Source organism: Larkinella sp. (assembly GCF_965227735.1).
Lineage (GTDB): Bacteria > Bacteroidota > Bacteroidia > Cytophagales > Spirosomataceae > Larkinella.
The window spans coordinates 4,028,015-4,258,700 of the sequence record NZ_OZ245776.1; the positions used below are offsets into that span (position 1 = coordinate 4,028,015).

At 50.6% G+C, this 230,686-nt stretch carries 193 protein-coding genes, 1 tRNA gene, 1 CRISPR repeat array and 1 riboswitch (2 of these 196 cut by a window edge); of the genes, 111 read left to right on the forward strand and 83 right to left on the reverse strand.

Annotated features, from left to right (window positions below):
• Together ACO064_RS15750 and ACO064_RS15755 are read left to right on the forward strand one after the other, a co-directional pair.
• Nucleotides 1-553: the 3' end of a DUF7133 domain-containing protein gene (locus tag ACO064_RS15750; protein ID WP_421828219.1), read on the forward strand. The gene continues 1,688 nt to the left of window position 1, outside the view; only the last 553 of its 2,241 coding nucleotides appear in the window; the start codon falls outside the window, past its left edge; it ends in the stop codon at nt 551-553.
• Nucleotides 554-646: 93 nt separating this feature from the next.
• Nucleotides 647-1,933: a glycoside hydrolase family 71/99-like protein gene (locus ACO064_RS15755; protein ID WP_421828220.1), complete on the forward strand. Its 1,287-nt coding sequence runs from the start codon at nt 647-649 to the stop codon at nt 1,931-1,933.
• A 9-nt stretch (nt 1,934-1,942) separates the two neighbouring features.
• Here ACO064_RS15755 and ACO064_RS15760 read toward each other — a convergent pair whose 3' ends face one another.
• The 3 genes from ACO064_RS15760 to ACO064_RS15770 form a co-directional block, all read right to left on the reverse strand.
• Nucleotides 1,943-2,635, reverse strand: coding sequence for a thiopurine S-methyltransferase (locus tag ACO064_RS15760; RefSeq protein ID WP_421828221.1), 693 nt, complete (start codon nt 2,633-2,635; stop codon nt 1,943-1,945).
• A 223-nt stretch (nt 2,636-2,858) separates the two neighbouring features.
• Nucleotides 2,859-3,374, reverse strand: a complete 516-nt coding sequence (locus ACO064_RS15765) for a hypothetical protein (RefSeq protein WP_421828222.1) — start codon at nt 3,372-3,374, stop codon at nt 2,859-2,861.
• A 7-nt stretch (nt 3,375-3,381) separates the two neighbouring features.
• Nucleotides 3,382-4,632, reverse strand: coding sequence for a TCR/Tet family MFS transporter (locus ACO064_RS15770; protein WP_421828223.1), 1,251 nt, complete (start codon nt 4,630-4,632; stop codon nt 3,382-3,384).
• Between the two features lie 76 nt (nt 4,633-4,708).
• Here ACO064_RS15770 and ACO064_RS15775 point away from each other — a divergent pair, with 76 nt between their 5' ends.
• Nucleotides 4,709-5,575, forward strand: coding sequence for an aldose 1-epimerase family protein (locus ACO064_RS15775; RefSeq protein ID WP_421828224.1), 867 nt, complete (start codon nt 4,709-4,711; stop codon nt 5,573-5,575).
• Between the two features lie 62 nt (nt 5,576-5,637).
• On the opposite strand, the gene ACO064_RS15780 is transcribed toward ACO064_RS15775, so the two are convergent.
• The 4 genes from ACO064_RS15780 to ACO064_RS15795 form a co-directional block, all read right to left on the reverse strand.
• Nucleotides 5,638-6,027 (reverse strand): hypothetical protein, encoded by a 390-nt coding sequence (locus ACO064_RS15780; protein WP_421828225.1) that lies wholly within the window; start codon nt 6,025-6,027, stop codon nt 5,638-5,640.
• 482 nt (nt 6,028-6,509) lie between these two features.
• On the reverse strand, nt 6,510-7,349 hold the full coding sequence (locus tag ACO064_RS15785; protein WP_421828226.1) for an OmpA/MotB family protein: 840 nt from the start codon (nt 7,347-7,349) through the stop codon (nt 6,510-6,512).
• A 133-nt stretch (nt 7,350-7,482) separates the two neighbouring features.
• Nucleotides 7,483-8,679, reverse strand: coding sequence for an L-2-hydroxyglutarate oxidase (gene lhgO / locus ACO064_RS15790; protein WP_421828227.1), 1,197 nt, complete (start codon nt 8,677-8,679; stop codon nt 7,483-7,485).
• Between the two features lie 92 nt (nt 8,680-8,771).
• The gene (locus tag ACO064_RS15795) at nt 8,772-9,971 is read right to left on the reverse strand and encodes an anhydro-N-acetylmuramic acid kinase (RefSeq protein ID WP_421828228.1); all 1,200 of its coding nucleotides are present in this window, start codon (nt 9,969-9,971) and stop codon (nt 8,772-8,774) included.
• An 83-nt stretch (nt 9,972-10,054) separates the two neighbouring features.
• On the opposite strand from ACO064_RS15795, the gene ACO064_RS15800 reads away from it, so the two are divergent.
• The 3 genes from ACO064_RS15800 to ACO064_RS15810 all read left to right on the forward strand — a co-directional run bounded on the left by ACO064_RS15800 (nt 10,055) and on the right by ACO064_RS15810 (nt 13,268).
• Complete coding sequence (locus tag ACO064_RS15800) at nt 10,055-10,933, forward strand: fructosamine kinase family protein (protein ID WP_421828229.1); 879 nt, start codon at nt 10,055-10,057, stop codon at nt 10,931-10,933.
• A gap of 105 nt (nt 10,934-11,038) precedes the next feature.
• Nucleotides 11,039-12,424, forward strand: a complete 1,386-nt coding sequence (locus tag ACO064_RS15805) for a DEAD/DEAH box helicase (protein WP_421828230.1) — start codon at nt 11,039-11,041, stop codon at nt 12,422-12,424.
• 70 nt (nt 12,425-12,494) lie between these two features.
• A complete protein-coding gene (locus ACO064_RS15810) occupies nt 12,495-13,268 on the forward strand; it encodes a tetratricopeptide repeat protein (protein WP_150877893.1) in 774 nt (257 codons plus the stop codon).
• Nucleotides 13,269-13,684: 416 nt separating this feature from the next.
• Here ACO064_RS15810 and ACO064_RS15815 read toward each other — a convergent pair whose 3' ends face one another.
• The 6 genes from ACO064_RS15815 to ACO064_RS15840 form a co-directional block, all read right to left on the reverse strand.
• Nucleotides 13,685-14,398: a DUF2306 domain-containing protein gene (locus ACO064_RS15815; protein WP_421828231.1), complete on the reverse strand. Its 714-nt coding sequence runs from the start codon at nt 14,396-14,398 to the stop codon at nt 13,685-13,687.
• A 153-nt stretch (nt 14,399-14,551) separates the two neighbouring features.
• Nucleotides 14,552-15,427 (reverse strand): LytR/AlgR family response regulator transcription factor, encoded by an 876-nt coding sequence (locus ACO064_RS15820; protein ID WP_421828232.1) that lies wholly within the window; start codon nt 15,425-15,427, stop codon nt 14,552-14,554.
• A 51-nt stretch (nt 15,428-15,478) separates the two neighbouring features.
• On the reverse strand, nt 15,479-16,099 hold the full coding sequence (locus ACO064_RS15825) for a rhomboid family intramembrane serine protease (protein ID WP_421828233.1): 621 nt from the start codon (nt 16,097-16,099) through the stop codon (nt 15,479-15,481).
• A gap of 48 nt (nt 16,100-16,147) precedes the next feature.
• Nucleotides 16,148-17,131, reverse strand: a complete 984-nt coding sequence (locus tag ACO064_RS15830) for a polyprenyl synthetase family protein (RefSeq protein WP_421828234.1) — start codon at nt 17,129-17,131, stop codon at nt 16,148-16,150.
• Between the two features lie 70 nt (nt 17,132-17,201).
• Nucleotides 17,202-18,128, reverse strand: a complete 927-nt coding sequence (gene miaA, locus ACO064_RS15835) for a tRNA (adenosine(37)-N6)-dimethylallyltransferase MiaA (RefSeq protein ID WP_421828235.1) — start codon at nt 18,126-18,128, stop codon at nt 17,202-17,204.
• Nucleotides 18,129-18,235: 107 nt separating this feature from the next.
• Entirely contained in the window at nt 18,236-19,135 is a 900-nt protein-coding gene (locus ACO064_RS15840; protein WP_421828236.1) for a hypothetical protein, read from the reverse strand.
• Between the two features lie 135 nt (nt 19,136-19,270).
• On the opposite strand from ACO064_RS15840, the gene ACO064_RS15845 reads away from it, so the two are divergent.
• From ACO064_RS15845 to ACO064_RS15865, 5 genes are read left to right on the forward strand one after another with little or no spacing between them, the layout of a single operon-like run.
• Entirely contained in the window at nt 19,271-20,008 is a 738-nt protein-coding gene (locus ACO064_RS15845; RefSeq protein WP_421828237.1) for a hypothetical protein, read from the forward strand.
• Nucleotides 20,005-22,776, forward strand: coding sequence for a TonB-dependent receptor (locus ACO064_RS15850; RefSeq protein WP_421828238.1), 2,772 nt, complete (start codon nt 20,005-20,007; stop codon nt 22,774-22,776). Before ACO064_RS15845 ends, ACO064_RS15850 begins: the two co-directional genes overlap by 4 nt.
• Nucleotides 22,777-22,778: 2 nt before the next feature.
• Nucleotides 22,779-23,918, forward strand: a complete 1,140-nt coding sequence (locus ACO064_RS15855) for a DUF4249 domain-containing protein (RefSeq protein WP_421828239.1) — start codon at nt 22,779-22,781, stop codon at nt 23,916-23,918.
• 48 nt (nt 23,919-23,966) lie between these two features.
• The gene (locus ACO064_RS15860; RefSeq protein WP_421828240.1) at nt 23,967-25,121 is read left to right on the forward strand and encodes a DUF4249 domain-containing protein; all 1,155 of its coding nucleotides are present in this window, start codon (nt 23,967-23,969) and stop codon (nt 25,119-25,121) included.
• A gap of 14 nt (nt 25,122-25,135) precedes the next feature.
• Nucleotides 25,136-27,532 carry a hypothetical protein gene (locus ACO064_RS15865; protein ID WP_421828241.1) on the forward strand — a complete coding sequence of 799 codons (2,397 nt, stop codon included), beginning with the start codon at nt 25,136-25,138 and terminating at the stop codon, nt 27,530-27,532.
• On the opposite strand, the gene ACO064_RS15870 is transcribed toward ACO064_RS15865, so the two are convergent.
• Both ACO064_RS15870 and ACO064_RS15875 read right to left on the reverse strand, forming a co-directional pair.
• On the reverse strand, nt 27,533-28,348 hold the full coding sequence (locus ACO064_RS15870) for a hypothetical protein (RefSeq protein WP_421828242.1): 816 nt from the start codon (nt 28,346-28,348) through the stop codon (nt 27,533-27,535).
• Nucleotides 28,348-28,896, reverse strand: coding sequence for a hypothetical protein (locus tag ACO064_RS15875; RefSeq protein WP_421828243.1), 549 nt, complete (start codon nt 28,894-28,896; stop codon nt 28,348-28,350). Before ACO064_RS15875 ends, ACO064_RS15870 begins: the two co-directional genes overlap by 1 nt.
• Before the next feature lie 481 nt (nt 28,897-29,377).
• Here ACO064_RS15875 and ACO064_RS15880 point away from each other — a divergent pair, with 481 nt between their 5' ends.
• The gene (locus ACO064_RS15880) at nt 29,378-29,845 is read left to right on the forward strand and encodes a type I restriction endonuclease (RefSeq protein WP_421828244.1); all 468 of its coding nucleotides are present in this window, start codon (nt 29,378-29,380) and stop codon (nt 29,843-29,845) included.
• A 116-nt stretch (nt 29,846-29,961) separates the two neighbouring features.
• Complete coding sequence (locus ACO064_RS15885) at nt 29,962-30,300, forward strand: hypothetical protein (protein WP_421828245.1); 339 nt, start codon at nt 29,962-29,964, stop codon at nt 30,298-30,300.
• A 174-nt stretch (nt 30,301-30,474) separates the two neighbouring features.
• On the opposite strand, the gene ACO064_RS15890 is transcribed toward ACO064_RS15885, so the two are convergent.
• From ACO064_RS15890 to msrB, 5 genes are all read right to left on the reverse strand, one after another.
• Nucleotides 30,475-31,110, reverse strand: coding sequence for a gluconate 2-dehydrogenase subunit 3 family protein (locus ACO064_RS15890; protein ID WP_421828246.1), 636 nt, complete (start codon nt 31,108-31,110; stop codon nt 30,475-30,477).
• A gap of 429 nt (nt 31,111-31,539) precedes the next feature.
• Nucleotides 31,540-33,285 carry a GMC oxidoreductase gene (locus tag ACO064_RS15895; RefSeq protein ID WP_421828247.1) on the reverse strand — a complete coding sequence of 582 codons (1,746 nt, stop codon included), beginning with the start codon at nt 33,283-33,285 and terminating at the stop codon, nt 31,540-31,542.
• 109 nt (nt 33,286-33,394) lie between these two features.
• On the reverse strand, nt 33,395-33,868 hold the full coding sequence (locus ACO064_RS15900) for a hypothetical protein (RefSeq protein WP_421828248.1): 474 nt from the start codon (nt 33,866-33,868) through the stop codon (nt 33,395-33,397).
• Nucleotides 33,869-33,979: 111 nt separating this feature from the next.
• The gene (locus ACO064_RS15905) at nt 33,980-35,260 is read right to left on the reverse strand and encodes a D-alanyl-D-alanine carboxypeptidase/D-alanyl-D-alanine-endopeptidase (RefSeq protein WP_421828249.1); all 1,281 of its coding nucleotides are present in this window, start codon (nt 35,258-35,260) and stop codon (nt 33,980-33,982) included.
• Nucleotides 35,261-35,503: 243 nt separating this feature from the next.
• Nucleotides 35,504-35,899 (reverse strand): peptide-methionine (R)-S-oxide reductase MsrB, encoded by a 396-nt coding sequence (msrB, locus tag ACO064_RS15910; RefSeq protein WP_421831030.1) that lies wholly within the window; start codon nt 35,897-35,899, stop codon nt 35,504-35,506.
• A gap of 115 nt (nt 35,900-36,014) precedes the next feature.
• Between msrB and ACO064_RS15915 the strand changes: the two genes are divergently transcribed.
• Together ACO064_RS15915 and ACO064_RS15920 are read left to right on the forward strand one after the other, a co-directional pair.
• Nucleotides 36,015-37,934, forward strand: coding sequence for a RecQ family ATP-dependent DNA helicase (locus ACO064_RS15915; protein ID WP_421828250.1), 1,920 nt, complete (start codon nt 36,015-36,017; stop codon nt 37,932-37,934).
• Between the two features lie 4 nt (nt 37,935-37,938).
• Nucleotides 37,939-39,342 (forward strand): DUF5723 family protein, encoded by a 1,404-nt coding sequence (locus ACO064_RS15920; RefSeq protein WP_421828251.1) that lies wholly within the window; start codon nt 37,939-37,941, stop codon nt 39,340-39,342.
• Nucleotides 39,343-39,431: 89 nt separating this feature from the next.
• On the opposite strand, the gene tpiA is transcribed toward ACO064_RS15920, so the two are convergent.
• Nucleotides 39,432-40,199, reverse strand: a complete 768-nt coding sequence (gene tpiA, locus ACO064_RS15925; RefSeq protein ID WP_421828252.1) for a triose-phosphate isomerase — start codon at nt 40,197-40,199, stop codon at nt 39,432-39,434.
• A 231-nt stretch (nt 40,200-40,430) separates the two neighbouring features.
• Here tpiA and ACO064_RS15930 point away from each other — a divergent pair, with 231 nt between their 5' ends.
• On the forward strand, nt 40,431-41,684 hold the full coding sequence (locus tag ACO064_RS15930) for an aspartyl protease family protein (protein WP_421828253.1): 1,254 nt from the start codon (nt 40,431-40,433) through the stop codon (nt 41,682-41,684).
• A gap of 153 nt (nt 41,685-41,837) precedes the next feature.
• Here the strand turns inward: ACO064_RS15930 and rpmB are convergent, their stop codons facing one another.
• Together rpmB and ACO064_RS15940 are read right to left on the reverse strand one after the other, a co-directional pair.
• Entirely contained in the window at nt 41,838-42,077 is a 240-nt protein-coding gene (gene rpmB, locus ACO064_RS15935) for a 50S ribosomal protein L28 (protein ID WP_114408630.1), read from the reverse strand.
• Nucleotides 42,078-42,230: 153 nt separating this feature from the next.
• Nucleotides 42,231-42,401 carry a DUF5522 domain-containing protein gene (locus ACO064_RS15940; protein WP_421828254.1) on the reverse strand — a complete coding sequence of 57 codons (171 nt, stop codon included), beginning with the start codon at nt 42,399-42,401 and terminating at the stop codon, nt 42,231-42,233.
• A 114-nt stretch (nt 42,402-42,515) separates the two neighbouring features.
• Here ACO064_RS15940 and rocD point away from each other — a divergent pair, with 114 nt between their 5' ends.
• The 5 genes from rocD to ACO064_RS15965 all read left to right on the forward strand — a co-directional run bounded on the left by rocD (nt 42,516) and on the right by ACO064_RS15965 (nt 47,821).
• Nucleotides 42,516-43,769 (forward strand): ornithine--oxo-acid transaminase, encoded by a 1,254-nt coding sequence (rocD, locus tag ACO064_RS15945; protein ID WP_421828255.1) that lies wholly within the window; start codon nt 42,516-42,518, stop codon nt 43,767-43,769.
• Nucleotides 43,770-43,831: 62 nt separating this feature from the next.
• Nucleotides 43,832-45,349 carry a carboxylesterase family protein gene (locus ACO064_RS15950; protein ID WP_421828256.1) on the forward strand — a complete coding sequence of 506 codons (1,518 nt, stop codon included), beginning with the start codon at nt 43,832-43,834 and terminating at the stop codon, nt 45,347-45,349.
• A 186-nt stretch (nt 45,350-45,535) separates the two neighbouring features.
• A complete protein-coding gene (locus ACO064_RS15955; protein WP_114408633.1) occupies nt 45,536-46,108 on the forward strand; it encodes an RNA polymerase sigma factor in 573 nt (190 codons plus the stop codon).
• Between the two features lie 107 nt (nt 46,109-46,215).
• Entirely contained in the window at nt 46,216-46,791 is a 576-nt protein-coding gene (locus ACO064_RS15960) for a hypothetical protein (protein ID WP_421828257.1), read from the forward strand.
• Nucleotides 46,766-47,821 carry a hypothetical protein gene (locus ACO064_RS15965; protein ID WP_421828258.1) on the forward strand — a complete coding sequence of 352 codons (1,056 nt, stop codon included), beginning with the start codon at nt 46,766-46,768 and terminating at the stop codon, nt 47,819-47,821. The genes ACO064_RS15960 and ACO064_RS15965 overlap by 26 nt, the downstream gene beginning before the upstream one ends.
• Here ACO064_RS15965 and ACO064_RS15970 read toward each other — a convergent pair.
• Nucleotides 47,815-48,321: a cupin domain-containing protein gene (locus ACO064_RS15970; protein ID WP_421828259.1), complete on the reverse strand. Its 507-nt coding sequence runs from the start codon at nt 48,319-48,321 to the stop codon at nt 47,815-47,817. The two genes, ACO064_RS15965 and ACO064_RS15970, sit on opposite strands and share 7 nt — an antisense overlap.
• 33 nt (nt 48,322-48,354) lie before the next feature.
• The gene (locus tag ACO064_RS15975; RefSeq protein WP_421828260.1) at nt 48,355-49,776 is read right to left on the reverse strand and encodes a M14 family metallopeptidase; all 1,422 of its coding nucleotides are present in this window, start codon (nt 49,774-49,776) and stop codon (nt 48,355-48,357) included.
• Nucleotides 49,777-49,950: 174 nt separating this feature from the next.
• On the opposite strand from ACO064_RS15975, the gene ACO064_RS15980 reads away from it, so the two are divergent.
• Nucleotides 49,951-51,282, forward strand: a complete 1,332-nt coding sequence (locus ACO064_RS15980) for an APC family permease (protein ID WP_421828261.1) — start codon at nt 49,951-49,953, stop codon at nt 51,280-51,282.
• Nucleotides 51,283-51,656: 374 nt separating this feature from the next.
• Complete coding sequence (locus ACO064_RS15985; protein WP_421828262.1) at nt 51,657-52,109, forward strand: DinB family protein; 453 nt, start codon at nt 51,657-51,659, stop codon at nt 52,107-52,109.
• On the opposite strand, the gene ACO064_RS15990 is transcribed toward ACO064_RS15985, so the two are convergent.
• From ACO064_RS15990 to lipB, 6 genes are all read right to left on the reverse strand, one after another.
• Complete coding sequence (locus tag ACO064_RS15990) at nt 52,110-52,679, reverse strand: NADPH-dependent FMN reductase (protein ID WP_421828263.1); 570 nt, start codon at nt 52,677-52,679, stop codon at nt 52,110-52,112. It abuts the gene before it with no gap.
• Nucleotides 52,680-52,738: 59 nt separating this feature from the next.
• A complete protein-coding gene (locus tag ACO064_RS15995; RefSeq protein ID WP_421828264.1) occupies nt 52,739-53,176 on the reverse strand; it encodes a nucleoside deaminase in 438 nt (145 codons plus the stop codon).
• A gap of 66 nt (nt 53,177-53,242) precedes the next feature.
• The gene (gene rnr, locus ACO064_RS16000; RefSeq protein WP_421828265.1) at nt 53,243-55,615 is read right to left on the reverse strand and encodes a ribonuclease R; all 2,373 of its coding nucleotides are present in this window, start codon (nt 55,613-55,615) and stop codon (nt 53,243-53,245) included.
• Nucleotides 55,616-55,741: 126 nt separating this feature from the next.
• The gene (locus tag ACO064_RS16005; protein ID WP_421828266.1) at nt 55,742-56,473 is read right to left on the reverse strand and encodes a 3'-5' exonuclease; all 732 of its coding nucleotides are present in this window, start codon (nt 56,471-56,473) and stop codon (nt 55,742-55,744) included.
• 35 nt (nt 56,474-56,508) lie between these two features.
• Nucleotides 56,509-56,922 (reverse strand): hypothetical protein, encoded by a 414-nt coding sequence (locus ACO064_RS16010; RefSeq protein ID WP_150877967.1) that lies wholly within the window; start codon nt 56,920-56,922, stop codon nt 56,509-56,511.
• A gap of 1 nt (nt 56,923) precedes the next feature.
• On the reverse strand, nt 56,924-57,658 hold the full coding sequence (lipB, locus tag ACO064_RS16015) for a lipoyl(octanoyl) transferase LipB (protein ID WP_421828267.1): 735 nt from the start codon (nt 57,656-57,658) through the stop codon (nt 56,924-56,926).
• Nucleotides 57,659-57,751: 93 nt separating this feature from the next.
• Here lipB and ACO064_RS16020 point away from each other — a divergent pair, with 93 nt between their 5' ends.
• The gene (locus tag ACO064_RS16020) at nt 57,752-58,105 is read left to right on the forward strand and encodes a YraN family protein (RefSeq protein ID WP_114408644.1); all 354 of its coding nucleotides are present in this window, start codon (nt 57,752-57,754) and stop codon (nt 58,103-58,105) included.
• A 67-nt stretch (nt 58,106-58,172) separates the two neighbouring features.
• The gene (locus ACO064_RS16025) at nt 58,173-59,699 is read left to right on the forward strand and encodes a S41 family peptidase (RefSeq protein ID WP_421828268.1); all 1,527 of its coding nucleotides are present in this window, start codon (nt 58,173-58,175) and stop codon (nt 59,697-59,699) included.
• Between the two features lie 372 nt (nt 59,700-60,071).
• Here ACO064_RS16025 and atpC read toward each other — a convergent pair whose 3' ends face one another.
• Together atpC and atpD are read right to left on the reverse strand one after the other, a co-directional pair.
• Nucleotides 60,072-60,320 carry an ATP synthase F1 subunit epsilon gene (gene atpC / locus ACO064_RS16030; protein WP_421828269.1) on the reverse strand — a complete coding sequence of 83 codons (249 nt, stop codon included), beginning with the start codon at nt 60,318-60,320 and terminating at the stop codon, nt 60,072-60,074.
• 83 nt (nt 60,321-60,403) lie between these two features.
• Nucleotides 60,404-61,927, reverse strand: coding sequence for a F0F1 ATP synthase subunit beta (gene atpD / locus ACO064_RS16035; protein WP_421828270.1), 1,524 nt, complete (start codon nt 61,925-61,927; stop codon nt 60,404-60,406).
• A 399-nt stretch (nt 61,928-62,326) separates the two neighbouring features.
• Here atpD and ACO064_RS16040 point away from each other — a divergent pair, with 399 nt between their 5' ends.
• The 8 genes from ACO064_RS16040 to ACO064_RS16075 all read left to right on the forward strand — a co-directional run bounded on the left by ACO064_RS16040 (nt 62,327) and on the right by ACO064_RS16075 (nt 71,408).
• Entirely contained in the window at nt 62,327-65,356 is a 3,030-nt protein-coding gene (locus ACO064_RS16040; RefSeq protein ID WP_421828271.1) for a hypothetical protein, read from the forward strand.
• 41 nt (nt 65,357-65,397) lie between these two features.
• On the forward strand, nt 65,398-65,898 hold the full coding sequence (locus ACO064_RS16045; RefSeq protein WP_421828272.1) for a hypothetical protein: 501 nt from the start codon (nt 65,398-65,400) through the stop codon (nt 65,896-65,898).
• Between the two features lie 50 nt (nt 65,899-65,948).
• Nucleotides 65,949-66,686: an ABC transporter ATP-binding protein gene (locus ACO064_RS16050; RefSeq protein WP_421828273.1), complete on the forward strand. Its 738-nt coding sequence runs from the start codon at nt 65,949-65,951 to the stop codon at nt 66,684-66,686.
• A 119-nt stretch (nt 66,687-66,805) separates the two neighbouring features.
• Nucleotides 66,806-67,570, forward strand: a complete 765-nt coding sequence (locus ACO064_RS16055; RefSeq protein ID WP_421828274.1) for a carboxypeptidase-like regulatory domain-containing protein — start codon at nt 66,806-66,808, stop codon at nt 67,568-67,570.
• 198 nt (nt 67,571-67,768) lie between these two features.
• Nucleotides 67,769-68,242: a (2Fe-2S)-binding protein gene (locus ACO064_RS16060; protein ID WP_421828275.1), complete on the forward strand. Its 474-nt coding sequence runs from the start codon at nt 67,769-67,771 to the stop codon at nt 68,240-68,242.
• A gap of 18 nt (nt 68,243-68,260) precedes the next feature.
• On the forward strand, nt 68,261-70,465 hold the full coding sequence (locus ACO064_RS16065; RefSeq protein ID WP_421828276.1) for a molybdopterin cofactor-binding domain-containing protein: 2,205 nt from the start codon (nt 68,261-68,263) through the stop codon (nt 70,463-70,465).
• A 101-nt stretch (nt 70,466-70,566) separates the two neighbouring features.
• Nucleotides 70,567-70,923: a DUF6152 family protein gene (locus tag ACO064_RS16070; protein WP_421828277.1), complete on the forward strand. Its 357-nt coding sequence runs from the start codon at nt 70,567-70,569 to the stop codon at nt 70,921-70,923.
• A complete protein-coding gene (locus tag ACO064_RS16075) occupies nt 70,920-71,408 on the forward strand; it encodes a DUF6644 family protein (protein WP_421828278.1) in 489 nt (162 codons plus the stop codon). Before ACO064_RS16070 ends, ACO064_RS16075 begins: the two co-directional genes overlap by 4 nt.
• Nucleotides 71,409-71,561: 153 nt before the next feature.
• A riboswitch (SAM riboswitch) is annotated at nt 71,562-71,678 on the reverse strand.
• Nucleotides 71,679-71,965: 287 nt separating this feature from the next.
• On the opposite strand, the gene ACO064_RS16080 is transcribed toward ACO064_RS16075, so the two are convergent.
• From ACO064_RS16080 to ACO064_RS16100, 5 genes are all read right to left on the reverse strand, one after another.
• Nucleotides 71,966-73,066 (reverse strand): mevalonate kinase family protein, encoded by a 1,101-nt coding sequence (locus ACO064_RS16080; RefSeq protein ID WP_421828279.1) that lies wholly within the window; start codon nt 73,064-73,066, stop codon nt 71,966-71,968.
• 17 nt (nt 73,067-73,083) lie between these two features.
• Nucleotides 73,084-74,379, reverse strand: coding sequence for a DUF3472 domain-containing protein (locus tag ACO064_RS16085; protein WP_421828280.1), 1,296 nt, complete (start codon nt 74,377-74,379; stop codon nt 73,084-73,086).
• Between the two features lie 10 nt (nt 74,380-74,389).
• Nucleotides 74,390-75,841 carry a RagB/SusD family nutrient uptake outer membrane protein gene (locus ACO064_RS16090; RefSeq protein ID WP_421828281.1) on the reverse strand — a complete coding sequence of 484 codons (1,452 nt, stop codon included), beginning with the start codon at nt 75,839-75,841 and terminating at the stop codon, nt 74,390-74,392.
• A 12-nt stretch (nt 75,842-75,853) separates the two neighbouring features.
• Nucleotides 75,854-78,781, reverse strand: a complete 2,928-nt coding sequence (locus tag ACO064_RS16095; RefSeq protein WP_421828282.1) for a SusC/RagA family TonB-linked outer membrane protein — start codon at nt 78,779-78,781, stop codon at nt 75,854-75,856.
• A 135-nt stretch (nt 78,782-78,916) separates the two neighbouring features.
• On the reverse strand, nt 78,917-80,287 hold the full coding sequence (locus ACO064_RS16100; protein ID WP_421828283.1) for a Gfo/Idh/MocA family protein: 1,371 nt from the start codon (nt 80,285-80,287) through the stop codon (nt 78,917-78,919).
• 239 nt (nt 80,288-80,526) lie between these two features.
• Between ACO064_RS16100 and ACO064_RS16105 the strand changes: the two genes are divergently transcribed.
• The gene (locus tag ACO064_RS16105) at nt 80,527-81,549 is read left to right on the forward strand and encodes a LacI family DNA-binding transcriptional regulator (protein ID WP_421828284.1); all 1,023 of its coding nucleotides are present in this window, start codon (nt 80,527-80,529) and stop codon (nt 81,547-81,549) included.
• A 275-nt stretch (nt 81,550-81,824) separates the two neighbouring features.
• Here ACO064_RS16105 and ACO064_RS16110 read toward each other — a convergent pair whose 3' ends face one another.
• Nucleotides 81,825-83,303: a xylulokinase gene (locus tag ACO064_RS16110; protein ID WP_421828285.1), complete on the reverse strand. Its 1,479-nt coding sequence runs from the start codon at nt 83,301-83,303 to the stop codon at nt 81,825-81,827.
• 85 nt (nt 83,304-83,388) lie between these two features.
• Complete coding sequence (locus tag ACO064_RS16115; protein ID WP_421828286.1) at nt 83,389-85,461, reverse strand: S9 family peptidase; 2,073 nt, start codon at nt 85,459-85,461, stop codon at nt 83,389-83,391.
• Between the two features lie 158 nt (nt 85,462-85,619).
• On the opposite strand from ACO064_RS16115, the gene ACO064_RS16120 reads away from it, so the two are divergent.
• Entirely contained in the window at nt 85,620-87,128 is a 1,509-nt protein-coding gene (locus ACO064_RS16120) for a M20/M25/M40 family metallo-hydrolase (protein WP_421828287.1), read from the forward strand.
• Between the two features lie 423 nt (nt 87,129-87,551).
• Nucleotides 87,552-89,000 carry a Gfo/Idh/MocA family protein gene (locus tag ACO064_RS16125; protein WP_421828288.1) on the forward strand — a complete coding sequence of 483 codons (1,449 nt, stop codon included), beginning with the start codon at nt 87,552-87,554 and terminating at the stop codon, nt 88,998-89,000.
• Between the two features lie 92 nt (nt 89,001-89,092).
• On the opposite strand, the gene ACO064_RS16130 is transcribed toward ACO064_RS16125, so the two are convergent.
• On the reverse strand, nt 89,093-90,277 hold the full coding sequence (locus tag ACO064_RS16130; RefSeq protein ID WP_421828289.1) for a galactokinase: 1,185 nt from the start codon (nt 90,275-90,277) through the stop codon (nt 89,093-89,095).
• Between the two features lie 229 nt (nt 90,278-90,506).
• Here ACO064_RS16130 and ACO064_RS16135 point away from each other — a divergent pair, with 229 nt between their 5' ends.
• Nucleotides 90,507-92,048 carry a YifB family Mg chelatase-like AAA ATPase gene (locus tag ACO064_RS16135; protein ID WP_421828290.1) on the forward strand — a complete coding sequence of 514 codons (1,542 nt, stop codon included), beginning with the start codon at nt 90,507-90,509 and terminating at the stop codon, nt 92,046-92,048.
• A 78-nt stretch (nt 92,049-92,126) separates the two neighbouring features.
• Here ACO064_RS16135 and recF read toward each other — a convergent pair whose 3' ends face one another.
• Nucleotides 92,127-93,212, reverse strand: coding sequence for a DNA replication/repair protein RecF (gene recF, locus ACO064_RS16140; RefSeq protein WP_421828291.1), 1,086 nt, complete (start codon nt 93,210-93,212; stop codon nt 92,127-92,129).
• A gap of 169 nt (nt 93,213-93,381) precedes the next feature.
• Between recF and pdhA the strand changes: the two genes are divergently transcribed.
• The 7 genes from pdhA (at nt 93,382) to serS (ending at nt 99,748) form a co-directional block, all read left to right on the forward strand.
• Nucleotides 93,382-94,440 carry a pyruvate dehydrogenase (acetyl-transferring) E1 component subunit alpha gene (pdhA, locus tag ACO064_RS16145; RefSeq protein WP_421828292.1) on the forward strand — a complete coding sequence of 353 codons (1,059 nt, stop codon included), beginning with the start codon at nt 93,382-93,384 and terminating at the stop codon, nt 94,438-94,440.
• 187 nt (nt 94,441-94,627) lie between these two features.
• Complete coding sequence (locus tag ACO064_RS16150) at nt 94,628-95,329, forward strand: tetratricopeptide repeat protein (RefSeq protein ID WP_421828293.1); 702 nt, start codon at nt 94,628-94,630, stop codon at nt 95,327-95,329.
• A 200-nt stretch (nt 95,330-95,529) separates the two neighbouring features.
• Nucleotides 95,530-96,033, forward strand: a complete 504-nt coding sequence (ribH, locus tag ACO064_RS16155; RefSeq protein ID WP_421828294.1) for a 6,7-dimethyl-8-ribityllumazine synthase — start codon at nt 95,530-95,532, stop codon at nt 96,031-96,033.
• A gap of 105 nt (nt 96,034-96,138) precedes the next feature.
• Nucleotides 96,139-97,473, forward strand: a complete 1,335-nt coding sequence (locus tag ACO064_RS16160; RefSeq protein ID WP_138992620.1) for an aspartate kinase — start codon at nt 96,139-96,141, stop codon at nt 97,471-97,473.
• 298 nt (nt 97,474-97,771) lie between these two features.
• The gene (locus ACO064_RS16165; RefSeq protein WP_421828295.1) at nt 97,772-98,089 is read left to right on the forward strand and encodes a nucleotidyltransferase domain-containing protein; all 318 of its coding nucleotides are present in this window, start codon (nt 97,772-97,774) and stop codon (nt 98,087-98,089) included.
• Nucleotides 98,086-98,475 carry a HEPN domain-containing protein gene (locus tag ACO064_RS16170; protein WP_421828296.1) on the forward strand — a complete coding sequence of 130 codons (390 nt, stop codon included), beginning with the start codon at nt 98,086-98,088 and terminating at the stop codon, nt 98,473-98,475. The genes ACO064_RS16165 and ACO064_RS16170 overlap by 4 nt, the downstream gene beginning before the upstream one ends.
• Nucleotide 98,476: 1 nt before the next feature.
• Entirely contained in the window at nt 98,477-99,748 is a 1,272-nt protein-coding gene (gene serS, locus ACO064_RS16175; RefSeq protein WP_421828297.1) for a serine--tRNA ligase, read from the forward strand.
• A 41-nt stretch (nt 99,749-99,789) separates the two neighbouring features.
• Here serS and surE read toward each other — a convergent pair whose 3' ends face one another.
• A complete protein-coding gene (gene surE, locus ACO064_RS16180) occupies nt 99,790-100,527 on the reverse strand; it encodes a 5'/3'-nucleotidase SurE (protein WP_421828298.1) in 738 nt (245 codons plus the stop codon).
• A 75-nt stretch (nt 100,528-100,602) separates the two neighbouring features.
• On the opposite strand from surE, the gene ACO064_RS16185 reads away from it, so the two are divergent.
• Nucleotides 100,603-101,505: a diacylglycerol/lipid kinase family protein gene (locus ACO064_RS16185; protein ID WP_421828299.1), complete on the forward strand. Its 903-nt coding sequence runs from the start codon at nt 100,603-100,605 to the stop codon at nt 101,503-101,505.
• Nucleotides 101,506-101,528: 23 nt separating this feature from the next.
• Here ACO064_RS16185 and ACO064_RS16190 read toward each other — a convergent pair whose 3' ends face one another.
• Nucleotides 101,529-102,971 carry a TonB family protein gene (locus tag ACO064_RS16190; protein WP_421828300.1) on the reverse strand — a complete coding sequence of 481 codons (1,443 nt, stop codon included), beginning with the start codon at nt 102,969-102,971 and terminating at the stop codon, nt 101,529-101,531.
• Between the two features lie 62 nt (nt 102,972-103,033).
• Nucleotides 103,034-104,764: a serine hydrolase gene (locus ACO064_RS16195; RefSeq protein ID WP_421828301.1), complete on the reverse strand. Its 1,731-nt coding sequence runs from the start codon at nt 104,762-104,764 to the stop codon at nt 103,034-103,036.
• A 166-nt stretch (nt 104,765-104,930) separates the two neighbouring features.
• On the opposite strand from ACO064_RS16195, the gene ACO064_RS16200 reads away from it, so the two are divergent.
• The 5 genes from ACO064_RS16200 to ACO064_RS16220 all read left to right on the forward strand — a co-directional run bounded on the left by ACO064_RS16200 (nt 104,931) and on the right by ACO064_RS16220 (nt 107,950).
• Nucleotides 104,931-105,257: a hypothetical protein gene (locus tag ACO064_RS16200; protein ID WP_421828302.1), complete on the forward strand. Its 327-nt coding sequence runs from the start codon at nt 104,931-104,933 to the stop codon at nt 105,255-105,257.
• A complete protein-coding gene (locus ACO064_RS16205) occupies nt 105,254-105,925 on the forward strand; it encodes an ATP-binding cassette domain-containing protein (protein WP_421828303.1) in 672 nt (223 codons plus the stop codon). Before ACO064_RS16200 ends, ACO064_RS16205 begins: the two co-directional genes overlap by 4 nt.
• A 76-nt stretch (nt 105,926-106,001) precedes the next feature.
• Nucleotides 106,002-106,769 carry a YHYH protein gene (locus tag ACO064_RS16210; protein WP_421828304.1) on the forward strand — a complete coding sequence of 256 codons (768 nt, stop codon included), beginning with the start codon at nt 106,002-106,004 and terminating at the stop codon, nt 106,767-106,769.
• A complete protein-coding gene (locus tag ACO064_RS16215; protein ID WP_421828305.1) occupies nt 106,732-107,343 on the forward strand; it encodes a toxin-antitoxin system YwqK family antitoxin in 612 nt (203 codons plus the stop codon). Before ACO064_RS16210 ends, ACO064_RS16215 begins: the two co-directional genes overlap by 38 nt.
• Entirely contained in the window at nt 107,249-107,950 is a 702-nt protein-coding gene (locus tag ACO064_RS16220; protein ID WP_421828306.1) for an SCO family protein, read from the forward strand. Before ACO064_RS16215 ends, ACO064_RS16220 begins: the two co-directional genes overlap by 95 nt.
• Here ACO064_RS16220 and ACO064_RS16225 read toward each other — a convergent pair.
• A complete protein-coding gene (locus ACO064_RS16225; RefSeq protein ID WP_421828307.1) occupies nt 107,947-108,840 on the reverse strand; it encodes a porin family protein in 894 nt (297 codons plus the stop codon). The two genes, ACO064_RS16220 and ACO064_RS16225, sit on opposite strands and share 4 nt — an antisense overlap.
• Before the next feature lie 38 nt (nt 108,841-108,878).
• On the opposite strand from ACO064_RS16225, the gene ACO064_RS16230 reads away from it, so the two are divergent.
• The 4 genes from ACO064_RS16230 to ACO064_RS16245 all read left to right on the forward strand — a co-directional run bounded on the left by ACO064_RS16230 (nt 108,879) and on the right by ACO064_RS16245 (nt 114,056).
• Nucleotides 108,879-109,856: a gliding motility protein gene (locus ACO064_RS16230; RefSeq protein ID WP_421828308.1), complete on the forward strand. Its 978-nt coding sequence runs from the start codon at nt 108,879-108,881 to the stop codon at nt 109,854-109,856.
• Between the two features lie 40 nt (nt 109,857-109,896).
• Nucleotides 109,897-111,711, forward strand: a complete 1,815-nt coding sequence (locus tag ACO064_RS16235; RefSeq protein ID WP_421828309.1) for an ABC transporter ATP-binding protein — start codon at nt 109,897-109,899, stop codon at nt 111,709-111,711.
• A 105-nt stretch (nt 111,712-111,816) separates the two neighbouring features.
• The gene (locus tag ACO064_RS16240; protein WP_114408695.1) at nt 111,817-112,248 is read left to right on the forward strand and encodes a Fur family transcriptional regulator; all 432 of its coding nucleotides are present in this window, start codon (nt 111,817-111,819) and stop codon (nt 112,246-112,248) included.
• A complete protein-coding gene (locus tag ACO064_RS16245; protein ID WP_421828310.1) occupies nt 112,248-114,056 on the forward strand; it encodes a MutS-related protein in 1,809 nt (602 codons plus the stop codon). Before ACO064_RS16240 ends, ACO064_RS16245 begins: the two co-directional genes overlap by 1 nt.
• A 367-nt stretch (nt 114,057-114,423) precedes the next feature.
• Here ACO064_RS16245 and ACO064_RS16250 read toward each other — a convergent pair whose 3' ends face one another.
• The 4 genes from ACO064_RS16250 to ACO064_RS16265 form a co-directional block, all read right to left on the reverse strand.
• A complete protein-coding gene (locus ACO064_RS16250; protein ID WP_421828311.1) occupies nt 114,424-115,638 on the reverse strand; it encodes an ATP-grasp domain-containing protein in 1,215 nt (404 codons plus the stop codon).
• A gap of 66 nt (nt 115,639-115,704) precedes the next feature.
• Entirely contained in the window at nt 115,705-115,881 is a 177-nt protein-coding gene (locus ACO064_RS16255; RefSeq protein WP_421828312.1) for a hypothetical protein, read from the reverse strand.
• A gap of 32 nt (nt 115,882-115,913) precedes the next feature.
• A complete protein-coding gene (locus ACO064_RS16260) occupies nt 115,914-117,377 on the reverse strand; it encodes a leucyl aminopeptidase family protein (protein ID WP_421831031.1) in 1,464 nt (487 codons plus the stop codon).
• 98 nt (nt 117,378-117,475) lie between these two features.
• On the reverse strand, nt 117,476-118,537 hold the full coding sequence (locus tag ACO064_RS16265; RefSeq protein WP_421828313.1) for an alpha/beta hydrolase: 1,062 nt from the start codon (nt 118,535-118,537) through the stop codon (nt 117,476-117,478).
• Between the two features lie 164 nt (nt 118,538-118,701).
• Here ACO064_RS16265 and ACO064_RS16270 point away from each other — a divergent pair, with 164 nt between their 5' ends.
• Complete coding sequence (locus ACO064_RS16270; RefSeq protein ID WP_421828314.1) at nt 118,702-120,336, forward strand: carboxylesterase/lipase family protein; 1,635 nt, start codon at nt 118,702-118,704, stop codon at nt 120,334-120,336.
• Nucleotides 120,337-120,506: 170 nt separating this feature from the next.
• On the forward strand, nt 120,507-120,713 hold the full coding sequence (locus ACO064_RS16275; RefSeq protein WP_421828315.1) for a hypothetical protein: 207 nt from the start codon (nt 120,507-120,509) through the stop codon (nt 120,711-120,713).
• 349 nt (nt 120,714-121,062) lie between these two features.
• Here ACO064_RS16275 and tnpA read toward each other — a convergent pair whose 3' ends face one another.
• From tnpA to ACO064_RS16290, 3 genes are all read right to left on the reverse strand, one after another.
• Nucleotides 121,063-121,524 carry an IS200/IS605 family transposase gene (gene tnpA / locus ACO064_RS16280; protein WP_421828316.1) on the reverse strand — a complete coding sequence of 154 codons (462 nt, stop codon included), beginning with the start codon at nt 121,522-121,524 and terminating at the stop codon, nt 121,063-121,065.
• A 357-nt stretch (nt 121,525-121,881) separates the two neighbouring features.
• Nucleotides 121,882-123,600, reverse strand: a complete 1,719-nt coding sequence (locus tag ACO064_RS16285; protein WP_421828317.1) for a GMC oxidoreductase — start codon at nt 123,598-123,600, stop codon at nt 121,882-121,884.
• Between the two features lie 14 nt (nt 123,601-123,614).
• Entirely contained in the window at nt 123,615-124,136 is a 522-nt protein-coding gene (locus ACO064_RS16290) for a gluconate 2-dehydrogenase subunit 3 family protein (protein WP_421828318.1), read from the reverse strand.
• Between the two features lie 347 nt (nt 124,137-124,483).
• Between ACO064_RS16290 and ACO064_RS16295 the strand changes: the two genes are divergently transcribed.
• Entirely contained in the window at nt 124,484-125,344 is an 861-nt protein-coding gene (locus tag ACO064_RS16295; RefSeq protein WP_421828319.1) for an outer membrane beta-barrel protein, read from the forward strand.
• Nucleotides 125,345-125,433: 89 nt separating this feature from the next.
• On the opposite strand, the gene ACO064_RS16300 is transcribed toward ACO064_RS16295, so the two are convergent.
• Complete coding sequence (locus ACO064_RS16300; RefSeq protein WP_421828320.1) at nt 125,434-127,920, reverse strand: ABC transporter permease; 2,487 nt, start codon at nt 127,918-127,920, stop codon at nt 125,434-125,436.
• 374 nt (nt 127,921-128,294) lie between these two features.
• Between ACO064_RS16300 and ACO064_RS16305 the strand changes: the two genes are divergently transcribed.
• The 15 genes from ACO064_RS16305 to ACO064_RS16375 all read left to right on the forward strand — a co-directional run bounded on the left by ACO064_RS16305 (nt 128,295) and on the right by ACO064_RS16375 (nt 152,802).
• On the forward strand, nt 128,295-129,278 hold the full coding sequence (locus ACO064_RS16305; protein WP_421828321.1) for a glycoside hydrolase family 43 protein: 984 nt from the start codon (nt 128,295-128,297) through the stop codon (nt 129,276-129,278).
• 594 nt (nt 129,279-129,872) lie between these two features.
• A complete protein-coding gene (locus ACO064_RS16310) occupies nt 129,873-130,703 on the forward strand; it encodes a phage integrase SAM-like domain-containing protein (protein ID WP_421828322.1) in 831 nt (276 codons plus the stop codon).
• Nucleotides 130,673-131,089, forward strand: a complete 417-nt coding sequence (locus ACO064_RS16315; RefSeq protein ID WP_421828323.1) for a tyrosine-type recombinase/integrase — start codon at nt 130,673-130,675, stop codon at nt 131,087-131,089. The genes ACO064_RS16310 and ACO064_RS16315 overlap by 31 nt, the downstream gene beginning before the upstream one ends.
• A gap of 116 nt (nt 131,090-131,205) precedes the next feature.
• The gene (locus ACO064_RS16320; protein ID WP_421828324.1) at nt 131,206-131,436 is read left to right on the forward strand and encodes a helix-turn-helix domain-containing protein; all 231 of its coding nucleotides are present in this window, start codon (nt 131,206-131,208) and stop codon (nt 131,434-131,436) included.
• A 2-nt stretch (nt 131,437-131,438) separates the two neighbouring features.
• Entirely contained in the window at nt 131,439-131,678 is a 240-nt protein-coding gene (locus ACO064_RS16325) for a hypothetical protein (protein WP_421828325.1), read from the forward strand.
• Nucleotides 131,679-131,805: 127 nt separating this feature from the next.
• Nucleotides 131,806-132,726: a helix-turn-helix transcriptional regulator gene (locus tag ACO064_RS16330; protein WP_421828326.1), complete on the forward strand. Its 921-nt coding sequence runs from the start codon at nt 131,806-131,808 to the stop codon at nt 132,724-132,726.
• Nucleotides 132,727-132,936: 210 nt separating this feature from the next.
• Nucleotides 132,937-133,782 carry a CRISPR-associated endoribonuclease Cas6 gene (locus tag ACO064_RS16335; RefSeq protein WP_421828327.1) on the forward strand — a complete coding sequence of 282 codons (846 nt, stop codon included), beginning with the start codon at nt 132,937-132,939 and terminating at the stop codon, nt 133,780-133,782.
• A 19-nt stretch (nt 133,783-133,801) separates the two neighbouring features.
• On the forward strand, nt 133,802-134,587 hold the full coding sequence (locus ACO064_RS16340; protein WP_421828328.1) for a hypothetical protein: 786 nt from the start codon (nt 133,802-133,804) through the stop codon (nt 134,585-134,587).
• On the forward strand, nt 134,584-136,269 hold the full coding sequence (locus tag ACO064_RS16345) for a hypothetical protein (RefSeq protein ID WP_421828329.1): 1,686 nt from the start codon (nt 134,584-134,586) through the stop codon (nt 136,267-136,269). Before ACO064_RS16340 ends, ACO064_RS16345 begins: the two co-directional genes overlap by 4 nt.
• A 38-nt stretch (nt 136,270-136,307) precedes the next feature.
• Nucleotides 136,308-137,204, forward strand: a complete 897-nt coding sequence (gene cas7p / locus ACO064_RS16350) for a type I-PGING CRISPR-associated protein Cas7/Csp1 (RefSeq protein WP_421828330.1) — start codon at nt 136,308-136,310, stop codon at nt 137,202-137,204.
• 7 nt (nt 137,205-137,211) lie between these two features.
• Nucleotides 137,212-139,659: a CRISPR-associated helicase Cas3' gene (cas3, locus tag ACO064_RS16355; protein ID WP_421828331.1), complete on the forward strand. Its 2,448-nt coding sequence runs from the start codon at nt 137,212-137,214 to the stop codon at nt 139,657-139,659.
• A 2-nt stretch (nt 139,660-139,661) separates the two neighbouring features.
• Nucleotides 139,662-140,213, forward strand: a complete 552-nt coding sequence (cas4, locus tag ACO064_RS16360) for a CRISPR-associated protein Cas4 (protein ID WP_421828332.1) — start codon at nt 139,662-139,664, stop codon at nt 140,211-140,213.
• A gap of 45 nt (nt 140,214-140,258) precedes the next feature.
• Nucleotides 140,259-141,344 (forward strand): type I-B CRISPR-associated endonuclease Cas1b, encoded by a 1,086-nt coding sequence (gene cas1b, locus ACO064_RS16365; protein ID WP_421828333.1) that lies wholly within the window; start codon nt 140,259-140,261, stop codon nt 141,342-141,344.
• A gap of 22 nt (nt 141,345-141,366) precedes the next feature.
• On the forward strand, nt 141,367-141,630 hold the full coding sequence (gene cas2, locus ACO064_RS16370; protein ID WP_421828334.1) for a CRISPR-associated endonuclease Cas2: 264 nt from the start codon (nt 141,367-141,369) through the stop codon (nt 141,628-141,630).
• A 216-nt stretch (nt 141,631-141,846) separates the two neighbouring features.
• Nucleotides 141,847-152,140: a CRISPR direct-repeat array (repeat unit 29 nt; unit sequence GTATCAATCGCACCTTCGGGTATTGAAAT).
• A gap of 338 nt (nt 152,141-152,478) precedes the next feature.
• On the forward strand, nt 152,479-152,802 hold the full coding sequence (locus ACO064_RS16375; protein ID WP_421828335.1) for a DUF2958 domain-containing protein: 324 nt from the start codon (nt 152,479-152,481) through the stop codon (nt 152,800-152,802).
• 100 nt (nt 152,803-152,902) lie between these two features.
• Here the strand turns inward: ACO064_RS16375 and ACO064_RS16380 are convergent, their stop codons facing one another.
• Nucleotides 152,903-153,376, reverse strand: a complete 474-nt coding sequence (locus ACO064_RS16380; RefSeq protein ID WP_421828336.1) for a hypothetical protein — start codon at nt 153,374-153,376, stop codon at nt 152,903-152,905.
• A gap of 248 nt (nt 153,377-153,624) precedes the next feature.
• Between ACO064_RS16380 and ACO064_RS16385 the strand changes: the two genes are divergently transcribed.
• The 11 genes from ACO064_RS16385 (at nt 153,625) to ACO064_RS16435 (ending at nt 164,844) form a co-directional block, all read left to right on the forward strand.
• Complete coding sequence (locus ACO064_RS16385; RefSeq protein WP_421828337.1) at nt 153,625-154,263, forward strand: recombinase family protein; 639 nt, start codon at nt 153,625-153,627, stop codon at nt 154,261-154,263.
• 25 nt (nt 154,264-154,288) lie between these two features.
• Nucleotides 154,289-154,474, forward strand: coding sequence for a hypothetical protein (locus tag ACO064_RS16390; RefSeq protein ID WP_421828338.1), 186 nt, complete (start codon nt 154,289-154,291; stop codon nt 154,472-154,474).
• Complete coding sequence (locus ACO064_RS16395) at nt 154,422-155,756, forward strand: radical SAM protein (RefSeq protein WP_421828339.1); 1,335 nt, start codon at nt 154,422-154,424, stop codon at nt 155,754-155,756. The genes ACO064_RS16390 and ACO064_RS16395 overlap by 53 nt, the downstream gene beginning before the upstream one ends.
• 36 nt (nt 155,757-155,792) lie before the next feature.
• On the forward strand, nt 155,793-156,287 hold the full coding sequence (locus tag ACO064_RS16400) for a hypothetical protein (RefSeq protein WP_421828340.1): 495 nt from the start codon (nt 155,793-155,795) through the stop codon (nt 156,285-156,287).
• A 94-nt stretch (nt 156,288-156,381) separates the two neighbouring features.
• Nucleotides 156,382-157,158 (forward strand): DUF6088 family protein, encoded by a 777-nt coding sequence (locus ACO064_RS16405; protein ID WP_421828341.1) that lies wholly within the window; start codon nt 156,382-156,384, stop codon nt 157,156-157,158.
• On the forward strand, nt 157,155-158,141 hold the full coding sequence (locus tag ACO064_RS16410) for a nucleotidyl transferase AbiEii/AbiGii toxin family protein (protein WP_421828342.1): 987 nt from the start codon (nt 157,155-157,157) through the stop codon (nt 158,139-158,141). Before ACO064_RS16405 ends, ACO064_RS16410 begins: the two co-directional genes overlap by 4 nt.
• A 102-nt stretch (nt 158,142-158,243) precedes the next feature.
• Nucleotides 158,244-158,753: a hypothetical protein gene (locus ACO064_RS16415; protein ID WP_421828343.1), complete on the forward strand. Its 510-nt coding sequence runs from the start codon at nt 158,244-158,246 to the stop codon at nt 158,751-158,753.
• Between the two features lie 654 nt (nt 158,754-159,407).
• Complete coding sequence (locus ACO064_RS16420) at nt 159,408-160,343, forward strand: FHA domain-containing protein (RefSeq protein WP_421828344.1); 936 nt, start codon at nt 159,408-159,410, stop codon at nt 160,341-160,343.
• Between the two features lie 94 nt (nt 160,344-160,437).
• On the forward strand, nt 160,438-161,829 hold the full coding sequence (locus ACO064_RS16425; protein ID WP_421828345.1) for a PP2C family protein-serine/threonine phosphatase: 1,392 nt from the start codon (nt 160,438-160,440) through the stop codon (nt 161,827-161,829).
• A 124-nt stretch (nt 161,830-161,953) separates the two neighbouring features.
• The gene (locus ACO064_RS16430) at nt 161,954-163,213 is read left to right on the forward strand and encodes a serine/threonine-protein kinase (RefSeq protein WP_421828346.1); all 1,260 of its coding nucleotides are present in this window, start codon (nt 161,954-161,956) and stop codon (nt 163,211-163,213) included.
• Nucleotides 163,213-164,844 carry a DUF4407 domain-containing protein gene (locus ACO064_RS16435; RefSeq protein WP_421828347.1) on the forward strand — a complete coding sequence of 544 codons (1,632 nt, stop codon included), beginning with the start codon at nt 163,213-163,215 and terminating at the stop codon, nt 164,842-164,844. Before ACO064_RS16430 ends, ACO064_RS16435 begins: the two co-directional genes overlap by 1 nt.
• A 225-nt stretch (nt 164,845-165,069) precedes the next feature.
• On the opposite strand, the gene ACO064_RS16440 is transcribed toward ACO064_RS16435, so the two are convergent.
• On the reverse strand, nt 165,070-165,342 hold the full coding sequence (locus ACO064_RS16440; RefSeq protein WP_421831032.1) for a transposase: 273 nt from the start codon (nt 165,340-165,342) through the stop codon (nt 165,070-165,072).
• Nucleotides 165,343-165,904: 562 nt separating this feature from the next.
• Here ACO064_RS16440 and ACO064_RS16445 point away from each other — a divergent pair.
• Nucleotides 165,905-167,143 carry a tyrosine-type recombinase/integrase gene (locus ACO064_RS16445; protein ID WP_421828348.1) on the forward strand — a complete coding sequence of 413 codons (1,239 nt, stop codon included), beginning with the start codon at nt 165,905-165,907 and terminating at the stop codon, nt 167,141-167,143.
• A complete protein-coding gene (locus ACO064_RS16450) occupies nt 167,136-168,155 on the forward strand; it encodes a PDDEXK nuclease domain-containing protein (protein WP_421828349.1) in 1,020 nt (339 codons plus the stop codon). The genes ACO064_RS16445 and ACO064_RS16450 overlap by 8 nt, the downstream gene beginning before the upstream one ends.
• Nucleotides 168,156-168,232: 77 nt before the next feature.
• Here ACO064_RS16450 and ACO064_RS16455 read toward each other — a convergent pair whose 3' ends face one another.
• Complete coding sequence (locus tag ACO064_RS16455; RefSeq protein ID WP_421828350.1) at nt 168,233-168,628, reverse strand: hypothetical protein; 396 nt, start codon at nt 168,626-168,628, stop codon at nt 168,233-168,235.
• 661 nt (nt 168,629-169,289) lie between these two features.
• On the opposite strand from ACO064_RS16455, the gene ACO064_RS16460 reads away from it, so the two are divergent.
• The 5 genes from ACO064_RS16460 (at nt 169,290) to ACO064_RS16480 (ending at nt 172,595) form a co-directional block, all read left to right on the forward strand.
• Nucleotides 169,290-169,484: a helix-turn-helix domain-containing protein gene (locus tag ACO064_RS16460; protein WP_421828351.1), complete on the forward strand. Its 195-nt coding sequence runs from the start codon at nt 169,290-169,292 to the stop codon at nt 169,482-169,484.
• 110 nt (nt 169,485-169,594) lie between these two features.
• Nucleotides 169,595-170,479 (forward strand): toprim domain-containing protein, encoded by an 885-nt coding sequence (locus tag ACO064_RS16465; RefSeq protein ID WP_421828352.1) that lies wholly within the window; start codon nt 169,595-169,597, stop codon nt 170,477-170,479.
• Nucleotides 170,480-170,489: 10 nt separating this feature from the next.
• Nucleotides 170,490-170,963, forward strand: a complete 474-nt coding sequence (locus ACO064_RS16470) for a JAB domain-containing protein (protein WP_421828353.1) — start codon at nt 170,490-170,492, stop codon at nt 170,961-170,963.
• 63 nt (nt 170,964-171,026) lie between these two features.
• The gene (locus tag ACO064_RS16475; protein ID WP_421828354.1) at nt 171,027-172,118 is read left to right on the forward strand and encodes an ArdC family protein; all 1,092 of its coding nucleotides are present in this window, start codon (nt 171,027-171,029) and stop codon (nt 172,116-172,118) included.
• A 267-nt stretch (nt 172,119-172,385) separates the two neighbouring features.
• Nucleotides 172,386-172,595, forward strand: coding sequence for a hypothetical protein (locus ACO064_RS16480; RefSeq protein ID WP_421828355.1), 210 nt, complete (start codon nt 172,386-172,388; stop codon nt 172,593-172,595).
• Nucleotides 172,596-172,767: 172 nt separating this feature from the next.
• On the opposite strand, the gene ACO064_RS16485 is transcribed toward ACO064_RS16480, so the two are convergent.
• The 4 genes from ACO064_RS16485 to ACO064_RS16500 form a co-directional block, all read right to left on the reverse strand.
• The gene (locus ACO064_RS16485; RefSeq protein ID WP_421828356.1) at nt 172,768-173,871 is read right to left on the reverse strand and encodes a Fic family protein; all 1,104 of its coding nucleotides are present in this window, start codon (nt 173,869-173,871) and stop codon (nt 172,768-172,770) included.
• 114 nt (nt 173,872-173,985) lie between these two features.
• Complete coding sequence (locus tag ACO064_RS16490; protein WP_421828357.1) at nt 173,986-174,384, reverse strand: hypothetical protein; 399 nt, start codon at nt 174,382-174,384, stop codon at nt 173,986-173,988.
• Entirely contained in the window at nt 174,362-177,118 is a 2,757-nt protein-coding gene (gene mobF, locus ACO064_RS16495) for a MobF family relaxase (protein WP_421828358.1), read from the reverse strand. The genes ACO064_RS16490 and mobF overlap by 23 nt, the downstream gene beginning before the upstream one ends.
• Before the next feature lie 180 nt (nt 177,119-177,298).
• Nucleotides 177,299-178,186, reverse strand: a complete 888-nt coding sequence (locus ACO064_RS16500) for a sugar transferase (RefSeq protein ID WP_421828359.1) — start codon at nt 178,184-178,186, stop codon at nt 177,299-177,301.
• A gap of 1,089 nt (nt 178,187-179,275) precedes the next feature.
• On the opposite strand from ACO064_RS16500, the gene ACO064_RS16505 reads away from it, so the two are divergent.
• Nucleotides 179,276-179,641: a VOC family protein gene (locus ACO064_RS16505; protein WP_421828360.1), complete on the forward strand. Its 366-nt coding sequence runs from the start codon at nt 179,276-179,278 to the stop codon at nt 179,639-179,641.
• On the opposite strand, the gene ACO064_RS16510 is transcribed toward ACO064_RS16505, so the two are convergent.
• The 4 genes from ACO064_RS16510 to ACO064_RS16525 all read right to left on the reverse strand — a co-directional run bounded on the left by ACO064_RS16510 (nt 179,634) and on the right by ACO064_RS16525 (nt 184,546).
• Nucleotides 179,634-180,506, reverse strand: a complete 873-nt coding sequence (locus tag ACO064_RS16510; RefSeq protein ID WP_421828361.1) for a hypothetical protein — start codon at nt 180,504-180,506, stop codon at nt 179,634-179,636. The genes ACO064_RS16505 and ACO064_RS16510 overlap by 8 nt on opposite strands.
• Nucleotides 180,507-180,576: 70 nt before the next feature.
• Entirely contained in the window at nt 180,577-181,839 is a 1,263-nt protein-coding gene (locus tag ACO064_RS16515; RefSeq protein WP_421828362.1) for a hypothetical protein, read from the reverse strand.
• A 34-nt stretch (nt 181,840-181,873) separates the two neighbouring features.
• Nucleotides 181,874-182,722 carry a class I SAM-dependent methyltransferase gene (locus tag ACO064_RS16520; protein ID WP_421828363.1) on the reverse strand — a complete coding sequence of 283 codons (849 nt, stop codon included), beginning with the start codon at nt 182,720-182,722 and terminating at the stop codon, nt 181,874-181,876.
• An 18-nt stretch (nt 182,723-182,740) separates the two neighbouring features.
• Nucleotides 182,741-184,546 (reverse strand): type IV secretory system conjugative DNA transfer family protein, encoded by a 1,806-nt coding sequence (locus ACO064_RS16525; protein ID WP_421828364.1) that lies wholly within the window; start codon nt 184,544-184,546, stop codon nt 182,741-182,743.
• A gap of 262 nt (nt 184,547-184,808) precedes the next feature.
• Here ACO064_RS16525 and ACO064_RS16530 point away from each other — a divergent pair, with 262 nt between their 5' ends.
• Together ACO064_RS16530 and ACO064_RS16535 are read left to right on the forward strand one after the other, a co-directional pair.
• A complete protein-coding gene (locus ACO064_RS16530; RefSeq protein ID WP_421828365.1) occupies nt 184,809-185,183 on the forward strand; it encodes a plasmid mobilization protein in 375 nt (124 codons plus the stop codon).
• Nucleotides 185,173-186,615 (forward strand): relaxase/mobilization nuclease domain-containing protein, encoded by a 1,443-nt coding sequence (locus ACO064_RS16535; protein ID WP_421828366.1) that lies wholly within the window; start codon nt 185,173-185,175, stop codon nt 186,613-186,615. The genes ACO064_RS16530 and ACO064_RS16535 overlap by 11 nt, the downstream gene beginning before the upstream one ends.
• Before the next feature lie 185 nt (nt 186,616-186,800).
• Here the strand turns inward: ACO064_RS16535 and ACO064_RS16540 are convergent.
• Nucleotides 186,801-186,873, reverse strand: a tRNA-Phe gene (locus ACO064_RS16540).
• A 65-nt stretch (nt 186,874-186,938) separates the two neighbouring features.
• Between ACO064_RS16540 and ACO064_RS16545 the strand changes: the two genes are divergently transcribed.
• From ACO064_RS16545 to ACO064_RS16565, 5 genes are all read left to right on the forward strand, one after another.
• The gene (locus ACO064_RS16545; RefSeq protein ID WP_421828367.1) at nt 186,939-188,279 is read left to right on the forward strand and encodes a 4Fe-4S dicluster domain-containing protein; all 1,341 of its coding nucleotides are present in this window, start codon (nt 186,939-186,941) and stop codon (nt 188,277-188,279) included.
• Nucleotides 188,280-188,408: 129 nt separating this feature from the next.
• Nucleotides 188,409-189,683 (forward strand): hypothetical protein, encoded by a 1,275-nt coding sequence (locus ACO064_RS16550; RefSeq protein ID WP_421828368.1) that lies wholly within the window; start codon nt 188,409-188,411, stop codon nt 189,681-189,683.
• A gap of 6 nt (nt 189,684-189,689) precedes the next feature.
• Nucleotides 189,690-190,490, forward strand: coding sequence for a (Fe-S)-binding protein (locus tag ACO064_RS16555; protein ID WP_421828369.1), 801 nt, complete (start codon nt 189,690-189,692; stop codon nt 190,488-190,490).
• 19 nt (nt 190,491-190,509) lie between these two features.
• The gene (locus ACO064_RS16560) at nt 190,510-191,007 is read left to right on the forward strand and encodes a hypothetical protein (protein ID WP_421828370.1); all 498 of its coding nucleotides are present in this window, start codon (nt 190,510-190,512) and stop codon (nt 191,005-191,007) included.
• 7 nt (nt 191,008-191,014) lie between these two features.
• Nucleotides 191,015-191,500, forward strand: a complete 486-nt coding sequence (locus tag ACO064_RS16565; protein ID WP_421828371.1) for a GAF domain-containing protein — start codon at nt 191,015-191,017, stop codon at nt 191,498-191,500.
• A 29-nt stretch (nt 191,501-191,529) separates the two neighbouring features.
• Here ACO064_RS16565 and mnmD read toward each other — a convergent pair whose 3' ends face one another.
• Nucleotides 191,530-192,210 (reverse strand): tRNA (5-methylaminomethyl-2-thiouridine)(34)-methyltransferase MnmD, encoded by a 681-nt coding sequence (gene mnmD / locus ACO064_RS16570; protein WP_421828372.1) that lies wholly within the window; start codon nt 192,208-192,210, stop codon nt 191,530-191,532.
• Nucleotides 192,211-192,240: 30 nt separating this feature from the next.
• Here mnmD and ACO064_RS16575 point away from each other — a divergent pair, with 30 nt between their 5' ends.
• Entirely contained in the window at nt 192,241-192,714 is a 474-nt protein-coding gene (locus tag ACO064_RS16575) for a DUF4293 domain-containing protein (RefSeq protein WP_421828373.1), read from the forward strand.
• A 79-nt stretch (nt 192,715-192,793) separates the two neighbouring features.
• Here the strand turns inward: ACO064_RS16575 and ACO064_RS16580 are convergent, their stop codons facing one another.
• Entirely contained in the window at nt 192,794-193,771 is a 978-nt protein-coding gene (locus tag ACO064_RS16580; RefSeq protein ID WP_421828374.1) for a KpsF/GutQ family sugar-phosphate isomerase, read from the reverse strand.
• 87 nt (nt 193,772-193,858) lie between these two features.
• Between ACO064_RS16580 and recQ the strand changes: the two genes are divergently transcribed.
• The gene (gene recQ / locus ACO064_RS16585; protein ID WP_421828375.1) at nt 193,859-196,069 is read left to right on the forward strand and encodes a DNA helicase RecQ; all 2,211 of its coding nucleotides are present in this window, start codon (nt 193,859-193,861) and stop codon (nt 196,067-196,069) included.
• A gap of 93 nt (nt 196,070-196,162) precedes the next feature.
• Nucleotides 196,163-197,452, forward strand: coding sequence for a phosphoribosylamine--glycine ligase (purD, locus tag ACO064_RS16590; protein ID WP_421828376.1), 1,290 nt, complete (start codon nt 196,163-196,165; stop codon nt 197,450-197,452).
• A gap of 73 nt (nt 197,453-197,525) precedes the next feature.
• Here the strand turns inward: purD and ACO064_RS16595 are convergent, their stop codons facing one another.
• The 7 genes from ACO064_RS16595 to pruA form a co-directional block, all read right to left on the reverse strand.
• Complete coding sequence (locus tag ACO064_RS16595) at nt 197,526-197,885, reverse strand: hypothetical protein (RefSeq protein ID WP_421828377.1); 360 nt, start codon at nt 197,883-197,885, stop codon at nt 197,526-197,528.
• Nucleotides 197,886-198,052: 167 nt separating this feature from the next.
• Nucleotides 198,053-199,624 (reverse strand): S10 family peptidase, encoded by a 1,572-nt coding sequence (locus ACO064_RS16600; RefSeq protein ID WP_421828378.1) that lies wholly within the window; start codon nt 199,622-199,624, stop codon nt 198,053-198,055.
• A gap of 34 nt (nt 199,625-199,658) precedes the next feature.
• Nucleotides 199,659-201,146: a S10 family peptidase gene (locus tag ACO064_RS16605; RefSeq protein WP_421828379.1), complete on the reverse strand. Its 1,488-nt coding sequence runs from the start codon at nt 201,144-201,146 to the stop codon at nt 199,659-199,661.
• Nucleotides 201,147-201,188: 42 nt separating this feature from the next.
• On the reverse strand, nt 201,189-204,086 hold the full coding sequence (locus ACO064_RS16610) for a tetratricopeptide repeat protein (protein ID WP_421828380.1): 2,898 nt from the start codon (nt 204,084-204,086) through the stop codon (nt 201,189-201,191).
• Between the two features lie 33 nt (nt 204,087-204,119).
• Nucleotides 204,120-205,643, reverse strand: a complete 1,524-nt coding sequence (locus ACO064_RS16615; RefSeq protein WP_421828381.1) for a SusD/RagB family nutrient-binding outer membrane lipoprotein — start codon at nt 205,641-205,643, stop codon at nt 204,120-204,122.
• A gap of 34 nt (nt 205,644-205,677) precedes the next feature.
• Nucleotides 205,678-208,833 (reverse strand): SusC/RagA family TonB-linked outer membrane protein, encoded by a 3,156-nt coding sequence (locus ACO064_RS16620; protein ID WP_421828382.1) that lies wholly within the window; start codon nt 208,831-208,833, stop codon nt 205,678-205,680.
• Nucleotides 208,834-209,300: 467 nt separating this feature from the next.
• A complete protein-coding gene (gene pruA / locus ACO064_RS16625; RefSeq protein ID WP_421828383.1) occupies nt 209,301-210,932 on the reverse strand; it encodes an L-glutamate gamma-semialdehyde dehydrogenase in 1,632 nt (543 codons plus the stop codon).
• 145 nt (nt 210,933-211,077) lie between these two features.
• Between pruA and ACO064_RS16630 the strand changes: the two genes are divergently transcribed.
• Nucleotides 211,078-212,292: a proline dehydrogenase family protein gene (locus ACO064_RS16630; protein WP_421828384.1), complete on the forward strand. Its 1,215-nt coding sequence runs from the start codon at nt 211,078-211,080 to the stop codon at nt 212,290-212,292.
• Nucleotides 212,293-212,737: 445 nt separating this feature from the next.
• Nucleotides 212,738-213,613: a helix-turn-helix domain-containing protein gene (locus ACO064_RS16635; protein ID WP_421828385.1), complete on the forward strand. Its 876-nt coding sequence runs from the start codon at nt 212,738-212,740 to the stop codon at nt 213,611-213,613.
• A gap of 15 nt (nt 213,614-213,628) precedes the next feature.
• Here ACO064_RS16635 and ACO064_RS16640 read toward each other — a convergent pair whose 3' ends face one another.
• Nucleotides 213,629-215,068: an APC family permease gene (locus ACO064_RS16640; protein ID WP_421828386.1), complete on the reverse strand. Its 1,440-nt coding sequence runs from the start codon at nt 215,066-215,068 to the stop codon at nt 213,629-213,631.
• 465 nt (nt 215,069-215,533) lie between these two features.
• Between ACO064_RS16640 and ACO064_RS16645 the strand changes: the two genes are divergently transcribed.
• Nucleotides 215,534-216,742: a PSP1 domain-containing protein gene (locus tag ACO064_RS16645; protein WP_421828387.1), complete on the forward strand. Its 1,209-nt coding sequence runs from the start codon at nt 215,534-215,536 to the stop codon at nt 216,740-216,742.
• 51 nt (nt 216,743-216,793) lie between these two features.
• On the opposite strand, the gene ACO064_RS16650 is transcribed toward ACO064_RS16645, so the two are convergent.
• Together ACO064_RS16650 and ACO064_RS16655 are read right to left on the reverse strand one after the other, a co-directional pair.
• The gene (locus tag ACO064_RS16650) at nt 216,794-217,093 is read right to left on the reverse strand and encodes a Dabb family protein (RefSeq protein ID WP_421828388.1); all 300 of its coding nucleotides are present in this window, start codon (nt 217,091-217,093) and stop codon (nt 216,794-216,796) included.
• A gap of 64 nt (nt 217,094-217,157) precedes the next feature.
• A complete protein-coding gene (locus ACO064_RS16655; RefSeq protein WP_421828389.1) occupies nt 217,158-217,877 on the reverse strand; it encodes an RluA family pseudouridine synthase in 720 nt (239 codons plus the stop codon).
• A gap of 339 nt (nt 217,878-218,216) precedes the next feature.
• Between ACO064_RS16655 and ACO064_RS16660 the strand changes: the two genes are divergently transcribed.
• A complete protein-coding gene (locus ACO064_RS16660; RefSeq protein WP_421828390.1) occupies nt 218,217-218,768 on the forward strand; it encodes a DNA-3-methyladenine glycosylase I in 552 nt (183 codons plus the stop codon).
• Here ACO064_RS16660 and ACO064_RS16665 read toward each other — a convergent pair.
• Together ACO064_RS16665 and ACO064_RS16670 are read right to left on the reverse strand one after the other, a co-directional pair.
• Nucleotides 218,765-219,799, reverse strand: a complete 1,035-nt coding sequence (locus tag ACO064_RS16665; RefSeq protein WP_421828391.1) for a sensor histidine kinase — start codon at nt 219,797-219,799, stop codon at nt 218,765-218,767. The two genes, ACO064_RS16660 and ACO064_RS16665, sit on opposite strands and share 4 nt — an antisense overlap.
• 17 nt (nt 219,800-219,816) lie before the next feature.
• Nucleotides 219,817-220,521 carry a response regulator transcription factor gene (locus ACO064_RS16670; RefSeq protein ID WP_114410206.1) on the reverse strand — a complete coding sequence of 235 codons (705 nt, stop codon included), beginning with the start codon at nt 220,519-220,521 and terminating at the stop codon, nt 219,817-219,819.
• A 464-nt stretch (nt 220,522-220,985) separates the two neighbouring features.
• On the opposite strand from ACO064_RS16670, the gene ACO064_RS16675 reads away from it, so the two are divergent.
• Nucleotides 220,986-221,978, forward strand: coding sequence for a glycoside hydrolase family 43 protein (locus ACO064_RS16675; RefSeq protein WP_421828392.1), 993 nt, complete (start codon nt 220,986-220,988; stop codon nt 221,976-221,978).
• Between the two features lie 26 nt (nt 221,979-222,004).
• On the opposite strand, the gene ACO064_RS16680 is transcribed toward ACO064_RS16675, so the two are convergent.
• Nucleotides 222,005-222,850, reverse strand: coding sequence for a hypothetical protein (locus tag ACO064_RS16680; RefSeq protein ID WP_421828393.1), 846 nt, complete (start codon nt 222,848-222,850; stop codon nt 222,005-222,007).
• A 25-nt stretch (nt 222,851-222,875) separates the two neighbouring features.
• Here ACO064_RS16680 and ACO064_RS16685 point away from each other — a divergent pair, with 25 nt between their 5' ends.
• On the forward strand, nt 222,876-224,009 hold the full coding sequence (locus ACO064_RS16685) for an AI-2E family transporter (protein WP_421828394.1): 1,134 nt from the start codon (nt 222,876-222,878) through the stop codon (nt 224,007-224,009).
• Nucleotides 224,010-224,089: 80 nt separating this feature from the next.
• On the opposite strand, the gene ACO064_RS16690 is transcribed toward ACO064_RS16685, so the two are convergent.
• Both ACO064_RS16690 and ACO064_RS16695 read right to left on the reverse strand, forming a co-directional pair.
• Nucleotides 224,090-224,719, reverse strand: a complete 630-nt coding sequence (locus tag ACO064_RS16690; protein WP_421828395.1) for an LON peptidase substrate-binding domain-containing protein — start codon at nt 224,717-224,719, stop codon at nt 224,090-224,092.
• Between the two features lies 1 nt (nt 224,720).
• Nucleotides 224,721-225,194: a gliding motility lipoprotein GldH gene (locus ACO064_RS16695; protein WP_114404571.1), complete on the reverse strand. Its 474-nt coding sequence runs from the start codon at nt 225,192-225,194 to the stop codon at nt 224,721-224,723.
• 205 nt (nt 225,195-225,399) lie between these two features.
• Between ACO064_RS16695 and ACO064_RS16700 the strand changes: the two genes are divergently transcribed.
• From ACO064_RS16700 to ACO064_RS16715, 4 genes are all read left to right on the forward strand, one after another.
• Nucleotides 225,400-225,762, forward strand: coding sequence for a BlaI/MecI/CopY family transcriptional regulator (locus tag ACO064_RS16700; protein ID WP_114404570.1), 363 nt, complete (start codon nt 225,400-225,402; stop codon nt 225,760-225,762).
• Nucleotides 225,763-225,764: 2 nt separating this feature from the next.
• Complete coding sequence (locus ACO064_RS16705; RefSeq protein WP_421828396.1) at nt 225,765-227,489, forward strand: M56 family metallopeptidase; 1,725 nt, start codon at nt 225,765-225,767, stop codon at nt 227,487-227,489.
• Nucleotides 227,490-227,510: 21 nt separating this feature from the next.
• Nucleotides 227,511-228,605, forward strand: a complete 1,095-nt coding sequence (locus ACO064_RS16710) for a hypothetical protein (RefSeq protein WP_421828397.1) — start codon at nt 227,511-227,513, stop codon at nt 228,603-228,605.
• Between the two features lie 118 nt (nt 228,606-228,723).
• Nucleotides 228,724-230,686, forward strand: the 5' portion of a protein-coding gene (locus ACO064_RS16715; protein WP_421828398.1) for a M16 family metallopeptidase. 983 nt of this gene lie beyond the right edge of the window; 1,963 of the gene's 2,946 nt are visible here — the first part of the coding sequence; it begins with the start codon at nt 228,724-228,726; the stop codon falls past the right edge of the window.

Here is a 230,686-nt window from a genome sequence, read left to right on the forward strand (position 1 = left end):
TTCGCTGTCGTATAGTTCGTTGCCAAAAGCCAAATCTCTGGCGCAGGAAATTATTGCCCTGGCGTCCGGCAATGAGATGGTGGCCCGCGCGCAGAAAAGCCTGGACAAGAATGAGGATGTCAAGAAGTTCGGACGGCGGCTGGGCAGTCTGGACGAAACCGACCGGAAGCTGGTTTTGAATGGCTCAACGATTTATAAGTCGCTGTGTACGACCTGCCACGGCTCGGATGGCAAAGGGCTGGAAAGCAAAGCCGCCCCGCCGTTGATGGGTTCGCAACGTGTTCGCAACCGCAACAAGGAGATCGCCATTCGGATTTTGCTGCACGGTCTTTCCGGTCCGATCGACGGGCAAACCTACCCGGATGTGATGCCCGCGATGGGTGCCAATGATGACGAGTGGCTGGCGTCTGTGCTGAGTTACATCCGGTACGAATTTGGGAACAACCAGAACCCCGGCATACGCCCCGCCGACGTAAAAACGGTTCGGCAACGAACCGCCGGACGCGAGAAACCCTGGACCCTGGACGAACTGGTGGAACCAACTCAAAAATAAGAATCAGTGTATTTCTCTTCTAAAACTCGCCCCAATAACGTTCTGAATCACGCGCTGACGAATTAAACTAACACTCGATTTTACTTGGATACCATGAAAAAACGCTTTTTCCTGGCCGGGATTTTTATGGCCATTCTGTTTGGTTTTGATGCAAAAAGCCAGCCTGCTGAAGCCAAATACGACGAAACCGGCTGTTTATACACCAGCTACAATGGCCTGGTGATGGCGGGTTACCAGGGCTGGTTTGCTGCCCAGGGCGATGCGTCCGACCGGGGCTGGCATCATTATCAGAAAAGGGAGAAATTCGAGCCGGGGTATGCGTCGATTGATTTTTGGCCGGACGTAAAAGAGTACCCCAATACCTACAAAACCGCTTTTCAGTATGCCAACGGAGAAAACGCAGCGGTTTACAGTCCCTACGACGAAACCAGTGTCGAGCTCCATTTCAAATGGATGAAGGACTACGGCATCGACGGCGTGTTCATGCAGCGGTTTTTGTCCGAAATCAAGTCCGAAAAAGGGAAGCGGCATTTCAACAAAGTGCTGGCGAATGCGCTGAAAGCGGCTAAAAAGCACAAACGGGCTATTTCCATCATGTACGATCTGAGCGGTTCTACGTCGGCGGACATGGACATTTTGGTGAATGACTGGAACGAGTTGCAGCAACTTTTTGAGCTGTTCAATAATAAGGAAAATCCGACGTATCTGCGACACAATGGCAAACCGCTGCTGGCCATCTGGGGCGTTGGGTTTAATGATAACCGGCGGTATACCGTCGCCGATATTCAGAGTCTGGTGGAAAAGGTAAAAGGTCCCACCAAAAAAACGTCGGTTTTGCTGGGCGTACCGTATTACTGGCGAACGATGACGAAAGACACCGAACCGTCGGAACTGCTTCATCCGCTGATCAAAAGTGTGGACGTCATCATGCCGTGGGCGGTGGGGCGGTATAATGCCGAAACTTACGCGACGGTTTCGGGCAATACACTGGCGGGTGATGTGGCCTGGTGCAAAACCAACAACGTAGATTACGTGCCGCTGGTGTTTCCCGGTTTTAGCTGGGGAAATCTAAAAAATAGCCCGAGTGTTTATAACCAGATTCCGCGGCTGAAAGGTGATTTCCTGTGGAGTCAGGTTGCCGGAGCGAAGCAGGCCGGAGCGCAAAGCTTATACGTCGCGATGTTCGACGAAGTGGACGAAGGAACGGCGATTTTCAAAACCAGAAAAGAAGGCGAATTACCACTGAACGGCGACGGTAAATTTGTCGGCATCGAACCCGATCTGGATTCTGATTATTACCTGTGGCTGACCGGTCAGGCCACCCACTGGTTTCACGGAAAAAAGGGCTATACAGCCCAAAAACCGGTCAGAAAAAAGTAAGACAATCCGTTACGAAAATTCGTAGAAACTGCGGTTGGCCGACTCGCGTAGTGACGCATACGACGCGTCGTGGAGCTTCCGCATCATAAAACCGTGTTCCCGCAGAAAATGCAGATTAAATTTCCGCATCAGGCGGTGGTGGGACGCTTCCGGGCTTTCGACGTGCTTAACGACGTAATTCGGAAAATACCCGTAGACCTCTTCGGGAGCAATGCTGAACGGGGCCGTGTTCATGGCGGGTGCATATTCCAGCGTGTTCAGAAAATACTCCGTTCCCGGAGCGGTCAGTGTTTCCATTTTTTGCAGGTACTCCACCCGCAGGGGAAGCGGTAACGCCACCAACGAAGCCCGGTCGTAAACGAGGTCAATCTCACCGACTTCTTCGGGCGTTAAGGCGAACAGATCTTTGCAAAAAATGGTCAGATTGTTCGAGATATACCGCTCCCCGACTTTTTCATACGCAAGCTGGTTTTCCGCAAAAAACTGCAGGATCACCTTCTCGACCTTTTCCACACCCACGACGCGTTCCGCAAATTGACTGAAGTACACCAGGTCGAGCGACCGGCCGCAGAGCGGCACAAAAATCGACTTTTCCATCAACGCAAACGGCGTCAGGTGTTTCAGTACGTACGGGTGAACGTCCGGACGGTGGAAGCGGGTGTTCGAATCTTCCCACGATTCTGCCCAGGCTTGCTTTTCCATTAGTACGTGTTGTTGTTCTTTGTTGTTCAGTAGTTGTTGTTGCTGTGTCTTTCGACGCTACAAAGGTGGCGGATGGCGCGGCTTTTTTTTAGAGGGAATGTACGGATTCTTGAAAACAGGTACTTCTACGTACCGAAAGCGATGGGGAACAAAATCGCTGTCACAGGCAGTCCACAGGCAAGCCTTTCAGGCTTGTGAGACACAAACTCAGGAGGTCGCTATTTCACGGGGCGACTTCCAGCTTCAAAATCCGGTTGTTGACCGTTCCGTTGGTGATAACGGGTTCGTCGTAGTAATGAACCCGCATATACATCCCGTCGCGAATCGGAATCCGAATCGAATCATTGTTTTGAAAACCGGCCGCACTGCCCCCACCCCGGATGTAATAGCCGAATTTGACGGTGTCGACCATAAAGCTTTCATAATGATAATTCTGCCACTTATTACTGGCATCTTTATCGCGCCAGATTTTCTCCCAATAGCCGGTTACGATTCCCTCGGCTTTCAGGCAGTTCGGGTCTTCCAATTTGCTCTTCAGGTGATTGTAGTCAAAAAAAGGTATTCCAAAAGTTACCACAGAGAGGCCGCAGGTGACAAAAAGGAGTACCTTCCGGTGTTTCCAGGAGCGGAAAAAAATAAAAACGATCAGTGTGGCGGCAACGAATCCGGCGGAAATATACGCCCAGAACCACTCTTCGTAGCCTTGGGCTGCGATGTCATAAATCGTACGGTATTGCATATTGTGGTTAAAGGCGGGAAGATGCTTCTTCCGTTTTGGGTACCGGTACTGGATCAGATCCCAAGGCCTTTGCCACTAAAAAGACGCTGACGAGCGTCAACACCGCGCCCATCAGAAAGGGCGCTCCCGGAAAATACACCGGCGCTTCGGGTTTGGTAAAATACGCAAACAAATGCGTCATTAACAAGGGGCCAATGATGGAAGTCATGCTCGCCAGACTCGTCAGCGCACCCTGCAGTTCGCCCTGTTCGTTGGGCGGCACCTGCGACGAAATGAGCCCCTGAACGGCCGGGCCTGCCAAACCACCCAGTGCATACGGAATCATAAACGCAAACATCATCCAGCCCTGGGTGGCAAACGCAAACAGGGTGAACCCGATGATGGAGAAGCTCATTCCGGTAAAAACCGCCTTCCGCTGCCCCAGTTTCGGAATCGCGACCCGAATTAAACCGCCCTGAACGATGGCTACCGTTAGCCCGATGAAGCCGAGCGAATAGCCCACCCACGTTTCGTTCCAGCGAAATTTTTCGATGACATAATACGTCCAGGTCGATTGGGGGGCCTGACCGGCAATGTACAGCAACACCATTGTGCTGACCAGACCCAGGATGGCAGGATACCGCTTCAACCGGGCCAGCGAACCGATTGGATTGGCCCGTTTCCACTCAAAAGTCCGGCGGTGTTCCTGGGGCAACGATTCCGGAAGAATAAAATACCCGTAGATAAAATTCAGAAGCGACAGCCCCGCCGAAATCATGAAGGGAACCCGGCTGCCGTATTGACTGAAAACCCCGCCGATGATGGGCCCCACGATGAAACCCAACCCAAAAGCCGCACCGACCAAACCGAAGTTCTGCGCCCGTTTTTCCGGTGGGCTGACGTCGGCAATGTAGGCCGATGCCGTCGTGAAACTGGCTCCGCAGATACCGGCAATAAACCGGGCCACAAACAGCCAGGCAATGGTGGGCGCGAAGGCGCAAAAGACGTAATCGAGGCCCAGGCCAAAGAGCGAAATCAGCAAAACCGGTCGCCGGCCAAAGCGATCGCTCAAACCGCCCAGAATTGGGGAAAACACAAATTGCATGATGGCGTACGAGAACGTAAGCCAGCCGCCGTATTGTGAAGCTTCACTGAGATCTCCGCCGGTCAGTTCTTCAATCAATCGGGGAACAATGGGAGCAATAACCCCAATCCCGGTGCAGTCAATCAGAATGGTAATGAAGATGAACGTCAGCGCCCGGTTGCGTTGTGGAGCCATGCGGTAAAATTTTGCCCGAAGTTACGGCTTTCTGCCCATTTTTGTCACGAACTTGCCGAAACCATTCATTCCGACGATGACAACACTCGAAAACGACTTTATCAAAGTGAGTATCCGTTCCCAGGGGGCTGAACTGACGTCCATTTATAACAAACAAACCGGTATCGAACACCTCTGGCAGGCCGATCCGGCGGTTTGGGGCTGGCACGCGCCGAATCTGTTTCCGGTGGTGGGCGGCTGCCTCGACAACCAGATTATTGTCGATGGAAAACCGTATCCGATGGAGCGGCACGGTTTTACGCGACAGTCCGAATTTACAGTGATTGAAGCCACACCGACGAAAGCCTGTTTCTCCCTCAAATCCAATGAAAAAACGCGGGCGGTTTATCCCTATGAATTTGATTTTCAGATCGAATACCAGATCGACAACCAGGTGCTGACCCTCATTTACCGCGTGATCAATCGGGAAGACAAGCGGATGTATTTCTCCGTGGGCTCGCACCCGGCGTTTGCGGTGCCATTTTTCCCGAACGAAAACTACGAAGATTATTACCTGGAGTTTCAGAACGAAGAACCGCTGGAACGCCATATGCTGTCGACCAAAGGCTATTTTACGGGAGAAACCGAGCCGGTTTTGACCGTCGACAAACAGTTGCCGCTGACCGCCGACTTATTCAATGACGACGCGCTGGTGTTCAAAAACCTGGCTTCCCGGAGTGTAACGATCCGGAGCCGCAACCACGATCAGGCCGTAACAGTCAGTTTTCCGGCGTTTCCGTATCTGGGCATCTGGGCCAAGCCGGGCGGGAAGTTTGTCTGCATCGAACCCTGGCTGGGCTGTGCCGACCGCGAGGGAACGCCCGTTCCGTTCGAAGAAAAAGAAGCCATTCAACACGTTGAACCGAACGGATTGTTTGAAACCGGGTATACGATTGGGGTATAATCCTGCTTGAATAGGCTTGCCAATTACTAAGGGGTAGAACAATCTTGACCCATTAGCCTTCGTCAAGATTGTTTTACCCACTTTATAAAAAAGCCGTCAATTTTATTATTGGTTGTTGAAAGCCGTATTTCACATGAATACTTACCTGGTGATTGAGAAGCGGACATGGGGTCAAATAATAAATACTCTGGTAGTTGGATGTATTTCTGGCCATCTACTTCAGCCGAAAATTTAATTTCCAGTTGAGGATAGGTCATTGATTTCAATTCCTGGAATCGAACCTCTTTGCTGGTAGCCTGGGGCCTAAGCGTCCCTATTGATCCTTTTGTGGTCTGAACGCGAGTCAGGGTCTTGCCGGTCAAATTGACAAATTTAACCCGAATGGCCGGTTTTATTTCTGCACACGAAAACAGAAGGGTACAGGCCACAAAGAGGAAAAGTAAAGTCTTCATGAAGTTGCCAGGTTTTAAGTAACGCGAACTATGAGATGATGCCCTTTCCTAACAGTTGTTTAAGTGCCAGCGGCACGTAATGTTTGTAGCAAACCGGTGCGTTGAACCCTCCAGGCGTGCCGGAGGTACGCAACCATTCGCGTACCTCCGGCACGCCTGGAGGGTTCAACGCACCGGTTTGCTACAAACATTCGACCCCTCCGGGGTCAATAATCTCACAATTGCGTTTAAGTCGTAAATGAATGCAAAACCTTCATTTTACTACCCGAAACGAATGGTTTTTACGAATGAATCTTCTGCTATTGAAAGACCCGATTGGCAGGCCAATAGGTTGGAGTCGAAAAGAAAATAATATCAGAATTGTGGGTTTCAGCATTCATGCGAAAAGCTCCTGTTGTGTGGTTTTACGGCCACACAACAGGAGCTTTTCGCATGAATGCTGATTCACCCCGAATTTTGGGGTGAATCAGCATTCTTTTAACTTATTTCTGCTCCGTCAGCAGGTTGAAGAATTCGTCCAGTTTCGGCAACAGAACGATTTCGGTCCGGCGATTGGCCTGACGACCCGCTTCCGTGGTGTTGTCTTCTTTCGGGATGAATTCTGAACGACCGCCAGCCGTTAAGCGGGACGGCGCTACGCCAAACTGAGTTTGCAGCGTCCGAACCACCGAAGTAGCCCGCATTACACTCAAATCCCAGTTGTCTTTCAGGAATTGCGTCGAGATCGGATAAACATCCGTGTGGCCTTCAACCAGCACATCCAGGTTGCGGTGGTCGTTGATCACCTGTGCTACTTTACCCAATACTGATTCCGCCTGTTTGTTCAGCACGTAACTCGCCGAAGGGAACAACATTTTGTCCGAGATAGAAACGTATACAACGCCTTTTTTCACTTCCACCTGTACATCGCTGTCGTTGATGTCGGACAGAGACCGTTTCAGATTTTTCACCAGCAACAGGTTGATGGAATCTCTTCTTTGGGCGGAAGAAGATACATTCGAGAGCGTTTCCAGTGAACGGCGAATGCTTTCGGCACCCGCTTTGCTAACAATCGACAGATCCGCCATCCGGTCCAACAGGTTTGTGTTGGTTTTTTTCAGGTAGTCCAACTGACTCTGTAAATCAGTAATCTGACCGTTTTTGGTGAGCAGTTCAGCGTCTTTGGTTCCGATGGTGCTTTGCAGACTGGCCGTTTTTTTGGCGCAATCTTCCAATTCCATTTTTACTTTGTCATGAACGGTTTGCAATTCAGCTAATCGCTTTTTGCTTTTGCAGGAAGTAATTACGGTTAAGAGGGCAATGGCAAACAGAAAATTTTTCATATTTTTTGTTAGGGAAAATAAAATTATTTAGGGTTAACGCTTACGCTCTGCAAGTTACGAAGCAAATAGGGAAGGTAACAAATGGATTTTTGCATTATTTCCCTTTTTAAGCTTTTTCTAATTATTCGGTCTTTTAAAACCGCGCCAGGGCTTTTTCCGAGACCGTCAGACCGATGGACAACGAAGAGGTTGCCGCCGGAGAGGGCGCGTTGCAAACGTGAATCGCCCGGTCGGTTTCCAGAATCGCAAAGTCGTCGAGCAAGCCGCCGGTTCGGTCGCAGGCCTGAGCACGGACGCCCGAACCGCCTTCCATAAGGTCGTTTTCCTGGATTTCGGGAATCAATTCCTGCAAGGCTTTTGTAAAGGCCGATTTCGAGAAAGACCGGTACATTTCGCCCAGCCCCGTTTCCCAGTATTTGGCCGCTACTTTCTGAAAACCGGGCCAGCTCAGGGTTTCGTACATCTCTTTCAAATTGATGTCCGACTTCCGGTAGCCTTCCCGCTGAAACGCCAGAACTGCATTCGGCCCGGCTTCGACACCGCCATGCACCATGCGCGTAAAATGAACGCCGAGAAAAGGAAAATTAGGGTCCGGAACCGGGTAAATCAGGTTTCGAACGAGGTATTCCTTTTCGGGCCGGATCTTGAAGTATTCGCCCCGGAAGGGAATGATCCGGACGTCAATCTCTTGTCGTTGGGTGAGTTGCGCGATTTTGTCGGAATACAGCCCGGCGCAGTTGATGACCAGTTTCGTTTCGTAGGTGGCGCGGTCGGTCACCACCACCGAGAGCGTGTTGCCCGGTGTGATCTGGGTCACTTTCTCGCCCAGCCGAATTTCTCCGCCCAGTTCTCGCAGCTTTTCGGCGTATTTCTCGCACACCTGCACGTAGTCGATAATACCGGTTTGCGGCACCCACATGCCCTCGACACCCCGAACGTGCGGTTCGATTTCGTGCATTTCAGACAGCGTCAGCTTTTTCAAGCCTTCCAGACCGTTCTGCTGCCCGCGCTGGTATAAATTATCCAGAAGCGGTACTTCTTCCGGTTTGGTAGCCACCACGATTTTGCCGCAGAGTTCATACGGAACATTTTCCTGTTCGCAGAATTCGAGCAGCATCCAGTAGCCCCGAATGCAGTTGGTCGCTTTCAGACTCCCCGGCTTGTAATACAGCCCCGAATGAATAACGCCACTGTTGTGGCCGGTCTGGTGGGCCGCCAACCGGTTTTCTTTCTCGATGACGGTGACCGAAAGGCCGGGCCGCTGCCGCTTGATTTGCAGCGCCGTTGCCAGCCCGACAATACCGCCCCCAATGATGATGATATCATTCATGTTTGTTATGCTTGTTATTCACCCCCAACCCCCTAAAGGGGACTAAAAAATCCAGATGTGAGAAGCCCCCTTTAGGGGGTTGGGGGCAAAGTTTAATTCGGAAATGAAACCTTGCCCATCGACACCGTCGGAACGCCCTGGCGATTTCCGAAGGATGTGAAGCCGCCCGCGACGGCTTCGTTCGCCAAAACCGCAAACAGAATGGCCTCTTTGGCATCGCCGGAAATACCCAGTTCGTCGGTATTGGCGAAGCGGCAGTCGGGCAATAATTCCTGAATAGAACCGGTCAGAACCGGGTTGTGCATGCCGCCACCGCTGCGGTAAACGACATACGATTCCCCCGGTTTGATGACGGTTTGAACCGCTTCGGCAATGGTTTCCGCACTGAACCTGGTCAGGGTCGCAATCAGATCTTCGGGCGTCAGGTCTTTGCCGGTCTGACTGCGTTGCAACGCCTGGTCGACGTAATCGGGGTTAAATACTTCCGGTCCCGTAGTTTTTGGGAAGGGAGCCTTGAAAAACGAATCTTTTTTCAACATTTGTACTAAATCCTGATTCACGGTTCCGCTGGCGGCAATCCGGCCATCGGCGTCGTACGGTTTGTTGAAAAGCTGCCGGGTAAAGGCGTCGATGAGCGTGTTGCCGGGGCCGGTATCGGTCGTAAAGACTTCGTTGGCATCCAGGTTTCCCGGCAGGTAGGTAAAATTGGCAATCCCGCCCATGTTGAGCATCAGGCGGTTTTCGTCTTTCTTTGAAAAGATAAAATAATCGCCATACACGGCCAGCGGAGCGCCTTCGCCCCCTTTGGCAATGTGTTTCTGACGAAAATCACTGAGGGTTATGATGCCCGTGGTGACGGCAACGTGGTCACCATCACCGATTTGGAGTGTTGCATTCGGGAATTGATCGAGTTTATGCTGGCTTTTGGGCGCGTGAAAAACCGTTTGGCCGTGGCTGGCCACCAGATCGACGTCACTGGCCGACAGGTTCCAGTGGCGGAGGCAGTCGGTCACCATTTGGCCGTGCAATTGCCCGATCCAGGCGTTGAGCAGACACAGATGTTGAAAATCAATTTCTTTTTTGGCGAAAACTTTCCGTATTTCCGCCTTCAGGTCGTCGGAATACGGAACGGTCTCGAAATGGGTGAGCGACACGTCGGTTTGGGGGCCAAAGCCTTTAATATGGCAAAGAGCCACGTCCAGACCGTCCATCGAAGTGCCCGACATCAGCCCGACGATCCGGCGTTCCGGGCGTTGGGCCAATTCATAAAGGTGTTGTATCTGGATGTTCATAGCGCGGGACAAGTTGGCAAAAGTACCAACTTGAAACTGTAAATCGAAACAGTGAACCACGACAACCGAAACAGTAATTAGTGATGTGGCTGGGAGAAGAACAGTTTGATTTTTTTGAGGGGGTATTTTTCCAGACTCTGGGCCGATCGGTCGAGGTGCTGGAAGCCCGGTTTTTGGTGGGTGGTAATGTCAACACGGCTGCGCAGGTTTTTTCGTCGGAAGGTCTGTTTTTCGTGAAATGGAACCCCGAAGCGAATGTCGACATGTTCGAGTGGGAAGCGCGCGGGCTGGACCTGCTCCGGTCGACGGAAGCCATCTACATTCCCGAAGTCATCGGCTACGGAAAATACCGCGACAAGACCTATCTGGTGCTCGAATACATTGATCCGGTGGTACCTAAATCCAATTACTGGGAATCATTCGGGCAGTCGCTGGCGTTGTTACATTCACACACGCAGTCCAAATTCGGATTACACTTTGATAATTACATCGGTTCGCTGCCGCAAAGCAACACATTAACAGACAACGGAATCACGTTTTACATCGAACAGCGTCTTCAGCCGCAGGCCGGTATGGCTCTTTACAAAGGACTTATTTCGAAAGAGTTATACGCTAAGTTTCAGAAATTATACCAACGGCTTCCTGATTTATTACCGGTTGAACGCCCGGCCTTATTACACGGCGATTTGTGGTCGGGCAATGTGATGGTGAACGAACAGGGTGATGCCGCCCTCATCGATCCGGCGGTTTATTACGGTTTGCGCGAAGCCGAGCTGGCGTTTACGACCTTATTCGGCGGTTTTGATGAACGGTTTTACGATGCCTACGATGAAGCGTTTCCGATGGAAGACGGTTTTCAGGAGCGGATCCCGATTTACAATTTGTATCCCCTGCTGGTTCACCTCAACCTGTTTGGAACGGGTTATCTCAGTGGCATTGAGCGGGTGTTGAATCGGTTTTGAATCAGTCCTGAACTCGGATTACGCAGATGAACGGATTAACCAGGATTGCCGACGCGGTCTTAAATCCTTTTAATCTGCGTAATCCAGGTTCAAGATACATACTATATGGAAATCACTTCCTTCGAAGATTTTAAGCTCAATAAACAGTTGCTGACGGCAGTCGCGGAAGCGGGCTACGAGCAACCCACTCCCATCCAGCAACAGGCGATTCCGCTGGCAATGGCGGGGCACGATGTGCTGGGCATTGCGCAGACCGGCACCGGCAAAACGGCGGCTTACCTGCTGCCGCTGCTGATGAAAATCAAGTATGCGCAGGGGCAACATCCCCGGGCCTTGATTCTGGCGCCCACGCGCGAACTGGCCATGCAAATTGACGCGGCCATTACGGAACTGGCCAAATACACCGACATCCGGCACCTGGCGCTCTACGGTGGAATCGGCCCGAAAGCGCAGATTGAAGCCGTTCAGAAAGGTGTCGATATTCTGGTGGCCACACCGGGGCGGTTTTCGGACCTTTATTCACGGGGCGAAATCGTGGTGAAGCAACTGGCGACGATGGTGATGGACGAAGCCGACAAAATCATGGACATGGGGTTCATGCCGCAGATTCGGAAAATTCTGGAAGTGATTCCGGTAAAACGGCAGAACATGCTGTTTTCGGCCACCTTCCCGCCCAAAGTAGAGGAACTGTCCTACGAATTTCTGGAGTTTCCGATGCGGGTGGAGGTGACGCCCCAGGCATCGACGGCGGATATGGTGACGCAGAAAATCTACGCCGTTCCTAATTTCAGAACCAAGATCGATCTGCTGGCGTATCTCATGAGTTTTGAAGCCGCCAGCCGGGTCATTGTGTTTGCGCGCTCCAAAGAAACCGCCAACAACATCTATAAATTCCTGGCCCGGAAAGTCATTGCCGACGACCGGATTCGCGTTCTGCACGCCAACAAAGGCCAGAATACGCGGATCAATTCGATGGAAGCCTTCAAGGAAGGCAACATCCGCGTGCTGGTGACCACCGACGTAACGGCGCGGGGCATCGACGTCAACCAGGTCAGTCACGTCATCAATTTCGATGTGCCGCTGATTTACGAAGATTACGTCCACCGGATTGGGCGAACGGGCCGCGCCAACCACACCGGCGAAGCCATTACGTTTGTAACGATGGCGGAGGAGTATCACATCCGGCAGATTGAGAAGATTATCCGGATGCAGATTCCACGCGAACCCATCCCGGAGGCCGTACCCATTACGGAAACGCCGTTTGACGAACAGCAGGATTATTTGCGGGAGATCGACGACCAGCGGAAAAAGGAAGATCCGACGTTCAAAGGGGCTTTTCACGAGAAAAAAGGGATTCCCGTCAAAGGGCGTAGCACATCTGCCAAAACCGCGCCCAGCCGCAGCACGTCGGCGCGCGGAAAAGCGCCCAAAAGTGCGGCTGCCCGCAGTGGCAAACCCAAAACCGGCCCACCCCGTCGCCGGAAGACGTAACCGTTTTTCAATATTTTGTACTAAATTGAATCCCCCTACGTTTTATAGGGGTTAGTACGTTGAACGTCACATGAATAATCGGACAAAAGGAATACGGTTTTTCGGTCTTTTGCTTTGCCTGCCCCTGGGCGTTTTTGCACAGACCGGATCACTGGTAAGTTCTGCCCGGAAGGTCGAAGCCGGTAAGAGTGATACGGTTGTTGAGGTTTCCAAAGAGCCCAGCCGCACAGTAGCTAACCCCATGGTGACGCCTTTGTTTGGAGAACAGGCAAAATCGGCCAAGCATATCGACTGGGAAGTGCGGTTTTTGAACGAATGCGACCAGAGTTTTGCCAACCGGAAGGAAGCGAGCCAGTTTTTCTCGACCCGTGCCTGGGAATACCTGACGGAAGGGCAACTGGATACGGCTACCTACCGCTTTAATCTCGCCTGGCTGCTGGACGACAAAAATTCCGATACGTATTGGGGGCTGGGCGTCATCAGCTACCAGCAAAACAAAATGCCCGAGTCGATTCGGCTCCTGAAAAAAGGGCTGGCCGTCGCCGACAGCAATGCCGTTCTGATGACCGACCTCGCCACAGTGGAACTCAAGCAGTACAAGGAAAATAAAGATGCCGAACTGCTCGAAGATGCCATTTCTGTACTTAACAAAGCACTTCAATACGACGTAACGAACGCCAATACGTTCATGCGGTTGTCGTGGGCTAATTTTTCCAAGGGCGATTATTCCGCAGCCTGGGAGAATCTGCACAAAGGCCGCGCGCTGGATCTCGGTGCCGTTGACTTCGTGTATCTCCAGGAACTCCGTGAGAAAATGCCCGACCCCAAAGGCTTTTTTAAATAAATATCCACAGATTTTAGGGTCTTTCGGGTTTCAAAAATTAACGATTTTTGAGGGCTACAAGATGCTTCATCCCTACGGGATTCATTTCTCTATAATGCGGACGTGGTTTCTACAAAATGGACCATCCCTACAGGATTTGTCGGATTTGATTTCCCCCTTTTTCGCCGGGTTAAAACCCATTGCTACAAGATGAATCATCCCTATGGGATTTGCCGGATTTGATTTTCCCTTTTTCGCCGGGTTAAAACCATTGCTACAAGATGAATCATCCCTACGGGATTTGTCGAATCCGATAAATCCCGTAGGGATGATTCATCTTGTAGCCCCCGGTAAAACCGGGGGGAGAGGAACCAAGTGGGTCTAAAATCCCGTAGGGATGACCGATAGAAGGTCAAATAACGCTTCGTTATTGAAAATCAATTAGCCCCAGCGGGGGTAAGTACATTGAATTTCTGAATGTAATACCGGATCGTCCGACCAATCAGAATCCCCCCAATAACCCCCGGCAATACCCAGGCTGCAATGTCGATCATGAAATGATGGTCGGGCAAATACCGGGTATTGACCACCGCAAAAGCCGTCAGCGTGGCAATGTACGAACCGCACATGCGGCTGATATGCCCAAAAAACCACTCCATTTTGCCGTATCGGGCTTTTTCCGGATTGTGGAATAACCTGACATCGTAGAAGGCATTGGAAAATAAAAGACCGGCAAAGAAGAAATACAGGATGCCGAACGTGGAAATACTGCCCGTTGAAAACCAGCCCACAACCGCCTGTACACCCAGTCCGAACATCACCAGCGAGGCACCCAAAGCCCCATACGCGGCAAGCTGATCCGTTCGGGTCAACCGGTTTTGCGAATTTTTAAGCCGGAGAATGCGCCGACCGGAAAAACAGAAGTAGAAACTCAGGATCGCAATAAACAGCAGAAACAGGGTGCTGGGTTTGAAGAAAACCAGGTATACAGCCGTCAGACAAACCGCAGCCATGCACCCGTAAAACACCCGCCCGGTGAGTTTGTGCAGGCGACCGCCTTTTTTCGATACCATAGGAACAAGGCCTACCAGCAAGGCCAGAAAACCCGAAGCGATGTGGACAATCAACATGAGTTTTAATACGAGATTCATGACTCCGAAAGCGTTTAGTTGTGTTCAATTCGTTGAAACAAACCTACGCGGAGCCGTCAAACGGGGCAAATCAGCGGGGTGTATAGCGGTTTTTTGGGGCGTTTGGCAAGCTTCGGGGTCTTTGGTAAAGCCGCTGGGACGTTTGGCAAAGGCTCAGGCCATCGATTTGAGTTGGGCCACCAGCGTATCATTGTATTTCCGGGCCACCGGTATTTGGAAATCGCCGTCGTGCAGATGGAGCTTGTAGCCTTGCGCGTTGCCCGTCACCTTTTCCACGTTCTCCAGATTGACGATGAACGACCGGTGGCACCGCACCAGGACGGCGTTGCCGGTAAGCTGCGTTTCCAGTCGGCTGAGGCTGCTGCGAAGCAAGGTTTTGACGGGCTGGTTGCTTTTCAAATACACCACCGTCGAGTAATTGTCACTGGATTCGATGTAGAGCAGGTCGGAAGGCGGGAAGCTGAGGATATCCTTTTCGTTTTCGGCCGTGAGCGTGACCAAAACCGGCTGGGTCGGCTCCGCGCTAAGACTTTCTGCGTGGTGTTCACGAACCGGTATTTCCCGGGCGGCCTGCTGGTATTTTTTGAGTTTGAGGATGTAATTGACCAGAACGGACCCCGCCGAAGGAAAGATGCCAATCAGAAACGTGACGACGATCATACCGAACAGCTCAATGGCGTGAATGGGATTGGCGATCAGGGCATTGATGTAAAAATAGTTGACCAGCCCGATCAGCGTGATGTGGGCCGTGATCCAGAGAATTTCGCGCCCCACCGTCCAGCGTTCGTTGGTGAAATGCTTCGGGAGAAAAACCGGCAGAAGCAGGCTAAGACCGGCCGTCACCAGAAACGAAATCAGGCCAAACCCCAGGATTTTGAGGGTTTTGTAAGGCGTTACCCAGCTATTCAGCCCGAAGGGTTGGAAAATCAGCAGAAACAATCCCACAAAAACCCCAATCCAGAACGCCTTGGCCCACCGCCGGCGAACCGGGTCTTCACACGGATACGGTTGATTCAGTAGCTGCCACATGGTTTAAGGACGATGGACGATTGACCATCGTCAACGGTCTATCGTCAATTTTCAAAACACCTTCCAGTTCGAAATCTGCTGCATAAAATAGGGAACAACGGGTGGATAGAGCAGGATAACGACGAATATACCGAAAATAGCACCGTATAAGTGGGCATCGTGGTTGATGGTGCCGCGTCCGCGCCGGGATTCGTAGAAGGAATAACCCATGTAGAGGGCGCCGAAAATAAAACCGGGAATGCCGATGATGCCCATGAGGTAAATCTTTTCGGTGGGCTGGAACATAATTGCGCCAAACAGCAGTGCCGAGACGCCCCCCGACGCCCCCAGTGAATTGTAATTGGATTTATTGCGCTGCCGAATCAGCGTAGGAATATCGGACACCACAATCGCAACGAGATAGAAAATCAGGAGATAAAGCGGGCCGGAAGGGCCAAATAGGGAACCGAAAACTTGTTCGATCAGCGTTCCGAAAAAAAACAGCGTGAACATGTTGAACAGCAAGTGGCTGAGGTCGGCATGAATGAATCCCGAAGTCAAAAGCCGGTACCATTGGCCCCGTTTGAGCACTTTTTGCGGGTTCAGAATCATACTGTCCAGAAAAGACTCGTTTCGCCAGGCGTAAAAGCTAACGAGTCCGGTAATGACGATAATGGCAAGCGTAACGGTCATAACGTGTTGTGGTGTGAGACGTGAGTTGGTACGGGCGGTTTTGTCAGCCTAGCTTTCCCGTTCGATAAGCTGTTTGGTAAAATCCAGCAACAGGGCCTTCCGGGCCGGATCGACCGAAAGTTGTTCGAAATTAGCAAAGCCCCGCGTAAAAAAGTCATTGATTCGGGCTTCCGTCAGTTGCCGAATGCCAAGCTGGTCGTAGATGGCGGTGACGGCCTGAACCTTTTCCTGCTTGTCAAACTCGGTCGCACTGAGCCAGCCGATGAGTTCATTTTTCAACGCGCCACTCGACTGTTGCAGGGCTTCGATGAGTAAAAACGTTTTTTTGTTGGCAATAATATCACCTCCAACCTGTTTCCCGAATTTCGCCGGATCTCCGTAGACATCCAGCAAATCGTCTTTCAACTGGAAACCCAGGCCGATGTTAATACCACCTTCGCGCAGCCGCTGGCTCTCCACATCGTGGGCCCCGGCAATGATGCTGCCCAGTTCGAGCGCAAAACCGAGCAAAACCGACGTTTTGAGCTTGATCATCTCGATGTACTCGTCTTCCGAAACATCCCAGCGGGTTTCAAAATTCATGTCGAGTTGTTGTCCTTCGCAAACTTCGGCGGCTGTGCGGTTGAAGCGGGCCAGCACCTTTTTCAGATACGGGGTTTCAACATCCAGCAGCAATTCGTAGGCATTGACCAGCATGACGTCGCCCGACAAAATGGCGATGTTGTGATTCCACTTTTCATGCACCGTTGGCTGACCCCGGCGCAGGGGAGCCTGGTCCATGATGTCGTCGTGCATGAGCGTGAAATTGTGGAAAACTTCAACGGCCACGGCGGGTTTGAGGGCTTTTTGCCAGTCGTCACCAAAGAGGTAAGCGGCCATGAGCGTCAGCAGCGGCCGCATCCGCTTGCCGCCCAGGTTCATAATGTAACCAATCGGGTCGTATAATTCTGCGGGTTGCTGGCCGTATTTCGTTTGTTGAATCTCCTGATGTAACGCTTCTAGGAATACAAGCGGGTTGGTGGTTTGGGTCATGGCTCAAAAATACGGAAAACTGCCGGAATAGGAGTTGAGAGTTAGGAGTTATGAATTAAGAGTTGAATTTTCAAAAAGTAAATGATTGAAAATCAGTCACTATTATATCAACTAAGTGAGCGGTTGGTAGTTGGCCATCGAGCCAGTGAATGCGCAAACCGTCGCGTTCCATTTTGCGGAAAAACGTCATCTGGCGCTTGGCAAACTGGTGAATGGCGGTTTCCAGCCGGGCGGTCATGGTCGCATACTCCAGTTCGCCGTGTAGATACTGCGTGATGAATTTATACTCCAGTCCGTAAAAAATCAGTTTTTCGGCCGGAATCCCATTTTCCAGCAACCGCTGAACTTCGTCGATCAAGCCGTTTTGCAGCCGTTGGTGCAACCGCTCCGTGATTCGCTGCCGCCGAACTTCAACGGGTAAATCGATTCCGAAAACCACCGCATCGGGTTGAGAAACCGGGCCGGAGAAATCGGTTGCCGGATTTTCGGTTAAATAGGTGGCAATTTCAATCGCCCGAATCAACCGTTTGCGGGTGGACGTATCGGCCAGATGGGTATACTCGGAAGGAACGTGCCGAAACCGTTCGAGCAACTCATCGTCGCTTTTCATTTCCAGCTCCGTGCGCAAAGTCTGATTAACGGGAATGGCCGTATACCGGTGCCCTTTCAAAACCGCTTCGAGGTATAAACCGGTTCCGCCACAAAGGATCGGAACGTGACCACGCGCCAGGATTTCAGGCAGTACGCGGCTGAAATCCTGCTGATACTGAAACAGATTGTAATCACTACCCGCGTCGACGATGTTGATGAGGTGATACGGAATCGATTGATTATCAATTTGGTATTCGTCCAGATCCTTGCCGGTTCCGATGTCCATGTCCCGGTAAACCTGCCGGGAATCCACGCTGATGATTTCACCCTTCACCCGCCGGGCAACGTGTACCGCCAGCCGGGTTTTTCCACTTGCGGTCGGACCGAGGATGACGGTGGTTTTCAAGTAGCGGATTAGTTTACGGTTTTGGGTTTACGGTATTCGGTGGACTGACGCATCCATAGCCGCTTGCGTCAGCCCACCGAATACCGTAAACCCAAAACCGTAAACCGTTAAAGAATTTTCACAAACTTAATACTCCCCGCATTATAAACCGGAATATACCCGCTATCAGCCATCTCGTTTTCCGTTAAACCGCCGGGCAACTGACTGGGATAATGCCGGATACACTCACCCGGACTAACCCAGAAGTGGTTGGGTTCCGTTAACTCCAATCGGCTGAAACCCAGCTTTTCGTAACTCCGGCCATTCGACCAGTCGCGGTCGGCGTAGGTCATGATGTCGTCGGGCCGAACGTCGGTTACGAAGGCTTTCAGGAGTTTGTCCAGCCCGCCGACGACCGTGCAGTTCAGGTGATTGGCAAACCGCACGAGTTCGACCGACCGATGTGCGATCCCGTTGCGGGTGATCGAACGCGGATGACTAAAAGTCGCAACGGCCACCAGCAGTTCCGTCGCGTTGGCGGGTTGTAGGGGGAAATCCGCCGACAGAACCCGATAATACCGCGCGGGCAGAAACAAACCATACTTGTATTTGGCGTTCGTTACGACCTGCAAATGGTTTTCCTGCAAAAACCGCCCGGCCGTGGGTTTGTCAATGCGCCGAACCTGCGTGAGCCGGGCCGGAATCCGCTCGGAAAGGCCCACCAGTGCCCGAAGTCGTGAAAGGACGATGGTCGGACGCTGCCGCCAGACATCTTCCCAAAGATGAATCAAGCGCCAGTTTTCGGACGAAAACCGGTTGGAAAGCTGCTGGAAAAAATACCGTACATCCGTTTGCTGCCTGAGTTGGGCATAGGTCACTAAGTCGATGCAATGCAGAACCAGCGAAGTGTCTGCAACGCGGAACAGGGAAAACGGCGTATAGGCGGTTGTTTCGAACGGCGTTAGCGTCAGTTGGGCCGAAAGAAGCTCCTGAAAAGCAGGAGGAAATTTAATTGAATTGTTTTCCAACGGATTGACGCAAAAAGTTGTCTATACGGCTACTATAACGCAGGAAGTAACCGAAAAAACCGGAAATTACAGTATAATTGCTAAGTTAATCTAGTTTAATTACAACCTAAGTTCCCTGACCGACTCCCCTTACCAATGAATCATCGTGTTATCTGGGTTATTTTAATTGCCCTCCTTCTGCCCTGCACGGTTTTCGGACAGCGTGCTTCGGTAGACAGTTCATTCCGGGAACAGGCCATTCGGTATGCCCACGCCCGCTACGTTCGTTCCACCGCCGATCAGGCGCGGTTATACAACGGCGCCGAATACGTCGGTCACCTTCCAACCATCAAAGGCTATCCGTACCTCGACTCGCTCTGGCGCACCGGCTCCGTCACCTACGATGGCATCACCTACCAGAATATTCGCCTGCTCTACGATCTGGTGGATGACGTCGTGGTGGTGCCTCACATCGACAGCGTATACCGGATGCAGTTACAAAACATCAAAGTAAGCCGGTTTTCGATTGCCGACCACCACTTCATTCGGATCGTGCGGGATACGGCCCACAACATTGGCCTGCGAACGGGCTTTTACGACCAATTGTACGATGGGCGGTCGAAAGTGCTGGCAAGACGGGTCAAAACCATCCGAACCGAACTGGTGCAGAACGCCGTCAAGGAGGAGTTCCTATCGGAAAATAGTTTTTACATCGGCAAAAACGGCCTCTTTTACCCCGTTAAAACCAAACGATCGGTCCTGAATCTGTTTGCCGATCAAAAGAAAACCCTCCGCAAATACCTCCGCGAAAACCGCATCAAATTTGCGAAGAACCGCGAAGCCGCCATTGTAAAACTCACCCAGCAATACGACGCAGCAACCCGATCGTTATGACGAAATTCTACCGCACCTTATTCCTGTTGTGCTGTTTTGCGGGCTCGCTCACCGCCGGTTTCGGGCAGCAGGCGGCTGAGAAAACCATCCGCGGGCCATTCACCAACCTATCCTTCGAGCAGTTTGTCCGGGAGGTGGAAACCCAGACCGATTACCGGTTTTTCTACAACCTCCGCGATGTCGACAGCATCCGGGTCAACTACGAAAAAAGCGGCCAGAGATTACCGGCGGTTTTGCAGGAGGTGCTGCAAGGCACGAGCCTGTATTACGCCATCGACGCCAAAAAACAGGTTTTCATCACGCCGGAACGCGCCATTCGGACGGAGTTACCCATTGGCTTTTTTGACCGGGGCAATAGCACGGGCGAGGGCGATACGAATGTGGTCGATTACCTGGCGGAAAAAGAAAAACGCCGGATCACGCTCGAAACCCGCTTGTTCAACATTGGCCGGGCCACCAATCCCGTTCGGCCCGGCAACGCCAACCTCGCGGGTCACATCCGGAATGCTGCTTCGGGCGAACCGGTGATTGGCGTGGCTGTTTACATCGAAAAACCGCGCATCGGCGTCGTCACCGATCAGTTTGGTTATTACTCCATTACGCTCCCGCGCGGTCGGCACGAACTCCGGGTGCGCAGCATCGGCATGAAGGATACGAAGCGGCAAATTATGCTCTATTCGGACGGGAAGCTGGAAATTGAGATGGAGGACGACGTGATTGCCCTGAAAGAAGTGGTGATCGAAGCCGAGAAGGACGTGAACGTGTCGGGGCTGCAAATGGGCCTCGAACGGCTGGACATCCGCACGCTCCGGCAGGTGCCGACGGCTTTTGGCGAAGCCGATCTGCTGAAAGTGGTGCTGACCTTGCCGGGCGTCAAGTCGGTGGGGGAGAGCAGCGTGGGGCTGAACGTGCGGGGCGGCTCGACCGACCAGAACCTGATTTTGTACAACGACGCCACGATTTACAATCCGTCGCACCTGTTCGGTTTTTTCTCGGCCTTCAATCCGGACATGATCAAAAGCGTTGAACTCTACAAAAGCGGTATTCCGTCGCGGTATGGCGGGCGGCTGTCGTCGGTGCTGGAAGTGACCACGCGTGACGGAAACAAGAAAAAACTGTCGGGTTCCGGTGGAATTGGCGTTCTGACGGGGCGGCTGACGCTGGAAGGACCGATTGTCAAAGAAAAATCCTCGTTTCTGATCGGCGCTCGATCGACCTATTCCGACTGGTTGCTCAGCAGCCTGAAAAATCCGGCATTCAAAAACAGCCGGGCGAATTTCTACGATCTGAACGCCCACATTACCCACGAATTCAACGAGAAAAATACGATTTACCTCACCGGCTATTACAGCCAGGATGAGTTTCGGCTCAACAGCGATACGGTTTACAACTACAACAACATGAACGCGACGCTGAAGTGGAAACACATCTTCAACACCAAACTCTACAGCGTTTTTACGGGAACCACCAGCCAGTACAAGTATTCCGTTTCCAGCGACCAGAATCCGGTCAATGCCTACAAGCTTACGTTTCAGATCGATCAGACAACGTTCAAGACCGATTTTAACTATTACCCGACGGCCAAACACACCATCGATTTTGGCGTCAGTTCGAATTTATACAAACTGCGTCCGGGTCAATTCCAGCCGCTGGGGGGCGAATCGCTGGTTCGGCCGGATGTGGTGCCGACGGAGCAGGCGCTGGAAAGTGCGCTGTATGTGGGCGACCGGTTTGACATTTCGCCCCGGTTTTCGATCAACTTTGGGTTGCGGTATTCGCTGTTCAATTACCTCGGTCCGAAAGACATCAATGTGTATCCGAATGGGTCGCCCAAAACGGAAGCCAATATCCTGGACACACTTTCGTACGGAGCCGGAAAAAATATCAAAACGTATCACGGCCCCGAATACCGGATTTCGGCGCGGTATGCGTTCACGCCCGACGCATCGATCAAGGTCAGTTTCAACCGGATGCGGCAATACCTGCACATGCTGTCGAACACCACGGCAATGGCTCCCACCGACATCTGGAAGCTGAGCGATCCGAATATCCTGCCGCAGGTGGGCGACCAGTTTTCGGTCGGTCTCTACAAAAACTTCAAAAACAACACCATCGAAACCTCGGTCGAGGGCTATTACAAAACGATGGACAACGTGCTGGATTTCCGCAGTGGCGCCACGCTCATCATGAATCATCACCCCGAAACGGAGGTGGTTCGGGCGGAAGGAATGGCGTATGGCGTTGAATTTTTGGTCAAAAAGATCACCGGTCGTTTCAACGGCTGGCTGAGTTACACGTATTCCCGCACATTTTTGCGCGTGGATCAGAGCGTGCCGCAGGAAAACATCAACCAGGGCGAGTATTACCCCAGCAATTTCGATAAACCGCACGACGTGACCTGGGTGGGGAATTACCGCATCAACCGCCGGTTTAGCGTTTCGCTCAATTTTACATACAGCACGGGTCGGCCCATTACGCTGCCGCTGGCAAAGTACGAGCTGGCGGGTTCGCCCCGGGTCTATTATTCGGAGCGGAACCAGTACCGGATTCCGGACTATTACCGCGCCGACTTATCGCTCAACATCGAGGGCAACCACAAGGTTAAAAAGCTGGCCCACAGCTCCTGGACGGTGGCCGTTTACAACCTGACAGGCCGACGGAATGCCTATTCAGTGTATTTCACCTCCCTGGGAGGAGTGGTACGAGGCTACAAACTTTCCATTTTTGGGCAGGCGATTCCGACGCTCACGTACAATTTCAAATTCTGAGCATGAGAAAATACGTGACGATAGGGATTGCACTACTGATCGGGAGTTGCGTCGATCCGTACCGGCCGCCGGAAGTTTCGGCTCCCAACACCTATCTCGTGGTCGACGGTTTTCTGAATGCTGCGGGAGTGAGCACCATCCGCCTGTCGCGGACGCAGAACCTGTCGGAGAGCAAAAAACCGGCCATCGAGACCAAAGCGACAGTGAAGGTGGAAGGCGAAAAAGGTGGCAGCCAGACCTTTGTCGACAAAGGCGATGGGACGTATACGCTGGCCGCTGGCGGGTTGCAGTTTAATCAGAAATACCGCCTGAGCATCAAAACAGCCGCCGGGCGCAGCTATGCGTCAGACTACGTAACCGTGAAGCAGACGCCCAAAATTGACAACGTGAGCTGGAAGGCGCAGGATCAGGGCGTGCAATTTCAGGTAACCACGCATGACCCAGCCAACAACACAAAATATTACCGCTGGGAATACGAAGAAACCTGGGAGTTTTACTCGGCCTATTATTCGAGCGTCGACTTTCTGAACAAGCAGTTTGTAAGTCGGGCCGAAAATATCAACCATTGCTGGCGGACCGAAAAATCGACCGGCATTTTTGTGGCTTCGTCGGTAAAACTAACGGAGGATGTGATCAATCAATTTCCACTGGTCTTTGTCTCCAATTCGTCGTCCAATCGCCTGAAGACCCGCTACAGTCTGCTGGTCAGGCAGTCGGCTTTGACGGCGGAAGCGTTTGAATACTGGCAGAATCTGCGGAAAAATACCGAGAGCCTGGGGTCGATTTTCGATCCGCAACCGTTTCAGGTCGTCGGTAATCTCTACGGCGTGACCGACCCGAACGAACCCGTAGTGGGGTATCTGAGCGGTTATTCGGTGGAGGAGCAACGCATTTTTGTTAGCCCGACGCAACTGCCGCCCACCTGGCGAATTCCGAGTGGCTACGAATCCTGTGTGCCGGATACGGTTTTGCTTGCGCCCCCTCCGCCCGACTTATCGGCCGCAGAGATGGCGGGAGCGGGCTGGGTTCCGATCGAGGGCTACCTCTCCCCGCAGGGCATTTTAATTGCGTACCTGATGGGGTCGCCCACCTGCATCGATTGCCGAACCGCGGGCGTGAACGTTAAACCCGGTTTCTGGTGAAAAGCATTGATTGATGTATAGTGTTATCGATTGATTTTCAATTAGCTCATGAATCGGATCAACTTTAGTTGGCTTAGTCTTCTCCTGATCGCAACCATCCTCATCGATAGTTGCGTCGATCCGTACCGCCCACCGGCGGTTTCGGCCCCCAATACCTATCTGGTGGTCGACGGTTTTCTGAACGGATCGGGTGTCAGCAGCATCCGGCTGACGCGCACGCAGAACCTGACGGACGGCAGCAAACCCACGGTGGAAACCAAAGCGACGGTGACGGTGGAGGGCGAAAAAGGTGGCAGCCAGACCTTTGTCGGCAAAGGCGATGGGACGTATACGCTGGCCGCTGGCTGGTTACAGTTTAATCAGAAATACCGCCTGAACATCAAAACAGCCGCCGGGCGCAGCTATCAGTCCGACTACGTAACCATTAAACAGACACCCAAAATTGAGAACGTAAGCTGGAAGGCGCAGGATCAGGGCGTGCAGTTTTATGTAACGACCCGCGATCCAACGAACAACACAAAATATTACCGCTGGGAGTACGAAGAAACTTGGGAGTTTTATTCCGCATTTTACTCCCGGGTCGAATACCTGAACAAAAAGTTCGTTTCCCGGATGGACGACGTCAATCACTGCTGGAGCAACGGAAAATCGACCGGTATTTTCGTCGGCTCGTCGGAGAAACTGACGCAGGACGTGATCGATCAATTTCCGCTGGTGTTCGTCTCCAATACCTCTTCCAATCGCCTGAAGATTCGGTACAGCCTGCTGGTCAAGCAGTATGCCCAAACCGCAGAATCGTTTGAATACTGGCAGAATCTGCGCAAAAACACCGAGAGCCTGGGGTCGATTTTCGATCCGCAGCCGTTTCAGGTCATCGGCAATATCCACGGCGTAACCGATCCGAACGAACCCGTAGTGGGCTATCTGAGCGGTTATTCGGTGGAAGAAAAGCGCATTTTTGTCAATGCCTCCGAACTGCCGCCCTGGCGGATTCCGAGTATGTATGAAGCCTGTCTGCCGGATACGGCTCCCCTCTTCAGAACGCCGGAAAAACCGTCGGCGGCCGATCAGGCGGAGTCGGGGGCCATTCCCATTGATGAAATTCTCTCCCCCCTGGGGCAAATAATCGCTTACCGGATGAGCTCGGCCTATTGCGTCGATTGCCGGACATCGGGTACCAACGTTAAACCGACTTTCTGGTGATGATCCCGCAACCCATGAACCCACTCAAAAAAACCGCTCAGGCCGCTTTTCTCCTTCTGACTCTCTTCGCCAAAGTACCGGTTTGGGGACAGACGGAAAATCTGATCCGGAAGCAGCTCGATACCTACCGAAACCAGTCGTTGCAGGAAAAACTGTTTGTTCATGTCGACCGCTCGTTTTATGTAGCCGGGGAGTTGATGTGGTTCAAGATCAATTACGTCGATGGAACATTTCACCAGCCCTTGTCGCTGAGTAAAGTGGCCTATCTGGAGGTGTTCGACAAAGAAAACCGCCCGGTTCTGCAAACGAAAGTCGCCCTCGCCGACGGTTCGGGCAACGGCTCCCTGTTTCTGCCCACCACGCTGGGTTCGGGGAATTACCTCGTTCGGGCGTATACCAACTGGATGAAAAATACCGACCCCGACTATTTCTTCGAAAAACCGGTCACGATTGTTAACACGTTTCGGAAACTGGAATTGCCGGTTTTGAAAGATTCGCTGGCGTATGATGTTCAGTTTTTCGCGGAAGGCGGTAATCTGGTTCGGAACCTGCCTGGTGTATTGGCCTTCAAAATGGTTGGGATAGCCGGAAAAGGGGTTGATTTACAAGGTGTTGTTCTGGATCAAAACAACGACACCGTCGTCCGGTTCAAACCACTGAAGTTCGGCATGGGGCGGTTTGCGTTGACCCCCGCCGAAGGAAAGCAATATCGGGCGGTGCTGACCGATGCCGTTGGGAAGACGTTCACGCGTCCGTTGCCCGCCGTTCAGGAGCAGGGCTACACGATGCAGGTAGAGGAGCAGGGGCAGGATCAGCTTCGGGTTACGGTGAAAACCACGGTGCCATCGGCCTCGCTGGTGTATTTGCTGATACACACGCGAATGGCCGCCATCCGCGCCGATGAGCAAGGCCTGCGTGACAATTCGGTATCGTTTCTGATCGATAAAAAAACGCTGGGCGAAGGCATTTCACACCTGACGGTTTTCGATGCCAGCCGAAAACCGGTGTGCGAACGGCTGTATTTCAAACGACCGGAACGGCGGCTAACGATCGACGCTAAACTGACGAGCGGAGCGTTATCGACCCGCGAGAAAGCGGTTTTTGATGTAACGACGCAGGATGAAACCGGGAAATCCGCGCTCACGGATCTGTCCGTAGCGGTCTACCGGCTCGATTCGCTCCAACCAGCGGAATCCGGGGACATTCTGAGTTATTTGCTTCTGACGTCCGATCTGCGGGGTGGGGTCGAATCGCCGGACTATTATTTCCGGCCCACGGGAGCCGAGGTGAACGAAGTGACGGACAACCTGATGCTGACGCAGGGCTGGCGCCGGTTTCGGTGGGAGACGGTTTTGCAAACCGACCGACTGGCCGAAGCGCATTTGCCGGAGGTAAACGGACATTTCATCCGTGGAAAAGTGATTCATCCGGGAACGGGCCAGCCGGGATACAACATCAGTTCGTACCTGTCGGTGCCGGGCAAACACATTCTGTTATACGGTTCCCGGTCGGACAAAGAGGGGCGGATTCACTTCGAAATGAAGGAGTTTTTTGGCCCCAAAGACCTCGTCGTGCAGCTCAATCCGAAAGACAGCCTGTTCCGAATCGAGTTGCAGAGCCCTTTCCACGACCGGTTTTCGGCATCCCGCCTACCGGTTTTCGATTTTCCGACGGCCTTGAAAGAGCCGCTGCTGGCCCGCAGCATTCCAATGCAGGTGCAGAATGCCTATTACCGCGAAAACCTGAGCCGCTACCGCTTGCCCCAGGTCGATAGCGTGGCGTTTTATGGCGTTCCGGACGAAAAATACCGGCTTGACGATTTCACCCGGTTTCCGGTGATGGAAGAAGTTTTTCGCGAATACGTACCGGGGGTGATGGCGCGAAAACGCCGGGACGGTTACGTAATCAGCCTGCTTGATACGCCCCACAAGCAGTTCTTTGAAGGAAGCCCGCTGGCGTTGCTGGACGGTGTTCCGATTTTCAACATGAACAAAGTGATGGAAATTGATCCCCGGAAAGTGCAGCGGCTGGACGTCATGACCCGGCGCTACATCGTTGGGCCGCTGGTTTTCGACGGCATCATCAGTTTTACGACCTACAAAGGTGATCTGGCAGGCTATCGGCCGGATGCCAAAGCTTTGCTGGCCGACTACGAAGGCTTGCAGATTCCGCGTGATTTCTACACGCCCCGCTACGATACGCCCCAGCGGTCGGGGAGCCGGATGCCGGATTTGCGCAACCTGCTGCACTGGGTTCCCACGCTGAAAACCGACGGACAGGGCAAAGGGCAACTGGAATTTTATACGTCGGACGAAGAAGGCACGTACCGGTTTATGATCAACGGCATAACGGCCGACGGCCGGGCGGGCAGTCGGCAGGGAACGTTTGAGGTCACGAAAATGATCAAGTAATCAGATCATGTTTTGGAGCTTTTCGCGCTCCGACCAGTCGATTTTTTCGGAGCCGGTATTTTCCAGCAGGTGGTTGATGAACGTTGCAATCCGGGTGGGCACATAACCGGCCGCCGTGGTATCGATCAGTGAAATCTTGCGCTTCACAAACCGGCCCACCGCGGATTTCTCCGCCAGTTCGAACAGGAAATTGGTTTTGGTGATGCTGTTGTTGAAAAAATACGGATTGCTGCCGGTGATGTAGTTGATCAAAACCAGCCGCGACGACGACTGTTTGACGACGGCGTGCAGCCGGATTTGCTTCTTGTCGTCCAGGTAAACGCCCAGATCGATTTTTTCTTTGGGAATGACGGTTTGCAGGTATTCGTTGGCCGACCGCCGGAATTGCTCCTTGGTTTCCCGCTCCTCGCGTTCTACAAATTCGATTTCGGATGTGCTGACCATGGCCGCAATGAAATTGGCCATATCGAAAACCAGCGACGGAACGGCAATGGGCGTGATGGTTTTTTTGTAAAAATAGGTCTTCTGGCTAGGGCCTTTGATTTCCTTGATGCCGAAGGCATTGAAGTAATGGTGCGCGATTTTTCGAAAGGTGTCGTCTTCCAGATTGAAGGAGTTTTCGTAGAACCCGTTGTCGAGCCAGCCCCCGTCGGAAACGATGTATTCCTCGTCTTTAAACGACAGGAAGACGGAGATGAATTTCTGCGTCGTCGTGGTATACGGCGTAATAATTTCCAGTGATTTTCCCCGCTCTTTGAACGTCCAGAGCTGGCCGAAGGCGGTTTTGATGTCGTTGTAAATCTCCTCGAATACCATTACAGAAATAAAACCGTTGAGTTGGGGTCTTTTTGGGTTACGTGCAGCGGCAGTGCGTTGGGCAACACCCGGATCAGGGGAAACTCGTCGTCGCGCAGATTCAGCTTCGCTTCCTGACAAAAATACGCCATCCGGCTGGTAATATCTGTATCCTCCATTGTTTCCGGCCCGGAATAGGTCACGTTGGCCCCCTGCTGGTTATACTGGCTGAAATGGGGCGTCGTGACGCGTTGCCGGGCAAGCGGAATCGACTCGTCAGCATTCCGGTGGGTGCAGCCGTCGCTGTGAAACTCAAAAAACGGTTCTTCGCTCAGTTCGAGGCACCGCAGCTCGAACCGGAAAAAGTCGTGATCGTTGCATTTGACGCGGACGGTCAGCGTGATTTCCGCGTCGAGATCACTGTGCGAAACGGCGGTTTTTCCTTCCAGAAAGGTTGAATTGCCGGGAATTTTGACGACATCGACCGTATCCCGCAGCACATATTTATGCTCCCGCAGCAATTTCCGATAGAGCCCGTATTTGCTTCGAATCGCCGGTACGATGGACATGCTGGGTAACGATTACGCCTGTAAATTGAAAAAAAAGGAGCAGTAAGTACGCAAAAGAAATTGAGAAAGAAGCGGGTTTGACGAAAATTAATGCGTTGCCGGGGTATAAACTGATCTTATTTTAACTCGAACTAGGATTAATGGCCGCGTAGCGGACTGATGTTTGTAGCAACAAAATAAATCACCCGATTTCTCCGCGTGCCTTTGGGTACGCAACAAGTTCAGCAGATTGCGTACTCAAAGGCACGCGGAGAAATCGGGTGATTTATTTTGCTATCGCACCGGCGACGCGGAAACATGTCGTACTTCTATCACTTAATTAGCTCATAATAAATCAATAAATCTCATAGTTCGTGTTTATTTTAAAATGAATTTTGGGTAGAAATAAAGTTTTTCTACTTATTTCGATAAGTACGTTTGGTACCTATTTACTTTCGTCTGACAACCACTTACGTTTGTATATTCTAAAACCTTTTACCTAATGGACTTTAAAGATCAAATTAAGCAATTGGGCGACCGCATCGTCCGATTGAAAGACTCTATTCAGACTGAAGAAGCGACTAAAACCGCACTTATTCTCCCGTTTCTCAACACATTGGGCTATGATGTGTTTGACCCACATGAAGTATCACCTGAATTTATCAGCGATATTGGTACTAAGAAGGGAGAGAAGGTTGACTACGCTATTTTGAAAAATGGCCAGCCTATTATTCTTATCGAATGCAAGCACCATAACCAAAGTCTGACCCTTCATGATAATCAATTACTTCGGTATTTTCATGTGACAAAAGCCCGGTTTGGCGTATTAACCAATGGTGTTAACTATCGGTTTTATACCGATTTAGTAGAGCCGAACAAAATGGATCAAAAGCCATTTTTGGAAATTAATTTAACGGATATGAAGGAAGTCCACTTTGAAGAGTTGAAAAAGTTCCACAAGTCCTATTAAGAAAGGGGTTTCAACAAATAGTTAGTGATCAAATTACCGACCGTTTAAAATCAGCTCTAACAAAAGAAGAGCAGCAGGAAATTCCTGGTTCGGTAGTTGCAGATCCAGCCGTCGAAGTGAAAAAGGATTCAGCTATTGTGACTACGGCTGAAGAGTTGGAAGCATTTTATATCGTACGCGCCATCCTCCGGTCAACTGTTAATGGCGAACGTATCTATCATCGGGATGCGCAAACGTACTTCGCAATTTTGCTGGATGATAACAATCGAAAACCGCTTTGCCGCTTGTATATGAATGGGCAGAAGAAGTACATTGCCTTTTTAGATGAAGCCCGGAAAGAAGTAAAACATGAGATTCAGTCCTTGAATGATATTTATAATTTCACTGAACACCTGCAGAAATCATTGGCGATGATGGACACAAAGTCAGAGAGCAGCAAGGCTGTAAATGGTTAAGGGGGTAGGTGAAAATTTTACCTTCAGCAGATGGCTCTATATTTTTGATAATAGGTTATGGTACTGCATTTACTTTATATCTTGGTAGAACTACAAGATATACCTCCTCCAGAGGCATACCTTCCGTAATGACAAACGACCGGAATCAATACTGACCCGGTCGTTTGTCGTAATTCATTTCTTCGCTTCGTCGTAGCTCAATCCGTACTGTTTCAGCACATCGTCCGGAACGCCGTCCCATTTGTTGGGCGTATTACCGACGTAGCCCAGGTCTTCGATCCCCATTTTGCTGGTGTAAAAACCGCCCATGACAAAGTTGCGCATCATCGTAAAAAACGCGACACCCTGCGTCAGGTCAGCCGGTACTTTTTTGGCCGGATATGCAATCTGCTCGACCATATCGATTTGCTGTTCTTTGGTGCATTTCGCAAACGGATTGCCGTAGCGGCTGACGCACTTGGCATCCAGCCAGCGCAGCCCTCCGCGCATCGGCGTCTGATTGCGGGGTTGGTCGCGCATCATGAACTCGATGAAAGCCGGTACGCCGGCCTGCGACGCGCTGCCCGATTTGGCATCGGCGGGAATGATGATGTCGCTCAGGATCGTGACGGTTTGCAACTCCGCCGGGGTAAAGAATTTCTCAGCCGCGAGGAGTTTCAGATCGCGTTCAGCCTCGAATTTCTGCCGCCCCGGCAGCAGCTTGACGGCGGGTTTGGGTTCGGGTGGTTCCGGCACGGCGCCCTCCACTGGCCCAACCGCCATACCGAGAGACGCGACCGATATTGCTTTAAGGGTATCTCTGCGTTTCATGTTTTTAAGGATTAAAAAATAGCTGAATTAGATCGAATGTCGCACAACACCTTATGTTTTTTAGTTCTACGGTGCTTACCATCTGTGAGCTGGTTATAGGGTTACCCATCCCGGAGGGATCTAACAGCGCAGCGTCGGTAGCTAAAAGAAGACGGCCTTTCCCGCGTGCCTTTAGGTACGCTGTACCACAGGGAGGTCGCGTACCTAAAGGCACGCGGGAGCCTGGGAAATGGACATTGCTTGCTACCGACGCTACGCTGTTGAACCCCTAACGGGGCAGAAGATCGCTTTTTTTTGTTGAATAAAACGCAACAAATGACCAACCCGTCAGCTTGATACGCGATCTCATGACAACCATTTTTAGCCTTCTCTTTCAAACAATTCAATGGGTCGCCTGGCAACCGACTAGTCACTTTATTCAAACGTCTTCTAAATATTCTTCCGCTTGACTTCATCGATCAAATACTCACTCGTGCGCATGGATGCGGCCAGAATGGTCCAGGTGACGTTTTTGTCGCCCTGGGTAACAAACGGGGCGGCATCGACGACGAACAGGTTCTTGACGTCGTGGGCCTGCTGAAACTTGTTCAGTGCCGACTTGGCGGGGTCGTTCCCCATCCGCACCGTTCCGACTTCGTGGATAATCCGGCCGGGAGCCGCCAGTCCGTAGTTCTGCTCTTTGCCGGGTTTGTTGCCCATCGGCATGCCGCCCATCGCTTCGATGATCTGCTCGAACGTGTCCTGCATGTGTTTGGCCTGCTTGACCTCGTTGTCCGACCATTTGTAGTGAAACCGCAGCGTTGGAATTCCGTATTTATCCACGGTATTCGGATCAATTTCGCAGTAATTGCTCTCCAGCGGAATCGGTTCGCCCCGGCCCGACATGCTCACGTAGGCGCCATAAAACCGGCGAACGTCGTCTTTCAATCCGGCACCGTAGCCGCCTGCGGGTTTCATCTTGCCATCGCGTCCGGGAATTTTGCCGTTCAGGGCTTCAATGCCACCTCCAAAACCGTAGCCGGGCATGCCCATGCCGCCCCCGTATTCGATGTGGTAGCCGCGCGGAAAATCCAGTTTTTTGTTATCGAGCCACCAGGGCGTAAAGACGTGCATCCCGCCCACGCCGTCTTCGTTGTAGCGTTTACGATCCATCAAAGCCGGGACAAACCCGGATCGGGAGGCACCGGTGGAATCATTCAGGTATTTACCGACCACGCCACTCGAATTGGCAAGTCCATTCGGAAAACGGGAGGATTTGGAATTGAGCAGCAACCGCGCCGATTCGCAGGTGCTGGCCCCAAGAATGACGGTTTTCCCGTAGACCGATACTTCCTGCATGCTGATCGTATCGACGTAGGAAACACCCGTAGCCAGACCGGTTTTCGCGTCGGTCAGCACTTCCCGCACCATCGCGTTGTTTTGCAGCGTTAAATTACCGGTTTTCATGGCCGGTATACACAGCACCGACGACGACGAGAAATCGGCATAAGCGGAGCAGCCCCGGTTGCACTGGCGACAGTAGAAACACTGCCCGCGCTCTTTGTTAATCGGCTGCGTCAGAATGGACAAGCGCGATGGGATGACGGGAATGCCGATGCCGGTAGCGGCTTTTTTGAGCATCAGCTCGTGCAAACGTGGTTTGGGAGGTGGCAGAAAATGGCCATCCGGTTCGTTGTGCATGTTTTCGACCGACCCGAAAACGCCGATGAGTTTGTCCACCCGGTCGTAGAACGGTTTCATGTCGTCGTAGGTGATGGGCCAGTCGTCGCCGATTCCCGTGAGGGAGCCACGCCGGAAATCGTCGGGGCCGAAGCGCATCGAAATCCGGCCCCAGTGGTTGGTGCGACCGCCCAGCATCCGGGAGCGGAACCAGTGAAAATCGGCACCGGGTTTTGACGAATACGGTTCGCCTTCGATTTCCCAGCCACCCCAGGCAGCATCGAAATCACCGCCCGCCCGCGTGGTGCTGGCTCCGCGCCGGGGCGATTCATACGGCCATTTGAGCTGGGTCATGTATTTTGGATCGGCCGGGTCGAAATACCCGCCAGCTTCGAGGAGCAGCACTTTGGCCCCGGCTTTGGTCAGCATATAAGCCGCCATGCCGCCCCCGGCACCCGATCCGACGACGATGGCGTCGTAAACCGTCGGGGCTTTTTTGAGTTGAAAAAGATCCATTGAACAAGGCTATAGGATAAGGAGTTACCCCAAAAAGCCGTAAAACCGCAGCAACTACTGATGCGGTTTTATGGCTTTTGCTTTTCGTGGATTAGCCGGGTTGAGAAGCTTATAATTTATCAGCATGGCCCCGGTTGGCAGCGGGCTCGGCGGGGTTGATGGTTCGGGAAGGAAGTGGGCTAGCGGGCTTCGTATCCAGCATTTTCTGGTCCCAGAGCGCGATGGAATCGTGGGGGACGTTTAGTTTTGCCAGCTCGTTGACTAATTCGTTATAGGCCCGTTGGTTGAGGCTTTTCAGGCTTTGCAAATCCGCCGGTTTCAGCAGGGCCAGGGTCTCGATGAGCGTCAGTCGCCCCACTTCCGCCAGATTGCAAACCTTCCGGCGTCGGACGATGGAGTAAAACGTCATTCGGGTTTGCACCCGCAGCGGGATTTGTTCGAGGGTGATGGCGGGAATTTCGCTGAGGATCTGTTTTCGCCGTCGGATTTCGCTTTCCAGAAACGACTGCAACCGGATCAGCTCAAGTCCGGAGATGGTCGCGATTTTCTGGCGCAACTGATCAAGGTTATAGTCCTCCTGCATGGTGTGTATGGTCTGATTCGGTGGGGCATTGTGCAGGATCAAAATTAGCGGGTGAAACCGTGGCTTTCAACGGAAATCGCCCGTTTTTTTAGAGAAATTTACGGTATCCATTCAATAGTTCTGGTGAATTTCCGTCAGAAAAGCCGCCGTCCGGTTCCGCATATCGGCCACTGATCCGGCAAAATTGTTGTGCATCATGCTGAACAGCAACAACTTCCCCTTCTTCGTAATCAAATAACCACTCAGGTTATAAACGCCCGTCATCGACCCGGATTTGGCGAAGACGAACGGACGGTCCGTTTTGTAGACCCGCTGAATGGTTCCCGTCGAGCCGCCAATCGCCAGCAACTGAAACAGGCGTTCCTGCGGCACGGTTTTGTAAATCTTCTGTAACAACGCGATAATCGAACGCGGGGTGAACAGATTATACCGCGACAGACCCGAACCGTCGACCCAGTTGGGTTTGTCCGGCAAATCCGCCAGATGGTTTTTCAGGACGGTTTGAATACCCATCGACAGGTTGACGGTATCCTGCACCGACGAACACAGCAGCATCAGGTGTTCGGCCAGGGTGTTGTCGCTGACCTGCAACATCCGTTTGTAAAGAGAGTCGGCGGGTTGGCTATACAGCGTTTTGGCCGAGTGGTCGAAAGGGATGGAAGCCGTGGCAACGTCGCGGTGCAGGGTATCGGCGAGCAATTGTACCGCGAGTTGTGGAGACCAGCGAAAGGGAATGTCCTGATGGAACGGACGCACGGCAGCCGGTCGGTCGAAACGGTTGCGATGCTCGTCGCGCTGAACACTTCTCGAAAATTTTCGCACCGAAACCGCCGACACGCTGTCCTGGAAAAACCGGGGTTCTACGTCCAGACGGGCTATGCGATCTGGCGAAATGAAGCGAACAAAATTGCCGTATAGCGGCAACGGAGCCAATTCCGCCGAATAGTCATCATTGAAATCATCCCAGGCCCAGCCGGGTCCGAAACGCGGGCCGCTGTAGTTGGCCGTTGAAAAGACCAGCCGTTCGGGGCGGTTTCGCAAAAACCGCAACACCGTGGTGTCGGGCAGATTCTGGTTTAAAAGGGAGGGGTCGCCGGTGCCCCAGAAAATCAGGGAATCGGAGCGCGTGACGTAACGCAAAGCCGGGATGGAATCGCCGAGGGTGACTAAACCGGCGTAAAAACTGAACAGCTTGGTGTTGGACGCCGGGGTAAAATACAGATGGGCCTGGTGCTGCACGACCATTTTCTGCTTTTCCCAGTCATACAAGGCAAATCCGGTAGCGTGATCGGTGAGTTGGGGATTCTGGCGAAGCTGACGCTGAATCGGGCGGTAGGTCGAGCAGCCGGTCAGCACCAGCCAAAGGCAGAGGAGGTATACTGGGAATCGCATACCCCAAAATACGGTTTTTTGGATTTAGTATAGCGAACCAGGCCGAATTATAGCCCCAGAGGGGCTGAATGTTACTAGGCCATGCTTTTTCGGGTCGCCAAAAGCTCCGGAGGAGCGCTCTTGTTTTACTTAGGGCGCTCCTCCGGAGCTTTTGAATTTTTAGCGACTTTTCTCTATTAACAGTCAACCCCTCCGGGGTAAAAAAACTCCCAGACTACTAAAAACCGGCGGTTTTTCTGAAAATCATATGGTTTTCAACTTCAGCGATACCGAATTCAGGCAATACCGCAGGCCCGCTGGCGGAGGGCCATCGTTAAAAACGTGGCCGAGGTGGGCGTCGCAAACCGCACACAGCACTTCGACCCGCGACATCCCGTAGGTGTAGTCGTTTTCGAGGTGAATCAATTCCGGATCCATGGGTTCGGTGAAACTGGGCCAGCCCGTGCCGGAATCAAATTTCTGTCTGGATTCGAACAGATCGGTGCCGCAGCAAACGCATTGGTAAACGCCGGGGTCGTGGCTTTCGCAGTATTCGCCCGTAAAGGCCCGTTCGGTCCCCTTTTGGCGTGCAACCCGGTATTGTTCAGGCGTCAGTTGCTGGCGCCATTCTTCATCGGTTTTAATGACTTTTGTGATCATGATTTTTATTTGGTTGTACGCCACTTTTTTCAGCCGATAACTTTTGTAGTCGTCCAGCGAAAGTTCCGTTACGAACATAAACTAATTTTGGATTGATTTATCTTTACGGTTGGTTATGACCATCCACCAAATTCTAAAACAGTTCTGGGGGTACGAGTCGTTCCGGCCTTTGCAGGAGGACATCATTCGCTCCGTGCTCGACCGGCGTGACACGCTCGTGCTGCTGCCCACCGGCGGGGGCAAATCCGTTTGTTTCCAGGTTCCGGCCCTGGCCATGGGCGGTGTTTGCCTTGTTGTAACCCCGCTGATTGCCTTGATGAAAGACCAGGTCGAGCAATTGCGGAAACGCGGCATTTCGGCGGTGGCGATTTATTCGGGCATGCACTGGCGGGAAATCGACCGGGCGCTCGACAATTGCATCTACGGCAACGTCCGGTTTCTGTACGTTTCGCCCGAACGACTCCAGACCGAAATTCTGATTGAACGGGTCAAGCAGATGAAAATTAGTTTGCTGGCCGTCGACGAAGCGCACTGCATTTCGGCCTGGGGCTACGATTTTCGCCCTCCCTATCTCCAGATTGCGGCTTTTCGTGACCTGCTGCCGGGCGTTCCGGTGGTGGCTCTGACGGCTTCGGCTACGCCGGATGTGCAGTCGGATATTGTTGAAAGGCTCGAAATGCGACAGCCGCAGGTGTTCCGTCAAACGTTCGCCCGCAAGAATTTATCGTATTCTGCGTTCTACGAAGAGAATAAAGAAGCCCGCCTGCTGAAAGTGTTGCAGGGCGTTCCGGGTTCGGCCATTGTTTACGTGCGCAGTCGGCGGCAAACGCAGGACGTGGCCGAGTGGCTGCACCACCAGGGCATCCGCGCCGATTATTACCACGCGGGGTTGACGGCGAAGCAACGGTCTGATAAACAGGATGCCTGGGTTCACAACCGTATACGGGTGATCGTGGCTACGAATGCCTTCGGCATGGGAATCGACAAACCGGATGTCCGGACGGTGGTTCACCTGGATGTGCCGGATAGCCTGGAAGCCTATTACCAGGAAGCCGGGCGGGCGGGTCGCGATGAGAAAAAGGCGTATGCGGTTTTGCTGTATAGCCACAAGGACCTAAGCGACATCGAACAGCGGGTTATTCAGCAATACCAGCCGGTTGAGATGCTTCGGCGGGTGTATCAGGCCCTGGCGAACTACGCCAATCTGGCCATTGGCGGGGGCGAATTCTCCGACATTGATTTCGATCTGACGGCGTTTTGTCAGGCGTTTCAATTGCCGGTAACGGATACGCATTATGCGCTGAAACAGTTGCAGTTGGAAGGTTTCATTGAACTAAGTGAAGCGTATTTCAGCCCGTCGAAAGTGATGATTGCGGTAGATAACCGGGCGTTGTATGAGTTTCAGGTCATGAATCCGCACTATGATTCGTTTCTGAAACTGCTGCTGCGGATTTACGGGGGCGAGTTGTTTACCAATTTTGTCAGCATTTCGGAAAGTTCGCTGGCCAAAACCACGCGAATGCCGGAAACCGAGGTCCTTTCGTATCTGGAACAACTGTCGCAACGGTCGATTGTGGTGTATGAAAAACAGAAAGACAAACCGCAACTGACGTTCCTGACCCCGCGTTTCGACGCCCGGAATTTGCCGGTCAACGTCATGCAACTGGAGCAGCGAAAGCAGCGGGATCTGGCCAAAGTGCGGGCGATGATGGATTACGTCCAGAACCCGATTCAGTGCCGTACGCGCTTGTTGCAGGCTTATTTTGGCGAAACGCCCGGCGACGCCTGCGGAATTTGCGACCACTGTTTAAGTCAAAGCCAGAACCCGCCGGATTCCGGTGAACTCCGGCAACGGATTTTGCAGCACCTCGATGCTGCGGGCGGGCAGGGGCTTGCGCCCCGTCTGTTGGCCGATCAGTTGAATCTGACCACCGACCGGCTTTCCGCCGTTCTCCGGCAGATGCTGGCCGACGAACAGTTGCGTATTGATGCTGCCGGTAATTTGCACAGAATGAACACAATGAATCAACGATAAGTAAATGAAAAACTCTGTTTTACGCTTGCTCCTGACCGTTCTGGTGGGTTCTACTTCCTTGATGGTCCGGGCACAATACCAGCCGGGTTTGGTCAGCAGCAACTACGGTGGAATTCACCGGATGCTTCAGAATCCGTCTTCCATTGCCGGTTCGCGGTACAAATTTCAAATCATCGCCTTCACCGGCACATCTTCCGTTAATTCGTTATACACGAAATATGTGTCAAAGGGTCTATTTCAGACAATTCAATTGCCCTATAGCCAGGGACTTAGTTTGCCCCTTCGAACGATTGGCTCCATCACGGATGCGCCCCGAACCACGTCGTATTCCGAGATTATGGGGCCGTCCATTTTACTCAATGTCGACGGCAACCAGACGATTGCGCTGCACACCCGGATGAAAAGTTACCTGTATGGTTCCACTTTGCCTGAAAACTTGACCGAGGCCTATCGCAACCGGCTTTTTTACAGGAATTTACAGCCGTCGGCGGGGAGTATGGATTTTAACCTGGCGCACAACAGCTACGGTGAAATTGGCCTGACCTACGGGTTGCAGGTTTTCGACGGGCATTGGCACCGGTTGAATGTGGGGGCTACGGTTCGGCGGATTGTGGGGGCGCAGCTCAGTTACCTGAACGCCCGGGGCAATTACGCGATTCTTCAAAACAACGGCGATGTGGAGAAAACGCTGGACATCACCAATCTGCAATATGAACTCGGCCAAACGACACCCCGCAAGGATTTTGGTCTTTCGTCGGTTTTTTCCAGCGCCTACGGCAGTGGTTGGGGATATGATCTTGGGGCTACCTATGAAATCGGCCGCCGAACCACCGGAAAGAGCTATGAATCGTATGCATCGACGAAAGACCCGCGCCCGGCCTACTGGCTTCGGTTATCGGCGGCTTTGATGAATGGCGGAAGTATTAGATACCCGGCGGGTCAGTCGGTAACCGGCAGCGGTCGGTTGACGTTCCAGCAGGAAGAGCTGGAAAAATTCGGCAACGCGCCGACAGATTATCTGACGACTAAATCCGACAACATTCCGCAGTCGTATGATCCTGGAAAGGTTGCATTGCCCCGCATGGTGCATTTTGAAGCGGATATGCGGCTGATGCCTTCCTTTTTCGTCAACGGCTTGTTGATGAAAAACCTGTCGGCGGCTTCAGCGACTCAGATGCCAAACATGCTGATTATCACGCCCCGATTTGAAGATGAGGACGTTGAATTTGGCCTGCCGATTTCCATTATCGGTGCTGACAGCCGGGTTGCCGTCGGCATGTCAACCCGCTTAGGCCCCATCACGCTCGGTTTCAGCGACATGGGACGGCTTTTCAGCAAGAAGGGGGAGAACCGAAGTTCCATCGCCTGGATCGGCTTCTCCGTCTGGAAATGGCGGCAAAAGAATTAAGAGTGAAGAGTTGGCCGCCCATGCGGTTGGCTGACGCATTTGTTTTAAGCTTGCGTCAGCCAACCGCACGGGCGGCCAACTCTTCACTCTTAATTCTTAACTCCCTTCACGACGAGGGTGAATTCGCGGGATTTCAGGGAAGCACCGCCAATCAGCCCGCCGTCAACATCCGGTTGGGCGAAGAGTTCGGCCGCATTTTTTTCGTTAGCACTTCCTCCGTATAGAATCGAGGTGTTGTCGGCCACTTCCTGGCCGTATTGGCTGGCGATGTGTTGCCGCAGCATGGCGTGCATTTCCTGCGCCTGGTCCGAGGTGGCCGTTAGGCCCGTGCCGATGGCCCAGATGGGTTCGTAAGCAATGACGATGCTGGCAAACTGCTCCGGGGAAAGGTGGAACAGGCTTTCGGTCAGTTGAGCGCGTACAAAATCCAGGTGGACTTCGGTTTGGCGTTGTTCCAGCGACTCACCGCAGCAGAAAATAGGGGTGAGACCATTGGCTAGCGCAATGTTCACTTTTTCAGCCAGTTGAGCGTTCGTTTCGCCGAAATACTGCCGCCGTTCGCTGTGGCCCAGAATCACATACCGAACCCCGAGTGACTTCAGCATGGGAGCCGAAATTTCACCTGTATATGCTCCGGAAGCCTTTTCGTGGCAGTTCTGAGCGCCCAGTGCCACCCGCGTCTGGCCTTCCAGATAGGGTTTGAGCGTGGTGAGGTAAAGAGCCGGGGGACACAGCACGACATTAACCTCTCCCGTCACCTCATCTTTGATCATATTGACCACTTCCGACACCAACGCGACAGCTTCGTCGAGCGTCTTGTTCATTTTCCAGTTTCCGGCAACAATTTTTTTACGCATTGGTTATTGGATGGTTTAAGCCCTGATTACGAATCGAATACAAAAAACAGGGTGCCTCTAAACTTAATTTTACGGTTTCTTGTTCAGCCACTCGCAGGACGAAATTAGCGGTTTTTCAACAGCATTTGCCATTCAAATAAAAAGTATAAAAATTGTTAAGCAACGATTTTTAAAAAATTGTGTTATTAGACAAAATAGTTGTACCTTTCTTACGTATTCACAAAAAAAGCCATGAAGCTGTTTGTCATTTTCTTCGGATTACTGCTTTGCTGGCAGGGGGGGCTAGCAGGCAATGACGAGCTGAGTGAGCGATATGGGTATTTCATTGCCAATAACCGGAAGCAAACCCGGATTCCGTTCCAACTGCATTCCAATCTGATCATCGTTCCGATTCAGATTAATAATTCGGACACACTCCACTTTATTCTGGATACCGGCGTTAGTTCGGTAATTATCACCGATCCCACGGCCATCCGGCGGCAACCCCTGCGTTTTACCCGAAAAGTAAAACTAACCGGTGCCGGCGAGGGCGGTCAACTGATGGCGTCAGTAGCCATCGACAATTTGCTGATGATGGGGCACATGCGGGCAACGCATCAAAATATCGTCGTGCTGGATGACGACATTCTCCGCTTGTCGGAATACGTCGGCGTTCCCATTCACGGCATTTTTGGCTACGAAGTGTTCAATAATTTTGTAGTAACCATTGATTTTCAGCGTCGGGAATTGGTGTTGAATACGCCCAAAAACTACCGCTATCGCCGGTCGCACGGTTCGCGTTATCCCATCGCGATTCAGGATACAAAACCGTATACTGATGTGATGGCATTGCTCGAAGGTGGCAAGACACTGCCCATTCGGGTGGTGATCGATACGGGTGCGGGCCACGCGCTGCTCATCAATCGCAGCAATGGCGACGACATTCGGCTGCCCGACAAGGTAATGCGGGCGCAACTGGGCCGGGGGTTAAGTGGCGTTATCAACGGGAACCTGGGCCGGATTGAAAAAATCCGTTTGGGAAATTTCGAAATGGACAATGTCGTAGCGTCTTTCCCCGATAGTACGTCGTTTGGCCTGAAAATTGCCGAACATGCCGCCGAACGAAATGGCAATTTGGGTTGCGAAATTCTGCGCCGGTTCCGGGTTACGTTCAATTATCAGGATAAATACATGGTTCTGAAGCCCATCAAACGCATCCTGAAGCAATCGTTCGAACACGACATGAGCGGACTCGAACTAAAAGCGCGCGGGGATAATTTCCGCAATTATTACATTGAGAAGGTAATGGACGACTCACCGGCCAGCCGATCCGGGTTGAGGGACGGAGATGAAGTTCTGTTTATCAACAACCTGCCAGCGGGCGACTTGAACGTGAGCGAGATCTACAAGATGCTGCAAAAAGGCGAAGGCAAGGAAGTCAGCATCCTTGTTCGGCGCAATGGCAATATCGTTTTTGCACAATTTGCGTTGAAGCGAATGATTTAGAACGCTAAAAACCAGTAAAACGCAAAATACAGGCGAATGAATGTGAAAGAATGATCTTTCCATTTATTCGCCTGTATTTTGCGTTTTACCTAAAAAGTGACCTGATCTCGCAGGAGCCAGCCACCCGGAAAACCGTCAACTACCGTGATTTACTTAAACAGACAGCGTTCCTTTGCTGTGTGCGTCTTTCAACACGGCTTCAAGGCCTTTCTTGTTGATGGTACGCATGGCCGAAGTAGCGACCTTTAACGTAATCCATGCTCCCTGAGACTCAAGGAAGAAACGTTTCTTCTGCAAGTTGGGATAAAACTTCCGTTTTGTTCTATTGTTAGCGTGTGATACGTTGTTACCAACCCGCGTCCGCTTTCCTGTAATTTGACAAACTCGTGCCATGACAATACCTGTTTCTGAATGAGCCTGCAAAATTGGGGAATATTTTATTTAAATACAACCGTAATGAGTTAAAAGTTAAGAATTAAGAGTTATAACAAGACCGGCGTAAATAAATCATGCGTCAGCCAACCCTTCATTTTTAACTCAGCACTCTCAACCCTTAACTCCCCCCCGCCAGGGACAGTGTTTGCAGCCATTTTTGCAGCAGTAGCCGCGTTTGAGGTGATAAACCGTTGTGAAAACGACGTAGCCCTGTTCGTTGTAGTAGTAATCTTCATCATCCAGCCCGTCAATTTTGGGCTTTTTGGGGTTAGTAGTCGGCATTGTTTGTCTGACTGAGCAAGGAAGTGTAATTTTGAAACCATTGATTGCCCATCGGCCTGGCCCTAAAATTACGCATCTGCCAACAATTTACCCACTCACCTCCCACATAGCACTATGGAAACTCTACCAACGATATCGGCGACCCAACAGGCCATTGACCTGGAATGGAAATACGGCGCGCACAATTATAAACCGGTTCCGGTTGTGCTGAATCGCGGAGAAGGCATTTTTCTCTGGGATGTGGAAGGGCGAAAATACTTCGATTTTCTGTCGGCCTACAGCGCGGTTAGTCAGGGGCATTGCCACCCCCGTATCATCAATGCGCTGGTTGAACAGGCCCAGCGGCTGACGCTGACCTCCCGGGCTTTTCATACGGATCAATTGGGCGTGTGTGAAAAATACCTATGTGACTATTTTGGCTATGATAAAGTCTTAATGATGAACTCGGGCGCGGAGGGTGGCGAAACCGCCCTGAAGCTGACGCGGAAGTGGGCCTACAAAGTGAAAGGGATTCCGCAGAACCAGGCGAAAACGGTGTATGCAACCGGCAACTTCTGGGGCCGGACGCTGGCGGCCATTTCGTCGTCGACCGATCCTGAAAGCACCAATGATTACGGACCGCTGTTGCCGGGGTATCTGTTGATTCCGTACAATGATCTGAATGCACTGGAGGCTATTTTTCGGAAAGAACCCCACATTGCCGGGTTTATGGTGGAGCCGATTCAGGGCGAAGCCGGGGTGGTGGTGCCAGACGAAGGGTATTTGAAAGGCGTTCGGGAATTGTGTACAAGATATAATGTGCTATTCATTGCCGACGAGGTGCAAACCGGCATCGGACGAACCGGCAAACGGCTGGCCTGCGATCACGAAAATGTAAAACCGGATTTATTGGTGCTGGGCAAAGCCCTGTCTGGCGGAACCATGCCGGTTTCGGCGGTTTTGGGAAGCGACGAAGTGATGTTGACCATCAAACCGGGGGAACACGGTTCGACTTACGGCGGAAACCCCTTGGCCTGCGCCGTGACGATGGAAGCGTTGCGCGTTGTTGAAGATGAGAAGCTGGCCGAGAATGCTGCAACTATGGGTGAGGTTTTTCGGAGCCGCATGAATGTGCTGGTTGACAAAACGGAAATGGTGAAACTGGTGCGCGGAAAAGGCTTGTTGAATGCCATCGTTATTGGCGAACATCCGGCTTACGGCGAAAAAACGTCCTGGGAAATTTGCCTGCGGCTGAAAGACAAGGGCTTACTGTGCAAACCGACCCACGGCGACAAAATCCGGTTTGCTCCGCCTTTGGTCATTACCAACGAACAGATGCACGAAGCGTGCGATCTGATTGAACAGACAATTCTGGAATTAGAACCCTAAAATCAGGCGGGTTGCTCAACGTTGACGCCATACATAATTTCTCCACGTTAAAAGTCAGCGCCATGAGCCAACTCTATGCCCGTTTATTCGTCATTTTTGCCGTATTCGGTTTTACAACCAAGGCGGTTGCCCAACTTCCCGACTGCGACGCCCAGCGGTATTCTACGGATATTTTTCCGGCGGTAACCGTCACCACCAGTGTCACTTACGGACAGAATGTTACTGTCGGTGGGGTTACAAAAACGCTGCTGGCGGATGTGTATCAGCCTGCTGGCGATGTGTCGACCCGGCGTCCGCTGATTATTCTGGCCTTTGGCGGCTCCTTTCTGGGCGGACAACGTACGGATATGGATAGTTATGCCCGTAAATTTGCCCAAAAAGGCTACGTGGTCGCCACCATTGATTACCGATTATACGATGGAAGTCTGTTTGCGTATATAAATCAGTCGGTATTTATGGATGAAGTGGTAAAAGCTGTGTCGGATATGAAAGCGGCCGTACGGTTTTTCCGGAAGGATGCTTCTACCGTCAACACCTACGGCATTGAACCCAATTACATCATCATAGGCGGTTATTCGGCCGGAGCCATAACGGCCCTTCATGCCGGTTATGTCGATGCTGCCGAAATACCGGCTTATCTGGCCCCGGTTTTTGCTGCCAATGGCGGCATCAATGGCAATACCGATCACCCCGTTAGTTCGGCGGCCGGTTATTCGTCCGACGTACAGGGTGTCTGGAGTTTGTCGGGTGCGATCGATGCCCAAAACTACATCGATGCCTGTGATCCTCCCTTGTTTATGACCCACGGCGACCAGGATGCGGTGGTTCCCTACGGCGCCGGTTTTCTGACCTCACCGCCCCAGGTTCCCGTGGTGGTCAATATTACACCGGTATTTGGAAGTTCTGTTCTGGCCACCCAGGCTACGGCCGCCGGTGTACCCAATCAATTGTATACGGTTGCTGGTGGAGACCACAATGCCATTTATGCCAATGCGGCTGTTCTTGCTCAAATCGACCAGCAGGGAAGCCTTTTTTTAAAACAAAATATTGTGTGCTCAAGCAATACATGCGTCAATGTTTCACCTGCTGATAGCCAAACCGTTTGTGAAGGCAGTACGGTGGCGTTGAGTGCGTCGGTTACCTGCGGAACCAGTCCGGCCTACACCTGGAGCGGGCCGAATGCGTTTACCAGCACCAGTGCCAATCCGTCGATTCCGAATGCGACAACGGCCGCCAGCGGCAGTTACACCGTTATTGTCAGTGATGCCGGGAAATGTTCCGGTACTGCCGTTGTTGAGGTACTTGTTTCCCCAAAACCGCAACTCACGCTTCTGCCCGGTTCTGTGTCGCTGACGGGTTGTAATTGCAATACCTCGACGGTTGTAGCCAGGGCGACTCCCGTCGGAGCAACCATCACCTGGACCCGAACGCCGGGCGGAAATCCCTTGCCCGATGCGGGCAGCGGCATCAATCAGGTCACCATTACCCAGTCGCTGCCTTCAGGCAATTTTACCTACCAGTTTACCGCTACGCTAAACGGTTGTCAAACCGCCGGTTCGATCCCGGTTTTGGTCCCCTGATAACGATCTATGTCAGGGCTAACCCGATTGGGTAATCCTTTTTTTTCTTCATATGAAATTTTTCAAAAACGGTCGGTAAGCGGTTTTAGTACAGTGCGTTGAAAAAAAATAATACCTTGTGCAACGTTGACCCATCATGCCGTGTCATTGAGAAGAAATTCAGCCGCATCCGATTCCTCAGGCCGCTTGGAAACAAAGTTGTATATAGACCGACATGTCGAACTCGTAGAAAGGTGTAAACAAGGTGAAAGACGTGCTCAATACGAATTGTATAAGCACTATTCGAAAGCCATGTTCAACGTCTGTATGCGCATCCTGAACCACGTTGGGGAGGCCGAGGATGTGTTGCAGGAAGCCTTTCTGGATGCTTTCAATAATCTCCACTCGTTCCGGAATCAATCGACGTTTGGAGCGTGGTTGAAGCAAATTGTCGTCAACCGGGCTATTAACCACCTGCGGAGCCGAAAAAGCCGCGCCGGTCTCCAATGGGTCGATCTCGACTCGCAGCGTCTGGGGGAAGATGATGGCCTGGATGTGGCCGACACCGAACCGTTTGACGAGGACGGGATTCAACTGGAAGTCGATCGGGTGCGCCAGACCATGCAGGGACTGCCGGAAGGCTATCGGGTGGTTTTATCGTTGTATTTGTTCGAAGGCTATGATCATGAGGAAATCGGAGCCGTACTGGGCATCAGCGAAACCACCTCCCGAACGCAGTACATGCGGGCTAAAAAACGGCTTTTGGAACTGTTAAAATAAATTGTGAATGAGTGATTGAGCGAATGAGCGAATAGTTTTGCCAATTTTTTACTCTCTGCGGAGCTATTCGCTCATTCACTCAATCACTCATTCGCTCATTGAACATGATGAAAGACAAATTAGAACGATTTGTCCGGGATAACCGGGAAGATTTCGATGTATTTGAGCCCCGCGCAGATTTATGGAAAGATCTGGAGAAAGGGCTCGGGCACAAAGAACGGCCGTTGTGGCAACGTCCATTGGGATGGTCAGGCTTGAACGCGTCCCGCCGGAGGGTCTGGCAGATGGCAGCCACTGTTCTGCTGGTTCTCGGTCTGGGCGGTTTCTGGTATGTCAACCAGAAGTATGGTGTGACGGAGCAGCCCGATATGATGGCGCTCAATCCGACCTATGCCCGAACCGTGCAACAGTATACCCGTCTGATTGAAGGCAAACGGGGCGAATTGAAAACGGTTCTGGAAAGCAATCCGGCTCTCTACCAACAGTTTGCGTCTGATTTGGACCGGCTGGAGAAAACCTACCAGAACTTAAAGCAGGAGCTTCCAAAAACGCCTAATCAGGAAATGATGATTCAGGCGATGGTACAAAACCTGAAAACCCAAATCGACTTGCTAAACCAGCAGTTGATGATTATTCAGCGTATTAAGCAACAAAACAATGAAACGAATAAACTTCCTGTGTAATTTTCTGCTGGTCAGCACCTTGTCTGTCGGTCTGGTTATGGCCGAAAACACGGAACTGGGCGAGCGGAAAAAGACGATCGTAAAAGTATACGACGTGACGTCCAAAGATCACTTAATGGTTGAAAATCAGTTTGGTAATGTGAATATCAACTTGTGGAACCGGGATGAAATCCGGGTAGACATTACCATCAAAGCGAGTTCAAGTTCCGAAGACCGTGTTCAGAAATACCTCGATGCGGTCGACATCAGCGAAAAACGCAACGGCGACCAGATTAGTCTGAAAACCACCATCGATAAAAGCGGTTTTGGCGGAAACTGGATCATGAACCGCAACAAAGACGGCGAGAAGAACTTTGTTCAGATCGATTACCAGGTGTCCATGCCGAAAACCAACGCGTTGACGGTGAAAAACTCCTTCGGAAACACGACCATTCCGACGTTCAGCGCTCCCTTGACCATCAATCAGCAGTACGGTAATTTCTCGACTACGGAGCTGAATGGCAACCAGGTCGATGTGGACGTACGGTTCGGGAAAGCCGATATTCAGGAAATGGGCAATGGGAAACTGAACATTCAATATTCAAAACTGCAACTGGAGAAGGCCAACAACATCAACCTGAACAACCAGTTTGGCGGACTTTGGATTGGTGAAGTAAGCCGACTCGATGGCAAAATCGGCTATTCGGGTGCCAAAATCGGAACGATCAAACAGTCGTGCAACATCAAACTGGATTTCTCAGGCGGTTTCAAAATCGACCAACTGAACAAATCGGTTGATAACATCGACATCCAGGCCAATTATTCGTCGGTCGTTTTGCCGATGGCGCAGACCAACGACTACAATTTTGACGTGACCGTGAGCTATGGCGGGTTCAAATATCCTTCCGATGGCCGGATCATGATCAACGCCCAGCCCAACGACGACGATCGGGGAGTGAAACTGAAGAAGCAGTACAGCGGTAAAGTGGGAAAAGGAACCGCCACCAAAGTCCGCGTGGTGTCAACCTTCGGCGACGTGAAATTTCAATAGGGCGTAAGCAATTCAATCACTTCCCGGCACTGCGGATAGTCGTTTAACAACTCCGTCCGGTTGGCCAGCTCAAAATCGGCAAAGTCAAATCCCGGCGCCACGGTGCAGCCCACCAGCGAATAGGCGGTTTCCGGTGCTGGTTTCGAGCCAAACCAGCACCCGGCTGGCACAACGGCCTGAAAAACTTCACCGCGTTCCGGATTATTCCCCAACCGAATGATTTCCAGTTCGCCCGACGGATGAATGACGTAGACCAGCAGCGGGCCACCGGCGTAGAAATGCCACATTTCGTCGGCCTGAATGCGGTGCAGCGCCGACAGGTTGTGGCTTTCCAGCAAAAAGAAAATACCGGTGCTGAAACTACGCTCTCCGGAAAACCGGGGGGGGAGGGCATCATGCGGTATTTTTTCGGCGGAGCGGTAGGTTTCGGCAAAATAACCGCCTTCGGGATGGGCTTGCATCCGGTAGGCGTCGATCCAGTATTGCGCGGGAAAATTCATGAAAGGGTTCGGTTGGGTAAAGCGGCAGGATGATTATTCCACCACGCCGGTGCCTAGTTGATTGGAATTGTTGCTGACATCCAGCCAGAATCCGTTGACGAAAACATACCGCAACTGATTGCCCCGGCGCAGCACAAAGGTCGGAATCCGGCCGGTCTGAATGGGTCGGGCGGCCGAGGTCGTGGGTTGGAGCACATGAACCGGCGCCAGGTGCGTGGTCGCCCGCGACGGTGTGGCCAGCCGGAACGTCGTCACGCCTTTCTGTACGAGTGAATCCAGTTTGTATTTTTTCAAATCCGCCATCGAACGCAGCGTGTCCGGGTGAATCTGCCCCGGCGAAACCGTTAAACCGGTCGCGTCGATTTCTTCAATTCCGAAAAAGGTGGACAAATCGCCAAAATCGTCGATGGAACTGCGGTAGCCAAACGTGGCGGCATTGCCGACGTTCACTTCATACCGGTTGATACCGATATCGACCGTGACCGGTTTTCCGCCCCGCATGATCTGCGCTTTCCGAATCAGCACGTCGAACAAATACCGCTCGTTTTCGGGAATGGTGTTGTATTCCGAACGCGATTCGGTCTTGTACGAATCCGTCGCAATGGCCTGTAAAGCCGTCAGAATGGACACGTAATTCAGTTTGCGGATGAATTGCTTCTCGGGGTCGTTCGGATAACCGCCCGATTCGATCAGAATCAGCGTCGTTCCCCATTTCTGGATGTTGTCGCCGAAGGCGCGCGGCTCAAATTCGTCGGAATACCGTCCGACACCCCCCGGAATAAATTGCTGCAAAACCCGGTTCATGCCCACGATCAACTGCATCGACCGTTCGCGCACGGGATTGATGTTCCGGGCTTCGTCATAAGCCGTCGCCAGAAACGAAATGGTGGCTTGTTTGGGCGTATGGCCAACGCTGTAGCGGGTGCTTTGGTCGTGGAGGTTGAAGCCCACCTCCGGTTTCAGTGATTGCTGTAAGCCTTTCAAAATCACCGATTCCGGCGATTGCAGCCGCAACGCATCCCGGTTCAGATCAATATCCAGGGCGTTCCGGCGCTGGTACCGTTCGGCACCGTCGGGGTTCAGCATGGGTACAAAATAGAGCGTCGTTTCGGCCAGCAGTTTGGTTTTGAACTCCTCAAATTCTCCATCGGCCCGAAGCAGGTTGAAGATGTCGAAAATCGCCATCGTTGCCGAGGGTTCGTCGCCGTGCATCTGCGACCACAGCAGCACTTTCCGTGGCCCGGTGCCAATTTTAATCATCTGAATCGGCCGTTTCTCGACGGATTCGCCCACTTTCGTAATGTCAAACCGGCTGTCGGTTTTTAGCTTGTCGATGAGCGGTAAAATATCGGCCTGCTTGAACCGGCGGTGGGTGAGGGCCGTATCGCGGTACGTATCGTACGTATCGAATAAGTGCCGGGAGAAGGTCAAATCCTGACTGTATGCGGTGGTCATTATGACTAAATTAAACGCAAAGATCGAAAAGGCGGTAGTGGATTTCAACATCTTTGTCGTTCGTTTATCCTGTGAATTCTGTAAAAAAACCGATCGAAACGGATTCGGGATCGTTTCTGTCAAATCTGACGCTAAAAATAGCCGGTTTTTGGCGAAAAAGCCTATTATTGTAGCATGACACCCCCCGAAACAAACCGTCCCTCCCAACTTCTCCGCCTGTTGGGCGTAGGCTTCGGCGTTGCCGTCACCATTGGTGGCACCATCGGCACCGGCATTCTCCGCCGACCCGGCACCATTGCGCAGGAGTTGGGGCAACCGTCGCTCGCGTTGCTGGTGTGGGCGCTGGTGGGGGTTTACGCGCTAATTGGCTCGCTACAGGTGATCGAACTGGGCACGATGATTCCGAAAGCGGGGGCGTGGTATGTGTTTGCGCGCCGGGCATTTGGTGATTACGTCGGGTTTGTGATCGGGATCAGTAGCTGGCTTGGGAGCATTGCGGCCATGGCCTTTGGCGCGGCTGTGATGGGGGAGTACATTGCGCTTCTGGTGCCGCCCCTGACGGGCTACATTAAAATGATCGCAATTGGAATTCTGCTGGCTTTCACGGCGTTTCACCTGATCGGCGTCCGGCTCGCCAGCCGGGCGCAGGAGGTCATGAGTTTCATCAAGGCGCTGGGTTTACTGGCTTTTGTAGTCATCTGCTTCGCCTACACGCCCGACGAACCGCTGCAATTTTCCGGCGACAACACCATTCCCATCGAAGGGTCGCTGCTGGTGGGTATTCTGGCGGCTTTGCAATCGGTTTTTTATACCTACGACGGCTGGCACACGGCGGCTTATTTCACGGAAGAAGACATCAATCCGAACAAAAACCTGCCGCGTTCGATGATGATCGGCGTTTCGTTGATCATCGGAATTTATCTGCTGGTCAATCTGGCGTTGTTTCATGTGCTGCCCATCGAGCAACTGGCCCAATCGAAACTCCCGGCGGCCGACGCGGTTCAGGTGCTTTTTGGCCCCGCCAGCGCGAAAGTGGTGACGCTGCTGCTCATGATTTCGATTATGGGGATCATCAACGCGCAGATCATGTTCAACCCGCGGGTGTTGTTTGCCATCAGCCGTGACGGGTTGTTTGCCAAAGCCTTCACCCGCGTGAATGCCGGTGGAACACCCGCTCCGGCCATGTTTCTGACCGTCGCCATGTCGATTCTGATGATTGTGACCGGAACCTACAGCAAATTGTCGGACGTAGCCTCATTCTTTTTCGTGCTCTGTTACGCAGCGGCTTTTGCTTCGCTGATCCGTTTGCGAAAAACCGCCCCGGAGCTTCCGCGCCCGGTCCTGGCCTGGGGTTATCCGCTGACGACCTGGCTGATGCTGCTGGCGTCGCTGGCGTTTCTGGTGGGGGTTATTTACAGCGATCTCTACAGCAGTGCCTACGCCGTCGGGTTCATCATCCTGAGTTATCCACTGTTTTTGCTGGTAAAGCGACTGAATCGCCCTTGATGTTGGATTCAAACTACTGCTAGAAATGAGTCATCCCTACGGGATTTATTTCACTCAATCTGCCCTGTCTCAGCGGGTTAAAACCCACTGCTACAATATGAATCATCCCTACGGGATTTTAGACATTCGATCTTCATGTGATTAGGCAGGTTAAAAACTTACGCTACAATATGCTTCATCCCTCCGGGATGACCTAAGGCCCAAAATCCCGGAGGGATGAAGCATATTGTAGCCTCCGGTTTGAACCGGGGTATAGAACGCGGTTGGTCTAAAATCCCGTAGGGATGATTCATAGAGTACCAACGAACGCTTACTATTGAAAGTAAATTAATCAGAGGAATGAAATAGATACCTTAGAGAATTCCCAAACGACTATGATTGAAACCCTAAAATCCCTCTTCAACAGAGATCTTCTCCGACTGAAACGGGAAATCGAACTGTATCAGGATGAAGCGAACTTGTGGATTACCGACCGGGCCATTTCCAACCCGGCCGGCAATCTGTGTCTGCATATTGTGGGCAATCTGAATACCTACATCGGGGCGGTTTTGGGAAATACCGGCTACATCCGGCATCGTGAACTCGAGTTTTCGCTCCGTAATATTCCCCGAAGTGAACTGTTGCAACAAGTGGATGCGACGATTCAGGTCGTTCTCGGTGCCCTCGATCAGGTGCGGGAAGAGCAGCTTCAGGAGGAGTATCCCCTTCTGGTGTTTGACGAAAAAACCAGCACCGAGTTCTTCCTGATTCATCTGACAACCCATTTAACGTACCACCTGGGCCAGATCAATTACCACCGTCGGCTGCTGGATGTGAAAGCGGGCTGATTACTCGTTTTTGCGAATAACCGTCATGCCTTTCGTCCAGCGCACCAACTCGGTAAGCATTGTCTGGGCTGCCCGCTGGCTTGATTCATTGGGCTCAAATTCTTCCTGCTCGTTGATAAACTGATCGAAAAACGGGATGTTGACGGCTTCGAACAGGGGAACAACTTTCAGCGCGATCAGGTCTGATTTGAGGTGACTGGCGGCCCGGGTTCCAGCCGAAATACCACCGTAACTGACAATACCGGCGGCTTTGTAGGCCCATTCCTGCACCAGGTATTGCAGGGCATTTTTCAAGGGTGCCGGATAACTGTGATCATATTCCGCCGTCACGAAAATAAACGCATCGGCTTCATCGATGCTGGCACTCCACTTTTTCGTGTGCTCGTGAACGTACTGCTTCAAACGCGGGTGAGCGGGTTCGTCCATAAAAGGGAGCTTGATTTCGGCCAGATCCAGCACTTCGACATTAAAACCGCCGTGTTGCCGGGCTACTTCCGTGATCCAGGCCGTAACCAGCGGGCCTTTGCGGCTGGGCCGCACGGTCGAATTAATAATTTTCAGGTTGTACATGGTGATTGGTTCAATTGGATTCGCACGGCGCGGCTGCTCCACGCGGCTGCTTCGCGCGACTACAATTCCCCAATATCCTCGTTCCACACCTCCGGTTTCTGAGCGATAAACTGGTTCATCATGTCGACGCACTCCGCCAGATCGAGGTCGACGACTTCCACGCCGTGTTCTTCCATGAACTCCCGCGCTCCGGAAAACGTTCGCGATTCCGCCACAATCACTTTCGGAATCTTGAACTGCACGATGGTTCCGGCACACATGTAACACGGCATGAGCGTCGAATAAATCACCGTATTGCGGAAGGAACCCACCCGCCCGGCGTTGTTGAGGCAATCCATTTCGCCGTGCAAAATGGGGTTGTTTTCCTGCACCCGCTTGTTGTGACCCGAAGCCACCAGCTTGCCGTCTTTCACCAGGGCCGAGCCGATGGGAATACCGCCTTCCGAAAGGCTCTTGCGGGCCTGACGGATGGCTTCCTGCATGAATTCGTCGTTCATAAAATTCTCAGGGATTCACCCTGGGCTAGTGATGAAACGCCTACAGCGTTTTGGGTCTCTACAGGTTTAACGCTTACGGCGGTCTTTTCCTGCTTTTGCGGTTTTCGAGCTACTGCCGGATGAACCCGAACGCCGTTGCGAACGAGCTTCACCCGCGGTATTTTCCCGGCGGGTCAGGCGGCTTTTGAGCGGTGTTTTCAAGGAACCTTTGTCATCGACCAGGAACAAATCCAGACTTCGGCGGGCCAGATTGGCGTCTTTCACCTTCACCGTGACGGCATCGCCAAACGCGAAGATTTTCTTATTTCGTTTGCCGATCAGCCGGTAATTGTCCTTATCAAAATCGTAGAAATCATCGCCCAGATCGGTCATGCGGACCAGCCCTTCCGCGCTGGTTTCGGTGATTTCGACAAACAGACCAAAATCCGTTACGCCCGTAATGATCCCTTTGAACTCCTGGTCGCGGTCCATGCGGTTCATGAACTCGACCTGCTTGTATTTGATGGAAGCCCGCTCGGCTTCAACGGCCACGCGCTCGCGGTCCGACGAATGCTTGCATTTGGCTTCATATTCTTCCCTGTCAACCGATTTGCCGCCGTCGAGGTAGTGCTGCAACAGCCGGTGGGCCATCATGTCGGGGTAGCGACGAATGGGCGACGTAAAGTGCGAATACCGCCGAAATGAGAGGCCAAAGTGTCCAATGTCCTCGGTGCTGTACCGGGCTTTCGCCATCGTCCGAATGGCCAGTTGCTGCAACGCATTCTGCTCCGGCTGCCCTTCCAGGCTCTCCATCATCGTGTTGAACGACTTGGACAACTCTTTTTCGCTATCGATTTTGAGCTTGTACCCAAACCGCCCGGCAAACGTGGCAAACGTCTTCAGCTTCTCGAAATCCGGCGAGTCGTGGACCCGGTAAATCATCACGTTCGGGTGTTCGCCACGCGACAAACCGTGGATGAATTCGGCAACACGCTTGTTCGCCAGCAGCATAAACTCTTCGATCAGCTTGTGGGCATCTTTCCGTACTTTCGGATAAACCGACAGCGGAACCCCATTTTCGTCCAGCTTGAATTTGACCTCAACGGTTTCGAAGTTGATGGCACCGTGCCGAAACCGGTCGTCGCGAAACTTGAAGGCGAGGTCATTCAACAGCCGCAGCTCTTCCAGGTAATCCCCGTGACCGCGATCGACAATGTCCTGCGCTTCCTCGTAGGCAAACCGGCGGTCGGAGTGAATCACCGTCCGCCCAAACCATTCCTTTTTGATTTTGGCGTCGGGCGTCAGTTCAAATACCGCCGAAAACGTCAGTTTATCTTCATTCGGACGTAGCGAACACAGGTTGTTCGACAGCTTTTCGGGCAACATCGGCACCACGCGGTCCACCAGATATACCGACGTTCCACGTTTGAAGGCTTCGTCTTCCAGCGCCGTGCCCGGCTGAATGTAGTGGGTGACGTCGGCAATGTGAACCCCGATTTCGTAATTGCCATTTTCCAGCATCTGAATCGAGAGCGCATCATCAAAATCCTTGGCGTCGTCGGGGTCAATCGTAAACGTCGTAATGCCGCGCATGTCGCGCCGTTTGGTGATTTCTTTCTTCGGAATTTTCTCCGAAATCCCTTTCGATTCTTTTTCTACCGCATCCGGAAAGTCCACGGGCAGGCCAAATTCGGCCAGAATCGCGTGCATTTCGGTATTGTTCTGCCCGGCAGGCCCCAACACGGAGATCACCTCGCCCTCGGGCCGGTGACGGCTGTCGGGAAAACGGGTGAGACGGACGATGACTTTGTCGCCATCTTTCGCGTCGCTCAGTTTGTCTTTCGGAATGTAGACTTCTTCGTAAATCTTCTTGCTGTCGGGAATCACCTGCCCGTAGTTCGGCCAGGTCGAAATCCGACCCACCAGCTCGGAACGACCGCGCTCTACAATGCTGACGACCTTGCCTTCAATCCGGCGGCTCCGGGTTTGGGAACCGCGCGAAAAACCGCCGGAATTCGACGATCCACTCAGTCGCATCACTTTCACTTTGTCGCCATCGATGGCCCCGTTCAGGTCGTCGGTGCTGACGTAAATGTCATTGTCGCGGTCGCCACTGCCGGTGCTGACAAAGGCAAACCGGGGATTCACGTGGTCGACGGTGCCTTCGGTGGTTCGGTCGGTTTCGTTAAACTGATACGTTCCGTCGGGGTGGCGGGTCAACTGGCCTTCGTCGGCGAGTTCGCCCAGCAAGCCGTGGGCAATGAATTTCGTTTTCCGGTCGACGATGTCGAAATTGTCCAGGACATCGTTCTGGGAAAAAGAATCTTTGCTATTTATTTCAAAAAAAGCCGCAATGTCATTCTTCATTTCGTCCAGAAATGAGTCCGCCAACGGAACCGGGCGGTTCTGCGGGCTTCTGCGGCTGTGTTGTTCTCGGGGTTTACTTCGGTTATTTCTCATGTTTTTCGTTTAAAAGACGTTGGAGGTAAAGGAGTTATTACACAGAGTTGATCAGAGAAAATCAGAGGTACACAGAGAAAACTTTGATAACCCTGATTTCCTCTGATTAACGCTGTGTTGTAACCCTTACTCCAAGCGCGTGATGTGTTGGTCTTTCACCAACGGGGCACCCAGTAAGCGTAGATACACCTGCACCAGCGTCACAATGGACGAACGGGCGTATTCGCGCACTTTGGCCATTCCCTGCTTCTGGTAATAAACTAAACTGGTTTGGTCACCGGTCAGTTCGAGCGGTTTGATGGGCAGGTTCAGAACGGCTGCCAGCAGATCGAGCGGGACGAAGTGGCGACTATCGCCAAACCGCCACATTTCCAGCACATCCTGGTGCGGAATGTCCCACGGTTTTCGCCCCGACAGCCGGAGCGTGGCCGGCAGTTGGTGCTGATGAACCAGCATCCGGCGGCACAGGTACGGATAGTCAAATTCCTTGCCATTATGGGCGCAGAGAACCAATTCGCTGGGCGGATATTTTTCGATGATGCTGATAAATTCGCCGAGCAGGGCTTCTTCGTCGTCGTTGGCCAGCGTTTTGACTTTCAGGAATATGTTCTCTTCTTCGTCCCAGTATAAACCGCCGATGCCGATGCAGACGATTTTGCCGTATTCGGCGTAATACGAAGCCCGGTTGTCATACCATTTGGCAACCGACCAGTGTTCTTCGTTCTGAAAATAGCTGATTTTCTGGCTCCACTGCTGCCGGATTCGCTCGTCCAGTTCATCGTAGGAAGGCGCTCCGGCAACGGTTTTGATGTCGATAAACAACAGGTTTTTAAGGCGTTTTTTCCAGGATACGGGCATGGCAGTGGAATAGCAAAAAAGCGGAATGACCAGGTTCAGGCGTGCAGAATTCCCTCCAGCCCCAATTCACTGATCAGAATCAGGTTCTGTTCGGTAATGCTGTCGGGCACGAAGATAAACTTTTTGTCAAAAATCTGGTCGCCAATGTAATAGCTAACCCAATATTGGTTGTTCAGGTGAAACACATCCGGCATGATGGTTTCGACGGCCACGTACTCATTCGGCTGAAGTTCAGCAAAATAATGCCGCAACGTCGACGTCGTTTGCTGCTCTTTTTGGGTTTCATCCAGAAAACCGTATCCTTTCGACGTCACAAACACGTTCCGGATCATCGCGTCATTCTGATTGATCAAATACACCTGCCAGTCATACTGATCCAGTTCCGTCGGTTTCCGTGCAATAACGACTTGTACTCCTTCAACGGGTAAAAACGAAATATCTCTCTTCATTCTAACGAATTAACTCCATTTCAAATAAATCCGCCAGATGCTGGCTGACGCGTTCCATCACGTCCGAAACCGGAACCTCGCGGCCCAGTTCCGCCTGCATCGACGTAACGGCCTTGTCGGCAATGCCGCAGGGCACAATATGACTAAAATAACGCAAATCCGTATTGACATTCAACGCAAATCCGTGCATCGTTACCCAACGGCTCGCTTTGACGCCCATGGCGCAAATTTTCCGGGCGGTTCCATTCCGGCGGTTTTCATCGGATTCATACCCCAGCCAAACCCCCGTCAACCCATCGATCCGGCCCGCATCCAGACCGTAATCGGCCAGCGTTCGGATGATGGCTTCTTCCAGCAGGCGCATGTAGCGGTGAATGTCCGTGAAAAAATTATCCAGATCCAGAATCGGGTAGCCCACCAACTGGCCCGGCCCGTGGTAGGTGATGTCGCCCCCCCGGTTAATTTTATAATACGTGGCCCCAATGCTTTCCAGAAAGGCATCGTTCGCGAGCAGATGATCTTCCTTTCCGCTTTTCCCCAGCGTATACACATGGGGGTGCTGGCAGAATACTAAATAATTGGACGTCCGGCTTTGCTGGTCGGCGGGCTGGCTGCGGTTGGCGATTTTGGCCGCTACAATTTCCGCCAATAACCGCTCCTGGTAATCCCAGCCAGTCTGGTAATCGAGAAGACCCAGATCCTGAATCTGTACCTGTTTATTGCAATGACTATTCATTTTTACGTAATCAATACAGAAAAAACACCAAAACGGGTCGGTTTCGTTCGTATCCAATCAATCGGTTTTCCGTCTAAGTAGTAAAAACGATCGATGGCACAGCACAATGACACCGGAAAACAGGGCGAAGACGAGGCCGTTCGCTACCTCCAACAGAAAGGTTATCAGATTCTGGAACGCAATTACCGTCACCAACACGCCGAAATCGACTTGATCGCCCAGAAAGGCAAGATGGTCATTTTTGTGGAAGTAAAAACGCGGACCAGCACCCGTTTCGGCCACCCGGAGGAGTTTGTGAACTCCGCCAAAGCACGGCTGGTCATGAAAGCAGCTGAGCATTATATTTTCGCAAAAGACTGGCAACACGACGTCCGTTTCGACATTGTTGCCGTGACGGTGACGCCGGAAGAGGTGAACGTAAAACACATCGAAGATGCGTTTTACTAATTTTGTTTCCCATAAAAAAAAGGGTAGTTTCGGGAACCGAATTTACTGATTTAGTCAGAAAACGAGTATGCGGTTCCTTGCGTTGCTGCTGGCACTGACCATCAGCACAGCTTACGGGTTTCCGGGCCATCCGAAAAAAGCGACGTATCGCCCCCGGATGTATACGGTCGAGCAGTTGCGGAGCGACTTTGCGATACTGCGGAAGACGCTGGAAGAGCGCCATCCGAGCTTGTACCGGTATGCCCCGCGCGAGGAAATGAACCGTAATTTCGACGCCGTGGCCCGGCAACTCTACCGCCCGATGTCTGAAGTGGAGTTTCGGGAGTTGCTGCGCCCGCTGATTGTTCAGATACGCTGCGGCCACACCGATGTGCAGGAATCGCTCTCTTCCAGCCGGAAAGGGCAAAAACCGCAGCCGGAATGGTTACCCTTCGATATCATTCTGCAAAACGACCGGATGTTTATTGGCCGCAACCGCAGCACGGATTCCTTGCTGGTTTGTGGTACGGAAGTGCTTAAAATGGGTGGTCATCCGGTGAAGGAGATTATTCAGGCCGCCCGGGATCGCTGGCCGTCAGACGGTTATAACCAGACCTTCAAGAATTATTTTCTGGAATTATACCACCTCGAAGAAACCTACTGGCGGCATTTCGACGGCCATTCGCCCTGGACGCTGACCGTGCGGGACACCACGCGTTCTGAGCGCATCACCACCGTTCGTCGCCGTCCGGTCAGTACGGGCGACATTCCAACGACGCCAAGCCCGGCGACGGTCAAGCGAAGCCGGAAAAACCGTTCTAAAACAGAGGCTTCTTTTTTCGATGAGGATGCCAAATTGCAACTCATGCGTTCGCTCCATTTCCTGAACGGGGATTCGACGGCGGCTATGCTCATCATCAACAGTTTTGGCTACGACCACTACGGGTCCTATCACCGGGAGGTGTTTGAAACGCTGGAAAAACTGAAAGTGCAGGATCTGGTGATCGATTTGCGCCAGAATACCGGTGGCAATGCAGAAATCGGTTCGGATCTGATGTCGTATCTGATGAAATCGGATTTCCGCCAGGTCGATCGGGCCGAAAGCCGCGTTCGCCGACCCAATTCGTGTTCGTATTTCGACCGGAAAGAGAAGCGGCTGTTGCGTCAGAATTTCCGCTACATGAAATCGGACGGCGGCCGCTACCAGTTTGGCAAATCCAACGTCGGCTGGAACAAACCGGCCTCGGATCACCGGTTTAGCGGAAAAGTGTATATTCTGACCAGCGGGCGAACCTTCTCGGCAGCTTCCATTTTCACCGCGAGCCTGAAAGCTCAGCGACCCGTAACCATCATCGGGCAGGAAACCGGTGGGGGCGAAGCGGGCTGCAACGGCGGTATTATTCAAACCCTGACCTTGCCCGACACCCGGCTCCGGGTGCGATTTCCGGTTTTCTGGATTGCCACCGCCAGCCGGACCCCCGACCAGGGGCGCGGTGTGATGCCCGACTACCCCATTGACTACACCGTTACGGACCGCATCAAGCAGCGCGACCGGGATATGGAAAAAGCACTGGAACTGATTCAGGAAGGTAAGCGGAAAATGACGGCGCGGTGAGGCTTATTGCTTTTTCTGTCGCTTTAACTGTTCAATATCATTAAAAAATCCCGAAAATCGTCATTAAAAATATGAGCCACGTATTTACTGGTGTTTACGGGCCGAAAAGGCAGACTTATTTAAGCGGGGAGTATTCGATAAATCGAAAGCAACGCTAATTAAGTAATTAGCTTGTTTTAGCCGTTCAGCATAGGTTTCGGCTTGTTGCGAAGCATGATATTGTTCGGTCTCCGTGTGCGTACCCATGTGGAAAGCAGTACGATCCAGCTTATACTTAGTGGTCATTGAATGGGGTATTGATCTTGACGAAAATACCATAAAAAAGGACAAGTCTGTGAAGACCTGTCCTTAATGTATAGAGACGATAACCGCTTAAGCAGCAATGACCGCTTCAGCCAGCACCAGCACTTTATTATTCAGCACTTCCACCACGCCACCATCGACGGTAAACGTCTGGGTGCCGGAGCTGGTAGCCACCGTAACCGGTCCCCGTGCCAGCGTGCTGACAATGGGAGCGTGGTCGTTCAGAACCTGAAACTGACCCTCCGTACCCGGAAAAGTAACGGCGGTAGCCTCACCGGTAAAGACCTTCTTATCGGGTGTAATGATTTCGAGATGCATTTTTTTATCGTTTAAGATTTAAGGTTTAAGGTTTAACGCCTAAGGTTTACCTTAAACGTTAGACTTTAAACCTTAAACGATCTTTATTTTCCCGCTTCCTTCAACAGACGCTCGCCTTTGGCGGCTGCGTCGTCGATGGTTCCAACGAGGTTGAAGGCTGCTTCGGGCAGGTGATCCCACTTGCCGTCGATGATTTCGTTGAAGCCCCGGATGGTTTCTTCGATCGGAACCAGAACGCCTTTCAAACCGGTGAACTGCTCGGCTACGAAGAACGGCTGCGACAGGAAGCGTTGCACGCGACGGGCGCGGTTTACCGTCTGCTTATCTTCTTCCGAAAGTTCTTCCATCCCGAGGATGGCGATGATATCCTGCAATTCTTTGTAACGTTGAAGAATCTCTTTCACGCGCTGAGCGGTGTTGTAGTGCTCGTCGCCGAGGATTTCGGCGGTCAGAATCCGGGAGGTTGAATCCAGCGGATCCACGGCCGGGTAAATACCTAACTCGGAAATTTTCCGACTCAATACCGTCGTGGCATCCAAGTGGGCAAAGGTCGTGGCCGGTGCCGGGTCAGTCAAGTCATCGGCTGGTACGTAAACCGCTTGTACCGAGGTAATCGAACCGCGTTTGGTCGACGTAATCCGCTCCTGCATGGTTCCCATTTCGGTCGCCAGCGTGGGTTGGTAACCTACCGCCGAAGGCATCCGACCCAAAAGGGCCGATACTTCCGAACCGGCCTGCGTAAACCGGAAAATGTTGTCGATAAAGAACAGAATGTCACGGCCTTGTCCGGTACCATCACCATCGCGGAAGTGTTCCGCAATCGTCAACCCCGACAGGGCGACACGGGCGCGGGCTCCGGGAGGTTCGTTCATCTGACCGAAAATGAAGGTAGCCTGGCTTTCTTTCAACTCTTCCGAGTCTACTTTCGACAAATCCCAGCCGCCTTCTTCCATGGAGTGCTTGAAGTTGTCGCCGTATTTGATGATACCGGCTTCGATCATTTCGCGCAGCAGGTCATTCCCTTCACGGGTCCGTTCTCCCACACCGGCAAATACCGAAAGACCAGCGTATGCTTTGGCAATGTTATTGATCAATTCCTGAATCAATACGGTTTTTCCTACCCCGGCACCACCGAACAGACCGATTTTACCACCTTTGGCATACGGCTCGAGCAAGTCGATAACCTTGATCCCGGTGAAAAGTACTTCGGTCGACGTGGCGAGGTCCTCAAACTTCGGAGCGTTCCGGTGAATGGGCAAACCGCCGGTGCTGGTGGGCTGGGGAATCCCATCGATGGCCGTACCGACGACGTTGAACAACCGTCCGCGAATTCCGTCGCCAGTCGGCATGGTAATCTGAGTGCCCAGGTGGACCACGGTCATCCCGCGCTCCAGTCCTTCGGTGGCGTCCATCGAAATCGTCCGGACACGGTCTTCACCAAGGTGCTGCTGGGTCTCCAATATAACTTTTTGGCCATTGGCTTTTGTGACTTCCAGAGCATCCAGAATCGACGGTAGCCGCGACCCTTCGCCCTCAAAACTCACGTCAACAACCGGGCCGATCACCTGCGTGATTTTACCCGTATTCGTTGCTGTTGCAGTTGTCATGCTATGAAGTTGAGAAATTTTAATAGGAAAAGCGTACTCAATGCGACCGCAAAATTAGATGATAATTTGCTTAAACCCAAGTTGCCTTTTAATCTATTTTTAAGATTTACAAGACGAAATCGTTTTTGTTCCAGTTAGTTCGCTGATAATAACCCCAATCCTGCGGTTTGCACAAAACAAAGATTTCAGCCGGAATCGGCCTTATTTGTATGTAAACAGGTTAACCGGCTCGTCTTCGAACCGGTAAAGAGGATTTGATGCGCCTGGTTGCGGGTTGGTAAAAATAACTGGATTTGCCGGATCAAACCCGGCAACACGCACTAACTAACCAACCCCAGCGTTGCTATGGGTAGTTTAACCGGCAAAGTTTTTGAAACTTGCCGGTTCGTTTTTGATCCTATGCTTTTTTTCTGGAAAAACTGGAATACCGCCCATCGAATTGCCTACTGGGCGGGTTTACTGCTCTTCGTTACGGCCATCGCGGGCATGATCCGAGCCTGGATGCAGGGCCTGCAAAACGTCGTTCGCTGGGATGTCCTGAGCGAACTGACGGAACTGCCAGCGTCCGTCGGCACCTTTACCGACGGTTTGTTTGATTACTCCGTTGCAGGCAAAGCCTATGTCGTGACAGAACAGTTCGTTGCGTCGGCCATGCAGGTGAATGTGGTGGCGGCCAAACTGGTTACGCTGGGCATCTGTCTGGGGCTGGCGTTTATTCTGGCGGCAGTCACCCGGCTGCAACGCTGGCCGTATCTCATCGCCATGGGCGTGTTGATTGTGCTCGTGGCTACGTTCCGGCTGGAAGTGCTGCAACTACCCGGTTTTTTAGGAACCGTTTTCGGTGGGCGGTTGCCGTTTGTGCTCGTCGTGCTGACGCTGGGTCTGGTCAGCTATTATTTCCATGCCTTCAAATCGTACGTTTCGCTGCCCGTTCGTCTGGCGGTTTTCGCAGGCATGATCGTGTTGGGCTGGCTGGTGGTCGACCGGCTGGCTGGGCAACCGTTGCCAGCATCGGCTTTTGTGGGCTATGCGCTGCCGGGTTTGCTGGTGATTTCGCTGGGGTTCATTTTCTGGATTTCGACGGAAAGTATCGCGGCTCTGGTCTACCTGACCTCGGTGACCCGCACCAACCGCAGCGACGGTTCAGGACGTCCGCTGGGCATGAACAATTTCCTGTTGATCAGTTTGTTGTATCTCGTCAACCTGCTGTTGATCTGGCTGAGTAACACCAAAGTGATTGCCTGGAATCCGATGGTCATCAGCCCCTTCGTTTTGTTTGTGGTTTCGCTGGTGCTGGGCATCTGGGGATTTCGGCAGCAATTGCGTCAGAACGAAGCCTTCCTGTCATTCCGCGACGGTGGAGCGTTTCTGTATCTGGGTTTGGCTCTCATCACCGTCATGACCATCACCTACGCCTTTGCCTCGGCCAACGATCCGCTGGTGGAAGCCCTGGAAGACATGATCGTGTATACCCACCTGGCCGGTGGATTGCTGTTTGTCGTCTACGTGTTTTTTAATTTTCTGCCGATCTACCGCCAGGGCCTGCCGGTTTACAAGGTACTGTACAAACCCACGCAGCTTTCGTTGCAGCAAACCCGCTTGATTGCCGCTGTGCTGACGGTTCTGATTGGAGCCTATCAAAGTTTCTTCACGTTCAAGCAGGCCACCGCCGGTTATTTCAATACCGTTGGTGATTTTCATGCTGCTACGGGCGAACTGCGGGTGGCGGAGCAATATTACACCCTCGCGTTAGGCAGCGAATTCCAGAACCATAAATCCAATTACGCCCTGGCGTCACTGGCTCTGACGCAGGGCGACAAGGTCACGGCGGCTTATTATTTCAATCAGGCCTTGTTGAAACAGCCCTCACCCCAGGCGTATGCCGGGCTGACCTCGGTATTGCTGGGCGACAACCTGTTGTTTGAAGCAATCAAAATGCTGCAACGGGGCATTCGCACTTTTCCGAAAAACGGCGAATTGCAGAACAACCTGGGTTATCTCTATGCCCGGACCAGTGTGGCCGATTCCGCCTACTACTATCTGGCGGCTTCGACCGGCAATACCGCCCGAGAAGAGGTTCCGCAAACGAATCTGCTGGCGTTCTGGGCGCGCAATCCACGGCTGGTTTCGCTCGATTCGTTGGCAAACGCGTCACAACCCGGCACCTATGAATCCTACGAAGCCAATCGGGCCGCTTTGGCTTTTTTCCGGAATACGGCCGACAGCGCGTCCGTTCCGCGTCCGGCCTGGCTCAATGAACTGCGTCCGGAAGAGGGACTGAATGTGTCCCGGTTTGCCGGTTTGTATAATTATGCCGTTCAAAACCGGCGTGCCGACACAACTTTGCTTACGGTTCTGAGACAAATGGGCGGGAATCCGGCGAATCAGGACTTTACGGACGATTTGCTCTTTGCTCAATCGGCGGCCCAGTATTATACCGGCAACAAACGCACCGCTTTTGAAATTACCGAGCAACTGGCCCGCGACAACCAGCAAAACGGGGAGTTTTACAATTTCATTTCGGGGCTTTGGATGATGGAACAAGGCCTGAACCGGAAGGCCGCCGATATCCTGGCGCAAAATGCCGATACGCTTTCGCTATATTATCAGGCCCTGGCGCTGACCAAATCCGGCGATCCGCTCATGGCCCGGTCGCTCTGGGAAATTGCCGGGCAGAACGACCCCGGAGTGCGGAGTCTGGCGGAGGTTTTATACGGCAAAAAACAACCGTCGTCCGATCTCGAAAAAGCCTTTGTGCTGCTGTATGACCCGTTGATCGATCAGGCCGGGCCGCAACGGGCGTTGCATAGCTCTATGCAGGATGATAACCTGAAAACGATTGTCGCATCCACGCTGGTCAGTCGGTATTTAAGCCTGGAGCAAATCCCGGTTGCCCAAGGCTGGTACGAACAAATCCCGCAGGAAGCAAAACTGAATGCGTTTGCCGGCTCCGCAATGACCATTGCCTACCTGCGGCTGCGAAATGCAAAAGGGCGGTATGATCAGACCATTATGGACGCCCGGCAAGCCGTTGCAGCGGCTTTTCAGGCTGAGAAAGATTTGGTGTTAGCACAGGCCTACCAGGCCAAAAAACAACCGGCTGAGGCTCGCCGGTTGTATGAAGAGGCCCTTCGGCAAGCTCCATTCAATGCCGAACTGGTGGCGGCTGCAGCCGGTTTTGAGCGAGACAATGGCCAATCCGAAAAAGCCTATAATCGTGTCCTCGAAGCCTTGCCCCTGAACGAACGGAACCCGGCCCTGCTGAAACTCTATGCCTTGCTTTGCCTCGATCTGGGCCTGGCCGATTACGCCGAAGAGAGTCTGGCGCGGTTGCGGGCGGCCACGTCTCCTGCCGATTATCAGGCATTTCTGGTAAGCTATCAGGCTAAACGCTCGTTGATTGAAAAACAGCGGGAGGCATTTCAATAAATTCAGTAAGTTTAAGAGGTGGTTTCTACTCCCCTCTTTCTATGGAAAAGCAACTTCACTGGGTTAAAGCAGCGTTTAGCCGGAGCGTGGTCATCATGAAAGGTGATGAAGTCGTTGGGGGCATGCACCGCGACCTGTTGGTTCGGGACGTCGATGCGCACCTGAACGGTGTTCACATCTTTTTCGACGTTGCGGGTTTTCTGGTTCACTCGGTCAATATCCACGACAAAACGGCCGGTGATCAAATCATTGGCCGGATTGATTTTGAAGGATTTAACGGCGCAGTTGTTCGGTTGGAAACCGGTGAAAAATACACCTGGAAGCGTGAAAATTTCATGATGCACGAATGGAGTATCGTCGCCGAAAAGCCAGAATCGAAAACCGCTCAGGAGATTATTCATTATGACCGCACCCGGATGTTTCTGGCCGATGAAGGGACCATCGAGTTGGTGACCGACTTGCCGAATGCCGAAATGCTGATTCTGACGGGCTTATTTGTCCGAAATTATTTTCTGCGTAAACGCAAAATTGCTGCCACCTAGTCACCGTAGTCATGCGGTTTTCGTATGGCGTTGACGCTTCTAACTGATCTATGAGCAAGAATATTATTGAAACCCACGAAATCTCAAAGCGGTACGTGATGGGCAGCGAAGTCATCGAAGCGTTGAAATCGGTGACGATTACGATTAAAAAAGGCGAATATGTGGCATTTATGGGGCCGTCGGGTTCGGGCAAATCGACGCTCATGAACATCGTTGGTTGCCTGGATACGCCTACCTCCGGCACCTATATCCTGAATGGCCTGGACGTCAGCAACATGAGCGAAAACGCGCTGGCGGAAGTCCGGAACAAGGAAATTGGGTTCGTGTTTCAGACCTTCAACCTGCTGCCCCGCCAAACTTCGCTGGAAAATGTAGCCTTGCCCCTGATTTACGCGGGTTTTAACAAAGCCGACCGTACGGAAAAAGCCATGCAGGCCCTAAAGAACGTCGGTCTGGAACACCGGGCGGGGCACCGTCCCAACGAGCTTTCCGGTGGTCAGCGGCAACGCGTGGCTGTGGCACGGGCACTGGTGAACGACCCCAGCATTCTGCTGGCGGATGAACCGACGGGTAACCTCGACAGCAAGACGTCGTACGAAATCATGGATCTGTTCGACCAGATTCACAGCAAGGGCAACACGGTTATCATGGTGACGCACGAAGAAGACATTGCCGAATACGCCCACCGGATTGTCCGGCTCCGCGATGGCCTGATCGAAACCGACCTCATGAACGCCAACATCCGCAAGGCCCGGGCGTTTATTCAAACCGCCGAAGAAGAGCATTGACCGGGCCGTTGGCTCTATTCGGGCGGTTTTGCGGAAACCTAAAAAATGTTAAAAATCATTCGGCTTACCCTAAAAACGGTTAGTTTGCGTTCGGATGATAGCACAGGTTTCCAGCGGGTATGAAAAAAGCACTACTTTTCTTTCTGTTTTCGGTATTAACGGCAGCGGTCGGCCGTGCTCAGGACATCCGAAGCGGTTCGGTAGTCGATAAGAGCAGCCAGAAACCGATCGTGTCGGCCACCGTACAAAACACGTCGCTCCGCCGGGCCACCCTCAGCAACGAAGCTGGTCATTTTCGGATCACGGCTTTCCTCAACGACACCCTGCTGATTTCCTGCATTGGCTACAAAACCGTCCAGCTCGCCGTGCCGCCCACGGAACAGGAACTGGTGATTGAGCTGGTTCAGGACGTGAAAATGCTGAATGAAGTCGTCATCAAAGGCTGGACCGAAAGCCGTTTTAAGCAGGAATTCATGAAGCTGAACATTGCCGAAAAACCGCTCATCGAAATCAAGACACCGCCGGAACTTGTCGGCATTTCCATGGGAAATGTAGGGCGCATGGGCTACGACTACGCGACTCTGGCTCCCAAAATGACGCTGAAAGGGCCGGTTTCTGCGCTGTACGGCAAATTTAGTAAAGAGGCCAAAAACGAGCGAAAACTACAGCAATTCACACAGGCCGAACAAAACAAGAAACGCTACCAGGCGCGGCTGGACCCCATCTGGATTTCGCGCATCACCGAGCTGAAAGAGGATCGGCTGACGGCTTTTATGCAATTCTGCAAACTGCCTGAAAAATTCGTTCTGGAATCGACTGAGTACGACCTGATTGTCGCCATTCGGGGCTGTCTGAAGGATTTTCTGGTGCAGGAAAAAGGGTAGACATCTCTACCGCCGACCAACTGCGGGTACTTCTTATCAACAAATTGCTTTTTTATGGGTTGTAAGTTTTAGAGCTTTCGCCCCTAAATCCCCTAAAGGGGACTTGGACGCGAAACTTTCCAGATGCTAAAAGTCCCCTTTAGGGGATTTAGGGGCGAAAGCTCCAAGTTTATTTACCTGTGAATCAAAAGCAAGACGATGAAAGCCCGGCTGGTTATTGAGGTAAACCGGAAACCGCATACGGTGGAGGTCGATCCAAATACGCCCCTGTTGTACGTATTGCGGAATAATCTCGAATTGAACGGCCCTAAATACGGTTGCGGTCTGGAGCAGTGCGGAGCCTGTATGGTTTTGCTCGACGGGAAAGCGACGCCCAGTTGCCTGTTACCAGTCGGAACAATCAAGAAACAATCCATCGTCACTTTAGAGGGACTGACCCAACCGAACGGATCCTTAAGTCCGGTACAACGGGCTTTTGTGGAGCAGCAAGCCGCCCAATGTGGCTATTGCCTCAACGGCATGGTGATTTCGGCAACGGCTTTGCTGGCTGAACATAAACAGCCCGACGATACCGCCATTCGCCAGGGCATGGAGCGGGTTTTGTGCCGGTGTGGAACGCAGTCGCGCATCATCCGGGCCATTCGGCAAGCGGCTAAAGCAGCCAATCCGTAACGTCTAACTCTTCCCGGAATGAAAGAAACTGCGGACACGATCACCCAATCCCGACGAAATTTCCTCAAAACCGCCGGTTGCCTGACCATCGGGTTTTCCTTTTCCTGTCAGCCCCTGTCGGCTTCCGAAAAACCGCCTTTGCAGGATTCGCTGCCGGGGAGCCTGCGACAACAGCCGCAGATCAATGCCTGGCTGGAGGTGCTGGACGATGGTCGGACCCGGATCTTTACCGGCAAACTGGAACTGGGGCAGGGCATTCGCACCGCCATTGCGCAGGTGGCCGCCGAGGAACTGGATATGGATTTGAATAAGGTCGAGGTTCACCTGGCCGAAACCGGGCGTACACCCCACGAAGGCTACACCGCCGGGAGTGGCTCGATTGAAAACAGTGCGATGTCGGTGCGGTATGCAGCCGCAGCCGCCCGGCAAAAACTGTTGGAACTGGCCGCCAAACGCTGGAATAAACCGATCGACCAGCTCCGCATAGTAAACGGGAACGTACAGCAAAAAACCGGCGCAGAACAGCTCACATTTTCCCAATTGCTGAACGGAAAGCAACTGGAAGACGCCGTTCGGTTGCCGGTTGCGCTCAAACCCAAATCCGACTACCGCTGGGTGGGCAAACCCATTCCCCGGAACGATATTGAGCGAATGGCGCGCGGAGAGCCGGTTTACGTTCAGGATCTGCGGTTTCCGGGCATGGTGCACGCGCGGATCGTACGACCACTGGCGCACGGTGCCAAACTTCGCTCCTTTAATGTTGCGGCTTTGAAGAAAACAGTACCGGGTGTCCTGAAAACCGTCATCAACGGCAACTTTGTGGGCATTCTGGCAACCGAAGAATACGAAGCGGTTCAGGCCCAGTTGTTTGCCCGCGAACAGGCCCGCTGGGAAACCGCAAAACCGTTGCCGGATGAGAAGACGCTGGCGGAATACATCAAAAAACTGCCGGCTAAAACCCGAACCGTCAAGGAATCCGGTGATCTGAAAACGCCGGAACAGTCGGAAGGTATTTCGTTGAAAGCGAGTTATTTCAAGCCGTATCACATGCACGGGTCCATTGGCCCGTCCTGCGCGGTGGCGCTTTATCAGGAAAACAAGCTGCACATCTGGACGCACAGCCAGGGCGTTTATCCGCTTCGGGAAGCACTGGCAAAAATGCTGCATTTGTCTGCCGAAACCATCCATGTGGTGGGCGTTCCCGGTTCGGGCTGCTACGGTCACAATGGCGCGGACGATGTCGCGGCTGATGCGGCTTTGCTGGCGATGGCCTATCCGGGCAAACACGTCCGGCTGCAATGGTCACGCGACGACGAACACGGTTGGGAACCCTACGGCAGTGCCATGCAGATGGAAGCCGAAGCCCGGCTGGATCGTTCCGGAAAAATAACCCACTGGCGGTATGCCCTCTGGACGGATTCGCACAGCACCCGACCGGGCGGTGAGCCGGGTAATTTACTGGCGGCCCGGTCGATTGAAAAACCGTTTTCCGCGCCGTCGGGCGGGTATAGTGGGGGTGGTTATCGCAACTCGGAACCGTATTACGCCATTCCGAATCTGAAAGTCGACGCCCATTTTTTTGAAGGACCGCTGCGGGTTTCGGCCTTGCGCAGTCTGGGAGCCTACGCCAATGTGTTCGCGATTGAATCGTTTATGGACGAACTGGCCGAGAAAGCCGGGAAAGATCCACTGGAATTCCGGCTGGCGCATCTGGATGACGACCGGGCGGTGGCCGTCATCAAAAAACTTCAGGAATTGACGCACTCCGAAAAAGTGGCCGCCAACGAGGGAATCGGTTTCGCGTTTTCCCGGTATAAAAATGTGGCGACGTACTGTGCTGTTGCCGCCCGGGTTTTCGTTGATACTAAAACCGGTACCGTTCAGGTTCGGAAAATGTGGTCGGTGATCGACGCCGGTGAAGTGATCAACCCCGACGGCCTGAAAAACCAGACCGAAGGGGGGATGATTCAGTCGGCCAGTTGGACGCTGAAAGAGCAGATTACCTTTGGTCGTGAGCACGTCAGCAGCCGCGACTGGCGTTCGTATCCGATCTTCCGGTTTAGTGACATTCCGGAAGTCGAAGTCGTGGTGATTGCCCGACCAACCGAAAAACCGCTGGGTGCGGGCGAAGCCGCCCAGGGTCCGACGGCGGCCGCCCTGACCAACGCCATTTACCGGGCCTGTGGCAAGCGGATTCGGGATTTACCGGTGCGATTAGCATAGACAAGAGAGGATAGACAAGAGAATAAAGACTTGATCACTATTTCTTTTTACTCTCTTGTCTTTACTCTTTCATCTATATTCCAACATAACCCCAAACTCCCATGACCTTACTGAAAAATTGCTCGTTCGCGCTGCTCCTGTTTTTGGGAACCGCCTTTGCGCCCCTTCACCACGGCTGGGGTGATTATGACCAGACCAAAGTGCTGGATTATACCGGCACCATCGAGGAATCGAAGTATGAAAATCCGCATGCCACGGCCAAAGTGAAAGACAAGGACAAAACCTGGCTGGTTTATCTGGCTCCCACGAGCCGGATGAACGAACGGGGCGTAAGCGCGGCCATGCTGAAAAAAGGCAGTTCGTTGCGGGTGGTCGGTTATCCGCATAAAACCGTCAAAAACGAAATGCGGGCGGAGCGAATCTTCATCGACGGGAAGAAATACGAACTGCGTAAATGAGGCTGGGCGTTCCCGTCGAGTGGCTGCAAAGCATCGAAAATAGTACGCTGGCCGTTGCGATCCGTCAGTCGCTGTGGCTGTATCCGGCGCTGGAAATCGTGCACATTGTCGGGATTGTCCTGGTGGTGGGCGGAGCGTTTCTGTTTGATTTCCGGTTGCTGGGGTTTTCCAAACAGATACCGGTTGCCGATCTGGCCACGCACGTCCTGCCCTGGTCGCGGAGGGGATTGATTCTGGTGATTCCGTCCGGGTTACTGCTGTTTAGCACCAATGCTGAAGCGCTGGGAAAAGACCCGACTTTCTGGCTAAAAATGGGGCTGTTGGCCGTTGCTGGCATCAACGTGGCGGTTTTTCACCGAATCACCTTTCGATCCCCAACGGGCTGGCAGGCCGGTCAAACGCCGGTAGCGGCCAAAGCGGCCGCTCTGGGTTCCATCCTGTTATGGCTGGGAACCATTGCCTGTGGCCGCTTGCTGGCCTATTGAACGAAAAAGGAAGACTGAAAATGCGAATAGCCAACGACGCTGATCGTTGGCTATTCGCTTGTGTGGAGTGTGACTTACCGGACTGGACAAAGGTGCCAGTCCTGATCGGGGTCACAACGTTGCTTCGTTGTTTGCGTTTTCATGATGGTTGTTAATTTATAGTTCCTAACTTATTTAGGCAGGTTAGCACTGATTCCACCGGGTCGCCCGACCGTCTGGAAAGTTGCTAAGGGTTCATCGAGCCTGTCTCTCCCCCTTTCTGTATAAATCTCGAACCGGCGCACCGGCAACTACTAGTTACCAGAAGTAGTAATTGAGATAACGATACAAAAGTAAAACACGGATTTTTAATTTCCAAACTAAATCTATATTTTTTGTAGGGTAATGGTGCGATAAATAAATGTGCGATGTGGAGCGTCTCGTAGAGACAGAATGTTTATGGGTGTAATAGCCATATTAGGGGTTGCCTACCTACGGCAGGCGGCTAAAAGCATCAGTAGCTGTTCCTACAAACATCAGATGCCTACGGCATCGGAACAACGCTCAATGTGTCAGGCTTAATCTTCAACCGGCAGTGGTTGCGGCAGAACCGAAACCCCCTGATCGACCCGGATGATGTATGCCTTTCCGCCCGCCCGCTCGATGGCTTGGGCCACGGCTTCCGGTTTTTCGGGCGCGTAGGCAAACATACAGCCTCCGCCACCCGAACCGTTGATTTTCCCGCCGTAAGCACCGGCCTTGAGCGCTTCATCGATCATCCGGTCGATTTTTGAAGTCGAAACGCGCTTGGCATTCCGGAGACTGGTCTGGTGGATGGTAAGCAAGGCGCCCAGCCGCTGGTGATCGACGGTTCCGGTTTTGAACATCGCCAGAGCCTCCCGCAAGACGTCGCGGTCGGAGAGGTTGCCCTTCAGCAACGCCATTTCATCGGGCGTCAGGATCGACCGGTATTCGTCGGCGGCTTCCAGCGGGTAGGTCGTGAGCAAAAAGGCCGGGTCGTGCTGCTTAATTTTTTCCATCGCCCGCAGCATCCCGAATTTGACGTGTTTCAGAACGCCGATGGTGTCTTTCGGCTGGCGTGAATCGCCCAGCACGAACGCGCCGAGCTGCGGCTGAAAAGATTCAAGATGAATTTTCGGAACGGATTCGAGGTAAATTACGCCCCCAACCGCCGTGGCATAGTGGTCCATCATGCCGCCGGGTTCGCCAAATTCCAGCACTTCGGCGGCATAAGCGAGTTCCGCCAGCTTTTCGGGGGCCAGCGTTTGCGGATTGTCGGCAAATTGAGTGAGAATCGCCAACCAGGTGATCAGCAGGGCCGAGGAACTGGACGTACCCGCATTGATGGGAATCTCGCCCCGGATTTCGCCCTGAATTCCGGTCGAAAACCGGAAACCTTCCCGCAACAGAATGTTGACCGCGCTGCGGAAATAATCCCGGTCTTGCCGGTACGTCAGCGGAAGCGTTGCCAACGAAAACCGTTCTTCAGCGTCGATGTCGGGCAGAAACAGCCGAACCTCCGGCCTGGTGGTGGGTTCGGCGGTAATCCGGATGCGTTGGGAAATAGCAGCGGCAATAACGGGCAAGCCCAGATAATCCTGGTGTTCTCCGAATAAACAGATGCGACCCGGCGTGGATATAGACAGCGGAAAAGACATAATCAAACAATCACAAATTAGGGTAATCGGGAAAAATCAATCAATGGGGCTTTTTTGAGCGGTTTCCGGGTAAAATCGGTATTGAGCGGTACGTTGTCATCAAAAAAACCGCAATTCCTGAGGAAAAATTGACTGGTTGGCGATAAACCGCCCGCATAATCCTGCCGAAAACCGGCCCGGGCGGTGGCATCGCCGGTAAATTTGGCGCTTACCAATTCCTGCCAGACGCCTTCTTTGCTCCGAACCCACTGATTACCAAAAGCAACCTGACGCGTTAGGTTACCGGTATTGGGCATAAAATTCTCCAGAAAAGAGTGGGGCGATTTCAGGTACGTCGTCGTCTTCGGGCGTTTGAAACTGGCGATCAACTGCCAGTCTTTGTCCTCAGCATCCGAGAAATAGGCCGTGTAGGTGGTATACCCGTTTTCCGTTGGTCGGCCCCGGAGCAAAAACCGGTAGGTTCGGCCCGCTTTCCAGTTGTAGCGCAGGTAACTTTGTCCGCCGGACCCTTCGTTTCCGAAATCATTGGTCGTTACGCTCTCCCCTTTTTTCTCCAGCAGGATTTTCTGATCGTCGGGAATGTCTTTCGGATTGTCGGTTTTGAACGGACTCCAGACCGAGAACAAAATTCGCCGTTCGGTCGGCGAATTGACCTGCATCCCGAAATAGCCCTCCGCAAAACCGTTGGCCATAAAGTAGGAACCCAGCACGTCGCTGCCTTCCGGAACCGTGATTTCGTTGTAAAACCACTCCGAATCGGAATTTTCCGGTGCGGTATATTTCAGATGAACCGACGGGCCGCGCCGACCCCAATGGAAATAATTGCCCTGGTTGTTGCGGACAAAAACCGTCTTGTCATCGACTAAATCCCCGCTTATTCCCAGTTCACGAAGCTGCCCAAACGCCGGGCCGGATTTGCTGAGTCCTTGCAGATCAATCCGGACGTAGCCCGGTTTTTGAACGGCCCATTCGCCGACGTAATAGTCCTTATCCGCACTGCCGCTGGCCGAAAACTCGACCGGTTTCCCCAATACACTCACGCGGATCTTGCTTTCGCTTTCGGGAACGCTCATCATGGCCGACAGTTTCAGCGTTCCGGCGCGGTCGAACCGGACGTAGGTGGAAACGACACTTTCCGGATGGGTCCAGCCGGTCAGGCCGTCGTTGGTGATTTTTTCGGGCGAATGAGATGGTTTCGACACCCAGGCGTTGCCGCCGATGGGAACCGACCGGCGATTCGCATCGTGCGAATCGCCGGTCAGCGTGAAAAACCAGGTACTCACTAAAAAAAGGATCGGATTCAGGATAGTCATTAGACGGTTACTACAAGGGATTCTGTTTCAGGTTGGAATTTAAGATAATTTCCGCTTCCGGAATCAGGTGAACCACTTGTTTGTCGGTCGCCGGAACGGTTTGCTGGCCGGTTGTGGTGTTGTGATAACCGGGATAATTCCGAACCAGGCTCCGGCCGTTGCGGTAGAGGTCATACGCCCGGTGGCCCTCAAACGCCAGTTCCAGCCGACGTTCCTGCAACACGACGTCCAAAACCGTCGGTAATCCTTTCAGATCAGATGCCGAATACAGTTCGGTGCCGGTCAGACCCGCCCGTTGCCGAATCAGGTTGACATCCGCGATGGCTTTGTCCGTGGCACCGGTTTTGGCGTAGGCTTCGGCCCGGTTCAGATACACTTCCGAAAGCCGCAGTAAAATCGGTGAGCTGAGCGTGGCAATACCGCCCTGGTTGGAAAACTTCGTGACGTACACTTTGTCGATGCCGTTCCGCTTTTCCTGCGCGCCCTGTGCCGTCAGTTTCCGAACCAGAAACGTCCGCCGTTTGTCATTCGCGTTTTTGTTCACCAGATCCTGGTAATCCTGCGAGGCATAGACCTCGCCCCAGCCAACACCGCCCGGCGACGTGTACAGCATCGAACCCAGCGAACTCCAGGCGCGGTCGTCTTTCAGCGTGTGTTTAATGGCCAGAATGACTTCCTTGTTCTGCTCGTTTTCCACCGTGTAAAAATCAGGAACCTGCGTCGGTGTCGCCAGCGAAAACCGGTTTTCTGCAATCACCAGATCGGCGTATTGGATGGCGCTGGCGTTGTCATTCATGTACAGATACACCCGCGAAAGCAGCGCGTTGGCGGCCGCAGCCGTGGCATAACTGCTGGTGCGCGTCACCGTCATCAGCTTGGCGGCTTTCTGCAACTCGCCGACCACAAACGCATAGACCTCTTTCACCGTCGCCCGGGCGGCATTGTCGTCTGCTTTTGCGTCGGTTTTGATGATCACGCCCAGATTCGTCTCCGGACTTTGGGCATACGGCCGTCCGAAAAGCCGGACCAGCTCGAAATGGACCATGGCGCGCAGAAAGATGTTCTCGCCCAGAATCTGATCCATTTCCTTCGATGTTCCTTCCTGAACGGCTGCAATTACTTTGTTCGCGCCGACAATAACCTGGTAGGCTTTGCGGTAAATCTGGAGCGCGTTGGCCTGGTCGGAGGTGTGCCGGTACGTATACGTCAGAAAAAGTGCATCGGTAGTGGTTCCGCTCAGGGTTAGGTTATCACCCGGGTATTCGTTCATAATGAACAGGTTACGGGTGTAGTCGGATTCTTTTAGGAAGGTGTAATTTCCGTCGGTAGCCGCCCGCAGACCCTGCGCCCCTTGCAGAATGGCTGACTCGGATAACCCGTTATACGGAGTTGTATCAATTTCACAGGAGGTGGTTACCACCACACAGCCCAGCAACAAAAAGCGCGAAAGAGAGAAGTTCATGGGTGTTGATGATTAAAAGTTAAACTGAAGACCAAAAACCAGTTTCCGGCTGAACGGGTATTTCGTTCCTACTTCGCCCGTTTCGGTTACGTCCGGGTCAATACCCGAAAACTTCGTGATCGTGAACACGTTATCCGCCGAAACCGACAGCCGGACGCCGTCCAGTTTGGCTTTACTGACCAGCGCCGTCGGCAAATCATAGGTCAGGCTGATGTTCCGCAGACGGAGGTAATTGCCATTTTCCAGAAACCGCGACGACGGGCGCTGGGCGTTGTTGTTCCCGCCGATGACGTACTTCGGATGGGTGGCAATGTCGCCGGGTTGTTCCCAGCGGCTCCAGCCCTCCTGCAACGCCATGAGGTTATAGCGGTCGTAGGCGCCGTCGTTGTCGAACAGGTTGCGGTCGCCGTTGTAGAGAATGGAACCGGTGCTGTAGGTAAAGAACGCGTTCAGTTCCAGCCCTTTCCAGCTCAGCACCTGCCGAAAACCGCCGAACAGTTTGGGGTTGGCGTTGTTGCCGATAAACTGGATCGTGGCATCATTGTAGTTGTTCGTCGTAGTACTGGTGCCGTCGGTGCCCACTTTTTCCCAGAGCGGTCCACCGGTTTGCGGATCGACGCCCATCCACCGGCGCATATACCAGCTATTGAGCGGCTGATTGAGCGCGTAAGGGCGTTGGCCGTTGGCCACCAGCACGCGGTCGCCATAGAGAGCCGTCACCTCGTTTCGGTTCAGACCGGCGTTGATGTCCATGCGCCATTTCAGGGCGGTTTTCTGCAAAATGTCGGCCGACAGAACCACTTCAAGTCCTTTGTTCCGAACCGCGCCCACGTTTTCTGTAATGAACGTGTAACCGCTGGTGGCCTGAAGCGGGCGGTTGAACAAGAGGTTGTTGGTCAATCGGTTGTAGAGGTCGACGGTGAGCGAAATCCGGTTCCACAAACTGGCGTCGATCCCGAAGTTGGTATTGTTCGACACTTCCCACGACAGATTCGGGTTTTCGATGCGCGTCGGGTAGGCCGACGGAATACCGGCGTACTGGCCCGTCAGGTTGTACAAACCTTGGGAAGCGTAATCGTTGATGCCGTCGGCGTTGCCGGTGGTTCCGTAGCTCAACCGGAATTTGAGGTTGGTCAACAACGGATTGCTGCGCAGAAACGCTTCGTTGGAGGCATTCCAGGTCAGGCCGACCGCGTAGAAGTTGCCGTATTTCTTATCCCGCCCGAATTTGGACGAACCATCCCGGCGGAACGAGGTCGTAACGAGGTATTTATCCTGATAGCCGTAGTTGGCCTGGAACAGATACGACGAGAACGCGTTGTCGGTTTTGGTTCCGCCGATGGTTTCGGGTTGCGAGGTTGCATCCAGAATGCTCAGGCCGGAAAAAATACCTTTTCCAGTGGCCGCCAGTGATTCGTAGTAGTAGGTCTGGTATTCGTAACCCGCCAAACCGTCCAGTGTATGTCCGCCGTTGAAACTATGCCGGAAGCGCAACAGGTTCGACGTCAGCAAAGTATAGTCGCGGGTGTTGGTTCTGGACAGCCGTCCCTGCACATCCAGGGCGCTCGGCCCGCGCATGTCCTGACTGCTCTGGCTGCCGTAATAGCTGGTTTGGGCGCGGTTGGTGGTCGTCAGCGTCAGCCAGGGCAATACGTCGTATTCGGCTTTGAACAGCAGGTCGCCCGACAGCGTGTTTTCCTTGAACGTGTTGAACTGGCGGTTGTAAATGAAGTTGGCGTTATCGCGGCCATACCATTTTTTCGCACCGGTAACGGGGTTATACGGTTGCCCGTTGTAGTACGGATCGTCGTAGGGCAGGTAGGTATAAGCGGCATAAAGACCGCCGTTGCTGTTGTCGTAGCCGCGCGTCGACAACCCGGCCCCGTTGACATTCACCCGAAATTTGTCGCTGATGTTGTGGCTGAAGTTCAGCCGTGCGCCAAACCGGTCGAGGCCGGTTCCCTGCAAAATGCCCTGCTCCTTGTAGTAGTTCCCGCTCAGGAAGAACTTGGTTTTGTCGCTGCCACCCGCTGCACTCAGTTCCGCGAGCGTGTTGCTGGCCGTCCGGAAGGCCTGGTCGAACCAGTTGGTGTTGGCATTGGCTTCGGGCGTGGGCAGATAATCGTTGAGAACGCCCGTGGGCCGGTCGCGCTGAAATACTTTTTTCTGCAAATCATACAGTTGCGGGCCGTCCAGCAACCCGAAATTCCCCAGGCTCAGCGTGCCGACACCCTGATTCAGTCGGGCAGTCAGGCGGGTTTTTCCGGAAACGCCCCGGCGGGTGGTGATGACGATAACGCCGTTGGAAGCCCGCGCTCCGTACAGAGCCGTGGCCGAAGCATCTTTCAACACGGTGATCGATTCGATGTCGCTGGGGTTGGGAATACCGCCAATCACACCATCGACCACATAGAGCGGATTGGAACTGGCCGTGAGCGTTCCAACGCCCCGAACAAGCACTTTGGGTGTGCTGCGCGGGTCGCCGGAACTGTTGCCGACAAAAACCCCGGCCGCTTTGCCCTGCAGCATCTGGCCGACGCTGTTGGCCGTTACATCTTTCAATTCTTTGGCCGTCACCACCTGCGCCGAACCCGTCAGGTTACGCTGGTTGGTGGTGGTATACCCCATCACGACCACCTCATCGAGCATGGTGTCGGCTTTTTTGAGGGTAATCTCGACTGTCGTGCGGTTTCCGACCGTTACGGTGGTTCCCTGGTACCCAATAGAGCTGATTTCCAGCACGTCCGTTGGCGTTGTGCGGACGGTGAAGTTGCCTTTGTCGTCGGTGGTGGTGCCCTGTGTGGTGCCTCGGACGATGATGGTGGCGCCCGGCAGCGGTTGACCGGCATCGTCGCGGATGGTGCCCCGCAGGCTTGACTGCGCATAACCGCAAACGGTTATGGATAGCCACAGGAGTAAACTTACGGAAAGCTGTTTCATGGGTTGGAAGATTGATAAAGTGGAGAATTAAGATGCAGAAGGCAAAGGGCTTAGGGCATTCGGTAAAGGCAAGGGGAGGGTAGCCTGGTCAAAACCGGAGGGTTTTGACCAGGTGGGATAGTTGAGCAAATCAGATCAATAAATTTCGTTCAGACCAAAAATAGGGCGGTTGGTTTTCCATTTTCCCCGCGTGAAATCCGGGATTTCGATGGGTTTGCTGCCCTGCGCAATGGATTGTTCGGATAACGGACTGATGGCACTCCAGACGGCGGCATCGTAGACGTCGATCGGTGGGGCAGTCTGGGCTTTGATGGATTCGATGAAGGCCCGCATCACGAAAAAGTCGATACCGCCGTGGCCGCCACTCTGGGCCGTTTGGCCGTGTTGTTTCCAGAGCGGGTGGTCGTATTTATCCTGGTAGGCAGCGAACGGTTCCCACTGGTGCGGTTTCGGGCTGGTTCCTTCGAGGTAAATCGTTTTGCCATCATCCATCCAGATACCCTGCGTTCCCTGCGCCCGGAAACCGAGTGAATAGGGGCGGGGGGAGTTGGTGTCGTGCATGATGACGATGTTCTCGCCATTCGCGCAATTGACCACGGTGGTAACCACATCGCCCAGCTTGAAATTGACTTTGGCGTTGGGATGATCAGGGCCGCCCTTGTCGACCACATATTTGTGCAGGCTGCGGGCTTTGGTCGCGGTTGAGGTCAGGGACAAAAACCGGTTACCCCGGTTGATGTCCAGCCAGTGAGCGACTGGCCCCAGACCGTGCGTGGGGTACAGATCACCGTTGCGATCGACGGAATGCTGGGTCCGCCAGCGGGCTTCGGAATAGCCTTTGGCGCCAAATTCGACACCTTCTTTGCCCATGCCGCCATTGAACTTGACGTTCCGCAGGTCGTGCTGGTACCCGCAGTGGGCATACAGCATTTCGCCGAACATGCCCTGACGAATCATGTTCAAAACCGCCAGCACATCGCGCCGGTAGCAGACGTTTTCCAGAATCATGCAATGCGACCCGGTTTTTTCGAATGTATTGACCAGGTCCCAGGATTCTTTCAGCGTGACCGTCGCCGATACTTCCACGCCGGCATATTTCCCGGCTTTCATGGTGGCAACGGCCATCGGCACGTGCCATTCCCAGGGCGTAGCAATCACGACGCCGTCGATGTCGTCGCGCTTGAGCATATTCACAAAATCCTCACCGCCTTTCGTGAAAGCAACCGGCACTTTTTTGCCGCTTTTTTCGATCATGGCGTTGGTGCGGCTGATGGCTTCCGGATCGGGATCGCAGATGGCCGTAATCACCACATCGTCGCGGAAAAGGGCCTGGCGGACGTGGCTGCGGCCCCGCGAACCGACCCCGATAAAAGCGAGACGAACCTGTGACAAAGCCGCCGGTTTCGAAGCGGCAGCGGCCGGTTCAAACAGCGAAGGAATAAAGGGCGCAGCAGCGGTGCTGAGGGCGGCCGTACGCAAAAAATTTCGGCGGGAAGAAACAGGCATAGGAGGAGTTAGCTGAGTGGACGAATGCGTTAGGTTGAGGGTTCAGGTTCAATTCCATGCTGAAATTGGAGAAAAGCCGGCAATCAATCAATCGAAACCGCGGCTTCACAGCTCTGATTCTGACGGGTTTGGCTTGCGCAAACGTTTGTTCAGACCTGCGCAAACGTTTGTGCAAAACCGAAGGAAATTTTGCGTTTTTTAGGAATAAGAGTAAATTGTAAGGCTGAACAGGACGCGCGATGAAGGATGTTATTACAATTAAGGAGATTGCCCGGCAATTGCGTGTGTCGCCATCCACCGTGTCCAGGGCTTTGCAAAACCACCCCCGCATCAGTGTACACACCCGCGATGCTGTTCATGCGCTGGCCGATCAGTTGAAATACCTGCCCAGCACGACGGCCCGCAATCTCCAGCGGGGCCGAACGGGCGTGATTGGGATGGTGTTGCCGGAAATTCGGGAGAACTTCTTTTCGGAAGTGATCAATGGCGTGGAAGAACTGGCGTTTGAACACCAGGTGACGGTGGCGCTTTATCAATCGCACGACCGGTTTGATCGCGAGAAGCAGATACTGACGGTTTTAGCCTCCAATCGGGTCGATGGCGTGTTGCTGTCGGTTGCCAAAGAAACCCAGCAGACCCACCACATTCAGGAGTTACTGGATCGCCAGATTCCGCTGGTGCTGTTCGACCGCATTCCGCCCCACATTGCGGCCCATCGGGTCGAGTGTAATATGGAAAAAGGCGCCTATGAAGCCACCAAATGGCTGGCCCGGCGCGGTCATCGACGCATCGCGCTGCTGAACGGGCCGCACACCCTGGTGGCCAGCGAGGAGCGGTATCGGGGGTATATCAACGCGCTGGTAGAAGAAGGATTGCCTGTCGAAAACGCCCTGATCAAGCGCAGCGACCTGACGACGCCGGAAACCGTCCTGAAAATGAATCAGCTTTTGTCATCGCCCACCCGGCCGGATGCGGTCTTGACGTTCAACGATTATGTCGCGCTGGATGCCATGCAGGTGTGCCGGAGTTACGGGCTGGTCGTCAATCAGGATATTTCGTTTGTCAGTTTTGCCAATCTGCCGCTCAATACCTACCTCGAACACCCGCCCCTGGCGTCGGTCGAACAGCATCCGTACCAAATTGGGTTTATGGCGGCCGAAATTCTGCTCAACGTGATCAACGGAAAGATTGCCCCGACGGATTTGCAGAACGTGATTCTGGAGCCCGAATTGGTGGTTCGGGAACAGAGTGCGGTTTTCTGAGCTTAGCTTTTTCTGATTAGTCTAACCGTCGATCCCGAAACCTTTCAATTTACCCCGGAGGGGTGTACTGTTAATAGGAAAATCGTATCAATAGTGGTTCAAGCTCCGTCAGGAGCGCCCTGACAACGCCAGGATGTAGAACGCCCCTGCCGGGGCTTAAATCCATCGCAGATACCGTTTTCCTATTAACAGAACACCCCTCCGGGGTAATAAAAAACAACGCCGACTGTTGACATTAAACCTTTCCAGGGTAAATAAGTAGATTCCAATTATGATCACCCCACTAGCACATTCCGCCATTTTTCATACGCATCGCGGTAGGCTTCCTGCGCCCGCATATCCGGTTCGATGGTGCGCGTCACTTTCAAACCGGTAAAGGCTTCCTGGCGGTTTTTATAAATGCCCAGTCCCAATCCGGCTCCCCGGGCGGCACCCTGCGCACCGTCGGTATTGAAAAGCTGGATTTCGGCGCCGGTCAGGTTCGCCAGCGTGTCACGGAAAAGCGGACTGAGGAACATGTTGGCTTCCCCGGCGCGAATGGTTTTCAGACCAACGCCCACTTGCTCCATGACCTGAATGCCGTAATAAAAAGAGAAGACAATGCCTTCCTGAGCAGCGCGAATCCAGTGGGGGAGGCTGTGGCGCGTCAGTTGCAACCCGTGGAATGAAGCCCCTAAATCGCGGTTTTCCAGCACGCGTTCGGCACCGTTGCCAAAAGGCAGACACAGCAAACCGTCGGCACCTACCGGCGCGTGAGCCGCCAGATCGTTCATTTCGGCATAACCGACTGTGCCCCGCAGCAGGTGATTCCGCAGCCAGCTATTCAAAATACCGGTGCCGTTGATGCAGAGCAAAACGCCGTAGCGCGGGGCTTCGGGCGTGTGGCTGACGTGCAGGAACGTATTGACGCGGGATTGCGGGTCGTATTTGGCCTGATCGCTGACGCCGTAGACGACGCCCGACGTACCCGCCGTGGCGGCAATTTCGTTGGGTTCCAGTACGTTGAGCGAAAAGGCGTTGTTGGGCTGGTCGCCCGCGCGGTAGGTAACGGGCGTACCGGTGGCCAGGCCCAGATCGCTGGCGGCTTTCGACGTCAGTTCGCCCTGGACGGAAAACGTCGGCTTGATGTCGGCAATGAGTGAGGGGTCGAAACCAAAATAGTCCAGCAGAAAATCCGCCGGTTTTTCGTTCTGAAAATCCCAGAGAATGCCTTCCGACAAGCCGGAGGGCGTGGTGACGATTTCGCCGGTCATGCGGGCGGCCAGATAGTCGCCGGGCAGCATGAACTTATGAATTTTGTTATAAATCGCCGGTTCGTTTTCCTTCACCCACGCCAGTTTGGCGGCCGTAAAGTTGCCCGGCGAGTTGAGCAGGTGTTGCAGACTTTTCGTGCGACCCACGGTTTCGAAGGCTTTTTCTCCGTAGGAAACCGCCCGGCTGTCGCACCAGATGATTGACGGACGCAGCACGTTCAGGTCCTGATCGACGATCACCAGACCGTGCATCTGGTACGAAATGCCGATGGCTTTCACGTCTTCCGGTTTCACGCCGGTTTTCGATAACACGGTTTTGGATGCCAGACAGGCGTTTTTCCACCACGCATCGGGGTTTTGCTCGGCATAGCCCGGCAGGGGCGCGTCGATGGGCATTTCCGATTCGGGGAAAAACGCGGAGGCCACCACCGCACCGGTTTCAACTTCGAGCAAACAGGCTTTTACGGACGAACTGCCGACATCAAATCCAAGAAGATACATTTTCTACACAAGGTTCAGATACAACTGGGGTGCAAAGTACGCAGAGCAGGGAAGTTAGGCAAGCGATCGGGCAGCCGGGCTTCAGTTACTCTCTGATTCCCACTAGGTTCAGCATGAACGCGTACTCGAGGGCAATCTCTTTCAAGGCTTCAAACCGCCCCGATGCCCCGCCGTGGCCGGCTTCCAGGTTGGTGTGCAGCAGGAGCTGATTGGTGTCGGTTTTCAGGGTGCGGAGTTTGGCAACCCATTTGGCCGGTTCCCAATACTGCACCTGCGAGTCATGTAAACCGGTCATCACCAGCATATTCGGATACGCCTGCTCTTTCACATTGTCGTAGGGCGAATACGATAGCATGTAGTCGTAGTATTTTTTGATCTTCGGATTGCCCCATTCTTCAAACTCGCCGGTCGTCAGCGGAATGCTTTCGTCGAGCATGGTCGTGACCACATCGACAAACGGCACCGACGCTACAACCCCCCGGTACAGTTGCGGTTTTTGGTTCACAACGGCTCCCATCAGCAAACCGCCCGCACTGCCGCCCATCGCAAACAGCTTGTCGGCGCTCGTATAGTTGTGCTGAATTAAATAATCCGAAACGTCCACGAAGTCGTTGAACGTATTCTTTTTCTTGAGCATTTTGCCGTTGTCGTACCACTTCCGGCCCATTTCCTGACCTCCTCGGATGTGGGCGATGGCGAACAGAAAACCGCGGTCGAGCAGGCTCAGGCGCGTGGAGCTAAAACCGGGGTCGGTCGAATAGCCGTAGGAACCATACGAATATTGCAGCAGCGGAGCCGAACCGTCCGTGGGCGTGTCTTTTCGACGCACAATCGAAACCGGAATCCGGGCACCATCGCGGGATTTGACGAAAAACCGCTCTGATGTGTAATTCGCCGGATCAAAACCGCCCAGCACTTCCTGTTGTTTCATCAACGTTTTTTCCTTCGTTTCCATGTTGTAATCGAAGGTAGAGCTGGGCGTTGTCAACGACGAATAACCAAAACGCAGGGTGGTGGTGTTGAAATCCGGGTTGTAGCCAATGCCGGCAACGTAGGCCGGTTCGCCGAAATCCAGGTAATGCTCTTCTTTGTTCCGCCGATCGATCACCCGCAACTGAATCAGTCCTTCTTTCCGTTCGCCCAAAACCAGGTGGTTTTTAAAAACATCCAGTTGCTGTAGATAAACATGATGGCGGTGCGGAATGACTTCTTTCCAGGCCGACCGGTCGTTGGTTTTGGTTTCCTTCGCTTCCATGAGCCGGAAGTTTTCGGCTTTCCAGTTCGTCCGGACGTAGAAACTCGTTTCCAGGTGCTGGATATCGTATTCGTGGCCTTTTTCGCGGGGCAGAAAAACGACAAACTCGCCCGTCGGGTTGCTCGCTTCCAGAAGCCGGTATTCCGTCGCCACGCCGTTGTGGTCAGACACCACGGCGATGTACTTTTTCGACTTCATCCGGCCCAGGCCCATGTAAAACTGGTTGTCCGTTTCCTCGTAAAGCAGCACGTCCTGCGCCGGATCGGTGCCCAGCACGTGCCGGTATACCTGGTAGCCGAGCAGCGTTTGCGGGTCTTTTCGGATGTAGAAAAGGGTTTGATTATCAGCCGCCCAGGCGTAGCTGCCGCCTTCGGTGTCGGGAATGGCATCCGGATAAATCTCCCCGGTTTTCAGGTTTTTGATCCGCAACGTATACATGCGCCGACTAACGGTGTCTTCGCCATAAGCCACCAGTTCGTCGTTGTCGGATACTTCCAGGCCGCCGATGTTGTAATACGAATACGGTTTTGCCATGTCGTTGACATCCAGCATCACTTCCTCTTCGGCATCCAGCGAACCGGGCTTCCGGCAATACACCGGGTATTCACCTCCTTCGATGAACTTGGTATAATAGTAATAGTTGCCTTCTTTGTACGGAACCGATTCGTCCTGCTGTTTCATACGGCCCTTCATCTCCTCAAACAGCTTTTGCCGAAACTCTTTGACAGGTGCCAACACGTCCTCCAGATGCGCATTTTCGGCTTTCAGGTAGTCGATCACCTCGGGATTTTCCCGTTCATTTAGCCAGTAATAATTGTCGATCCGGGTGTGGCCGTGGGTGGTCAGTTCGGTCGGTTTAATGGCCGCCTGGGGCAAAACCGGTGTCGTCTGCGCGTTTTTCATAGAATTCGATGGGACTGAATACGAAACCCAATAACACCTTTTTTTCAGGATTCGTTGAGGTGTTTCGATTTGGGGAAGAAACTTAAAGTTTTTTCCCCACTTACGCGGCATTCCCTCGCTTTTTTGTTATTTTGAGGAGTTATACGGTTATCCTCACTATGCGAAAAAAAGTCTACGTTTATCTGCTGCTTTCTGGCGGTATTTGTTTGCTGAGTGCCTACACACTGAAAAAAAAGGGTGATCGGATCGACGAAGGACAATCCCGCCCAACGCTGGAAAAAGTTTTTGCTAAAATCAATCAGGAAGTACTGCAAAACAGCCGGGTTTTTGAAACCCTCACCGATGCCACGCAAAAAATTGGTCACCGGCTGACGGGCAGTGCCAACGGAAGCCGCGCGGAGGAATATACCTATAACCTGCTGAAGCAATACGGGTATTCAGATACGAAATACGCCCCTTTCGAGGTAGAATCGTGGATGCGCGACACGGTGACGCTGGCGGTGGTACCCCGGAAAAGCGATAATTTTCGGGATGTCGAAGTGGTTGCCCTGGCGCATTCGCCCGTAGAGGCCCATGTTCAGGGTGAAATCATTGACATCGGCAACGGTCTGGAAGGTGATTTTGCGGCCTTGAAAGACCGGATCAAGGGGAAAGTTGCGCTGGTGAACATCGGTCTGGCGGCTCCCACGAAGGGCGCCCGAAACCTCCACCGCTCCGAAAAAACCGCTCTGGCCATTCAGCACGGGGCCATTGGCGTGATTATGGTCAATCTGGTGCCGGGCAATGTGTTGCTGACCGGAACGGCCTCCGTAACGGGCAAGCTCATTCCGGTTCCATCGGTGTGCATTTCGCTGGAAAGTGGTCAGGAAATCCGCCAGTGGATGCAGGAGCAGAAAAACCTGCAGGCGGTGATCGACATGACCAACGTGAGCCGGAAAATCCGGGCGCGGAATGTCGTCGCAACGCTGAAAGGGTCGCAGTTTCCCGACGAAAAAATCATCATCGGCGGTCACCTCGACTCCTGGGATCTGGCCACGGGGGCCATCGACAACGGCATTGGCTCTTTCTCCATTCTCGACATTGCCCGCACGTTCAAAGCCCTGAAAATAAAGCCGAAACGCACCATTGAGTTTGTGATGTTCATGGGCGAGGAACAAGGGCTGCTTGGTTCGCGCAGCCTGGTGGATGACTTGAAAAAAAGCGGACAGTTGGACAACGTCCGCTACATCCTGAATCTGGACATGACCAACGACCCGAGCGGTTTTAATGCTTTTGGGCGGAGCGAAATGGTGCCTTTTCTGACCGAAATCGGCGAAACCGTCAAGCTGGTCGAACCGGCTTTCCAGAATACGGTATCGAATCAGGCCGGGTTGCACAGTGATCATCAGCCGTTTATGATGGAGGGCGTACCGGTGGTCGGCATGAGCGGTCATCTGGACCGGAACGTGCTGGATTGTTACCACGCCGATTGCGACAACATGAATCTGGTCAACAAAGACCAGTTGAAAAATACCGTCCGTTATTCGGCCATGCTGCTGTATGCGCTCGCCAACGCCGATGCGATTCCGACGCAGCGTATGGACGACACCAAAACCCGCGATTTCCTGATTGCGCAGGGCCTCAGGACGCCCCTGCAAATCGCGAACGAATGGCGCTGGAAGGAGTAATTTGCCTTTACCGTGTCAGATTGAGACGCCCCCGGAAAATCAAAAACAATCCCGTAGGGATGCTCCATTTTGTAGCAGCCATGTTTGCAGAAAACCCGAGAATTCCGTAGGGATGACAATTGGGTCGGTACGAAATGAATCATCCCTACGGGACTCATCCCCCTGTCCGTGCGGTTCCTACAAAATGAATCATCCCTACGGGAATGATATGAAGGCTGCAACCGGTTTCCGCATATCTATAGCTTATGCCTAGCGGCATCGTCACAGCGTTCACTTTGGTAAAGTTGGGTTACGCGCTCAAAATTTTGAGCAGTATTTTGGGATTGCACTAGCCCAATCGCGTCCTTTTGTCGTATTGATTTCAGCCTTAGCGCATTGACGTGCGTACAAGCCTGAATTTTCTTCTTTCTAAACCCTCTTTTTATGGAAGACAACCACTCTACTGCGGAAGATTCCGGTCGCCGGAATTTCCTGAAAACGTCGTCACTGGCGGCCACTTCTTTTCTGATCGTTCCCCGGCATGTCTTGGGAAAAGGCTTTATTGCCCCCAGCGATAAACTGAACATTGCCGGGATTGGTGTAGGCGGAAAGGGTAAAAGCGACCTGGCATCTTTTGCCAAAAGTCCTAATGTGAACATCGTCGCGCTCTGCGATGTGGATGACCGTCAGGCGGTTGACTCCCGCTCCAAATACCCGAAAGCGACGTATTACAAGGATTTCCGGGAAATGCTGTCGAAAGAACGCAAGAACATCGATGCCTGCTCCATTTCGACGCCCGACAACACCCACGCCGTGGCCACGCTGGCCGCGATGCAGTTGGGCAAACATGTTTACACCCAAAAACCGCTGACGCACGATATCTACGAATCCCGGATTCTGGGGCAGGCGGCTAAAAAATACAAGGTAATCACCCAGATGGGCAACCAGGGCGGTTCGGGCAATGGCGTCCGGCGCATGAAGGAAATCTACGATGCGGGCACGATTGGCGAGGTGCATAAAGTCCTGGCCTGGACCAACCGCCCGGTTTGGCCACAAGCCGTTCCAACCGATCAATCGTACGAGATTCCGAAAGAACTGGACTTTGATCTGTGGCTGGGACCTGCCAAGAAAGTGCCTTACAATCAGTCGTATTTGCCCTGGAACTGGCGGGGCTGGTGGCCGTATGGAACGGGTGCGCTGGGCGATATGGCCTGCCACATTCTGGACCCGGTTTTCCGGATTTTGCCGCTCGATTACCCCAATTCGGTGGAGTGCAGCGTAGCCGGAACCTGGACCTTTACGCTCCGCGAACAGGATCACAACCCGGACTGGACGCCGTTCTCGTCGTCGATTCACCTGAATTATCCCCGGAAAGACAACAAGGGCGATATCAAACTAAGCTGGTATGACGGCGGCATTCTGCCCGAATTGCCGGAAGAACTCCAGCCGGGTGAAGCCTTCGGGAATTCGGACGGGGGCGTGTTGTTCATCGGGTCGAAAGGGAAACTGATGGCCGATTGTTACGGCGCGAATCCGCGACTGCTGCCGTTGAAAGCCAATGAGTCGATCAACATCCCGGAAACCATTGCGCGTGTGCCGAATGAAGACCATTATTTGCAGTGGGTCGATGCCTGCATCGCCGGGTATGGCAAAGGCGTAACGAGTTCGCCGTTCGAATATGCTGCGCCGTTTGCCGAAAGCATTCTGATCGGGAATCTGGCCCTGCGAAGCTGGATGCTGCGCGACAATCCGACGGCAAAACGATCGGCAGATCGGTATAATGGCCGGAAAAAACTGCTTTGGGATGCCGCCAACATGAAAATCACGAACTACGATCTGGCTAATCAGTACGTGAAACGGGAGTATCGGGAGGGCTGGAGTTTGGTGGTGTAACGGTTTTATGCGTGTTCTTTGCCGCTGACAGGGTCTTCGACCGCTGTCAGGGCCGCCGAAACCCTGACAGCGGTCGAAGACCCTGTCAGCGGTTATTGGCCTGCAGACAACGCCAGCGCTGACGTTCCGTCCGTGATTCGCACCGGATAGCATTTCAACGCCATGTTGAAGGCTTCCTGATAAACCGTACTCATGCGGTTAATAAACGCATCGACGGCTTCGCGTTCGACAATGTTGATGGTGCAGCCGCCAAAACCGCCCCCCATCATCCGCGCGCCCAAAACCGCTTCGTCCTGCCGGGTCTGGTCAACCAGAAAATCCAGTTCCGGGCAACTGACTTCGTAGTCGTGCTGCAAACCGTTGTGGGTTTCGTACATCTTCTTTCCAAAAGCCGCCAGATCGTTTTGCAGTAAAAATTCGCAGGCTTCCCGGACGCGCTGAATCTCTTCGGTCACATACCGGCAGCGTTGGTAGACTTTTCCCTGCATTTCGTCGCGGTGGGCGTCCACCAGTTCCGTGGTGGCGTCGCGCAGCAGGCGGATGTCGGGCTGGTATTTTTGTAAAATACTGACCCCGGTTTCGCATTCTTCCCGCCGGGTGTTGTATTCGCTGTCGCCGAGGGAATGTTTCACGCCCGAATCGCACAAAATCAGGGCGTAATCGGTGGTTTGAAACGGGAAATACTGGTGTTCCAGCGATTGGCAGTCCAGTTGAATCACCGACTGGTCGCGCCCGAACATGGAAGCAAACTGATCCATGATGCCACAATTGACGCCAACAAATTGATTTTCGGCGCGTTGGCTCAGTTTCACCATGTCGATGGTCGAGAGGCCGAGACCGAACAGTTCATTCAGCCCGAACGCCAGCCCGCATTCCAGCGCAGCCGACGACGACAAACCCGCTCCGGAAGGAATGTTTCCGCCAAAAACCAGGTCGAAACCGCCCGGCTGATACCCGGCTTTCTGCAACTGATCGACCACACCCATCAAATAATTCGGCCAGCCCAGCGGAGACTGTGTAAAATCGTCGAGCGAGAAGGAAAACGATTGATTCAAATTTTCGGCAAAAATGCGCCCGGTTCGGTCATCCCGCCCGGAAATGGCGAAGATGATTTCCTTGTCGATACTGGCCGGTAGCACCAGGCCGCCGTTGTAATCCGTGTGTTCGCCCAGCAGGTTGATCCGCCCCGGCCCGCGTACCAACAACGCCGGTTGCCGGTTAAATTCCTTCCGAAAAACAGCCTCAATCTGGTGAATGTAAGGATGCTGAGCAATCATGGTATGAGCGTTAAGGGATCTTCTTACTGACTGAGCTGTCAATTTTGTTCCAAATTTTGCTGCCTTTTTACAGTTTACAAACAAGCCCGCAGGAAATCTGTCGATTCAGACCAAAAAACTTTGCTACGCCTTCGAACGGCGATGGCAAAGAAAGTCCCGGTTTTCCTGTGTCCTTTCGATCGGTTACGCGTCTAAGCAGAGTAACAATTACAATCCAAATCCTGCTTTTATGCTGGCAAAGACCTTTGGAAGCGCCGTTCACGGTGTTGGGGCCACCATTATTACGATTGAAATCACGGTGGCACAGGGATTACACTTTTTTATGGTCGGTTTGCCCGATAGTGCCGTTAAGGAGAGCGAACAGCGGGTCGAATCGTCCCTGAAATATTTTGGCTACCGGATGCCCCGGCAAAAGGTCGTTGTCAATCTGGCTCCGGCCGACATCCGCAAGGAAGGCTCTTCTTACGATTTGCCGATTGGCCTCTGCGTGCTGCAGGCGTCGGAACAAATTACGCTGGTGCGCAACCTGGAAGACTACGTGATCATGGGCGAACTGTCGCTCGACGGCAAGTTGCGGCCCATCAAAGGCGTGTTGCCCATCGCGATCGAAGCCCGCAAACGCGGTTTTAAAGGGTTTGTGTTGCCCGCCGAGAACGCGCCGGAAGCCGCCATCGTGAATAATCTGGACGTGATTGGGGTCGAAACCATGATGGATGCGGTGGAATACTTTGAAGGAAAAAAAGAGATCACACCGTTGGTAACCGACACACGGGAACTGTTTACCAATACCCAAAACGCCTATGATGCCGATTTTGCCCACGTTCAGGGGCAGGAAAACATCAAACGGGCGATGGAAATTGCGGCCGCCGGTGGTCATAATGTGATCATGATTGGTCCGCCGGGGGCCGGAAAAACCATGCTGGCGAAGCGGTTGCCCAGTATTTTGCCACCCCTGACGTTACATGAAGCCCTGGAAACCACCAAGATTCATTCCGTGGCCGGGAAGTTGGGCAGCCGGGCCACGCTGATTGCCACCCGGCCGTTTCGGTCACCGCACCACACCATCAGCGATGCGGCTTTGGTTGGTGGCGGCAGTTTTCCGCAGCCCGGCGAAATCTCGTTGTCGCACAACGGCGTTTTGTTTCTGGACGAATTGCCGGAGTTCAAGCGGACGGCGCTGGAAGTGATGCGTCAGCCGCTCGAAGAACGGAAAGTGAGCATTTCGCGCGCCAAATGGGCGGTGGAATTTCCGGCCAATTTTATGCTGATCGCCAGCATGAATCCGTGTCCGTGCGGGTATTACAACCATCCCGAAAAAGAGTGCGTTTGCGGGCCGGGCGTCGTGCAGCGGTATTTGAACAAAATCAGCGGCCCATTGCTGGATCGCATCGACCTGCACGTGGAAGTGACGCCGGTTTCGTTCGATCAGATGACCGCTAACCGACCGTCGGAAGGCAGTGAAACCATTCGGGAGCGGGTGATCCGGGCGCGGGAAATCCAGACGAAGCGGTTTGGCGAGCAATCCGGTATTTATTCCAACGCCATGATGCCGTCGCAAATGGTCAAGGAAATTTGCGTCATCAGCCCGGCAGGTTTGGCGTTGTTAAAAACTGCCATGGAGCGATTGGGTTTATCGGCTCGTGCTTACGACCGGATTCTGAAAGTATCGCGCACGATTGCGGATCTGGCGGGGGCTGAACACATCGAGATCGAGCATCTGGCGGAGGCCATTCAATACCGGAGTCTGGATCGGGAGAACTGGGCGGGGTGATTCGCAAATCCCAAAAAATCATACTATCCTGGGAGTTGAATCCCAAAATAGCATAACATTGTGGGATTTGACTCTATTTCACCCTTCCGTCCGAAAATAGGCAACATCGGCTTTTACCGACGTCAGCAATTCGCGGGTGCGGTCGGGTCGGGCGTCGGTGATGAAAATCTGGCCGAAGGTGTGGTGTTCCATCAAGGTGATGAGCTTGTCGATCCGGCGGTCGTCGAGTTTGTCGAAAATATCGTCCAGCAACAGCATCGGTTTTATGCCCTTCTCGGCCTGCAACTGCTCGAATTGCGCCATTTTCAGGGCGATGACGAAAGTCTTCTGCTGGCCCTGTGAGCCGAATTTCTTCAAGGCTACGCCGTTGGCTTCGAACACGTAATCGTCTTTGTGAACGCCTTTGTTGGTGCGTTGCAACTGAATGTCGCGCTGGCGGTTTCGGCGGAAATCTTTCGGAAATTCCTCGTTGCCCACTTCTGATTCGTAAATGATATCGACGGCTTCGCGGGCGTCGCTCAGGTAGGCGTAATGCTTTTGAACAATGGGCAGAAAGTCGCCGATGAACTGTTTTCGGCGCTGGTAAATCCGCCCCGCCAGTTGCAAAAGCGGTTCGTTGTACGTTTCCAGCAGTTCTTCATCCAGGTAATTCCGCTCGGCAAAAAGCTTCAGCGTACCGTTTCGCTGTTTCAGAATCTGCTGGTAGAACAGGTAATCGCGAAGGTAGCCGGCATCCAGTTGTGACAGAACACCGTCGAAAAAATGCCGCCGTTCTTCGCTGTGTTCCCGCACCAGATCGGTGTCGTTGGGTGCCAGCATCACCACCGGAAACCGCCCGATGTGTTCGCTGATGCGCTCATACGGTTTTTTGTCCGACAACAGCACCTTCCGCTGTCCGCGTTGCAGGCTGCAGGTAATCTGGGTCGGTTTGTCATCACGTCGGAAAATACCGTCGATGATGAAAAAATCGCTCTGGTGGTGAATGCTCAATGCATCCTGGTTGTGAAACGCACTCTTGCTCAGGGACAAAAAATAAACGGCGTCGAGCAGGTTGGTTTTTCCGCTTCCATTCGGTCCAACGATGCAATTAATCTGTTCGCTAAATGTAAAACTCCCTTCCTCGTAATTTTTGAAGTTGGTCAGGTTGAGTTTTTCCAAATACATCGGTATGGTTGTTAGCAGGAATTGCGTATTTTCGCGGCATCGTGGTGGTAACAGCCGCGTGTTTAAGCAACAAAGATACAGGTCGTTTGTTACGTTAGGACCGGTTACCCGTATCGCACAACGATTTCCGTTTTATTCGGTTATCCTTTTTTTACGCCCAACGAACTCTATGGCAAGTGTAAAGGAAAAATCTAAGCCGGGCGACGCTTCGCCGGGCAACGCATCGCCAGCCGCTGCAAAAACCAAGCATCCGAAAGAACGCTACCTGTACTGGTATGAGTCGATGATGCTGCAACGTAAATTTGAAGAAAAAGCCGGTCAGCTCTACGGACAGCAGAAAATCCGGGGTTTCTGTCACCTTTATATCGGGCAGGAAGCCTGCTCTTCAGGGTCGTATTCAGCCCTGACCAAAGATGATAAATGGATTACGGCCTACCGCGACCACGGTATTCCGTTGGCGTTGGGCTCTGATCCCAAAGCCATTATGGCCGAGTTATTTGGCAAACAAACCGGCTCGTCGAAAGGCAAAGGTGGTTCGATGCACATTTTCGATAAATCGGTGAATTTTATGGGCGGCCACGGCATTGTGGGTGGCCAGATTCCGATGGGAGCCGGGATCGCTTTTGCCGAGAAGTACAACAAAACCACCAACCTGTGCATGTGTTTCATGGGCGACGGTGCCGTTCGGCAAGGTTCGTTCCACGAAACGCTGAACATGGCCATGACGTGGAAACTGCCGGTTATTTTTGTCGTAGAAAACAACGGTTACGCGATGGGAACGTCCGTGGCCCGTACGTCCAACGTAACGGATCTCTATACGCTGGGTGAAGCCTACGACATGCCGTCGGAACCCGTCGATGCGATGGATGTGGAAGCCGTTCACGAAGCCGTAAGCCGGGCCGCCGAACGTGCGCGCAAAGGCGACGGGCCGACGTTCCTGGAATTCCGGACGTACCGGTACCGGGGGCACTCGATGTCCGATCCGCAGAAATACCGCACGAAAGACGAGCTGGAGCAATACAAGCAACGCGACCCGATCGAGAACGTCCGGGCGACCATTCTGAAAGAGAAACTGGCGACCGAAGAGGACCTGGCGGCCATCGATCAGAAAATCAAAGGCATCGTGGATGAGTCGGTGAAGTTTGCCGAAGAGTCACCTTATCCACCAGCGGAAGAGGCCTTTAAGGATGTTTACATGCAGAAAGATTATCCCTTTATTATGGAATAATCAGGAGAAGCGTACCAGTAGAAAGGGAAGGAAGAAGGAAGGAAACGGCTGTCGGCTTATTTCTTTCTACGCTTTCTTCCCTTTTTCATGTCGATTGTTCGGGCTTTGGTAGCAAAACTTTGCCTTTGTTCTTTCTATTATCCAGAGATTTACTAAATTTGCAGTCCGAAATTTTGGATAATTATAAATGAGTAAGACACAAACAAACTCCAAACTGGAGTTTCTGGAAGATCCCGCTGCTCTGGCGGGTTCGTTAGGGAAGGCGGAGTTGTTTTTTGAAAAAAACCAGAAGCTGATTCTGGGTCTGCTGGGCGGTATTGTCCTGGTGGTGGCCGGTTTTATCGGTTATCGCTACTGGGTGAGCAGCCAGGACCAGGAAGCGCAAACGGCCGTGTTCCCATCGGTTTACGAATGGGAGGCCGATTCACTGAAAAAAGCATTGAATGGTAACGGCGCCAACGAAGGTCTGGTCGCTATTTCCGAAGAATATAGTGCCACCCCTACCGGTAACGTCACCAGTTTCCGCGCTGGAGTCGCTTTTCTGAAATTAGGCCAGTACGACCAAGCCATTGAAAAACTGAAAAATTTCAAATCGTCGGATTTGCTGGTGCAAGCCCGTGCCTACGCCCTGATTGGTGATGCCAACATGGAAAAGAAGGCTTACGGCGATGCCATCGATTATTACAAAAAAGCGGCTGATTACAAGCCCAACCCATACTTTACACCTGCTTACCTGATGAAGCTGGCACTGGCCTACGAGCAAAACAAGCAAAACCAGGATGCCATTGATACGTACAGTTCGATTATCGACAAATACCCCACCTCTTCGGAAGCCGCTAACGCCAAGAAGTATAAATCGGTGTTGGAAAGCACGGTCGGTGAGTCGTAAGCAGCGTTAATTCAACCATTGCGAAAGGACAAAGCCGACCGGGTTTTGTCTTTTTTTTTGACCGGTGATTGAACCAGGATTCAAGGGATTGGAATGATCAACCATGATTTCGTTTGTTGATCAGCGAAAACAATCCAGAGTCATCATTTTAGTCACCTTATCCGAGTTAATCCTATTAATCCCTCTAATCTGAGTTCAGAATGGCATCCGAATTAAAGAACTTAAGTGTTTTTTCAACCGATCACCTGCCCGACATCAGTCATCGCCAGTTTGCCATCGTGGTGGCGGAGTGGAATGCAGAAGTAACCGAAGCCCTGTTTTCGGGTGCCTACCAGACGTTGATCAACTACGGCGCGAAAGCCGAAAACATCGTCCGGGGCAACGTTCCGGGGAGCTTCGAGCTGAGTTTGGGCGCCCAATGGTTTGCCCAACGCACCGAAATCGATGCGGTTATTGCCTTAGGCTGTGTGATTCAGGGCGAAACCAAACATAACGATTACATCAACCACGCCGTAGCGCAGGGATTGACGAACGTTGGCCTGCAAACCGGAAAACCGGTCATCTTCGGTGTGTTGACGCCGAACAACCAGCAGCAGGCCCTCGACCGCGCGGGCGGTGTTCACGGCAACAAAGGCGACGAAGCCGCCATGACCGCCATCAAAATGTTAGGATTACAGCAACAAGTGTATAGTTTTCACAATTAATTGTGAATGAGTGAATGAGCGATTGAGTGAATAGCTTCGCCAATTATTCGCTTCCTGCGAAGCTATTCACTCAATCGCTCATTCACGCATTCACTCATTAAACCCATGCAAGTCTGGAAATTTGGCGGAACGTCCGTTGGCAAGCCCGAACGGATGCACTCGATTCGCAACCTGATTACCTCCGATGATCAGCAAAAAATCATCGTCCTGTCGGCCTTGTCCGGCACCACCAACGCCCTGTTGTCCATCGGCGAATCCCTGAAATCGGACCAGCCGGGCGAAGCGGCCGAGAAAATCGAGCACCTGAAGGCGCATTACGATTCGTTCGTTCGCGACTTGTACAAGACCAGCGAGGGATTGACGAAGGGACAGAAGATCATCGAAAACGAATTCTCGTTCATTCGGTCGCTGACGCGCATCAAACCATTTACGCTGAAACAGGAGAAAGAACTGGTGGCCGAAGGTGAGTTGCTGAGCACGCAAATTTTTCAGGCGTATCTGGAAGAACTGGAGCACGACTCCATTCTGTTGCCCGCGCTGGAGTTTATGCGCATTGACGCCGATGGCGAACCGGAACTGGATTATACGGAACGCAAACTTCGGGAATTGCTGCGGGCGCACGGTGATAAAAAACTCATTGTGACGCAGGGGTTCATCTGCCGGAATCCGCGCGGTGAAGTCGACAACCTGAAACGGGGCGGTTCGGACTACACGGCTTCGCTGATTGGCGGGGCCATTCGCGCCGACGAAATCCAGATCTGGACCGACATTGACGGCATGCACAACAACGACCCCCGGATTGTCAAGAAAACCTTCCCGATTCGGGCGTTGACGTTTGAAGAAGCCGCTGAATTGGCCTATTTTGGCGCAAAAATCCTGCACCCCTCCACCATTACGCCGGCGAAGATGTTTGGCGTTCCGGTGCGGTTGAAAAACACGATGGATCCGACGGCGGAGGGGACGCTGATTGCCAACAAAACGTCCGATCAGGTGTTCAAAGCCATTGCGGCCAAAGACAGCATCACGGCGCTTTACATCCATTCGTTGCGGATGCTGAATGCCTACGGTTTTCTGCGCCGGATTTTTGAAGTATTTGAAAAATACAAAACGCCGGTCGATCTGATTGCTACGTCGGAAGTATCGGTTTCGGTAACGATTGACAAAACCGACAACCTGACGGAGCTGATGGCGGAGTTGCGAACGTTCTGCGAACTGGAGGAACCGGATTACGACCAGGCGATTATCTGTATTGTCGGTAATTTCAGTGCCGATCAGGCTGGTATTGCCCTGCAGGTTCTGAAAGCGATGGAAGGCATTCCGATCCGGATGATTTCGTACGGCGGTACCGAACACAACATTTCACTGCTCGTTCACGGCCGTTACAAAGCCGAAGCCCTGAATGCGCTGAACGAAGGACTTTTTGAACTGAAAGAAGCCTGAAAAGAGCAAAAGGCCTGTACGATTTTATGGAGTTAAATTTAATAACTGCTGAAATGAAAGTTTATCAGCCCACTGCTTTAACTGTGGGTAAAGCGAAACCAAACCGGATCATTATGGAACCGTTTTAACGGTTTCATCCTCCAGCAAACCGTTAAAACGGTTCGGTTAGCATAGGGTTAATTTTCTTGTTACCCACAGCTAAAGCAGTGGGCTGATAAACTTTCATTTCGGCAGTTAATTAGTTTAAGTCAATAAAATCGTACGGATCTGATCAACTTTATATGCAATCGTCACCGTTATGGCCCGGTTAACCAACAAAGCATTTCTGCAAAAGGTCAAAGAATCGGTACATTCGATTGATCCACAGGCTGATGTCTATCTGTTCGGTTCACGGGCGAGAGGTAATCATCGCAAGGATTCAGATTGGGATTTTCTGGTGTTAACTGAGAAGAAATTAGACCAGCAATTGGAATATGCGATCTGGGATACGTTTACAGAACTGGAATTAGCGTCTGAGCAGATTATAAATCCCGTGGTGCAAGAAAAGCAGGAGTGGATAAAACACCCTTTTTCTCCTTTCTATTGGAACGTTCTTACTGATGGTAAACCAATATGAATAATTACAAGGAGGAAGAGATTAAGTACAGACTATCCCGCTCAACTGAATCTTTGCAAGATGCACAGGCCCTAATTGCTATAGAAAGCTGGAACGGTGCCGCAAACCGTCTTTATTATGCAGCTTACTATGTGGTAGTCGCACTCATGGTAAAACATGAAATTAAGATTACTTCCCGCGATGGTGCAAAACCTATGCTCGGCCTGCAATTTGTGAAAACCGGTCGGCTAGACGTCCGGTTTAGTAAGATTTACGGTCACCTATTTAATACACGTCAAAGTGGCGATTATGGCAATTTTATCTATCATTCGTCAGAAAAGATTTTGCCATTACTAGACGAAACCGAACAATTCATTGCTGCCGTCCGGCAGTTAGTAGCTGAATAACATGCTTTTACTTCCATTCATCCGCGACAATAAAGAAGCCACCCTCGCGGGGCTGAAAAAGAAACGGTTTGCCAATGCGGAAACCGCCGTCGAGCAGGTGCTGGCGTTCGACCAGCAACGGCGCGATGCCCAAAAAGAACTGGAAGACGTCCTGGCCCGCTCCAACGCCAAAGCCAAGGAAATCGGGGCTTTGATGAAAGCCGGTCAAAAAGCCGAAGCGGAGGCCGCCAAAGCCGAAACCGCCGAGCTGAAAACGCGCTCGAAAGAACTGGAAGAAAGCCTGAAAACCGCCGAGCAACAACTGCAGGAGGTTTTGGTGACCTTGCCCAACCTGCCCCACAGCAGCGTTCCGGAAGGCCGTACGCCCGAGGACAACGAGGTGGTTTTGGAGCATGGCGACATCCCGGTTTTGCATGAAGGAGCACAACCTCATTGGGAACTGATCAAGAAATACGAGATCATCGACTTTGAGCTGGGCAATAAAATTACTGGTGCCGGTTTTCCAGTCTACCGGGGAAAAGGCGCGCGGATTCAGCGGGCGATGATCAATTTCTTTCTGGACGAAGCCCTGAAAGCTGGTTATTTCGAGATCCAACCGCCGATTCTGATCAACGAAGACTCCGGTTTTGGCACGGGGCAGTTGCCCGACAAAGAAGGACAGATGTATTTCGCGACAGAGGACAAGCTGTATCTGATTCCAACGGCGGAAGTGCCTATCACTAATTTATACCGCGACGTTATTTTATCGGACGATCAATTGCCGGTCAAAAACGTTGGGCATACGCCCTGCTTCCGGCGCGAAGCCGGTTCCTGGGGCGCACACGTCCGGGGGCTGAACCGGTTGCACCAGTTTGATAAAGTAGAGATTGTGCAAATCCGCAAACCGGAAGAATCCTATCAGGCACTGGAAGAAATGAGCCACTATGTGCAGTCTTTGTTGCAGAAACTGGAACTGCCCTACCGCGTTCTGCGGCTTTGCGGGGGCGATATGGGCTTTGCCTCCGCGCTAACCTACGACATGGAAGTGTGGTCGGCGGCTCAGCAACGCTGGCTGGAAGTGAGTTCGGTATCCAATTTTGAAACCTTTCAGTCGAATCGATTGAAACTCCGTTCACGCGTTGAAGGAAAAACGCAACTGCTGCATACGCTGAACGGTTCTGCCCTGGCATTGCCCCGGATTCTGGCGGCCATTCTGGAAAATAACCAGACGTCGGAAGGCGTTCGGATTCCGAAGGTGCTGGTGCCGTATTGCGGTTTTGAGGTCATTAGCTAAGTGCGTAGCTTCCGGTCAGCCGGAAGCTACGCTTGCTTTTTCTAGACAATAGCGGGTTGCTCAAGCGCTTTCTGGAGCACTTTTTCGTCGGTTAAATCAAGCCGCAAAGGCGTGATGGAAACGTATCCCTGATCCATTGCCCAGCGATCGGTTCCTTCTTCGGCCGGTTCCAGCGGGGTTACGGTAAACCAGTAATGTTTGCGCCCCAGCGGGTCCATACCGGGCACAATCGTCCCATCGTATAGCCGAACCGACTGTCGGGTCCACCGGATTTCGGTCGGTTGCGGGGGGAAATTGACGTTGTAGAGCGACAGCTCCGTATCTTTCAGCAACAGTTCCAGTGTTTTGGCCACAAACGGTTCCAGTGCCTTGAAGTCCGGTTCGGTTTTGCCGACCGGCGTACTGAAGGCAATTCCCTTGATGCCGAGCAAAACAGCCTGCTTGGCAGCCGCCAGCGTTCCGGAATGCCACATGGAGTTGCCCAGATTCGGCCCCATGTTGATCCCCGACAACACTACATCAGTATGTCCCCACAAGTGCGTTCCCAGGGCCACACAATCGGCGGGGGTGCCGTTGACGCGGTAGGCGTCGATGCCTTCAAACTTGATGGGTGACGTTTTATAGGAAAGCGGCCGGGAATGCGTGACCGCATGGCCCATCGACGATTGTTCTACATCGGGAGCGACAACCCGCACTTCTCCGAATCGGGAGGCTATTTGGGCCAGGGCCGCAATGCCCGGGCTGTAAATGCCGTCATCGTTGGTGATTAAAATTCTCATGGCAATACCATTTTGTCTTCTTATTCCAACAGAAAAACCGTTCGGGATGTTTAATAGATCATTCGAACGGACTTTATGAAAATCGCTCAGCTCTTACATAATCCTGGTGCCGGTGATGAGGAACATTCCCGGAAAGACCTCATGACACTCATTGAATCGGAAGGATTTACGTGCCGGTATGCTTCCACGAAAAAAAACGATTGGAAAGAATTGAAATCCGACGTCGATTTTCTGGTGGTTGCGGGGGGAGACGGCACCGTGCGGAAGGTTGCCAAACATCTTTTGAACCGAAAGCTGATTGAAAAACCGCTGCCAATTGCGCTGCTGCCCAGCGGAACGGCCAACAACATTGCGGGAACCCTGAACATCCCGGCCGACGACCCACAGCCGGTTGTCCAAAGCTGGCGTATGGACCAGCGGAAAAAGTTCGATGTCGGGCTGGTGGAAGGCTTACCCAAAAAGCAGTTTTTTCTGGAGGGAATCGGATACGGCGTTTTTCCGCAACTGATGAAGGAAATGAAAGATCATCCGGTCAATTCGTCCGATTCGCCGGAAGATAAACTTCGTATAGCACTGGAAATTCTCTCGGATATCGTTCAGAAGTACCAGGTTCAGTCGTGCCGGATCGAAGTCGATGGTGTCGATTATTCGGGCGAGTATCTGTTGGTGGAGGTGATGAACATTCGCTCCATCGGCCCCAATCTGGTGCTGGCTCCGGCCGCCGATCCCGGCGATGGCGTATTCGAGGTGGTGCTGGTTTCGGAAAGCCAGCGCGAGGGGCTGCTGACCTACGTTCAGAACCGGCTTCAGGGTGTCGAAGGTGACTATTGGGGAACGGCGCTGAAAGGAAAATCCATCCGCATGCAGTGGGAAGGTGTCGAAATGCACCTGGATGACCAGTTGATCAAATCCAAAAAGCCGCGGTCGCTGCAACTGACGCTGAGTGATGGCATTCTTTCGTTTTTAGGGGCTGGTTGAGGCCTCAGCCAGCCCCTAACGTCTTATTGAAGAGCAAAATTGAGCGGCAAGTTGTATTTGACCCGTACGCGCCGACCCCGGATGGAACCCGGTTTCCATTTGCCATTGGAAGCTTTCACGACCCGCAACGCTTCTTTGTCGACGGTTGAATGGACACTTTTCAAGATATCATAATCACAAAGACTACCGTCTTCGCAGACCACAAAACTGACAAAAACCTTGCCTTGGATGTTGGCTCTGGCTGCATACTCCGGGTAATGCAGGTTGGTGGATAAAAACCGACTTAAACCGGATAGTCCACCGTCAAATTCGGGGTGTTGCAAGGGTTCCTGATAGGCTACCGAATCCTGACCGTAATAAGCCACGCCGGAAATGCACTTTCCGCCCTGATACGACTCCCGGTAAGCCGGTTTTCCATCAGCATACTGCCCCTGCCAGGTGCCTTCTTTCCGCGTCTCTTTGACAGCTCCGGTTTCGGTAATCCACCGGTCATCCTGCCTGGATACGAAACTGGCTTTCCCGTTGCCGTTCTGCACCACCTGGTTTCCTGCTGCATCCCACTGACTCAACAACTGGTTATCTTCGCCCGTCATCGCTACTATTTTTCGTTCCGATACCTGTCGGAGCATCCCGTTCGGATACCATACCCATTCACGGGTTTGATCTTTCGCCGGATATTCTGTAACCCGTTTCACCATCCCGTTTGGGTAATAATGAACAGATTCACCCACGCGCTGGCCCGTTGCATATTGTTCGCGGGCCAGCAGGGTTCCATCCGGGTAAAATGAATAAATCGTGCCATCGAGTTGAAGGAGTATGTCTTTGATAACCAGTCGGTAGCCGGTAATGGAATCCGGTAAAGCCGGGTCGTCTTCATTCGTAACGGTATACGGTTTTCTTTCGAACGTATTTTCGAGCGCCTGTTGCCATTTAGCACCTTCCCGTTTAGAAAAAACCGGATTGCCATTGGGAATCCCCATCGTATCGACGGGTGTCACAAGCCGAAACAGAGCCTGGGATTCATCACCGGTTTGTTCGCCGTCGTTTGTATAGTAAGCGGTTCTGGCTCCGGGCTCGCTTTTTGCCAGACTGGGCGCAAACCGAACCGGATACGTAAACTGTTGCCGAACCGGCTGGCCACCTTTCAGCGCCGGTTTCCAGGCTTTGAACAGACTCAAAACCCGCATGGCCTCGCGGTCGCAATCCGGGCGAAGGCTGCGGAGTGTCTTGATCTCCGAAACCGTACCGTTGGGCTCAATAACTCCCGACAAAATGACGATGCCTTTGATCCGGCTCACTTCGGCCGAATACGGCATGCGCCGGTTGACCTCGATAAACTTTTCCAGCAGTGCGATGCCGCCAATGGGCCGGGCCGCCGAATCGACTTCGAAGTCTTTGTATGCAGTCTGGGCGCGAACTGCCAGCGACGATACCAGCAAAAACAGGACGTAAAAACAATATTTCATGGGTGGATATGGAAATTTTGGTATCTAAGTTATAAAAAATACTACTAATTACCTTTCATCATCTATTTACCCGTCATGGGTGGTTTTCCGGTGCCAAAATCATCTGGCAGTCGCTGGAGCCACAGATTGCGAACCCGCCCGTTCGACATCCGGATGCCCACAATCTGCTCCGCCGGGTTGCGAACCACATCGATGGTCTGCACATACCACCAGGGAACCTGCAAACGATCCCTGGAAACTACGTTGATGGCTACTTCCCCGTGGTGGATATGCCTTAGTTTCAGCGTATCGTCTTTCTGGATGATGGAATAAATGGTTTCCAGTTCCGGGCTGTAGTATTTGCCGGTCAGTTGCTTTTTCTGCTCCGCAGTAGCCTCAAACGGTTTGACCCGTTTTCCCGGATGATTGCCATTCTGGATAAGCGTGATCTGGCTCACTTTTCCGGTTTGCGGGCGATGAAAAACTACTTTGGCGTCCACGACTTTTAAAAAGAACGTGGTGTCGGACGACGGAAACAACTCGGCCTGAGGCTGTCCCGTGGCCTGCGTGAAATACCGGTTGCCCTCCCGCCTGAACGACAGGATAAAACCGGGTGCTTCGGAAAGTTCATACTCGCCGGCATAGGCATCGAAAAGTGCGGGGTCGATGGCATGCACGTTGGCGGTAGTCGAAGCCGTCGGGGCTTTCACGACCTTGTCCGCTTTCAACTGCGGAGCCAGGTAAATATCGGCCAGCTCAAAGGTTTTTTTGGCCGGATCAAATTCAGCCTGGTTGCTCAACACGATGAAACCGTAGTCTTCTTTCGGAAAATAGCACAGAAAGGACCGAAAACCGGCGTCGCTGCCACCGTGATTGATGTGAGACAACCCTTTGTACTGGCCATGCAGGAGCGCAAAAGCATAGGGCAGGGTGTCGCCTTTGGTAAGCCGCCCCCGTTCCAGCATCTGCGTCATCGTGGCCTGATTGCCGACGACGGGCGAGCGGAAATTGCCAATCCAGCGCGCCAGATCGTTTACCGTCGTGAATAAACTGGTAGCACCCGCGTTGGCGTAACTCAGCACACTTTTTTTGTAGGCATTCGGGCCGTCGCCTTTCGAAAACGAATACGCCCGGCCTTTGACAATCCGTTCGTGATCGTCGTAAAACAGGGTGTTTTTCATGCCCAGCGGCTTGAAAACCCGTGCTTGCATCCACTCCCGAAACGGTTGTTTCGTTACCCGGGCGATAATTTCACCCAGTAAGGTATACCCCGTATTGCAATAGGTGTAGGCCGAACCCGGCTCAAAATTCAGTTCCTGCTGCCGTTTGACGAGGTTGAAAATATCTTCTTTCGTAATGACATCGTCCAGTTTCCAACCTGCCATCACCAGCAGATTCCACTGGTCGCGCAGGCCGCTGGTGTGGTGAATGAGGTGCCGGATGGTTATTTTTTTGCCAAAATCGGGCACTTCCGGCAGGTACTCGTGAATGTCATCGTCCAGCGACAGTTTGCCTTCCTGCGCCAGCAGCACAATCCCGAAGGCTGTAAACTGTTTCGACAAAGAAGCCACGTGGAAAATAGTTTCCGGTCCGATGGGCGCCCCGGTTTCCACGTCAGCTTCACCAAATCCTTTGGCATAAATCAACTTCCCCTGATGCACGACCCCGACGGCGGCTCCAGGGCTACCGGTTTTTTTCCATTCCCGGAAAAGCGAATCGGCCCGGGCCGCCAGTTTGGGCGATTGGGCCAGGGTGAATGAACCGGAAAGAACGAGCAGGATCAAAAAGGAGAGGAGATGGAGGAGCGGCTTCATAGGCTTACGGTTTTCGGCAAATTAAGCATTTGGTTTGGCAAAAAACAGAGGGCATACACGGTATTTAAACGCCGTTCATCCGGCCTTTTTTTAGGCGCTGTTAAAGTTTGTTAAGGCATTTCGACCGGTCATGGAATTCCGCTATTTTGCCCAAAATCAGCTTCGTATGCGCCTTTTGAAATTACAGGCCGTTTTCCTCTTTTACCGAACGTTCTGGATATTCAGCAATCTCGTAACCGTGGGGTTGATCGGCGTTAGTCTGCTAAAAATTGTCGAATACTTTCCGCTTTTTCTGGTTTATTTTCTCTGGTTCAAGCTGCTTTCCGAGGTAGCGGTCTGGTATCTGGTGCGGAAAAATTACCAGCCCAGGTTCTGGTTTTACCACAACCTGGGTTTGTCAGAAACCGGCTTGTTCGCCGGAGCTTTTGCAATCGATCTGCTGATTGCCTTTCTGCTGATCGGTCTGGCGTATCAAATCATGCGCATCCTATGAACCGCCAGCCGACTGTGTTGGAAGCCGACGGAATCTGGCTGCAATTCGGCGGTCGGAAAATTCTCCAGAGTGTATACGTCAAACTGCAAACCGGTCAGACAACTGGTTTGCTAGGCCGCAACGGGAGCGGCAAATCCTGTCTCCTGAAAAGCATCATGGGCCTGATGCCGACCGAAACCCGGTCGGTGCGGGTCGATGGCCATTACGTTGAAAAACCGTATCAGCGGCCAGACTTGATCCGCTATCTGCCCCAGCATTCGTTCGTTCCGCCCTCGTTGACCATCCGGTCGGCTTTCGAGTGGTATGGCGTGAACCTGGACGACATCGCCGGAGACTATCCTAAAATTGCGGACCTCAAAAACCAGCGGATGGGCCGTTTGTCGGGGGGCGAAAAGCGGCTGGCGGAGATTTTACTGGTTCTCAAATCCGATACGGCTTTCGTCTTGCTGGATGAACCCTTCTCACACCTGACGCCAGTTCAGATTGAGCAGTTGCACGCAACGATCCGGCAGGAATCCCAGCGCAAAGGTATTCTTCTGTCCGATCACCTCTATCGCTCCGTGCTGGATCTCAGCGATTCCGTCTACTTTCTCAATACAGGCGGGCGCACCATCCGGCTGGCGTCGCCGGAACAGGATTTGAAGGACCGGGGGTATCTGAATTCGTGATGAAAAGTTTTTGCCGGAAAAATGTGCCTTTAGCAATTCCGCGCGTCTAAAGGGAAAGCTTTCCGCAAACTGACCGATGAGAAAAAAAATCCTGGTCGTCTTCCTGACCGGCCTGACCCTGCTAACCGCTGGCGGAATAACCGTTTCCTGCCAGAATGATCCCGATCCCGAGTCTGAAATCATTTTGACGGACGTGCCGGAGGTCTACCAAAAAATCTACGGCGCCACCAGCATTACGCGTTCCGGCGACTACGTAACGATTAAAACAACGGGCGTTCCCGATCATAAAAGCCCGTATTTTCAGAATACCCGCTGGGTCACGGCGCAATATGAAGCCTACAATGGGACCAATGCTGCCTGGAAACAGAATCCGAATAAAATCGAGTCGTTTACGTATACCTTCCGGCTACCGGTTTCGCCGAAAGAAGCGACCACCAAATCGGCGACGGCGGGCGGCCCCATTGGCGTTTCGCTCAACGGCGTTCCGTTCTTCAACCAATATGCCGCCATGCAGGCTCCGCTTACGGATGAAATCAACGGTTTTGACCAATACAATGGCCACCCCGCCCAGGCTGGGGATTACCACTACCACGCCGAACCGACTTTTCTGACCGCCAACAAAGGCAAAGAAGCCCTGCTGGGGTTTCTGCTCGACGGGTTTCCGGTCTACGGTCCCGTTGAAAATGGCAAAACCGTCACAAACAGCGACCTGGACAAATACCACGGTCATTCACACGCGACGGCGGATTATCCCAAAGGCATTTACCATTACCACATCACGGCCACCGACCCCTACATCAACGGCAATGACTATTATGGGACGCCGGGGACATATACCAAATAACCGGTTTACGCTGCTGGTTTTTGCCTTCCTCGGACTGGCTTCGTGCGCGGATTTGACCATTCAGAACCAATTGGTTATAAACCGCGATACGGTGGCCGTATCCGTGAAAAACGGACGGTATTACCTGAATGAAAAACCGTTTGCCGGTCAGCTCTACCAACTGAACGAATGTGGCGATACGGTTTTTCTCGGCACCTACCGGAATGGACTGGAACACGGCATTCAGAAGACCTGGTATGCAAAAGGGCGGTTGCGGGAGGTTCGGCTTTTTAATGAGGGAGAAAAAGAAGGCCGGCATAGCGGCTATTGGGAAAATGGGACTAAGCGGTTTGACTACCTGTTTGAGCAGGATGTATGGAGCGGTGTTCAGCGTGAATGGCACGCCAACGGACGGCTGTTCAAACAATCACAGTATCAGGCGGGCTACGAACAGGGGCTGCAACGGGTTTGGGATACGGATGGTACCCTTCTCGCGAATTATGAAGCCCGAAACGGCCGGAATTACGGGAACATTGGCCGGAAAAACTGCCAGTCGGTTTGGCAGAATGATTCGGTTCGGGGGGCTGCTGAGTAGCCTGTGGCTGGCGGGTTGTTCAAAACCGGAGGGTGTTCCCTATTACCACACGGCGGATTTTACGCCCATCTGGACAACGGACCAAAACCAGATCGACACGCTGCATACGGTTTTCCCTTTTCGACTGACCGACCAGTTTGGCGATACGATCACGGAACAAACCGTTGCGAACACGGTGTACGTCAGCAACTTTTTCTTTACAGCCTGCCCGTCCATTTGTCCGAAAATGATGGAAACCGTGCGCGTCGTCTACGATCACTACCGGGGCAATCCGGCGGTGCAATTCCTGTCGCACAGCGTGACGCCCGAACGGGATAGCGTTCCCGTATTGAAGCACTATGCCGAGCGGAAAGGCATCGTGGGGCATCAGTGGCATTTACTAACCGGTAAGCGAAAATCGATCAATACCGTAGCGCGTCTCAGTTATTTTGTGGAGAAGGAGCAGGGATTTCTCGCCGATTCCGCCCGGTTTTTACACGCCGAAAACCTGATTCTGGTCGATCAACGGGGTCACATTCGTGGACTCTACAATGGCACACTGGCCGTGGAAGCCGACCGCATCATTCAGGACATCGACTGGTTGCTGACAGAAAACCAGAACCGCTAGAATTTCAGCCCCAGATCCAGCGAAACGACGTGGTTTTTTGAAACCAGATCCCGCGCCCGGGCCACATCCGTTAAGCCGCGCTGGTAGCTGACGCCCATGATCAGCGCCTGACTCTGGTTCAGGCGGTACTGAATGCCCGTTCCGAGCAACAGGCTGAGGCTGCCCCGGCTGTACTGCCGACTGTAATTTCCACCATCTTCGGCATTCTGAAACAGGGCATTATGCACAGAATCGAGCGGTTTTTCGGCCAGTTTGATGTTGATCAACCCACCGGTTTGAATGTAGAAACGGGCGTTGGGAAACAGGTTGTTGGCGTACATTTTGACCGCCAGCGGCAATTGCAGATACTGTAAATTATAGGAAGACTGCTGAAGTTTGGCCCCGGGGTCCCACACCGTTTGCCCGAATTGCCCCGGAATCCGATAACCCGACCGGTGAATCGTATACCAGATGCCGGAACTGAGTGAATACCGGTCTTTAAAAAAGAAATAATCGATGCTGGGACCAATGCTCATGCGCAGGGCGGCCCCGTTGTCACGGAACCCCACATACGAATTGAAGCCTTCGGCGGTATTGACCGTCACCGACGGCGCTACCCGAAAACTCATTTCAATCAGCTTTTGCGGGGGAGCGTAGTCGATTTCATCCTCCTGAATCCGGCGAAATACCTTTTCAGTTTCGCGACTGGGGCGGTTTTCCGGGTTTGTCCGGCGGTTATTTTTCCGGGGTGCCGGTTGCCCCCAGCCATCGTCGTCGGCCGTTTTATTCGATTTATTGGGTTCCTGCACCGTTACCCGGCCCTGACTACGGGCGTTCCCCACCAATCCCAAAAGCAGAAAGACCACCGCAATCATCTGCCCGGAACACCGGTATGAACCCAACTTTTTCATAAATTTGTATGTTTCCAAGAGAACGCTCATTAGGAAGGATGAAGATTTCACCCGTTGTTTTTTGCTTAGTAAGTATACTCATTTTCAATGCGTGTTCCAAAACCGAGGAACTGGTAACGATTGAACGGCCGGAACAGACGCTTTTTGGCTCCCGAAAGCCGGAAGCCATCCGTGAATGGCTGGACGATCACAAAACGATTGCGCAAGTCTATTTCGGAACTACCACCTTTGGCAAGGATACGGCACTGGTGAACGAATTGCTCAAACGAGTTAACGATAAGGAGCTTGACGTATTGTATAAGCAGGTTAATGCGGAGTTTGGAACGCTCGGCGACGTGCAGGATCAACTCTCGGAAGCCTTCAACCGGATGCACGAAAACTTCCCGGATTTTAAGCCGCCGAGGGTTGCCACGATGGTCTCCGGTTTCATGGGTCCGGATTTGATCATCAGCGATTCGCTGGTGGTGATCGGATTGGATTATTTTGCGGGACCCGAGGCCAAATACCGCCCCAAAGGATTACCGGCCTACATTTTACGGCGGTACCAGAAAGCATTCATTGTGCCAACCGTCCTCTTTGCGCTGTCGGAGCGGTTTAACAAGACCAATCAGCAGGACCAGACCTTGCTGGCCGACATGGTTTATTACGGAAAAAGCTATGTGTTCACGAAAACCATGCTGCCCTCCACACCCGACAGCCTCATCATCGGTTACACCGACCAGCAACTGACGCAAACCAACAACGTTCAGGAGGACATCTGGGCCTATTTCATCGACGCCCAATTGTTGTATGAAGTGAGTCCCGCCATCAAAAACCGGTACCTGAGCGAACGGCCTTTTACGGCGGAAATCAGCTCGAAAAGCCCCGGAGCGATTGGCCGCTGGCTGGGCTGGCGGATTGTCAGGAAATATTACGAGGAAAAAGAACCCGGTATTAAAGCGCTGATGGACAACGCAAACGCCCGACAGATTTTTGAGCAATCCGGCTACAAAGGATTCAAAGACGACAAGGAGTAAAATAAAATGATCGGTTCGCCGACTTTACAGGAAAAAAAGAATGGCAAAGAGAGGAAGGGGTTCTGACGAGAACGAAGAAGATAAAAAAGTGAAGGTGAACCGGGATGCGCTGAAAAAATCGTTGCGGCTGTTCCGGTTTATCAAACCGTATAAGGGGTATTTTATCACGGGGCTGGTGTTCCTGTTGCTGTCGTCGGCCACGACGCTGGTGTTTCCGAAACTGCTGGGCGATATTCTGAAAGTAGTCGAAAACAAGCTGTCGGCGGGTTCATTGAATGAGTTGACGCTGCTTTTGTTCGGGTTGCTGGTGATTCAATCGGCGTTTTCGTTTGCGCGGGTCTACCTGTTCGCGCAGGTCAGCGAGCGGTCGATGGCTGATGTTCGGCGGGCGGTTTACAAGAAAATTGTGACCCTGCCGATTTTCTTCTTCGAACAACGGCGCGTTGGTGAACTGACCAGCCGCATTTCGTCGGACGTCACCCAGTTGCAGGATGTGTTATCGACGACGCTGGCCGAGTTTCTCCGCCAGATCATTACGCTGCTGGCTGGGGTAGCCCTCATTTCCTTCACGTCGCTGAAACTGACCGGATTTATGCTGGCCACGGTGCCGGTGGTGATCGTGGCGGCTATATTCTTCGGGAAATTCATTCGCAAACTGTCGCGGAAAGCGCAGGACGAACTGGCCCAGGCCAACGTCGTGGCGGAAGAAACGCTGCAATCGGTCAGCGTAGTGAAAGCCTTCACGAACGAACCGTATGAAGTTCGGCGGTATTCGACGGCGCTCGATAAAGTGGTGCAGAACTCGCTTCGGGTGGCGAACTATCGGGGCGGTTTTGTGTCGTTCATCGTTTTTGCGCTGTTTGGCGGCATTGTCGGCGTGGTTTGGTACGGTGCCCAACTGATGCTGGCGGGTGAGCTGACGTTTGCACAACTGGTGACGTTTGTCATTTATACGATGTACATCGGCGGGGCCGTCGGCGGTTTGGGCGACCTATACGCCCAGATTCAGCGGACGATTGGGGCTTCGGAACGGATTCTGGACATTCTGGAAGAACAATCGGAAGTGGAACTGCCCGAGACGGAGCCGATTCAACTGGGCATTCCGTTGCAGGGCGACATCCGGTTCCGCAACATTCATTTCTCGTATCCGTCGCGCCCCGATGTCGAAGTGCTGAAAGGCGTTTCGCTGGAGGTTCCGGCGGGTCATAAAATTGCGTTGGTGGGCCAAAGTGGGGCCGGTAAATCGACGATCGTGCAGTTGCTGCTGCGGTATTATGCCTCGACGGGCGGTTCGATCACCATCGACGGCCGACCCATTCAGGACATCGACATCCGGTATTTGCGCCAGAATATTGCCGTGGTTCCGCAGGAAGTGATTCTGTTTGGCGGCACGATTCTCGAAAATATCTCGTACGGAAAACCGAATGCAACCGATGCCGAGGTGATGGAAGCCGCCCGGAAAGCCAATGCCCTGGACTTTATCGAATCGTTTCCGGAGAAATTCCAGACGATTGTGGGCGAACGGGGCGTTAAACTGTCGGGTGGTCAGCGGCAGCGGATTGCCATTGCCCGCGCTATTCTGAAAGACCCGGCGATTCTGATTCTGGACGAAGCCACCAGTTCGCTCGATGCCGAGTCGGAACGGCTGGTGCAGGAAGCGCTGGATGTGCTGATGCAAAACCGCACGACCGTCATTATCGCCCACCGGCTGGCAACCATTCGGAAGGTGGATACCATCTACGTGATCCGCGAAGGGCAGATCACCGAAACCGGTACGCACGACGAACTGAGCACGCTAGAAGACGGTTTGTACGCGAATTTGGTTAAATTACAGTTTGAAACGACGGATAGTTAAAATGCACCTCACTGCCCCCAACCCCCTAAAGGGGGCTAAAAAATCCGGATTTGAAGCCCCATTTAGGGGGTTGGGGGTAAACAGGATCAACCGGTTTTTAAGCGTATGAACACTGCCATTAAACAGACTTTGAATGACTTTCACCTGCGACATACCAGTTGTCGGGAGGAAGTGCTGGATACGTTTTTTACCGCCAATTATGCCCTGGCGCACCACGATATTGAAGAAAGCCTGAAAGACGACTTCGACCGGGTGACGATTTACCGGACGCTCAAAACGTTTGTCGACAAAGGCATTCTGCACAAAGTGCTGGACGACGAAGGCGGGTTGAAATACGCCCTTTGCCGCGAAGCCTGCGCCCACGATCACCACCACCACGACCACGTTCATTTCAAGTGTGAACAGTGTGGACAAACGACCTGTCTGGAAAATACCCTGATTCCGGCAGTCAGCTTACCCTCCGGATATAGTCGCAAAGAAACCAATCTACTGATTCAGGGCGTGTGTTCGCTTTGTAATAAAAACATCGCGTTGTAATGCCCCATTCGATTTTTGCGGAACGTGAAACCCGGTTTTTACAGGAAGAACTGAAAGCCCGCGCGGGCTACAACCGCCTGTCCATCATCCGGGTAATCTGGTTTGTTGGCGTGGCTTTTCTGGTATATTTTCTGGCCGACCGCGGACAAGATGGCTTCGCCATCGGTGTCGGTTTGCTGGGTATTATCGGTTTTCTGGTGCTGCTGAAACGCCACCAGGCCGTTCAGCGCCGACGCGATCGCGCCCGCTGGCTGGCCTTCATCAACCGCGACGAAACTGCCCGGCTGGAACGCAAATTCCTGCGCCCCGAAACCGGCCTTGAGTTTGCCGATGCCAACCATCCCTACGCCGGTGATCTCGATATTTTCGGCAATCACTCCATTTTTCGATTGCTCAACCGGACGTATACTTACGAAGGGAGCCGCAAACTGGCGTCTTATCTGCGGTCGCCCGTTCCCGTCGACGAGGTATTGCTTCGTCAGGATGCCGTGGCCGAATTGCGGCCTCTGCTCGATTGGCGGCAGGAACTGGCGGCTCTGGCGTACCTTAATCCGTCCGTTGGCGAATCTCCGCAGGCCCTGAAAAACTGGGCAACCAAACCGACCGACCCGCTGCCGGTGTATTTAGCCATCGCCCGCTGGCTGTTTCCCGCCATTACGCTGACCTTGCTGGTACTCTGGATGACCGGTTATTTGCCGGGCTGGGCCGTTACGGCTTCGTTGCTGGTGCACGGGGTGTTGCTGGGGCAGGTGGCTGAACGGGCGAAAAATGTGAGCGAACAGACGTTCGCGATGTCGCAGGCCCTGAAAACGTACCGCGATTTGTTGAAGCACCTCGAAAATCCGCGTTTTGAGTCGGCCATTCTGCACCGGTTGCAGGCTGTGACGAATCTCGAAAACCGGTCGGCAGCGGCCGCCATTGGCAAGCTGAGCCAACTGGTGGAAAACCTCAATTTTCGCCGGAATCCGTATTTTTTTCTGCTCGTCGGTATTGTTACCCTTTGGGATATTCACTATTTGCAGGCCCTCGATCGCTGGCAGCGCACCTACGGCCCACACCTGAACGACTGGCTCGATGCGCTGGCCGAAGCCGAAGCCTTGAACAGCCTGGCGGGTCTGGCGTATGCGCATCCTGACTACGCGGTTCCGGAATTCAGAGAGGAAACACTGCAACTGGATGCGCAGCAGGCCCGGCATCCGATGTTGATGGCCAACAAAGGCGTCGCCAACTCGCTGAAAATCGACGGAAACGGGCAAACGATTCTGATTACCGGTTCCAATATGTCGGGGAAAAGTACGTTTCTGCGGACGATTGGCACCAACGTCGTGCTGGCCCTGGCGGGTTCGGTGGTGGCAGCAGAGAAGCTGATTTGTTCGCCGGTGCAGGTGTTTACGAGTATGCGGACGCAGGATTCGCTGGAAGAAAATACCTCGTCGTTTTACGCCGAACTGAAACGCCTGAAAACGCTCATCGATCGCACGCGCCAGACGTCCAACTGGCCGGTTTTATATTTTCTGGACGAAATTCTGAAAGGTACCAACTCCGCCGACCGTCACCGGGGCGCGCGGGCCTTGATTCTCCAACTGCACGAAACCTCGGCTTCCGGTTTTGTGTCCACCCACGATGTCGAACTGGGCGATTTGGCAGCCACGCATCCGTTTATCCATAACTACAGCTTTAATTCCGATGTGATCAACGGTAAGTTGCATTTCGACTACCAGTTACGGAACGGCGTTTGCCGCAGTTTCAACGCCAGCCAATTGATGGAATCCATTGGGATTCAAATGCACAAGTTTCAGGAGGAGTGAGCGGGTATGGAAGATTTGAACCGATTCATCGCAGTAGTGCCAGCGGCACGACTCATTTTGTAGCAAAAAATGCCTTTTCCGTTTTTTTAGCGTGCCTTTGGGCACGCAACATTCCGTGCTACTGGCGTACCCAAAGGCACGTGGGGGGCGGGGTGATTGTCGTTTCTACAAAATGCGTCGTGCCGCTGGCACTGAATCGGGGCGGGGTGATCGTCGCTTCTACAATGTGGGTCGTGCCGCTGGCACTGAATGTAGAGCCGGGTGATCGTCGTTTCTACAAAATGAATCGTGCCGCTGGCACTGAATGGTTGAGTAGAAGCAATGAGGAAATCGTATGGTCGCGCTCCGATTCAAGATCAATCCGCATCTAATTCGTCGGTTTATCCGGAACGGGCGCCGACGCGTGGTATTCCTGATAAATCCGCTCCATATAGTTGTCGAGGAGTTGCAAAACACGCTCGCGGTCGGGCGATTGGACGATGAAACCGACGTGGTGTTCCTTGTTCATACGCCACTGGATTTCGTCGTCCGTAAAACCGTCGGTGTTGGGCCACGGCTGGCGGGCGAGCGAAATAATCAGCCCGGCATAGTGATTTTGCACCTCGGGTAATTCATACGGTTCATCCCGGGCCATGGCAGATTCGAGTTTAGCCCATTCGGCCCAGAGGTTGACGCCCGACGAGGTTTCGACCAGTTCGGCAATGTTGGCCCCACCCACGCGCGACGAGGTTTCCAGGAAATAATATTCCCCATCGTGATCCCCCCGGATGTATTCGGAATGGGAGGCACTCGACTGCATCCGAAACGCTTTCAAAACCGCATCATTCAGTTCGTACAGACTGTGGGCTTCGTCGGAATCAAAGGGTAAAATAGCCGTTCGGAAAACACCCCCGCCGTGGGCCACGTCCATCGGTGTGGCCAGATACTGGCTGGCGCGGGTGAAAATCGTTTTCCCATTTTGCGACAGTGAATCGACGTGAAACACGCGGCCCGGTTTGAATTGCTCGATCAAAAACGTGTGGCGCAGGTCGCCCAGCGAATGAATCACCTGCCAGGCTTCGTCCAGCGAATGCACCTTTTTGATCCCGGTGGCCGACGCTTCGGCACGCGGTTTGATGAGCCAGGGCGCTTCCGTGTTTCGGAGAAAATCGGTGATGGTTTCGTCGTGAAACAGACTGCTGAACGCCGGAACGCGGATGCCATCGGCAGCCGCCCGCATCCGCATCGCCAGTTTATCCCGAAAAAACCGGGCCGTGGTTTGTCCCATGCCGGGAATCCGGAACGTTTCGCGCACCAGGGCGGCTTTTTCGACGTCAAAATCATCCATCGCCACCACCCGATCAATTTGATGCGACCGCATGATGTGCGCCAGTCCGTTAATCATCACATCCAGATTCTGCGACGAATTGTCCTGCGACGGCAAATAAAAGAATTCGTCGACGGCTTCCCGCGGCCACGGATGATCGGCCAGTTTCTCGTAGGTCAGCAGATAAACGGTGTTGCCCGCTTCCTTGCAGGCTTTCAGGAAAGCTTCACCCTTAAAATACGTTGAGATGCAGAGAAAGGATAGTTTCTGGCTCATGAAGATTGAATGATTGTTGATGATTGAATGTTTATAATGGTTATTTGGTGGTTGAATGGTTGATAATTAGCCCACGGTTAAAACCGTGGGGCGCGTGATGGAAGTGCCCGGTTCATCAACCGTTAAAACGGTTTTGGAGCGCTTAAACCGTTGAAACGGTTCATCGTCAATTTCACGATTTCTTTTCCCCGGATTAAAATCCGAGGCTATTTTTTCCACGACGCCCGTGATCAGTTTAACCATTTTTTAACAATTTAACCATCAAACCATCTACTTCAACCATTCCGTAAAAAATCAATCAATAACCGAATTCCAAAACCGGTTGCGTTCTTCTGCGTTCCGAATTCCGTGTCCGTAAAGGCCGTTCCGGCGATGTCCAGGTGCGCCCAGGCGGGGTGCGATTCGGTGAAGACTTCCAGAAATTTGGCGGCACTGATGGCACCGGCCAGCGGTTTTCCACTGAAATTTTTCAGGTCGGCCACATCCGATTGAATGTCTTCCTTGTAAACATCCCAGAGCGGCAGCGGCCACAATCGTTCGCCGGTTTGGCTGGCGGATTTCAGGAGTTGGCTGGTCAGGTCGTCATTGTTGCTGAACAAACCGGCGGCATGGTAGCCCAGCGTGCCGATGACACTGCCGGTCAGCGTGGCGAGGTCGATCAGGACGTCGGGTTGGAAATTGCGCACCATATAGCCCAGGCCGTCGGCCAGAATGATGCGGCCTTCGGCGTCGGTGTCGATCACCTCGATGGTTTTGCCGAGGTAGGAGCCGATGACGTCGCCGGGTTTGGTAGCCTGGCCGTCGACCATGTTTTCCGTCGCCGGAATAATGCCGATGAGGTGAACCGGCAACCGGAGTTTGGCCGCCACTTCCATCGTTCCCAACACCGCTGCGGCCCCGCCCATGTCGCTCTTCATCAGGTGCATCCCGGTCGACGGTTTGATGGAAATACCGCCCGTATCGAAGGTAACGCCTTTGCCCACCAGTCCCACTTTTTTAGTATCCGGTAGATTGTCGGGTTTGTACTCCGCGATGATAAAAACCGGCGGATGTTCGCTGCCTTTGTTCACGCTCAACAGGGCCAAAAGTCCCTGCCGTTCGATTTCGGCTTTGTCGAAAACCGTCACCGAATAACCGTGTTGTTGGCCGGAAGCAAGGGCCCAGTCGGCCAGGACTTGCGGAATTTTGTAGTTGGACGGCGAATTCATCAGGTCCAGCATCTGCCGGTGCGTGGCCGCAATGGCTTCCGCGCGATGGAGTACTTCTTCGGCAATACCTTGTTGTTGATCAGCGATATAGATTTCCAGAATTCCTGTTTCCGAATAGAAATCCGTGATTTTGGGTTTATCCGTACTGTGCAATTTCAGATCATAACCACCCCAGCGAATGCCCAGCACCACGCTTTCGATGACGTCGGCAGCAAAACCGCTCAGATCGACGCCGACGGTTGCGGTCAGCCGGTCTTTTTGCCGGAAAAACAACTCCCGGAATGCCCGGAGCCAGACCATGGCGGTGAGTTCTTTTCCCAAACCCATCAGATACGTTTTTCGCCCTTCGGATTGATAGAGTGGAATGATTTCCCGGAAATCGGCTTTGAAATCGTGCTGCAAAGCCGCTGGTGTCAGGTTAAACCGGTCGGCCAGCGCGTTCAGCACTTCGGGTAAGTCGTCGGTTTGCTGAATCGGTAGAATGAGTGTGTCGGCAGACAGCGGCTGGGTGGTCGTGAGTTGAATTTGCATCATCAAAGAATTTAACCTCTCAATCCCCTAAAGGGGATTTGGACACAGAATGTCCAGATTTGAAGTCCCTTCAGGGGATTGAGAGGCAAAGGTAACAATCAAAAAAACAACCATTCTACGGCCTGTGGAAATTCCCGGCCCCAGCGGTTTTCGGTGTGTTTTCCTTTCGGATCGACGGACAGGTGAATTTTGAGGTTTGAGCTGTTTTTCTGCCGCAACAAGGATTCCTGCAAACGCTGCAGGGCCGGAATCATGTAAGCCGACTCCTTTTTCCCGCCGTACAAATACACTTTTGTCGGTTCGGGATGGTAAAACCGCAGGGCGTCGGCATAGACTTTGGGAGCGGCCCATAGCGAAGGCGAGAAAACCAGCAGCTTTCCGAAGGTGGACGGATGCCATAAACCGGCATACACACTGATCAAACCGCCCATCGAACTGCCACCCATACCGGTGTGAGTTCGGTCGGACAAGGTACGATAGTGGGCGTCGATGTGCGGTTTTAAGGCATGAACGATGAAGTCGAGGTAATGATGCCCTTTTCCATCGGCCAGCCGGGTGTTGTACGGCAGAAATTCCGCAACACGTTCGCTATCACCGTGGTCGATAGCGACAATAATGATGTTATGGTGATTTCGGTGCGCCAGAATCGCCAGTTTCTGATCGATGGTCCAGTTGCCAAACGACGAGCCTTCGCCAAACAGATTTTGTCCGTCGTTCAAATACAAAACCGGATACTGGGTGTTGGATGCGTCATAATCGTGGGGTAACAGCACCCGAATCCGGCGGGTAGTGTTAAGTTGTGGCACGTCAAAGGCATCGCTGACCAGTCTGATTTTGGGCAGAAAAGCCGGGTTGAACGGCAGACCATGCCAACGCCAGTGGGGAACCACATCCCGGTGAATTCCGGTTTGACGGCGCGAAAACCGGTTCGGCACACCTTCGCCAGCCGCGCTCAGTTCCACCGAATCCCAGCTTCCGCGCGTGTATTTGTATTCCAGCGGAGCCAATCCGGCGGGAAGTTCAATGCAATATTTCCCCGGCCCGGTTTTCTGTAGCTGAAACCGCTCCACATCGGGATACCACTGGCAAAACGACCCGGAGACAAAAACCGGTCGGTCGTCGTCGGCAGGGGTGGTGAGTTCGAAACGGATGGAAGCCATGCAGGGTTGGTCTGATTAAGGTCTTTACGCCCTGCCGTTGTAAAGATTGGCGTAAATCTCTATTATTGTTCACAAAATGAGACAATAAAAGATTCGCTTATTCCTAAGTCGTGTGCTTTTGGTGGATGCTTTGCAAGTTCTCATTTTATACGAAACGAAACACTATGAAAACCTTTTTAATCCTGACGGTATTGACGATTCAGGTAGCCGAGATGGCGAATGCGCAATTGAACAAGACGCCCCCGCAAGCCAAAACCGCCAATGGCGTGGTCGAGGGCATCACCGAACCCACTGGAATCCGGGCTTTTAAAGGCATTCCGTTTGCCCAGCCGCCCGTTGGCGAGCTACGCTGGAAAGAACCGCAGCCCGTCAAAAACTGGCAGGGCGTCCGGAAAACCACTCAGTTTGGCCCCCGGGCCATGCAACGCGCGGTTTTTGGGGATATGGGATTCCGGTCGAATGGCATGAGTGAGGATTGCCTGTACCTGAACGTGTGGACACCCGCCAAATCGGACAAGGAGAAACTGCCGGTTCTGGTGTATTTCTACGGGGGCGGTTTTATCGCCGGTGATGGCTCGGAAGGTCGTTACGATGGCGAGAGCATGGCAACCAAGGGTATGGTGGCCCTGACGGTCAACTACCGGCTCGATGTGTTTGGTTTTATGGCGCATCCCGAGTTGACGAAGGAATCGGCCCATCAGTCGTCAGGAAATTATGCGTATCTGGACATGGCTGCGGCTTTGCGCTGGGTGCAGCAAAACATTGCGGCTTTCGGTGGTGATCCCAAGCGGGTGACCATTGCTGGGGAGTCGGCGGGGTCGATTGCGGTGAGCGGTCTGATGGCGTCGCCCTTGTCGAAAGGATTGATTGCCGGAGCCATTGGCGAAAGCGGTTCGTTGCTGGGCGGTTTGCCACCGGTTCCGCTGGCGAAAGGCGAAGAAGCCGGAGCGGCTTTTGCGAAGGGCGTAGGTGCCGGTTCCCTGGCGGATTTACGGGCCATGTCGGCGGAAAAACTGCTCGAAGCCACGGGCAAACCCGGTACGCCCCGGTTTAGCGCGACGGTGGACGGCTATTTCTTCCCGAAACCGCCGATGGAAATTTTTGCCGCTGGCGAGCAGGCGCAGGTGCCGCTGCTGGCGGGCTGGAATTCGGAGGAGATGAATGGCCGGGCGGTGTTGGGAAAAGAAGCGCCAACGCCCGAAGGCTATGCCAATGCCGTAAAAAAACTCTACAACGACCGCGCCGAAGAGGTGTTGAAACTGTATCCGGGTTCGACGGAAGAAGAAGTGATGGAATCAGCCACGGCGCTGGCGGGCGACCGTTTTCTGGCCTACAGCACCTGGAAATGGGCGGATTTGCAGAGCAAAACGGGTGGTGGCAAGCCGGTGTACCGGTATTATTATTCGCGCCCGCGTCCGGCGATGGTACCCGAAATGGGCAATGCCGCTCCCGGTCTGGCGGGTGGCGTCGTGAAGTCGACGGACGCCAACGCCGTGAAAGTACCGCCCGCGCGGGGGGCCGTCCACTCCGCCGAGATCGAGTATGCGATGGGAAATCTCTCCAAAAATAAAGTATACGCCTGGACGCCTGACGATTATAAAGTGTCCGAAGTGATGCAGAAGTATTTCGCCAACTTCGTCAAAACCGGGAATCCGAACGGTTCTGGTTTGCCCAACTGGCCCGCCATCAACAGCGGCAACAGCGTGCAGTTTATGCAAATCGACGTGAACACCCGCCTGGAGACGGAGAAAAACCGGGCGCGGTATCTGTTTCTCGATCCGTATTATACGAAGCAGTAGGTTTCGGAATTGTTATTGGATGAAAGCAGGGGCGGTTCTTTGGGAGCTGGCCCCTGTTTTTTTGGGGAAGGTTAGAGGAGTTTAGTAATCGGATTTAGAAACCTGCAAGGTCTTCAAGACCTTACAGGTTTTTGGGTTTTTCTATACCAAACTCTGTAGATTGTAAACTTATGATTCCTGAATCGGCAATTCTTAGAAAATACATTCGCGCCTTTCAAAAGTTGAAGCAAGGCGGAACACGGTATGGTAAAGCCCCACACAAGCCGGTTTTCCTGTTGACTTCTGTTGAATCAATCTTGACACAAGAAAAATTAGAAGATATAAAAAATAATGTGCCCCTAACAGAATTTATATGGAAATATATAGCGCATGCATAATTGGAATACCTGAAAAGTAGCAAGAATAGATTTTTATAAATTTTATTGGATAGTAGCGGTATTGTCGAGATAAATCATTGCAAGACAAATCTATCGAAAAGCCGGGACTGTTGTGCCGCTTTTTTGCGCCGTCAGGCGCTGAACAGCGCAGCGTCGGTAGCAAGAAATGTCAATTTCCCGCCCTCCCCGTGTGCCGTATGGCACACAACCGGCGGAATCGTTGCGTGCCATACGGCACGCGGGAGCATTGGGAGGACCATCGTTGCTACCGACGCTGCGCTGTTATGTCCTTTTGGGACACATGGGACGCCTATTTTGTGAGAGTTAGGAACAACGACAGGATGGAACCTCATTCCAACGGCTTGAACAAATACCGTTCGTCATAGTCGACTTCGAACGCATCCAAAAAACGGCGGTATTCGTCTAAAAACGTTCGGGTTTGGTGATGTTCTTCCTGGTTTTCAATGTATCGGATGACGGCGGGTAGCTGGCTTTTGCCGTACGAAAATGCGCCGTAGCCTTCCTGCCAGGCAAAACGGTTGGCCGTCAGGCGGTTTTCATTGATCCATTTTGAAGAGTCCTGTTTGAGTTGCTGCATCAGGTTGGAAAGTGATTGAGTCGGGCGCATTCCCATCAATAGGTGAACGTGATCCGGCATGCCGTTGATGGCGAGGAGTTTATGCGTATGGTTGTGGAGGATGCCTGTCATGTAATTATACAATTTGTATTTCCACGATGGCGAAATGACGGCGGTTCGGTGTTTCACCGCAAAGACCAGATGCAGGTGAATTTGGGTGTAGGTGTTTGGCATGGTGGTGGAGGGTATTCGTTTTGAAGGAAGGTTTTGTCCCTACGGGACACCGTTAGGGCAGGGGCGGTAGTTTCTACCGACGCCTTCGGTTGTTGTATCCCTACGGGATGATATAGGATTGATGTTGTTTGTTTTTACCGACGCCTTCGGCTGTTGTATCCCTACGGGATGATATAGGATTGATGTTGTTTTGTTTTACCGACGTCTTCGGCTGTTGTACCCCTACAGGATGATCAGATGATTGAACTGTTTTTCTATAGATCCTTTGGGCTTTTATGGTACCATTAATGTGTTTGAGCAAGCATTTAATGCGCAAAAAAAAGATGATAAGCTATCGATTAGCTTACCATCTTTTTCCTACAAATTCCCCTTCTTCAACTCACTCACCGCGTGATTGGCCGCCCGCGCCGTGATGGCCATGAAGGTCAGCGACGGGTTTTGGGTGGAGGTGGAAGTCATGCAGGCGCCGTCGGTGACGAAAACGTTTTTGCAGGTGTGAAACTGGTTCCACTTGTTCAGGAGCGAGGTTTTCGGGTCTTTGCCCATCCGCACACCGCCCATTTCGTGAATGTCGAGTCCGGGCGCTTTGTCGGGTTTGTCGTGGGTCTGGATGTTGGTGAAACCGGCCAGCGTCAGCATTTCGGACATTTGCTCGTGGAAATCCCGGATCATCTTTTCATCGTTGTCGTCGTAGCCCACCGACACCCGCAGTTGCGGAATGCCCCAGGCGTCTTTCAACTCCGAATCCAGGGCCACAAAACTCTCTTCTTTGGGAATAGTCTCGCCCATCATGTGCGAACCGACGCGCCAGTTGCCGTATTTCCGGTTGAACAGACCCGCTTTCAATTCTTCACCAATACCGGCGGTGTCATTGCTGGTGACGCGGCTTCCGCTGAAACCGGCGGCATAGCCCCGCAGAAAGTCGGTTTCCTGCTTGAAGACGTTGCGGAAACGGGGAATGTAGCTGCCGTTGGGTCGGATACCGTCGGTGGTTTTGTCGAGCAAACCTTCGTATTCGGCAGAAATGGTTGTTCGGAAATTGTGGAAAGCCATGTATTTTCCCAACAAACCGTTGTCATTTCCCAGGCCGTTCGGAAACCGGCTGGATTTGGAATTCAGCAGAATCAGGTTGGAGTTCAGACAGGCCGCGTTGACGAAGATGATTTTGGCAAAATATTCCGTCTCCTGCTTCGTGTTGGCATCGATCACGCGCACGCCCGTGGCTTTATTCTTTTTGCCGTCGACCAGAATCGAATGCACGACTGAATCGGGACGTAGCGTCATTTTGCCGGTTTTGGCGGCCCAGGGCAGCGTCGACGAGTTGCTGCTGAAATACCCGCCAAACGGACAGCCCCGCTGGCAAAGATTCCGGTTTTGACACTGTCCGCGTCCCTGTTTCAGGTGAATTTCTTTGGGTTGGGTCAGGTGCGCACAGCGACCGATGATGATGGGTCGCGCGCCTTTGTAATGCGTCGCCATCTGGTCGGTGAAGTGTTTTTCCACACACGACTGCTCGTGGGGCGGCAGAAATTCGCCGTCCGGCAATTGCGCCAGACCGTCTTTGTTGCCGGCCACCCCGATAAATCGCTCCACGTGGCTGTACCAGGGCGCAATGTCGGCATAGCTGATGGGCCATTCCACCGCAAAACCGTCGCGGGCGGGGCCTTCAAAATCATATTGTGACCAGCGTTGGGTGCCGCGCGCCCACATCAGCGACTTCCCGCCGACCTGATAGCCCCGAATCCAGTCGAACGGTTTTTCCTGGACGTACGGATGTTCGGCATCTTTGACGAAAAAATGGGCTGCGTCTTCATTAAAGGCGTAACAGCGGCTGGCAATCGGGTTGGCGTCTTTCAGCGCCTTCGGAATTTGTCCCGCGTGTTCAAACTCCCACGGATTCATCATGGTGGTGGGGTAGTCAGTCACGTGTTTGACGTCGCGGCCGCGTTCCAGTACCAGCGTGCGCAGGCCTTTGTCGCACAGTTCTTTAGCCGCCCAGCCGCCACTGATGCCGGAGCCGATGACAATGGCATCATAGGTGCGGTCTTTTACCGAATCGATATTGATGTATGACATAGAAAGGAGAGGGGTCAGTTGTTGATAAGATCCACGCAGCCGTGGTAAAAACCGGGCGCCATGACGTATTTCCGGACGTTGACGAGGTAATATTCCGAGTTGGTATACCCCCGGATGGTCAGGCCTTTGATCAGATTGGTGAATTGCTGGGTTTCCGGTTCGGCTGCTGCGCTGAGTTGCCGCAGGAGGTCGGTGCGTTGGGTGGTGTCGCAGGCCGTAAACGCTTTGCTGTAGGTCTGCTGGGCCAACTGGTCGGTTTTGGCCAGTCCGGTTTTCAAGAGTTCCTGCGCCGGTTGATCATAACAATCATTGATCATGCGCATGACGAACTGATGGACTTTCAGAGATTTGGCGCCGGGCGTGGTGGTTTCGGGAATGAACGTCTCGACCAGTTCGGCCAGCATCGTTTCTTCGGCGCGGGATGCAAAAATGGTCTGACCAACGGTTTCGGGCGTCCAGCCGGTAGCCCAGGCGGGTAGCGTCACCAGACTCCCCGTTGCCATCATCAGGCTTTTTAAGGCGGTACGTCGTTTCATGAAGTATGGGTTTATGGAACAAAAGTATTAAACCTTTTCGGGAATCAGAACTGCGCCGGATTTTCCGATACGGGTTTGTCTTCGGGGCTCAATACCGGGTGTTCTTTTCAATAAAAAGAACGTTTGGCCCGGCAAAGCGCGTGTCTTGGACAAAATTTACCCTGTAATTTTTTTTACCAAAACAATGTTAATATTTATAAGTAGTTGACTATGTGGAAGTTGAGGTGTTTGGGTTAGCCGGATTTGCGGGTTAAATTGTAGGTAGAAAAACATTGTTGATGCGAACACGGTTTAATTAGGCGCAATGAATATTGCACCTAATATTAATCAACGTTATCCAAACCGTTATGAAAGCACAATTCACATTAATGGCAAGCTGCCTTTTAGGGGCGCAACTGGCGATTGGTCAGAACACTACCAACACGACGTCTACCACGAGCACATCGACCTATAGCGCACCGGCAACCGACACGACCCGGGCAACCGGTACGACTTATTCAACGACGCCAAGCACCATGTCGACGGATAATAATGCAACACAGACAACCGGGACGACCTACTCAACGACGCCTGCCCCCGCTGCGAACAGTGCCAATACCGTGACCACGACCACGACGACCACTTCATCGACGGATGACCAGATGAGCCGCGACAACCGGAATAAAGCGGACAGACCAGCGGGAAAAGATGGTAAATTCGGGATCTATGCGGGGGTGAACTTCTCCCGTTTTATGAACGAACCCATTCCCTCTGATGCCTACCGGGTCGGTTGGCAGGCTGGCTTGTACGGTCGTACGGGCGGAACGGTTTTTGGGCAAATCGGCCTTGAATACCGGAATTCAACCACCGATTTGATCCGCACGGGTCAGGGCACTACGCCGGGATCGGTTTCCGGTGAAGTTCGTGGCAAAATTGACCAACATTTTCTGGCAATTCCGGCCTACGTCGGTCTGCGAATTGGCAGCGCACTGGGCTTGCGGGTTCAGGCTGGGGCTGAACTTTCTTCGCTGGTGGCCATTGGTGACAACAATTTTCAATTGGAGAAAGACGATCTGAATCGTACGATTCTGAACGGTTTGCTGGGAGCCGGTATCAATCTGGGTCCTTTGACGCTGGATGCGGTGTATAACCACGGTTTTCAGAATGTGTTCGATGATGCTGATGCCAAGCGCCGGACGTTTGCTTTTAACCTCGGTTTTCGCTTTTAAAAAATCGGGCGACTTTTTCTGTACCCTAAAGTGTTCCGAAAGGGATGCTTTAGGGTATTTTTTTGTAGGGGAAAATCGTGGGTTTTCTTTTATTCGTTCTTCAGGACTTCCGCCGGATTACGTCTTGCCGCCTTCATCGTTTGCGATCCGATCATGATGAAGGCAATCAGCAAAACCGCCATTAAGCCAACAAATAGCTCGACGATATGCACGGGGGTGTGATACGGGAAATTGGTAAGGAGAACGTTTTCAAAGAAAAAGTACGTTACGGGCAGCGCAACAAGAGCCGATATGGACAGCAAAATCAGAAAACCACGGCTCAATAAGTAGATTAGGTTGCCGGCAGTGGCGCCCATCACTTTGCGGATGCTGATCTCCTTCAGCCTGGTTTCGGTTGTATAGGCCACCATTCCGAACAATCCCATCGATGCGATCGATATGGCCAGAAATGAAAGGAAACCGATGATTTTGATCAGGATGGAAAATTCGCTGTAGGCATCTTCTATGGCTTCGTCATAGAATTCAGCCTCAAAAGGATGAACCCGATCGAACTTCTTCCAGGCGGCCTCAATTCCGGCTCTGGTCGCCAGCAGGTCATTGCTTCGTATTTTAACATTAATGACTGCCCGGTCTTCAGGTGTCCAGGGCATGAAGGCTACCGGTCCAACGAGGTTGTCGACCTTGCCGTAGTGAAAGTCTTTCATCACGCCAACAATGGTCATCCTGCGTCCATGCAATTTGAAACTGGTAAATGTGACCTCCTTCCCGATTGCTTTCCTGGGGTCGTTGTTAGCGATGTTGAATCGTTTTAGCAGTTGCTGGTTCACGATCACTTCCGTGACGGCTTCGGCTGTCGTGGGTCGGGCCTTAAAATTTCCTCCGGCGATGAGCTTGTATTCATGCAGCGACAAGTAGTTTTCGTCGACGTGGTTGGTCATGATCAGAGCAGAGTCACGCGAATCGTTGTATTTCATAAAACCGCCCCAGGCATTCCCAACGCTGGTAATGATTAAAGACCGGGACACTGCGGTTACTTCCGGCATCTCGCTCAGTTCTTTCAAAAACCCATCGGATTTATTCCCCTGCATCGTAATGTTCAGGATGTTTTCCGTGTTGAATCCCAAGTCGAACGCCAGTATGTTTTTATACTGCACATAGCCGACGGCGGTTGTTGTGATAAAGATCAGGGTGAGGGTGTATTGAATCACCACCAAAGCGCGTCGACCGAGCGCGGCCCGGAGTGTTGCGTGTTTCAATAGTTTCACCGAGGCCACGTTCCTGAGCGCATGGATGGCGCTGACTTTCGAAAAAAACAGGGCAGGCATGAAACCGGCAATTACCCCAACGGCAACCGAAAAGACAATAAAAGCTACGATCATCGAAGGAGTAAGCTCAAGCTTCACCGTGGCCTGCATCTCCGGAGCCAGGTTGATCAGCAGCGGCCGCAAGACGAGAAAAATAAAGAAAGAAAAAAGAAGGGCTGACAGAGAGATCAGGATCGCTTCTACCAGAAACTGTTGCCATACCTGGCTCTTTCCGGCACCGATCGCTTTGCGAATACCTACTTCCTTAAAGCGTCGCATGGCTCGTGCCATCGACAGGTTGGTGTAGTTGAAACACGCCGACAGGATCACTACGAGAGCCAGCCCGCCGAGTATCCAAAGCACAACCGGAGGCATGTGGGGGCCCAGAGAGCCAGGTCCTCCTTCGGAGCGGCTGAGCGACTCTCCGACCACAATCTGGTATAAAGGAAGCAACTCGAGTTGAATCGTCGTCTTTTTTTCGGCGCGGTTTTCCTCCTTTGCAAGGGCGTCGAGCTGCGACTGGATGGAAGCCGGGTTGGCCGTTGGAGCCAGCCGGAGGTACACAAAGTTCGACGACATGTTTGTCCATTTATAAAAGCTGTCGTTGTTCCTGTTGAGCTGCTCGGCTGTCGACAGCGATACCAAGGCTTCGAAGTTGATGTGCGAAAAGAAGGGAACGTCCTTCATGACACCGGTCACCTGGTAATCGAGTGTATCGAACCGGATGGCTTTGCCAAGTGCCGATTGTTTGCCAAATAGCTTTTTCGCTGCCGTCTCCGTCAGAACGATCGAGTAAGGATCTTTCAGCGCCGTTTCGGGATTACCTTCCAGCATCGGAAATGTAAACACCTTGAATAGTGAGGGTTCTGACCAGAAGCCCTTGATGGGAACGACATCGGAGCCAATCTTCGCATCCTGCGAAAAGTCGTTGCGCACAATCGCTACTTCGTCGATGCCGGTCACTTTCTGCCGGATCAGCTTTCCGGTCTTTATAGATGTGGTTGCAAACTTGTCTCCGGGCCGCGATTGGCCGGACCGCGAACGGTCGGGCCGCGAACGGCTTTGTTCACGGTTTTCTGTCAGTACGCTGGTGATGCGATAGATTCTTTCTCCGTTCTGATGAAACCGGTCGTACGAATGCAGGTCGAGGACGAACGCGATCAGCAACAAGCCGACGGACATACTGATGGCCAGGCCAACCACATTGATGAACGAGAAGAGCTTGTTGCGCATTAGGCCGCGTCCCGATGTTTTGAGGTAGCTTCCGATCATGATCCAGTTGATAAAAGGTTAATAAATTGGGGTCTTCGTGCTGTATAAGTATTGAATTCAATGCCCGGTTTTCATCTTTTCAGACGTTATTCCACGATGCAATCGTTTCCTGCGGCAAGCATACGAAAGGAGTTGAAGCCGAATGGGAAAATGATGTAAACCCGGCAAAAAATGGGATGAGTACTTAAAGGAGAATCCCGACTTTGTCTAATGGGGAAAAGCCTTGAAAAGAAGAAGCGCATTCCTGAAAACGGAACTTTTGCTCCCGCAATAGAGGCATTAACTAACGGTTAGATAAGTGATGGCAATTGCTTTTAGAAAAGGTACAACTTCGTTTAACCGATAAAATAATCAATTAATAATAACCTGAAAAAATGAAATCAATTCTGATTTATTCAATCCTTTTTTTCTCCGCATTGCACGCATCGGCGCAGGCAAAGCGAGAGATTTTTTTTGCCGATGTAACCATTTATGTTGAGGGAGGAAAATATTATCTTACCGGGTCTAAAGGTGGGAGTGGTGGACCGCAGGGGTTTGCCTTTTTAGAGTCAAAGGATCTCAAAACATGGACCGTACCTGCCAAGTCAAACGATTCGCTGGGTATGATCCTGACCAAAGGCGACCACACCTTCGGCACCAGGGGCTTCTGGGCACCACAAATCCTCAAAGAGAAGGGCACGTATTACCTTACCTACACGGCCGATGAGCAAACCGCAGTGGCGGAGTCAACATCGTTATTGGGTCCCTACAGACAAAAAGAAGTTGGGCCGATTGATGGGTCTGAGAAAAATATCGATTCCTACATTTTCAAGGATACCGACGGGAAGTATTACTTCTACTGTGTCCGTTTTGATAAAGGCAATTACCTGTATGTAGCCGAGTTCGATATGAAAACCGGCAAGATAAATTCCCAAACCCTGAAACGATGTTTGGACCAAACGGAGCCCTGGGAGGCAACGCCCAATTATAAATCAGCACCCATTATGGAGGGCCCTACCGTTATCAAATTAAAAAATAAATATTACCTGTTTTATTCTGCCAATCATTTCCAGAACATCGATTATGCGATTGGTTATGCCGTAGCCGATTCGCCCTACGGGCCGTGGGTAAAATATAAGCATAACCCCATCGTGCATCGCTCTATCGTTGGCGAGAACGGATCCGGTCATGGTGACCTGTTTGAAGGGCTAGACAAGCAATTGTATTATGTATACCACATTCACAACTCATCCGACAAAGTAAGCCCGCGCAGGACTCGCATCGTGCCGGTTGTAAAACAATGGGACAAAAAAGCCGGCGTTTATACGTTTATTGTAAAAGGGAACGAGGTAATTGTACCGGTACTGGCCGAAAAATAAGGCGCTTTTCTGTTGCTTTGACCAGTCAGGCCAGTGCCATTTTTTACTGAAAGATGAACTTTACCCACTTATCTTTCTCTCCGTCGTTTTTTCCTTGAGCCTGGCGACAACCTCAACTAAAGCGTAAAAAGCCGCGTCTACAAGGCAAATAACTTCCATAAGCCTTTTTATGGCAAAAAAATACTATAAACTTGCCCTGAAAATGTTTAACCCACAGATTATCATCACTGTGACGGAATCTATGTAACTGGCAGAAATAGTGTCCGAAAGAAAAGGTCTTGTAAGGTCATTTTCTTTTATAACTTTTTTTCAAATTGCCGTCCTCTAACTTCAAAGCGAAAAAACTGCAATGAGTACGTTACAATATTTTATGAAAACAAAAAGGCAGTTACAACATTTTGTCGTAACTGCCTGATTTTGAGGTGGTGATGGACGGAATCGAACCGCCGACACAAGGATTTTCAGTTCTAAAAAATGTGGTTTTATATGGTTCAATATGATTTTATATCGCTGATTTTTAATAACTTAGCAATCACATAAAAACACAAGGTAACAGGGAAAACCACCAAATGTTGTAGGATTGTTGTAGTAAAAATGGCCACTGTAAAGATCGTATTGCGCAAAGAAGAGAAGAAAGACGGTTCTTTTCCGCTTGCTTTGAGGGTTACCAAGAATCGAAAATCCTCCTTTATTTATTTAGAGTATAGTGTCAAACCAGAAGACTGGGACGACGCCAAACAGCGGGTCAAAAAGTCGCATCCCAATTCTGCCCGTCTGAATAACTATCTCCTTAAAAAGCTCTCTGAAGCCAACGATCATTCGCTTGAGCTTGAGACGCAAAAATCCTTTGTATCATCACAATCTGTTAAGCAAAAGATCAAACCGTCCGCTGGTTCAACATTCTTTGCGCAAGCTGAAGTATTTCAGCAACGGTTGAAAGAGGCTGGGAAGTATAATCAGTACACGGCTGATAAACCCCGCATCAAGCACTTTAAAGAATTTTTGAAACACGATATTGCTTTTGCCGATATTACGGTTGCGATGCTGGAGCGATTTAAGGCCTACCTCATAACGAAACACAATCATTCGGAGCGATCAGCTGTCAATCACATTGTCATGATCCGGTCGGTTTTTAGCCATGCCATCAAGGAAGAAGTGATTGATCCCAAGCACTATCCATTTGGCAAGGGAAAAATGAAGATCAAGTTTCCTGAATCCAGCAAGATTGGTCTGACCCAGGAGGAGATAACCCGCCTGGAAACAGTTGAGTTGGAAGGCACTCTCAATCACGTCCGTAATCTTTGGCTATTCTCTTATTATTTCGCTGGCATGCGGATCAGTGATCTCTTGCGCCTGAAGTGGAGCGATTTTCAAATGATCGGCTTCACTACGAGATGGGCAAGAACAATAAAGGGGGTTCTTTAAAATTGCCCGATAAGGCGATGAAAATCATTGAGCATTATAAAGCGTTTCAGCAGAATAAAGACGACTTTGTATTCCCTGAATTAAAGGGGGTTGACTTGAAAGATAAGTTTCTCACCCAACGCAAGATTGCCTTCAAGACTAGCGCCATTGATAAATACCTCAAAACGCAGGTGGCTCCTCTAATTGGTACCGATAAGAAATTGACAATGCATTTAGCCCGTCATTCCTTTGCCCAGGTTGCCAGCGACAAAATACCAGTGCAAATCTTGCAAAAGTTGTATCGGCACAGCAGTATTTTGACTACGATGGGGTATCAGTCTAATTTTACGACCCAGCAGACCGACGATGCTTTGGATAAAGTGCTCAATATGGAGCCCAAACCATAGTCTGCGTATATGGATAGGTTATCATTTTCATAGTTGGTTTTTCAATGTATTTTTTTATTTTGCCGTAAAAAAATGCAATGGAAGTTATCTGCCTTCAAGATGATGCTTTTTATGCTTTGATTGATAAGGTTGTTGAACGTATTCAGCAACAGCACTCTGTCAAGGAAGACAAATGGATTTCGGGCAGTGAGGCCATGCAGAAACTGCGAATCCAAAGTAAGACAACCTTGCAGAAACTCCGCGATGAAGGCAGCATCCGGTTTTCCCAGCCCGAAAAAAAGATTATCCTGTATGATACCGATTCAATCAATGAGTACCTGAGCCGCCATTCTAAAAGCACTTTCTAGCCATGATTGAAGAAGAGGAGCCATCTAAAGAATTTTTGAAAGGCTACAATCATGGCTATCAGATGGCGAAGCACGAACCAGAATTGCTAGACAAGGTTTTGGAAGCCCAAAGCAAGAATGCTCCCAACGATTATAGCAGGGCTATGGCGCAGGGGAAAAGTCAGTATCAACATGAAAAACTTGTTGCTGAAATGAAAGCAGTGCGTGAACGGCAAAAGCAGACAATTAGACGGAAGCGGTAGTTTGTGTTTTTGATAAATATTCCTGATCTGTTGACAGATGTCCAGGCAATTAGTGAAAAAATTATTGGGTAGCCGCACAAGGCATTTTATCAGGGATTTTCTAATCCAATCCTGTCCGCTTTAATTCATGACTCAACTAACGACTCTTCGCCGACGTCTAAATCTAATTCGACTGGTTGAAAAACCTTTCATATATCCTTCTAAAAAGACGCTGGTAGAGCGTCTTAGCGAAGACTTTGATGCTGTTTCGGAAAGAACCGTCGAGCGGGATATTCAGGAAATTAATGAAGCCTATCAAATCCGTATCCGCAATGATCGACGCAGGGGTGGCTATTACCTCGATCTGCCCACTGATGAAGACGTAGCCGACTTTGAACAGTTTGTTCAACTGCTTGAACGACGCGAACGACTGGAATTTTTAACCGCAGCGGGAAGTGGCATTCGAGGAATCGGGCGGTTTTTACAGCTTGAGCATAATTCACAGTTTACGGGAGCCAAACACCTGCCGGTATTGTGGCAAGCCTTGCAAAGTGGTCGTTGTGTTCAGTTTGTGTATCGAAAGTTTTCCCCTGAGCCAACTCCCGACTCGCCCCGACTGATTGAGCCAGGGTTGCTGTTTGAATACCGAAATCGTTGGTATTTGGATGGGTTCGATGCCATTGAACAAAAACCCCGAACCTTTGGCTTAGACCGGATTTCTGATCTGAAGCTGACGGATAAACCCCTACGGCAGATCGCCAACGATACGCTTCGCACCGACCGCCGACAAGTCATCGGCGTTACTTGTCCACCCGATCTTGAACCGGAGCGAGTCGTATTGCGCTTTCAGGCCAGCGAAGCCAACTATGTGCGATCACTACCTTTACACGGCAGCCAGCAGATTTTGCAGGAAATGCCAGATTTCGTTGATGTCGAATTAAATGTTATTCTGAATCATGAATTAGAGCGGGAGATTCTGGCATTTGGCGAACTGGTGGAAGTGCTGGAGCCGCAGGCGTTGCGGGAGGACATAGCTAAGAGGGTCACTAGAATGGCAATTAAATATTAATATTAGAAAAACTTCCGTAGCTATTTGTAAAAGACGTTTGATCTTATACATTTGTGCCAAGCAATCAGTAAAGCCCCGGCTCCAACAGGGGCTTTAAAGGTAGCTGGGGACGGAAGCATTGGTGCTATATGTATGTTGGTACGTGTCATTTTGGGATTCGACTCCCCCGTCTAAACAACCACTTACAACAAAATTAGGGGAAATTCAATTATGCCCCTAAGAGTTGTGTGTCTTCCAATCGCACCTTCGGGTATTGAAATTAGCTGTTTGTTATCCGTAGTAGAAAACGCTGAAAAATTAATCGCACCTTCTGGTATTTATTCTTCTTTCCGCCAACTTTTGGCGGAACTGCTATTCACCTTTGTCACACTTAGCCAATATACATCCATGCGCCTTCAACTTCAACTCACACCCAATACCCAGCCAGTGCCGTTCACTTATTTATATAATTTGGTTGGCTCATTTCATAAATGGCTGGGAAAATCAAATTCTCTGCACGATGGAATGAGTATGTACAGTTTCGGGCGATTGGCTGGAGGAGAGAAAATAGGCAATAATCTATATTTTCCTCAAGGCAGTTCATGGTCAATTAGTTTTCAGGACAGTGACCAAGCCTGGGCATTAGTTAAAGGAATCCTTAAAGATGCCAATATGGCGTTTGGGATGCGTGTTGAACAGGCTCTCGAAATACCGACACCTACATTTGGAGAATGCGTTCGGTTAGCCACAGATGGAGAAATCCTTGTCCGAACAAAGCGGCCCGACGGTAGTAGACAATACTTACTTTGGTCAGATTTAGAAGCTGATAACCTGATGACCCAACTGATGAGAAAGAAATTGCTCACAGCAGGCTATGATGAAACGCATCAAGCCATAACCATTCGATTTGACCGTGAATATAGTAAAGCCCGTACCCGACTAATGGACGTAAAAGGTATTAAACACCGGGGTAGCGTTTGTCCGGTCATTGTTGAGGGTACACCAGAAGCTATTTGTTTTGCCTGGTTGGTGGGTGTAGGCGAGTTAACGGGTAGTGGTTTTGGGGCATTGGTATAACACGAAGCTATTCTCAAATATGGAACAAATTGATCTGAGTTTTTTTATCGAACCACCTGAGCTGACTGTTGTGGCTACGTTACAAATTGACGCATTGGCCCCGCTCTCAATGGTTGCAGCTCAACCGGGAGCGTACTACCGGGGCCAGCCCGCCCCGACAAACTTTATGCTATATGGTTTATTAGAGAACGCGTTAGGCTGGCACCTGTCAGCTACGCCCCGTAAGCAGGTAATAGACGATTTGAAAAAATTAGCTAAAAAAGCGGCTAAAAAAAGTAAGACATGGGTTGACTCACCCTGGGTTAACGGCAAACCAGTCGGGTCGCCCGAAATTGGCTTCGTAAGTCTATTACAATATCATGTGGTATTTGAAGGACCACACGTCTTTCCTGCCGTTGATACGTTTGATGATTTATGGTCGCAGCAGTTGCGCGATACGGGCCGGTCCTTTTTTGGTGGGAGCCGTCGCTACGACGCTTCGCTATCCGATCTAATGACCCGTGAACGACGGGGGGAAATTGAATTTGGCGACCGAGCCGAACATCAACTACTTGATGATGCAGCGTTGCGACAAGTAACGGAAGGGGCAAAAATTCAATATAAATCGGTACGAAGCCGATTCCCGCATTATTACGTCAGCCCAACGGTTCGAGAATACGTCATTCCCCGCAGCCCCTATGTGTTCCGGCTGCGGACGACAGCAACGGTTTCGGCACTATTGAAAGATGCTTTTAATGACCCGTCGGCTCCCTTATACGTAGGCTCTAATGACGGTTGGGTGGACGTTAGCTACGAAGAACTATGATCGACTTAGATTTCCTACATCCGTACCCGCGCTACGGCGTGGCGGCGGCATTGGTTGAACAGGATGCTTATCTTGACCAATTGACCACCTGGCAAAGCATAGCAGAATTAGCTTGGAAAGCCATTGACAGAGCGTTACTGCGTTACACACTTTTTACGGAGAACGACCCTGCTCTGGAGACAACCGAAGTATTGAACTTTATTTATTTAGATGAGAAGATACTAGATCCCGGTAAAAAAAGTGGTCAGATAGCAGCCAGAGGTTATTATTTATCTCCGTATGTAATCACAACTGACGGTTCGTCGGCAGCTACAGTGGCTGAAGCACGCGTTATTCGGGATTTACTAAAAAAAGCGACCGAAGAAGACCTGCTAAAAACACAAAAGTTGAAGCGGTCATTTGCTCCACTAACCAGTAAAGTCAATAATGGGCGTTCGTCAATGGCCGAGCCAAAGGCCAGTCTGATCGAAGCCGCTTTTACAGTGGTAGCAACGCTAACAGAATTCAAACCAGCGGCTCAGGTATCGGCGGGCAAGGGTATGGCTAACACCACTATTATTCCCGATTTACCCTTAGTGGATTTGGTCGATAACGAGATTACGCCCCTGATTGATTTTGTGCAGTTGTTCGCTAATCTCCGGGTCCGAAAACAGGATTACGAGAGTAAAAACGACGATATGTTGTTGGTGAAAGTCGATCCGAAGGACCGCAAATACCGTCGTCCACCACTATTTCGGGGAAACTATCCGAACGCACCCCGCGATGGGTCATTAGGCGCAATTTCACTGGTGGCTGCTATTGGAGCCTGGGCGCGAGAGGGCGGTCGCTTTAAGCATACGCAAAAAGACGGTTCTCCGCACGACGAGCCAAAAGCTGAGTTTGCAGAACGAATATTGGATTACTTGGCCGAACGGCCGCTGTACATTCTTTCCTATGAAGAAGTCAGACAGGAGTCCTACGGGCATCACTTAGTCGATATGGCTATTCATGATAATCTGTCGGCTATTGTCAGGGCTGCCCACCGCGCTATTCCGTTTGGGGTCGAGAAGATCGATGACCCTAAATACAAACTTTACAAACGTTTTTTTGACCGCTTTCTGCAACAACTCGACCGGCCCACGTTCCGGGACTTCATGGCAGCACGAAACGAATACCCTTCTGAGTTAGCCCCAATCTTTACAAAATACATGGAAACAGAACACCACCTTTCCCCAGAATTGATTGCGTCGGCCCGCGCATACGGACAGGCACTCAACTATGCAGCTTTTAAGGCAGCAGAAACAGAAAAAAATAAGGATGAAGCAGACCGTAAAAAAGGTAAAGTGCTTAAAGAACGTCCGTTGAGCGAATATAAGAATCGTATACTGGTCCAGTTCGAGAGTACAATATTAAGTGCCTCATCTACAACGGCTTTACTTTCACAAATGAGTATTATTGTGGGCCGCCTGACTGGCCGCGAATTGTATAGTGATGCTGAATTCTTTATGGAAACAGCAGCTGGTTGGCCAAAGGAGAAATTACCATTGGCAATAGAACTCATTACTGCCTTTATGCGCCTACGCTCAATCAGGCTCAAAGATGCGCCGGACGATAACGTACCGGGACAAGACTCAACCGAGAGCGAATCAAACGCCAACGAACTCTCTATAGATAACCCGGCTAATGACCCGCTGCCTGCTTAAAATCAACAACTTTTCAAACGTCTTAATACAAACAACCAATGAAAATCAAATCCATTACCGTTACGCTTCTGGCCCCCATGTCTGACCATGCCGCCAACCGGGGCGAAAAACTGCTGGGGAACGCATCGTCCATCAAACGCCGACCCGACGGCCGGGTTTACATCTCCGGTCAGATGCAACGTCACGCGCTATTCAGTGCCATTGACCGCCTGAATGAAGATCATCCTGCCCGAAACGGGACCTACGTGGCTAACGGAGACGGACCTTCAACCGATGTAGCCAAAGACCTTCGTAGTGATTTAGGTGGCTATCTCGACACCAATAAAGACGACTATTCGGGTCGTCGGACTGCTCCTGCAACCGCTACTCCCGGAGTAGCACAGACCACCAGCCAGATTGGCCGGGACTTATTAGTCCGGCTTCGGATGGACGAGAGTAAAGATTCGGGGCGCAAACAGGCATTGGCCACGAACGAATTCAGTCAGAATGACCTCATGCAGATGAGTTTTCACCTTGACGTTGGCGCGGTTGGCGTGACCAAGCAATATGAATACAAGAACGAAGCCCATGTCGCTACCACCTATAAAAACCACTTGGCGGGTCAAAATGGTGAACACAGCCGCCGTGTCCGGTTGTTTCTGGATGCGACCCGCTCCATAACCGATTATGCTAATCAAGCCCGCAATGCGACCACCGCCGAGCCGCAACAGGTACTTATCGTGCTGGACACGAAGATGAGCCGGAAAGCCGTTCGCTACTTCGCACCTGGCACCAACGCCACCGAAAAAGCGCGTATTCTGGCTGAACTCGACAATCGGGAAGCCCTCTATTTTGTTGGTGACGATACCAACCCGGATACGCTCAGCGTAGATGAGGCTTATCAACAGGCATTAGCTGCAATGGACGCGAACGAATTGTACACCCCCATCGTCTGAGCATACGATGGAGCCATTAGCCAAGCCCTCCGGCATTACGCTCAGGGATCACCGTCAGCACGTTTATGACGAAGCACTGGCCCTGCTCGACGCGCATCCGTTCTGGGAAGAGAAATACAAAGCCCTGACCGGTGATGACCTGCGCTATCGGCTCCGGCGTGTAGCCTGGTGGCACGATGCTGGCAAAGCGCATCCTATATGGAACGATGCTTGCCAATTCGACTACAACCTGTATCGGTCGTGGCGGCAACAGCAAGGGATGCTCGCTCAAGAATCAGACCCAATGCGAAATGCGGCTGACTTTAGAAAATATGAAGCGGCCATGCGGAAAGCGAAGAAGAATAGCAGCCCACGTTTGATGCAGGCTCACCTGCGCCATGAGTTTGACTCACTGGCGCAGGCACTCAAACAACTCAAAGGCGATAACGCACTTACGCTGGCCGAACAGGTTGCTATTGCCGCTCACCACGGTAAGTTGAATCACCGGCATGTTGATCGCTGGCGAAATGACGGGAAAGTACCCCAAGGTGACGAAGTGGGGCCGTATTGGTCTCTGTGGGAGAATTTTAACAACAGGTCAGATCTGATTGGTAGTGGTGGAAAAAGTTTACGCAGCAAAGACGACTGGAAAATACGGGTACTTGAACGGTATCGCGTAGCCGCTCTCCGTTCGCTGTTGCAATTAGCCGATACTCGCGCCAGTCGGAGGGAAAGCGGAGGAAAAGTGCCGGATCTGGAGCCGTTCCACTACCATTTTCCCGACCACTGGGCTAAGCGAGATGTGCAGGAAGCCGTACTGACCGGAGCCGATCAGCCCGTTTGTATTCTCCGAGCCAAAACGGGTTCAGGTAAAACCGACGCGGCTTTATTGTGGGCAAAATATCAGGTTACCCAAAATCGCGCTGATCGGTTAGTCATTGCGATGCCGACCCGATTTACCTCCAATGCGCTAGCCATTAGCGTCGATAAAAATGTGAGTTCAACGGGCTTGTACCATTCAAGTGCCTGGTATACTCGTTACGGAGACGTTTCAGAAAAGGATCGCGACGACGCAAAGGAGTTGCACAAACTGGCGCGTGGGCTGGCAACCCCCGTAACCGTTTGTACCATAGACCACTTGCTGCTTTGCCTGACAGGAACCAAAGAAGATCAACACACAAGTTTCTTTTTCCTGGCCAACAGTGCTGTTGTATTTGATGAAGCAGATTTTTACGACCCTTTTGTTCAAGGAAATTTGATTGTCCTACTCAATACGTTGCGGTTATTGAAAGTACCGGTGCTGATTATGAGTGCTACCGTGCCGGATTCGCTACGGGTACGCTACAAAATCCCGGACGAGATCATCAATGTGAAGGCAGGCGAACGAGTCGCAAAATGTCCGATTGTCTGGCGCGGAGCCGCTGAATGCCCGGAAGACGTGGAGGATATTTTAAACGACATGGTTAAGCGCGGCACTGGTATCGTGTACGCCAATACCGTCGACCGGGCGTATGCCTATTATCAGTGGTTTGCTGCCAAGCATAAAAACGGCGGCCCTAAGCCGGTGCTGTATCACAGTCGCTACACCGAGCCGGACAAAAAAGCGATTGAAGAGCAGTTAATCAAGATGCTGGGGAAAGATGCCTGGACCGAATATGAAAACGCTTCTGGCATTGCTATTCTGACCCAAATTGGCGAGATGTCGATCAATATCAGTGCACCAATTATGTTGTCAGATGCGTGTCCGTGGGATCGGTTAGCCCAGCGGGCGGGCCGTTTAGACCGCTTCGGCCTTGACCCAACTGGTGGCTTGCTTTACGTGGTTGAGCCGTACCGCGATGGTGTGTCATACCCGGCTCCTTATGGTGAACTACCCAAAGGGGGTAGCGGATGGATACCGGCGGATGCCTTCACCCAAACGGTGCAGGAGTTATCGGAAGAATTTAATGAAACACCTACACCGGTATCGTCCACTGAGTTTGTAGAGCGGGTCAACAATCTGTATAAAGAACAACCTGATTTTACCTCGAAGATTGAGCAGAATTGCGATCGGCTAAAAGACCTGATGAAGCTCAACTGGATGATCGTACCAGACCAGTATGCTGATGAAGATCAGGTTACAGTATTTGGCCAATGGAAAAGCCGGGATATTCCCCCTCAAAAAACTGTGTTTATTGTCCCGCCCGGTTCTGATGCAGACCAAGGTGATGAAAATGTCTATGTTTTTAAAAATTGGGACGCGTTCCGGGGATATGAGTTAGAGTTTGGTATTAGTTGCCCGGATTATCTGGAACGAATGGGAAACGAGCGGAAACAACTCTATTCTCTTTGTTTTCGGGTAGGCGATGACAAAGGCAAAAAAGACATTCATAAAATTCTAATACTTGTCGATGGCATTTACACTCCTAAAATAGGCTTAGCTCTATTAGGGAAAGGCGAAAAGACAGACCGGGCAAAAGGTATAATCCACGATTGATAATGGCAACACTTACCAAACTCCGCATTGGCGGGATGCTTGTAGGTTACTATCGGCTCTGTCCGCGAAAGGCGTGGCTGTCGATGCGGGGTATCTGGATGGAGCAGGAGAATGACACTGTCGAGTTGGGGCGGTTATTGGATGAGCACAGCTATGACCGCTCGGAAAAACACCTCACGGTAGATGCCGAAGCACCGGATGGGACAGCATTAGTTGGCAAGATCGACCGCGCTAATCTCAAAAACGGGGTATTGCATGAAACCAAGAAAAGCCGTTCCTGCGAGGATGCCCACCTGTGGCAGGTTCGGTTTTACCTTTGGCTATTGGCCCGAAATGGCGTTACCAGATCGGATGGATCGCCCTTTCTGGGGCAGTTAGACTACCCATTGCTTCGTCGGACTGAGTCGGTTACGCTTGAACCTGAACACATTGATATGTTGGCCATGACTGTTGCGGCCATTCGGGAACTGGGCACCACCGAAATGCCACCCGCCCGACTATCGAAACGAACGTTTTGCGCCAAATGCGCTTTTGAAGAATTGTGTTACGGATGACCGTACTGATACGCATCACATTGCCTCTCTACATCACTTCCTTGCATGAAACGACCACACTATTTGTTTTCCAATGGCCGATTACGTCGGCAGCATAATACGCTCTCGCTTGAACGCGCCCCCGGCGACCGTATGCCCGATGATGACCCAACCGATGAGGGTTTACCGTCAGTTGAGCCTGATGGGCGTAAACATCCGTTTCCGGTCGAGACGGTCGATAGTTTGTATATCTTCGGTGAGGTCGATATTAACACTAAACTGATTACATTCTTGGGCCAGCAGGGAGTGCCGACATTTTTCTTCGACTACTATGGTTATTATACCGCTACGCTTTATCCTCGTGAAGCCCAACTATCCGGGCGGTTGCACATCGAGCAGGCCCGTCACTACCTCAGCCCCAAACGACGGCTGGTCCTGGCACGAGCGTTTGTGGAAGCGGCTCTATTTAACATCGAGCGAGTTATCAAATATTATCAGCCCCGGTTAACAGGCGATGCCAAATTGGCGGTACAGGCTACACTGACCGATTTGGTTCGCGACCGGGAGGCTTTACCTTTAACAACTGACATTCTAACGTTGATGGCCGTTGAAGGGCGTATTCGGGATCGATACTATCGGCTTTGGTCGTATTTTCTAGGCTCCGACGTAACGATCCGGTTTCCATTTACCAAACGGGAACGAAGGCCGCCATCGAACGAATTAAACGCCCTGATTTCGTTCGGAAATTCGCTTTGTTATACGACTGTACTGCGGCAAATTTACCGAACCGCTCTTGACCCGACCATCGCTTTCCTGCACGAACCCGGTGACCGGCGATTTTCACTTTCGCTTGATCTCGCCGAGGTATTCAAACCTTTGCTGGTAGATCGAATGATTTTTAGATTGCTAAAAACGGGAGAAATCAATCCAAAGCATTTTGAAAAACACCTGGGGGGGTGTTATCTAACCGAGGTAGGACGAAAAATTGTGGTTGCTCACTGGGATGAACGACTGAGTCAGACTGTACAGCACCGGACGTTGAATAAAAAAGTGTCTTACGAGCGTCTAATTCGTTTCGAATGTTACAAATTAGTTCGGCATCTGTGCGATCCTGTCAGCGAACCCTATCAGGGATTACATATGTGGTGGTAACCATTAAACGTTCTTTGACATCATGCCTTACATTATTGCCGTATATGACGTAGGACAGAAACGCGTTGGTAAAATGTTAAAACTGTTTCGACGCTACCTGATCTGGGTACAGAATTCAGTATTCGAAGGGGATTTAACGGCTGCTCAGGTGAAGCAATTACAGCAAGAAGCTGAAGCCTTAATGGATGAAAATGACGGAGTTGTTTTTTATCAGCTTCGCGATGAACGCTATCGGGAACGAATTGTGGTTGGCATGGACAAAGCTGAGCGGAGCCGGTTTCTCTAAAGTCGTCGGCCTATCGGATTATTAGCAAGATTGACGTCATATGGCCATCGTTCATTAAGCAATTCCTTTTAATTTTAACAGAGTGCCGTTTTTTTTTAGTCGTCAGCCTGCGGGAGTATTTACACGACCGGAGGCTGACGACTTTTTTGTATAATTTTACTTTTAAAATCCTGCTACATCGGCTTGAAATTGCGTTTTTCTTCGCAATTTCACCGGGTATCAATCGCACCTTCGGGTATTGAAATAAGGTGGGCGAATTGCTGTATGCCGGTAACGAACGGTGTATCAATCGCACCTTCGGGTATTGAAATGTAAGGATGTGATTGTAAACTCACTCAAAGCCCCGGTTGTATCAATCGCACCTTCGGGTATTGAAATTTACCCTTTGCGTTCCGCTTACCCATCCTGACCCGAAGTATCAATCGCACCTTCGGGTATTGAAATCATTTAATCGGCTGGCAGCACTGAAAAAGCGCAAAAAGTATCAATCGCACCTTCGGGTATTGAAATATATTGGCGGGGGCGCTGGTGTTGGCCCACAAGGCCCGTATCAATCGCACCTTCGGGTATTGAAATAAAGCCGTTCGATTCGCAGGAACTGCGTTATATCACGTATCAATCGCACCTTCGGGTATTGAAATATTGGCGTAGCGATCCTGAAAAAGTACCGCGGCATCGGTATCAATCGCACCTTCGGGTATTGAAATAATTGGCAATGCAAGCCAAAATATTTCAGGATCACTGGGTATCAATCGCACCTTCGGGTATTGAAATAAGGAGGTTATTACAGAAGCTGAACACAACCGCCGAATGTATCAATCGCACCTTCGGGTATTGAAATTTTCCGTTTCGAAGTACAATAAATTTTCGGACTGTGTATCAATCGCACCTTCGGGTATTGAAATTGGCGGTCAGGGCTTGAGGGGAGAAAATTCGAGTCAGTATCAATCGCACCTTCGGGTATTGAAATTCGATCGTCTACAAACAGGAACGCATCGGCCTGATGCAGGTATCAATCGCACCTTCGGGTATTGAAATTTTCCGTCCAGTGCTCCGCCGGTTAGCTTGATGTTCGTATCAATCGCACCTTCGGGTATTGAAATGAAGGTTCCCGCGCTGATCTGGTAAGGATCGCGGGTATCAATCGCACCTTCGGGTATTGAAATAGTGTCACGGCAGACCACGCGGTCGGGATTTCGATGTATCAATCGCACCTTCGGGTATTGAAATAACATCCTGACGGGATTCAATCTGTCGCTTCAACTCCGTATCAATCGCACCTTCGGGTATTGAAATGGCGTAGTCTCCAAGACGACGACTTCTAACCCCTGGGGTATCAATCGCACCTTCGGGTATTGAAATGCGAGCCGCTACGATGTTTTCCACCCCGAACTCTTTGGTATCAATCGCACCTTCGGGTATTGAAATTAGTTGCAAGCCGGTAGCCGTGAAACCCGGCCAGCGAGTATCAATCGCACCTTCGGGTATTGAAATTTGTCATAGAGTTCTTCCCAGAAATTCCCTTCCGGCAGTATCAATCGCACCTTCGGGTATTGAAATACAGGGGAGCAATCAGGGCCTGCGTTGCGCAGGACAGGTATCAATCGCACCTTCGGGTATTGAAATCAATTACCTGCGGGACACCCGGCGTCTTTACAGCGTGCGTATCAATCGCACCTTCGGGTATTGAAATATACCCAACTTCATACGCAATCCGCCGGGCGACTTCGGGTATCAATCGCACCTTCGGGTATTGAAATATCGGTGGTTCGTTACCTCCCGGTTTCGACCAAATTGTATCAATCGCACCTTCGGGTATTGAAATCACTGGGCGCGGGACGCATTACCAATGTCATCATCGTATCAATCGCACCTTCGGGTATTGAAATAACGTAAGCCGTGAAGCCCTCCCATGTGGCGAACATCGTATCAATCGCACCTTCGGGTATTGAAATTGGGGAATAGCGCAGCAACGGTCGTTCAGAACTTTCTGTATCAATCGCACCTTCGGGTATTGAAATGCGTATTAACAGCTTCTATCCAATATCCAGAGGTGGTATCAATCGCACCTTCGGGTATTGAAATGAACCGGGAACGGTGTAATGTTTTTGGTTACTCGCTCAGTATCAATCGCACCTTCGGGTATTGAAATTCAAAGCCATAGCAGTAACTTCTAAAAATATGGCACGTATCAATCGCACCTTCGGGTATTGAAATCATTAATGGCCATTGCGGCACAGATAACCGATTGGGCAAGTATCAATCGCACCTTCGGGTATTGAAATGTAGATGGCAGCGTAGCAAAGTTTGCAATACGCGCGATGTATCAATCGCACCTTCGGGTATTGAAATCAGCAGGCGGTCGACCCGTTCGCTGTAGGTTCCTCCGCGTATCAATCGCACCTTCGGGTATTGAAATTGGTTCAAAAGAACGAAACAGAATGAGTGTCACGATGCGTATCAATCGCACCTTCGGGTATTGAAATTTGAAGTGTTTGGCGACCCTAAGATTTACTCGAACGTCAGCGTATCAATCGCACCTTCGGGTATTGAAATGTGAAGGTAGCCACCGAAGACGTGCAGCTTAAACGCGTATCAATCGCACCTTCGGGTATTGAAATTTCCAGATGTACTTGAATAAGTTTTTTAGGTGATCCCAGTATCAATCGCACCTTCGGGTATTGAAATGTAACCGCCGGGTGGAAGTTTTTGGAGAAAATCACTGTATCAATCGCACCTTCGGGTATTGAAATTCAATATCATACATTTCACGTCCGCCAAACGATACAGAAGTATCAATCGCACCTTCGGGTATTGAAATTGGGTGCTGGCCTGATTGATGAGTGCTAGACCCAACTCGTATCAATCGCACCTTCGGGTATTGAAATTTGATGATCGAGAGTTGACCGGAGGAGAACAGACGCCGTATCAATCGCACCTTCGGGTATTGAAATCAGCAGGCGGTCGACCCGTTCGCTGTAGGTTCCTCCGCGTATCAATCGCACCTTCGGGTATTGAAATTGGTTCAAAAGAACGAAACAGAATGAGTGTCACGATGCGTATCAATCGCACCTTCGGGTATTGAAATTTGAAGTGTTTGGCGACCCTAAGATTTACTCGAACGTCAGCGTATCAATCGCACCTTCGGGTATTGAAATGTGAAGGTAGCCACCGAAGACGTGCAGCTTAAACGCGTATCAATCGCACCTTCGGGTATTGAAATTTCCAGATGTACTTGAATAAGTTTTTTAGGTGATCCCAGTATCAATCGCACCTTCGGGTATTGAAATGTAACCGCCGGGTGGAAGTTTTTGGAGAAAATCACTGTATCAATCGCACCTTCGGGTATTGAAATTCAATATCATACATTTCACGTCCGCCAAACGATACAGAAGTATCAATCGCACCTTCGGGTATTGAAATTGGGTGCTGGCCTGATTGATGAGTGCTAGACCCAACTCGTATCAATCGCACCTTCGGGTATTGAAATTTGATGATCGAGAGTTGACCGGAGGAGAACAGACGCCGTATCAATCGCACCTTCGGGTATTGAAATGAGTTGCTTTTTGGCGATCACCAGCACGTCGAAGTAGTATCAATCGCACCTTCGGGTATTGAAATGATTTGTCAACGAGTGTTTCCAGGAAGAACCACGCCTGTATCAATCGCACCTTCGGGTATTGAAATTTTCGGATTCAGTTCAGCATGGGTCGGGACTCGGGGTATCAATCGCACCTTCGGGTATTGAAATAAGAGTTTTGAGAGGAAATAAATAAGCAGACAAGCTAGTATCAATCGCACCTTCGGGTATTGAAATTACCTCCCCCCAGATCAGGGCCGAGGGTGGACTTTGGGTATCAATCGCACCTTCGGGTATTGAAATGGTTTCGTTGGTGGTTGTATTTCGCCAGGGCATGAGTATCAATCGCACCTTCGGGTATTGAAATAGCAGATCGACACGGATAGCCCGCACCCGTACCAGCTGTATCAATCGCACCTTCGGGTATTGAAATTCGACCATGCTGGGAATACCTTCGATGTCAACCTTTGTATCAATCGCACCTTCGGGTATTGAAATCGTCGCCGGTCAAGCCCTCCTTCAACTGCTTTTCCAGTATCAATCGCACCTTCGGGTATTGAAATTACCTTCAATCGCATCCAGCCGTTCAACGTCGATGCGTATCAATCGCACCTTCGGGTATTGAAATTTCCATCCTGACGCTTATATACCGCACCGGGCATATGTATCAATCGCACCTTCGGGTATTGAAATAGTACATCCGGTTTGTGCGGGCTGACAACAAATGCGGTATCAATCGCACCTTCGGGTATTGAAATTAAAAGGCGAATTGGGCATCGAAACACTGATTCCGGTAGTATCAATCGCACCTTCGGGTATTGAAATATGCTGTCCGATAAGGTGCGGGAGGTGAGCGAGTCGCAGTATCAATCGCACCTTCGGGTATTGAAATGGAACTGATTAAATCGTGTGAATGGGTCTTTACCTCGTATCAATCGCACCTTCGGGTATTGAAATGTGCCGCTCCGACCTCAACGGTCAAAGTCACGGAAACGTATCAATCGCACCTTCGGGTATTGAAATAACGTGGGCTTTCTGGCGTCGGGCATCGTTGTTCAGGGTATCAATCGCACCTTCGGGTATTGAAATATGTGATAGACCTGAAGGCCGCGCCTGGAGGCTTCCTGTATCAATCGCACCTTCGGGTATTGAAATTTGCGGAACTGTTGTAGGGCGTGGCCAGCGCAAACCCGTATCAATCGCACCTTCGGGTATTGAAATGTATTCCCCGATACCAGGGTCATCGGCATCCAGTCGCTGGTATCAATCGCACCTTCGGGTATTGAAATAAGGTTCCGAAACCGGCTAACGAAAAAGCGGCAGGAAGTATCAATCGCACCTTCGGGTATTGAAATGACCCGGCCGCTTTCAGTTCGGTGGCCAGCCCCCGGGTATCAATCGCACCTTCGGGTATTGAAATTTAGAATTCCCTTCATCACCTTCTCCATGAATTCCTTGTGTATCAATCGCACCTTCGGGTATTGAAATCTGTTTGCGGGAAGTTAATGTAGTCAACCCCTTCGGGTATCAATCGCACCTTCGGGTATTGAAATGGAAACGAACGTCTTCTACGCCAATGATGGACGTGAGTATCAATCGCACCTTCGGGTATTGAAATTTCAGATTTACATTGGTAATTGCATTTCGGTAATTGTATCAATCGCACCTTCGGGTATTGAAATTACTACACCATTCGGGGCTTGAATGTACCGGAAATTAGTATCAATCGCACCTTCGGGTATTGAAATTCGATCTTCGCGCGGGGTAGCCAGTTTCTAACGAACGTATCAATCGCACCTTCGGGTATTGAAATCCGGGCAACTATCGATCTACGCGAAAAGCGTCACCAAGTATCAATCGCACCTTCGGGTATTGAAATGTGTCTGTGCACTGGCGTCTGCGCCTGAAAGAGCCACAAGTATCAATCGCACCTTCGGGTATTGAAATCATACTCGAATGTTGATTTACCACTTGCCGGGTCGCGTATCAATCGCACCTTCGGGTATTGAAATAAAACAAGGGGGCAACGTCAGCGGAAATCACCAAGAGTATCAATCGCACCTTCGGGTATTGAAATTCTCTGTACGCGCTGGATTACGGCTATTCGGAAGACGTATCAATCGCACCTTCGGGTATTGAAATACGAAAACCGATGCAGATTGTTGCGGCTTCACGGGTATCAATCGCACCTTCGGGTATTGAAATGCGAGTCATTGTCGGTTTTGTGGAACCTGACGAGCTGGGTATCAATCGCACCTTCGGGTATTGAAATGAGGCCAGTGGGAAGGCTGGCAGGTGACGCACTACCCGTATCAATCGCACCTTCGGGTATTGAAATGTAGTCCCAAAGACTGGGACTGTGGCGACTGGCCGTATCAATCGCACCTTCGGGTATTGAAATGACGAGAAAATATTAATTGCTCCCTCGGTAAGGGGGTATCAATCGCACCTTCGGGTATTGAAATGTATAGACAATCAGCCGGAACCAGTCCAGGCAAACCGGTATCAATCGCACCTTCGGGTATTGAAATGAGTATAAGTCATTCATGAGCATTACGGATGACGTCAGTATCAATCGCACCTTCGGGTATTGAAATAGAACGTTGGCATCTTACTGAGCGATGGAAAAGATTTGTATCAATCGCACCTTCGGGTATTGAAATTGATGTGCTGGTGAATGCCTGCTATTTCGCCCAGGTATCAATCGCACCTTCGGGTATTGAAATCTGAAAAGTGGCAAGGTGTACCCGCTGTACGTCTGGGTATCAATCGCACCTTCGGGTATTGAAATTTGAGTACATCGAGGTAGTACGGAATTTGGGGGAGCCAGTATCAATCGCACCTTCGGGTATTGAAATGCGACGGCGAACACGGCAGCGATCAGGTCGGTCATGGCGGTATCAATCGCACCTTCGGGTATTGAAATGTTTTGCAGACATGCGGTTCCTTGATGACAAAGGCGTATCAATCGCACCTTCGGGTATTGAAATTAAAATGCTAATTCGCGCTTGCGCTCAGATGCTTTTAGTATCAATCGCACCTTCGGGTATTGAAATGAACACGGGCCACCGGAACACGGGCGACCAGAACAGTATCAATCGCACCTTCGGGTATTGAAATAAAAAAATGAATACGAATAAACTAATGGTTTCAAGTATCAATCGCACCTTCGGGTATTGAAATAAGGGGCAAGCGGGCAGATTGCACTGGAACTAACGCTGGTATCAATCGCACCTTCGGGTATTGAAATTTGTATGAGCGTTGTTACAAGGAAATCCATAAGGCCGTATCAATCGCACCTTCGGGTATTGAAATTTGATGGATGTGCTCAAATGCTTTCCTACTGGCCTAAGTATCAATCGCACCTTCGGGTATTGAAATTGATATGGAAAAGCATTATTGGCATTTGTTTGATGGCGTATCAATCGCACCTTCGGGTATTGAAATAAGAAATGACGGTCTTTCTCGGCGATCAATCCTCCGCCAGTATCAATCGCACCTTCGGGTATTGAAATATGAAAAACTTAGTAGACTTCAAACGCGCCATTAAGTATCAATCGCACCTTCGGGTATTGAAATATTCGAGTGCTGGATATGGACAACTTCGATCAAGCCGGTATCAATCGCACCTTCGGGTATTGAAATTTTTCATTCAAGTATATTTTTAAAAGTGATTAATCAGTATCAATCGCACCTTCGGGTATTGAAATCGGTCGCTGGCAACTGGACGCCCACGCCCATTGGAAGTATCAATCGCACCTTCGGGTATTGAAATGTAATTGTCCAGTGCTTTACGCACGGCCCGGAGCGGTATCAATCGCACCTTCGGGTATTGAAATTCTGCTTCGTCAGTTTGCGCATTTTTACCCAGTCCGGTATCAATCGCACCTTCGGGTATTGAAATATCCGTATGCCGTGAGGACACTGCGGGATGCGTTCGTATCAATCGCACCTTCGGGTATTGAAATTTGGTAAACAACCCGTTTTATATAGTATAGTCCGCATGTATCAATCGCACCTTCGGGTATTGAAATAAGCCCTAACCCGCGCCGGGTGGGTCTGTCAAGCCATCGTATCAATCGCACCTTCGGGTATTGAAATTAAAACGCTGCGGGTCTGTTTGGCGGAGGATTGATCGTATCAATCGCACCTTCGGGTATTGAAATGGCGTTGAGGAATCGCATGTTTTTGACGCACCAGCGTAGTATCAATCGCACCTTCGGGTATTGAAATGATGGCTTCCAGCGACTTGCGCTGTTTACCCAAGTAGTATCAATCGCACCTTCGGGTATTGAAATGCGTAGCATGGCTTTGTCGTTGCCTTCCAGCAGCAGCGGTATCAATCGCACCTTCGGGTATTGAAATAAGTACTGCCAGAAAAACCCGAACGCTTTAGCTACGTATCAATCGCACCTTCGGGTATTGAAATATGCAAACGTATTCGATCCTGACGCGTTCGCTTGGGCGTGTATCAATCGCACCTTCGGGTATTGAAATAAAGTGACGGCACAACGGATATTTACAACCCCGGGTATCAATCGCACCTTCGGGTATTGAAATGCGTAAAAACCGGGCGTAACCCCCTCAATTTTCACTCGTATCAATCGCACCTTCGGGTATTGAAATAGGCTATTCTGGCAAAATACGGACAGGACGGCCTTGTATCAATCGCACCTTCGGGTATTGAAATATTTTCTGTACTATTGCGGTTTGTGCAAAACCGTAAAGTATCAATCGCACCTTCGGGTATTGAAATCGTAAGACCCCGAAATCCAAACAGCTTCATGAATTTTGAGTATCAATCGCACCTTCGGGTATTGAAATTAGCAATCCTGCATCATGCTATCGATTTCTTCCAGCAGGTATCAATCGCACCTTCGGGTATTGAAATATAGTGAGCAGGGCGCTGGGAATTGTGCCGTAAAGGTATCAATCGCACCTTCGGGTATTGAAATAGGGTGTAAGCCACGACAAAGCCTTGAACGACGCGCGTATCAATCGCACCTTCGGGTATTGAAATGTCTGCGTTTTCGAGCGGAACATCCAGCATCGCCGACGTATCAATCGCACCTTCGGGTATTGAAATTGTTTTGTCCGGATGATTTTGTACTTCTGCTCAGGAGGTATCAATCGCACCTTCGGGTATTGAAATCTGCTGGCGGCTTATGAAGTCACACCCGATCCGGACGTATCAATCGCACCTTCGGGTATTGAAATATTGTCGGCCCGGGTTGCCAGATGAGCGTGGCTGTGTGTATCAATCGCACCTTCGGGTATTGAAATGGGGATTTGCTCGATATTCTCATCACTTACGTTCGGTATCAATCGCACCTTCGGGTATTGAAATCGTTTACAATTCCTATGGATGGGCAGTTGAGATCATCCGTATCAATCGCACCTTCGGGTATTGAAATTTAACGCAGTTGGAGAAGCTAACCCTTCTCTGCAATCGTATCAATCGCACCTTCGGGTATTGAAATGGATTTTGAGAACGGGCCGACCGGCGCTTTTCCAGTATCAATCGCACCTTCGGGTATTGAAATAACAGCCCACAAATGCAGGCGATGCTCGAACGGGTCTGGTATCAATCGCACCTTCGGGTATTGAAATGATTACGAAGCCCTAAACGACTTCATTCAATATTTTGTATCAATCGCACCTTCAGGTATTGAAATCTTCCGGGTTCCCTTGTAACGTCCTGTAATTTCGGGTGGTATCAATCGCACCTTCGGGTATTGAAATATAAAGCGGAGTCTATGGCAAAGTTTACGGAGGTTTGTATCAATCGCACCTTCGGGTATTGAAATGCAGCACCAACGACGGACTGGAAACCTACCACCGGTAAGGTATCAATCGCACCTTTGGGTATTGAAATGCGTTGTTGCTGAGCCATTGGGAGGCCAGCTGGGGCGGTATCAATCGCACCTTCGGGTATTGAAATGTGGTTATCCCGGCCGGAATCGATTGTAAGGAGCAGGGCGTATCAATCGCACCTTCGGGTATTGAAATCCGACATTCCGGCCACGCTGTCCGACTGGCAGAAGGTATCAATCGCACCTTCGGGTATTGAAATGTAACGGCTTCGTAAAATTCTACCTTAGGCTTAGCCGTATCAATCGCACCTTCGGGTATTGAAATCACAAAGAATGGGAGTTCTGGCTGTGGGTTTCGTCCTGTATCAATCGCACCTTCGGGTATTAAAATGTAAAAGTGCTGACAGTTCCGCCAGCGCCTGAAAAAAGTATCAATCGCACCTTCGGGTATTGAAATTACAGCCGGGCGATGACCCCGCCTTTGACGTCCAATTGTATCAATCGCACCTTCGGGTATTGAAATGTGGATGATGCAGCGGTTTGTGATGTAAGGCACCAGCAAGTATCAATCGCACCTTCGGGTATTGAAATAGAGGAACTCCTGTTTGATCACGTTCGCGCCCTGCGAGTATCAATCGCACCTTCGGGTATTGAAATTGGCTTTTCTCTGTTTATGAAAACGGTCAACCGGATCGTATCAATCGCACCTTCGGGTATTGAAATGCGCAACACCTCGGTACTGTCGACGGCTTCGGGGAACGTATCAATCGCACCTTCGGGTATTGAAATGTGCAAAGGGGTTGGCTTACATGATTTACACTTATTTGGTATCAATCGCACCTTCGGGTATTGAAATTAGTAAAAGGCCAGGCCCAATTCGGCGGCAATCGTTGTATCAATCGCACCTTCGGGTATTGAAATGGGGCGTTCAGGGCGGTGTAACGACCCCTACCCCTCGTATCAATCGCACCTTCGGGTATTGAAATATAAACTTCTTCTGATCGGTCTGGCTCCCCTTCAAAAGTATCAATCGCACCTTCGGGTATTGAAATTGATTTTGCCGCTTCGTTCCATGCGTAGCAATGTCCGTATCAATCGCACCTTCGGGTATTGAAATGCGTCTTATTATATATTCCGGCAATTGCAGGCGAGTGTGGATAAATGAGACAAGACCCTTAGTCTGGCAGTGACCGTGAGCGTGCATTACTCATGAGCGCAGTCAACGATGGCTAATACGCGCTTATTCGTAGTCGTTTGGGGCTTAACCGTTACCTTATTAATTCGCCAGTAAGCAGGCCAGGGTTTTACCGGTGATGTACCAGACGTCACTCATTCTACCAACAATATTTTTCGCCTGCTGATCGCATTCCCCGCCCAACCAAAATTTTTGCTGGTTTATTCGCTGATACCGTCCGGTTGTGCCATCGCCGTAACTCTAACTTTACGGAGAACAAAATGAAACTGTTTACCCAATCCCAATACCGACAACTCTTGAAAAATGGTGATCCCATTCTACGGGGTAAAGATCATTTTCCGGTTGTCAAACTTTTTACACCGGACGCTAATGCGACCTGGTTACTTACTGAAATCGATCCATACTCCCCGGATATGGCTTTTGGTTTATGCGATCTCGGTTTGGGCGCACCGGAATTGGATTACATCAATCTATTCGAATTGACCACTTTAGGTGGCTATTTGCGATTGCCGGTGGAACGTGACCGATGGTTTATGGCCACCCATCCAATTAGTGTTTATGCGCAAGCTGCACGGATGGCATAGGCTATCACCGAGGAGTCAACCGCCTTGCAATTAGCGGAGGCTATCTTGAAAGCGGAGTAAATAGCCCCGGTTCAATGCTCCGGCTACCAGTCGGGGCATTTTATCGTCGGAAACCGCGCCGACGTTGTTGGGTCTTTTGCTCCCGTTTTTCGCGGGTCTCTTGCGCCAGCCTTTTAACTTCAGCCTCATCGGCTGGACGGCCTTTTACATTTTGTGGCGGCTTCATTTGCTGGTCACCCGATCCTTGCTGGGTGGTTGTGTTGGGTTCCGTTTGCTGCTGTCGATACGTCTTTATCATGTCAGCCGCCTTATCCTGACTCTGGGAAATATCGGGCCGGGGCTCAGGTGGGGTAGGCTCTCCCAAATACGTTCGTTGTTCCTGAGCGAAGCGGGATTGTAAATCTTTGACCTTTTTTTCGTGCAGTTCTTTGAGCCGGTCTAACTGACCAGCAAATCGGGCTTTATCGTAATGCTCGTTTTGCAGATTTTTAATCGTTGCGTGGTCTGCATAATATTCCTGATTCAGCCGTTCAAGCTCCTTGTCCTGTTGGGCTAAGAGGTCACTATATGACATAGCAGGTGAATTATATAAGTAGTGGAATGGCCCAGAAAAAAAGAGGATGAGCTAATTTTTCATCCAAAAATTTGTACTGAAGTAAACGATCATTAACCCCTATACACCAATGTCTTTTTTTTACGATCACCTCATTTGTAAATCCTTGTTCAACAGGCTCTTTTTAGCCGGACTAACCGAATTTTAAGCTGAATCTGTTCAAAAGTAATTGATCGTTTACATCTGAACAACAGCACGGTTAACCCGCTATGAAACAAGTCATTGCCTACTACCGCGTTTCCACACATCGACAGGGGCGAAGTGGATTGGGGCTGGAAGCTCAGCAATTGACGGTAGCCAGTTATTGTCGGCTTAATGGCTATGACCTGATTGATGAGGTGGTTGAGGTGAAATCAACCCGAAAACAGCAGAATGGCCTTTTTGACGCCCTGGAGCGATGCCGGCAGAACAAAGCAACGTTGATGGTAGCCCGGCTGGATCGATTAGGCCGCGATGTTGAAAAAATTGCCAGACTAGTGAAATCCGACGTCGAAATTGTGGTGACCGATAACCCGCACGCCAATCGGTTTACGATCCATATTTTGGCTGCGGTCGCTGAAGAGCAACGGCAGCGAATTAGTGAAACTACGAAAGACGCTCTGGAAGCCGCCAGAAAACGAGGGATTGTACTGGGCAAATATGGCAAGACGTTGGCCAAACGAAATAAAAAGGCCGCCGAAGAGTTTGCTCACCAGCTTTCTCCTCTGCTCAAGAAACTGGAAAACCGGGGTATTACTACCGTGCGAGCGATTGCTCAGGAACTCAATAAACAAGGCGTCTCGACGTTTCGCGGTGATAGCCAGTGGCATCCCAGCACGGTGTATGCCATTTTGAATCGATTAAAATAAACTGAAACAAAAAATGGTACCCGCTATGATCTCTACCAACAGCCAGGACATCCTGTTTGATGACCTTTCCATCTTAGAAAAATTGATTGGAAAAAAGGAACTGTCCATCACCTCCGCCAATGCCAACTGTGATTGCGTAGGCTATTCAGCACCCGACGATGAAGACATTAATACCCATCAAATCGCCCCAACTGCTGATCCGGCCCATTGACGATCAGCAGTTCTATGTGGTCAATTGCGCCTATCCGAATTCGCTACGAATTCTGAATCGGGCGCAATATGAGATTATTACAGCCATTGATAACCAAAGCACCACATCCGAAATCGGCTATAAACTCGCTATTTCGGCTGATGTTTTGGAAGCGTTTTTCGGATTGCTTACCCAAACCGAGATTATCCGGTTTGACCATTCTTTTAGCCAACCCAAAAAACCAGTTATTTCAGAATCGCTGAATTTCTGGATTCACACCACCAACCGGTGCAATCTAAGCTGTGGCTACTGCTATATATCAACCCTGAATACCACCAACGGCATGCTGGATACCACCAAACAGCAATTGCTGAATAAACTGGTTGAAACCGTCAGGAACAGAAAGCTTAAACACGTGAAGTTCAGATTGGCGGGAGGTGAACCTTTGAGCCAGTTCAAGTCCTGGAAAGCCTTCATTCCCCATGCCCGGAGGACGTTAAACGAATTAGGGTGCGAACTTGAGCTTTCCTTTATTACCAATCTGACCATTTTAACGGATGAGATGCTGACGTTTTCCAAAGAGCATAATATCAGCTATGGAGTTTCGCTGGACGGATTAGCAACGGATCATGATGCGACCCGGAAATTCCGGTCGGGTGCTGGTAGTTTCGACATCGTTGATCGAAATCTGCGCACCTTATTGGATCATCACATACCGGTATCCATTAATACGGTTGTGACCAATACGAATCTGGAAGGCTTACCTGACCTGACCCGCTATCTGATTGATCGGGACGTTGCGTTTCGTTATTCGATTGTGAAAGGTGAAGCCATCGATGGGGAAATGCTGGAAGCCTATTTGTCGGAATCTTATTCGATCATGAAAGACGCCATTCAAACCGGCTGGCGCTTCTCCCAACGGCATCAATTCTGTGATCTTAAACCCAATGCGTTAGGGTTCCAAACCTGTGCATCGGGATTTTCCGGTGGAGCCATCTATGTGGACGGTACGGTTAACTACTGCCACGTTCATTTTGGCGACCAGACTCAGTTGTCCCACAGCCTTTTCAATACCGATCTGGATTTGGTGGATATGATTGAGCAGGGTAGTCATTATGAAGAAATGAAATCAACAGACTGTCAGTCATGCCGGTATAAATCGGTATGCACCAGCGGTTGTCCGGTGTACCGGGTAAATGGGAAAGACCCGCAGTGCAGCCTGTACCACCGGTTTATTCCGCTGATTTACGACTTGCAAGCCCGAGAACGATTGAAATTACTTCGGGATTATACCATACTTTAGACTTGTTTTCCTCTTTTTGAGCAAGGGTGAGTTGGCTTGTCGGTCCTGGTTTCAGTCATCATTTCCGGGCTAGCGTTGCTGGCCACCTTTTATCAATTGTATCTGCAACGGGTGCACAATGAAAAATCCCTGAAACCGTTGGGACAAATTGATTTACCCGATTATAAAAAGCAGGTAGCGGTTCATATTCGGAATAATGGTTTAGGGCCGCTTATTCTTGACCGGCTGACGTTTATCAAGGACGACCAGCAGTACACCAGCATTGATAATTGCCTGGATCTTGATCCGAGGTCGTATATGCGGATGGCAATCAGTGATACCGTAAAACGAGTGGTTCTTCCCAACGCCCATTTGGTCGTTTTCGAAACGCAATTTGAAGACCATGAAGGCGAGATCGAAATCGATCAGGCCCGAATGCAGTTGGCATCTATCACTTTAAAAGTGGAGGGTCGGGATATTTACGATAACAAAATCAAGCTGGAGCGTAGCCTTCACTGGTTTGCCCGATACATGCTGGATAAAGAAGGTTGATTGATAAAATGGGTATATAATCAGCCGTCTGTTTTATTGTTCGTTCATATTCATAGGGTTATCTAGGTTTAGTACATTGCGAATGTCAAGTTTTTTGATCAAAAAACTTGACATTCGTATCGATTTACGCTACACTTGTCAAATGACCAGTATTTCAGATCAGGTAAACCAACAGATTCAGGGGCTGCCCGAAGATACCAGCTTCGGGTATGGTCAGCTTGCCTTGGCTAAACAGGACTATCAGACTGCTGCTAAAGCCCTGGAACGCCTTCAAAAGAAAGGCGTCATTAAAAAACTTTCCAAGGGGATTTTCTACAAACCGAAGAAAACCATTTTTGGAGAGAAGAAGCCCGGCGAAGAGCAGCTCCTAAAACCGTATCTCTACCAAAACGGTAAACGAACGGCTTATATCACGGGTGACTATCTGTATAATCAACTGGGGCTGACAACACAGGTACCAGCGGTGATGAAAATAGCCAGCCGAAACCGGAGAATCTTTGTCAATACGGGCTCTGTCAAAGCAACGGCGGTCAAAAGCTACGTGGAGGTGACCGACGATAATTATCAATTATTAGGGTTTCTGGATGCCATGAAAGACCTCAAACAAATTCCGGATGTCGATATGGGCAATGCTCTTGCTATTTTCAAAGACAGGGTTGGGCAAATAAACCCATTACAACGTCAGGCGATGATTGATTATGCGTTGGCTTATCCGCCACGGGTGAGGGCCTTGCTGGGGGCGGTATTGACGGCTTTGAATCAGCAGCAGGGGACCAAAAAACTTTGGGATAGCCTTAACCCCCTGACAAAATTTGATCTGGGAATTGACAATAACTTGCTGCCGGACGCATCCGATTGGAACATTCAATGAAGCTACATGAAGATCAGGAACTCTTCGCCGATGCGGTCACCATCACCGCTCAGCACATGAATTTGCCTCAGATTTATGTCGAGAAGGATTATTGGGTGACGCTGGCGTTGCAACGCATATTTACGGGACCACTCGCCGAGTGGTCCGTTTTTAAAGGGGGAACCGCATTAGCTAAATGCTTTTCGTTTATCAACCGCTTTTCCGAAGATATCGATCTGGTGCTTCTAAAAGAGCCTGGCCTTTCAGCGAACCAGTTAAAAGAACGCCTAAAACGAATCAGTAATGCCGTCTCTGAATTCCTTCCTGAACTGGAAACACCAGGCATTACCAATAAAAAGGGCATGATCCGAAAAACGGCCCATTCCTATTCGAAAGTGTTCGTGGGTGACTTTGGGCAGGTACGCGACTTAATTATTCTGGAATCCAGTTGGCTAGGCTCATCAGAACCGGTGATAACGGGCCAGGTCAGTTCGTTTATCTATCAAATGATGCAGGCGAGGGGACAAGACGAATTAGCCACTCAGTATGATCTGTTGCCGTTCGAGGTGCAACTTTTGGCACCCACGCGAACACTTTGTGAAAAGATCATGAGCCTGGTCCGGTTTTCCTATACCGAGAGGCCGCTGGTGGATTTACGCAATAAAATACGTCACGTGTATGATCTACATCAACTTCTAAAGCAAGAGGGTATTTCGGCCTTCTTCGATTCCGATGACTTGGATGTGATGTTGCACAAAGTGGGTAAGGATGACGAAATCAGTTTTCGCAACAATAAAGACTGGTTGTATCGGCATCCGGCTGATGCATTACTGTTTTCTGATTTAGACCGTGTTTGGCCGGAATTACGGAGCACCTACCACGGATCGTTCAAAAATCTTGTTTTTGGCGAGTTACCGACTGATGAAGCTGTGTTTCAAACGTTGGGGCGGATCAACGACCGGCTGGCTTTAGTAGCTTGGACTATTAGAAAGGGCAACTTTTAACACGAAAAACTAATTGTAACGCAACACGAAAAACTAGTTTTAATCCGGCAATAAGGATTATAGACTATTGCGGTATCATTATTTAGGCAGAGGCAGGTCATCTTGGCAATCATTATTTCAATCCTGGCGTTGCTGGCGACGTTTTATCAATTGTATCTGCAACGGATGCACAATGAAAAATCCCTGAAACCGTTGGGACAAATTGATTTACCCGATTATAAAAAGCAGGTAGCGGTTCATATTCGGAATAATGGTTTAGGGCCGCTTATTCTTGACCGGCTGACGTTTATCAAGGACGACCAGCAGTACACCAGCATTGATAATTGCCTGGATCTTGATCCGAGGTCGTATATGCGGATGGCAATCAGTGATACCGTAAAACGAGTGGTTCTTCCCAACGCCCATTTGGTCGTTTTCGAAACGCAATTTGAAGACCATGAAGGCGAGATCGAAATCGATCAGGCCCGAATGCAGTTGGCATCTATCACTTTAAAAGTGGAGGGTCGGGATATTTACGATAACAAAGTCACGCTGGAACGTAGCTTTCAGTGGTTTGCCAGATATATTCAGGAAAAGGCCATTGAGAAGGATTTCACTCCCGCAAATAGATAAACTCACATTCAGATTCCTCCGCTGAGGGAATAAATAGGAAATAACGATCAGCTGCTAATCAGAAAAGTAAACTAGTTGTCAATTGTTAGAACCAAAAACTGCAGTCCTGTTCAAGGATTCAAGCCAATAGATAATAGTGAAGTGGAAAAACCATTAAAAGAAGGCTTGTATTATCTTAGTTGCTTATTGCAGTTCTTTGGCCTCGTAGTAGTAATCTGCTGGAGGGCCTCTAAACTAGTAAATACTTTGTTCTTCGGCTTTAGCATTAAATGACTATAGAGTAGCTCTAATTTTTCAATCTCAATCTGCTACTAAACTTAGCCACCACAGTAGAAATAGAAAAGATTACAGAAATTTGAATCGGAAAGTTAGCAAGTAAGACAATGCAGGAATACGGACTGCGTTTATGATTAGAAAGAATCTGTATTGGAGATATCTCGTGAATGATATATTTAGTGTTAATATTTTAGACGAATAATACTAAATTTCACACTAAGGATAGAATTTACACATAAATATATATTATCATTTTCATATAATTAAATAGTTGCAATGGAATTGACCTCTTTTTTGATTTGTTAATAAGTCTCTCGGATCACTAATTCCACCAAAGCTACCAAAAGTATTGTACTCATAATTTAAAAGAGCTGAAAAATGGGCATTCTAGATAAATTACTCCCCAAATTATCAAAAACCGAAAAACAGGAAGTCACCAATGAACGCTTAAGAGCTGAGATATTAGAATGTTTTGACTTCTCAATTAAGAAGAAAAGGGTAGGCAATATTGCTATTTTTGATATGCACTACATTATTATCATGAGCCCAGAAGCTTTTCAAGAAATCTTTCAAACATTACCTTACGTCGTGAAAGTTGTAATAAACGACTTTTATAAAAGACTGAAAAAAATTAAAAAGTCCAGTGAAATAGGTTCAGTTTCTAGCAACTGGGTCTTTCAATTTGCGCCAGGTAAAGAGTTTAACGGTGAAAAAGTAGATTCATTAATCATCATGGGAGCGCCTACTGGTTACAATATGAATGAGAATCAAAATAATGGCCAGGCAAAAATTAAAGTAACTATCAAATCTAAGAAAACGACCGAGTTTGAACGATTAGACCTAAATCAGGATGCATTTAAGGGGATTGATTTTAGAGCGACAGGGGTATTCGCGGTTAAATTCAATCCCGAATTAGAGTGGGGAGAAACATCTACTCTAACACGTTCCAAAGGAGCTACACTGGCTAACATAGAATGGTATTTAGGGGATCAGAACAAAGAGGGAGCCTATGCGATGAAGGTTAGTGAGATAGTAATTGCCCGTGATACGGATCAAGATAAAAGTATTCATAGAGGAAAGCCCAACTATCTACTTCTAGATTCGAAGTGGATATCAGATATACATGCGCGTATACGTTTTCAAGAGGCTAATCGCCAGTTTCAAATTGCTTCGTTTAGCAGAAATGAAACTCGTGTAAATGAGCAACTAATTCCTCGAAGCGAAGCCGCTAATCCTAAATGGGTTAATTTACCAACTCCTGCTAAAATTACACTTAACACAACAGTTGTATTAAAATTTGAAAGTACCATTTAAGTGTCATGTTAGATCTAATACTCTCATTTTCACTCTTGTTCTTTGTTGTTCTGTTAGCCTTCAGACAATCTAAAAATCTGCCTCAATAAAGTTTATGCCTTATATTCAACTTGCTGGTGTCACCGATGTGGGGCAGCTTCGCACAGACAATCAGGATACATTTATTGCCGAACTACTAACTTCCCCTGGATGGGGATCTAACCATATTGCTCTATTGGCAGTAATTGATGGTGTCGGTGGATACATGGGTGGAGACAGAGCCGCTACTATAGCGCGTCGTTGTATTGCAGAATATATGGCTGAGCCAAAAGGGGAAATACCAAGCATGCTGCGGGAAGCAGTAGTCTTCGCTAATAACCAAATTTTCGAAGAACGAAAAGCAGATTTAAAATTATCTCGGATGGCCTGTGTACTAACTATTACGATAGTAGATTCCAAAAAGCAAAAGTTATATTTTGTACACGTTGGTGATACTCGCCTTTATCGGTATCGAAATGAAACTCTCGAAAAAATTACACAAGATCATTCATTTGTGGGTATACGTGAGGATGCCGATGAACTAACCGAGGAGGAAGCAATGAATCATCCGCGTCGGAATGAAATATTACGAGATGTGGGATCAGATCTTCATCAGATCAATGATATTGATTTTTTCGACGCAGGTGAAGAAGACCTTTGGCCGAATGATATATTACTACTATGCAGTGATGGTCTAACTGATATGCTTAACCGCGTACAAATTACCACTACCTTAAACAGAGATACTCCGCTGGAGACGAAAGCTACGGATTTGATTAACCTCGCAAACCAACAAGGCGGAAAGGATAATATCACGGTAGTATTGGCCCATAATAGACTATCAGTGCTAGGACAATCGCAAGATTACTTGAAGGATGCCGTAGAGGAAACTCAAATAGAGACTCCAGCAGTTGAAAATGTGGCTAAAGACACTTTTCTATCCAAGATAATTATTTCTAAAAATTTACTTTGGATCATCATTACTTTCCTAACCATAGCTATTCTGTTAGAGAGTTACTTCCTAATTTTTTCTTCTAATCAGCAAATAAAAAAAACTTCAATTTTAATATCTACTTCTGATTCAATCAGTATATTGAAGACTCAAAAAATTTTGCCCACTGAATTAAATGATACCCTGAGGCTTGGCCAAACTCTTATACTAGGTGATACGCTATGGAGCCACAAAGGGGTAAAACCATTACTGGTCATTCCGTATGATACAGTAAAAAATAATGTAGCCTTTCGCATCAAAAAGGGAAGTAAAATACTTTGGGAAAATATTTGGATACAAGGTTTTAAGGTGGGTGCGTTGGCAGAGCCAAATGTGACAATATCTTTACGTAAAGTGCGATTTATAAATGTGGGAAAACGAATGCAGATTGATTGGCCTGCTAAAGATACATTGGGAAATTATATTATTACTTTTGCCATTCAGGCAGATTCTGTTACAAAGCGTTCTCCTCACTGAGATGTCTTCATCGTTAACTTCATTCCTAAACACCATCTAGTAAGTCCTTAAAGAATTTTCCCTATTTGATGTTCAGCAAGTAGCAAATAGTCGCTTTATAATAAAACTGTCCAACGCCAGCCCCATGCCCACACCTAATTTTAAAGAAGAAGCTTTCGCTCGAGATAAGGACTATTACGAGAAGCATTTTCCCGACTATGAGTATCTAGGTAATCTTGGTAAAGCCAATGCTACAGTATTCAAGGGCAAGCACCGAAGAACTAAAGAAATTGTAGCCATCAAGTTTTTTCCTACAACTATTGATGAGGGGGACTTGAGACGCTTTGAACGAGAAGCAGACAGAATGATGTCACTTACTCATAAAAATATTGTGAAAGTAAAATCTCGCCATTTGGAAGCGCACTTGCCCCACATAATTATGGAGTGGGTAGAAAAAGGTGACATACGAGGTTTACTGAAGAAAAACAATACATTAGACATACTTACCACAATCCATTTAGGGCTACAGATGGAAGAGGCTCTCCGACTGATTCATGGGAAAGATATTTTTCACTATGATATAAAACCTGAAAACATTCTATACCGAGATAAACCAAACGGCGAAATACAATTTCTACTAACTGATTTTGGTATATCTCGGCTTAAAGGCCAGAATCCCTCTACGGGGCTTTTTTCATTTACACCTGAATATGCTTCTCCTGAGCGCTTTTATAGTGATGAAGATCCATCTGAACCTACTGACTTTTATTCATTAGGTGTTGTATTATACGAATGCTTGTCAGGCGCTCCCCCTTATATATTAGGTTCTAAAAAGATAGAAGCATTTATGTACACTGTTAAAAACAGCTCTATACCCCCTCTTATACTCCCGAATGAAACTTTACAAAAAGAATTGCCCATGTCAATTTTAGACTTGGTTATTAAACTATTAAGTAAGGATCCAAGTGAACGATTAAAAAACATTGATGTTCGTACTGAGTTAAAAAAAGCAGAATTTGAGTTTTTAAAGGCAAGAGCGAGAGAAAATATCTTTAAGGTAATTCATTTGCCAGATATGGTAGGTATAAGTAGTGAAGTGAAAATCTCTCCTATAAACTTTTCTACTAATACTTTTTCGGAACTTCCTCAATTTAAGCTTACATTAGTAAATATACCAATTGTTAAGATAAAGCCAAATATTATGAAGAATTGGGAGGGTTGGCCCAGCTTAAGTGATCTTGACTCAGATTATAAGGAAAGAATAAAAGATAATCTTGAATGGATTAATAGCTCATTGAAAAAAGAAGATAAAATAAATTCTCTAGAATATATGAGATTTTATTTCTATCGCTGGATTTTATTCATTCAAAAAGGCTTTTCTAATATTTTAAATAAGCTAAAGTGATGAAAGAATTTCTATGGTTTTTGGCCGGTGCCAATGTTTTTATTCTAAAGACTGCTCATTCTGATCAAAGTAAATTCAGTTGGGTCGGAGCAACATTACTATTAACTGCAATTACTGCTTGTTTTACTGGTGGTCTGGCTCTTTTTACCGTCTTTCATAATGGATATTCAGCCGCTTTTGCAGGGCTTTTATGGGGACTATTCATATTGTCTATTGATAGTATGATTGTTGCTACATTGGGACAAAGCTACGATGATAGCGAAGATGATAAAAATTTGTCGGGATGGCCACTAGTTTGGCAGAACATTAAAAAGCATGCTCCCCTTATACTCAGATTGGTGATTTCTTTAATTATAGGCTTAGTGATTGCCAAGCCATTAGAGTTTAAAATTTTTGAAAAAGAAATAAAAGAGGAAAGAATAAGAATTAAAATAAATGAGTGCCAATACGAGCAATACCAAGCAAATAGGCAAAGGATATTACAATATCGAAATGATACAACTCAAATTACGGCTAATAAGCATACCGTCGACATTTTAAATGCTAAAATTTCCTGTTATGGCAGAGCTAAGGCAAGAGAAATTGCAGGCATAGGAGGAGTTTTTACTTGTAGTGGTAATGAATATGAAACTTCTGGACGAGCTGGAACTGGTAAAGATAGCACATCTGCTTATTTTGGTCTAGAAAAGCAGATACAAGATACTAGAAAAGAGGTTAAATTATTAAATGATGATATTAAAACTCGTACAGAGAGAAGCAAAAAGACAATAGAATATTTAGCTAATACAGGCTCAGAATGCTCCGTTGAAACAGTAAAAAAGCAAATCGCAAATACAACTCCCACTATTTTAGAGGCATATGTAGCTCTGGGTTTACTGTCCTCAGTGGATGTTGCTGCCCAAAGAGATAAATCTGGTAACTTACAAAGTGATAGTTCCAAAATTCAGACGGCTGAGAATTCTAATATAAGTAACCCATTAAAAACACTAAACGTTTCATTGGAAAACGCAATTTTAAAGGCAAAGAATGCTAATCAAGCTAATTGGTTTATAACGCTTTTAGTCATACTTATTGAATTATCTCCAGTACTTTTAAAATCAATGCAAAATCCAGAAGAGTATAATCGAAGACTTAAAGATTACATAGATGATACCAAAAGTGTAAATTTTCGTTACGTAGATTTAATTAACAAATACCCATTTCTGGCAACAGATATAGCTTTGTCAAATGCCTACAAAAAAAATAGAAAATTATACGAAGATCTTGTTCCAGAACTAAACAGAATTAATGAATTACATGCCGAAGCTAACTCACATTTTAATATTCTTACAGAACAGACACGTATTAATGAAGAAACATCAAAAGAGGTGAATGAAACGGTGGCTAATAGTATGAAGGATAAACAAATCAAAGTTGCTAATAAAATACTTGACATTTGGGAAAATAAGTTGAACCAGAAAATTGACGATGACCCTGATCAGTTTATGGGTAATACACAAAATGAGAGTTCTAAAAGTCGGGGTACTAAAGATGAATCCGCTGCAGCCGACGATAATTCTTCCGAAGAAAGCGATCCAAACTCATTCGAACAATACAATAATAGAGGACCGGAACCGAATGGTGTGCAATAAGGTTCAACTCCAGATGCAGATAATGAGAAAGAGCCAGTTGTAGAACCAGGAAATTCATTGTCGGAAGAAACATCTGATAAAGATGAATCTGAAGAGTCACCAAAAGAAAGTGACACTGAAACCTCTAATCGGGATTATAGTAGCAAGTTCAAAACAACCTTTTCTTAGTGTTCGAAGAGTTGCTTGACAATTATCTGAATACGATCCTGAGCTTTATATAAAGAATCAAAAAAAACGGTGTTTTAGCTGTTTTTGCACCTCTTTGAAAAAGCGTTCGACAGGATTTAGTTCTGGACAGGCTGCGGGTAATCGCTCAAATACCATCACTTGGTTGTCAAATAGTTGAAACTTGTGAGCAGTAACTGCATCAGCTATAAAGAGCGATTTTTGCTCAACACATTCTTGCACTTTACCAATGAACCAAGCGAACGATTCACTGTCCAATTTAGGCAAAAAAGCCGTAAAACACCTCCCAATTAATTGGAAAAAGGGTTTTATTTAAGCTGCGAAGACATTGGCGCGACCAGACCGTTTGTGGTCTATTCAGGTACAGAACGTTATCCGATTGCTAAAGATGTCACGGTTATCTCTCTGGTGGATATGATGCAGGAACTTCGCACTATTTAGTAAGAAACGCCTTTCGTCACACCGCAAAGCGGTTACCCATAATGATATAGTACGGCTCTTCACACGTTTTGGTTGCATAAAGAATAGCCAGATGATACGATAGGTTACGGGCATTTATTGTAACTGGGGGCATAATTGGGGGCACTCAGACGAAGAATCCGTTTCAATACGAATGAATTCAAGCACTTGGGAAGAAAATGGCGATGCGACATCCGGCACCACTCTTTTTTTTACTGCCATTATTGATCATTACCAAAGCGAAAATTAGTCAATTTTCGCAGCACGTTAAGGCTATCATCGCTTTATCAATCTATTCCTATCATATACCCACAGTAACCAAAAGTGGGGGCATGAATGGGGGCATGAAAGTGCCGATGGATACGGTGATTTTTAGCAACGTGAATCAGGGGGTGTAGCAATGGCTTTGTCAAATATGACCTGTCAGGCAGCGAAACCCAAAATCAAACCGTATAAGATGGCAGACGGTGAAGGGTTGTATCTGGAAGTCACCCCGAACGGGACAAAATTCTGGCGGCTTAAGTATCGACTTCATGGTAAGGAAAAACGCATTTCAATTGGTGCCTACCCCACCGTTTCGATTGCGGATGCCCGTAGGGCCAAAGAAGAAATCAAAAGAGAAATAAAGGTTGGCATCGATCCCGTCTTAAAACGGTTACAAGCGGCTCAGATGCAAGCTTTGAACCAACAACTGGATTTTAAATCGATGGCCCTGGAATGGTATGGGAAGCAGATTCCTTTATGGAAGCCAAAACACGCCGATATCATTAAGCACCGCTTTGAGAAATACGTATTTCCGTCCCTGGGCAGCTTTCCGCTGGCGGATATAAAACCCTTGATGATGCTAAGCTGCCTTCAAAAGATCGAAAAAACAGCTCCTGATCTGTCTCGTCGGATGAAGGCGGTGTGTAGCCATGTCTTTAAATATGCCATTGCTACCGGTCGGGCCGAAAGTGATCCCACATATGGTTTAGGGGCTGCTATGAAGAAATTTAAGCGAGGGCATTACGCATCCATTTCGGTCGATGAATTTCCTGAATTTCTCGCTTGCCTGACTAATTATCAGGACCGGGTTCATCGGCAAACTTTTCTGGCACTCAACTTATTGCTTCTTACGTTCGTGCGTACCTGTGAACTGGTGGAAGCCCGATGGGAAGAAATCAATTTTGAAAAAGCGATGTGGGTGATTCCTGCCGAGCGGATGAAGATGAATCTGCCTCATATCGTTCCATTATCGCGACAGTCGCTGGCGATTTTTCGAGAGCTGGAAGAATTGAATGCGAACCGGGAATTTATCTTTCCCGGCTATTATAATCCGAGAAAGCCTATGTGCAAAAACACGATGCTGGTTGCCATCAAGCGGATGGGCTATAACGGCAAAATGACCGGTCATGGATTTCGATCCCTCGCACTGGGAATCGTAAAAGAAAAATTGGGCTACTCTCATGAAGTTGCGGATCGACAACTCGCACACGTTCCAAAAAGTAGTGTTGACCGGGCGTATGACCGCGCACAGTTTTTGCCCCAACGCACAAAAATGATGCAGGACTATGCTGATTATATTGACGCGGTTGCTCTACAGGCACTGAATAAGGATAATTCGGATAAGGCTTTTTCTTTTCACAGCCCTATGGTATTTTGCTCTCATGTCTAAGCACCTGCCTAATACTTACTTCCAGCTTCTGGATGAATTGAAAGCCAATATTCAGCAAGCAAGATTGCGAGCTACAATTGCGGCTAATGCCGAACTGCTACAACTATATTGGCAAATTGGCAACCGTATTTTACGCCAACAAGAGCAGGCTCAGTGGGGTGATAAAGTAACGGCACAATTAGCTGCCGACTTACAGCGCGAATTCCCGGATATGAAAGGTTTGTCGCATCGTAACGTCAAGTATATGCGCCAATTTGCGGCTGCCTATCCAGACTTTACAATTGGGCAACGATCCGTTGCCCAATTGTCCTGGTCCCATCATGTCATTTTGATGGATAAGGTTAAAGGGGATGAGGAGCGCCTATTTTACATGGCAAAAGCCCTTGAACACGGTTGGTCACGCGATATGCTGAGTTTGCAAATCAAAAGCGGCCTCAATCAAAGACAGGGTAAGGCTATTACCAACTTTGAAAGTCGCTTGCCTTCTCCTCAATCAGACCTGGCCCAGCAACTGACAAAAGACCCTTATTTGTTCGATTTCCTAACGCTTCGGGATGATTATCAGGAAAAAGATCTTGAAAATGCCTTAACGGATCATATCACAAAATTCTTGCTGGAACTGGGAGCCGGGTTTGCCTTTGTGGGCAAGCAATATCATCTGGAGGTTAGCAATCAGGACTATCATCTCGACCTCTTGTTTTATCATTTGAAGTTGCGTGCCTATGTCGTCATTGAATTAAAGCGAGGGGCTTTTAAACCAGAATACGCAGGCAAACTCAATTTTTATTTATCGGTCGTGGATGATCAGTTGAAAACAGAACTTGATCAACCGAGTATTGGTCTATTGATCTGCCAGGACAAGGATAAAGTCATTGCTGAATACGCACTGAAGGATATTAACAAGCCCATTGACATTTCCGAGTACCGGCTAACCGACCATATTCCAAGTAATTTAAAAGGAACCTTACCAACGATTGAGGATTTAGAGCGAGAACTACAGAAAAGGGAATAACGGGCTTGAGTTTGCACCGACATAAATAGCGTATCGACGGCTGTAAGCTATTATTCAGACCTCCAGCTAAAGCGTCGTCACGTCTTCCTCTTTAACGTATGATCTATTTCCGGCTCAGGCTCATCCCATTGCAGGGTACAGCGTCGATAATAGTCAACCGTTTGTTCAAAGCGCGGGTCTTCCCCTTGCACAAAGAACGTATACAACCGATCAACAATGGTCTTCATGAGGATCTTCATGTCGGCATCATTGATTTTAGAGGCCTGATCCCAGGACAGCTCCGTGCCGTTTGCGTCGATGATCCTGACGTCAGAATAATCACCCGTGTGGGTAATCGGAACGATGCCAGTGTGCATATCTTCCAGCGTCGTGTTTCTGACGCACATCGCGGTGAGTATCTTGGCCATGTTGGCCGCAGCTTTTCGTTCGATGTCCGGGTTGGTCACCAGAGAATCTCTTTGTTCGTGATGCACAGATTAACGCTGGCCCATTATAGGCCGGATAACAGAAAGAAACAGCCTCTTTGCAAAGGAGCTTACGCGTGAGGCTGCTATCAATAAACTCAAAACGCTTGTGGTTTCAGGCTGTCCAGCCGCAGCTGTGGCTGATCGCTGGCATCTTTTGGCCAACCTACCGGATACCGTGGAACGCTATTTGGACACGTAACGCGCAGCCATCAATCACTCCGTCTGCTTGAAAATGCTAAAACGCCAGGGGCACGGACGGGCGGGTTTTGGCCGGTTCATCGGTGCGATTATTACGTCGAAAGGTACTTTTTCGAAATTCACTCATCACCGCGATTGAATCAGAACCCAATGGCGGCTATGGCTCAATTAGGAGCGAGATATTCAGCGATGACCCGTTGCGTTAAATAGTAAGATTCATCAGTCATTCCAAACCAATCAGACGGGATAGAATCAATCCGTCAGCGGACGAAATTTAACTTAAAAAATCAATTTTCACCGCTCAATCAGACATAACTTTCAACCAGGTCATAAACCGGATTTATCATTCATTAATCAAGCATAGATTGAATTGACATCGTTCGCCAAAAGCCTTTAGGTGTCGGTCTGTAATGGAAACATCCAGTGATAGTTCCTGATTACAGATCTTCCGATACAAAAGGAATTTTAAATGCCCGATAAAAACCCTCCAGAACCGTTACTAGATCGAAAAAGCGCAGCCAGATATCTCCGTGTTTCTCCGGGTACGCTGGCGGTTTGGGATTGCACGAAACGCTATGATCTAAAGCCCATCAAAGTAGGACGATCCGTTCGCTATCGCCGTTCGGATTTGGACAAATTCCTCGAACAACGCCTTAGGGCGTAAAATATCAGGTCATAAACCGTTTTTGCCGAACGGTTCATGACTCTTTGCTCCACATTCCATCCGTCTTTTGAGAGATCGCAATGAATATAGAACATGCGAATAAGATACCTATGTTCGAAATTCTGGGCAAGCTGCATCGTCAACCCGAGCGCACCCGAAATGCAAAATTATGGTATCTGTCTCCGCTGAGAGCGGAAAAAACGGCCAGTTTTCAGGTCGATACTCGAACTAATCGCTGGCACGATTTCGGCGAGGGCATTGGTGGTGATCTGGTTGATTTTGTGTGCGCTTATCTCAAATCGACCTGCGAAGAACATACCGTATCCGATGCCTTACGCTGGATCAAGAACATGGGGGGTACACCTTGCGAAATTACCCCGGTTTACGCGAATACGAATGAGATTGTAAAAGATGATTTCGGTTTGATTCTGAAAGCGAAAAAGAACATTCAACATCTCGGCTTAATCCATTATTTGGAAAAGCGGGGTATTTCGCTGGAAACTGCCTGCCAACAGTTGAAAGAGCTTCGCGTTCACAATTCGCGAACCAGAAAAAATTTCTATGCACTCGGTTTTGCCAATGAAGAGGGCGGATTTGAGCTGAGAAATCCATTTTTCAAAGGATGCCTTGGCTCTAAAGCCATTACATTTATTCGAGGGCGAACAACGAAACCAGACCTTATTCATCTTTTCGAGGGCTTTATGGATTATCTGTCAGTGATCAGCCAGTTGAACGGCAAAGGACTCAAAGCTGACACCATTATCCTGAATTCTCTATCCTGCTTGAAGCAGGTCACGCCATACATTCGGAATTATGGCTACCGCATCGCTTATAGCTGGATGGATAATGATAAAGCCGGAGAACAAGCAACGGCTTCGTTAACGGAATTCTTCCAAACTGAGGCCGATCTGAAACATACCCCTATGAATAAAGTCTATGCCCCGCATAAAGATGTCAATGCGTGGCATATGCACCAGCGAAATCTAACACTCTAAGGGGAAGGCGATGCAGCAACTAACGCTTCAATCGTTGTTCAAGGTTTCGGAGGTTGAAATTAGCTACCGGAACAAAATCCCGTATTCCGAGCGAATCCAGATCGTAACCTCGGTTACCGCTCACGAAATTCTGAAACAGTCCTGGGACGAAAACAAGCTGGAATTGGTCGAGCAATTTAAAATCCTGCTCCTGGACAATCAGAGAAATTGTCTGGGGATTTCGGACATTGCCACTGGCGGAATGAGTGCCTGTATTGTCGATCCCAAAATCGTGTTTGTTACGGCCTTAAAGGCCAAGGCGACGGCCATCATTTTGGCTCACAACCACCCCAGCGGAAATTTACACCCCAGTGAGGCCGACCGGACGCTGACCCGTAAACTGTCGCAGGGCGGAAAGCTGTTGGATATCGCTGTTCTTGATCATCTGGTTGTGACATCTCGAAATTATTATTCCTTCGCTGATCAGGGTTTAATGCCTGGCTAAAATTACGTTTCAATTCCACTTCGCCGAGGGTTGATTGGTCACCGATTTTCTCACTGGTCAGGTTTGATTCCGGCGATTTACCCGATACCGCTCATTCCACCAACAACAATTTTCGCCTGCGTTCCGCATCCCCGCCCACCCAAAATTCTGGCCGGTTCACTCGCTGTAAGCGCCTGGTTTTGTCATCCCCGCAACCCTGACCGTGGAGAACACATCATGACCAACATTACCCGTAAAAACCGTATCGCAAAGGAGAAAACCTTGAATCCTGAAACCGCCACACCAACTGATATTTATGCCCGCGTCACCGGTAAAATCATCGCTGATCTCGAAAACGGCAATCTGACCTGGCGCAAACCCTGGAATGCCGATCATTTAGCCGGTCAGGTCATGCGTCCACTGCGTTGGAATAACATCCCATATAGTGGTATCAATACGCTCATGCTGTGGGGAACGGCTGCCGAGCAGGGCTATACGTCGCCCTATTGGATGACTTTCAAACAGGCAACCGAGTTGAAGGCCAATGTCCGTAAAGGGGAAAAAGGCACGCAGGTTGTCTATGCGGACAAAATCACGAAAGAAGATGAAGATCAAAATGGAGATGTGAAGACTAAGCAGATCCCGTTTTTGAAATGTTACACCGTCTTTAATGCTTCTCAAATCGAAGGCTTATCGGACCCTTTTTACAAAGTGCCTGAATCTGTCGTGATGAATCCTGAGCAGCGCAATCAGGAACTTGAGAATTTCTTTGCCCAGACTAAAGCCGATATTTATACCGGGCATCAAGCGTCCTATACGTTGGCAACTGACCGGATACAGATGCCACCATTTGAAAGCTTTGAAAGTGCTACTCGCTATTACGCAATTTTGGGCCATGAAATTTGTCATTGGACGAAACATCCCAACCGGTTGAACCGTGATTTGGGCCGCAAACAGTATGGTGATGAAGGGTATGCCAAGGAAGAGTTAGTGGCCGAACTGGGAGCTTGCTTCTTAGCGGCCGACCTCGGCTTTGAACCCATGCCGGATTCCCATCATGCGGCTTATATCGAAACCTGGCTGAAGGTTCTGAAAGATGACAAGCGCTTTATTTTCTCGGCAGCTTCCCACGCACAAAAGGCGGCTGAATACATTCATAAACGGGCTTGTCCCTGAAACTGAGGTTTTACCAAAACGGATAGGTCGGAGCATTGGCGGTTTTGCTACCTCTTCAATAGGCTCTTTCTTCCGTCGGTTGATAGTTGATGGCAGCTTAGCCCAATCGCTGGTGATGACGCTAATCCCTCTTTTTTATAGGTAAAAACGATCTAAAGACTTCGGCAAAAAATAGACACTGTGCATCGATTTTTGGCCTTCGGAAAGCTGTCACCGCTTCAGGGGCGTTGTCCGCTTCCATCATCAACCACAAAGAAAGGAGAATTGATGATGACGACACAAACCGAAACCAATCCTAAAGAACCGACCCACACGGTTTATTTTCTAAAAACCAAAGAGGGCGCTGACAAACCAGACTGGATCAAAGCGGGTGTTGCCTGGGAGCACGGCGATAAAGACGGATTAAATCTGTCTCTAAAAATCCTGGGCCAGGACATTCCGGTCAAAATCCGCAAGAATAAGCCGAATGCTAACTAAGTAGAAAGCCGGATGGGTCAATATCCATCCGGCTTTTTTCAATTTCATGAAACAATAACGGCTTTGTGATTGAATATCTTCCTTGCAAATCGAATACAATGTGTTCGATTTGCAAGGAAGATTCGGAGAAATAGTCAAGATTCCGTCAGTTCCATTCATAAGGGAAGCGATGTCATGCGATCTCTTTCAGCAGGTAGCTGGTACTCCGGCCCCCTGATTCATCCTTAACCAATATGCCTAGTTCAATCAGGTTCTGAATATCCCGTAATGCCGTGTCCTGCGAACATTTGGCAATCTTTGCCCATTTGGATGAGGTCAATTTCCCTTCAAACCCGTCGAGCATCTTGTTAAGCATGAGCCGTTGCCGTTCACTGATCGTTTTGGTCACCAGCCATTCCCAATAACGGGCTTTTTTCAAGACTCCGGCCAGGGTCTCTTCGGTAGCGCTTAAGGCGCGATCCAGACAGCCTAAAAACCAATCCAGCCACTCGGTAATATCGAGGTCGCCCTTTTGCGTTTTTTCCAGCATCTCATAGTACCGATTGCGCTCTTTACGGATTTGGGCTGACATACTGTAAAACCGTTGCGCACTGCCATCCGCCCGGGCCAGTTGCATATCGGCGATAGTCCGGCCAATCCGGCCATTGCCATCGTCAAACGGGTGGATCGTGACAAACCATAAATGCGCAATGGCGGCTTTCATCACCGGATCATGTTTTATATCACGATTAAACCAGTCCAGGAACTGCTGCATTTCCAGATCGAGAACCGACGCATCGGGAGCCTGAAAATGAACCCGTTCCCGTCCTAATGGGCCGGAGACCACCTGCATCGGTCCGGCTTCATTGCCCCGCCAATCGGCAATCGTGATTTTGTGCATGCCGCTATGTCCCGTTGGAAACAATGCCGCATGCCAGCCAAACAGCCGGTCTTTGGTCAATGGTTGATCGAAATGCTGGGTTGCATCTAGCAACATATCCACCACGCCTTCAACGTTGCGGTCAACCGGCACCAGCCCAAAGGTTTCAATTCCCAACCTGCGAGCAATGGACGAACGAACTTGATCCTGATCCAGCTTTTCGCCCTCAATTTCATTGGATTTAAGCACATCCAGCGTTAGGGTTTGCAGAATAGCTTCCGACCGGAGGGAAAACCCCAAGCCTTCCATCCGCCCGATAAGCCGTCCTTGCTTGTGGCGCAGCAGGGCCAACGGGTTTGCTAACCGCTCCTGATCCCAATGAAAATGCGGCCAATCCCGCCTTTGATAAATATACATGGTCTAATCTCCGCACAATATGCGTTGAATATAACCGATTATCTCCGCATTGTCAAGCATATTCTCCGCATATTTTGCGGAGAATATATACTCTAATCTCCGCAAAAGCCAGAGTCACTCATTTTTGACCATGATTTCGATAACTAAACAATCCTCCGTCGTTTGTCCATCAACCCTGTAGCGGGGATCAATGGCCGTGATGGTTTTCGGGATATGATTGAGCAGTAGATCGAACAATAGCCCTAAATGATAGCCTTTTAATGTCACAATCTGCCCACTGAAATAAAGCAGCATAACGTTCAGATTGTCCGAAAGTACCAGATCGACAGCTACCAGATAGGCATAGTTAAAAAAAGCCTTGCGACCATCCGGCCAAACAAAAGAGACATTCCGAACCGTACTATCCGTATCATGAAATTCGGCACCATTGGCCGCATACCCCGTCGGAGTATCTGTTGCTGCCTCACTATCTGAATGATCAAAATTCGCTTTAAAGTGTTGGACGTGGTGCATAAGGCGTCTGCTTTCGCTGCATCGGTTTTTGAACCGGCTCTGGTTCGCGTCTGGCCTTTACGGTAGTCGGCACTGGCCGTTTAGTACGGATCAGATGTTCCGCCGTCTGCTGGCTTGATTTTTTTCTTTTCACCAGTTCCAATGCCGACAGGCGATCACCCAATTCTGAGGCACGGTTTATTAACGTGGCAGTATTATCGGTGTAGATATGTACCCGATCCCGCGCCCGTGACACGGAAACATAAAACTGGTTCAGGTTGGTGGCCGCAAAGGTGGCGGCTGGTTGTGCGATAAAAACCTCATCGACCGTTTTGCCTTGGGCGGCATGGGAGGTCAGGCAATGGGCATACGCCAGATGGCCAAAACTATTCGGTAAAGTGTAATTTACCTTGCTGATTGTGTTACGAAACCGCATGGTGCCATTTTGATCGACAGCAACCACTTCCAAAATCTGGCCGTTATTTAACCGCTTTTTGTTGCGATCAAAACCGTTGCGGGTAATCCGGACGGTATCGCCTTTGGCCAGATTGATTTCACTCTGCCGGTACACGTCAAATCGCTGAATCCGGTCAAGCGGGAGAGTGGTCTGATTATCGTGACTGTCTTTCAGGATGACTTGTGTGTCATTAACCGACACAACCGACCAGCGTGATCCGCGCTCGAAGCCGGGTACATTCTGATTGAACTGGACGATCTGCCCTTTGCGGTAATTACGGCAATCGCTTTTTTCAGCTTCCGTCATATTGGTATTAACCAGTTGCAAAGCAGGAGCTTCCTGATCCGCAATCTTTCCGGCCTGGCGCAATTGTTTCCGGATAGCCTGGGTTACCAATTCGCCCTGTTGATGTGTCGGTGAAATCACCAGCGCCATTTTGCCGCGTTTCAGGGCAGCGCCATACTCATTCGCCAGTCGCGTAAACGGGCTGACCTTATCAACCGTCTTGATCGCCCCCATGTCGTTCAGTGTTTCAAATGCTGTTTTCACATCACCTTTTGACAGGGCTTGCACCGCCTTGCGGTAATCAAGATCGCGTTGCCGGTATATCCGGCTCACTTCGGCAGATTTGATACCGGCGACCGTATTGAGAATTCGCAAAGCATCACCCCGTATGACGCTGGCATGTTGTCGTGTATCTCCACTTAAAATCAGTCGTGCATTTTTCTCAATGACCATATCCAGCAGGGCGGTCATATCCTTCGTGTTCAACAATCCGGCTTCATCGACCCATAAAACGCCATCCAGTAGACGGCTTTGGAAATCGGGAGAGGAGAGGAGTTGTGCCACGGTTTCGGCCTCCGTAAATCCTTCCTCCCGCAACACGCCCCGTGCCGCTTGTGCAGTCGGGGCCACGACTGTCACGGTTCGACCTGTCCGCTCGATCCGATGAATGGCTTCTTTCATAAGGGTTGTTTTACCCGTGCCTGCTTTCCCGCGAATGATCGCCACGCGGTTGGTCGTCGTCAGCACATGGCGGACTGCTTCCGCCTGTTCCCCGTCCAATGTTATCGGTGGCGCATTTTGGTAAAGTGGCTGCAATGTGCCTTGTCCTTGTCGGGCAAGCTGCACCATGCGCCGTTCCTCGGCCAGGACCTCTTTCGTCGTGCAGAGCGTTTTGGCCCCGTCCTTGATTTTTAGTATCCGATGGTCACGGCCAAAAGACTCCGTGATCTGATCGACCTTTAACGATAGGTTGCCGATACTATGTCGGTAAGCGGTTTCAAGAATGCGTCGATCGGGCATGACGGAGGCCCGTTCAAACCGCAAATGGAGCGCATGGTCAACGCAATTCTTAGACGTAAGGGCAGGCGTCTCTTTGACAGGGGCAAAGCGGATCGGCTGATCGCCTTCCCCCTGATCGGTCATCCCCATAGCCAGAATCTGCTTGCGCCATGCCTGTTTGAGTTGGGTCATGGTCAGACCTTTTTGCTTTTTGGCGCGGGTTCGTGCTCCCAAAGCGTCCAGTTCAGAGGCATCGGTAATACCCAGTTCGTTAGCTATCTGGCCAATCTCATTCGTGCGCTTGGAAAACAGATCAATGATGCGTTCAGGCACACCAGCAATTTCAAAGGCTGTATGCGTTCGCCGGATGCGATAGCCAAGATCAATCAATTTATCCGACAGGATTTTGTGAAACCGTGCCTGATAGTAAGGCATATCTCGCTTGATATTCCGAAACTGCCCCGCCTTGAATTGGTTCTCAACCGCGTCCCACGTCACGTTGAACACAAAAGAATGGCAGTGCAAATGCGGGTCTGGTACAATTCCATCGACAGGTCGTGCGGTTTGGTGGATAAAATCCGCCCAGACCAGTTCACCGGTCAGCCGGTCTTCATCCCTGCCGTTTTTTCTCACCCGCGTTTGAGCATCCCTCTCAATGTCCAGCATGGTTTGCTGAACGCTGGCCTGAAACGCATCAAGAATATGACTCTCATCCGTCAGCACATGGAGGATGGAAACAGATTTTGGGCAGTGGAAATTTATATCGTAACCGACCGTACGATTATCTTTTTTTCGTGGAGTGAGTGCCTGGCCTGTAATTGGATTGATGTGTTCGCAGAGGGCGTGAAAGGTGTTTTTAGTAACCGGCCCTTGAATCCCCAGACGAGCCGCAATTCGGCCATAGAAACGGCCAGGCTGTTCTTGCCCGTTCAGATAATAGTCCGACTGGCGCAATGAGGAATTAAAATAACGTCGGGCTTGACCGGCAGCACTGCTTTGAATCATGCGTATCATGCCTGATTTTATACAGGACAAATCGAGCTACGACGGGCAGAAGATGAAGTTGTTAAAGTCAGTGAATGAGACAAAAACTAGAATAATAAAGTAAGTGTCTGAAAGACAGGCTGTTATAATAGGTGTCAGACATCTTCCCTAAGCACAACTTATATTCATTTTTGAATCACAATAGAGTCTCTATAATAGGAAATAGTTGATAATCTTTCGAAAGATACTAGGTTCATAAAAAACTTGTAGCTTTTTAAGAGCAATATCATTTTTTTTAGGAAAGTAAGGTAAAGTAATACTATCATTATTGAGTTGTACATTGTATCGATTTGTACTGGGAGAGTGCGTCCCTGAACTATCATTACCGATGTTTCTAACCTTCGATTTAGTTAGAAATAAACAATAAGCTTGGTGTTTGAAAAGAGTATAATTCCATCTTACTGCCCAAGAATCAATCAAACCTTTATGTTGCTTAATTAGCATATAGTTTAAATCACGCCCACTTTTTGCAAAATTGTTTTGGAGCATTTTTTCCTTAATAAAAATGGGGTAATCTTTCATTTCCCAATCAGCTTTATTCCAACGATCTAGCCAAGTGGCCCAGCCCCAAGAAGATGCACGAGGTAATAAAATAGCATCATCCATGAAATTTTCTGGAATTTCAATTGGGATCATATAGCCTGATATTGAAAAAATAGAGGAATGATTTTTATATATAGATAAGGCATCGTTCATTACAATTAAAAAATCATTTGTTACAATTAGGTCATCTTCTAATATTATCGCATTTTTATATCTTTGAATTATTTTTGAAACACCTTTAATAACGGAATTAGCCAAACCTATATTGCGCTCTTCAATATGTATATGTACAATATTAAAGCCTTCTATCTGTTTTATATATTCTTGGACTTTTAAAACTTTGCCTATATCTTTTTTGTTTCTTGGGCCGTCCGCAAATATATATAAATCACTATTCTCGGCAAGTTTGCATTGCTGAAGCGACTCTATCGTTTTCTGTAGATGCCAAAGACGATTATAGACAAATAATATAATTGGAGCGAGCTTATGTTTCATTCTCTTTTAATGAAAATATTAAACCACCATGCAATTTAAAAATAAGTAATTATTATTTAAAGATGATAGTATATATAGAATTGTCCGCATAAAATAAAGTTGCTCTTTTAATAATATGTTTTATTTTCAGCCTTAATATATTATCTTTTGCATTACATAGATTAATGATTTAGGTTGAAAATTATATATAAAATAAATAATTATAAGAGTATGTTTTGAATTTATCAATTAAAGTTTTTCCAACATCATATCGATGAAAGGCATTCGTATAAACGTCTCAGCAGCAAACGCCGTTTTCTCATAATCTCGCCAGAGCCGACTTAGGCATTGAGCCAGAGCAACTTGGTACTCGCAACACCATTTTGCACATCGGCTCCTGATAAATAAATGCTTATTAGTAAGCCCAAAATATCTACTACTAGATGTCGCTTGCGACCATTCACGCGTTTGTTGCCGTCCACACTGGTATGTTGACTTACCCAAAACCTTAAAGCCAGAAAGCGCCCTGATGAGTTTGAGTGTAGCCTTGATACCTGCTTCCGAGTTAGCCGACTGGCTTTGTAAAACAATAGTTTTACAAAGCCAGCCCAGTCCAAGGTAGCTTTGGTGATAACAACACCAATAAAATAGCGAATGTCTATGAGCAATGATAATTTAGGGTTCCAACAAGTCACTTGCTTTACTGCTCAATCCCTTGCTAATGGGCCATGACGCCCCAATTTCCATACGAGCCAAAAGCAAGTAAAAACAGAGCGGGACCTGAATCCGAGCATAGAGCTAGCACTCTGCCGCCCCATAGGAAAACCCGCTCTGTTCACTTGTTGGCAAGCTACCAATTCTTGGTTTCTTACCACCTCACAAACCTAAAGGGCAGCCCCGTTACCATTGAGCATTGGCTAGCTCGGTGAACTGAGTTCACATGAAGGATTAAGATTGAGATTCGAAATCTCAATCTATTGCCGATGCCCATTTTTTACTCTCTGATTGGTAAACTGACAAATAAGAATCAAGACAATTCAAAACACAATATAAGTTTTGGCTTGTAAGTAATAAAAATTTTATATTCAATCCATAAAAGTATATTTTGTTATGGAAATAAATCATTTTATTACCGCAATAGACCATATCCAGCTCTCTATGCTTCCAAATGGACAGGAAGATATTCGAAATTTTTATGTAACGATACTGGGTATGGAAGAAGTTTTTAATCCTGGTTCAACTGGGGGAGTATGGCTAAAAAGCGGAAGCATCCATATTCATTTCGGAGTCGATCCGCAATTAATCCCTTCAAAATATGCTCATATTGCCTTGAGAATAAATAACCTGCCAAGTTTCTTAGAGCGTTGTCATCACTTTTCCATCGATATAGAAAAAAGGGATGCGGTGGACGTTACCCACCGCATCTATATTAAAGATCCTTTTGGCAACAAAATTGAACTAATCAATACTAAATAGACTTGACTTCCTCAGAGTATATAGAAGATAAAATTTCTAAATCCTTGCCACTGTTTTCAAGTAGAGAAATATTTTTAGCTTCGATAGCCTTAAGCATTTCCGATCCTAAGCTATCGCCCAAAGTTTCGTAAAAAGTAGAAAAAGCGGAAAAATCCTTTATAAAACATGGCCCTCCCGCCCCTCGACCGTTCTTATGTACTGGGTTCAAGTAAGCAGTCAAGTTATTAGGCTCTGCCGCCATTGCAGTCTTTACTTTCTCCCAATCGCCACCCATGTTTTTGCATATATCGTATAAAAGATTATGAAATACGATGCGTAGGTACCCGCCGCAATTGTGGGCATATTTGATAACTTCGGCCTCTATTGCACTACAGACCGTAGTAAAGGGTGCCTCAGGAAGAATAGAAAGTAATAGCGATGCTGCATTATTGTATTTCATATTCATCTGAGGAAGTCCAATGATGTTTCTTTTGGGATAACTTGCATCATGGTCAGCAGATACTACAGAAAGGAATTCAGGTGAATGAATTACTATTACCTCTGGATTTGCTTCTTGCAAAGAATTGGTTGTCCCTGGGATAATAGTAGATTTGATTAATGCTATTCGACCTTTGCCAACTAGCTTAATGACATCATGCAAAATTGAGTCATCAATACCATTATGGGTAGTCGGTGTGGGAACTGCAATTAATACAATATCACAATCCTTGATTGCTTCCTTATTTCTGGAGTATTCAGGTTCAATCGAGTAACATATGGGAGAAACTCCCCTTGATCTAAAGGCATTGGCATAACTCTTACCAACCCATCCCATTCCAATTATTCCGATAATTGGCGTGGATTTAACGTTCTGATTTTCAGTCATTTCGGTCATCTGATTTAATAAATTTTGCAAATAATGTCAACCAATTGAGCAAGATTCACGCTGATATTGGCTAATTCCCGGCAAAAAGTGTACCATCATTGCGAATAATGTCAACTAACTGAGTGAGGCAATATCCCGCCGTTCCCTGGATTACATAATCTTCATCAGCTTGCGCCTCTAATGGATATGGAACAAACTCACCGGTGTTAGTAAACCAGCCTTCAGGATCAATAACGATTATTTTAAGTCCTAAATTACGTGCTTGCTCTTGAATCCCTCGGCGATCTGCATGAACACCTACAACTAACAAAGATCGACAATCTGGATGAAAATCTATCACAGGAACAATGGCATTATCTTCATATCTTCTAACAAAAATTTCGGGTAATCCAAGTCTGAGATGAATACCATCAAAATTATTAGTAATAATGGGGCCAACAAGGTAACCATATTTATATAATTCTGCTACTGCATAGTAAAATGGAGTTATTGGGGCGGTTATCATTTTTCGGAATATATGGGTGGCATCTAAAAGGCAATCAACTGGATTCTCAAATAACTTAATTAAAAATTTATCTTCAGCAGGATCTAAAATAAACCGCTTTGTAAATGGATCATTGATTGAATATAGAGAATGTAAGTCATGAAGAGCAGGAACGCCGGCCTCGAAAGAAGGGCCACATCCAATCTCCAGCTGAGCTGGGAAATACTTTAGTATAGTTGCCAAATCAGATGTAATAGTTGGATTACCAGGAACTAATTTATTACGCATACCGGATTCTAGGACAGCCCAAGGCTTTTTCAATAATTCCTGAGTAATAGTAAAGTTAGATGATCGGAATATGAACTCTAAGCTGGAATAAGTATTGGGTAACTGAGTAGTATCGAGAGGATTTAAATATGATTTACTAAAAAGATTTACTTCACAGATTAAATCTCCAAATACAATAGACCAGTTAGAATGCGATTCTTCATTTATTTTCCATCCTCCTCTTTTAGCACAATTCAGCATTGTTTTAATATAAATATCTATTTCTGTATCAGGTAATGATAGACATATATATATACAAAGTGAAGTTAATCCTATATATGGGACTGCATGTTTGTCTTGGAGTAGATCATAATGGTACTGATAATAAAACAATTTTCTTCTTTTGTCTTCTTCAGATGTCCATCCAGATTGAGCTTGATTTCTCAGGTCTTGGTTACGTCTCCATAGGCTCTCTTCAATAGTTTTATCTGAAGATGTTCCACGAGATGGCTCATAAACAGATTGCCAAATTTTCGCTATTTCTTTACTTAAAGGTTGAATAATAGGTAAAGGAAAAATCATAATAGGGTTTCTTGTTTAAATTGAGCGCAAATAATTAACGACGGGCAACTACAATTAAATGTTTTCCTCTCGCAGCTGCTTCATGTTCTAAACAAAATTGTACTTCAGAATTAATTAATTGATGCCATGATTTAGAATCAGCTAAACTTAATATCGAGCTACCTCTATATGTTGGATAAATAGAAATTGGGAAGCCCATTATTTCAATGTTATTAAATCCGTTATCTTCTAAAATATTTCTTATTAATTTGGGGGTAAATAGTAATATTTCAGGATTTTGATCATTATATTTTACTGAATAAGTTGAACGGATCCGTTCAACTTCACGCAATCTATGATTTTGTATACTAAAATAAACAGCATGATATAAATTTGGGAGAACTAGAACTAGTGTGCCTTTGCTTTGTAAGTTACCACACAACTTTTGTATGGCTAATTCTGGATTAATATTAAATCCAATCACATTATAAAGGCAAGTGACTAAATCAAAATGTCTGGCATATATACATTCTAATTTTTCGATATCATCTAAAATGATGGATGCTCTATTGAATAAGTTTTTATCTGCAAGGTTTTGATTTGCAATTTGTAACATTTCGGGAGAGATGTCAATGCCAACACCACTAGATTGTGGCAAATATTCCAAGATTTTGATAAGCCAGCGGGCTGTTCCTACACCCGCCTCTAATACTGTAACCGTTTTTTTATCAATAAAGGTATCAAGGATTTTCTTTTTTAGAATTTCCCAAAGTACAATATTTGAAAAGGCCCAATAGGACCGTTCGTCTATTTTATCATATTCTGATGAAATATTATTAAAAAAACTTTTTACTTCATTTAATCTTTGTTGATTATCAAATTTAGGCCAAGGATAATTTATCATATTAAAATTAAATTAGGGTCAATAATAAGGATTAACATCTTCTCGGCCAACTAACTCAAATATTTGATAATAAGGTTTTTTAGTAAATACAGTGGGTGGATTTCCACCTATAAATGCGAAGATGTTCTCCGCTGAGCCACGCCGTACTTCATCAGGGGTGACAAGCGGCCTTTGATTGGCATTAGCATCATTAATACCTCCAAATAAACCATGTGAAGTGATTACATGAGAGGTTTGACCTATGGCCGCGCTCACATAATTGGCGGTAAAATTATCATTGATCGTAAAAAACTGTCGGATAGCTGTATTTGCCGTAAAGGTTTCCCAGTTCTCGCCATATAATCCTTGTAATTGAATTAGAGATTGTAAGATTGGCCAGACTGTGATTTCAAAACCAGCATAAGTACTCAAAGCTGTCTCAATTTCAGGTAAATAACCCAAAGCTGCAAATTCATCAAGTAGAAAAGTTACTCGTTTATTCGGATTTCTAACTACTGCCCGTAAAGTAGTAGTTGCAATCAAACGCAACCAACGTGCATGGCTTTGTAATTTGTCTACTGGAATGACTATGTAGAGAGCAGTATCACCATCGGATAGCGTTGTTGGGTCATAACCGGAACGAAGGGATTTTTGCAGAGAAGGAGATTTTAAAAAATCGGTTGCCTGTAGCACGGAGGACAAAATACTGCCAAATGTTTCTTCTCCCGCTTCCATCAGCTTGACAATTTCATTACCAGCATTCCGGATAATTTCACCATTAACCGGATCAGCGTTGAGCCGCATGCGGGCAATCAATTCATCCCAATCATCTCCGGCCAGCCTGGCCCACCTCCAGAGAGTTGTCAGCGTCCGGTCGTCGCCTTCTTGAGTTGTGGCAATTTGCATGAGAAGGCCGGTGACAACAGAACGCGCCGTATCGGTAAAAAACTTGTTTTTATCTCCGCGTTCGACGGGAACCAGCATTTCAGCAATCATATGCGCGTCATCGACTAAATGAATGCTGCTGGTATCGGCCAGGATGTCTAACGGATTATAAGATTTTGCTTCGCCGACATTCTCTTCCAGCAAACCCCATGGATTGAGAATGACAACCTGTTTGCCACTCTCACGTTGATACCGTGCGGTGATCGCTGCGTTCTCGCCCTTTGGATCAATGACGACCCAGGAGCCGGTATAACCACCCAAACCCAAAAGATTTGGGATAATCAGATTAGTGCCTTTGCCACCCCGCGTACCGGCGACCGTTAAGATATGGCCTTTATCTTTGAACACATATCCGCCACCAATATACAATCCTTGTCCATGCCGGTACGGGTTGAGTTCGTCCGGTCGGGCAAAACGGGCAGAGCCAAACCGGTTGCCTTCGACCAGCATATTGTTGATGCCGATCTGCCAGCGTCGAAAGACGCCAAAGACAATAGCCGTAAATAGAAGATTGAAAGCGACGTAACCTAGAAAGAAGGGGCCCGTCATCCCCATTAGTGCTGCAAATTGAAACAGGCTGACGATCATGAAAAATAACGCTACCCAAATCAGGACAGCACCCACAAACATCGCGAACCGAACAATAGGTCGGAGGGGATGCAGCAGCGGATATTCCGCCAAAGGCCTCATAAAACGGTTATAGGCATGGGTGAAGCCTATTAATGCTCCGGCCAGAGTAATCGGCGAAAGAATTATGCCGATCAGGATCAGGATAAATTTGTTAAATGCACCGGAGTTCGTTTTGAACCGGAATAGGTAGTCGATTTCCTGAGAGGTGACGCCAAACCAATTCCTGACAGGGACGTCCTCTGTCAGTTCTTCGCTTTGTTCAGGGTTCATCGGGGATAGAATTATTCGAGTACGAATTTGTCTCAACGTAGTAAAAGCGTCTGGCAATTCCAATGGGAATTTTCCCGTATTTGCTGAGAAATCGCCTTGAAAAATAAAAGGGATTACCAACTGAAAACCAGTAGGTTTTCTTATCTTAGGATGCGTGTTGCAAGACGTGGTTTGTAGCTACAAAAACTATCGTTTCGTATCAACAAACCCTGTTTGTAAGGGCGGAAAACTCCTCCCTTAACCCTCCTGAAAATTCGCACACATGGCACGACCACAAAAGGACACGGATGCCAAACGCGACCTGACGATCCGCGTTCGGGTCACCTCCGCCGAGAAACGCCAGATATGGCAACTGGCTGCCGATGCAGGCTATACGCCCAGCGATTTCATGCGGCTCAAAACCATCGCGAGTGTCCCATTGCGCCGGGTTCCTACACCCGACCGCGAGGTGCTGCTCAAGCTGATGGCCGAATTGGGCAAGATCGGCAGTAATGTCAACCAGATTGCCCATGCGCTCAATTACTACAAAGCTAGCGGTCAACTGGCCGGGGTAAACCCTGAAGACATTACCAGTACCCTTGCCAATTTGGATGTATTGACCGCTCAGGTATTGAACGTACTGGAACATGGTCATTAGGGGCAACACACGGGGCAATGGCAAGCAATTAGCGCAATACCTCATTTCCGGTGAGGCCAATGAAAATGTCCAGATTGTGGAGGTTGCCGGACGTGTGAACGCGAAAGCTGATTATCTCAATCAGACCCTGCAAAGCATGTCGCTGACCAGCGAATTGACCAAAAGTAACAAAGGGCTTTATCACGCCCAGATCAATCCCGCTTACAGCGAAGACCGCAGCATGACGGCCAAAGACTGGCTCAAAGCTGCGGATATCTTAGGACAGCAATTAGGGCTCGATGAGCAGCGTCGTGTGATCGTCCTGCATACTAAAAAAGGCCGGACCCACGCGCATGTGGTCTGGGAACGCTACGACCATAAAACGGGCAGGGTAATTTCCGATAGTTTTAGTCGGTTGGCACAAGACCGCGCCCGGAAGGAAATGGAGCGTGTCTTTGAACACCAGCCGACCCCGCACCGTAACCAGCACCGACCGGAACTGAAAGAAGCTTTGACGGAGCTTTGGAACCAGACGGAAACCGGCAAAGACTTTGTCCGAGCCGTTCATGCCAATGGCTATCTGTTGGCCGAAGGAGTCCCGCGCCATCCGTTCATGGTGGTCGATGAGCATGGTCGGTCATTTGACCTGGTGCGGCAGTTGAAAGGCATACGGATTAAAGATGTGCGCCAACGATTGCGAAATGAAAAACTTATTCCAGAAAAAGAGGCTATCGAACTCATGCGTCAAAAGCAGGAAGGCAGTAGTGATTCCAGCAAAGCCGAACAGAGAATAGATAGTGATCGGGGTAAAGCCATTCGCACCGCATCAGCATTTTGGGACAATAAACAGGATGCAACGATAGAAAGTCCAGAAACCGAAAGCCAGAAGAAAATGCGAAATCTGGCTGACGCATTTATTCAGACCGGGCAGGGGATGACTGAGGGTGCAGAACAAAATGACAGCCTTGAAAAGAAAAAGAACCTGGCTGAAGCGTATCTCCTTAACGGCGATGAACTGACCGAAAGAGTGGAAGAGGTTACCGCTGAGGCAGAGAGAAAAAACCGGTTTGTTGCCTTTATCGACTCAAAACAAGAAATCGTTGCTGATACGGAAAGTAACGACACTGACAGTCGGGAGCGGCAAGTAAAGACCGCAGGCGAGTTTATTGCCACCAAAACAGAAATAACCGAATCAACTCAGGAACCTGGAAACAAACGGTATCGAGAAACCCTCAGTGATTTTATGCAGGCTGAGAAGGATGTAGTTACCAAGTCTGAACCCATGATTGAGGAAGAGCAGCAAAGACAGCAGACAGTCGCTCAGCAGTTTTTTGACAATCAGGAACCAATAGTGGAGCCTTCGGACGAAGAAAAATTGATGCGGAAATTGATACTGGAGCAAAAGGAAATTCGGGAACGAAGCCGCCAAAAGAAAAGAAGAAGATCCTGGTAGGTTTGTCGTTTATTCGTTATCCCAACAAAGAAATCTTTCTTTACATGATTTGGACAGGAATATTACTTGACTTTAATTGCCATTAACTTTTCACCCAAACAATGAGAAAAACCGCGTGTTGTAGTATTGTTGTAGTAAAGAAAAAGGCAGCTACAACATTTTGTCGTAACTGCCTGATTTTGAGGTGGTGATGGACGGAATCGAACCGCCGACACAAGGATTTTCAGTCCTTTGCTCTACCGACTGAGCTACATCACCAGATACTGTCGGTAGTAATTTTTGTGGGTGCAAATGTAGAGATTTTTTCTTTTATACCAAATAGTATGGCAATTCTTCAGCAGATTTTATTTGTAGCGGCTCTGGCAACGGCGGGCTGGTTTCTCATCCGACGCGCTGGACTGATCCGGCGCGCCATCCAGCTCGGGCAGCCGGAAAACCGCACCAACCGGCCCAATGAGCGGTTTTCCATCATGCTGCGCGTGGCTTTTGGACAGAAAAAAATGATGACCAACCTCACCGTCGGGCTCATGCACTTCGTCATTTATGTCGGCTTTATCATTGTCAACATCGAGGTACTGGAAATTGTGCTCGACGGGATTCTGGGCACCCACCGGCTTTTTGCGCCCTACACCGGCGCGCTTTATCCCTTCCTGATCAACACCTTCGAAATTCTGGCACTGGGCGTCTGGATCGTCTGCGCGGTTTTTCTGATCCGGCGGTTTATGACGAAAGTGCCGCGTTTCCAACCGGAACAACACCGCGAAATGACCCGATGGCCCCGCACTGACGCGGCTTTGATCCTGATTTTTGAAATTCTGCTCATGACGGCTTTCCTGACCTGGAATGCGTCGGACAGCGTTCTGCGTGAACGCGGAGTAGGGCATTATGGCGAGTTGAGTACCGTCGGCACATTTGTCGTCAGCCAGTTTCTGATGCCGTTGTTTGCCAACTGGAGCGACGCGGCTCTGGTGGTTTGCGAGCGGTTTACGTGGTGGTTCCACATTCTGGGCATTCTCTTCTTTGCGGTGTATCTAACCTACTCCAAACACCTGCACATTGTGCTGGCTTTTCCGAACACGTACTTCTCCGACCTGAAACCCAAAGGCGAAATGAAGAACATGGCCGACATTACGAAAGAGGTGCAACTGGCCCTAGGCATTGCTCAGGCCGATCCGAACGAAGCCCCGGCCGAACCGGGGCGGTTTGGTGCCAGAGACGTACGGGATCTGACGTGGAAGAACCTGATGGATGCCTACAGTTGTACGGAATGCGGACGCTGTACAGCCGCCTGCCCGGCCAACATCACCGGCAAAAAACTGTCTCCGCGCAAAATCATGATGGATACCCGCGACCGGCTGGAAGACATTCAGCGCGGCTGGCAGCAAAACGGCCCCAGGCATGACGACGGCAAAACGTTGCTGGGTGATTACATCACCGCCGAGGAAATCAACGCTTGTACGACCTGCCAGGCCTGTGTGCAGGAATGCCCCGTCAACATCAATCCGCTGGACATTATTCTGCAACTCCGCCGGTATAAAATCATGGAAGAGGCTCAGGCACCGGCTTCGTGGAACGCCATGTTCAGCAACGTCGAAAACAACATGGCGCCGTGGAAATTTTCGCCCGGCGACCGGTTCAACTGGGCCGATCAGGTCAATCAGTAGACGATGTACACTGGCCGTCGGCTGGATTTTTAGGAAGCCTCTGCGCCATCCTGAAAAAACTGGCTACTTTTACTCCTTAACTAAATGAAGGGAGGAGATAACAACTTCCGGGGTCGTTGCCACTTTTGTATGTCCGTACTTTTTTTGAAGATCGCTATTGCGTTGGCTGGTTCGTTGGTGACGATCGGGGTCGTGCGTTTCCGGAAAACGATTGATCAGGTGAGCCTGCGGCAACAGGGACCGATTCTGCTGACGGTTTTTGTGTTGCTGCGAATCATCCCGTTTGTCGTCGTCTACATTTTGATGGGCCAGAAATCGGGTTCCGACATCCCGGTTTTCTACGATGCTGCCCTCCATGCCATGCAGGGGGAAGTGGTCTACCGCGATTTCTGGACGCCCTACAGCCCGCTATTTCCGTATGTTACCACACTGTTGCTGCCTTTCTGGAATAGCCCCAACGCGATTGTTCTCCTGATGATTCTCATGGAAGGCGTAGCACTCTGGCTGACCTGGCGCGCCTACCGAACCGAGATCCGGGGCCTTTTTCTGCGCATGCTGACCTATCTTACGCTCGTCGGCCCAATGGTGCTGTGTGTGTTAGGGGGGCAGGAAGACATCTGGATGTGGCTCTTTGGTGCGTTGTCTGTGCTGGTCTGGCAACGTACGGGCGACAGTTTATGGATTGGCGTGGTGCTGTCTCTGGCCCTGATATTCACCAAAGCCCTGCCGGTTTTACTGATTATTCCGGTATTGTTTCTGGTCGAAAAACCGGTGCGCTACATCATCGGATTAGCCATCACCGGTTTGCCTGCGCTGGGAATTCTGGTGGCGCTCGTGGGAACCAAATTCACGACGCCCATGTCGATTGCCGAGCTGCCGTTCGCGCCCAATCTCTGGACGGTGTTGAGCCCGATCACCGGCGATTTCCGGAGCTATTCCAGTCTGTTGCTCTGGGGGGGCATTGGCTTGACCGTGATCGTCACCACCCTGGGTGCCATGATATTGAAGCAGCGGATGTCGTATGCCAAAGCCTTACCGGTTTTGTGGACCCTGTGTTTTTGCTTTATGATGTTTATCCACAAAAATTCGTTCAGTAATTACGCGTTTATCTTTCTGATGCCGATGCTGCTCAATACCGTCGATCTCAGAAGCCGCCGGCAGGTGGCGGTGCTGATCCTGTTCAATGCGCTGGTCGTGATCCAGCCTTCGTACTGGTGGCGGATGGGCAATCCGATTTTTACCCAATGGAGCGATCTGACGTCGATGGCGAACCTGATCGAATACGCCATGGAGTTGACCATCATGGGCTGCCTGGTGTATTTTCTGCATCACCTTTACCAAATGATCAGCCACAATCAATTCCAGCACGCCAATGCACCGGTAGAGTTTCCATTAACCCGATAACCAACGATGAACACCGAAACCAACTACCAGGTGCCGACGATGGCCGACCTGGCCGCCAAAGGCGAAACCCCGGAAGTGCTTTTCTGGGTGGGCTGTGCCGGTTCGTTCGACGACCGGTATAAAAAAGTGACCATCGCTTTTGTCAAAATCCTGAACCACGTCGGTATCAAATTCGCCGTTTTGGGAACGGAAGAAACCTGTACGGGCGATCCGGCGCGTCGGGCGGGCAACGAATTTCTGTTTCAGATGCAGGCCGTGGCCAACATTCAGGTGCTGGATGGCTACGGGATCAAAAAAATTGTGACGGCCTGTCCCCATTGCTTCAATACGCTCAAAAATGAGTACCCTGAACTGGGCGGCACCTACGAAGTGATCCACCATTCGCAGTTTCTGCAACAACTCATCAACGAAGGCAAAGTGGCGCTGAAAGGAGGAGGGACGTTTAAAGGCCGCCGGATTACCTACCACGATTCGTGTTACCTGGGACGCGCCAATAAAGTCTACGAAGCGCCCCGCGAGGTGTTGCAGGCACTGGATGCGGATCTGGTGGAAATGAAACGCTCCAGAACAAAGGGGCTGTGTTGCGGAGCCGGAGGAGCGCAGTATTTTAAAGAACCAGAACCCGGCCGGAAAGACATCAACGTAGAACGCACCGAAGAAGCCCTTTCGACCGGTGCCGACACCATTGCCGTGGCCTGCCCGTTTTGCATGACGATGATGACCGACGGCATCAAGAACAAAGACCGGGAGGATTCGGTCAAAGTCTACGACCTCGCGGAACTCGTTGCGCAGGCGCAGAGTTTGTAAAGTAAGATTTGAAAACGCCATGTGGATTTCCTTCAACCAACTTCCTGATACCGCCCGCGTCTGGGTTTACCAGTCGGCCCGCCCGCTGACTGACGCCGAAGTGGCGGCCATTGAAACCGATTTGCAACCCGCCGTCGATGGCTGGGCCGCTCACGGAACACCGCTGCTGGGTTCGGCCCAATTGCTGAACAACCGGTTCTTGATCGTTGCCGTCGATGAAGGTCATCACCTGCCGAGTGGTTGCTCCATCGATTCGTCCGTTCGCTGGGTGCGGGAAATTGCGCAGAAGCTCAATACCGATTTTTTTGACCGGTCGGCGGCTTTTGTAACGGCTGATGGGTCGATTGAAACCGTTGCTCTGCCGCAGATCAAAACCGCCGTTGCTGAAGGACGCCTGACGCCCGACACGACGGTTTTCAACAACCTCGTGGCTACCAAAGTGGAATTGCTCAGCAACTGGCAGATCAAAGCTGCTGATTCGTGGCTGAAACGGTATTTCAAAAACGTAGCCGTCTGATTGCATCATGGCCGAAACGCTGGTACTTCCAAAAACCGCCCACCGGCAGGAAATCTACGAAAGTTTACTGCCGCAACTCCGCGCCCTAACCGACGGTGAACCGGATCTGATTGCCAATCTGGCGAATATTTCGGCGGCCTTAAAAGAAGCCTTCGGTTTTTTCTGGGTCGGTTTTTACCTCAAAAAAGACAATCAATTGGTATTAGGGCCGTTTCAGGGACCGATTGCCTGCACCCGGATTCAGTTTGATAAAGGCGTTTGCGGGGCCAGTTATTCGCGCAAAGAAACGATTCTGGTACCGGATGTCGAGTTGTTTCCGGGGCATATTGCGTGTAGCTCTGCTTCAAAGTCGGAAGTGGTCGTGCCGGTGTTCGACCAAGCCGGTGCTGTCGCGATGGTTTTGGACGTTGACAGCGACCAACTGAACGACTTCAGCGAGGTGGACGTGCGGGAACTGGAGAAAGTGGCCGCGCTCATCAGCTCGTTCTTATAAAAAAATCAGCCGCGTTTAAAACCGTCCGTTCAGGCAAGTTTAACCGCCCGCAACACATCCCGCTTGTGGGCGGGTCCACGGTGTTTCTCAACCAGAAAACCGGCGGCTCTCAGATTCCGCTTCACCGAACTTTTTGAACAGTAGGTCGTCAATAATCCGCCCGGATGCAGCATAGCGGCCAGTTGTTCAAAAACCGCCTGCGTCCAGAGTTCCGGTTGCGCTTCGGGCGCAAAGGCGTCAAAATAGATCAGATTGAACCGGTTCTCGGTTCGAAAATCCTCCAAACGGCCCTCGTATTTCAATAACTGAAAAAAAGGCGTGATTGCAACCGGGCGGTTCCACGGCGCTTCGTGTAGAAAATTCAGGTGGTGACTTCCCAATAAAACGTCAAAATTAAGCTGACTGGCTTCCTCCAGCGAAAGTGGCTGGGCTTCTACAGCCGTATACGTAACAACCCGTTGTGACTTTTCGGCTTCCAACAGCGTCAAAAGGGCATTCAGACCCGTACCAAAACCCATTTCAAAGATGCTGATCTCTTCAAACCGTTTGAAAGCTTCATATAAACCCAGTTCGATATAAACCCGCTGCGATTCCTGCAAGGCCCCAAAAACGGAGTGATAATGCTGTTTAAATTCCGAATTGTAGGCCGAACTAGAACCGTCGTGGGTCAGAACGATACGCGTTTCTGTTTTCTTTTCAGGATTCCTCATGTATCTTCGCAAGCTCAAAAAATCAATACTATGCTTCAACGCATCCAAACCATATTTCTGTTCCTCATTGTCGTTTCCATGGCGTTGCTACTGGGCTTCCCGATTTGGGAAAAAACCGGTGCGACTCCCACCGAAACCGCCAGCCTGACGGCCTGGCAACTGGTGTACACCCAAGGCATTAGCTCACAAATTACGCCGGTTTATTACCTCGCCCTCATGGCGCTGGTAGTCGCCGGGGTATCGTTGTTCACGATTTTCAAATACCGGAACCGGTTGCTGCAAATGGGTCTTTGCGCCATCAATGCCATTGTGCTGACCGCCCTGATGGGTTTTGTCTTGTACCTGACGCTCTACAAAGGCAAGGATTTTTTCAACCCGGATGACCAGGGACATTTCCGCTACGGTTTCTTCGCCATCGTAGCCGCCCTGATTTTCAACATGTTGGCTAACCGGTTTATCCGCCGGGACGAAAAACTGGTTCAGGAGTCGAATCGCCTGCGCTAGAGGAGTTATGAGTTAAGAATGAAGAGTTAAAAATGAATGCGTCAGCCAACCGCACGGGCGACCCCGTCTTAACTCTTAACTAAATCAGGCCTTCTTTCAGCAGATCGTGGAGGTGAATGAAGCCTTTGATTTGGTTATCGACGGCGACAATCAACTGCGTAATGCTGCGATCCTGCATGATTTTGAGGGCATGCGTGGCATATTCGTCGGGGTCGATGGACAGGGGTGAAGGGGTCATGATGTCTGAGGCCCGCAGATGCCCGAGGTCCAGCGTATCGAAGCGGTTTAGCATCCGTCGCAAATCACCGTCGGTGACAATACCCGCCAGTTGACCGTTTTCATCGGCCACGGCGGTGGCTCCCAGCCGTTTCGAGGTCATCTCGATAATCACTTCGTGAACCGTCGCGTTGAGGGGAACGGTCGGAATTTCGTGATGTGGATAAATATCGCTAACTTTTAGGTACAGCTTTTTGCCCAATGACCCGCCGGGGTGGAAACGGGCAAAGTCCTGACTGGTAAATCCCCGGGCATTGAGGAGGCTAACGGCCAGCGCATCGCCGAGGGCAAGGGCCACAGTGGTGCTGGTGGTCGGAACCAGATTGAGCGGATCGGCTTCGTGTTCGGCGTAGGCTTTCAGAACAAAATCGGCCTGTACACAGAGATACGAACTGGTTTGAGAAGCCAGTGCGATCAATTTGGCACCGGTTCGCTTCAACAGTGGAACGAGAACTTTGATTTCGGGAGTGTTTCCACTCTTGGAGATGCAAAGTACCACATCGTTGGTCTGGATCATTCCCAGGTCGCCGTGAATCGCGTCGGCTGCGTGCATAAAAAGCGAGGGCGTGCCGGTGGAGTTGAGGGTAGCGACAATTTTTTGTCCGATTATTGCACTCTTTCCAATTCCGGTGACCACAACCCGGCCGGAAGTTTGCAGAATCGTTTCAACGATTTGCTCAAATTGGTCGTCGATGCAGTCCATCGCCTGCCGAATGGCTTCCGACTCAGCCAGCAGCACATTTCGGGCGGTAGACTGAATATTTTTTTTAACTAATTTCAATGTTGCTTTTGTCAATCGGTTTTTGACTAATTTTATAAAGGCAAAGATACAACCAAATAAAGTGTAGTAACCTTCCGCAATTTTGAGATGACGACGACGCAGTTAGATCCATCGGTGCAGGTATCTCTAAAAGAGAAGCTAAAAGATATATTCGGATTCAGCCAATTCCGGGGCGACCAGGAAGCGATTATCCATAATATTCTGGCAGGGATCAATTCATTTGTAATTATGCCTACTGGAGCCGGCAAATCCCTGTGCTACCAGCTTCCGGCCATTTCCTCAGAGGGAACGGCCATTGTCATTTCTCCCCTGATTGCCCTGATGAAAAACCAGGTCGATCAAATGAATGCCTTTGGTATCAACGCCCAGTTTCTGAATTCGACGCTGAGCAAGGCGGAGATGAATAAAGTCAAGAAAGATACCCTGAACGGTACGCTGAAACTGCTTTACATCGCCCCCGAATCGCTGACGAAAGAAGAAAATCTGGACTTTCTGAAAAAGGCCAACATTTCGTTCGTAGCCATCGACGAAGCGCACTGTATTTCGGAATGGGGCCACGATTTCCGGCCTGAATACCGCAAAATCCGGGGTATTATCGACAACATTGGGAATCTGCCAGTGATTGCTTTGACAGCCACAGCCACGCCGAAAGTGCAGTTGGACATCCAGAAAAACCTGCAAATGGAGGATGCCCACATCTACAAAACGTCCTTCAATCGCAAAAATCTTTACTACGAAATTCGGCCGAAAGCCGACGCAAAAAAGCAGCTCATCCGCTACATCAAGAACAACAAAGGCAAGTCCGGCATTGTCTATTGCCTGAGCCGGAAGATGGTGGAAGAGATTGCGGAACTGCTGAATGTCAACGACATCAAGGCGCTGCCGTATCATGCTGGGCTGGATTCGCAGACGCGCATGCACAACCAGGATGCTTTCCTGAACGAAGACGTGGATGTGGTGGTGGCTACGATTGCGTTCGGCATGGGGATCGACAAACCGGATGTGCGGTTTGTGATTCACTACGATGCGCCCAAGTCGCTGGAAGGCTACTACCAGGAAACCGGTCGGGCGGGTCGCGACGGGCTGGAAGGCAACTGCCTCATGTTCTACAGCATCGACGACATTGTCAAACTGGAGAAATTCAACAAGGACAAGTCGGTTACGGAGCGCGACAACGCCAAACACCTGCTCATGGAAATGGTGTCGTATGCGAATCTGGGCGTCTGCCGTCGCCGGCAACTGTTGAGCTATTTCGGAGAATACCAGGACAAGGACTGCGGATTCTGCGACAATTGCATGAAACCGACCGAGAAGTTTAAGGCACAGGACGAAATCGTGCTGGCGCTTCAGGCCGTTTTGCAAACCGATCATCGTTTTGATGCGGCTCACCTCGCCGATGTGCTGACGGGTACTGAAAATCAGTACATTACGAGCTATGAGCACCATAAGCTCGACGTTTACGGCAAAGGCAAAGAGTTTAACGAAAGCGTTGAGTTCTGGTGTTCGCTCATCCGGCAGATTACGATTTACGGGTATCTGGACAAAGATGTCGATAACTACGGCGTCTTGAAACTGTCGGTGAAGGGTCAACACTACATCGAGGATCCGTATTCCATCACCTTATCGAAAGATCACAACTACGAAATCGACGAGGAAAAGGCTGAAGACGAAGATAAGGACAGCAGTATGTCGTCGGGCAGTGCCTACGACGAAGCCCTGTTGGGTCTGCTCAAAGCCCTGCGGAAGAAAATCGCCAAAGAAAAGAACCTGCCCCCGTATGTCATTTTCCAGGACCCATCGATGGAGGAAATGGCAACGACCTATCCGACCACGCGGGAGGAAATGGCCCAGATCAACGGGGTCGGCATGGGGAAAGTCGTGAAATTTGGCAAACCGTTCATCGACCTGATTGCCAAATACGTCGAAGAAAACGACATCGAAACGGCGAAGGACGTCGTGGTGAAGTCGATGGTCAACAAGTCGAAGGTCAAGATTTTCATCATTCAGCAGATCGACCGCAAGGTGGATCTGGAGGAAATCTCGGAGTCGAAAGGCCTGACGATGGAAGATTTGATTGAAGAAATCGAACACATCTGTTATTCCGGAACGCGCCTGAATCTGGATTATTACATCAACCAGATCATGGACAGCGACCGGCAGGACGATATTTATGACTACTTCATGCGGGCCGAAACCGACAACATCGGGGTGGCCATGCGGGAGTTTGCCAACGACGATTATTCTGAAGAAGAGTTGCGGTTAATGCGTATTAAGTTTTTATCGGAAGTAGCAAATTAAATGATGAATGATGAACGATGAATGATGAGGTTGGAATTCATCATTCATCGTTCATCATTCATCGTCGCACGGGCGACCCCATCATCATTTATAATGAATATACTAATACTTGGATCGGGCGGAAGGGAACACGCATTTGCCTGGAAAATAGCGCAAAGTCCACTGTGTAACACCTTGTTTGTCGCACCCGGTAATGCCGGAACAGCCCTGGTCGCCACCAATTTGCCGATTGCCTTCAACGATGCCGATGCCATCGCGGAGGCCGTTCAACAACACGAAATCGATTTGCTGATTATTGGCCCGGAAGAACCGCTCGTGAAAGGGCTGGTCGATACGCTGCGGACTCGAAAAAATCTGGAAAAACTGCGGATTGTCGGACCGGATCAGCGCGGTGCCCAACTCGAAGGCAGCAAGGATTTTTCGAAGCAATTCATGCAGCGGCACGGTATTCCAACGGCGGCATCGCGGACGTTTACCGCTGAAACGCTGGAAGAAGGGCTGGCTTATCTGGACTCGCATCAACTGCCGGTGGTGTTGAAAGCCGACGGTCTGGCGGCCGGAAAAGGCGTTATCATTGCCGAGTCGATTGCTGAAGCCCGTACGGTGTTGACCGATATGCTGACTGGCGGGCGATTTGGCGAAGCCGGAAATAAAGTCGTTGTCGAGCAGTTTCTGAAAGGCATCGAGTTGTCGGTCTTTGTGTTGACCGATGGCGTTAACTACAAAATTCTGCCCGAAGCCAAAGATTATAAGCGTATCGGCGAGGGCGATACCGGCCCGAATACCGGCGGCATGGGGGCGGTTTCGCCCGTGAAATTTGCCACGGCCAAGTTTCTGAGCAAGGTCGAAGAGAAGATTGTCAAGCCGACGCTGGCGGGTTTGCAAAAGGAAGCGATTCGCTATCAGGGCTTTATCTTTGTCGGCCTGATCAACGTCAAGGAAGAACCTTATGTCATCGAATACAACGCCCGGATGGGCGACCCGGAGACGGAAGTCGTGCTGCCGCGCATTCAGAATGATTTTGTGGAATTGATGGTGGCAACGGCCGATGGCGAACTGGATAAAATTCAGCTCCAGATCTCCCCGCAAACCGCCGTGACCACCGTCGTCGTGTCGGGCGGCTATCCGGATGCGTACGAGAAAGGCAAGTCGATCACCGAACTCACGATGCTGGACGACGTAACGGCTTTTCATGCCGGCACCAAACCGGGCTTCAATGGACACGTGCTGACCGATGGGGGCCGCGTGCTGGCGTTGACAGCCGTCGCCAACTCACTCGAAAATGCGGTGATGAAGTCGCAGAAAGCGGCCCGCGCGGTGCAGTTCGAGGGGAAATATTACCGGAAAGATATTGGGCTGGATTTGATCCGGTATCAGGATTAATCAGACACGTTTATACAAAAAAACCGCCCCACTTTGGGGCGGTTTTTTTGTTGGCTTTCGATTGGCTGCTTTCTTAAATTTCCACTAGTTGGGGTACGCCCCGGATGGGCAATTCATACATGGCTCCGGGATCATCGTCAAAGCCCACTAAGGAGTGAGCTTTCAATTCTTCGATAGAATTATAAACGCGAACCCGATCGATCTGTGTTTTGTCCTGAACGTCGAGATGAGCACGCAGCAAATCAATGATTTTATCCATCTTCTCATATGGTTCCCAGCCAGCCATGGAAGGGGCACTAACAGCCAGAATATAGGAGTTCCGTACAAAACCGGGATAGGCTTTGCCGAGCATGAACGCATTTATTTCAGTTCCCTCTTTTCGCGCATTTTCAAACACGCTTCGGAGTGCATTTACCAATGATTCCGTGCCCATGATAAAAAAGTAGTAATGGCATTTAAAAGGAGGAAGTATAACAAATATAGTACGAAATCGGCTGAAAAACCGTATGCCCCTATCAAACCAAAACCGACTGCAAGAGCTGATGTAGATTTGGTAGGGGCACACGGTTTTTAATTGCAAATGGACTCGCTTGATCAACCTCAATACTTCGCAGGCTGATTGGGCTTTGGCGTTGATTTTTTGATGAAATTCCGGATATCCTCGTTGGACGTCACCAGATCTTCCTGACGCAGATACATCATGTGGCCGCTCCGGTAGCCTTTCCAGTCCATCCGGGTTTTGAGTTTTCCGCTGGGGTCCATCTGCCACATGTTATACTGGGCATTGAAGTAATCGCAGGCCCCGTCGTAATAGCCGGATTGGACCAGCAGGTGCAGGTACGGATTCTGGGCCATCGCCTGCCGGAGGTTTTCGCCCGAGCGGTCGGCGTTCTGACCCGCCCGATCCCAGGGATGCACCGGCCCGAACATGTAGTATTTCAGGTCGGTTTTGTAATTCAGGAATTCCCGGAAATAGTAGTTGATGGGAGCCGCAAACGAGTGCAGCCACGACGTCAGCTCCGGAGAATAGTCCGGACGCTCGCCCGCATCTTCCCGGTCGATTCCCAGGTAACGCGAATCCAGCCGACCGACGGTGTGGCCTTTGTCGCGCAGTAACTCCTTCCAGAAGAAAGACGCCGGAATGTCCATATTGTGCTCCAGCACCACTTTTTCCGACAAACCGGAATACCGGGCAACTTTGGCGGCAATCTGCTTTTTCTTCTGCGGATCCAGAAAACCGCCCATCGTCAGCGCCGGAATAAACTCGTTGATGGTGAATTGCTCCACTTCCGGCAGCATGGCCGTCAAGTCTTTCTTTTGCAGGTCGTCGGGCAGCACTTTGTGATACCAGGCCGTGGCCGCATAAAAAGGCAGCATGTTGGCAGCCGCCACCGGCCCGCTCCGTTCGATTCCCAGATCAGTCGGTGACACCAGGATCACGCCATTCAGATACATCCAGTTGGCATTTTGCAACTCCAGCGCCAGGCCCGACACCCGCGTGGTTCCGTAGCTTTCGCCGATGAGGTATTTGGGCGACGGCCAGCGGTTTTTGCGGCTCACGAAGGTGTTCAGCCATTCGGCCAAATATTTGATGTCGGAATTTACCCCGAAAAACTTCGAGCGCGGCACGTCCTTGCTGGCCGGGCGGGAATAGCCCGTGTTGACCGGATCGATGTAGACGATGTCGGCCACATCCAGAATGGAATTCGGATTGTCTTTGAGCGTGTACGGCTGTAACGGATAACCTTCGCTGTCGATGTTCAGCAGTTTAGGCCCCGTATAGGCCAGGTGCATCCAGACCGATGCGGTTCCCGGACCCCCGTTGAATGAAATGACCAGCGGCCGGGTGGTGCGGTCTTTGACGTCCGTCCGTTCGTAGTAGGTATAAAACACCCCGGCAATGGGCTTGCCCTCTTCGTCCCAAACCGGCTGTGTTCCCACCATCGCCGTGTAAGGCACTTTGACGCCCTTGATCGTAACGGTATGCGATGTCGTGATGGTGGAGTCCATCGGGAGCCTTAGGTCGTTGGGGCCGGGTTTGGCCGAAGGCGCACCCGCTGGTCGCGGAGCGGTTTCCGCAGCCGCCGGTGGCGGGCCACCCTGTCGGCGTTGCGCAAAAGACAAGGAACCCGTGGTAACAGCCAGCAGGAGTAAAACTACAATTCGTTTCATGTGTTGTTGGGGTTATAAAATCAAGTAGTTCGGTTTAGTATTTGGCGGGTTGATCCGGTTTAGGCAAGGTTTTTTTGACGAATTCGCGAATGTCTTCGGTCGAGGTGGCGAGGTCTTCGTCGCGCAGATACATCATGTGGCCGCCCCGGTAACCTTTCCATTGCAGGCGGTTTTTCAGTTTGCCGCTTGGGTCCATGTTCCAGAGGTTGTATTTGGCGTTAAAATAATCAGTCGCGCCGTCGAAATAGCCCGATTGAATCATCACGTGGAGATACGGATTCTGGGCCACGGCCTGGCGGAGGTTTTCGCCCGTGCGGTCGGTGTTCTGGCCGGCGCGGTCCCACTGCCCGGTTTGGCCGGAAATGAAATACTTGAGGTCGGTTTTGTAGTTCAGTTTTTCGCGCAGGTAATAATTGATGGCGGGCGTAAACGAATGCTTCCAGGAATCATACTCAGCCGCATAATCAGGACGCTCACCCGCTCCCTGCCGGTCGATCCCCAGATAGCGCGAATCGAGCCGACCCACCGTAAAGCCTTTATCCCGCAACAGTTCTTTCCAGTAAAAAGACGAAGGAACCGCCAGGTTGTGTTCGAGTACGACTTTTTCCGACAAACCGGAATATCGGGCGATTTTAGCCGCCATCTGCTTTCTTTTTTCCGGCTCCAGAAAACCGCCTTTGACGATGGCCGGTGTCAGTTCATTGATCGTAAATTGCTCCACTTCCGGTAGAATGGCATCGAGATCTTTCTGCTGCAAATCGGTGGGCAGCACTTTGTGGTACCAGGCCGTGGCGGCATAATACGGCAGCATGTTGGCAGCCGCCACCGGCCCTTTCCGGTCGATGCCCAGGTCGGTGGGTGACACCAGAATCACGCCGTTCAGATACATCCAGTTGGCGTTTTGCAACTCCAGCGCCAGGCCCGACACCCGCGTGGTTCCGTAGCTTTCGCCGATGAGGTATTTGGGTGACGGCCAGCGGTTTTTACGGCTCACAAACATGTTCAGCCACTCGGCCAGGTACTTAATGTCGGCATTGACGCCAAAAAACTTCGATCTCGGAATCGAATCATTGACGGGCCGCGAAAAACCGGTGTTGACGGGTTCGACGTATACAATGTCGGCCACGTCCAGAATGGAATGCGGATTGTCCGTGACGCCGTACGGCTGAACGGGGTAACCTTCGCTGTCGACTTTGACGCGCTTGGGACCCGTATAGCCGATGTGCATCCAGCAGGAAGCCGCGCCCGGACCGCCGTTGAAAGAAATGAACAAGGGCCGCGTCGTCCGGTCGGTCACATCGGAACGTTCGTAATAGACGTAAAACAAACTGGCGATGGGCTTGCCGTTTTCGTCATAAACCGGTTGTGTACCGGCGGTTGCTTTGTAAGGAACCACTTTTCCTTTAATGGTAACCTGATCGGTGGTCGTTACGGCCGCATCCAGTTTCAGCGAGCGGTTTTGGGCAAAGGAAGAAAGGGTAGTCAGAAAGCACGCCCAGAAGAGGGGAGCAAGGTATTTCATGATGTGATGGGTTAAAAGGACTGATGTTTAGATGGTTCCGGTTCACAAACCCGTTAGTTTTCCGGGTTTGATGTCCAGTTGATTGATCGTTGTGTTCAAGGCATCGAGTTCGGTTTGTTGGCCCGTTTGCTTATACAGTTTTGCCAGCGCGACATAACTTTCGGTATTGTACGGATTTTGCGCCAGCGACTTTTTAAAGGCAGCCACGGCCTCCCCGGTTTTTTTATTCAGAAGTTGTAACACCCCATCCGATTGCAAAGCCGCCGATTGGTAAACCGCATCGCCCTCCGTCGAAAGGGTTTTGTACAGCGTTTCGGCTTCCGGCAACCGGTTGGATTCGGCCAGCAGCCGCACCAGGCGTTGTTTATACAGCCCCGTCAGGGTTTGTTTGTCAGCCAGTGTTTTTGTCAGGAAGTACGACACGGAATCCGGTTTTTGCAATTTGGCATAGCCTTCCGCAATCCGCAGATCAAAATCCGGGCGAGCGTTTTTCCCCGCATCCAGAATCCGCTGCACCTGCTTCATGGTTTCAATGGCTTCCTGGTAGCGGCCGTTCGCCAGCAAGGCGTCGGCATACAAACCCCGTAATTCATAATTCTGGGGCCGTTGCAACACCAGCTTTTTCAGCCCATCGAGCTGGTCGGCATAACCCAGCATGGCGCGTCGGGCCGCGGCAAAAGCCCGGGCATCGTCGCGCCGGTCGCGCAGGTAGGTCGAGACATCCGGCCCGTTGGCGGCATAGTCCTCAGCCGCTTTGATGGCTGGTCCCAGGAGCGCATTCTGCACATACATTTCCCGCAACTGAATGGATAGCGTGGCCCGGGTCTGGTAATCTTTTTCCAGATCCAGCGCCTTTTGCAGCCAACGTGCCTGGGTTTTAATCAGCTCGTCGTGGCTTTTGTCCGGCGTATGGCTGGCTTCTTCCCACTGCGCATAGGCGGCATATACCGGCGCGTAGTTCGGGTCGATTTCTTCGGCGGTTTTGATGTACGTGTAGGCCTGATCAAAGGCTTTCTGTTGTTGCTTCAGACGGGCGTAGGCCAGATACGCGGGCTGGTATTTTTTATCGTAAACCAACGCCGTATCCAGAAACGCAGCGGCTCGGGCCGGATCGGTTCTGACAACTTTGTTGCTCATGTTCAGGTAAACCTGCGCCCAGTTGGAAGCCATCACCGCCTTGTCGCCGTCGAGATACGCCCGTTCCTTTTTCACCAGCGCGTCCAGGAAAGCATACATTTTCGGGTCCCGGCTTTTCAGTTCCGCGGTTGTGTTCATCGACTTGAAGTCGAGCGGATGCACTTTCATGGGTTCAAAATAGGCCGGGTAGGTCTGGGCAAAATACTCCGATTCGTTGTTCTGGGAGTAATAATCCAGCGTCAATCCGTTTTTCATGGCGTTGTAATACAGGGCCCGGATCTGCCGGTTTTCGGCGTCGGTCAGCACGCGACCGTGGAACAGGTGGACGTATTCGTGCAGAACGACATTCCGTTCCTGATAGGCTCCCCGCTCGACGTATTCAATGGCCGCAGCCCCGCTTCCCACGCCCCGAATGTCCATCCACTGGCGGTTGTCAAAGGTGGTGTTGTACCGAAAATGGGGCGCACGCATGGCCAGTGCCAGATCGATGTGCAGGGGCGGCACCACAAAGGCGTTATCCTGTTTGGACAGAAACGGAAAATACACCACGCTGGTGTACATCTGATTCCAGACCATCGCCTTGGCCCGGTCGCCGGGATAATAGCTCAGGTCGGGAAACACGTTGACGAAGTTCTCCGGGTCGCTGATGCGGGTGGTTTTCAGCACATTCGTGGTCGAATCGTACGTCATCAGATACGGAATCCGCTTGGATTTGATCACCGCCGATAAGCCGTTGTGGGCCGGGCCATAGTGGGTTTTGGTAGCCAGAATAGACCGGAAAATGGTTTCGGCCGAATCCAGATTGCTTTTTCGGTTTGGGTTATCAAAATCACTGTAATAAAGCGATGCGCGGTGCATGGCGGGCAAAACCGACTGCGGATATTCCTTGCCGACCCGGTGCGTCACGGCCAGGGCGCTAGCCAGTTGATTCGTCCGAAACAGCCGGTCGGCTTCCTTTAGTTTTTCCCGAATTTCTTTCTCATCCTTGTCGGCATAGTCGGCATAGGTCAGGTTGGTGTGGCCGTTGCCCCAGTGCCAGTGCGTCTGAAAATGCAGGGGATTGATGTTCAGGGCGAGTTGCCACTGGGCTGCCATGTCGTTGAGCTGCGTGGCATCGATCCGGCGCCAGATGGCATAGCCGTAACTGAAACGGGCATCGGCGTTGAACGGGTCGAGCGTGAGCGATTTCACCAGGGGTGCTTCGGCTTTTTCGGGGTGCTGATCCCAGAAATATACGTTCGCTTCCAGTTGGTAGGCGGCTGCCAGCGACGGATTCTGCTTCTGAAGCTTTTTGGCAACGGCCATAGCCTCGGTGTAGTTTTTCTGCAACAGCAACGCGCGGCCCAGCACAATCGCCGTTTCCGCATCCGTCGGATGACTGGCCAGAATGGACCGGCACTGCTCGACTGCGTTTTGCAAATCCCAGGCTTCAATGGCCAGAACCGCTTTCAATTGCCGGCCCCAGCGGTTGTTTTTATCCAGCGACAGGGCTTTTGTGACGGAGCTTTCGGCCTTTTTAAAGTCATTGTTCAACCAGTCGTATTCGGCTTGTAGCAACAGCTTTTCAACCACCGTCAAGCCTTTTCCGGTTTTCATTTCGGCCAGGGCTTGCGGCCACAACCCGAGGTCCAGCATTTTTTTGACGGTTTTAGCCTTGCCCGTCGTTCGGTTCGCCTGGCTGAGCAACTCCGCGCGTGCTTTTTCCAGATCAGTCTGCGCCTGGCGTGTATCACCAACCTGCTGCGCCATTACCGCAGTGGTAATGGCGAGCAGGAAAAGTAGCGGAAAAGACTTTTTCAGCATGTGAAAAAAGAGTTTAGGTCTAACCGGAACCGCTTATTTGCGGGTATCCCAGAAAACGCGATCCAGCATGGTGGTCCGTTGTTTCGCATTCGGGTTGTTGTTGATTTCCGATTGCGCGTAGAACAACGACCGGGGCACTTCGTCGTAAATAGCCATCGGCGTTTTGTGCGGAGTCAGGGCCGGATAGCCCGTCCGGCGGTAGTCCGTCCAGGGTTCCATCAAAACCGCATGGTTCGCTATGTATTTCTCCGTAATGATCTGCTCCAGTTTTTGCTGGTTGGTTCCGGTCAGCGTTCCCTGAGTTGCCAGATAGGTCGTCACATTCGCTGCGGCCACGCCCGCGTCGGTCATGGACGCCCGAATACCGGCTTCGAAAAACGACTGGGCATTGCCCGGTGCGCCGTAGAGCAAAGCCGCTTCGGCCCGGATAAAGTTGTATTCGGCGAAGGTCAGCAACCGCGCCGGACCCGCTCCGGAGAAAGTAATGGCTCCGTCCCGCAGGCTACCATCCGGATTGATCATGGCCGTATTGGGTGCCGAAGCCGTTCCGTAAATATACTGATAGTTCCGGGAATAAGCCGACGACGGATCGGTGTCCAACACGCTGGCTCCCTTAAACGTAGCCGGGCTGGAGTTGAACGGAAACGGAATGAAATACGAAGACCGGCGGGGATCGTTCTTGCCATTCATCAGGTTGACGATAAACCGGTTGGGGAAAAACTGGTTCTTGAACTGGCCGTTTTCCATGCTGTACAGCGGATTCTGCCGTTGTGACTCGGCCAGAAACGCCATCTGGAAATTATCCGCCGGGCTTTCCATGAATTTGGCTCCGCTGTTCACCAGCGCCGTGATTTGCTGGGAAGCATAAGCCTGGTCTTTGGCTGAATAGTGCAGGAAAATCCGCAGTTTCAGCGTATTGGCAAACTTGATCCATTTGTCCTTGGAAACCGCCCAGGTCGTTCCGCTGTAAATCGTGCTGAACTGGTTGGGCGACAGCGCCGAGGTGGCGGCATTGACATCCGTTAGCCCTTCGTCGATCAGGCGGGTCAGGTCCTTGTAAATTACCTCGTCATCGTCAAAAGCCGGGTAGAAATTCTCGCTGTGTTTGCCAGCCTGCGTATAGGGAACATCGCCCCAGGCATCGACAACGATCTGATAGACATAGGCTTTCAGGATTTTTCCGACCCCGGCGTAATGCGGACTGCCTTCGCGGGTGGCCTGTGCAATCATCAATTCCAGGTCGCTCACCGTCGTGCCGAAAATCCGGACCCACTGGCTGTTGACGTCGGAGTCGTTGATGTTATACCGCTCGTATTCTTTAAACGTCCCGAAACCGGTATTGGGGCCCTGTCCACTGAACTGCTGCGAGAGCAGGCTGGCGTAGCGGAAAAGGTCACTGGCGCCCATGTAGCCGATGTTGACCGTAACGGAAGGGAGCAACTGCGACACCTGAACACGCTGGATGTTGTTGGGGTCGTCGTTGACATCCAGGTAAGAACTGCAGGAGCTGAAAAAGAGCCCCGTAGCCAGAACGGAAGTATAGAGTAATTTCTTCATGATCTCAATGGTTTGTTCGATTCGTAATCACCCGTTAAAACGTCGCTCTCAAACTCCCCCCGATGGTCCGGGCGGTGGGCTGAATGCCAAACTCCAGACCGCGCGCATTGCTGACACCCAGCAGGTTTTGTTCCGGATCGAGGTGGGGGTAATTCGGGGCATGAATAAAGAGATTCCGACCGTATACCGACAATTGAAGCCCTTTGATGAATTTTACATGATCCAGAACGGACGCCGGGATTTTGTAGGTCAGGTTGGCTTCCCGCAGTTTTAGGTACGTAGCGTCCAGAACGTAACCTTCCCAGGCCACATATTTACCCTGCAAACTGTAATACTGCTGCGCCGTGACGCCAATCGTATTTGGCGTGCCGTCTTCCCGAACGCCGTCGAAAATGTAGGGCCGGTTGGGCGTGCCATCGGCGTTAAACCGGGGGAACTCGGCCGTTTCGGCGGCTACGCCATTGATGCGCAAATCGCCGATGGTCCGGGAAAGTTGATCGCCTTTGTGCTTGTAATCGAGCAGGAACGACAGGCTGAAGTTCTTGTAATTGAACGTGTTGGTAAAACCGGCCGTAAACCGTGGATTCGGATTTCCAACCCGCTGCACCGCCGTCGTTACTTTCGGCAGTCCGTTGGCGCCGATGATCATGCGACCCTGCGCATCCCGCTGATAGGCATTCGACCAGATCTGACCATATTCTTCGCCCGACACCAGCCGGATGTTCGGCGATGTAAACCCACCGATCGAGATGTTGGCGACGCCCGGTGCCAGTTCCTTCACGATGGACCGGAAACTGGTGAAGTTGAGCGACGATTCCCAGGTGAAACTTTCCTTCTGGATCGGTGTTCCCGAAATCAGCAACTCGATCCCTTTGGTCGAAAGCTTACCCGCGTTCGTGACCAGGCTGGTGAAACCGGAGGTCGAAGGCACCGGAACCGAGAAGATCAGGTTGCGGCTGTCGCGTTTGTAAACCGATCCGTCGATGAAAAGACGACCGTTGAACAGCGTTACTTCCGCACCCAGTTCGATTTCACGCGTAAATTCCGGCGTCAACTGCGGATTTCCCGTGCTGTTGTCGTAGGTATAACCGGCTAGTCCGCCAAACGGAAAGTTGACCGCTGTCGAGCCTAAACCATCACCCGCACTTGCTTTGCCGTAATAGGTGTTGATGGCATACGGACTGGCTCCCTTGCCCACTTCGCCCATGTTGGCCCGGATTTTGGCCGAAGACAGAATTTTCGATTTGAGTGATGGAAACGCTTCCGTTGGCACAAAACTGAGGGCAACGGCCGGGTAGAAGATGGACCGATAGCCCGGAGCCAGCGTTGAAGAGAAGTCGTTCCGCGCTTTGGCGTTCACCGAAAGCCAGCTTTTGTAATCGAAAACAAGGTCAGCAAACACCCCCACGGCCCGTTGCTCGGTAACGGAAGAGGTCGGGTTGAACGTCAGGAAGTTTTTGATGTTGTCGAAACCCGGCACAACGATCCCCAGACCGATGTTCTGCATTTCGCTGTTGTAGTTGGAAATGATTTCGTTCCCAACCGTTGCGATCAGGTTGATGTCGGGGGTAATTTTCCGGTTTCCGGTCAGCGTGAAATACGAGTTCAGGTTGCGGATCAGTTGCGAACGGTCCAGCACCCCACCGGCCCCCGCCGAGTTGGTGTTGGCGTTGCTGCGAACGCCCTTGTCGTCGAACCCTTTGGTGGTGAAGTTGAAAATATCCGTACCAATTTTCAGATCGGCCTGCAACCAGTCCAGAATGTCATACTTCAGGTTTACATTCCCGAAAAACCGGTTCACTTCCTGGTGGTTCCTGATGTGTTCCAGCGACCAGTAGGGGTGATCTTCGGCGGCAAACCACAATTGGTTTCCGGCGGCATCCTGAAACGGTTTGTTGGTCAGGTCGTAGCTGCGGGGCGTATAAATCCCGCGCCAGAGCGAGTTGGCTCCCTGGTTACCGGATTGCGTCCGGTCAGAAACGTTGTTGGCGTAGGAGAACGAGGTCGAGATCCTGAATTTGTCGGTCAATTGCGTACCGGCATTCACCGAGAGGTTATTCCGGTTCAGTTTGTTGTTCGGTACCAGACCGGTTTCGGCCGAAAAACCGTAGGAAACCCGGTAATCGTACTTATCGGTCCCACCCGAAAAACTCAGGTTATTCTGCGAAGAAATGGAGCTTTGGAGAATATCCCGAATGTTGTCCGGATACGCCTGCAGGGTTTCCGACTCACCAAACCAGTTCGTTACGGTTTGTCCCGCAATCCGGGGACCCCAGGAACCGGCTACGTTGTTGATGTAATTTCCGTTGCTGCCCTGAGCGTATTCGTTCTGAAATTTCGGAAACCGGCTCACCGTTCCGACGGCGACATTGGTTGAGAACGAAATCTGCTTTTTAACGCCTTTCCTGCCTTTTTTGGTGGTGATCAGGATGGCACCGGAAGCTGCCCGCGAACCGTATAAAACCGTAGCAGCCGCCCCTTTCAGGACGTTGACGTTTTCGATGTCCTGCGGGTTGATGTCCGAAATCCGGCTGGAATTCACCACACCGGTATTGACGGAATTGCCCCCCCCGGAGTTGTCCAGCGGAATCCCGTCGACCACATACAGCGGCTGGTTGCTGCCCGTAAAGGTGGAGAAACCGCGAATGGTTACGTTGGAACCGGCAAAACCACCGCCCGCCCCCGTAACCTGCACCCCGGCCACTTTGCCGGCCAGCGAGTTGGTTACGTCGGTAGTCGGAGCCTGGCTGAGTTGTTCGGCTTTCACTTCGCTCACGCCGTATCCGAGCGTTTTGCGGTCGCGGGCAATCCCGAAGGATGTGACGACCACCTCACTCAGTTGCTTCGCATCCGATTCCAGCGCAATGGAAATCGTACTCCGTCCGTTGACAGGAATTTCCACGGGCAGAAAACCGATGTAGCTCACCACCAGCGTGGCGCTTTCGGGGACGGAAAGCCGGAATTTACCGTTGGCATCCGTGATGGTGCCGGTATTGGTGGTGCCTTTCACTAAAATAGACGCCCCCGGCAGCGGGTTGCCATCCTCTTTGAAAGTGACGACACCATTGACTTCAATGTCCGCCAATTTTGCGGGAAGCCCACCTGCGACGGCCCTACTTCCTGCCAGCAGGCCGAAAAAGACGATAAGAATGGGCAGGAAGCCACGAGTTGATAGGATAGATTGCTTCATAGTCACCTACGGTATAATTGGGGTTAATTGCATGCTGAGTAGTCTAAAAGGCCGGGCAGATCGGAGTCGACAGGTTTCTTTTCCTGCATCGGTCGGATTGATCGGTACCAGAAACCTGCCTGATTCAGCGCATCCGCAACACCACGGTTTGGTGTTCTCAAACAAAGAAAAGCAACATTTTTCTTCTCAAAATAGGGCTGGCGGGATTCGGCTAAAATCTATTTATCAATAGATAATTTTTGTTAAGCCCCCAAAGAATTACGTATCAACTGCTTTTATTGTAGAATAATATTCGGTCAATTTGGAAAAGTGGCTGACTTTAAAATTGTAAATTCTGATTTTTCAAAATGCCTCCTAAATCGGGAAAAGATGAAAATAAATCTCCGTTTTATCTAAAAAAAATACCAGTATGACGGGGGTGTCATACCGGTACATTTACCGCAACAAGTAAAGATTCACGGGTGTGATCAATCGGGATTTAAAAAAGGATAACGGTAGTTTTTGGGAGAATCAAAGGTTTCTTTGATGGTTCGGGCCGACACCCACCGCAGCAGGTTCAGCTCCGAACCGGCTTTATCATTCGTTCCCGATCCGCGCGCGCCCCCGAAAGGTTGTTGCCCCACCACCGCGCCGGTGGGTTTGTCGTTGATGTAAAAATTGCCCGCAGCATTCTGCAAGCGGCTGGTTGCCAGCTCGATGGCATACCGGTCGCGGGACAGAATCGATCCGGTGAGTGCGTAGATGGACGTTTTATCAATAACATCCAGCATGGCTTCATAGTCATCGTCGTCGTAGACGTAGACCGTCAAAACCGGGCCAAACAGCTCTTCGCACATCGTCACATACTGCGGATCATCGACCCGCAAAACCGTCGGTTGAATAAAATAGCCTACGGTTTTGTTATACGATCCACCGGCGACGATCTCAACGCCCTCGTCGTTTTTAGCCTGATCGATGTAGCGGGCCAGCTTGTCGAACGAGCGCTCGGAAATCACGGCATTCACGAAATTACCAAAATCTTCGACTGGCCCCATTTGGATGATACTCAGATCCTGAACCACTTTGTCCCGGATAGCCGCCCACAACGACGCGGGTAAATAGGCTCGGGAAGCTGCCGAGCATTTTTGTCCCTGGTATTCGAACGCACCGCGCACCAGAGCCGTGGCAACGGCTTCCGCGTCAGCGCTGGGATGAGCGAGTACAAAATCTTTCCCGCCGGTTTCGCCCACAATGCGTGGGTAACTTTTATAGGTAGCGATGGAATTGCCAATGGATTTCCAGATCGTTTGAAAAACCGCCGTCGAACCCGTGAAATGAATCCCGGCAAAGTCAGGATGACTAAAAATAACGTTTCCGGCAACGGGACCATCCACGTTGATCAGGTTAATGACGCCACCGGGCAAACCGGCTTCTTTCAGCACGTCCATGATCACCTGAGCCGCATACACCTGGTTTTCAGACGGCTTCCAGACTACCACGTTGCCCATCATGGCTGCTGAGGTGGGCAGGTTTCCGGCAATGGCCGTGAAATTGAAGGGCGTCAGCGCAAACACGAAACCTTCCAGGGGGCGTTGTTCCAGCCGGTTCCAGACGCCCGGTGACGAATTGGGCTGGATGTCGTAAATTGTCGCCATGTACGAAACATTAAACCGCAGGAAGTCGATCAGTTCACACGCGGAGTCTATTTCGGCCTGGTAGGCGTTTTTTGACTGACCGAGCATGGTGGCCGCGTTAATCTTATAGCGATATGGTCCGGCGATCAGCTCGGCGGCTTTCAGGAAAATGGCCGCGCGTTCTTCCCAGGGCAGGGCTTCCCAGCGGGGCTTGGCCGCGAGGGCGGCTTCGATGGCTTCCTGAACGTGGCTGGCATCACCTTCGTGGTAATAGCCCAGAATATGGTGATGGTCGTGGGGAGGACGAATGGCTTGCTTGGTACCCGTTCGGACTTCGCGATTCCCGATGTAGAGGGGAATGTCGACTTCCTGCGCCCGGGCGTTTGCCAGGGCTTCCTTCAATTTGGCTCGTTCGGGAGTCCCCGGCGCATACGAATAAACCGGTTCATTCCGGGGTTCCGGAACACGGAAAAATCCTTTTGACATAGACAATGGTTTATTAAATCAGTTGTTCAAAGGTATTGTGCCCCGGTTCTTCCTTTGCATCCAAAATTGTCCAAATGTCATCTAAAATTGCCAAAACCGCCATACCCGAAATTCCCGCTATACATTAGGGGACAAAATACAGACGATGAAAAACGAAACGAAAATAGATCTGGATAATACCGCCGAAGCCTTTGCCTATAAATCCGATCAGCAGTTGCGGAAAGCACAGGTGATGTTCACGCTGATGAATCAAAACTGGCTGGTGAGCCTGGGAGCGGGCCTTACGTCGTTGGCCGTAAAGTGGAATTTGCCGGTCAAAGGGCTGATCCGGTCCACCATTTTCGAGCAATTTGTCGGCGGAGAAAGTCTTGATCAAACGATTGATACGATTAAAACGCTCGATCGATTCAAGGTGCAGGCCATTTTGGATTATGGCGCGGAAGGCAAGGAAACCGAAGCCGACTTCGACCGGACGAAGGAAGAGTTCATTCGGGTCGTTCGGTTTGCCGCTACCCGCCCCAATGTGCCGTTGATGGGCATCAAGATTACGGGCCTGGCGCGGTTTGCGTTACTGGAAAAACTGAACCCGCTGGTTCGGCTGACCGATCAGACCGTCGAGATCAATACCGGTTTGCTGACCCCTTCCGAAAAGCAGGAATGGGAGCGGGTGGTCAGCCGAACGGTTGAAATCTGCGAAACGGGCGCTAATCTCCACATTGGAATAGTAATAGATGCTGAAGAATCGTGGATTCAGGATACGATCGATGCGCTGACGATGCAGGTGATGACGGTTTTCAATCAAAAGGCCGCTGTCGTTTTCAATACCGTCCAGCTATACCGCCACGACCGGCTTGCGTTTCTGAAAAGAAGCTTTGCGCTGGCCCAAAACCGCAAAGCCGTTCTGGGTGTCAAAATTGTTCGGGGGGCCTACATGGAGAAAGAGCGAAAACGGGCCCTGGAGCGCAATGAAACCGTTTTGATCCAGCCCGACAAAGTCGCCAGTGACCGGGATTTCAACGCTGCGATTGATTTCTGCCTGAATCATCTAGACCGAATTTCGCTGATTGTGGCCTCGCACAATGAACACAGCGTACAGCACACCGTCGAGAAACTACTCGATGCCGACCTGCCGCTCAATCACCCGCACGTTCATTTCTCCCAGCTTTTCGGCATGAGCGACCACATCACGTTCAACCTCGCCAAGGCGGGTTGCAACGTGAGCAAGTACCTTCCGTATGGCCCAATTGCCGACGTTATTCCGTATTTGATGCGACGGGCGCAGGAAAATAGTTCGGTGGCGGGGCAAACCAGCCGGGAATTGTTTCTGATCCGGAAAGAAGTGGCCAGAAGGAAGTTATAACCAGTTTGGTTTTAAAATTCGGTAACGTCGATCGGGCTACGATACCCTGACAGCGGTCAAAGACCCTGTCAGCGGTATCGTAGCCCTGTCAGTAATACCGCCTTTCCGAAGCGATTTGCTCCCGTTTTCAGGCCGTTTGGTGAACTTTGAAAATTGTAACCATTTTAAGAGTAAAAAATAAACCTCAGCGATAGTGTGATCTTATTCCGATATGCAGTTCCTGAACGAACTTTTATAACACTATTAGCCAATAATCAACAAATATTATCCGTTTGTTTGTGAAATATATAGAATAATGATAATATTGGTATATACTTCGAAAAATAACTGTTAAATGAAGTAAACTTGTAAAGCCGTTCATTTTGCCGGTCATTGTAAAGGCCTTGCCATCTCTATTTGTACTATTTTGATGTTTAATGGTTAAACAATTACCCGATTTGACTGTATGAAAGTACTACAATTTACTCCGCCTGCCCCCAAAGAGGATTCCGTAATTGTAGACGAGGATTTTCTGACCCATTTTTACAACCATTTTCACCGGCATAAACAGCTTCAGATCACGCTCATCCTCAAAGGGAAAGGTACCCTGATGGTGGGGAACTACAGCCAGGCCTTCCGGCCCAACGAAGTGTACATTCTGGGGCCAAACCAGCCCCACATGTTCAAATCGGAGCCGGGGCATTTTACGAATCCACGGCTTGGGAATGCCCATGCCATCCACATCTTTTTCGATCTGGAACGGATTCCGAAAGCCTTTCTGGCTTTGCCCGAAATGGAGTCGATCAGCCGGTTTTTCGAACTCATCCAGAATGGCCTGCAACTTCCGGCCGAACACACCGAATACGTTGCCAAAATCCTGAAATCCCTGGAAGACAAAACCAATCTGGACCGGCTGCTGGCGGTTATCCAGTTGTTTCAATATTTTTCGAAGGAAGTAAAGGGCTGGAAGTCGTTGCAAACGGGGTTCGCCGATTATTCTTTTTCGGATTCGGACGGCATGCGGATGAATGACGTCTTCCAGTATACGCTCGATCATTATGCCGAACCCATTACGCTCGACAAAATTGCCGACATCGCCCACATTACTCCGCACGCGTTCTGCAAATACTTCAAGAAGCACACCCGCAAAACGTACAACACGTTTTTGAATGAGATCCGGATCAACGAAGCCTGTAAACGAATCATCAACAGCAGTAACGACGGTATTTCCAGCATTGCCTATTCGACGGGGTTCAACAGCGCCACCAATTTTAACCGGGTTTTCAGAAAAACCACTGGCATGTCGCCCAGCGATTATATTCGGGAATACAAGAGCAAGTAAGTCACCGGGTTACGTCTAATCTCTGCCGGTTTCCGGGAGCTTCTCACCGGTATTGCGGTTTTTTCTGATCAGGAAATAAATCGGGATACCGGTGAGGGTGATGATGAGTCCGGGCCATGTGTAGGTGGGTTTGTAGACAATCAGCAGGAGGCAAAACGCGAGGCCCATCAGGATGTATAGAACCGGCAAAACCGGGTAGCCAACGGCTTTGTAGGGTCTTGGCGCGTCGGGGCGTTTGGTTCGCAGGATGAAGATCCCGGCGATCGTCAGCATGTAAAAAACCACAACCACGAACGAAATCATATCCAGCAAGTCGCCGTAGCGACCGCTCAGGCTCCAGATGCAGGCCACGAGGCACTGAATCCAGAGGGCAAAACCGGGTACGGAGTTTTTGTTCAGTTGCCCCACTTTCCGGAAAAACAAACCGTCTTTGGCCATGGAATAATACACCCGCGCTCCGGCCAGAATTAGGCCATTGTTGCAGCCAAACGTCGAAACCATGATCATAATGGCAATGATGGTGGTTCCGGCGTTGCCGAAAATGACGTGAGAAGCCGTCACGGCCACCCGGTCTTTGTCGGCCGAGGCAATTTCCTGCAGCGACAGCACTCCGGTATACATGACGTTGGTGAGCAGATAAATCACCGTGACGATGATGGTGCCGAGGGCCAGACTGAGCCCGATGTTTTTCTGCGGATTTTTGATTTCGCCGGCAATGAACGTGACGGTATGCCACGAATCGCTGCTGAAAATTGATCCGACCATCGCGGCCGCAATGGCACCGAAAGCGGCCAGCGTTGTATAAGATTCAACGCTTCCGTCGGGGCTGAGTTTATGCAAATTCCAGATGTCGACGTTCGTCCAGTTGGCTTGCCAGACATCGGATTTGATGGCATAAAACCCGAATACGATGAGACCCAGCAGGCTCAGCAGTTTGGCCAGGGTGAAAGTCGTTTGAATGAGTTTCCCGCTGTTGACCCCGCGGGTGTTGATGAAGGTGAGTAATACGATAATAAGAATTGAAAGGAGCTGTGCCGCCGAGATTTGCAGAAAGTTCAGGTCAAAGATGATGTGGTCTTCACTGAATGGGGGCAACAGGTAGGCGGTGAATTTGGCAAACGCAACGCCTACGGCGGCAATGGTGGCGGTATGAATGACGGTGAAAAAACTCCAGCCGTACAGAAAACTGATGAGCGGATTGTAGGCTTCTTTCAGATACACATATTGCCCGCCCGCTTTCGGATACATGGCACTCAATTCGCCGTAACCGAGGGCTGCTGTCAGGGTCATGAAACCGGTGATCAGCCAGACCGCCATCAGCCAGCCCGCGCTGCCAGTGTTGCGGGTAATGTCGGCACTGACAATAAAAATACCGGAACCGATCATGCTGCCGGCCACCAGCATCGTGGCATCGATTAATCGCAGGGAAGGCTTAAAGGCCGAATGGTCTTGCATAAAAGAAAAGCGGGGAAACGGTGTCGACGCCGGATACAGTGAATGGCTGAACTATTTATCCAAAGGTAAGTGACCTGCAATCGCCAAATACCTCCGGTTTTAGTCAATCCTAAACATATTTTAACCGGTTTCATGTGATCATGGATGCGATTTTCTCCCGCCCTGTCCGGGGTAGTTGGGTTCATGCAGCCGTTTATGCCTTTTTTTATTAATTTAGGGTATAATTTTGAGTTTGATCGGTTCATGAACGGCGTGAACCGATTGAGTACAGTGTTCACCGCCCCATTGGAATCTATATAAAATGTGATCCGGATGAAGGCACAAAAAGAAGCGGGGCCGCCCGCACGATCATGAGTTATGAATTAAGAGTTAAGAGTTAAAAATTAAAAGTAAACGGTTCTCTATCCTACTTTTCACTTTTAACTCTTAATTTTTAACTATTAACTCTTAACTATAGATAGAGTTATGGGATGCAAATCATGTACGACCGGCGGTTGTGGGACCAAAACCGCGACCGGAGCCGTGGGCGGATGCAAGAATAATGGGGCTTGTGGCACCGGCGGTTGCAATAAAATGAATGTGTTCGACTGGTTGAGCAACATGGAGACGCCCTCCACACGCCGGTACGATGCAGCCGTAGAAGTAAAGTTTAAGGGTGGGCGGAAGGAATACTACCGCAACCCGCACCAGATCGATCTGACAACGGGCGACTACGTCGTCTGTGAAATGCAAACGGGTTATCACATCGGCTGCGTGTCGCTCCAGGGGGAACTGGTTCGCTTGCAGATGTTGAAGAAAAACATCCCGTTTTCCGACGATCTGAAAGTGATTCACCGCGTGGCGTCGCAGAAAGACCTCGAAAAACACGAGCAGGCTATCGCCCGCGATCTGACGACGATGTATCGCACCCGCGAAGTGGTGAAGGAACTGAAGCTGAACATGAAACTGTCCGACGTGGAGTATCAGTCGGATAACACGAAGGCGACGTTCTATTATTCATCTGACGAGCGCGTCGATTTTCGGGAACTGATCAAGATTCTGGCGGCCGAATTCAAAATCCGGGTCGAAATGCGGCAGATCAGCCTGCGGCAGGAAGCCGGGCGGTTGGGCGGTATTGGTTCCTGCGGCCGCGAACTCTGTTGCTCGACCTGGCTGACCGATTTCAAAAACATCACGACCTCGGCGGCCCGGTATCAAAACTTGTCGCTGAATCCCAGTAAGTTGTCGGGACAGTGTGGCCGTTTGAAGTGTTGTCTGAACTACGAACTCGAAACCTACGTGGATGCGCTGCGCGATATTCCGCAGGTGGAAAAACCGCTGGAAACCCAGAAAGGCCGGGCGTCGCTCCAGAAAACCGACATTTTCCGGCGCATCATGTGGTTTGGCTACAGCACCGAAAGCACCTGGTATCCGCTGCCCATCGCGCGCGTCATGGAGATTCAGGAGTTGAACAAAAAGGGCATTATCCCCGAGTCGTTCGACCTGCTGGAGCCGATGGCCGAGCGGAAAGAAACCGCCAAAGGGTTGAGTTCACTCAACAGCGATCTGGAAAAACTGGACAAAAAATTCAGCGACCGCAGCGATCGGAAGAAGAAACGGAAGAAGAAAAAACCGTCATCCGGCGGTGGTGAACCGGCGGCTTCGAACGGACGCCCGGAGAACGGAAAAGCCTAATATGAAAAAACCGGTCGGAAGGCCGGTTTTTTCGTTTTCCCAAGATGGGTTTTATTCTACCGCATCATACACCAGAACCTTGCTCCAGTACCGCGCGCAGGTTTCCACAAATTTCAGGTGGATGGGATCTTCCTGATACGCATCGTGGGCCGCCTGATCGCGGAAAATATAGGTCAGCGACCAGTCGTAGGAATGGTCGATGACGGGCCGACGGGTGTCGGCGGGTTTGCCAATGTACAACGCTTCAAAATGCGTGATGCCTTTGAGCGTTTCAAGGCCGTCGCGGAGCGCCTGGCGGTCGTCGTCGCTTTCGGGGTTGGTGAGCCAGAAATATACGGTATGAACAAACATGCTTGTTTTTTCGACCGGTTCGCCGGTACGGTTTTAGGAGTTAATGCCAAATTGAGCCTGAAAACTAACTATTTTTCTCCAACTGCTTCACCAATACTTCGAAATCTTTCGGATAGGGCGCTTCAAAAATCGTTCGTTCGCCATCCAGCAGCGTAAACGTCAGCGAGCGGGCGTGCAGGGCCACACGCTGAATCAGCGACTGTTCTTCGGTATCTTTTTTCAGGTTGAATTTCCGCTTCAGATCCGACAGAAAAACCGGTTTTCCGCCGTACGTCGGGTCGTTGGCAATGGGGGCTTTCAAACACATCAGGTGAACGCGAATCTGGTGCATCCGGCCCGTAATCGGAATACACTCCATGAGCGTGTGCATCCGGTATACTTTCAGCGTATTGAAAATGGTTTCGGCATCTTTGCCTTTTTGCCGGTCAATTTTCACCGCCGTTCCGTCTTTGATGGGCGAAATGGGCAGGTATACCGAAATGCCTTCGAAATCGTGAATGCCGTCCACGACGGCGTGGTAGCGTTTGGTCACTTCCCGGTGTTCAAACTGCATGGCCAGGTGGCGGTAGGCCGCCGGGTTTTTGGCAATGGCCAGAATACCCGACGTGCCTTTGTCCAGGCGGTGGCCGAGCTGGGCATCCGGATGGTAGGCTTTGGCTAAGCGCAGGATACTCTGCGACTTATCGGCATTCCGTTCGTCGAGCGAAGCAATATTCGCCGGTTTATTGATTAAAATATAGTCGTCGTTCTCGAAAACAATCAGCTCTTCAAAATTCAGTTTCATAATACAAATGTCCTGAACAACAGAATGCTATCCAAGGCAAAAAGATTCCCTGTCGAAAAACCGGGTGATTGGCAGTGTTATTTTGGGTACAATCTGCAGCGAGTAGGTACCGTTCTTCGGCCACAATCCGATAACTTTGTTGTACGATAACCGGATCAGGTGTTGATCCAGCCCACGGTTGAAACCGTAGGAAAACCGGGCATAATGACCAACCGCCCAACCGTTTCAACGGTTTTGAGATCCTGAAACCGTTGAAACGGTTTTTATCGACGCCGTTTTTGCCTCACTACCCACCGTTAAAACGGTGGGCTATATAAAATTTGACCAATCCGTTTTCCAATGTCCTACTGCACCGCCATCGATTTCATGACCGCCGACCGGAAGGCCCTCCACAAAGCCTACCACGACCATCTCTACGGTTTTCCGATCCACGATGACGATGAGCTGTTTTGCCGGCTGGTGCTGGAAATCAATCAGGCTGGTTTGAGTTGGGATACAATCCTGAAAAAGGAAGCCGGTTTTCGGAAAGCGTACGATAATTTCTCCATTGCCAGCGTAGCGGCTTACACCGACGCCGACCGCGAACGGCTGCTGGCCGATGCGGGTATCATCCGCAACCGGCTGAAAGTCAATGCCGCCATCGAAAACGCCAGAACCATCCTGGAACTGCAGAAAGAACACGGTTCGTTTGAAAACTGGCTGGAACTTCACCATCCCAAAACCAAAGAAGAATGGGTGAAGCTTTTCAAAAAAACGTTTCGCTTCACCGGTGGTGAAATTGTGAACGAGTTCCTGATGAGCATCGGCTATTTGCCCGGCGCTCACGCTCCCGACTGTCCGGTATTTGAAAAGGTGCTGGAGAAAAAACCGTTGTGGACCGCGGGGCGTTAATCGGCTCTATCGAGCTTGAAACTGAAAACCGTGCCCTTGTCCGGTTTGCTCATCACCGTGATTTTCGATTTGTGGGCGTTCAGAATGTGCTTCACAATGGCGAGTCCCAGACCGGTGCCGCCCCGTTCTTTCGAGCGGCTTTTGTCGACGCGGTAAAACCGCTCGAAGATGCGGTTTAGGTGTTCGGGCGGAATGCCGGGGCCGTTGTCGCGCACCTGAATGATATATTGCTTCTTTTCCTCCTCAAAACTGACCACCACCTTGCCACCGTTGTTGCCGTATTTAATGGCGTTTTCGATCAGGTTGGTGAGCACCTGCGTGATGCGTTGCGGGTCGGCTTTGACCAGAATACCGCCGGGCTGATCGGATTTGATTTTTAGGGAAGCCTGGCGGGCCAGCGCGTTATTTTCCAGTTGCTCAAACACCTCCAGCGTAATCTGGTAAATATCCACCGGCTCAAAATGCATCTTCACCTCGCCAGTTTCCAGTTGCGACAGGGCCACGAGGTCTTTCACCAGCGCATCCAGCCCGTCGAGGCTTTTGGCAGCTTTGGCCAGAAATTTATCCCGCACCTTCTCGTCGTCGATGGCGCCGTCGATGAGCGTGTGTACGAAGCCCTGTGCGGCAAAAATTGGCGTTTTCAGTTCGTGGGAGACGTCGGCCAGAAACTCGCGCCGGAACTGTTCGAGTCGCCGGAGTTCCTCGATTTCCTTCTGTTTGCGGGCCACATAGACAAAAATCTCGTCGTTCAGTTTCTTGAAGGGATTGCTGTTTTTAACGATGGTGGTCCGGGAAATCGTGAAATCCTTGATGCGCAGTTTGTGGATGGTTTTGTAAAGTTTGTTCACCTCGCGGTACACCAGAATTTCGATGGCATACAGAATCAGGAAAAACGAAACGATCAACGACGAAATTGCCACCACGAACAGCATGCTGCGCGTGACGCCTTCCACAAACGTCAGAAACACGGCTGTCAGGGCCGAAATCAGACCGGCCAGCAGAAACGCAGCAATACGGGGGCTAAGCGACATGAAGTAAAGATAACCGCTTAACCTTCATCATTGAACATGTATCCGACGCCTTTCAGGGTTTTGATGTAGGTTTCGCCGATTTTTTCCCGCAATTTCCGGATGTGTACATCGACGGTGCGTTCGAGGACGTAGATATCGACGCCCCAGATTTTTTGCAGCAATTCTTCCCGGCCAAACACTTTGTTGGGCGACAGCGCGAGGAAAAACAGCAGTTCGAACTCTTTTTTGGGCAGCACGACGGTTTTGTCGCCGGTGGTCACGGTGTAGTTCAGGCGGTTGATGACCAGTCCGCCGATTTCGATTTTCTCGCCCGGATCGGCTTTCTGGGCTTCTCGCCGGAAGAGGGCGTTGATGCGGCTCATCAGCGCGCGCGGTTTGATGGGCTTCGTGATGTAGTCGTCGGCCCCGATTTCAAAGGCGGCCACTTCCGAATATTCCTCGGAACGGGCGGTGAGGTAAAGAATAAACGTTTGGCGCAGATCAGGCAAATTGCGGAGTTGGCGGCCCGTTTCGATGCCGTCGAGTTGCGGCATCATGATATCGAGCAACACCAGTTCGGGAACAAACGAGCGGGCGGTGTCGAGGGCTTTTCGGCCATCGGGCGCAGTGCGGACGTCGTACCCTTCTTTCTCCAGATTGTATTGCAACAACTCGACAATATCGGGGTCGTCGTCGACCACCAGCACACGGTGGAGTTGTTGGGAAGTCTTCGTGGCACTCATTCTCAGGTTTGTTGGTGTAATTCGGGATCGAAGGTACGCGCTGTGTCAGCAATTTTACGAAGTTAACTCTATTGTTAACAAAAACTTAACACGCAGTGGCGTTACCCGGTATAATACGAAGCCATTCAAAAAAAGGGTCGATTAGATGGGTAAACCGGAAGGTATTCTTTAGTACTTTCGGTTAAAACGACTAAAATAGTAACAAACTGGTTGAGTTAACCGGGGAGAGCCCTGGAAGGGCGGTCTGTCACTAGTCCACAGCCGACAGCAACTCGTGGTAGCTCCGGAGGAGCGGCCTGAAGATGTTTTTAGACCGCTCCTCCGGAGCTACCACGAGTTGCTATCGGCTGTGGACTAGTGACAGGACAGGCCTCCGGCCTTCATTCAAACAACTTCTAATCCATTTAGCGTGATAAATCGCTGAAAAAAACTGAATTGTCCGATCATGAACAGACCGCAACCCCATGCTTAAAAAAGCCGTATTGATCGTCGCCCTGATTACCGTTTACCTGACCCCGGTTTTTTCGCAAAACCGGGCGCCTGTGCTTCGTCAGGATGTGCCACTGGATTCCATTCGCCTGAGCGACCCGTTTATTTTGGCGGACAAAAATACCTCAACATACTACATGACCGGTACGGGGGGCATGCTGTGGAAAAGCAAAGACCTGAAAAAATGGACCGGCCCTTTCAAAGTAACCCACACTGATCCTGAGTCCTGGATGGGATCAAACCCGATGATCTGGGCGGCCGAACTGCATCAGTACAAAGACAAATACTACTATTTTGCCACCTTCACCAACCGGGCGGTGAAAATCGATACAGTCGGCGAAAACATCATCGAACGCCGGGCCAGCCATGTTTTGGTGAGTGATCAGCCGGAAGGGCCTTACGTTCCCATGAAAGACCCTACCTACCTGCCTGCCGATAAGCCAACGCTGGATGGCACCTTGTGGGTGGAGAAGGACGGAAAACCGTATATGGTTTATTGTTACGAATGGCTGCAAAACCTGAATGGAACGATTGAGAAAATCGAACTGAAACCGGATTTAAGCGGGTCGATTGGCGAAGGAAAACTGCTGTTTCGGGCCAGCGAAAGCCCCTGGAGTCGGGAGAATGGCGGGAATGGCCCCAACAAAGTGACCGACGGGCCGTATGTATTCCGCACCGGAACCGGCAGGCTGGCCATGCTCTGGACGAGTTGGATCGGGGATGTCTATACACAGGGCATTGCCTATTCGAAAAGCGGCACGCTGGATGGCCCCTGGCTCCACGAAAAAGAGCCCATCACCCCGCCCAATTACGGTCACGGCATGTTGTTTCGGACCCTGAATGGCACCTGGTTGATGTCGCTTCACAGCCATAAAAGCACGAACGGTCGTACGCACCGGGTTCCGCATTTGTTCGAAGTAGACTTTTCGGGTGATAAACTGGTGGTCGGGAAGCCTTATTTGCCTTAGTCATAGGCGGGCATTTGTAGGAATTTCTACTTTCTCCGAATCAAATACATCCTTCCCCGTTCATTCGTCATCACCAGATCCGTGTTGTTCACAAACACCAGCCCTTCGGTTTGCCCCCGTGGAATCCGGAGGCAGCGCGTCGGATGCTGAAAATCGATGCGGTTATTTTTCTGCTCAAACAAGAAAATCTTGCCGTAGGTCAACACCGCCAGCGTCTGGCCGTCGGGGCTGAGGGCGGCATCGGTCACCATGCTTTTTAGAAAAATGCTGTCGGTGGGAACGAGGGCGTGGTCCCCGCCCTGGGCGGGCATCCCGTAGAGGTTGACCAGCCGCCGGGGTTGCGACCGGTTTTTTGACACCAGAAACAAGCTGTCTTTGGCGGTAAAAAGGGCCTCACTGTCGAAATTACGCGTATCTTTCGACGCCGGAAAGGATTTCTGCCGGGCGTAATGAAACGGAATGGTCTGAAAATCGTTAGGTTGTTTGGGATTGATCCGGTAAATGCGGAGATCCGTTCGGGCGTTGGCATTATTGCCGATGTCGCCGATGAACACCGCCGTGGTGTCCTGGCTCGCCAGGGCTTCCCAATCCCGGTTTTTCAGCATCGGCAGGGGCAGCGAATCGACGAGCGACCCGTCGCGGGCCACTTCGTAGAGTGTGGGTAGGCCCCCGCTGTCGTTGTGCGTCCAGAACGTGTTGCGACCGACCCGATACGACAGCCCCGAACTTTCGTTGACCACCGGTGCCAGCCGCCCCACCCGCGAAACCGCATACTGAGCCCGCCCGCTGCGAAAACCGCTGCGTTTGTTCTCCGTGTGGCAGGAGCAAAGGGCCACTTTAAGCGAAAATAAAAACAGAAGAAAAGAGGTCATAATTTCGAATACCGCACCTAAAAATATGGAAAACAAATTACCTGAAGTCAATCTACCGTCGTACGTCCGGTTTGCCTGCATCATGATTGTGCTGACGATTCTGGTCTACTGGCTGTCGGCCATGCAGGAACTGATCGTACCACTGGTTTTTTCGATACTATTCGCCATGATCCTGTATCCGATCAACCACCGGCTCGAAGGTTGGCGGGTGCCGCGCGTACCGGCCATTCTGATTTGTCTGGTGATCATGATCGGCTTCTTTTACCTGCTCTTTTACCTCATTTCCCTGCAAATTTCCAGTTTCACCAGCGAAGCGCCCAAATTGCTCGAACGGGGTAATCAGATTCTGGACAGGCTGCAGACGTTCGGGGAAGACCGGTTTCACATCGAACGCTCAAGAATGGTGGCCGAGGCCCGGAGTTACGTCAACAACCTGATACGCGAAAGCGGTTCTTTTCTGACGTCCACCTTGCTGGCTACCACCAACACGCTGTCGACCATCTCGATTGTGCCGTTGTATATTTTCTTTCTGATGCTATACCGCGACTTCTTCCGGTCGTTTTTCTACAAAGTATTCAAAAGCACGAAACGAGCCAAGATCGACGTTGTTTTTGGCCGCATCTACACCGTTGTCAAGGATTACCTGGTCGGACTGGTACTTGTCATCATCATTGTGGGCGTACTGAACACCGTCGGGCTGCTGATTTTAGGCATCGATTATGCCGTCTTTTTCGGATTTCTGGGCGCGTTCATGATCCTGATTCCATACATCGGCATTCTGATCGGCTCGTTGTTGCCGGCGCTGTTCACGCTGCTCACCCACGACAATCCGCTGGTTGCCCTGGGTGTTATCGGCGTGTTTTCGTTCGTTCAGATTCTGGAAGGCAACTTCATCACGCCCTACATCGTGGGTTCTAAAGTCAGCATCAACCCGCTGGCGGCCATTATCGTCCTGTTACTCTGGGGGCAGTTGTGGGGCGTGACCGGCCTGATTCTGGCGCTGCCCATGACGGCCATTCTCAAAGTGGTCTTCGATGCCGTCGAACCGCTCAAACCATACGGTTTCCTGTTGGGTGAAGCCGAACGCCCGAAAAAACCAATGAACGTCAAGGAGTTGACGGACAAGCTGCCGAAAAAGGTCAAGGATTTGGTGGACTAAGATCCCTAAATCCCCTGAAGGGGACTTGGACACAGCTTAAACCGGATGCCAAGTCCCCTTCAGGGGATTTAGGGGCTATATTAAAACTTCAACGGGTCCAGATTCTTGAAATGGCCGTTCATCTTAATGCGGTCTTTGGTGCGTTCCATTTCCGAAACCACCGGCAACACCCGGTCGAGGTGGCGGATCAGAAACCGCTGGCGTTCGTTTTCGTGGTCGATCGTCAGCAGTTCGTATTCTTCCTCAACCGACAAACCGATTTTGTGCGCTACCCGAAAGGATAGGAGGGGTGTTTCTTCGTCGATTTCGGATTTGATCTGCAGCAGTCGGTATAGCCGGGTCAGTTTGACAATCAGTTCATCCAGGTGGTCGCCCATTTCGGGTTCAACTTCCACCACCTGCACGGTGCCGCCCGCGTAGAGTTTTCCCGGCGACGGATTTTCGAAGTTGGCAACCCGAAAAATCCGGAGTCCTTTCGATTTGATGTCCATTCGGCCGTCGTCGTAGCGTTTGTGCAGCGAGGTAACGCTCATTTCGGTGCCGTAGCCGGGCAGTTTGTTGTTGATAAACGCCGGAATACCAAAGGTTTGGCCTTTTTCCAGGCATTCCGCGATCAACTGCCGGTAGCGTTCTTCAAAAATGTGCAGGTTGAGATCTTCGTTGGGATACACAACCAGGTTCAGCGGGAAGAGAGGCAAATAAATTTCCATACTACAAGTCTTTTTCCACCGTCACGCCCACGCTGTAAATCTCCGGCAGGGGGTTCTGGCGCATGTATTGCCGCAAGCGGATCGTGTATTTTCCACTCCGGGGAAAACGGTATTTTTTCATCATGCTGATCCGGTGATCGAACAGATCGCCCAGACCGTCGCCATACGGTTTTCCGGTTTTTGGGTCGAGCAGCGTCAATTCGTCCTGTTTCGACTCCAGCATTTTTCCGGTTCCGTCCAGCAAATAACGACGGATGTACAGGTTGTAGTACGGATACGAAACACTGTTCCGGATGTTGTAATAAACGGAATAGGTGACCGTCGTATCGGCAATTTCAAACGTGAACTCCGGCGTATTTTTGATGTACCAGGTGCCGTCTTCGATGTCATCGATTCCTTTATAAACCGCCTTTTCGTCGCAACCCGCCAGCAGCAGCCACAATCCGGCCAGTAATCCTATCGGTAATTTCTTCATGGAGCGTAAGCTGTCTTTACACAAAACTACGACCCTCCCGCGTAGATTCAAATTAAGGCCGTGGCCGGGGATCAGAATAAAAAACTACGAAAATAGTTTGCAAGCTACGCAAACCGTTCTATATTCGTCATTATGGAGTCAGGACCTTCTAAATGGTCACCGGTTTTTGATCCGGACAGAACTTTGTTAACCTAAAATAAGCGCGATGGAAAAGTTAACTGCCAAAGAAGAAGAGATCATGCAGGTTTTGTGGAAAGTCGAGCAGTCCTTTGTAAAAGACATGCTGGCCTATTTCACCGACCCGCCCCTGCATTACAACACCGTTTCAACCATTATCCGGAATCTGGAGGAAAAAGGGTATGTCGGCCATCAGGCGTATGGCAATACCCACGAATACTACCCGATTATCAGCAAGGAAGACTACCAGAACCGCTTTGTGCTGAAGAAAGTCGTGTCGGATTATTTCGATGATTCCTACAAAAACCTGGTGAGCTACTTTGCCAAAAAGGATAAAATTTCGGTAGACGAATTGAAAGAAATCATCACGATGATCGAGAAGGGGCAGTAGCCATGAGCCTGTTGATTTACCTCCTGCAAGCGGGTCTGATTCTGGCGGTGCTGACGCTCTGCTACCGGCTGTTGTTGCGCCGGGCCACCTGGTTTGGCCTCAACCGGTATTTGCTCGGGCTGAACGTGGCGCTGGCGTTGGTGTTGCCGTTGGTCGAATTACCCGACTTCCGGCCCGCGCCCGTCCGGAATCTGGTGCAGCAAACCGTCCCGAACCTGCGGGTTCCGGACTGGAGAGTCCTGGACTGGTCGCGGCTTAAACCGTCCCAACCCGCGCCCCAGTTTCAAAAACCGCCCGCTCAGGTACCGGCTGTCGTTCCGGAAATCCAGCCGGAAGAACCGACCATTACGGGACCAAAACTGGCGCTGTGGGTGTATCTGGCAGGGGTAATCTTTCTGGCCGGGCGGCTGCTGGTGCAACTTGTGTCGCTGGCGCGGCTGATTGCGCGCTCGGAGCGGTCGTGGGAAGGCGATGTCTGGCTGGTGGTCAACGCGGAGGTGGGGGCTCCTTTTTCCTTTTTTCGCTGGGTGATTCTCAATCCGGAACTGTATGAACAGGACGAATTCGACCAGATTCTGCTCCACGAACGGGTGCATTGCCGGCAGTGGCACAGCCTGGATATGCTGCTGGCCGAATGGCTGCGGGTTGTTTTCTGGTTCAATCCCTTTGCCTGGTGGCACCAGCGGCTCGTGCAGGAAAATCTGGAATACCTGGTCGACCGGGAAGTGCTGGACGAAGGCATCGAGAAGAAAAAATACCAGTATTACCTGCTGAAAGCCAGCCTCTCGGGCGAAACGCCGATTCCCGTCCGACCGGCGACCAATTCGTTCAATCAGCCGCAACTCAAAAGCCGGATTTCGATGATGAACCGGCCCCGGTCGAACCGGGGGTGGCAAACCTACCTGCTTTTTAGCGTTAGCATTGTCCTCTCGTGTTCGGCCTTTACCACGCCCCAAACCGTTTCCCGGTACGTGGTCGACAACCGGTTTGGCGTATTCGGATTGATTACGGCGGTTACTTCGGTACAGGATCTGGACGTGATGCAGGCGGTTTTTGCGGAACGGGGCATCACGATGCGGTATCAGGCCGATGTCAATCGCTCCGGCCAGATCGATCATATCTCGGTGGAAGTGAAAAATGGCAAACAGGTCGTCGCCCGGACACTCAATCAAATACCGCCCTTTGTGATCACGGCGATTCAGCCCGACCCGTCGAAGCCGTTTGTGGTGCAGACCACCCGGCGGGTGATCCAGTTGCCCGACACCTTGTTTTCGATTTGGGAACACGAAAAACCGGTGGTGGTGCTCAATGGCCGGGTACTGAACCTGCGTCCGGGCCAGCCGTTTGGCTTTGGCTCCGTGTCCGACTACAAACGCACGGTGCTGACGGCGCAGGAAGCCATGGAGCGGTTTGGCAAAACCGGGCGCTACGGGGCCACGCTGATCGACGGAAAAATTCTGGATGCGGTTTTTTCGGCCAATCCGGAGGTGATGGCGATGGGCCGCCAGCTTCTGTACAAGAAAACACTCTCGCCGGAACAACTTACCCAGTTTACGTTTCTGATCGACGGCAAGCGGGGTTCGTACCAGGCGTTTCGGGAACTGTCTGCCGACGACAAGATTTCGGTGGCGGTTTTCGACAAAGGATCGGCGGGTATGGTCAAGCCGATGTTCACGACCAAGGGCCTTGTGGTGGTTACAACCAAAAGCCAGTTGCTGGCGGATTAATCGGTTTTTCTGAACCCGCGTATGAAAACGAATGGTATTTTTCGGCAGCACCCGGAGCAGTTCAGCTTCGTCAATCAGTTCGGTCCCCGGTTTTTGAAAAACCGCATTCAGATGATGAACCAGGCATCCCAATCCGGTCGGTCGTGGCTGGTTTATCTTGTGTTGTTTACCGTTACGGGGCTGGTGACGACAATGGCTGCGGTGGAAAAGCCGAAAAAACCGTCGTTGGCGGTGGTAAAGAAAAAACCGACAGTGAAAGCGAAGCCCACACTCGTTTTTTCTGCGGTGGTTGACCAGGCTGATTCGCCCACGGAATCCGATTTGAAAATCGTTCCGAAACCGGTGGAGGAACTGGTCGAAAAATCCGTGGCGATTCCCGATTCAGCGCAGGTTTTTGATGAAATACCGGTAGTCAATACGGAAAAACAAAGCCGATATGTTGTTCGGGAAGGGAAGTTGCTGTACTGGGTCATTACGCCCAAAATGTCTTTCAAAGATCTTTCGGAATTGAAACAAACGATTGAAGAACAATCCCAGTTTACCTTCGATTTTACGCACCTCAAATTCGATCCGTTTCAGGTCTATATCAATGCCATTGGCGTCAAGGTTCATAAACCGAATGGTAGTTCCGGTTCAACATCCAATGGGGATGAGACTGGCGAACCGATCAAGTCGATTGGCGGCTATCTGGCCGAGAGCGGTTCGCTGGGAATGGGCATGGCCAGTTCTGGAATGCCGGATGTATTGTCCCAGGTCGTGAAAGAAGACGAAGCGTCTATTGCGGGCTTGGTGACCGAAAGCCGAATGGCGTATTTAATTCAGAAAAATCAGAAATTTATGGCGGGCAGCCGTTCGACCGTAAAAGGGGAGTGGCTACGCGCAAATCCGGGTCGAAGAAACGAGAATCTGGGCGTCTTTATCAATGCCAGTGGACAGCTTCAGCTTTATCATCCGGAAAGTGTTGCGGTGTTTATCGATGGACAGGCGGTGAGTGCCGACCAGATAGCGATGTTTGATCCGAAGCAGCTTCATACGGTCATTATCAACGATGTTCGGGATGAATCCGCCGGACCGGGCCGGAAAAAGCGGTATGTTCAGCTTTTCCTCAGCCAATAGTGTTTGATGGGAACGCGGATTTAACGGATGAAACGGATCAAAAATTTAATCTGTGAAATCCGTTCGATCCGCCCAATTCGTGTTCCCATCTATACAACGTAAGTTTACTTCCCTGAAAATGAAACAATTTCTGTTATCGCTGAGCCTGTTGCTGGTAATTGTGCCGTCAACAATGGGCCAGAAAACCGGCGCGGCTACCGAATGGAAAACCGCCACCAGCAACGGCTATACGTATCGCTACGTCACCAACGACCCGATGCAAACCCGGTTTTATACCCTCAAAAACCAACTGACGGTTATTCTGAGTGTCAATAAAAAAGAACCGCGCATCTTCTCGTTCATGCCGACGCGGGCCGGTTCTAACACCGATCCGCGCAGCAATACCGGGCTGGCGCATTACCTCGAACACATGCTGTTCAAAGGCACCGATCGCTACGGCAGTCTGGACTGGGCGAAGGAAAAACCGCTGCTCGATCAGATTGATGCGCTGTATGAACGTTACAACCAAACGACGGACACCGTTCAGCGGAAAGCCATTTACCGGGAAATTGACCAGAAATCGGGTGAGGCTGCGAAGTTTGCCATTGCCAATGAGTACGATAAAATGATTGCCAACATGGGGGGGCAGAATTCCAATGCGTTCACCAGTTATGAAGTCACCTGCTACCTCGAAGACATTCCTGCCAACGCCATCGACCGCTACCTGACGTTGCAGGCCGAGCGGTTCCGCAATCCGGTCCTGCGCATTTTTCACACCGAGCTGGAAGCGGTGTACGAAGAAAAAAACCGGAGTCTGGACAACGATCCCTGGAAAGTGGAAGAAACCCTGATGGCAGCTTTGTTTCCGGTTCATAACTACGGGCAGCAAACCACCATCGGAACCGTCGAACACCTCAAAAATCCGTCGCTGCTCGAAATTCGGAAATATTTCAATACCTACTACGTACCGAACAACATGGCCATCATCATGGCGGGGGATCTGAACCCGGATGAGGTCATCAAAAAAATTGACGAGAAATTCAGCTACTGGCAACCGAAAGCGGTAACGCTTTACAATCCGGCGCCCGAAGCCCCGCTGACCCGGATTCAAACCCGGGAAGTGTTTGGCCCCACACCCGACAACGTCCGGATTGGCTACCGGCTGCCCGGTGTGCTCGACGTGCGGTCATCGCTGCTGGCGACGCTGGCCGACGAGGTGATGTCGAACTCGGCGGCTGGTCTGATCGACCTCAACCTCAACAAACAACAAAAGATTCTGGGCGGTGGCTCGACCATCGAAAAACTGAAGGATTATTCCATCTGGACGATGTCGGGCCGACCCAAAAAAGAGCAGACGCTGGAAGAAGTAAAAGACTTGCTGATTGGGCAGGTGGAGAAACTGAAGCGGGGCGAGTTCGGTGAGAAAATCCTGCGGGCCATCGTCAACAACTACAAACTGAACGCCATCCGGGGTCTGGAAAACAACTACAGCCGGGTGGCTCCGATGCTGGATGCGTTCGTGAATGACAAAGGCGAAAGCTGGGTCGACTACACGCGTCGCCTGGACGAGATGAGCAAAATCACGAAAAAAGACGTGGTGGCCTTTGCCAATCAGTGGTTTAAAGACAATTACGTGGTGGTTTACAAACGGAAAGGCGAGGACAAGAGCATTCAGAAAGTAGAAAAACCGGCCATTACGCCCGTTGCTACCAATACCGACAAGCAATCACCGTTTCTGCAAACCGTCAACGACCTGCCGATGGCCCCGATCAAACCGGTGTGGCTCGATTACAAGAAAGATGTGAAACGCGGCAAAGCCGGAATGGCGGACGTGCTGTATGCCGCCAATGTGGAAAACGAGATTTTCCGGCTGGGCTACCGGCTGAAAATAGGGACCTACCACAGCAAACTGCTGGGCCTGGCGACGCAATACCTGGCTTTTCTGAGCACGGACAAGCTGAGCGCCGAACAGGTGAGTACCGAGTTTTACAGCCTGGCCTGTAGCTACTCCATTCAGCCCGGCAACGAATACACCACCATCCGGTTGAGTGGCTTGCAGGAAAATTTTGAGCCGGCCGTGAAACTGCTCGAAACGCTGCTGA

Excerpts from the sequence above, each read along its gene's own strand:
- ACO064_RS15755 (WP_421828220.1), top strand. The coding sequence starts at position 647 with ATGAAAAAACGCTTTTTCCTGGCCGGGATTTTTATGGCCATTCTGTTT.
- ACO064_RS15760 (WP_421828221.1), bottom strand. The coding sequence starts at position 2,635 with ATGGAAAAGCAAGCCTGGGCAGAATCGTGGGAAGATTCGAACACCCGC.
- ACO064_RS15765 (WP_421828222.1), bottom strand. The coding sequence starts at position 3,374 with ATGCAATACCGTACGATTTATGACATCGCAGCCCAAGGCTACGAAGAG.
- ACO064_RS15770 (WP_421828223.1), bottom strand. The coding sequence starts at position 4,632 with ATGGCTCCACAACGCAACCGGGCGCTGACGTTCATCTTCATTACCATT.
- ACO064_RS15775 (WP_421828224.1), top strand. The coding sequence starts at position 4,709 with ATGACAACACTCGAAAACGACTTTATCAAAGTGAGTATCCGTTCCCAG.
- ACO064_RS15780 (WP_421828225.1), bottom strand. The coding sequence starts at position 6,027 with ATGAAGACTTTACTTTTCCTCTTTGTGGCCTGTACCCTTCTGTTTTCG.
- ACO064_RS15785 (WP_421828226.1), bottom strand. The coding sequence starts at position 7,349 with ATGAAAAATTTTCTGTTTGCCATTGCCCTCTTAACCGTAATTACTTCC.
- lhgO (WP_421828227.1), bottom strand. The coding sequence starts at position 8,679 with ATGAATGATATCATCATCATTGGGGGCGGTATTGTCGGGCTGGCAACG.
- ACO064_RS15795 (WP_421828228.1), bottom strand. The coding sequence starts at position 9,971 with ATGAACATCCAGATACAACACCTTTATGAATTGGCCCAACGCCCGGAA.
- ACO064_RS15800 (WP_421828229.1), top strand. The coding sequence starts at position 10,055 with ATGTGGCTGGGAGAAGAACAGTTTGATTTTTTTGAGGGGGTATTTTTC.
- ACO064_RS15805 (WP_421828230.1), top strand. The coding sequence starts at position 11,039 with ATGGAAATCACTTCCTTCGAAGATTTTAAGCTCAATAAACAGTTGCTG.
- ACO064_RS15810 (WP_150877893.1), top strand. The coding sequence starts at position 12,495 with ATGAATAATCGGACAAAAGGAATACGGTTTTTCGGTCTTTTGCTTTGC.
- ACO064_RS15815 (WP_421828231.1), bottom strand. The coding sequence starts at position 14,398 with ATGAATCTCGTATTAAAACTCATGTTGATTGTCCACATCGCTTCGGGT.
- ACO064_RS15820 (WP_421828232.1), bottom strand. The coding sequence starts at position 15,427 with ATGTGGCAGCTACTGAATCAACCGTATCCGTGTGAAGACCCGGTTCGC.
- ACO064_RS15825 (WP_421828233.1), bottom strand. The coding sequence starts at position 16,099 with ATGACCGTTACGCTTGCCATTATCGTCATTACCGGACTCGTTAGCTTT.
- ACO064_RS15830 (WP_421828234.1), bottom strand. The coding sequence starts at position 17,131 with ATGACCCAAACCACCAACCCGCTTGTATTCCTAGAAGCGTTACATCAG.
- ACO064_RS15845 (WP_421828237.1), top strand. The coding sequence starts at position 19,271 with ATGAATCATCGTGTTATCTGGGTTATTTTAATTGCCCTCCTTCTGCCC.
- ACO064_RS15850 (WP_421828238.1), top strand. The coding sequence starts at position 20,005 with ATGACGAAATTCTACCGCACCTTATTCCTGTTGTGCTGTTTTGCGGGC.
- ACO064_RS15855 (WP_421828239.1), top strand. The coding sequence starts at position 22,779 with ATGAGAAAATACGTGACGATAGGGATTGCACTACTGATCGGGAGTTGC.
- ACO064_RS15860 (WP_421828240.1), top strand. The coding sequence starts at position 23,967 with ATGAATCGGATCAACTTTAGTTGGCTTAGTCTTCTCCTGATCGCAACC.
- ACO064_RS15865 (WP_421828241.1), top strand. The coding sequence starts at position 25,136 with ATGAACCCACTCAAAAAAACCGCTCAGGCCGCTTTTCTCCTTCTGACT.
- ACO064_RS15870 (WP_421828242.1), bottom strand. The coding sequence starts at position 28,348 with ATGGTATTCGAGGAGATTTACAACGACATCAAAACCGCCTTCGGCCAG.
- ACO064_RS15875 (WP_421828243.1), bottom strand. The coding sequence starts at position 28,896 with ATGTCCATCGTACCGGCGATTCGAAGCAAATACGGGCTCTATCGGAAA.
- ACO064_RS15880 (WP_421828244.1), top strand. The coding sequence starts at position 29,378 with ATGGACTTTAAAGATCAAATTAAGCAATTGGGCGACCGCATCGTCCGA.
- ACO064_RS15890 (WP_421828246.1), bottom strand. The coding sequence starts at position 31,110 with ATGAAACGCAGAGATACCCTTAAAGCAATATCGGTCGCGTCTCTCGGT.
- ACO064_RS15895 (WP_421828247.1), bottom strand. The coding sequence starts at position 33,285 with ATGGATCTTTTTCAACTCAAAAAAGCCCCGACGGTTTACGACGCCATC.
- ACO064_RS15900 (WP_421828248.1), bottom strand. The coding sequence starts at position 33,868 with ATGCAGGAGGACTATAACCTTGATCAGTTGCGCCAGAAAATCGCGACC.
- ACO064_RS15905 (WP_421828249.1), bottom strand. The coding sequence starts at position 35,260 with ATGCGATTCCCAGTATACCTCCTCTGCCTTTGGCTGGTGCTGACCGGC.
- msrB (WP_421831030.1), bottom strand. The coding sequence starts at position 35,899 with ATGATCACAAAAGTCATTAAAACCGATGAAGAATGGCGCCAGCAACTG.
- ACO064_RS15915 (WP_421828250.1), top strand. The coding sequence starts at position 36,015 with ATGACCATCCACCAAATTCTAAAACAGTTCTGGGGGTACGAGTCGTTC.
- ACO064_RS15920 (WP_421828251.1), top strand. The coding sequence starts at position 37,939 with ATGAAAAACTCTGTTTTACGCTTGCTCCTGACCGTTCTGGTGGGTTCT.
- tpiA (WP_421828252.1), bottom strand. The coding sequence starts at position 40,199 with ATGCGTAAAAAAATTGTTGCCGGAAACTGGAAAATGAACAAGACGCTC.
- ACO064_RS15930 (WP_421828253.1), top strand. The coding sequence starts at position 40,431 with ATGAAGCTGTTTGTCATTTTCTTCGGATTACTGCTTTGCTGGCAGGGG.
- rpmB (WP_114408630.1), bottom strand. The coding sequence starts at position 42,077 with ATGGCACGAGTTTGTCAAATTACAGGAAAGCGGACGCGGGTTGGTAAC.
- ACO064_RS15940 (WP_421828254.1), bottom strand. The coding sequence starts at position 42,401 with ATGCCGACTACTAACCCCAAAAAGCCCAAAATTGACGGGCTGGATGAT.
- rocD (WP_421828255.1), top strand. The coding sequence starts at position 42,516 with ATGGAAACTCTACCAACGATATCGGCGACCCAACAGGCCATTGACCTG.
- ACO064_RS15950 (WP_421828256.1), top strand. The coding sequence starts at position 43,832 with ATGAGCCAACTCTATGCCCGTTTATTCGTCATTTTTGCCGTATTCGGT.
- ACO064_RS15960 (WP_421828257.1), top strand. The coding sequence starts at position 46,216 with ATGAAAGACAAATTAGAACGATTTGTCCGGGATAACCGGGAAGATTTC.
- ACO064_RS15965 (WP_421828258.1), top strand. The coding sequence starts at position 46,766 with ATGAAACGAATAAACTTCCTGTGTAATTTTCTGCTGGTCAGCACCTTG.
- ACO064_RS15970 (WP_421828259.1), bottom strand. The coding sequence starts at position 48,321 with ATGAATTTTCCCGCGCAATACTGGATCGACGCCTACCGGATGCAAGCC.
- ACO064_RS15975 (WP_421828260.1), bottom strand. The coding sequence starts at position 49,776 with ATGACCACCGCATACAGTCAGGATTTGACCTTCTCCCGGCACTTATTC.
- ACO064_RS15980 (WP_421828261.1), top strand. The coding sequence starts at position 49,951 with ATGACACCCCCCGAAACAAACCGTCCCTCCCAACTTCTCCGCCTGTTG.
- ACO064_RS15985 (WP_421828262.1), top strand. The coding sequence starts at position 51,657 with ATGATTGAAACCCTAAAATCCCTCTTCAACAGAGATCTTCTCCGACTG.
- ACO064_RS15990 (WP_421828263.1), bottom strand. The coding sequence starts at position 52,679 with ATGTACAACCTGAAAATTATTAATTCGACCGTGCGGCCCAGCCGCAAA.
- ACO064_RS15995 (WP_421828264.1), bottom strand. The coding sequence starts at position 53,176 with ATGAACGACGAATTCATGCAGGAAGCCATCCGTCAGGCCCGCAAGAGC.
- rnr (WP_421828265.1), bottom strand. The coding sequence starts at position 55,615 with ATGAGAAATAACCGAAGTAAACCCCGAGAACAACACAGCCGCAGAAGC.
- ACO064_RS16005 (WP_421828266.1), bottom strand. The coding sequence starts at position 56,473 with ATGCCCGTATCCTGGAAAAAACGCCTTAAAAACCTGTTGTTTATCGAC.
- ACO064_RS16010 (WP_150877967.1), bottom strand. The coding sequence starts at position 56,922 with ATGAAGAGAGATATTTCGTTTTTACCCGTTGAAGGAGTACAAGTCGTT.
- lipB (WP_421828267.1), bottom strand. The coding sequence starts at position 57,658 with ATGAATAGTCATTGCAATAAACAGGTACAGATTCAGGATCTGGGTCTT.
- ACO064_RS16020 (WP_114408644.1), top strand. The coding sequence starts at position 57,752 with ATGGCACAGCACAATGACACCGGAAAACAGGGCGAAGACGAGGCCGTT.
- ACO064_RS16025 (WP_421828268.1), top strand. The coding sequence starts at position 58,173 with ATGCGGTTCCTTGCGTTGCTGCTGGCACTGACCATCAGCACAGCTTAC.
- atpC (WP_421828269.1), bottom strand. The coding sequence starts at position 60,320 with ATGCATCTCGAAATCATTACACCCGATAAGAAGGTCTTTACCGGTGAG.
- atpD (WP_421828270.1), bottom strand. The coding sequence starts at position 61,927 with ATGACAACTGCAACAGCAACGAATACGGGTAAAATCACGCAGGTGATC.
- ACO064_RS16040 (WP_421828271.1), top strand. The coding sequence starts at position 62,327 with ATGCTTTTTTTCTGGAAAAACTGGAATACCGCCCATCGAATTGCCTAC.
- ACO064_RS16045 (WP_421828272.1), top strand. The coding sequence starts at position 65,398 with ATGGAAAAGCAACTTCACTGGGTTAAAGCAGCGTTTAGCCGGAGCGTG.
- ACO064_RS16050 (WP_421828273.1), top strand. The coding sequence starts at position 65,949 with ATGAGCAAGAATATTATTGAAACCCACGAAATCTCAAAGCGGTACGTG.
- ACO064_RS16055 (WP_421828274.1), top strand. The coding sequence starts at position 66,806 with ATGAAAAAAGCACTACTTTTCTTTCTGTTTTCGGTATTAACGGCAGCG.
- ACO064_RS16060 (WP_421828275.1), top strand. The coding sequence starts at position 67,769 with ATGAAAGCCCGGCTGGTTATTGAGGTAAACCGGAAACCGCATACGGTG.
- ACO064_RS16065 (WP_421828276.1), top strand. The coding sequence starts at position 68,261 with ATGAAAGAAACTGCGGACACGATCACCCAATCCCGACGAAATTTCCTC.
- ACO064_RS16070 (WP_421828277.1), top strand. The coding sequence starts at position 70,567 with ATGACCTTACTGAAAAATTGCTCGTTCGCGCTGCTCCTGTTTTTGGGA.
- ACO064_RS16075 (WP_421828278.1), top strand. The coding sequence starts at position 70,920 with ATGAGGCTGGGCGTTCCCGTCGAGTGGCTGCAAAGCATCGAAAATAGT.
- ACO064_RS16080 (WP_421828279.1), bottom strand. The coding sequence starts at position 73,066 with ATGTCTTTTCCGCTGTCTATATCCACGCCGGGTCGCATCTGTTTATTC.
- ACO064_RS16085 (WP_421828280.1), bottom strand. The coding sequence starts at position 74,379 with ATGACTATCCTGAATCCGATCCTTTTTTTAGTGAGTACCTGGTTTTTC.
- ACO064_RS16090 (WP_421828281.1), bottom strand. The coding sequence starts at position 75,841 with ATGAACTTCTCTCTTTCGCGCTTTTTGTTGCTGGGCTGTGTGGTGGTA.
- ACO064_RS16095 (WP_421828282.1), bottom strand. The coding sequence starts at position 78,781 with ATGAAACAGCTTTCCGTAAGTTTACTCCTGTGGCTATCCATAACCGTT.
- ACO064_RS16100 (WP_421828283.1), bottom strand. The coding sequence starts at position 80,287 with ATGCCTGTTTCTTCCCGCCGAAATTTTTTGCGTACGGCCGCCCTCAGC.
- ACO064_RS16105 (WP_421828284.1), top strand. The coding sequence starts at position 80,527 with ATGAAGGATGTTATTACAATTAAGGAGATTGCCCGGCAATTGCGTGTG.
- ACO064_RS16110 (WP_421828285.1), bottom strand. The coding sequence starts at position 83,303 with ATGTATCTTCTTGGATTTGATGTCGGCAGTTCGTCCGTAAAAGCCTGT.
- ACO064_RS16115 (WP_421828286.1), bottom strand. The coding sequence starts at position 85,461 with ATGAAAAACGCGCAGACGACACCGGTTTTGCCCCAGGCGGCCATTAAA.
- ACO064_RS16120 (WP_421828287.1), top strand. The coding sequence starts at position 85,620 with ATGCGAAAAAAAGTCTACGTTTATCTGCTGCTTTCTGGCGGTATTTGT.
- ACO064_RS16125 (WP_421828288.1), top strand. The coding sequence starts at position 87,552 with ATGGAAGACAACCACTCTACTGCGGAAGATTCCGGTCGCCGGAATTTC.
- ACO064_RS16130 (WP_421828289.1), bottom strand. The coding sequence starts at position 90,277 with ATGATTGCTCAGCATCCTTACATTCACCAGATTGAGGCTGTTTTTCGG.
- ACO064_RS16135 (WP_421828290.1), top strand. The coding sequence starts at position 90,507 with ATGCTGGCAAAGACCTTTGGAAGCGCCGTTCACGGTGTTGGGGCCACC.
- recF (WP_421828291.1), bottom strand. The coding sequence starts at position 93,212 with ATGTATTTGGAAAAACTCAACCTGACCAACTTCAAAAATTACGAGGAA.
- pdhA (WP_421828292.1), top strand. The coding sequence starts at position 93,382 with ATGGCAAGTGTAAAGGAAAAATCTAAGCCGGGCGACGCTTCGCCGGGC.
- ACO064_RS16150 (WP_421828293.1), top strand. The coding sequence starts at position 94,628 with ATGAGTAAGACACAAACAAACTCCAAACTGGAGTTTCTGGAAGATCCC.
- ribH (WP_421828294.1), top strand. The coding sequence starts at position 95,530 with ATGGCATCCGAATTAAAGAACTTAAGTGTTTTTTCAACCGATCACCTG.
- ACO064_RS16160 (WP_138992620.1), top strand. The coding sequence starts at position 96,139 with ATGCAAGTCTGGAAATTTGGCGGAACGTCCGTTGGCAAGCCCGAACGG.
- ACO064_RS16165 (WP_421828295.1), top strand. The coding sequence starts at position 97,772 with ATGGCCCGGTTAACCAACAAAGCATTTCTGCAAAAGGTCAAAGAATCG.
- ACO064_RS16170 (WP_421828296.1), top strand. The coding sequence starts at position 98,086 with ATGAATAATTACAAGGAGGAAGAGATTAAGTACAGACTATCCCGCTCA.
- serS (WP_421828297.1), top strand. The coding sequence starts at position 98,477 with ATGCTTTTACTTCCATTCATCCGCGACAATAAAGAAGCCACCCTCGCG.
- surE (WP_421828298.1), bottom strand. The coding sequence starts at position 100,527 with ATGAGAATTTTAATCACCAACGATGACGGCATTTACAGCCCGGGCATT.
- ACO064_RS16185 (WP_421828299.1), top strand. The coding sequence starts at position 100,603 with ATGAAAATCGCTCAGCTCTTACATAATCCTGGTGCCGGTGATGAGGAA.
- ACO064_RS16190 (WP_421828300.1), bottom strand. The coding sequence starts at position 102,971 with ATGAAATATTGTTTTTACGTCCTGTTTTTGCTGGTATCGTCGCTGGCA.
- ACO064_RS16195 (WP_421828301.1), bottom strand. The coding sequence starts at position 104,764 with ATGAAGCCGCTCCTCCATCTCCTCTCCTTTTTGATCCTGCTCGTTCTT.
- ACO064_RS16200 (WP_421828302.1), top strand. The coding sequence starts at position 104,931 with ATGCGCCTTTTGAAATTACAGGCCGTTTTCCTCTTTTACCGAACGTTC.
- ACO064_RS16205 (WP_421828303.1), top strand. The coding sequence starts at position 105,254 with ATGAACCGCCAGCCGACTGTGTTGGAAGCCGACGGAATCTGGCTGCAA.
- ACO064_RS16210 (WP_421828304.1), top strand. The coding sequence starts at position 106,002 with ATGAGAAAAAAAATCCTGGTCGTCTTCCTGACCGGCCTGACCCTGCTA.
- ACO064_RS16215 (WP_421828305.1), top strand. The coding sequence starts at position 106,732 with ATGACTATTATGGGACGCCGGGGACATATACCAAATAACCGGTTTACG.
- ACO064_RS16220 (WP_421828306.1), top strand. The coding sequence starts at position 107,249 with ATGAAGCCCGAAACGGCCGGAATTACGGGAACATTGGCCGGAAAAACT.
- ACO064_RS16225 (WP_421828307.1), bottom strand. The coding sequence starts at position 108,840 with ATGAAAAAGTTGGGTTCATACCGGTGTTCCGGGCAGATGATTGCGGTG.
- ACO064_RS16230 (WP_421828308.1), top strand. The coding sequence starts at position 108,879 with ATGAAGATTTCACCCGTTGTTTTTTGCTTAGTAAGTATACTCATTTTC.
- ACO064_RS16235 (WP_421828309.1), top strand. The coding sequence starts at position 109,897 with ATGGCAAAGAGAGGAAGGGGTTCTGACGAGAACGAAGAAGATAAAAAA.
- ACO064_RS16240 (WP_114408695.1), top strand. The coding sequence starts at position 111,817 with ATGAACACTGCCATTAAACAGACTTTGAATGACTTTCACCTGCGACAT.
- ACO064_RS16245 (WP_421828310.1), top strand. The coding sequence starts at position 112,248 with ATGCCCCATTCGATTTTTGCGGAACGTGAAACCCGGTTTTTACAGGAA.
- ACO064_RS16250 (WP_421828311.1), bottom strand. The coding sequence starts at position 115,638 with ATGAGCCAGAAACTATCCTTTCTCTGCATCTCAACGTATTTTAAGGGT.
- ACO064_RS16255 (WP_421828312.1), bottom strand. The coding sequence starts at position 115,881 with ATGGTTAAACTGATCACGGGCGTCGTGGAAAAAATAGCCTCGGATTTT.
- ACO064_RS16260 (WP_421831031.1), bottom strand. The coding sequence starts at position 117,377 with ATGCAAATTCAACTCACGACCACCCAGCCGCTGTCTGCCGACACACTC.
- ACO064_RS16265 (WP_421828313.1), bottom strand. The coding sequence starts at position 118,537 with ATGGCTTCCATCCGTTTCGAACTCACCACCCCTGCCGACGACGACCGA.
- ACO064_RS16270 (WP_421828314.1), top strand. The coding sequence starts at position 118,702 with ATGAAAACCTTTTTAATCCTGACGGTATTGACGATTCAGGTAGCCGAG.
- ACO064_RS16275 (WP_421828315.1), top strand. The coding sequence starts at position 120,507 with ATGATTCCTGAATCGGCAATTCTTAGAAAATACATTCGCGCCTTTCAA.
- tnpA (WP_421828316.1), bottom strand. The coding sequence starts at position 121,524 with ATGCCAAACACCTACACCCAAATTCACCTGCATCTGGTCTTTGCGGTG.
- ACO064_RS16285 (WP_421828317.1), bottom strand. The coding sequence starts at position 123,600 with ATGTCATACATCAATATCGATTCGGTAAAAGACCGCACCTATGATGCC.
- ACO064_RS16290 (WP_421828318.1), bottom strand. The coding sequence starts at position 124,136 with ATGAAACGACGTACCGCCTTAAAAAGCCTGATGATGGCAACGGGGAGT.
- ACO064_RS16295 (WP_421828319.1), top strand. The coding sequence starts at position 124,484 with ATGAAAGCACAATTCACATTAATGGCAAGCTGCCTTTTAGGGGCGCAA.
- ACO064_RS16300 (WP_421828320.1), bottom strand. The coding sequence starts at position 127,920 with ATGATCGGAAGCTACCTCAAAACATCGGGACGCGGCCTAATGCGCAAC.
- ACO064_RS16305 (WP_421828321.1), top strand. The coding sequence starts at position 128,295 with ATGAAATCAATTCTGATTTATTCAATCCTTTTTTTCTCCGCATTGCAC.
- ACO064_RS16310 (WP_421828322.1), top strand. The coding sequence starts at position 129,873 with ATGGCCACTGTAAAGATCGTATTGCGCAAAGAAGAGAAGAAAGACGGT.
- ACO064_RS16315 (WP_421828323.1), top strand. The coding sequence starts at position 130,673 with ATGGGCAAGAACAATAAAGGGGGTTCTTTAAAATTGCCCGATAAGGCG.
- ACO064_RS16325 (WP_421828325.1), top strand. The coding sequence starts at position 131,439 with ATGATTGAAGAAGAGGAGCCATCTAAAGAATTTTTGAAAGGCTACAAT.
- ACO064_RS16330 (WP_421828326.1), top strand. The coding sequence starts at position 131,806 with ATGACTCAACTAACGACTCTTCGCCGACGTCTAAATCTAATTCGACTG.
- ACO064_RS16335 (WP_421828327.1), top strand. The coding sequence starts at position 132,937 with ATGCCCCTAAGAGTTGTGTGTCTTCCAATCGCACCTTCGGGTATTGAA.
- ACO064_RS16340 (WP_421828328.1), top strand. The coding sequence starts at position 133,802 with ATGGAACAAATTGATCTGAGTTTTTTTATCGAACCACCTGAGCTGACT.
- ACO064_RS16345 (WP_421828329.1), top strand. The coding sequence starts at position 134,584 with ATGATCGACTTAGATTTCCTACATCCGTACCCGCGCTACGGCGTGGCG.
- cas7p (WP_421828330.1), top strand. The coding sequence starts at position 136,308 with ATGAAAATCAAATCCATTACCGTTACGCTTCTGGCCCCCATGTCTGAC.
- cas3 (WP_421828331.1), top strand. The coding sequence starts at position 137,212 with ATGGAGCCATTAGCCAAGCCCTCCGGCATTACGCTCAGGGATCACCGT.
- cas4 (WP_421828332.1), top strand. The coding sequence starts at position 139,662 with ATGGCAACACTTACCAAACTCCGCATTGGCGGGATGCTTGTAGGTTAC.
- cas1b (WP_421828333.1), top strand. The coding sequence starts at position 140,259 with ATGAAACGACCACACTATTTGTTTTCCAATGGCCGATTACGTCGGCAG.
- cas2 (WP_421828334.1), top strand. The coding sequence starts at position 141,367 with ATGCCTTACATTATTGCCGTATATGACGTAGGACAGAAACGCGTTGGT.
- ACO064_RS16375 (WP_421828335.1), top strand. The coding sequence starts at position 152,479 with ATGAAACTGTTTACCCAATCCCAATACCGACAACTCTTGAAAAATGGT.
- ACO064_RS16380 (WP_421828336.1), bottom strand. The coding sequence starts at position 153,376 with ATGTCATATAGTGACCTCTTAGCCCAACAGGACAAGGAGCTTGAACGG.
- ACO064_RS16385 (WP_421828337.1), top strand. The coding sequence starts at position 153,625 with ATGAAACAAGTCATTGCCTACTACCGCGTTTCCACACATCGACAGGGG.
- ACO064_RS16390 (WP_421828338.1), top strand. The coding sequence starts at position 154,289 with ATGATCTCTACCAACAGCCAGGACATCCTGTTTGATGACCTTTCCATC.
- ACO064_RS16395 (WP_421828339.1), top strand. The coding sequence starts at position 154,422 with ATGAAGACATTAATACCCATCAAATCGCCCCAACTGCTGATCCGGCCC.
- ACO064_RS16410 (WP_421828342.1), top strand. The coding sequence starts at position 157,155 with ATGAAGCTACATGAAGATCAGGAACTCTTCGCCGATGCGGTCACCATC.
- ACO064_RS16420 (WP_421828344.1), top strand. The coding sequence starts at position 159,408 with ATGGGCATTCTAGATAAATTACTCCCCAAATTATCAAAAACCGAAAAA.
- ACO064_RS16425 (WP_421828345.1), top strand. The coding sequence starts at position 160,438 with ATGCCTTATATTCAACTTGCTGGTGTCACCGATGTGGGGCAGCTTCGC.
- ACO064_RS16430 (WP_421828346.1), top strand. The coding sequence starts at position 161,954 with ATGCCCACACCTAATTTTAAAGAAGAAGCTTTCGCTCGAGATAAGGAC.
- ACO064_RS16435 (WP_421828347.1), top strand. The coding sequence starts at position 163,213 with ATGAAAGAATTTCTATGGTTTTTGGCCGGTGCCAATGTTTTTATTCTA.
- ACO064_RS16445 (WP_421828348.1), top strand. The coding sequence starts at position 165,905 with ATGACCTGTCAGGCAGCGAAACCCAAAATCAAACCGTATAAGATGGCA.
- ACO064_RS16450 (WP_421828349.1), top strand. The coding sequence starts at position 167,136 with ATGTCTAAGCACCTGCCTAATACTTACTTCCAGCTTCTGGATGAATTG.
- ACO064_RS16460 (WP_421828351.1), top strand. The coding sequence starts at position 169,290 with ATGCCCGATAAAAACCCTCCAGAACCGTTACTAGATCGAAAAAGCGCA.
- ACO064_RS16465 (WP_421828352.1), top strand. The coding sequence starts at position 169,595 with ATGTTCGAAATTCTGGGCAAGCTGCATCGTCAACCCGAGCGCACCCGA.
- ACO064_RS16470 (WP_421828353.1), top strand. The coding sequence starts at position 170,490 with ATGCAGCAACTAACGCTTCAATCGTTGTTCAAGGTTTCGGAGGTTGAA.
- ACO064_RS16480 (WP_421828355.1), top strand. The coding sequence starts at position 172,386 with ATGATGACGACACAAACCGAAACCAATCCTAAAGAACCGACCCACACG.
- ACO064_RS16485 (WP_421828356.1), bottom strand. The coding sequence starts at position 173,871 with ATGTATATTTATCAAAGGCGGGATTGGCCGCATTTTCATTGGGATCAG.
- ACO064_RS16490 (WP_421828357.1), bottom strand. The coding sequence starts at position 174,384 with ATGCACCACGTCCAACACTTTAAAGCGAATTTTGATCATTCAGATAGT.
- mobF (WP_421828358.1), bottom strand. The coding sequence starts at position 177,118 with ATGATACGCATGATTCAAAGCAGTGCTGCCGGTCAAGCCCGACGTTAT.
- ACO064_RS16500 (WP_421828359.1), bottom strand. The coding sequence starts at position 178,186 with ATGAAACATAAGCTCGCTCCAATTATATTATTTGTCTATAATCGTCTT.
- ACO064_RS16505 (WP_421828360.1), top strand. The coding sequence starts at position 179,276 with ATGGAAATAAATCATTTTATTACCGCAATAGACCATATCCAGCTCTCT.
- ACO064_RS16510 (WP_421828361.1), bottom strand. The coding sequence starts at position 180,506 with ATGACTGAAAATCAGAACGTTAAATCCACGCCAATTATCGGAATAATT.
- ACO064_RS16515 (WP_421828362.1), bottom strand. The coding sequence starts at position 181,839 with ATGATTTTTCCTTTACCTATTATTCAACCTTTAAGTAAAGAAATAGCG.
- ACO064_RS16520 (WP_421828363.1), bottom strand. The coding sequence starts at position 182,722 with ATGATAAATTATCCTTGGCCTAAATTTGATAATCAACAAAGATTAAAT.
- ACO064_RS16525 (WP_421828364.1), bottom strand. The coding sequence starts at position 184,546 with ATGAACCCTGAACAAAGCGAAGAACTGACAGAGGACGTCCCTGTCAGG.
- ACO064_RS16530 (WP_421828365.1), top strand. The coding sequence starts at position 184,809 with ATGGCACGACCACAAAAGGACACGGATGCCAAACGCGACCTGACGATC.
- ACO064_RS16535 (WP_421828366.1), top strand. The coding sequence starts at position 185,173 with ATGGTCATTAGGGGCAACACACGGGGCAATGGCAAGCAATTAGCGCAA.
- ACO064_RS16545 (WP_421828367.1), top strand. The coding sequence starts at position 186,939 with ATGGCAATTCTTCAGCAGATTTTATTTGTAGCGGCTCTGGCAACGGCG.
- ACO064_RS16550 (WP_421828368.1), top strand. The coding sequence starts at position 188,409 with ATGTCCGTACTTTTTTTGAAGATCGCTATTGCGTTGGCTGGTTCGTTG.
- ACO064_RS16555 (WP_421828369.1), top strand. The coding sequence starts at position 189,690 with ATGAACACCGAAACCAACTACCAGGTGCCGACGATGGCCGACCTGGCC.
- ACO064_RS16560 (WP_421828370.1), top strand. The coding sequence starts at position 190,510 with ATGTGGATTTCCTTCAACCAACTTCCTGATACCGCCCGCGTCTGGGTT.
- ACO064_RS16565 (WP_421828371.1), top strand. The coding sequence starts at position 191,015 with ATGGCCGAAACGCTGGTACTTCCAAAAACCGCCCACCGGCAGGAAATC.
- mnmD (WP_421828372.1), bottom strand. The coding sequence starts at position 192,210 with ATGAGGAATCCTGAAAAGAAAACAGAAACGCGTATCGTTCTGACCCAC.
- ACO064_RS16575 (WP_421828373.1), top strand. The coding sequence starts at position 192,241 with ATGCTTCAACGCATCCAAACCATATTTCTGTTCCTCATTGTCGTTTCC.
- recQ (WP_421828375.1), top strand. The coding sequence starts at position 193,859 with ATGACGACGACGCAGTTAGATCCATCGGTGCAGGTATCTCTAAAAGAG.
- purD (WP_421828376.1), top strand. The coding sequence starts at position 196,163 with ATGAATATACTAATACTTGGATCGGGCGGAAGGGAACACGCATTTGCC.
- ACO064_RS16595 (WP_421828377.1), bottom strand. The coding sequence starts at position 197,885 with ATGGGCACGGAATCATTGGTAAATGCACTCCGAAGCGTGTTTGAAAAT.
- ACO064_RS16600 (WP_421828378.1), bottom strand. The coding sequence starts at position 199,624 with ATGAAACGAATTGTAGTTTTACTCCTGCTGGCTGTTACCACGGGTTCC.
- ACO064_RS16605 (WP_421828379.1), bottom strand. The coding sequence starts at position 201,146 with ATGAAATACCTTGCTCCCCTCTTCTGGGCGTGCTTTCTGACTACCCTT.
- ACO064_RS16610 (WP_421828380.1), bottom strand. The coding sequence starts at position 204,086 with ATGCTGAAAAAGTCTTTTCCGCTACTTTTCCTGCTCGCCATTACCACT.
- ACO064_RS16615 (WP_421828381.1), bottom strand. The coding sequence starts at position 205,643 with ATGAAGAAATTACTCTATACTTCCGTTCTGGCTACGGGGCTCTTTTTC.
- ACO064_RS16620 (WP_421828382.1), bottom strand. The coding sequence starts at position 208,833 with ATGAAGCAATCTATCCTATCAACTCGTGGCTTCCTGCCCATTCTTATC.
- pruA (WP_421828383.1), bottom strand. The coding sequence starts at position 210,932 with ATGTCAAAAGGATTTTTCCGTGTTCCGGAACCCCGGAATGAACCGGTT.
- ACO064_RS16630 (WP_421828384.1), top strand. The coding sequence starts at position 211,078 with ATGAAAAACGAAACGAAAATAGATCTGGATAATACCGCCGAAGCCTTT.
- ACO064_RS16635 (WP_421828385.1), top strand. The coding sequence starts at position 212,738 with ATGAAAGTACTACAATTTACTCCGCCTGCCCCCAAAGAGGATTCCGTA.
- ACO064_RS16640 (WP_421828386.1), bottom strand. The coding sequence starts at position 215,068 with ATGCAAGACCATTCGGCCTTTAAGCCTTCCCTGCGATTAATCGATGCC.
- ACO064_RS16645 (WP_421828387.1), top strand. The coding sequence starts at position 215,534 with ATGGGATGCAAATCATGTACGACCGGCGGTTGTGGGACCAAAACCGCG.
- ACO064_RS16650 (WP_421828388.1), bottom strand. The coding sequence starts at position 217,093 with ATGTTTGTTCATACCGTATATTTCTGGCTCACCAACCCCGAAAGCGAC.
- ACO064_RS16655 (WP_421828389.1), bottom strand. The coding sequence starts at position 217,877 with ATGAAACTGAATTTTGAAGAGCTGATTGTTTTCGAGAACGACGACTAT.
- ACO064_RS16660 (WP_421828390.1), top strand. The coding sequence starts at position 218,217 with ATGTCCTACTGCACCGCCATCGATTTCATGACCGCCGACCGGAAGGCC.
- ACO064_RS16665 (WP_421828391.1), bottom strand. The coding sequence starts at position 219,799 with ATGTCGCTTAGCCCCCGTATTGCTGCGTTTCTGCTGGCCGGTCTGATT.
- ACO064_RS16670 (WP_114410206.1), bottom strand. The coding sequence starts at position 220,521 with ATGAGTGCCACGAAGACTTCCCAACAACTCCACCGTGTGCTGGTGGTC.
- ACO064_RS16675 (WP_421828392.1), top strand. The coding sequence starts at position 220,986 with ATGCTTAAAAAAGCCGTATTGATCGTCGCCCTGATTACCGTTTACCTG.
- ACO064_RS16680 (WP_421828393.1), bottom strand. The coding sequence starts at position 222,850 with ATGACCTCTTTTCTTCTGTTTTTATTTTCGCTTAAAGTGGCCCTTTGC.
- ACO064_RS16685 (WP_421828394.1), top strand. The coding sequence starts at position 222,876 with ATGGAAAACAAATTACCTGAAGTCAATCTACCGTCGTACGTCCGGTTT.
- ACO064_RS16690 (WP_421828395.1), bottom strand. The coding sequence starts at position 224,719 with ATGGAAATTTATTTGCCTCTCTTCCCGCTGAACCTGGTTGTGTATCCC.
- ACO064_RS16695 (WP_114404571.1), bottom strand. The coding sequence starts at position 225,194 with ATGAAGAAATTACCGATAGGATTACTGGCCGGATTGTGGCTGCTGCTG.
- ACO064_RS16700 (WP_114404570.1), top strand. The coding sequence starts at position 225,400 with ATGGAAAAGTTAACTGCCAAAGAAGAAGAGATCATGCAGGTTTTGTGG.
- ACO064_RS16705 (WP_421828396.1), top strand. The coding sequence starts at position 225,765 with ATGAGCCTGTTGATTTACCTCCTGCAAGCGGGTCTGATTCTGGCGGTG.
- ACO064_RS16710 (WP_421828397.1), top strand. The coding sequence starts at position 227,511 with ATGAAAACGAATGGTATTTTTCGGCAGCACCCGGAGCAGTTCAGCTTC.